184 protein-coding genes, 2 tRNA genes, 2 pseudogenes and 6 riboswitches (2 of these 194 running past the window's edge) are annotated in these 230,686 nt (G+C 52.9%); of the genes and pseudogenes, 107 read left to right on the top strand and 81 right to left on the bottom strand.

What is annotated here, in order from left to right; translation table 11 throughout:
• The 3 genes in view from QMG16_RS13140 to acsA are tightly spaced (each overlapping or abutting the next) and all read right to left on the bottom strand, a layout consistent with a single transcriptional unit that may run on beyond the window.
• Nucleotides 1-725: the 5' portion of an alpha-ketoacid dehydrogenase subunit beta gene (locus QMG16_RS13140; RefSeq protein WP_281794848.1), read on the bottom strand. The gene continues 280 nt to the left of window position 1, outside the view; only the first 725 of its 1,005 coding nucleotides appear in the window; it begins with the start codon at nucleotides 723-725; its stop codon lies off the left edge, out of view.
• Complete coding sequence (gene pdhA / locus QMG16_RS13135; RefSeq protein WP_281794847.1) at nucleotides 722-1,729, bottom strand: pyruvate dehydrogenase (acetyl-transferring) E1 component subunit alpha; 1,008 nt, start codon at nucleotides 1,727-1,729, stop codon at nucleotides 722-724. Before pdhA ends, QMG16_RS13140 begins: the two co-directional genes overlap by 4 nt.
• Nucleotides 1,729-3,486: an acetate--CoA ligase gene (gene acsA / locus QMG16_RS13130; protein ID WP_281794845.1), complete on the bottom strand. Its 1,758-nt coding sequence runs from the start codon at nucleotides 3,484-3,486 to the stop codon at nucleotides 1,729-1,731. Before acsA ends, pdhA begins: the two co-directional genes overlap by 1 nt.
• 592 nt (nucleotides 3,487-4,078) lie before the next feature.
• On the opposite strand from acsA, the gene QMG16_RS13125 reads away from it, so the two are divergent.
• The 4 genes from QMG16_RS13125 (at nucleotide 4,079) to cfa (ending at nucleotide 8,663) form a co-directional block, all read left to right on the top strand.
• The gene (locus tag QMG16_RS13125; RefSeq protein ID WP_281794844.1) at nucleotides 4,079-4,993 is read left to right on the top strand and encodes a DUF1269 domain-containing protein; all 915 of its coding nucleotides are present in this window, start codon (nucleotides 4,079-4,081) and stop codon (nucleotides 4,991-4,993) included.
• Nucleotides 4,994-5,620: 627 nt separating this feature from the next.
• Nucleotides 5,621-6,067, top strand: a complete 447-nt coding sequence (locus tag QMG16_RS13120) for an Hsp20/alpha crystallin family protein (RefSeq protein ID WP_281794842.1) — start codon at nucleotides 5,621-5,623, stop codon at nucleotides 6,065-6,067.
• 397 nt (nucleotides 6,068-6,464) lie between these two features.
• The gene (locus tag QMG16_RS13115) at nucleotides 6,465-7,250 is read left to right on the top strand and encodes a TraR/DksA C4-type zinc finger protein (protein WP_281794841.1); all 786 of its coding nucleotides are present in this window, start codon (nucleotides 6,465-6,467) and stop codon (nucleotides 7,248-7,250) included.
• A gap of 261 nt (nucleotides 7,251-7,511) precedes the next feature.
• Complete coding sequence (gene cfa, locus QMG16_RS13110; RefSeq protein WP_281794840.1) at nucleotides 7,512-8,663, top strand: cyclopropane fatty acyl phospholipid synthase; 1,152 nt, start codon at nucleotides 7,512-7,514, stop codon at nucleotides 8,661-8,663.
• Between the two features lie 57 nt (nucleotides 8,664-8,720).
• On the opposite strand, the gene QMG16_RS13105 is transcribed toward cfa, so the two are convergent.
• The 8 genes from QMG16_RS13105 to QMG16_RS13080 all read right to left on the bottom strand — a co-directional run bounded on the left by QMG16_RS13105 (nucleotide 8,721) and on the right by QMG16_RS13080 (nucleotide 15,044).
• Nucleotides 8,721-9,134: a universal stress protein gene (locus QMG16_RS13105; protein ID WP_281794839.1), complete on the bottom strand. Its 414-nt coding sequence runs from the start codon at nucleotides 9,132-9,134 to the stop codon at nucleotides 8,721-8,723.
• Nucleotides 9,135-9,268: 134 nt separating this feature from the next.
• Nucleotides 9,269-10,690: an efflux transporter outer membrane subunit gene (locus QMG16_RS13100; protein WP_281794838.1), complete on the bottom strand. Its 1,422-nt coding sequence runs from the start codon at nucleotides 10,688-10,690 to the stop codon at nucleotides 9,269-9,271.
• 225 nt (nucleotides 10,691-10,915) lie between these two features.
• Nucleotides 10,916-12,001, bottom strand: a complete 1,086-nt coding sequence (locus QMG16_RS13095; RefSeq protein ID WP_281794836.1) for an HlyD family secretion protein — start codon at nucleotides 11,999-12,001, stop codon at nucleotides 10,916-10,918.
• Nucleotides 11,991-12,695 (bottom strand): ABC transporter ATP-binding protein, encoded by a 705-nt coding sequence (locus QMG16_RS13090; protein WP_281794834.1) that lies wholly within the window; start codon nucleotides 12,693-12,695, stop codon nucleotides 11,991-11,993. Before QMG16_RS13090 ends, QMG16_RS13095 begins: the two co-directional genes overlap by 11 nt.
• A gap of 1 nt (nucleotide 12,696) precedes the next feature.
• Nucleotides 12,697-13,833, bottom strand: coding sequence for an ABC transporter permease (locus QMG16_RS13085; RefSeq protein ID WP_281794832.1), 1,137 nt, complete (start codon nucleotides 13,831-13,833; stop codon nucleotides 12,697-12,699).
• Between the two features lie 365 nt (nucleotides 13,834-14,198).
• A complete protein-coding gene (locus tag QMG16_RS19755) occupies nucleotides 14,199-14,345 on the bottom strand; it encodes an IS1634 family transposase N-terminal domain-related protein (protein ID WP_507769936.1) in 147 nt (48 codons plus the stop codon).
• A gap of 133 nt (nucleotides 14,346-14,478) precedes the next feature.
• Nucleotides 14,479-14,667, bottom strand: coding sequence for an NAD(P)H-dependent oxidoreductase (locus QMG16_RS19640; RefSeq protein WP_373878680.1), 189 nt, complete (start codon nucleotides 14,665-14,667; stop codon nucleotides 14,479-14,481).
• A gap of 182 nt (nucleotides 14,668-14,849) precedes the next feature.
• Nucleotides 14,850-15,044, bottom strand: coding sequence for a hypothetical protein (locus tag QMG16_RS13080; RefSeq protein WP_281797086.1), 195 nt, complete (start codon nucleotides 15,042-15,044; stop codon nucleotides 14,850-14,852).
• Here QMG16_RS13080 and QMG16_RS13075 point away from each other — a divergent pair.
• The 5 genes from QMG16_RS13075 (at nucleotide 14,992) to QMG16_RS13055 (ending at nucleotide 22,201) form a co-directional block, all read left to right on the top strand.
• Nucleotides 14,992-15,243 (top strand): hypothetical protein, encoded by a 252-nt coding sequence (locus QMG16_RS13075; protein ID WP_281797135.1) that lies wholly within the window; start codon nucleotides 14,992-14,994, stop codon nucleotides 15,241-15,243. The genes QMG16_RS13080 and QMG16_RS13075 overlap by 53 nt on opposite strands.
• A 402-nt stretch (nucleotides 15,244-15,645) precedes the next feature.
• Nucleotides 15,646-16,227 (top strand): citrate/2-methylcitrate synthase, encoded by a 582-nt coding sequence (locus QMG16_RS13070; protein WP_281794831.1) that lies wholly within the window; start codon nucleotides 15,646-15,648, stop codon nucleotides 16,225-16,227.
• A 194-nt stretch (nucleotides 16,228-16,421) separates the two neighbouring features.
• A complete protein-coding gene (locus QMG16_RS13065; protein WP_281794830.1) occupies nucleotides 16,422-18,131 on the top strand; it encodes a sensor histidine kinase in 1,710 nt (569 codons plus the stop codon).
• 623 nt (nucleotides 18,132-18,754) lie between these two features.
• A complete protein-coding gene (locus QMG16_RS13060; RefSeq protein WP_281794828.1) occupies nucleotides 18,755-20,032 on the top strand; it encodes a hypothetical protein in 1,278 nt (425 codons plus the stop codon).
• A 233-nt stretch (nucleotides 20,033-20,265) separates the two neighbouring features.
• A riboswitch (cyclic di-GMP riboswitch) is annotated at nucleotides 20,266-20,350 on the top strand.
• A gap of 69 nt (nucleotides 20,351-20,419) precedes the next feature.
• The gene (locus tag QMG16_RS13055) at nucleotides 20,420-22,201 is read left to right on the top strand and encodes a S8 family serine peptidase (protein ID WP_281794827.1); all 1,782 of its coding nucleotides are present in this window, start codon (nucleotides 20,420-20,422) and stop codon (nucleotides 22,199-22,201) included.
• Between the two features lie 256 nt (nucleotides 22,202-22,457).
• Here QMG16_RS13055 and QMG16_RS13050 read toward each other — a convergent pair whose 3' ends face one another.
• On the bottom strand, nucleotides 22,458-23,099 hold the full coding sequence (locus QMG16_RS13050) for a response regulator transcription factor (protein WP_281794825.1): 642 nt from the start codon (nucleotides 23,097-23,099) through the stop codon (nucleotides 22,458-22,460).
• A gap of 1,242 nt (nucleotides 23,100-24,341) precedes the next feature.
• On the opposite strand from QMG16_RS13050, the gene QMG16_RS19635 reads away from it, so the two are divergent.
• Nucleotides 24,342-24,836: an HGGxSTG domain-containing protein gene (locus QMG16_RS19635; RefSeq protein WP_373878679.1), complete on the top strand. Its 495-nt coding sequence runs from the start codon at nucleotides 24,342-24,344 to the stop codon at nucleotides 24,834-24,836.
• Nucleotides 24,837-24,988: 152 nt separating this feature from the next.
• Here the strand turns inward: QMG16_RS19635 and QMG16_RS13045 are convergent, their stop codons facing one another.
• From QMG16_RS13045 to QMG16_RS13010, 8 genes are all read right to left on the bottom strand, one after another.
• Nucleotides 24,989-27,115: a UvrD-helicase domain-containing protein gene (locus QMG16_RS13045; protein ID WP_281794823.1), complete on the bottom strand. Its 2,127-nt coding sequence runs from the start codon at nucleotides 27,113-27,115 to the stop codon at nucleotides 24,989-24,991.
• A 63-nt stretch (nucleotides 27,116-27,178) separates the two neighbouring features.
• Nucleotides 27,179-27,580: a hypothetical protein gene (locus QMG16_RS13040; protein WP_281794821.1), complete on the bottom strand. Its 402-nt coding sequence runs from the start codon at nucleotides 27,578-27,580 to the stop codon at nucleotides 27,179-27,181.
• Nucleotides 27,581-27,631: 51 nt separating this feature from the next.
• On the bottom strand, nucleotides 27,632-33,958 hold the full coding sequence (locus tag QMG16_RS13035) for a DEAD/DEAH box helicase family protein (RefSeq protein ID WP_281794819.1): 6,327 nt from the start codon (nucleotides 33,956-33,958) through the stop codon (nucleotides 27,632-27,634).
• A gap of 3 nt (nucleotides 33,959-33,961) precedes the next feature.
• The gene (locus tag QMG16_RS13030; RefSeq protein WP_281794817.1) at nucleotides 33,962-34,177 is read right to left on the bottom strand and encodes a hypothetical protein; all 216 of its coding nucleotides are present in this window, start codon (nucleotides 34,175-34,177) and stop codon (nucleotides 33,962-33,964) included.
• A 39-nt stretch (nucleotides 34,178-34,216) separates the two neighbouring features.
• Entirely contained in the window at nucleotides 34,217-34,483 is a 267-nt protein-coding gene (locus tag QMG16_RS13025) for a DUF2442 domain-containing protein (protein WP_281794815.1), read from the bottom strand.
• Nucleotides 34,480-34,752: a DUF4160 domain-containing protein gene (locus QMG16_RS13020; RefSeq protein ID WP_281794813.1), complete on the bottom strand. Its 273-nt coding sequence runs from the start codon at nucleotides 34,750-34,752 to the stop codon at nucleotides 34,480-34,482. The genes QMG16_RS13025 and QMG16_RS13020 overlap by 4 nt, the downstream gene beginning before the upstream one ends.
• Before the next feature lie 39 nt (nucleotides 34,753-34,791).
• Entirely contained in the window at nucleotides 34,792-39,495 is a 4,704-nt protein-coding gene (locus tag QMG16_RS13015) for a DNA methyltransferase family protein (RefSeq protein ID WP_281794811.1), read from the bottom strand.
• The gene (locus QMG16_RS13010; protein ID WP_281794809.1) at nucleotides 39,496-41,109 is read right to left on the bottom strand and encodes a C-terminal helicase domain-containing protein; all 1,614 of its coding nucleotides are present in this window, start codon (nucleotides 41,107-41,109) and stop codon (nucleotides 39,496-39,498) included.
• 235 nt (nucleotides 41,110-41,344) lie between these two features.
• Here QMG16_RS13010 and QMG16_RS13005 point away from each other — a divergent pair, with 235 nt between their 5' ends.
• Complete coding sequence (locus QMG16_RS13005) at nucleotides 41,345-42,469, top strand: ISAs1 family transposase (protein ID WP_281794807.1); 1,125 nt, start codon at nucleotides 41,345-41,347, stop codon at nucleotides 42,467-42,469.
• 17 nt (nucleotides 42,470-42,486) lie between these two features.
• On the opposite strand, the pseudogene QMG16_RS13000 reads toward QMG16_RS13005, so the two are convergent.
• The 3 genes and pseudogenes from QMG16_RS13000 to QMG16_RS12990 all read right to left on the bottom strand — a co-directional run.
• A pseudogene (locus QMG16_RS13000) lies at nucleotides 42,487-43,605 on the bottom strand (DEAD/DEAH box helicase); the annotation flags it as partial.
• 2,111 nt (nucleotides 43,606-45,716) lie between these two features.
• Nucleotides 45,717-45,792, bottom strand: a tRNA-Arg gene (locus QMG16_RS12995).
• Between the two features lie 169 nt (nucleotides 45,793-45,961).
• Nucleotides 45,962-46,444, bottom strand: a complete 483-nt coding sequence (locus QMG16_RS12990; RefSeq protein ID WP_281794804.1) for an FKBP-type peptidyl-prolyl cis-trans isomerase — start codon at nucleotides 46,442-46,444, stop codon at nucleotides 45,962-45,964.
• 290 nt (nucleotides 46,445-46,734) lie between these two features.
• Between QMG16_RS12990 and pgeF the strand changes: the two genes are divergently transcribed.
• Genes pgeF through QMG16_RS12975 form a run of 3 tightly spaced genes read left to right on the top strand, consistent with a single transcriptional unit; the run spans nucleotide 46,735 to nucleotide 49,360 of the window.
• Nucleotides 46,735-47,511 (top strand): peptidoglycan editing factor PgeF, encoded by a 777-nt coding sequence (gene pgeF / locus QMG16_RS12985; RefSeq protein WP_281794802.1) that lies wholly within the window; start codon nucleotides 46,735-46,737, stop codon nucleotides 47,509-47,511.
• Nucleotides 47,512-47,552: 41 nt separating this feature from the next.
• The gene (locus tag QMG16_RS12980; protein WP_281794800.1) at nucleotides 47,553-48,422 is read left to right on the top strand and encodes a dihydroorotate dehydrogenase electron transfer subunit; all 870 of its coding nucleotides are present in this window, start codon (nucleotides 47,553-47,555) and stop codon (nucleotides 48,420-48,422) included.
• Nucleotides 48,368-49,360 carry a dihydroorotate dehydrogenase gene (locus QMG16_RS12975; protein WP_281794798.1) on the top strand — a complete coding sequence of 331 codons (993 nt, stop codon included), beginning with the start codon at nucleotides 48,368-48,370 and terminating at the stop codon, nucleotides 49,358-49,360. The genes QMG16_RS12980 and QMG16_RS12975 overlap by 55 nt, the downstream gene beginning before the upstream one ends.
• A gap of 27 nt (nucleotides 49,361-49,387) precedes the next feature.
• Here QMG16_RS12975 and QMG16_RS12970 read toward each other — a convergent pair whose 3' ends face one another.
• On the bottom strand, nucleotides 49,388-49,969 hold the full coding sequence (locus QMG16_RS12970) for a flavodoxin family protein (RefSeq protein WP_281794796.1): 582 nt from the start codon (nucleotides 49,967-49,969) through the stop codon (nucleotides 49,388-49,390).
• 312 nt (nucleotides 49,970-50,281) lie between these two features.
• Here QMG16_RS12970 and QMG16_RS12965 point away from each other — a divergent pair, with 312 nt between their 5' ends.
• The gene (locus QMG16_RS12965) at nucleotides 50,282-50,692 is read left to right on the top strand and encodes an HIT family protein (RefSeq protein ID WP_281794794.1); all 411 of its coding nucleotides are present in this window, start codon (nucleotides 50,282-50,284) and stop codon (nucleotides 50,690-50,692) included.
• 77 nt (nucleotides 50,693-50,769) lie between these two features.
• On the opposite strand, the gene QMG16_RS12960 is transcribed toward QMG16_RS12965, so the two are convergent.
• Nucleotides 50,770-51,135, bottom strand: a complete 366-nt coding sequence (locus tag QMG16_RS12960) for a DUF2845 domain-containing protein (RefSeq protein ID WP_281794792.1) — start codon at nucleotides 51,133-51,135, stop codon at nucleotides 50,770-50,772.
• Between the two features lie 400 nt (nucleotides 51,136-51,535).
• Between QMG16_RS12960 and QMG16_RS12955 the strand changes: the two genes are divergently transcribed.
• Nucleotides 51,536-52,036, top strand: a complete 501-nt coding sequence (locus QMG16_RS12955) for a CAP domain-containing protein (RefSeq protein WP_281794790.1) — start codon at nucleotides 51,536-51,538, stop codon at nucleotides 52,034-52,036.
• 96 nt (nucleotides 52,037-52,132) lie between these two features.
• Here the strand turns inward: QMG16_RS12955 and QMG16_RS12950 are convergent, their stop codons facing one another.
• From QMG16_RS12950 to QMG16_RS12935, 4 genes are all read right to left on the bottom strand, one after another.
• On the bottom strand, nucleotides 52,133-52,645 hold the full coding sequence (locus QMG16_RS12950; RefSeq protein ID WP_281794789.1) for a deoxycytidylate deaminase: 513 nt from the start codon (nucleotides 52,643-52,645) through the stop codon (nucleotides 52,133-52,135).
• 227 nt (nucleotides 52,646-52,872) lie between these two features.
• Complete coding sequence (locus QMG16_RS12945; RefSeq protein WP_281794787.1) at nucleotides 52,873-53,220, bottom strand: carbohydrate porin; 348 nt, start codon at nucleotides 53,218-53,220, stop codon at nucleotides 52,873-52,875.
• Nucleotides 53,195-54,271, bottom strand: a complete 1,077-nt coding sequence (locus tag QMG16_RS12940; RefSeq protein ID WP_281794786.1) for a carbohydrate porin — start codon at nucleotides 54,269-54,271, stop codon at nucleotides 53,195-53,197. The genes QMG16_RS12945 and QMG16_RS12940 overlap by 26 nt, the downstream gene beginning before the upstream one ends.
• 437 nt (nucleotides 54,272-54,708) lie before the next feature.
• Complete coding sequence (locus QMG16_RS12935; RefSeq protein WP_281794784.1) at nucleotides 54,709-56,109, bottom strand: deoxyribodipyrimidine photo-lyase; 1,401 nt, start codon at nucleotides 56,107-56,109, stop codon at nucleotides 54,709-54,711.
• Nucleotides 56,110-56,178: 69 nt separating this feature from the next.
• Between QMG16_RS12935 and QMG16_RS12930 the strand changes: the two genes are divergently transcribed.
• The gene (locus tag QMG16_RS12930; protein WP_281794783.1) at nucleotides 56,179-56,397 is read left to right on the top strand and encodes a hypothetical protein; all 219 of its coding nucleotides are present in this window, start codon (nucleotides 56,179-56,181) and stop codon (nucleotides 56,395-56,397) included.
• A gap of 102 nt (nucleotides 56,398-56,499) precedes the next feature.
• Here QMG16_RS12930 and QMG16_RS12925 read toward each other — a convergent pair whose 3' ends face one another.
• Nucleotides 56,500-56,700 carry a cold-shock protein gene (locus tag QMG16_RS12925; RefSeq protein WP_281797085.1) on the bottom strand — a complete coding sequence of 67 codons (201 nt, stop codon included), beginning with the start codon at nucleotides 56,698-56,700 and terminating at the stop codon, nucleotides 56,500-56,502.
• 719 nt (nucleotides 56,701-57,419) lie between these two features.
• Between QMG16_RS12925 and QMG16_RS12920 the strand changes: the two genes are divergently transcribed.
• The 4 genes from QMG16_RS12920 (at nucleotide 57,420) to QMG16_RS19630 (ending at nucleotide 64,149) form a co-directional block, all read left to right on the top strand.
• Nucleotides 57,420-58,820, top strand: coding sequence for a DEAD/DEAH box helicase (locus QMG16_RS12920; RefSeq protein WP_281794782.1), 1,401 nt, complete (start codon nucleotides 57,420-57,422; stop codon nucleotides 58,818-58,820).
• A 185-nt stretch (nucleotides 58,821-59,005) separates the two neighbouring features.
• Nucleotides 59,006-59,081: riboswitch (cyclic di-GMP riboswitch) on the top strand.
• 50 nt (nucleotides 59,082-59,131) lie between these two features.
• Nucleotides 59,132-59,207, top strand: a riboswitch (cyclic di-GMP riboswitch).
• 99 nt (nucleotides 59,208-59,306) lie between these two features.
• Nucleotides 59,307-60,020: a hypothetical protein gene (locus QMG16_RS12915; protein ID WP_281794780.1), complete on the top strand. Its 714-nt coding sequence runs from the start codon at nucleotides 59,307-59,309 to the stop codon at nucleotides 60,018-60,020.
• A 637-nt stretch (nucleotides 60,021-60,657) separates the two neighbouring features.
• Nucleotides 60,658-63,621 (top strand): ATP-binding protein, encoded by a 2,964-nt coding sequence (locus tag QMG16_RS12910; RefSeq protein WP_281794778.1) that lies wholly within the window; start codon nucleotides 60,658-60,660, stop codon nucleotides 63,619-63,621.
• Between the two features lie 279 nt (nucleotides 63,622-63,900).
• A complete protein-coding gene (locus tag QMG16_RS19630; RefSeq protein WP_373878678.1) occupies nucleotides 63,901-64,149 on the top strand; it encodes a 4Fe-4S binding protein in 249 nt (82 codons plus the stop codon).
• Between the two features lie 517 nt (nucleotides 64,150-64,666).
• Here QMG16_RS19630 and QMG16_RS12905 read toward each other — a convergent pair.
• Nucleotides 64,667-65,563, bottom strand: coding sequence for a DMT family transporter (locus QMG16_RS12905; protein ID WP_281794777.1), 897 nt, complete (start codon nucleotides 65,561-65,563; stop codon nucleotides 64,667-64,669).
• A 334-nt stretch (nucleotides 65,564-65,897) separates the two neighbouring features.
• On the opposite strand from QMG16_RS12905, the gene QMG16_RS12900 reads away from it, so the two are divergent.
• Both QMG16_RS12900 and QMG16_RS12895 read left to right on the top strand, forming a co-directional pair.
• On the top strand, nucleotides 65,898-66,344 hold the full coding sequence (locus QMG16_RS12900; protein WP_281794776.1) for a CGGC domain-containing protein: 447 nt from the start codon (nucleotides 65,898-65,900) through the stop codon (nucleotides 66,342-66,344).
• Between the two features lie 265 nt (nucleotides 66,345-66,609).
• The gene (locus tag QMG16_RS12895; RefSeq protein WP_281794775.1) at nucleotides 66,610-67,686 is read left to right on the top strand and encodes a flavin monoamine oxidase family protein; all 1,077 of its coding nucleotides are present in this window, start codon (nucleotides 66,610-66,612) and stop codon (nucleotides 67,684-67,686) included.
• A 281-nt stretch (nucleotides 67,687-67,967) separates the two neighbouring features.
• Here the strand turns inward: QMG16_RS12895 and QMG16_RS12890 are convergent.
• The 5 genes from QMG16_RS12890 to QMG16_RS12870 form a co-directional block, all read right to left on the bottom strand.
• Nucleotides 67,968-68,045 (bottom strand) — tRNA-Pro (locus QMG16_RS12890).
• Nucleotides 68,046-68,227: 182 nt separating this feature from the next.
• Nucleotides 68,228-69,364, bottom strand: a complete 1,137-nt coding sequence (locus QMG16_RS12885; RefSeq protein ID WP_281794774.1) for a diguanylate cyclase — start codon at nucleotides 69,362-69,364, stop codon at nucleotides 68,228-68,230.
• Nucleotides 69,365-69,393: 29 nt separating this feature from the next.
• Nucleotides 69,394-69,879, bottom strand: coding sequence for a TIGR00725 family protein (locus QMG16_RS12880; protein WP_281794773.1), 486 nt, complete (start codon nucleotides 69,877-69,879; stop codon nucleotides 69,394-69,396).
• Nucleotides 69,876-70,517 carry a protein-L-isoaspartate(D-aspartate) O-methyltransferase gene (locus tag QMG16_RS12875; protein ID WP_373878744.1) on the bottom strand — a complete coding sequence of 214 codons (642 nt, stop codon included), beginning with the start codon at nucleotides 70,515-70,517 and terminating at the stop codon, nucleotides 69,876-69,878. Before QMG16_RS12875 ends, QMG16_RS12880 begins: the two co-directional genes overlap by 4 nt.
• 296 nt (nucleotides 70,518-70,813) lie before the next feature.
• Complete coding sequence (locus tag QMG16_RS12870; RefSeq protein ID WP_281794770.1) at nucleotides 70,814-72,820, bottom strand: hypothetical protein; 2,007 nt, start codon at nucleotides 72,818-72,820, stop codon at nucleotides 70,814-70,816.
• Between the two features lie 139 nt (nucleotides 72,821-72,959).
• Here QMG16_RS12870 and QMG16_RS12865 point away from each other — a divergent pair, with 139 nt between their 5' ends.
• The 6 genes from QMG16_RS12865 to QMG16_RS12840 all read left to right on the top strand — a co-directional run bounded on the left by QMG16_RS12865 (nucleotide 72,960) and on the right by QMG16_RS12840 (nucleotide 78,685).
• On the top strand, nucleotides 72,960-73,253 hold the full coding sequence (locus QMG16_RS12865; protein WP_281794768.1) for a FeoA family protein: 294 nt from the start codon (nucleotides 72,960-72,962) through the stop codon (nucleotides 73,251-73,253).
• Nucleotides 73,254-73,359: 106 nt separating this feature from the next.
• Nucleotides 73,360-73,602 carry a FeoA family protein gene (locus tag QMG16_RS12860; RefSeq protein ID WP_281794767.1) on the top strand — a complete coding sequence of 81 codons (243 nt, stop codon included), beginning with the start codon at nucleotides 73,360-73,362 and terminating at the stop codon, nucleotides 73,600-73,602.
• A complete protein-coding gene (gene feoB / locus QMG16_RS12855) occupies nucleotides 73,599-75,836 on the top strand; it encodes a ferrous iron transport protein B (RefSeq protein ID WP_281794766.1) in 2,238 nt (745 codons plus the stop codon). The genes QMG16_RS12860 and feoB overlap by 4 nt, the downstream gene beginning before the upstream one ends.
• Nucleotides 75,837-75,845: 9 nt before the next feature.
• Nucleotides 75,846-76,037, top strand: coding sequence for a FeoB-associated Cys-rich membrane protein (locus QMG16_RS12850; RefSeq protein WP_281794764.1), 192 nt, complete (start codon nucleotides 75,846-75,848; stop codon nucleotides 76,035-76,037).
• An 85-nt stretch (nucleotides 76,038-76,122) separates the two neighbouring features.
• Complete coding sequence (gene aroB, locus QMG16_RS12845) at nucleotides 76,123-77,217, top strand: 3-dehydroquinate synthase (protein WP_281794763.1); 1,095 nt, start codon at nucleotides 76,123-76,125, stop codon at nucleotides 77,215-77,217.
• A gap of 370 nt (nucleotides 77,218-77,587) precedes the next feature.
• Nucleotides 77,588-78,685: a two-component system sensor histidine kinase NtrB gene (locus QMG16_RS12840; protein ID WP_281794762.1), complete on the top strand. Its 1,098-nt coding sequence runs from the start codon at nucleotides 77,588-77,590 to the stop codon at nucleotides 78,683-78,685.
• A gap of 209 nt (nucleotides 78,686-78,894) precedes the next feature.
• Here QMG16_RS12840 and QMG16_RS12835 read toward each other — a convergent pair whose 3' ends face one another.
• The 3 genes from QMG16_RS12835 to QMG16_RS12825 all read right to left on the bottom strand — a co-directional run bounded on the left by QMG16_RS12835 (nucleotide 78,895) and on the right by QMG16_RS12825 (nucleotide 81,845).
• Nucleotides 78,895-80,286 carry an ammonium transporter gene (locus QMG16_RS12835; RefSeq protein ID WP_281794760.1) on the bottom strand — a complete coding sequence of 464 codons (1,392 nt, stop codon included), beginning with the start codon at nucleotides 80,284-80,286 and terminating at the stop codon, nucleotides 78,895-78,897.
• Nucleotides 80,287-80,367: 81 nt separating this feature from the next.
• Complete coding sequence (locus QMG16_RS12830) at nucleotides 80,368-80,706, bottom strand: P-II family nitrogen regulator (RefSeq protein WP_281794758.1); 339 nt, start codon at nucleotides 80,704-80,706, stop codon at nucleotides 80,368-80,370.
• A gap of 338 nt (nucleotides 80,707-81,044) precedes the next feature.
• On the bottom strand, nucleotides 81,045-81,845 hold the full coding sequence (locus QMG16_RS12825; protein ID WP_281794757.1) for a tRNA (adenine-N1)-methyltransferase: 801 nt from the start codon (nucleotides 81,843-81,845) through the stop codon (nucleotides 81,045-81,047).
• 315 nt (nucleotides 81,846-82,160) lie between these two features.
• Here QMG16_RS12825 and QMG16_RS12820 point away from each other — a divergent pair, with 315 nt between their 5' ends.
• Nucleotides 82,161-82,655, top strand: a complete 495-nt coding sequence (locus tag QMG16_RS12820; RefSeq protein ID WP_281794755.1) for a MamS/MamX family magnetosome protein — start codon at nucleotides 82,161-82,163, stop codon at nucleotides 82,653-82,655.
• 396 nt (nucleotides 82,656-83,051) lie between these two features.
• Nucleotides 83,052-83,459 (top strand): hypothetical protein, encoded by a 408-nt coding sequence (locus QMG16_RS12815; RefSeq protein WP_281794753.1) that lies wholly within the window; start codon nucleotides 83,052-83,054, stop codon nucleotides 83,457-83,459.
• A 188-nt stretch (nucleotides 83,460-83,647) separates the two neighbouring features.
• Here the strand turns inward: QMG16_RS12815 and QMG16_RS12810 are convergent, their stop codons facing one another.
• The 3 genes from QMG16_RS12810 to QMG16_RS12800 all read right to left on the bottom strand — a co-directional run bounded on the left by QMG16_RS12810 (nucleotide 83,648) and on the right by QMG16_RS12800 (nucleotide 87,846).
• A complete protein-coding gene (locus QMG16_RS12810; protein WP_281794752.1) occupies nucleotides 83,648-85,762 on the bottom strand; it encodes a DUF6600 domain-containing protein in 2,115 nt (704 codons plus the stop codon).
• Nucleotides 85,763-86,077: 315 nt separating this feature from the next.
• Nucleotides 86,078-86,524, bottom strand: coding sequence for an ATP-binding protein (locus QMG16_RS12805; RefSeq protein ID WP_281794751.1), 447 nt, complete (start codon nucleotides 86,522-86,524; stop codon nucleotides 86,078-86,080).
• Complete coding sequence (locus QMG16_RS12800) at nucleotides 86,521-87,846, bottom strand: GAF domain-containing SpoIIE family protein phosphatase (protein WP_281794750.1); 1,326 nt, start codon at nucleotides 87,844-87,846, stop codon at nucleotides 86,521-86,523. Before QMG16_RS12800 ends, QMG16_RS12805 begins: the two co-directional genes overlap by 4 nt.
• A gap of 537 nt (nucleotides 87,847-88,383) precedes the next feature.
• Between QMG16_RS12800 and QMG16_RS12795 the strand changes: the two genes are divergently transcribed.
• The 7 genes from QMG16_RS12795 (at nucleotide 88,384) to QMG16_RS12765 (ending at nucleotide 94,220) form a co-directional block, all read left to right on the top strand.
• Nucleotides 88,384-89,091 (top strand): GGDEF domain-containing protein, encoded by a 708-nt coding sequence (locus tag QMG16_RS12795; RefSeq protein ID WP_281794749.1) that lies wholly within the window; start codon nucleotides 88,384-88,386, stop codon nucleotides 89,089-89,091.
• Nucleotides 89,092-89,290: 199 nt separating this feature from the next.
• Entirely contained in the window at nucleotides 89,291-90,031 is a 741-nt protein-coding gene (locus QMG16_RS12790) for a MinD/ParA family protein (RefSeq protein WP_281794748.1), read from the top strand.
• 49 nt (nucleotides 90,032-90,080) lie between these two features.
• The gene (locus QMG16_RS12785) at nucleotides 90,081-90,368 is read left to right on the top strand and encodes a ParB/RepB/Spo0J family partition protein (protein WP_281794746.1); all 288 of its coding nucleotides are present in this window, start codon (nucleotides 90,081-90,083) and stop codon (nucleotides 90,366-90,368) included.
• Nucleotides 90,369-90,451: 83 nt separating this feature from the next.
• Nucleotides 90,452-91,288: an electron transfer flavoprotein subunit beta/FixA family protein gene (locus tag QMG16_RS12780; protein WP_281794745.1), complete on the top strand. Its 837-nt coding sequence runs from the start codon at nucleotides 90,452-90,454 to the stop codon at nucleotides 91,286-91,288.
• 6 nt (nucleotides 91,289-91,294) lie between these two features.
• A complete protein-coding gene (locus tag QMG16_RS12775; protein ID WP_281794743.1) occupies nucleotides 91,295-92,557 on the top strand; it encodes an electron transfer flavoprotein subunit alpha in 1,263 nt (420 codons plus the stop codon).
• Nucleotides 92,558-92,637: 80 nt separating this feature from the next.
• The gene (locus tag QMG16_RS12770; protein WP_281794741.1) at nucleotides 92,638-93,942 is read left to right on the top strand and encodes an FAD-dependent oxidoreductase; all 1,305 of its coding nucleotides are present in this window, start codon (nucleotides 92,638-92,640) and stop codon (nucleotides 93,940-93,942) included.
• A complete protein-coding gene (locus QMG16_RS12765) occupies nucleotides 93,939-94,220 on the top strand; it encodes a ferredoxin family protein (protein ID WP_281794739.1) in 282 nt (93 codons plus the stop codon). Before QMG16_RS12770 ends, QMG16_RS12765 begins: the two co-directional genes overlap by 4 nt.
• Before the next feature lie 10 nt (nucleotides 94,221-94,230).
• Here QMG16_RS12765 and QMG16_RS12760 read toward each other — a convergent pair whose 3' ends face one another.
• The 3 genes from QMG16_RS12760 to QMG16_RS12750 all read right to left on the bottom strand — a co-directional run bounded on the left by QMG16_RS12760 (nucleotide 94,231) and on the right by QMG16_RS12750 (nucleotide 99,699).
• Complete coding sequence (locus QMG16_RS12760; RefSeq protein WP_281794737.1) at nucleotides 94,231-95,850, bottom strand: MFS transporter; 1,620 nt, start codon at nucleotides 95,848-95,850, stop codon at nucleotides 94,231-94,233.
• Nucleotides 95,851-96,015: 165 nt separating this feature from the next.
• A complete protein-coding gene (locus tag QMG16_RS12755) occupies nucleotides 96,016-98,268 on the bottom strand; it encodes a DNA polymerase domain-containing protein (RefSeq protein WP_281794736.1) in 2,253 nt (750 codons plus the stop codon).
• A 153-nt stretch (nucleotides 98,269-98,421) separates the two neighbouring features.
• Complete coding sequence (locus QMG16_RS12750) at nucleotides 98,422-99,699, bottom strand: radical SAM protein (RefSeq protein WP_281794734.1); 1,278 nt, start codon at nucleotides 99,697-99,699, stop codon at nucleotides 98,422-98,424.
• A 566-nt stretch (nucleotides 99,700-100,265) separates the two neighbouring features.
• Here QMG16_RS12750 and QMG16_RS12745 point away from each other — a divergent pair.
• The 4 genes from QMG16_RS12745 to QMG16_RS12730 all read left to right on the top strand — a co-directional run bounded on the left by QMG16_RS12745 (nucleotide 100,266) and on the right by QMG16_RS12730 (nucleotide 106,758).
• Nucleotides 100,266-101,582: a hemolysin family protein gene (locus QMG16_RS12745; protein ID WP_281794732.1), complete on the top strand. Its 1,317-nt coding sequence runs from the start codon at nucleotides 100,266-100,268 to the stop codon at nucleotides 101,580-101,582.
• Nucleotides 101,575-102,885: a hemolysin family protein gene (locus QMG16_RS12740; protein ID WP_281794730.1), complete on the top strand. Its 1,311-nt coding sequence runs from the start codon at nucleotides 101,575-101,577 to the stop codon at nucleotides 102,883-102,885. The genes QMG16_RS12745 and QMG16_RS12740 overlap by 8 nt, the downstream gene beginning before the upstream one ends.
• 159 nt (nucleotides 102,886-103,044) lie before the next feature.
• A complete protein-coding gene (locus QMG16_RS12735; RefSeq protein WP_281794728.1) occupies nucleotides 103,045-103,578 on the top strand; it encodes a phosphatidylglycerophosphatase A family protein in 534 nt (177 codons plus the stop codon).
• A gap of 219 nt (nucleotides 103,579-103,797) precedes the next feature.
• Nucleotides 103,798-106,758 (top strand): calcium-translocating P-type ATPase, PMCA-type, encoded by a 2,961-nt coding sequence (locus QMG16_RS12730; protein ID WP_281794726.1) that lies wholly within the window; start codon nucleotides 103,798-103,800, stop codon nucleotides 106,756-106,758.
• Between the two features lie 236 nt (nucleotides 106,759-106,994).
• Here QMG16_RS12730 and QMG16_RS12725 read toward each other — a convergent pair whose 3' ends face one another.
• From QMG16_RS12725 to QMG16_RS12685, 9 genes are all read right to left on the bottom strand, one after another.
• Nucleotides 106,995-107,585, bottom strand: coding sequence for a helix-hairpin-helix domain-containing protein (locus tag QMG16_RS12725; protein WP_281794724.1), 591 nt, complete (start codon nucleotides 107,583-107,585; stop codon nucleotides 106,995-106,997).
• Between the two features lie 69 nt (nucleotides 107,586-107,654).
• Nucleotides 107,655-108,119 carry a Spy/CpxP family protein refolding chaperone gene (locus QMG16_RS12720; RefSeq protein WP_281794723.1) on the bottom strand — a complete coding sequence of 155 codons (465 nt, stop codon included), beginning with the start codon at nucleotides 108,117-108,119 and terminating at the stop codon, nucleotides 107,655-107,657.
• Nucleotides 108,120-108,212: 93 nt separating this feature from the next.
• Nucleotides 108,213-108,665 carry a zf-HC2 domain-containing protein gene (locus tag QMG16_RS12715; RefSeq protein WP_281794722.1) on the bottom strand — a complete coding sequence of 151 codons (453 nt, stop codon included), beginning with the start codon at nucleotides 108,663-108,665 and terminating at the stop codon, nucleotides 108,213-108,215.
• A 204-nt stretch (nucleotides 108,666-108,869) separates the two neighbouring features.
• Nucleotides 108,870-109,433, bottom strand: coding sequence for an RNA polymerase sigma factor (locus QMG16_RS12710; protein WP_281794720.1), 564 nt, complete (start codon nucleotides 109,431-109,433; stop codon nucleotides 108,870-108,872).
• An 81-nt stretch (nucleotides 109,434-109,514) separates the two neighbouring features.
• Entirely contained in the window at nucleotides 109,515-110,354 is an 840-nt protein-coding gene (locus QMG16_RS12705) for a universal stress protein (protein WP_281794718.1), read from the bottom strand.
• A gap of 59 nt (nucleotides 110,355-110,413) precedes the next feature.
• A complete protein-coding gene (gene chrA, locus QMG16_RS12700) occupies nucleotides 110,414-111,736 on the bottom strand; it encodes a chromate efflux transporter (RefSeq protein WP_281794717.1) in 1,323 nt (440 codons plus the stop codon).
• Between the two features lie 355 nt (nucleotides 111,737-112,091).
• A complete protein-coding gene (locus tag QMG16_RS12695; RefSeq protein ID WP_281794715.1) occupies nucleotides 112,092-113,558 on the bottom strand; it encodes an efflux transporter outer membrane subunit in 1,467 nt (488 codons plus the stop codon).
• Nucleotides 113,549-114,745: an efflux RND transporter periplasmic adaptor subunit gene (locus QMG16_RS12690; protein WP_281794714.1), complete on the bottom strand. Its 1,197-nt coding sequence runs from the start codon at nucleotides 114,743-114,745 to the stop codon at nucleotides 113,549-113,551. The genes QMG16_RS12695 and QMG16_RS12690 overlap by 10 nt, the downstream gene beginning before the upstream one ends.
• Nucleotides 114,746-114,913: 168 nt before the next feature.
• Nucleotides 114,914-118,069 (bottom strand): efflux RND transporter permease subunit, encoded by a 3,156-nt coding sequence (locus QMG16_RS12685; protein ID WP_281794712.1) that lies wholly within the window; start codon nucleotides 118,067-118,069, stop codon nucleotides 114,914-114,916.
• 223 nt (nucleotides 118,070-118,292) lie between these two features.
• Between QMG16_RS12685 and QMG16_RS19740 the strand changes: the two are divergent.
• From QMG16_RS19740 to QMG16_RS12665, 5 genes and pseudogenes are all read left to right on the top strand, one after another.
• A pseudogene (locus QMG16_RS19740) lies at nucleotides 118,293-118,362 on the top strand (IS200/IS605 family transposase); the annotation flags it as partial.
• A gap of 506 nt (nucleotides 118,363-118,868) precedes the next feature.
• On the top strand, nucleotides 118,869-119,372 hold the full coding sequence (locus QMG16_RS12680; protein ID WP_281794710.1) for an NUDIX domain-containing protein: 504 nt from the start codon (nucleotides 118,869-118,871) through the stop codon (nucleotides 119,370-119,372).
• A 341-nt stretch (nucleotides 119,373-119,713) separates the two neighbouring features.
• Nucleotides 119,714-120,604 carry a patatin-like phospholipase family protein gene (locus QMG16_RS12675; RefSeq protein WP_281794708.1) on the top strand — a complete coding sequence of 297 codons (891 nt, stop codon included), beginning with the start codon at nucleotides 119,714-119,716 and terminating at the stop codon, nucleotides 120,602-120,604.
• Nucleotides 120,573-121,379: a protein-L-isoaspartate(D-aspartate) O-methyltransferase gene (locus tag QMG16_RS12670; protein ID WP_373878677.1), complete on the top strand. Its 807-nt coding sequence runs from the start codon at nucleotides 120,573-120,575 to the stop codon at nucleotides 121,377-121,379. Before QMG16_RS12675 ends, QMG16_RS12670 begins: the two co-directional genes overlap by 32 nt.
• A gap of 3 nt (nucleotides 121,380-121,382) precedes the next feature.
• Nucleotides 121,383-123,887 (top strand): spermine/spermidine synthase domain-containing protein, encoded by a 2,505-nt coding sequence (locus QMG16_RS12665; protein ID WP_281794704.1) that lies wholly within the window; start codon nucleotides 121,383-121,385, stop codon nucleotides 123,885-123,887.
• Nucleotides 123,888-123,923: 36 nt separating this feature from the next.
• On the opposite strand, the gene pckA is transcribed toward QMG16_RS12665, so the two are convergent.
• From pckA to QMG16_RS12650, 3 genes are all read right to left on the bottom strand, one after another.
• Nucleotides 123,924-125,528: a phosphoenolpyruvate carboxykinase (ATP) gene (gene pckA, locus QMG16_RS12660; protein ID WP_281794702.1), complete on the bottom strand. Its 1,605-nt coding sequence runs from the start codon at nucleotides 125,526-125,528 to the stop codon at nucleotides 123,924-123,926.
• Nucleotides 125,529-125,776: 248 nt separating this feature from the next.
• Nucleotides 125,777-127,363, bottom strand: a complete 1,587-nt coding sequence (cimA, locus tag QMG16_RS12655) for a citramalate synthase (RefSeq protein WP_281794700.1) — start codon at nucleotides 127,361-127,363, stop codon at nucleotides 125,777-125,779.
• A gap of 198 nt (nucleotides 127,364-127,561) precedes the next feature.
• Entirely contained in the window at nucleotides 127,562-128,815 is a 1,254-nt protein-coding gene (locus QMG16_RS12650) for an aspartate kinase (RefSeq protein ID WP_281794698.1), read from the bottom strand.
• A gap of 406 nt (nucleotides 128,816-129,221) precedes the next feature.
• Between QMG16_RS12650 and QMG16_RS12645 the strand changes: the two genes are divergently transcribed.
• Nucleotides 129,222-129,533, top strand: coding sequence for a DUF4389 domain-containing protein (locus tag QMG16_RS12645; RefSeq protein WP_281794696.1), 312 nt, complete (start codon nucleotides 129,222-129,224; stop codon nucleotides 129,531-129,533).
• 339 nt (nucleotides 129,534-129,872) lie between these two features.
• Here the strand turns inward: QMG16_RS12645 and tsaE are convergent, their stop codons facing one another.
• Genes tsaE through QMG16_RS12610 form a run of 7 tightly spaced genes read right to left on the bottom strand, consistent with a single transcriptional unit; the run spans nucleotide 129,873 to nucleotide 137,042 of the window.
• Nucleotides 129,873-130,385: a tRNA (adenosine(37)-N6)-threonylcarbamoyltransferase complex ATPase subunit type 1 TsaE gene (tsaE, locus tag QMG16_RS12640; RefSeq protein ID WP_281794694.1), complete on the bottom strand. Its 513-nt coding sequence runs from the start codon at nucleotides 130,383-130,385 to the stop codon at nucleotides 129,873-129,875.
• A 3-nt stretch (nucleotides 130,386-130,388) separates the two neighbouring features.
• Entirely contained in the window at nucleotides 130,389-131,969 is a 1,581-nt protein-coding gene (locus QMG16_RS12635) for an NAD(P)H-hydrate dehydratase (protein WP_281794692.1), read from the bottom strand.
• A 36-nt stretch (nucleotides 131,970-132,005) separates the two neighbouring features.
• Nucleotides 132,006-132,386, bottom strand: coding sequence for a holo-ACP synthase (gene acpS / locus QMG16_RS12630; protein ID WP_281794690.1), 381 nt, complete (start codon nucleotides 132,384-132,386; stop codon nucleotides 132,006-132,008).
• The gene (locus QMG16_RS12625) at nucleotides 132,387-133,103 is read right to left on the bottom strand and encodes a pyridoxine 5'-phosphate synthase (RefSeq protein WP_281794688.1); all 717 of its coding nucleotides are present in this window, start codon (nucleotides 133,101-133,103) and stop codon (nucleotides 132,387-132,389) included.
• Between the two features lie 28 nt (nucleotides 133,104-133,131).
• A complete protein-coding gene (gene ybeY, locus QMG16_RS12620; RefSeq protein WP_281794686.1) occupies nucleotides 133,132-133,623 on the bottom strand; it encodes an rRNA maturation RNase YbeY in 492 nt (163 codons plus the stop codon).
• Entirely contained in the window at nucleotides 133,520-136,018 is a 2,499-nt protein-coding gene (locus QMG16_RS12615; RefSeq protein ID WP_281794684.1) for an HD family phosphohydrolase, read from the bottom strand. Before QMG16_RS12615 ends, ybeY begins: the two co-directional genes overlap by 104 nt.
• Before the next feature lie 4 nt (nucleotides 136,019-136,022).
• Nucleotides 136,023-137,042, bottom strand: a complete 1,020-nt coding sequence (locus tag QMG16_RS12610) for a PhoH family protein (protein WP_281794682.1) — start codon at nucleotides 137,040-137,042, stop codon at nucleotides 136,023-136,025.
• Nucleotides 137,043-137,686: 644 nt separating this feature from the next.
• Here QMG16_RS12610 and QMG16_RS12605 point away from each other — a divergent pair.
• From QMG16_RS12605 to QMG16_RS12565, 9 genes are all read left to right on the top strand, one after another.
• Complete coding sequence (locus tag QMG16_RS12605) at nucleotides 137,687-138,286, top strand: CvpA family protein (RefSeq protein ID WP_281794681.1); 600 nt, start codon at nucleotides 137,687-137,689, stop codon at nucleotides 138,284-138,286.
• Entirely contained in the window at nucleotides 138,283-138,975 is a 693-nt protein-coding gene (locus QMG16_RS12600) for a MazG family protein (protein ID WP_281794679.1), read from the top strand. Before QMG16_RS12605 ends, QMG16_RS12600 begins: the two co-directional genes overlap by 4 nt.
• Before the next feature lie 115 nt (nucleotides 138,976-139,090).
• Entirely contained in the window at nucleotides 139,091-139,648 is a 558-nt protein-coding gene (locus tag QMG16_RS12595; RefSeq protein WP_281794677.1) for a hypothetical protein, read from the top strand.
• A 145-nt stretch (nucleotides 139,649-139,793) separates the two neighbouring features.
• Nucleotides 139,794-140,726 (top strand): ADP-ribosylglycohydrolase family protein, encoded by a 933-nt coding sequence (locus tag QMG16_RS12590; RefSeq protein WP_281794676.1) that lies wholly within the window; start codon nucleotides 139,794-139,796, stop codon nucleotides 140,724-140,726.
• Entirely contained in the window at nucleotides 140,723-141,529 is an 807-nt protein-coding gene (locus tag QMG16_RS12585) for an outer membrane lipoprotein-sorting protein (RefSeq protein WP_281794674.1), read from the top strand. The genes QMG16_RS12590 and QMG16_RS12585 overlap by 4 nt, the downstream gene beginning before the upstream one ends.
• 71 nt (nucleotides 141,530-141,600) lie before the next feature.
• Nucleotides 141,601-142,755 carry an ABC transporter permease gene (locus QMG16_RS12580; RefSeq protein WP_281794672.1) on the top strand — a complete coding sequence of 385 codons (1,155 nt, stop codon included), beginning with the start codon at nucleotides 141,601-141,603 and terminating at the stop codon, nucleotides 142,753-142,755.
• Nucleotides 142,756-142,822: 67 nt separating this feature from the next.
• The gene (locus tag QMG16_RS12575) at nucleotides 142,823-144,049 is read left to right on the top strand and encodes an ABC transporter permease (RefSeq protein WP_281794670.1); all 1,227 of its coding nucleotides are present in this window, start codon (nucleotides 142,823-142,825) and stop codon (nucleotides 144,047-144,049) included.
• A 10-nt stretch (nucleotides 144,050-144,059) separates the two neighbouring features.
• Nucleotides 144,060-144,767, top strand: a complete 708-nt coding sequence (locus QMG16_RS12570; protein WP_281794668.1) for an ABC transporter ATP-binding protein — start codon at nucleotides 144,060-144,062, stop codon at nucleotides 144,765-144,767.
• A gap of 70 nt (nucleotides 144,768-144,837) precedes the next feature.
• Nucleotides 144,838-146,190, top strand: a complete 1,353-nt coding sequence (locus QMG16_RS12565; RefSeq protein ID WP_281794666.1) for a hypothetical protein — start codon at nucleotides 144,838-144,840, stop codon at nucleotides 146,188-146,190.
• Here the strand turns inward: QMG16_RS12565 and QMG16_RS12560 are convergent.
• Nucleotides 146,181-146,882 (bottom strand): Rossmann-fold NAD(P)-binding domain-containing protein, encoded by a 702-nt coding sequence (locus QMG16_RS12560; protein WP_281794664.1) that lies wholly within the window; start codon nucleotides 146,880-146,882, stop codon nucleotides 146,181-146,183. The genes QMG16_RS12565 and QMG16_RS12560 overlap by 10 nt on opposite strands.
• Before the next feature lie 209 nt (nucleotides 146,883-147,091).
• On the opposite strand from QMG16_RS12560, the gene QMG16_RS12555 reads away from it, so the two are divergent.
• The gene (locus QMG16_RS12555; RefSeq protein ID WP_281794662.1) at nucleotides 147,092-147,484 is read left to right on the top strand and encodes a DnaJ family domain-containing protein; all 393 of its coding nucleotides are present in this window, start codon (nucleotides 147,092-147,094) and stop codon (nucleotides 147,482-147,484) included.
• Between the two features lie 35 nt (nucleotides 147,485-147,519).
• Here the strand turns inward: QMG16_RS12555 and QMG16_RS12550 are convergent, their stop codons facing one another.
• A complete protein-coding gene (locus QMG16_RS12550) occupies nucleotides 147,520-150,168 on the bottom strand; it encodes a UPF0182 family protein (RefSeq protein ID WP_281794660.1) in 2,649 nt (882 codons plus the stop codon).
• A 525-nt stretch (nucleotides 150,169-150,693) separates the two neighbouring features.
• A riboswitch (cobalamin riboswitch) is annotated at nucleotides 150,694-150,894 on the top strand.
• Between the two features lie 365 nt (nucleotides 150,895-151,259).
• On the opposite strand from QMG16_RS12550, the gene QMG16_RS12545 reads away from it, so the two are divergent.
• The 14 genes from QMG16_RS12545 to cobN all read left to right on the top strand — a co-directional run bounded on the left by QMG16_RS12545 (nucleotide 151,260) and on the right by cobN (nucleotide 168,987).
• Complete coding sequence (locus QMG16_RS12545; RefSeq protein WP_281794658.1) at nucleotides 151,260-151,931, top strand: precorrin-8X methylmutase; 672 nt, start codon at nucleotides 151,260-151,262, stop codon at nucleotides 151,929-151,931.
• Nucleotides 151,932-151,942: 11 nt separating this feature from the next.
• Nucleotides 151,943-152,662 (top strand): precorrin-2 C(20)-methyltransferase, encoded by a 720-nt coding sequence (cobI, locus tag QMG16_RS12540; RefSeq protein WP_281794656.1) that lies wholly within the window; start codon nucleotides 151,943-151,945, stop codon nucleotides 152,660-152,662.
• A 65-nt stretch (nucleotides 152,663-152,727) separates the two neighbouring features.
• Nucleotides 152,728-153,903 (top strand): FecCD family ABC transporter permease, encoded by a 1,176-nt coding sequence (locus QMG16_RS12535; protein WP_281794655.1) that lies wholly within the window; start codon nucleotides 152,728-152,730, stop codon nucleotides 153,901-153,903.
• On the top strand, nucleotides 153,861-154,670 hold the full coding sequence (locus tag QMG16_RS12530; RefSeq protein ID WP_281794653.1) for an ABC transporter ATP-binding protein: 810 nt from the start codon (nucleotides 153,861-153,863) through the stop codon (nucleotides 154,668-154,670). Before QMG16_RS12535 ends, QMG16_RS12530 begins: the two co-directional genes overlap by 43 nt.
• Nucleotides 154,671-154,750: 80 nt before the next feature.
• Entirely contained in the window at nucleotides 154,751-155,680 is a 930-nt protein-coding gene (locus QMG16_RS12525; protein ID WP_281794650.1) for an ABC transporter substrate-binding protein, read from the top strand.
• A gap of 11 nt (nucleotides 155,681-155,691) precedes the next feature.
• Nucleotides 155,692-156,927 carry a cobalt-precorrin-5B (C(1))-methyltransferase CbiD gene (locus tag QMG16_RS12520; RefSeq protein WP_281794648.1) on the top strand — a complete coding sequence of 412 codons (1,236 nt, stop codon included), beginning with the start codon at nucleotides 155,692-155,694 and terminating at the stop codon, nucleotides 156,925-156,927.
• Nucleotides 156,924-158,198, top strand: a complete 1,275-nt coding sequence (gene cbiE / locus QMG16_RS12515; protein WP_281794647.1) for a precorrin-6y C5,15-methyltransferase (decarboxylating) subunit CbiE — start codon at nucleotides 156,924-156,926, stop codon at nucleotides 158,196-158,198. Before QMG16_RS12520 ends, cbiE begins: the two co-directional genes overlap by 4 nt.
• A gap of 49 nt (nucleotides 158,199-158,247) precedes the next feature.
• Entirely contained in the window at nucleotides 158,248-159,027 is a 780-nt protein-coding gene (gene cobM / locus QMG16_RS12510; RefSeq protein ID WP_281794645.1) for a precorrin-4 C(11)-methyltransferase, read from the top strand.
• Complete coding sequence (locus QMG16_RS12505; RefSeq protein WP_281794643.1) at nucleotides 158,996-160,096, top strand: cobalt-precorrin 5A hydrolase; 1,101 nt, start codon at nucleotides 158,996-158,998, stop codon at nucleotides 160,094-160,096. Before cobM ends, QMG16_RS12505 begins: the two co-directional genes overlap by 32 nt.
• 26 nt (nucleotides 160,097-160,122) lie before the next feature.
• Nucleotides 160,123-160,902, top strand: coding sequence for a precorrin-3B C(17)-methyltransferase (locus QMG16_RS12500; RefSeq protein WP_281794641.1), 780 nt, complete (start codon nucleotides 160,123-160,125; stop codon nucleotides 160,900-160,902).
• 88 nt (nucleotides 160,903-160,990) lie between these two features.
• Nucleotides 160,991-161,175: riboswitch (cobalamin riboswitch) on the top strand.
• A 208-nt stretch (nucleotides 161,176-161,383) separates the two neighbouring features.
• A riboswitch (cobalamin riboswitch) is annotated at nucleotides 161,384-161,555 on the top strand.
• A 35-nt stretch (nucleotides 161,556-161,590) separates the two neighbouring features.
• Nucleotides 161,591-163,675, top strand: a complete 2,085-nt coding sequence (locus QMG16_RS12495; protein WP_281794640.1) for a TonB-dependent receptor plug domain-containing protein — start codon at nucleotides 161,591-161,593, stop codon at nucleotides 163,673-163,675.
• Between the two features lie 511 nt (nucleotides 163,676-164,186).
• Entirely contained in the window at nucleotides 164,187-164,858 is a 672-nt protein-coding gene (locus QMG16_RS12490; protein WP_281794639.1) for a substrate-binding domain-containing protein, read from the top strand.
• A gap of 51 nt (nucleotides 164,859-164,909) precedes the next feature.
• Nucleotides 164,910-165,122, top strand: a complete 213-nt coding sequence (locus QMG16_RS12485; RefSeq protein WP_281794637.1) for a hypothetical protein — start codon at nucleotides 164,910-164,912, stop codon at nucleotides 165,120-165,122.
• A 55-nt stretch (nucleotides 165,123-165,177) separates the two neighbouring features.
• On the top strand, nucleotides 165,178-168,987 hold the full coding sequence (gene cobN, locus QMG16_RS12480; RefSeq protein ID WP_281794635.1) for a cobaltochelatase subunit CobN: 3,810 nt from the start codon (nucleotides 165,178-165,180) through the stop codon (nucleotides 168,985-168,987).
• A 139-nt stretch (nucleotides 168,988-169,126) separates the two neighbouring features.
• Here the strand turns inward: cobN and QMG16_RS19735 are convergent, their stop codons facing one another.
• The 5 genes from QMG16_RS19735 to QMG16_RS12455 all read right to left on the bottom strand — a co-directional run bounded on the left by QMG16_RS19735 (nucleotide 169,127) and on the right by QMG16_RS12455 (nucleotide 175,451).
• Nucleotides 169,127-169,714 (bottom strand): hypothetical protein, encoded by a 588-nt coding sequence (locus tag QMG16_RS19735; protein WP_281794634.1) that lies wholly within the window; start codon nucleotides 169,712-169,714, stop codon nucleotides 169,127-169,129.
• A gap of 377 nt (nucleotides 169,715-170,091) precedes the next feature.
• On the bottom strand, nucleotides 170,092-172,170 hold the full coding sequence (locus tag QMG16_RS12470; protein ID WP_281794633.1) for a molybdopterin-containing oxidoreductase family protein: 2,079 nt from the start codon (nucleotides 172,168-172,170) through the stop codon (nucleotides 170,092-170,094).
• A gap of 392 nt (nucleotides 172,171-172,562) precedes the next feature.
• Nucleotides 172,563-173,036 (bottom strand): SCO family protein, encoded by a 474-nt coding sequence (locus QMG16_RS12465; protein WP_281794631.1) that lies wholly within the window; start codon nucleotides 173,034-173,036, stop codon nucleotides 172,563-172,565.
• 569 nt (nucleotides 173,037-173,605) lie between these two features.
• Nucleotides 173,606-174,595 (bottom strand): electron transfer flavoprotein subunit alpha/FixB family protein, encoded by a 990-nt coding sequence (locus tag QMG16_RS12460; protein ID WP_281794629.1) that lies wholly within the window; start codon nucleotides 174,593-174,595, stop codon nucleotides 173,606-173,608.
• A gap of 19 nt (nucleotides 174,596-174,614) precedes the next feature.
• Complete coding sequence (locus QMG16_RS12455; RefSeq protein WP_281794628.1) at nucleotides 174,615-175,451, bottom strand: electron transfer flavoprotein subunit beta/FixA family protein; 837 nt, start codon at nucleotides 175,449-175,451, stop codon at nucleotides 174,615-174,617.
• A gap of 567 nt (nucleotides 175,452-176,018) precedes the next feature.
• Between QMG16_RS12455 and QMG16_RS12450 the strand changes: the two genes are divergently transcribed.
• From QMG16_RS12450 to QMG16_RS12330, 25 genes are all read left to right on the top strand, one after another.
• Nucleotides 176,019-177,575, top strand: a complete 1,557-nt coding sequence (locus QMG16_RS12450) for a class I adenylate-forming enzyme family protein (protein ID WP_281794627.1) — start codon at nucleotides 176,019-176,021, stop codon at nucleotides 177,573-177,575.
• A 444-nt stretch (nucleotides 177,576-178,019) separates the two neighbouring features.
• Complete coding sequence (locus QMG16_RS12445) at nucleotides 178,020-179,426, top strand: MFS transporter (protein WP_281794625.1); 1,407 nt, start codon at nucleotides 178,020-178,022, stop codon at nucleotides 179,424-179,426.
• A gap of 414 nt (nucleotides 179,427-179,840) precedes the next feature.
• Entirely contained in the window at nucleotides 179,841-181,169 is a 1,329-nt protein-coding gene (locus QMG16_RS12440) for a CaiB/BaiF CoA transferase family protein (RefSeq protein ID WP_281794624.1), read from the top strand.
• A gap of 67 nt (nucleotides 181,170-181,236) precedes the next feature.
• A complete protein-coding gene (locus QMG16_RS12435; protein WP_281794622.1) occupies nucleotides 181,237-183,276 on the top strand; it encodes a 3-hydroxyacyl-CoA dehydrogenase/enoyl-CoA hydratase family protein in 2,040 nt (679 codons plus the stop codon).
• Between the two features lie 142 nt (nucleotides 183,277-183,418).
• On the top strand, nucleotides 183,419-184,606 hold the full coding sequence (locus QMG16_RS12430; RefSeq protein ID WP_281794620.1) for a thiolase family protein: 1,188 nt from the start codon (nucleotides 183,419-183,421) through the stop codon (nucleotides 184,604-184,606).
• 85 nt (nucleotides 184,607-184,691) lie between these two features.
• Complete coding sequence (locus QMG16_RS12425; protein WP_281794618.1) at nucleotides 184,692-185,957, top strand: L-lactate MFS transporter; 1,266 nt, start codon at nucleotides 184,692-184,694, stop codon at nucleotides 185,955-185,957.
• Nucleotides 185,958-186,010: 53 nt separating this feature from the next.
• A complete protein-coding gene (locus QMG16_RS12420; protein WP_281794617.1) occupies nucleotides 186,011-187,765 on the top strand; it encodes an acyl-CoA dehydrogenase FadE in 1,755 nt (584 codons plus the stop codon).
• A 321-nt stretch (nucleotides 187,766-188,086) separates the two neighbouring features.
• Complete coding sequence (locus QMG16_RS12415; RefSeq protein WP_281794615.1) at nucleotides 188,087-188,536, top strand: MaoC/PaaZ C-terminal domain-containing protein; 450 nt, start codon at nucleotides 188,087-188,089, stop codon at nucleotides 188,534-188,536.
• Between the two features lie 358 nt (nucleotides 188,537-188,894).
• Complete coding sequence (gene lipP1, locus QMG16_RS12410; RefSeq protein ID WP_281794613.1) at nucleotides 188,895-189,839, top strand: LipP1 family hormone-sensitive lipase; 945 nt, start codon at nucleotides 188,895-188,897, stop codon at nucleotides 189,837-189,839.
• Between the two features lie 40 nt (nucleotides 189,840-189,879).
• Complete coding sequence (locus tag QMG16_RS12405; RefSeq protein ID WP_281794611.1) at nucleotides 189,880-190,098, top strand: DUF2080 family transposase-associated protein; 219 nt, start codon at nucleotides 189,880-189,882, stop codon at nucleotides 190,096-190,098.
• A 26-nt stretch (nucleotides 190,099-190,124) separates the two neighbouring features.
• Nucleotides 190,125-190,574 (top strand): GNAT family N-acetyltransferase, encoded by a 450-nt coding sequence (locus tag QMG16_RS12400; RefSeq protein WP_281794609.1) that lies wholly within the window; start codon nucleotides 190,125-190,127, stop codon nucleotides 190,572-190,574.
• A 335-nt stretch (nucleotides 190,575-190,909) separates the two neighbouring features.
• Nucleotides 190,910-191,125, top strand: coding sequence for a DUF2080 family transposase-associated protein (locus QMG16_RS12395; protein ID WP_373878674.1), 216 nt, complete (start codon nucleotides 190,910-190,912; stop codon nucleotides 191,123-191,125).
• Between the two features lie 17 nt (nucleotides 191,126-191,142).
• A complete protein-coding gene (locus QMG16_RS12390; RefSeq protein ID WP_281794606.1) occupies nucleotides 191,143-191,595 on the top strand; it encodes a GNAT family N-acetyltransferase in 453 nt (150 codons plus the stop codon).
• Nucleotides 191,596-192,206: 611 nt separating this feature from the next.
• Nucleotides 192,207-192,605 carry a NifB/NifX family molybdenum-iron cluster-binding protein gene (locus tag QMG16_RS12385; RefSeq protein WP_281794605.1) on the top strand — a complete coding sequence of 133 codons (399 nt, stop codon included), beginning with the start codon at nucleotides 192,207-192,209 and terminating at the stop codon, nucleotides 192,603-192,605.
• A 186-nt stretch (nucleotides 192,606-192,791) separates the two neighbouring features.
• Nucleotides 192,792-193,169: an ANTAR domain-containing protein gene (locus tag QMG16_RS12380; RefSeq protein ID WP_281794604.1), complete on the top strand. Its 378-nt coding sequence runs from the start codon at nucleotides 192,792-192,794 to the stop codon at nucleotides 193,167-193,169.
• Between the two features lie 996 nt (nucleotides 193,170-194,165).
• Nucleotides 194,166-197,138: a cation-translocating P-type ATPase gene (locus tag QMG16_RS12375; RefSeq protein WP_281794602.1), complete on the top strand. Its 2,973-nt coding sequence runs from the start codon at nucleotides 194,166-194,168 to the stop codon at nucleotides 197,136-197,138.
• Nucleotides 197,135-197,785, top strand: a complete 651-nt coding sequence (locus QMG16_RS12370) for a potassium channel family protein (protein WP_281794600.1) — start codon at nucleotides 197,135-197,137, stop codon at nucleotides 197,783-197,785. Before QMG16_RS12375 ends, QMG16_RS12370 begins: the two co-directional genes overlap by 4 nt.
• Nucleotides 197,786-197,939: 154 nt before the next feature.
• Nucleotides 197,940-198,611, top strand: a complete 672-nt coding sequence (locus QMG16_RS12365; RefSeq protein WP_281794598.1) for a potassium channel family protein — start codon at nucleotides 197,940-197,942, stop codon at nucleotides 198,609-198,611.
• A gap of 340 nt (nucleotides 198,612-198,951) precedes the next feature.
• On the top strand, nucleotides 198,952-200,490 hold the full coding sequence (locus tag QMG16_RS12360) for a sulfatase family protein (protein ID WP_281794596.1): 1,539 nt from the start codon (nucleotides 198,952-198,954) through the stop codon (nucleotides 200,488-200,490).
• An 89-nt stretch (nucleotides 200,491-200,579) separates the two neighbouring features.
• Entirely contained in the window at nucleotides 200,580-200,888 is a 309-nt protein-coding gene (locus tag QMG16_RS12355) for a thioredoxin family protein (RefSeq protein ID WP_281794595.1), read from the top strand.
• A 32-nt stretch (nucleotides 200,889-200,920) separates the two neighbouring features.
• Nucleotides 200,921-201,844: an NAD(P)/FAD-dependent oxidoreductase gene (locus QMG16_RS12350; protein ID WP_281794593.1), complete on the top strand. Its 924-nt coding sequence runs from the start codon at nucleotides 200,921-200,923 to the stop codon at nucleotides 201,842-201,844.
• A 173-nt stretch (nucleotides 201,845-202,017) separates the two neighbouring features.
• Nucleotides 202,018-203,403, top strand: a complete 1,386-nt coding sequence (locus QMG16_RS12345) for an MFS transporter (RefSeq protein WP_281794592.1) — start codon at nucleotides 202,018-202,020, stop codon at nucleotides 203,401-203,403.
• Nucleotides 203,404-203,701: 298 nt separating this feature from the next.
• Nucleotides 203,702-203,944 carry a hypothetical protein gene (locus tag QMG16_RS12340; RefSeq protein WP_281794591.1) on the top strand — a complete coding sequence of 81 codons (243 nt, stop codon included), beginning with the start codon at nucleotides 203,702-203,704 and terminating at the stop codon, nucleotides 203,942-203,944.
• A gap of 16 nt (nucleotides 203,945-203,960) precedes the next feature.
• Nucleotides 203,961-205,787, top strand: a complete 1,827-nt coding sequence (locus QMG16_RS12335) for a sensor histidine kinase (protein ID WP_281794589.1) — start codon at nucleotides 203,961-203,963, stop codon at nucleotides 205,785-205,787.
• The gene (locus tag QMG16_RS12330) at nucleotides 205,784-206,425 is read left to right on the top strand and encodes a response regulator (protein ID WP_281794588.1); all 642 of its coding nucleotides are present in this window, start codon (nucleotides 205,784-205,786) and stop codon (nucleotides 206,423-206,425) included. Before QMG16_RS12335 ends, QMG16_RS12330 begins: the two co-directional genes overlap by 4 nt.
• Before the next feature lie 65 nt (nucleotides 206,426-206,490).
• Here the strand turns inward: QMG16_RS12330 and QMG16_RS12325 are convergent, their stop codons facing one another.
• The 7 genes from QMG16_RS12325 to QMG16_RS12295 form a co-directional block, all read right to left on the bottom strand.
• The gene (locus QMG16_RS12325) at nucleotides 206,491-206,922 is read right to left on the bottom strand and encodes a lipopolysaccharide assembly protein LapA domain-containing protein (protein ID WP_281794586.1); all 432 of its coding nucleotides are present in this window, start codon (nucleotides 206,920-206,922) and stop codon (nucleotides 206,491-206,493) included.
• Nucleotides 206,909-207,409 carry an HIT family protein gene (locus tag QMG16_RS12320; protein WP_281794585.1) on the bottom strand — a complete coding sequence of 167 codons (501 nt, stop codon included), beginning with the start codon at nucleotides 207,407-207,409 and terminating at the stop codon, nucleotides 206,909-206,911. The genes QMG16_RS12325 and QMG16_RS12320 overlap by 14 nt, the downstream gene beginning before the upstream one ends.
• A gap of 9 nt (nucleotides 207,410-207,418) precedes the next feature.
• Nucleotides 207,419-207,895, bottom strand: a complete 477-nt coding sequence (locus QMG16_RS12315) for a metallophosphoesterase family protein (RefSeq protein ID WP_281794583.1) — start codon at nucleotides 207,893-207,895, stop codon at nucleotides 207,419-207,421.
• A 159-nt stretch (nucleotides 207,896-208,054) separates the two neighbouring features.
• On the bottom strand, nucleotides 208,055-208,789 hold the full coding sequence (locus QMG16_RS12310) for a UPF0280 family protein (RefSeq protein WP_281794581.1): 735 nt from the start codon (nucleotides 208,787-208,789) through the stop codon (nucleotides 208,055-208,057).
• Between the two features lie 61 nt (nucleotides 208,790-208,850).
• On the bottom strand, nucleotides 208,851-210,407 hold the full coding sequence (guaA, locus tag QMG16_RS12305; RefSeq protein ID WP_281794580.1) for a glutamine-hydrolyzing GMP synthase: 1,557 nt from the start codon (nucleotides 210,405-210,407) through the stop codon (nucleotides 208,851-208,853).
• Between the two features lie 58 nt (nucleotides 210,408-210,465).
• Nucleotides 210,466-211,944 (bottom strand): IMP dehydrogenase, encoded by a 1,479-nt coding sequence (gene guaB, locus QMG16_RS12300; protein ID WP_281794579.1) that lies wholly within the window; start codon nucleotides 211,942-211,944, stop codon nucleotides 210,466-210,468.
• 52 nt (nucleotides 211,945-211,996) lie between these two features.
• Nucleotides 211,997-213,016 carry a Ppx/GppA phosphatase family protein gene (locus QMG16_RS12295; protein ID WP_281794577.1) on the bottom strand — a complete coding sequence of 340 codons (1,020 nt, stop codon included), beginning with the start codon at nucleotides 213,014-213,016 and terminating at the stop codon, nucleotides 211,997-211,999.
• A 235-nt stretch (nucleotides 213,017-213,251) separates the two neighbouring features.
• On the opposite strand from QMG16_RS12295, the gene QMG16_RS12290 reads away from it, so the two are divergent.
• A complete protein-coding gene (locus QMG16_RS12290; protein ID WP_373878743.1) occupies nucleotides 213,252-213,869 on the top strand; it encodes an L-threonylcarbamoyladenylate synthase in 618 nt (205 codons plus the stop codon).
• Nucleotides 213,870-213,993: 124 nt separating this feature from the next.
• Here the strand turns inward: QMG16_RS12290 and sppA are convergent, their stop codons facing one another.
• The 3 genes from sppA to cmk all read right to left on the bottom strand — a co-directional run bounded on the left by sppA (nucleotide 213,994) and on the right by cmk (nucleotide 217,531).
• Entirely contained in the window at nucleotides 213,994-214,866 is an 873-nt protein-coding gene (gene sppA, locus QMG16_RS12285; protein WP_281794573.1) for a signal peptide peptidase SppA, read from the bottom strand.
• Nucleotides 214,867-214,959: 93 nt separating this feature from the next.
• Nucleotides 214,960-216,747 (bottom strand): 30S ribosomal protein S1, encoded by a 1,788-nt coding sequence (locus QMG16_RS12280; protein WP_281794571.1) that lies wholly within the window; start codon nucleotides 216,745-216,747, stop codon nucleotides 214,960-214,962.
• A 109-nt stretch (nucleotides 216,748-216,856) separates the two neighbouring features.
• Nucleotides 216,857-217,531 carry a (d)CMP kinase gene (gene cmk, locus QMG16_RS12275; protein ID WP_281794570.1) on the bottom strand — a complete coding sequence of 225 codons (675 nt, stop codon included), beginning with the start codon at nucleotides 217,529-217,531 and terminating at the stop codon, nucleotides 216,857-216,859.
• Nucleotides 217,532-218,265: 734 nt separating this feature from the next.
• Here cmk and QMG16_RS12270 point away from each other — a divergent pair.
• The 9 genes from QMG16_RS12270 to QMG16_RS12230 form a co-directional block, all read left to right on the top strand.
• Entirely contained in the window at nucleotides 218,266-219,270 is a 1,005-nt protein-coding gene (locus QMG16_RS12270) for a sigma-70 family RNA polymerase sigma factor (RefSeq protein ID WP_281794568.1), read from the top strand.
• Between the two features lie 558 nt (nucleotides 219,271-219,828).
• The gene (locus QMG16_RS12265) at nucleotides 219,829-221,496 is read left to right on the top strand and encodes a PilT/PilU family type 4a pilus ATPase (RefSeq protein ID WP_281794567.1); all 1,668 of its coding nucleotides are present in this window, start codon (nucleotides 219,829-219,831) and stop codon (nucleotides 221,494-221,496) included.
• A 180-nt stretch (nucleotides 221,497-221,676) separates the two neighbouring features.
• Nucleotides 221,677-222,603, top strand: coding sequence for an oxygen-binding di-iron domain-containing protein (locus tag QMG16_RS12260; RefSeq protein ID WP_281794565.1), 927 nt, complete (start codon nucleotides 221,677-221,679; stop codon nucleotides 222,601-222,603).
• A 96-nt stretch (nucleotides 222,604-222,699) separates the two neighbouring features.
• Entirely contained in the window at nucleotides 222,700-223,590 is an 891-nt protein-coding gene (locus QMG16_RS12255; RefSeq protein WP_281794564.1) for a sensor histidine kinase, read from the top strand.
• Nucleotides 223,591-223,594: 4 nt separating this feature from the next.
• The gene (locus QMG16_RS12250; RefSeq protein ID WP_281794563.1) at nucleotides 223,595-224,002 is read left to right on the top strand and encodes a response regulator transcription factor; all 408 of its coding nucleotides are present in this window, start codon (nucleotides 223,595-223,597) and stop codon (nucleotides 224,000-224,002) included.
• Between the two features lie 234 nt (nucleotides 224,003-224,236).
• Nucleotides 224,237-225,955, top strand: a complete 1,719-nt coding sequence (locus QMG16_RS12245; RefSeq protein ID WP_281794562.1) for a GspE/PulE family protein — start codon at nucleotides 224,237-224,239, stop codon at nucleotides 225,953-225,955.
• A gap of 392 nt (nucleotides 225,956-226,347) precedes the next feature.
• Nucleotides 226,348-227,703, top strand: coding sequence for a magnesium transporter (gene mgtE, locus QMG16_RS12240; RefSeq protein WP_281794560.1), 1,356 nt, complete (start codon nucleotides 226,348-226,350; stop codon nucleotides 227,701-227,703).
• A gap of 257 nt (nucleotides 227,704-227,960) precedes the next feature.
• Nucleotides 227,961-228,722, top strand: coding sequence for an HAD-IIA family hydrolase (locus QMG16_RS12235; RefSeq protein WP_373878742.1), 762 nt, complete (start codon nucleotides 227,961-227,963; stop codon nucleotides 228,720-228,722).
• A gap of 172 nt (nucleotides 228,723-228,894) precedes the next feature.
• Nucleotides 228,895-230,686 carry the 5' portion of a plasma-membrane proton-efflux P-type ATPase gene (locus QMG16_RS12230; RefSeq protein ID WP_281794557.1) on the top strand. The gene runs 821 nt beyond the window's last position, so 1,792 of the gene's 2,613 nt are visible here — the first part of the coding sequence; the start codon lies at nucleotides 228,895-228,897; its stop codon lies off the right edge, out of view.

Here is a 230,686-nt window from a genome sequence, read left to right as displayed (position 1 = left end):
AGGTCGATCACCTCCGCTTCAATCCCTTCCTTCGAGAGGATTTCCGCAGCATCCAGGGACTTGATGAGACTTGCCGAGTAGCTGATGATGGTGATGTCTTTGCCCTCTCTTCGGATACGGGCCTTGTCGATATCGACTGGACCGGCATCGGCGGGAAGCATGCCTTCCATGTTGTAAAGTCCGCTGTTCTCGAAGATGAGCACCGGGTCCGGATCTTCCAGGGCGGTCCAGAGCATGCCCCGTGCGTCCTCGACCGTTGCGGGACTCAGCACTTTTATTCCGGGGATGTGGGCATACCAGCCTTCAAGGCTGCGGGAGTGCTGAGCCGCCACCTGCCGGCCGCCTCCCGTCGCCATCCGGATGACGATGGGCACATTGAAGAGCCCTCCGGACATGTGGAGATAAACGGCGGCGTTGTTGACAATCTGATCGGCAGCCAGAAGGCTGAAGTTGACCGTCATGATCTCCACGATGGGCCGCATCCCGCCGAGGGCGGCGCCGATGCCCGCTCCCGTGAACCCGGATTCCGAAAGAGGGGTATCGATGATCCTCTCCGGACCGAACTCCTCGAGCAACCCCTTGCTCACGGCGAAGCACCCCCCGTATCGGCCGACATCCTCCCCCATGAGGAAAACCCTCTCGTCTTTTCGCATGGCCTCCCGGATGGCTTCGCGCACAGCCTCCCGGTAAGTGAGCTTCTGCATGCTCTCAACGCCGTTGCTCATGGTATCCTCCGTTCCGAATAGACGAAGCGGGTCAGGTCTTCGAGGGGCTCCCAGGTGCAAGCCTCGGCGAAGGCGACTGCTTCGTTGATTTCCCGAGCGATGTCGCGCTCGATTTCCTCCAGGTCCGCATCGCTCATGAGCCCTTCACTTTTGAGCCTCTGAATGAACGTCTCGATGGGGCAGCGCTTTTTCCACTCTTCAACCTCCGCTTTGGACCGATAGAGCTCCGGGTCGAACATGGAATGAGCCCGAAAACGATAGGTGAGACATTCCAGGAAATGAGGTCCCTCGCCGGAGCGAACGGCCTCCACCGCTTTTTTTGCAGCCGCCTCGACCGCCAGAACATCCATCCCGTCTACAGCGGCGGAAGCCACGTCATAGCTTGCAGCCTTGCGGGCGAGATCCCTGACGGCCTGTGTGTATTTCAGCGCTGTCCCCATGGCGTAAAGGTTGTTTTCGCAGATAAAAAGGACCGGCAGTTTCCACAGGGAGGCCAGGTTCATGCTTTCATGGAATTCCCCTTCGGCGACGGCTCCGTCTCCGAAAAAGCAGCACGTGACGTGCGGCCTTTTCTGCATCTTGTCCGCCAGTGCCAGCCCGACGGCGATGGGAAGACCGCCGCCAACGATGGCATTGCCTCCGTAAAGCCGAGTCTTGGCGTCGAAAAGATGCATGGAACCGCCTCGACCGCGGCTGCAGCCTTCCTGTTTTCCGTACATCTCCGCCAGAATACAGCCCGCCGAAAGGCCTCTTATCAGCGCATGGCCGTGCTCCCGGTAGGTGGCCACAACGGCATCGTCCAGAGTCAGTGCTTCCAGGACCCCGACGGCCACTGCCTCCTCACCGTCATAAAGGTGTAAAAAACCCCGTATCTTCATGGCGCTGTAGAGTTCGGCGCACTTCTCCTCCAGGCGCCGGATGCGAATCATAGAGCGCAGCAGGTGCAATGCATGGTCACGGTCCACAACTGCGGCCTTTGTTTTTTTGGTGGTTTTCGTTTTCATTAGTTGTTCTCCAGGGTAGACAGATCGCCTTCGGGCAGACCCAGTTCGCGGGCCTTGAGCAGCCGCCGCATGATCTTGCCGGCCTTGTTTTTGGGAAGGTTGGGCTGAAAATCGATCTCCTTGGGCGCCACCGCCGAACCCAGCTTCTTGCGGGCAAAACCGATGAGCTCCAGGCGAAGCTCCTCACTTGGATTTATTCCTGGCTTGAGGGCGACGAACGCTTTTACTATTTCTCCAATGAGAGGGTCCGGTTTTCCTATGACTCCCGCTTCAGCTACAGCGGGGTGCTCCATGAGGGTGCTCTCCACTTCGAAGGGACCCACCATGTGGCCGGATGTCTTGATGATGTCGTCGGCGCGACCGACGAACCAAAAGTAGCCGTCTGCGTCGCGCTTCGCCAGGTCTCCCGTCAGATACCATCCGCCGACGAAGCACTTCCTGTAGCGCTCCTCGTCGTGCAGATACCCCCGGAACATGGAAGGCCAGCCCGGCCGGAGTGCAAGGTCTCCCTGTATTTCAGGCTCTTCGATCACTTCCACGGTATCCTTGTCGATGCGCCGGACGATGGCGGCCTCGACGCCGGGAATGGGGCGTCCCATGGAACCGGGCCGGATTTCCATGGCGGGGAAGTTGGCGATCATGATGCCGCCCGTTTCGGTCTGCCACCAGTTGTCATGGATGGGGAGCCCCATGGCCTTCTGGCCCCAGACGACCGCCTCGGGGTTGAGCGGTTCGCCGACGCTGTGAATGACGCGCAGGTGACGGAGATCGTAATGCCGGCTCGGTTCAAGGCTCAGCCGCATGAATCTGCGGATGGCCGTGGGCGCCGTGTACCAGATGCTTACCTTCTCGGACTCCAGGATGTGACACCATCGCATTGCGTCGAAATCCGCTTCATCAATGATGTTGGTGATCCCGTGGAGCAGGGGCGCAACAATCCCATAGGAAGTGCCTGTGATCCATCCCGGGTCGGCCGTGCACCAGAAGATGTCTCCCGGGTGAAAATCCATGACATATTTGCCGGTCACGTAATGGGTGAGGACGGCATTGTGTACATGGATCGCACCCTTGGGCATCCCCGTAGTGCCGCTCGTAAAATGCAGAAACGCACTGTCCTCGGGATCGGTCGGTGGGATGGAAAATACCTCGGATGACTCCGCCAAGAGCCGGGGAAGCGACAGTAGGCCTTTCCCCAAATGGTCTTCCGCATCCACCAGGAGCACGTGCTGCAGCTTGGGCAGAGTGTCCATCAGGTGGCTCACCTTCTGGCTGTATCGACGCTGTGAAGTCACCAGGACTTTTGCGTCTCCTTTGCTCAGCCGCTGATAGATGGGCTCCGGACCGAAGGCGGAGAAGAGGGGGCAGAAGACGCTCGTGTTTTTGAGAGTCCCCAGAGCGGCGATGTACAGCTCTGGAATGCGGTCTGCCAAAACGGAGACCGTGTCTCCCTTTCCTATTCCCAGCCCTCTGAGAACATTGGCAAAGCGGTTGCTCTGCCCTTTCAGTTCACCATAGGTGAAGTCACGGGTCGCGCCTTCGCTCCCGAGCCATCGCAGAGCCACGTGGTCGCGGAGCGGCCCATCGGCATGGCGGTCGACCGCTTCGTGAGCGATATTGAGCCCTTTGCCTCCGGGAAGGCCTTCCAATTCACGGCGGATATCCTCCCATGAGAAATGAGCCATGGTGCTGGAATAATCCAGGAGGTTCGGAAGTACGGTCCATGATTCAGGCTGCTTTTGAATGGGCGTCCAAAGCAAGTTTGCACCTCGCACAAGGCTGTTGGAAAGAAATGTTGGGTGGTTCTCGTTCGTCGTTCCTGCGGGATCGTGGAATAATCGGCTTGTCCACGGAAGCATCTCGTCATACAGATAATCGAGTGCCTCTCATATTGTTTTTATACCTGCTTTTGCTTCTTTTACTGTAACTTATGGATAGAACAAGCTGAATAAAAACTAAAATCTCGGAGAAAACTTGTCAAGAATCTATGGGCGATTACCCCAGGGCATCGTGTTCACTGAGGAAAACTGAAAAATTTTTGGAGTCGTTATGATGAAAACTCGGTTGAAATACAACCCGTGAATGGGCTATTGTTATAAAAAATTTTCAAATCCTCGATACGATAGCATTCTTCTTCAGGTTTTTTGAAAAAGAAATCCTCAACAGTGAAGTGGCTGCTTTGATGCCGGTGTCCGCGTACCGCTCCGACAAACAAATATTTCCTTGAAGTCGAGACATGGAGATGGAAGATAGGTGGGAGTGCCTCAACTCTCTCAGGGATGGTGATGCTGGAGCGATTCCGGCTCTCACTCACCATGAAACCGAGTCCAGCCAATGGAAAGGATTATTGAAATGGGACATTTTGCGGACTATGCTTCAAAGAGGTTGGGGGTCAGGCTTCCTGAAGAGTATGCCGGCTTCATGGAAAACTATGGAAAAAGGCTGTCGGAAGATCCCATCCACAAAAAGAGCTGGCTTGGCGGATTGGGTTCCCCTGATTTCGTGATTGGGACCACTCTCGCTTTTCGCTCATCGATACCCAAATTCTCAATGGAGAACGTGGTGATCGGCTATGTCGGCGTCAAGACCATCATCGTCAATAAGGCCTATGAAGAAATCGACGAATACCTCATGCTGAACACGCGAGACGGAAGCATCCTCGCGGTGGATTCTTTCGGTGCGACAAACAGGCTTGCAGCAAGCTTTGAGGAGTGGGTCGGACCGGAACTTTTCAGGGCGAGGCTCAGGGAGAAATATACGAGCAACCTTACCGTCATCGTTTTCGATGACGAACTGAAAGCCGAGGAAGCGCGTCTCAAGCTCCTGAAGCTCCAGCGCAGCGGATTCATCGATCTGGAGGATGCTGTAGTTGTTGTCAAGGAAGCTGACGGTAGGGTCAGGTACCATCAGATGCACAGGCCGGCAAGGAAGGGAGGATTTGCGGGGAGTATCACGGGGCTCATCGTTGGCAGCATCCTTCTCAGCCCTTTGATCGGGGCTGTTTTGGGTGCAGTCACAGGGGCGGTGTCCGCTTCTCTAACGGATGTGGGAGTCGACGACCAGTTCATGAAAGATCTTTCTGAAGAATTCAAGCCCGGAAGCTCTGCCCTGTTCACTCTGGTGAGAAGGGCCGACCCGGAGCGGGTGGCAGAGGAGTGCTTCGGCTTCGGAGGCAAGGTGCTGATGAACTCGGTGAGCAGGGAAAGGGAGGCTCTCATACAGGCATATCTCGATGGAACGGCGGAAGGCATCGAGAAGAAACAGTGAAGGCTCAAGGTCTGGATTCCAGCCTTCGAGGGAATGACGTTGCGGGCTGCCTTTCGTCATCCCCACATGTTTTGGGCGGGAATCCAGAAAACCATAGGTTATGGATTGACATCTTCACGTATGGCGAATGATAGCTTATTGACTCACAAAGCTTAAATATTTAGTATAATCACAAGAAAATAAATACAATCGTCATTTGTTCCTTATAGATCGTACTGACTTAAAGCATCCTTTTGGCCTCGGGAGAGTTATGGCTTTATGGGGCATAATAGTATTTTGATCGTCGTCAAGAGGACCGATGCAATTTGCTGCATCAAATCAATCCACCAGCTCTTTTCCCCGGGAAGGTTCCCATCCATCTGGTCCGCCCGTAAAAAAAATCTTCCCAGCCCCATTGGGGATAGGGTTGAGGTGAGGGCGCGTAGAGCAGGTTCTAAAAGCCTATCCCAAAATTTTCTCCGTTCGCCCTGAGATATCGAAGTGCGGACGAATCCCGTTCACACTTTCGCTCAGCACGAACGGAGCCTGCGTCGGTGGATAGGCTCTGAGGAGCATTCCTGCATCCACCAGAAAAGGAAGAATCTATGGAGGCCTTTTCCACGGAAAAGAGCAAAAAGAGGAGATCACATGATGGACCTTATACCTTGGAGCCCTCAAAAAGAATTGACTTCGTTGCGCAAGGAAATGGACAATCTTTTGAACAGGTTCTTCGGTGAGAGCCGGTTCCCCTCTCTTTTTTCTCAGGAATGGAGTCCCGCGGTCGATATATCCGAAACGGACGAATGCATTTACGTGAAAGCCGAGCTGCCTGGTCTTGAGGCCAAGGATATCGACGTCAGCCTCGTGGGGGATCGTCTCACCATAAAAGGGGAGAAGACAAAGGAGGCGGAGAAAAAGGGCGAGCATTTCCATTCCATCGAGAGGTATTCCGGATCCTTTCAACGTTCTTTCCGACTGCCGTCCACCGTTCAAATGGAAAAAATCGAGGCAACTTTCGAGAAGGGAATACTGACCGTAGTGTTGCCCAAAACGGAAGAGGCCAAGTCGAAGGAGATCAAAATCACGGTCAAATGAGGATCCTGACTTGTTGTAAAAGCCTATCCGAAAACCTTCCTCGGCAGCGGACACCCCCCTTCAATTCCCCCCTCGAGGGGGGACCAAGGGGGGCAAAGTCCACAGGGGGGCCGGATAGGTTGTAAGTGCTGACCCCATCAACCGTGCTGGATAAGAAGGGATGAGGAATCCGATCTCATCCCTTTCGTGAGATTTGCCCGGGCAGGGCGCTTTGAAGATCCGGTACCTGAGGGAAGGAGGGAGCGTTGCGCTGCGGCGGGAACTAGCTATGGGGGGTGAAGAGAGTTACCGGAGGAAACAGCGCGCAGGATTGTGGATAATAAAGATCCTTGAAAATATGGGAAAAGCTGTCCTGTGAGCGAGCAGCTGAACTTATTCTCATGGGGGGAGAGCCATCATGACGGAACAAGATTTGACACACCTCCGGACCCTACTTCTCCAGCGTCGAAGAGAGGTTTTCACGCGACTTCATCAGTTTGAAGCGGACTGGCAGGCCTTGGGCGAGCGCGACATCGAACTCGAGGAAGAAGCTCAAAAAACTGACATCACCACCCTGTATGATCGCCTGGACGAACGGACAAAGGAGGAAATCGAAGCCATCGATCTGGCGCTTTGCAAGATGGCTGCGGGTTCCTACGGCATATGCGAGGAATGTGAAGCGCTCATCTCTTATGGACGCCTGAAGGCGATTCCCGAGACGCGTTTGTGCGTTGCATGCGCCCGACGGTTCGAGAAAAAGCAAAAGAGACTGCGTCGCCCTCACGAACTCATACCCTGCGCAGCCTTACCCGAGGAATACCGGAACATGAGCGATGAAGAACTGGAATTGCTCATCATAGAACATCTCCGCAACGATGGAAGAGTCGAACTGGACGAGTTGGAAATTTCATGTCGGCGGGGAATGGTCTATCTGGAAGGGCTTCTCCCCGACGAAGTCGAACACCAGATCCTGTTGCAGATTCTGACCGACGTTATGGGCCTCACGTCGGTTGTCGATCTCATCGGGACAGACGAAATAGCCTGGGAGCGAGAGGACCGAACACCCGGTAAGGTGGTGCCGCCCCCCCTTGAGGCGGAGCCTCCGGCATCCGTAGGCCGTGACTACAGTGAGGATGTGTTCGAATCCCTGGAGGAGGGAATTCCTTATACCCCACCCGAAGGGCCGGTTCCGGAGAAAGAATGACAGATCCAACGGAAATCCGGCCGGGAAGAAGATCGAGCGGCAGACACGGCCAGGGCCATTTCATGGGCGTGAATGTTTGAGTGCCCCGTCTGATGCACCAGATGATTTCGAGGCTGGTGGAGCGGAATGAAGTTCAGCATGCCATGGAAGATTATTCGCGAAGGTTTTTACCTTTAAATGACATATCATCGCTGCTCCTGCCGCCTCATGATTTCAAGGTTTATCGGAATCGTCGGTTTTTTCTGTGGAGGAGTAGAGACCATGTTTCGGGAGAATTTCCGCAAAAAGATTCAAGAACTGTTAACCTCAGTCGATATTGAAATCGGGGGGAACCGGCCTTGGGACATACAGATCCACAATGATGAATTCTATCCGAGGTTGTTTCAGGGAGGGTCGCTGGCTCTGGGAGAATCCTATATGGACGGCTGGTGGGATTGCTCCAGGCTCGATGAATTCTTTTTCAGGATTCTGCGGTCTGAATTGGACAAGAAAGTCAAGCTCAAAACCTATTATGCAGACATGCTGAAAGCCCGCTTGTTGAACCTCCAGAAGCCGTCACGCAACTGCAGGGACGTTCAACACCATTACGACATTGGCAACAACCTTTACCGGTGCATGCTCGACGATCTCATGATCTACAGCTGCGGCTATTGGGAGACGGCATCCACTCTTGAGGAAGCGCAGATATCCAAGTTGGATCTTGTGTGCCGGAAGCTGGATCTGCAACCGGGAATGGAGGTGCTGGATATCGGTTGTGGCTGGGGTGGCACCGCAAAATTTGCCGCTGAAAAATACCATGTCAAAGTTGTGGGCATCACTGTTTCGAAGCAGCAGGCGGAATATGCAAAAGAATTGTGTCGTAGCCTTCCCGTCGATATCCGTTTGCAGGATTATCGAAGCATTGACGGTACCTTCGACCGCATTGTATCCATCGGCATGTTTGAACATGTCGGATACAAGAACTATCCTACTTTGATGCATGTCGCCAGAAAATGTTTGAAAGAAGATGGGCTCTTTTTACTCCATACGATCGGCGGAAACGAATCTGTCACGAATACCGACCCCTGGATAGACCGTTATATTTTCCCCCATTCCATGCTGCCCTCTGCAAAGCAGATATGCTCGGCCGTAGAAGGGATATTTGTACTGGAAGATTGGCACAGCTTTGGCGCCGATTATGACAAGACGCTCATGCACTGGTTCCGGAACTTCCATGAGAGCTGGGAGATCCTCAAAAAAGATTATGACGAACGATTCTACCGCATGTGGAAATACTATCTGCTCTCCTGCGCCGCGTCCTTCAGGGCGAGAATGAACCAGTTGTGGCAAGTGGTCCTCTCCCCCAAGGGAGTTCTTGGAGGTTATAAACCGGAGCGTTATATTCCCTTCCCCGAAAGAACTTCAGGGACATGAGGCCGGGTATTCCGAGATAGCCGACGCGGACTACCCGACCAATTTTATTTTATGATTCTATCTGACCACGGTAACGGTGCAGGGAGCATGCGATACTACTTTTGAGGCGGTGCTTCCGATGAGAGCCCTGACGAGACCGGTTGTTCCAGTGCTCCCAAGAATAATCTCATCAAAACCGCCTTCCTCCGCCAGTCTCAAGATGCTGTTGGCGGCCACAACGCCTTCCGACAGCACTGTTTCGGCAGAAATGCCCTTTGCATCAAAAAGAGCTTTGGCATCATCTAAAACCTTCATCGACATTGCTTTAAACCTTTCCCTGATATCCAATGGCAATTCAGCGAAATCTGCTGCAAGATAAGAAGCCACCGTTATCAGGGTAACCTGCGCACCCTCTTGCTCGGCCATTTTCAATGCCCTGTGCACAGCTTTCATGGATTGCTTGGAACCATCTGTTGCCACCAGAATCTTCATGGGAAATCCTCCTGTTACTGCTAAATTGTTTACTCAATTTCGAGATTAGACCCCTAGAAGCATCTAAATCCCGATGCCAATCCCATTTCCTGCAGGCAGCACCTGCCTGAAATTTCAACAGGAATGGGTTCACATCATTCCCCTGCAGGTTTGGCTTCAGCGTTCCACCAACCTCCGCCCAAGGCGACAAAGAGCGCGGCGGTATCCTGCAGACGGAGCGCTTTTGCCTGGATGTAGCCGAGCTTTGCCTGCTGGTATTGGTTGTCTGCCGTAAGCATTTGGAGATAGTTGACCAAACCGGCCTCGTAGTTCGCCTTCACCAGGTTCAAATTTTCCTCGGCAATAACAAGCGCTTCGGACTGTGCACGGAGCGTTTCGGCATCGTGTTCTACTCCGCGAAGGGTATCGGCCACCTGCTGAAGGGCGTTGATGACAACCTGCCGGTAATCTGAGAGCGATGCCTGATAGGCCTCAATGGCGGCACGCCTCTGAAACCACAAAGTTCCCCCTTGAAAGAGCGGAGATGCCATGTTGGTACCCACTGTCCATATGGTCCCGGCGCTGTCAAAAAGCCTGGTGATGTCGGAACTGTTCTGCCCCAGCTCTCCACTCAAAGTGAAACTCGGAAACATGGCGGCGGTTGCGACTCCGACGTTGGCGCTGGCGGTGTGGACTTGAGCTTCTGATGCCAGAATATCGGGGCGGCGGCGCACAAGCTCGGATGGGAGAGTTATGGGAAGGTTGGCAGGAAGAGCGAAGTCCTCCAAAGTGAGAGGCGGAGGAAGCCACTCTCCAGAGGCGCGCCCCAGCAGCGCCGCCAGGAGATGCAGACTCTGATCGAGGTTTTTTTTGAGCGTAGGAAGAGTGGCCTCAGTGGCTAGAAGCTGTGACTTGAGGCTGAGGACATTGACGTACGGCACGGTTCCCGCTTGTGCCTGAGTTTCAGTAAGTTCGACCAGTTCCTTTTCAAAGGAGATGATTTGCTCCGAGGCCTCTATTTCGGCGCGATAGGCGGCTTGTGCGATGGCCGCATTGACGATATTGCCCGTAAGAGTGAGATAGGCGGCCTGGGTGGTATAATTCTGTTGATCCACCTGGGCCGAAAGGCTCTCGATGGTGCGGCGCTGTCCGCCGAACACATCCAGGACATAGGATATGGTAGCCGAGGCGGTAAAGAGGTTAAAGATATTGCTGGGTGAAGAACTGCCGAACTTCTGGGGTGAGAATTTCTGCCTGGTGGCGTCGAAGCTTCCACCAATCTGTGGAAAAAATACGCCGTAACCGGCTCGAAGATTTTCTTGGCTTTGGCGAAGGCGTGCCTGTGCCGACTGAAGTCCGGGGTTTTCCTCTATGGCTTCCCTGATCATTGCATTCAGCGGAGGAGATTTGAACATCCGCCAGTAGTCTTCGGTAATATTTGCGCCATATTCAAAAACTTGTGCCTGGCCATCAGCCGATACCGTTTCGGTAGGTTGTTTCCCCTGGGTATACCGGGACACTGCAGGAGGTTTGGGGCGCACGAAATCGGGGCCCACCGCACATCCGTAGGCAAGCATCGAAATCCATGCACAAAAAATCCACAAGTGAAACCAAAGAACCCTTCGTCCGCCTTTCATCGCACTTCCAGGCGGCAGTGGCATACGTCGCGACTTCCTTTGCGAATGGAGGGACTGCCGGTCCGTTTGACAGGTACCGTTGCCGTCGGGCAGAAAACCACTGAATGCTTGATGTGTGAGGTCCATCCCGCTTCCTATAGTTTCAGGCCTTTACTTTTCTGAGATTCATTTCGATTCCACATAGACATCCACCAGTTGGCCGGGATAGACAGCCATGTCCTTCAGAGGTTTGAACCGAAACAAAATCGGCAGCACTCTGACGTCGACTCTCTCGGTCCTCTGATTCGAAAGCTCGATCTTGGGGATGACGTATGGCTGCACTCGTTCGTATTCCAGGGGTACACTGATGTTCGTTCCCCTGAAAAACATTCGGGCATTCATCTGGTCCGGCGGAGGAAGCCTTGCGATGAGAATCTCATCGATGTAGCACCTCACCCCGCAATAGGGCGCGGAAGTCGCCATGACGATGATAGGGTTGAAACCTTGCGTATAGGTTCCATAAGCACCCTGAGGAGATATGAAACTGCCGACAGCGGTGTTGACCGCGAGAATCACTCCATCGACAGGAGCACGCAGAGTGTATTTTTCCAAGAGCGCTTTTGAACTCGCCAGGGCTTTTGACAAGGCTTCATATTGATACTGCTGGTTTCGTATATCATAAATCCAGGCTCCCGCCTTGGTCAGTTCATACTGTTTCTGTGCTACCAGGAGGTTCGCCTGGGCCGCTTTGGCTGCATTCTCTGCATTATCCAGTTGATCCGGGCTCACCGACTTGGGGTTCAATTCATAAGATTTCTTCTGCTTTTCATATTGGGCCAGAGAAGTCTTGTAGCTTGCCGCCGCAAAATCTACCTGTGCTTTCGATACTTCGAGAGTTTCTTTTCTCGGTTGAGCCTTGAGCTGCTGCAGCAGAGCCTGCGCGGCATCAGCCTGGGCCTTCTGCTGCTCGACGAGCGCTCGCTGGATGGAATCGTCCATGACGAGCAACGGATCGCCCCGGCGCACCTTTGCGCCTTCGACTACAGGGATCTGCGCGACTGTTCCCGATACTTCGGGGAATATATTGATGTTTTCTCCATTCGACTGGTAGCTTTCAACGATGCCATTTGTATAAATGCCTTTTACATAGGGGTTGGGTGCGGGATTGAAGACTGGAGGCAACGCTTTCTTCTGAGTGCTGTAGATATAGGCGCTGACAAAGCCTGCCACAATGCCTAGGATCGCCAAAGCAAACAGCAGCTTATTCCTCATCAAATCCTCCGCTCAAAACCTCTACGATTTTTCCATCTTCCATCTTGATCATACGGTCGGCATATTCGAATATCCTGCTGTCGTGGGTGACAATCAGAATGCACCGATGTTCGTTCAAAACGTTTTCTTTCACGAAGCCCAGGATCTTTTTACCTGTGTTGCCGTCCAGCGAAGCGGTGGGTTCGTCCAGAATCAAAATATCCGGACGACTGACGATAGCCCTGGCTATGGCCACACGCTGCTGCTCGCCTCCGCTCAACTTGAGGGGAGGAAGCGAAGCCCTCTCCTTGAGCTCCACCACCTCCAGGAACTCCATGGCGGTATCCATTGCCTTTTTCCAGTCCTGCTTCTTGAGAATCAAGGGAATCGCCACGTTTTCCAGGGTGGTCAGTTTCGGGAAGAGGTGGTAATCCTGGAATACGAAACCGATGGTGTTCAGTCTGAAATCGGCGATTGCGTTGTTACCGAGTTTCCAGATTTCTTGACCATGTATCACGACGGTACCGGAGTTGGGCCTTAAAATTCCCGAGATCATGCTCAACAGAGTCGTCTTGCCGCTGCCTGAAGGGCCGACGATGTAAAGCATTTCCCCAAAATTTGCTTCAAAACTGATGCCTTTGACGGCATAGGTTTTGGCTGCTCCTTCGCCAAACCATTTCACCAGTTCAATCGCTTTCACAGCCCTTTCGGACATATCAACCTCTAAAAATATCAAAGGGTTCCACACTAATAACTTTTCGAACGGCGATATAGCTTGAAACAGCGATGATGATGAGCACCATGGCGAAAGCCAGACCCAAGTTGGAGTAATTGATATCTGCAGTATAATCAGGCACTTTGTGTTTTGCAACACCTATCAACAGAGAGCACAAGCCGACACCCAGGCCATATCCCGTAAATCCCGTGAACATCGCCTGAAAAAGGATCATATAGATAAGTTCGTAGCTCTTGGCGCCGATGGCCTTGAGAGCTCCAAATTTTTCCATATTTTCCAAAACGAATGTATAGAAAGTCTGTCCCGAAATGGATAAGCCCACTAGGAAGCTTATCACGGTCATCATGAGGATGTTGGTGCCAAGTCCAGTTTGGTATTTGTAATAATCGGCAACTCTCTTCTTCAGTTCGATATCGGTCAATCCGAGATATCCGATTGCCGCAACTTCATCCTTTATGTAGGAAATGTCATTGTCGGTCTTGGGCTCTACCAGAATATACGCAATAGTGAAGCGGGTGGAGGGTATGTATTGAATGGCCCGCTTGTAGGTAGTGTAAAGCGTCGGAATTCCGAACAGACCGCTCGCGGCCACCCGGGCGATGCCGACAATGAGCCCCCGGTTGTCATTTATCTCGAAGGTCGTTCCGATGGTGGGGTTCCCCAATTTGGCGAACTCCTGGTCACGGACGGCGATGAACGCGTTTTCTCCATAAATGTCTTCGATTTTCCCTTCGATCAGTTCGGGCCTGCCAACGAGACTCGTGTCGTCCAGCCCGAGGACGGTCGCCGGTTGGTAGATGCCGCTACCGAGTCTGACGAGGGCCGTACCGGAATAGAGGGGCACCGCATATTTTACGCCGTTGATACTCCGAACCGCATCCAGCACATAGTCAGGCATGGGGATGCTGTTGAGAGGGTTCTTGACCGAAGGGTCCATTACCCAGATTCTGGCGCCGATATTGGTCACTGTAGATGATGACTTGGCCAGGATGCCGGCAAATATGGACGTCATCTGGACCATGAGAAACACCGCAAAGCTTATTCCCACGATGAGCGCCGCAAATTTGGCTCGGTCATTTACCAGTAACTTGAATGCAATTTTCAATATTCCAATCATTTATCGGAACTCCATCATCGAAAATCGCTGACTCCAAGGGGCTGTAAAGAAACAAACTCCATATTTCTTCAAAGAAGACTGGATTCCTGCGAAAGTCGGAATCCAGGAAAAAGCGGGGAATAGTCCTTTTTGCAAACCCTAACCCATGTTTACTACCTATAAAATAAAATATTGGCATATTAAGATGTTATGTGTTTCGAGCGAAATTTTTCGTCACTTCATCTTTCACAGGGTGGCTTCAGTCTTCCTAGGTTCTGTTGACATTTCAGATTGGAACGTTCTCGTAGAGACCGAATCCATAAGGCATTGCACCGGAAAGGACCGCTTCGAGGCAGATCAAGCATCTATCTGAGAATATGGAACTTTCAGCAAATATCAACAGAACCTAGATTGAGCACAACCCTTTGGCGCAGTCCTCTGGCAGTGCGCACCGACTCCATCAGGCGATGGTAGACATAGAAATTTTGGGATACAGGATCCTTATCCTTCTTTTTGATTTCTCGTATGAACATGCCCCGGCAGACAGCACGAGATCAATATGGCGTCAATATGATCCATGCGTTTTGGGGCACTACGAGCAGAAATTTAAAAAATGCGATCCAATAAATTCAGCTAGTTAAAAAAACTGTGCGATTTGATGCGATTTTAACCCAAAAATTGATAGATTTCGCCCTCCGTCAGGGGGCAACAAAATGGTAAACATGGGTTAAGTTTGTTTAGAACAAAAGTTTGGACCTGTGCGCCAAGCCTTTCAGCGGTGTTGCAGAAATGGTTGGCAAGGGCTGAACTGTTTCCATTCTCCCGTGGGTTTCCAAGTAAGCAGACGACCTTCATTTGATCCGCCCATGTTTTGAAAACCCTGTTTTATGGTTCTTCAAACTTCAAACCATAACTGTGAATGATGCTTCGGTCAATAATATCCACAGCACAACCAGCAATTCTCATTTTGGATGCATCTCATGATATTGGCATTTCCGACATTCCCCCCGATCCCCCCTTCAAAAGAGGATTTTATCCTAAAAATTCCCCCCTCGAGGGGGGGCAGGGGGGTGTCGCAAAGTCCACAGGTGGTTTCTGGATAGGTTCTTAATTTCAGATGAAGCATGTTTTCTATGTGAGCCTTGCTCCTTCATGTGACCTTCCAGGTGGCTGACGGCAATGAGCGGCTTTTTCAAAGCATGCGCCATGGCCTTGCCTACACTCAAGCCCACCAACAGTGCTCCCACCAGTCCCGCTCTTTGGGTCACGGCCAACGCATCCACCTCTCAAAGCACGACACCTCCACGGCTCAGCGTCTTACCAACCACGGGCAGGATCACCTCTACATGTTTCCTGGCTCAGCATCTCTTCCATATCAGGCCCCTGCCCGCCCGATATCCGCTCATTGACCGTGGCCGATGGTATCCCTAATGGGTCGGAGAAGCGAGAGAAACGCGTCCGATCTGTCTCCAGATGAACCTCATGCGATGATCATCGAGATCGCAGCTTGTAATCAAAATCAGATGAGAGCGCGATTTCGGCTGCTCATATGCTTGTCAATAACCTGGAAGATAGTTATGTGAATGACATAATGGTTCGCGGTATTTAGAGCCTATCCAAAAACCTACCTCGGCAGCGGACACCCCCTTTAATTCCCCCCTCAAGGGGGGACCAAGGGGGGTGTCGCAAAGTCCACAGGTGGTTTCTGGATAGGTTCTTAAGGCCCTTCTTAGGCGCTATGAACTCACAGCCTCCCTGGTAAGTGGGGGCTGCAGAACCATTGGAGTCGGGCTGGCAGCCATCAAGATCGACGCCGGGTTGCGGGAGGAGCCCATGGAAGCCGAGTTGCTCTTGAAAAACGTGGGACTGAGGGGAGTAGCGGTTGCCGACAGCAAGATCGATTACATCGACGGTGAGCAGGGCATCCTGATCTACCGAGGTTATGCCATAGAAGACCTTGCTGCACAGTCCAGTTTCGAGGAAACCTTATATCTACTGCTCAATGGAGACCTGCCTGGCGCAGACAATCTTCTTTCGTTTTCCCAGCGGTTGAAAGAATCCAGAGACGTGCCATCTCTCGCATGGCGGCCGTCGTTGCCGTGCGATGCCGCATATCCTGCGACTTGGAACTGCTTCCGCCCGATAGAGGCCTATCGCATGCCGGTAATTTCCTCTGGCAGCTCAGCGCCAACCAGCCGACACCAGAGATGGCTCGGGCTCTTGAATTCTCCATTGATCAAATCAAACGTAGATTTTTACAGCGGTCTGCTCTATTCCCTCATGGGGATTCCAGCAGACGCCATGATGGCGATGTTTGCCATTTCCATTGCCATGGGATGGGTACCTACATCATCGATGAAAAAATTTGCCGAAGCCGAGCCGAAGCCCATTCTTTACCGGCCTGAGGCAGAATAATGGGGTGCTACCGTGGTCCCATCGGTTGTCAATACCGGCCTCTGGAGAAGAGATGATCCGGGCTGACCACTATATCACTCAGCACCTTACTTTTATTGTAATTGCTCTCAACTCATCGACTGTGGCAGCCCCCGTGTTCGGATCACCTTTAATGCCGAACCGAGAGGCACCCGGCATGGGAAAGGTAGATTTCTATGGCGCATACCATAGGTTGGCGGTACTTTCCGCATATGCGCGCAGAACTGTTGATTGCTGCTTCGCGGTGCATTCTTGCCTCTTTTTCACTCTTGGCTATCTGGCTCGATCCTTCAGAGCCAGCCCGCTACGCCGCGTTGGCTTATTCCATGATGGTAGGCTACGTTGTCTATTCACTGGCCGTGATAGTAACAGTCTGGCATATCCCTTCTCCAATCAAACACTTCGGACTGATCACACATGGATTGGACCTGATGATCTTCACGGTCTTCATGTTTTTCACTGAAGGCGCTACGAGTCCTTTCTTCGTGTACTTCGTTTTTTCGGTCGTGTGCGCGGCAATACGCTGGCAATGGCGCGGATCAGCATACACCACGATGATCGCCCTGGCAGCGTTTCTCGGATTGGGTTTTTATTCCGAACACATTATTCATGATCCCTCTTTCGAACTCAACAAGTTCATTATCCGCAGCGTCTATCTTATTGTGATCGCAATGCTCCTCAGTTACGCGGGAGATTATCTGCAAAAAATGTTAGACGATATCAGTTTATTAGCAGAATGGTCCCATGATCTCCCACACGATGCCCCTCTCCTCGTGAGCTTGCTGCTTGACCGCGCGTCTGCTGTCCTGCGAGCTCCACGCGCCCTTATGGTATGGGAAGAATCCGAAGAGCCCTGGCTCAATGTTGCCTACTGGTCTCGAAATGAATTTAAGCTGACTCGTGAACGTCCGGATATTTTTGGCGAAATTGTCTCCAAAAATTTGGCTGACAAAGATTTTCTCTGTCTCGATGGAAACTTGTCGAAATCAGTTGTGCTCTATGAGTCAGGAGATTGTTTCGGCTGTGATGAAGAGGGGGAGGTTCTCGATGCCGCGTTGCAGGCGCAATATGTCATTGGGGCGGCTCTCTCCTTCAAGCTGCAAGAGAAGCACTTTCAAGGTAGGTTGTTTGTCCTGGATAAACGGAAAATGACTTGCGATGATTTGGTACTGGGCAAGATAGTGGCCTATCGCATCACAATGATCCTCAACCAGCATTATCTTTTTGAACAGCTCCACCGGATGGCTATTGCGGAAGAGCGCATCCGCCTCGCTCGGGATCTGCATGACGGTCTGCTTCAGTCCCTTGCCAGCATTGGAATCAAAGCCCATACAGCGGACCGTCTCATGGATCGAGACCCTGTAATGGCTCACGAGGAATTGATCCAGATTCAGAAGTTACTCTCCTACGAGCAACGTGATTTGCGTTGCTTGATCCAGGAGCTGAAACCCGAGCAGGCGATACTGCGAAACCCGGATGCTTCCTTGTATGTTCGATTGAGCGAGCTCATAGACCTGATCAAGAATCACTGGAGAATTCAGGTTCAATTCAAGATGCGGTCTGCCGAAGACCGGTTTATCTCCACCACGATCAAACAGGATATCTACTTCATCCTTCGAGAGGCATTGGTCAATGCCGCAAAGCATGCCGATGCCTCAACCGTATCTGTGGAAATGGGGGTAGAGAACCATCACGTGACCATGGTTGTCGCGGACAATGGACATGGTTTTCCGTATTTCGGCCATTATGATCATGAGACGTTGTGCTCCCTGCACCTTGGTCCGGTGACAATTCGTGAGAGAGTCGCGGGGCTGGGCGGAACGTTGACACTTGATTCCAGGGAATCAGGAGCGTGCCTGACGATCGTACTTCCTCTGAAAGAGTAAGGGCAAAAAAACTGTCATTCGACTGCTACTGACTGAAGGGCACCCACTCATTCTCAGCGGTCTTGAGAGCTTCTTCCGCAGGGAAGAAGGTTTCGAAATCGCGGCATCTTGTACAACCGGGAAGAAGCTTTGAAGCCCGTTCAAGAGCATATTTAAAGCTTCGCACTCGAAAACAGCCTGCCGCACCAGCAAAACCCCACCACGCCCGGCTCTTAGGAGGTTTGCTCCTAAACCCGTTTTTGCTGCATAGCGCTATTAGTTCCATGAATTACGACTAAAGTCGTAGAATTCTACTCCCTTGAGTGATAGAAAAAGTGCCTCTTCGTTGTATTCACTCCTTGAATCCACCACCTTAGAATTAGTCTAACCAGGGAAATGTAGTGATTTCAAACAAAAGACCTTTTTGCGTGCGTGGAGCTCCCATTAACCTCGGAGTTCCGATGCCGCTTTGTAAGGGTTCTTCGTATAGAAGGCCGGTAGGTGTTCACGGCAGAGTTCAAAGGGCGCAGAGAACAAAGAGACCTCGTAATAGGCAGCCATTTTTGAATTTCTGCGCAATCTGTAAAGAGGCAAGAGAGCATGAACGTTTACTTTAGGCCGATCTGTCAGGAAGGAGGACAGCAATGAACACACAAAGTTTATTCAAAATCCGCTCTTGGAAGCCCCTTTTTGTCTCCGTAATGTTGGCCGTTGGATGGCTCCTCATGGCGGGCGGGGTTCTTCATGCTGCGCCGCCCCTGCCGGGAGCGATTTTTACGACCGACAGCACGTGCAGTGGGGTTGATCTCAACATTTATGCTGACAAAGAGGATGTTTACCTGAATGGCGGACCTTCGTATCCCGGGGCTGCCGGGCTTCCCGACGACTTTTATTACGTCAAGGTGACAGCTCCTGACGGCACCCTCCTTGGGACTAGCGTAGGCAGTGGTAACGACACTCCGGTACATGTGACCGACGGTGAATTCGATGCGTGTTACCAGTTGTGGGCAATTCTCATCAAAGCATCGAACGGTACCGGCGGCTATGACGATACACCGAACCCGGGGGGCGAGTACAAGGTCTGGGTCAGCACTGTGGCCACTTTTGACAACGATTCGACAAAGACGGACAATTTCAAGGTCAAGAGCGGTGGTGGAGGCGTGCAGGAAGAGGCCACTTTGAATGTCCTGAAATTCTATGACGCGAACGCTGATGGATCCAAAGACGACGATGAGGTCTATTTGGACGGCTGGAAAGTCCGCATCACAGATGGAATCGACATCGATCGCTATACCCCGGTGCATGTTGTGGTTGAGCCGGATGATTACACCGTGAGCGAGTATATGCCTGTTGAGTCGGGATGGATGTCTACGACGGCGACATCGTTTGCGGTCTCTTTGAGCGATGGGGACGACAAGACGGTCGAATTCGGCAACCTTTGCCTTGGCGCCGGGGGAGGACGCACACTGGGATTCTGGTCCAACAGGAATGGTCAGGCTCTCTTCGGAGCTGACGATCTGGCCCTTATGGTCGGCTTAAACCTTCGCAATGCGGACGGCACCGATTTCGACCCGGCAAGTTATGCGGCCTTCCGTTCGTGGCTCCTGAGTGCGACCGCAACAAACATGGCGTATATGCTTTCGGCTCAACTGGCCGCCATGGAACTCAACGTTCTTAATGGATTTGTCAGCGCCAGTGCTTTGATTTACGCTCCCGGCACGAACAGCGCCAACGCCCTTGGCTTCGCAAAGGTCGGGAAAGTAATGAATGAAGCAAATGAGGAACTGGGACTCCACGGTCTTACACTCTCCGGTTCTCCGTACCGGGATTATCAGGAGGCTTTGAAAAGGGCCCTCGACAAAGCGAACAACAATTTGAACTTCGTGCAGTCGGAACCTTGTCCGTTCACTTTTTCTGAATAACAAGAAGGGCAATAGACGGCAACATTTCGCAGGATAGTTTCACATTAACACCGCAACGCAAGGGGCTTCCAGGTGCTTGGAAGCCCCTTTCTTTTGTATTGGACCTCAGAGTCGGCCTTCCGATAAAAGAAAAAGAACCCGATTGCCCCCTCTCAAAAAAATGCACTTTGTTTGGACTCTCCTCTCATCTTTTATTCTTCCTTTCCGTCCTTTTTTCCGATAACCAGGGAAAGTTTCCGAAAGGGCAAACCCCGGGCAACCGGGGGACGCAAAACCACAGGGCCCGGGCATGAACTCCGGGACGGCCGGGTTGCCGAAGAAACAGGTATCGCCTCATGCTCGGATTGCCTGTTTCTGAAATCACAAACACGCAACGGAGGTGCAGTCATGAGCAAGGAGCGGTGTGCGAGCGGAATAACTCTTCAAACGATCTTACTGGTTGGCTTACTTTGCCTGTTCTGGAAAGGCGCGGCGTTTGCCGGCGTTGGTCATCTCACTGGAGCAAGCGAAAGTTTCGTAGCGGATGAACTGCTCATTCAACCGCGCGCAGGGGTTGCCAAGGGAAGACTGGACCAACTCTTCGCCGATTGCGATGCGTCCCCCCTGGAGGAGATCAAGCAACTGGGGGTTTTGAGAATAAAGGTCCCTTCGCAGGCCGTCGAAAAGGTCAGGACGGCCCTCGCCAACAATCCCCTCATCCAGTTCGCCGAATACAACTTTCTGGCTCAGCTATCCCTAGTGCCGAACGACCAATACTACGCTTCACAGTGGCACCTGGCGAAGATTTCCGCCCCCAAGGCGTGGGACCTCACCTTTGGTTCGGAAGCTGTACCCATTGCGGTGGTCGACTCGGGCGTGGACCCGACTCACCCTGACCTTTCCGGTAAGCTCCTTCCCGGCTACAATTTCTTGGGGAAGAATACGGATACCCACGACGTCCAGGGACACGGGACGGCCGTTGCAGGTTCGGCTGCGGCCATGTCAAACAACCTGGCAGGTGTGGCCGGAGTCGCCTGGCAAAATCCGATCATGCCGCTCTTGGTGGCCGATTCTACCGGCTCGGCGACTTACAGCAACATCGCTCAGGCTGTCACCTATGCCGCAGACAAGGGCATAAAGGTGATCAATATAAGCATAGGTGGGACCAGCAGTTCCTCCACCCTGCAAAGCGCGGTGAACTATGCATGGAACAAGGGAGCTGTGGTTGTGGCGGCCGCGTGCAACTACTCGAGCAGTACCCCCTGTTATCCGGCGGCGTGTTCGAACGTCGTCGCAGTCTCGGCAACGGATTCCTCCGATGCCTTTGCAAGTTTTTCCAACTATGGCAACTGGGTGGACGTGTCGGCGCCGGGATGGGGGATATACACCACCTTAAACGGGGGAGGCTATGGTGGAAAAAGCGGCACTTCTTTTTCCTCGCCCATTACAGCGGGGGTAATCGCTCTTATTTTCTCCCAGAACCCCTCATTGACGAACGCGGATGTGGTAAAAATACTTGAAGAGAACACCGACGACCTCGGTGCGGCCGGTTTCGACGCGTACTTCGGCTATGGTAGAGTCAATGCGTACCGGAGCGTTCTTGCGGCGGGAGGTTCGATTCCACAGCAGGATCTGGCATCTCCGACAGTCTCCGTCGCCTCACCATCGAACGGGTCCACGGTGAAAGGTGCCGTTCCAGTCAACGTGAACGCATCGGACAATGTCGGGGTATCGAAAGTGGACCTTTACATCGATGGGATCCTGTTTGCGACCGATACGAGCAACCCGTACAGCTTCAGCTGGGACTCGACCACGCATCCGGGCGGCATAGCCGTCATCAAAGCCCTGGCCTATGATCCTTCAGGAAATGTGGGATCATCGAACGAGGTATCGGTTTATGTAGACAATGCGCTGGATACGACGCCGCCGTCCGTAGTCATTTCTTCACCCTCCAACGGCGCAACCCTTGCCATGAAGGTGACCATTACGGCCACCGCCTCGGACGATGCCTCGGTTGAGCAGCTCAGCGTATATATAGATGGAAGTCTCATGAAGTCTGTATCGAACCAAAATTCTGTGACATGGAATTGGAACACCAACAAAACGGCGGCCGGGGCGCATGAGATCAGGACTGTGGCCAAAGATCCGTCAGGGAATACCGGCGAGGCAAGAATAACCGTTTACAAATAGAGAGGCCCTGTGTTCGGGAAATTTTAGTCCGACACTGTCATATTTCCCTTTCCCTTTGTACCGCCCCACATGGATGGGTGTCCGAATGGCTTTTCGTCATACCGGCGGAAGCCCGAATCCAGGCGGTTCGCCTGGATTCGGGCTGGAAACATACGGAATGAGGATATACTCACTGGTGAAAGCGCGCTTTCAATTTTGCACTGATCCACCGTATCAAACGCAATTACCTCTGTATTCTTAACTTAAAATATTAAAATTATTTCAAACACTTATCCTTGGCATAGAGGGCTAACTGAGTGCGGCTCTCGATATTCAGCTTTTTAAAAATATTGTATAAATGTCTCTTGACAGTACTTTCGGAAATAAACAGTCTCTCCGCAATCTCGGTATTCCGGGCTCCCTGTGCGATCATTTTAACCACTTCAATCTCCCGGTCGGTGAGGAGATCTTGCACCTCCTTCGCGCGTTCTTTACAGTGCAGCAATTTGTCCATTGCCTTACTGAATGAATGCCTCTCGATCCACACCTCCCCTGCGTATACTTTGCGCAGACACTGGACCAGGAGTTTAGGAGCCATTTCTTTCAATACAATGGCCTTGAGCCCCAAGCGGAAACTTTCGAGAACTTCCTCTTCACTGATCTCCGCCGTCAAGAACACCACCTTCACCGGGATGCAAAGATCATGGATCTCCTTGAGAACAGTCATCCCGTCCTTTCCGGGCATGCGGATATCGAGGACAAGAATATCGGGAATATGTTTCTGAACGGCTTCACAAGCTTCTTCGCCGTTCGTGCACGAGGCCAAAACTTCAAAGTCCCCTTCCATTCTGAGAATGTCCTCGAGGCCCCTGAGAATGTAGGGGTGATCATCAGCCAAAACTACGCGAATAGAAACCACCTTTTAATGTCCACCCTTGATTTGTATCTTTCCAGCGGAAGTATGATCTTGAAGTTCTCATGCCCGTTGGTGTGCAGTTCGTTTTGACATGTCCGCTTCGAGCAGAGTAACTTCTCACCCATGATAGCTTCGGCGACGGCTCCGCAAGAGGTATCGCAAATTTCACGAGTAAGCTCATATTCCCTCAGATGCCGCGTCCGTTCCCCGATGTGAAATAAGTGAAGTGATAAGAACGAGTTGTGCGAGTGAAGCGACGAAAAATCCATTTTCGAGGATTCTTTGTGTAACAGGCATGGTGGGTTGAGTCAAGGGTATTTCTATCCCGATTCTTTGCAAGCGGGAGCGAAAACCGTCTTTTCCATGGCAACCGCTCACGAGAGCGCCGACTTCACAGAGTTTGCGGATGAGTCCGGCGGGCGCCACACCTCAATAGGGCGTCGAGGACCTCTTCATGCTCCTGGGGCATATCTTTGCCACAGCGCAGCATGAACTCTGGATTGAGGGCGGAAAAGATCTCACTTATCCTTGTCACTGTTGAGTCTTTTCATGATTCCAGATGCTGCCTTTCCCTGCACTTCCATTGTGTGTTCCCCCCATTGGACTACTGTAGCCATGCAGATCCGTTCAGTCCTTCAACCCAACAGGCGAGTCAGCACCAACAGGGTGGACAAGAGATGAAGGATCCACCAGCAGCAAGGGCAAGAGTAGTACCAGAGAAAACAAGCGAGCAGTCATGGATTTAACTATCTTTTATTGCAGGGCATCTGCTTGGATGGCTAAAGTAGAAGCGGAAGAGATGCGGAATTTCTCGCGATATTGTGGGAATTTTTCCCGATATCTCGGCAGTTCAAGACTTAAAGCCTATCCGAAAACCCCCTGTGGACTTTGCGACACCCCCCTTGGTCCCCCTCGAGGGGATTGGCGTCAGGTTAAGAAATTAGAGAGTTTTTCATGGTAGTTTTTCCTTTCATGACGTGATTCATAGGCACAATGCCTGAGTAGCTGTTCAAGGAAAAGATTTGGCATCTGAGATGAGTGGAATAAAAGGATAAAAGCCCAGATATGTTCTTGGATAAACTGAGCAAATTTCAAAAGACTGAGATGTTTGCCCTCAGTGGCATAAGCATATGCGCCGAATTCTGCAAAGAAAGACTGAAAGAGAGTGATGAAGATAATCCTTGAGTAGACAAGAAGCTCGATATAGCTCTTGCTCCCCTTCTGGGGGAAAGAGTTGAAGTAGAAGTGACTCTTCCATGCTTTAAAGAGAATCTCTATTCTCCAACGGATGCCATAGATTCTGCATGCAGTCAGGCTATCCCAGATATCCTCCCCAACATTGCTGAGGAATATATCCCATCCAAGGAGTTCGAGTTGCTCTTTCGTAGGATTGGACCTTCTGTCCTTCTTGAGGAGCTTTCTTCGCCCTATCTGGGCAATGTTTGCAGGCACAGGGGAGGCTACGAGTCTAACCGGCAGTCTCTCCGTAGGTTACATTGGAGCTTCCAGAAGGCCAAAAAGTGTGGTGCGAAACCCCGGAGCGGCTGGAGTTGTCGGAATCCGGCGATGAAGAACGGGCGTTGCCGCCTCCACGGAGGGAAAAGCACAGGGGCGCCGAAGGGTAACAAAAATGCTTTCAAGCATGGTCGGTATTCCCGCGAGGCTATAGAGGCAAGGAAATTGGTTCGCGAACTTATCAAGCTGAGCCGGCAAATGATTTTTGGCATAACGTCGATGTGATGCCTCGATACGCAAATGAAAAAGGATTAGGTGGAAGTCGTAGGTCAAAGCGTTCAGTGTTTGCCCATGTCTCTACTCATGAAGACTTGTAAGATTCGGCATTTCTGCTTGATCCTCGTTAGCATCGGCATTATAGAAGGGGCTGAAACAAATCATATTAACCGACTCTTCTTCCCAAAGCTGGTTACCAAGACATTCTTCTTCGCTCTTGTTGCAGCAACATAAAGCAGAGCCCTTTCCCTCAGTTCGTTCTCCTCGACGGCCAAGGGATTGTCCTGACCCTCCAGGACCATTTGCAGAGGCACGATCCCTTCGTTGACTCCCGCGATAATGAGGTGATCGAATTCGAGCCCCTTGACTCGGTGCATGGTAGCAAGCCGAAGTCCCGGTGTACTGCGGTTCTCGGCCGCACTTCTCTTGATGAGGTAGGTAGTAAACCCTGCAGATTGTAAAGCTGCCTCATATTGCACCAGGAGACCGTGTGTTCGGCAGACCAGGCAAACTGAATTGATCGGAACGCCCTCCGATTCCAGCTGCTTCAAATGCTTCACAATGAAATCGGTCTCCTCCGCCATGGATGGCAGGTTCACCACCTGAGGAGGATTCCCGTGAAGGAGTGCTTTGTATCCCTTTTGGTCGTCCACGCCGGCATCCAGATCATCGATTTTCCGACCCTCAAGAAGCTTGACGGCCCACTTTCTTGTCTCATCCGTGGTGCGGTAGTTGATCCTCAATTTGTGGCTGCGGCCCTTGATGTTGATCCCACACTGACCCAATACCACCTTGTGCCTGTAAATCCTTTGATGGCCATCACCCACGATGAAGATATCGTTCATGCTCCCATCGGCAGGAATCATCTGTCGGATCAGCTTGAAGGCTTCGGCACCCATATCCTGGCCTTCATCGACAATGACGGCTTTGTAAGGGAGGACTGAGCCCTTGCTCTGCAGGATCACCCGAGCATCCCGAATAGCGTCGATGGCTTCTTTATATCCTTTTTCATTGAGCTGCGCCCGGTACTCTTCGAAGACGGGCCATATGGCTTTTCGCTCGACACGATTGAGCTTCCTCCCCCGGCCGAGCCTGGATGCTTTCATGTAATCGTCGCCAGACGAGATCCCCTGAGTCTGGATGATCTGCTCCCACTCGTCCCGGTAGAAAGCCTCCGGCAAATCAAGGCCTTTAGGCGCAACGTTCAGAGCATTCGTCCAGCAATCCCTGGTGTCGTCCTCGTAGACGATGGTATGCTCATATCCGTTTTTCTTGAGAAACTGAGAGACCCATGCATCGAGGTTCACCACTTCGATTCGCTTGAGAACATCAACGGGGCAGATCTTCCTCAGATTTTCACGGATATCGGCGGCGAGATTTCTGGTGAAAGTCGTGAAAAGAATCCGATCACCTTCGGCCTTGAAGACATTCTGAGCCAGGTGCCTGGCCCTGTGCATGGCGCAAACGGTCTTGCCGGTCCCGGCGCCACCCAGCACACGAACCGGGCCATTGGCGTGCTTTTCGACAATCTTTCTTTGAGACGGATGGAGGAAAACTCGCCATTGTTCCAGAGGAGCATTTAGGATTTCGGCCAATTCCAGTGCATCTTCAACGACATGAAAACGCCTCATCGTGTCAGGATTCTCAAGGGCTTTGATGAAGTCACCTGTATCGACTTCTTTTTCTACTTCCTGCTTTTCCACTTCCCTCAGAACATCCTCAATGGAATAACCGGCGGCATAGAGAAAAAGCGCTTCGTAGGCTTCTTGAGGTAACACTGCCTCATGCCGGTCCAGGTCATCCTCGTTCTTGATGCCGCGAACGAGTGGCAGAAATGCCTCGGGAACGCCAAGCTGGAGAAGGTGCTTATCCTTGAGATCATGAAAAAGGCCTTTCTGCTGATCTTCAGTATCTGCGGTAGAGGGGGGGGCTGCCTGCTGAACATCTACAACCTGAAGGCCCCCGGTTTCGGGATGAATACTGAAGACTTTGTTTTCGGCCCATTGGTAGGCTTTGTCGTGATGATCCACCCACAGGAGCAGGAATACGTTACCGACTTCAGGCTTCAGTACAATTCCACGGTAGGTATTGTCTATTCGGACACTCCGGAGATTTGGGTCTTTGCACTGCTGGATCTTTTCATAATTGATAACAGCTGCAGCTGGGTTCATCCGGAACTTCTCCAAGAATTCCCGCACCTTCGACTGCTGCTTATGGGGGATCATGGAGAAGGCCTTCAAAAAGTCCGATGAAATGGCGACTTTTATCTCGTTTGCCAACGGCTGCATATCCTCTCCTCTGCGTACACTGGGCAAAATATCCGCATTTGCTCAGCGACATTTTACGTCTCTCTACTTTTTCTTTTTCTCGGATGCCATCTTCTGGATGTGGCCCTTTATCATCTCACCCGTTATGCGTTCATATGACGGAGTGGGTTCCCAAAGCGAGAGTTGCTCGATCACATAACGAATGCCTTCCTCCGTGAGATGGTACTCATTATGATTGGGCCAGCCCATCCCTGAGCAAACAGGCAGGCATCCGGCGGGGATGAACTCCTTTCTGACAAAGCCGAGTTCGTGAAGCTTGTTGAGGAAATTCCGGATTGCAGAAGCAGATAGCTCAACATCGGCTACCATGTCCTCTGACGGTCTGCCGGTTGAGATATCATGTTTTCCGGCCAATATACTTGCTATGATCTGAAATCTCTTCTTGATCGTTTCAGTTTTGACAGATTCCAAAATCTTCTGTGCCATCAAGGATTCTCCTATAAATCAATAAGCAATGAATCTCAGAATTGGTTTCATCTACTGGAGTAGTTGGAGGTACTTCTCCGGTTCCAAAACTACCTCTGCCAAGTGTGCAACTTTCCAACCCCTCTCGGTGAAAAGAAGAGCCCGTTCCATTTCCTCGTCGACGAGGAAAGCAACCTTTAGCGTCGGCCAGCCCAACTCTGCCGATGCAATCACTGCCCCTCTGTCGTCAGACAGTTCGAATCCCGCTTCCGGAAGGGCAATCCCATTCGCAGCGACCACAGAAAGGAACGGATGAATTCGTTGGTCGGTTACGGATTTGAGGTCTCGCAAACCATCCTGTTCGAAACCCGCCACTGCTTCTGGACGAAGTTCTTCCTGAGAAGCAAAAAAGGAGGAATACTCACCATCCAGGATACCTTTCGAGGTAACGAATAGAGCCTGTGGAGCAAACTGGTAAACGTTGTAGAGTCGGATAAAACCGTTCCATGCCACCTTAAAGTTGGGGTTCAGTGCGATATCGTCATCATCATAAAATCGGCATGTCACTTCGAGCTTCTGAAACCTGCGGCCCTGCATGTCTTCCTTGCCGATGCAGACAAGCATTTTGAGCATCGGCTTATTGTCCTCGTAAGTCTTCTCATTGATGCCAAAACAATACGTGCCGTTCGGATCGTGTTCGAGAGTCGGCTGAATTTCATGCCACGGTGCGTCCCTCTTGAGGGCCTCTCGTGCTGACTCAATGGCATTGAAGGTTCCCAGCTTCTTTGAATCAATATGGATCATGGCATGGATTAAAGAATAGAGTCTCCACATTTCAAAATCCGGGATGGCCAGGAACTGGATCAGCATCTCGAAACCTGTGGCCAGGTGCATATCCGAAAGCTTCTTCACGCCGAATGTTGCATCGAAGGCATCAAGGAGCTTTCCGAAACGGGAGCCGTGGGGCTGTGTGAAGTTGATGAAGTAGGCTTGCTGCGGCTTGAACTGGTTTTCGATATCGTTCCACGACAGGGAGAAGACGAGATACTTCCCGCTCCGGACGAGGGCCATTCTCTGAGCTAGATCCTTACCGATCCTGTTCTTGAGGGCAGCTCCATCGGCATGAAATGAGAATCCATCGGTGAAAACCGCAATAGAAGGCCTGCTATCTTTCTGCCTCTCAGGGTGAAAGACGAAATCGATCTTGCTTGGAATCAGGACCCCGCTTTCAGGTCCGACACTGACCTGCGGCTCGATGTAGTATCCATTGCCGTTGATCTTGAGATACCATCCCGGCTTTCCATTCACGATATCCTGTTTAAAAGAAACAGGCTCATCGTGGAATTTGACCCTCCTTACGGCCTCGACAAAACGGGCCTCAAGCTCGCTGTCAAACAACGCATTGACCGATATCTTGCTCAGAGATTCCGTTTCAACAAGAGCATCCTTTCCCTTGAGGATCTCCGTTAAAACCTGAATGGCCGTATTCCGCGAGATATCCGCCATGTCGAAACTCATCCGGTAGGCAAAAAGACACCGGTAGCATCCATCCTTCTCCGGATTCTGCTGACATGAACAGGATCTCAAGACCTCCAATGCGGCTTCGAAGACATTCATGAGCGGTTTTTCGGTCCTGATCAACTGCTTGAGGTACCCTGTTCCTCCGGGAACCACGTCATAGAGGACGAGGTATTTCCTCTTGTGGGACGTTCCGGCCACGGGATCGTCATAAACCGTGGTTTGAAGATGATCGATGTTTCCTCGAAAGACCTTCTTCAATCCAAGAAACAGGGCGGCGATGAAGGAATGAAGCTTCTGGTCTGAACCGGCAAAACTCGTCATGGGGAGCAGGATGCGGATGGCTTCCGAAGTGAATTCCCGGTACATGTAGAGACAGTCAAAAACATTTTTCTCGGAGCTTCGAAGCTTGTACTTGCAGGTCACCGCATGCTCTATCTTCTTCCCGTTTCTCTGAACCTTGCCGCATTCGCGACAGATCGCAAACCCCTTCTTCGGAACCTGGTGGCCGGCGACATCGATGTTCTCCCCAACGGTCTCCTTGTTCCCGAAGTTCACCTCTCGGAAGGTCGCTCGGTTCAGATACTCAAACCCGAAGGGGAAATCTTCCCGGTCGATCTTGAAGGCTTTCTCGATGAACTTCTCATCGGCATCAAAGAGCATGTGCTTGTTGTAGAACTCAGGCTCTCGATCATCACTGTCATCCTGGTTGCGGCTCTCTTTGTCGGAAGTTGTGGCAATCACCTGGCGCATGCGGATCATGCGGCGTTTCTGTCCGTCATCAGCCCAAAGAGGGCTTCCGCATTTGGGGCAGGCTGCCTTTTCCTCCCCTGAAACCACCAGTTCATGATATGTGCAATTGTTGCAAAACCGCCAGTCTTCCACCTCAGATGTGGCCATATTGATCTGATCAACGGTGACCTTCCGACCCTCCGCATAGAACCTGTTGGCGGGGGCCAGTTCGTGGATGGCGCTCACAGCCGGTCGTTCGTACTCAAAGACCTTGGTTTGATACTTGCCCGGCCCGTCCGTGTTCTTCTTTCTTCGGTAAATGACAGACCGAAGGATCACCCCCGCCTGAGGGAAGGCATAGTTTGGAAGCAATCCTTCGTCGGTGAAGAAATTGAACGTGTCCTTCTCGACAATGGAACGGATGATGCCATTGATGGCGGTCTTCTCAAGCCTTAAATCGTCGAGGTCCGACTCGTAGTTCTTGTCCTTTACCGGATCGTTTTCCTTTTGTTTGATTCGATAGTTGAGCTTCTTCACCCGGTCTTGAAGGGTGCGTTTTTCCTTATCGATCTCGTTTAGACCGTTCAAGATCCGGTATCTTAGATTCTGCTCTCCCTCGGCACCCTCGACAAAGGCCCTGAGATTTTCCACGGACTCTCCTGTCAGGGAACCCTGAAAGATCTGTACGAACCGCTCGAAAAGGACCGTTCTATTGTTTTCAATGAAGTCGAGGAGGTTGAAGGGGAAGAGATTCTTGTTGTCCTTCTTGCTGAGGTTGGTCAGCACCTGGCCCAACTTGTATGGAAGAGCGACACCGGATGCTCCGGTTTCAATCCACCTGTCGAAACAAAAGGCCGTGAATTGCCTTTCAAGGACTGCGGGCGCATTGAGGAAACAGCCTGGAGGCTCCACTCGACCAGCTATCATCTCCTCCGGCTGATCGTAGAAGTACAGATCATGAGGCCTGGCATTGGCGACGGTCATGGCAAAGGAGTTGCCATCCCGTCTCCCTGCTCGCCCGATTCTTTGCAGGTAGTTCGATTGGGAGGGTGGAACCGAACAAAGGATCACCGATGAGAGATCGCCGATATCGATACCCATCTCAAGGGTCGGTGTGCAGGAAAGAAGATTCGGGTCCCACGGGTTTTCGCCGCTGATGAAACGTCTTTCCAGCAATTCCCTCGTTCCCCTCTCCAATAAGCCCGTATGCTCCTCCGCAAAGATCCTCTGAACATCGCCCGTGGAGTAAAGCTTACCGTAATAGTCTTCGGTGTAGGGTTCCTCCTCATAGTGGCCCCGGCATTCGAATTTCAGGCAGGAGCACCCCCTCCACCATTCCGAGGCGTCCGCAGTTGCTGAGACACTATGGCCGCAGGTATCACACCGGTACTGTTTCACTTCCCTTCCGACGAAAACGGCAGAACGGCTGATTCCCCAAACGGCATGCCCCTGGATCTTTACCTCTTCAAGTATTTCAAGCTTGGAGAGTGCTCGGAGGGCCAGTTCATAGATTCTTTCCGAGTACATCCCCACGAGGGGATAGAGATGGCAGAAGTTTTTCGCGACCCAGTCTTCATACCAGGTCTTTCCCCTCCCTCTGCTGATGAGGGTATCGAATCGGGTGCCGCCCTTGGTCGTCAGGAAGGCTGGGGTGCGGGAGTGTTTCCCAAAATTCGGCATGTAAGGGATGATGTTGATGGAATAATACCCGCCCCAATTGTCCACGTAGGATTTCAGAGCAGGATGAAACACCCCGCCCTTTGCTCTGAGCTGGGTTATGAATCCAAGCAGGAATCGAAGAAGCGTCCTTTCGTCCAGTTCCCGGAGACAACCGAGTTCATTTTGGAGTGGTTCGAGCAGTGAATCGGATACTTCCTTGAGTTTCTCGACCTTGATACTGCCTATGGAGGAGCCTGTCTTTTCCAGGGTTCTTCCGATACGGCAGTTGAATCCGTACTCACTGGTGATCTCCCAATCGATCCGTCGGAGAACCTCATCGAGCAGGGTGCTTCCATCCGGTATCTTGCCGTTCTTGACCAACAGCTCGTAATCTTCGAACCAGGCCATGTCCGGCGCCAGGAATGTACTGATGAAATTGTTCTTACCTCGTTCCTTCAGCCAGTATTCAGCAAACCCGGCTGGGATCTGATCCAGAGACAGCTCGCCGGGCTCCTGATCGATGAACTTCTGCAGAGCGCTCCGGAAATTGAATCGATAGGTTCTCGCGGCAAAAAAGGCAGCCCGGTGAGAGGCATCCTGAACGGAGTCGGAAAAGGTGAGGAGCTTCTTGTCATCGTTGAACGTTGAGGAGTAGATCTGGCTTATGGCAACACTGGTGAGGCTTGCCGCCCTGGAGCCGATGATGGTAAGGCTGTCAAAACTGTCGCAGAACGGGCAGTTGTGGGTTCCTCGAACCGTTTCGTTCTTCTTGATTCTGGTGTTGACGATGAGGACCGGGACGATCCGATCCTTCTTGCCGCAAACCGGGCACGCCGCGATGTGGTCTCCCTGAGTCAAATGAAGGCAGTGGCCACAGATCCACTTCCCGAATTCCTGCTGGCCGAGCTGCACCACTCGCCTGTCCTTGGGGAAAAGATAGGTGAGGGTCGGGCTGTAATGAAAAAACGAAAGGTAAAAATGCTGAAGGTCGGGGTTCATGGAAGTGTCCTGTTCTCTCTTTGTCCCCGCCCACCCCATGGCACCGCACTCCCGGCAGTGAACAACCGGAAGGTGAGTTCGTGACTGTTCATCATTGAGATCGTCCGAGAATCTCAGCCTCGGCTCAGGGCCAACCTCGGCAACGATTCGCCTCAATTCCCTGGCCCACAGCTGAAGCCTGACATTGAGGAACGGCAGAAGCCTCTCGGCTGGTTTGACCCTGGCACAGGAGATGAGGGCCAGGAGGCTTCCGAGTACATCCTGTTTGTATTCCTGAGTGCCGCCTTGAAACTCGGGAATCACCCTGTCCAGCTCCTGGATGATTTCCGGGAGTGGCACGATGCCGTTCCTTTTCTCAAGAATCATCAGGAGATTTCGAAAGAAGGCATGCTGCTTCAGCTTCTCCGATAGATCGATTTTCCATTGCTCTTCCGTTGGATTCTCGATCCGCTCTCCGAGCCACAGTTCATGCTGCGTCTGAATGTAGGATGCAAAATCGGAAAACGAGTCCGGCCTCAACCTTTCGGCTTCTTCCTGAGGGACAACCGCAATCCGGGTAATGAAGGAGTCCTGGAAGAATTCCCCTGGGGTAAGGAGTGATTCCGCGATCACCGAATCGGCATCGAATTCCTCTCCGAAAACTTCACCGCTGTAGTCTTGAAGGTCCCTGGCGCTCTCCTTGCCGCCCAGAGTGGCGGAGGTTCCCACACAGCAGAGATACTTTTCCGGAGTCTTCAACCGCTCCTTCAATCGCCGAATCAGGCAGGCAAGATCGGTCCCTTGAGCCCCATCGAAGGTATGCAGTTCATCGACGACCAGGTACTTCAGGGTTTCCGGCCCATTGGCTTGCCACAAGCTGAAATCCCTTGGACGGATCAGCAGATAATCGAGCATCTTGTAGTTGGTCAGGAGAATGTCGGGGGGATTCAGTCGCAGGGTATCCTTGTTGGTGATCACCCGGTCTGCCGTCATTGCCGTGGCGGCGTTTTCTTCCATCTGGCCGATGAAAAGTCCCGCACGGATCTTGTCTCGAAGATTTTCATTTCCATGAATCAGCTTTGCCAGACGCTTTGCCTGGTCCGTCGCAAGGGCATTCATGGGATAGATGATGATGGCCTTGATGCCGGGTTCTCCCCGATGACGGTAGCAGTAGTCGAGGACTGGATAGAGGAAGCACTCCGTCTTGCCGGACCCGGTTCCTGTGGCTACCAGGGTAGATTTCGTTTCTTCTCCACTGAGGCGCCGGAAAGCCGTCTCCTGATGGAGATAGGGCGTAAAACCAAGAGGAATATCCTGAAAGAATTCGGTCTCGGCGCTCCCTAGCCGGAAGGGGAGCTTCATGGACAGGTATGGGCCTTTGAACAGATCATCCCGGCTATCGATGAGTCGGTCGACAATCCCCTCGAAAAACGGGTTTGAGATAGGGAAAGTGGTCTTGAGGAAGTCCTCGATGCCTCGTTGAACCTGGCTGGACAAGACGGATGGAATCATCGTTTACTCACACCGCATTTCATGCAGATTCTCTCTCTTCTCGAAATTCTCAATGGCTTTCAAGAGCCGCTCCTCATTCGCTTCCGACCGAAGCAGGTAGGCCGTTTCATCAACCTCGCTCACCATGATTTCGATGTCTTTGTCCCCGAAAAGGGCTTTCAAGGATTGGATGAACTTCTCATCCAGTTGATTCGCATGAAGTCGGTAGGTGGTGTGCATGCTTCTTGACTCCTCGCCTGCTCTCCCCGTTCGAGCTCATCACCCGTTTTGAGCCGTTGCCTGCGGCTCAGCTTTGCCGACTAGCCGCCATCGAGCCTCGATGGTATCGGCTGATAGATCGGCGCCGCAATCCCATTCAACGAAATATCCCCCGTTGGAAATCTTCAGAAATTCTGTATGATTCTTAAGGGGTTCAAACGCTTCGTATTCCAAATACGGACTGACATCAAAATCGCCCATGCGACCATCGTCCGCAACGATGGACAATACCCAACCAGGTTGTGGTGTGATCTTTGCTATTCTCATTGGTCAAGTCCTCTGATGGGAAATGGTTTCTTGCCGTTCACAGCCAGCGTCCAGTCAGCCATCAAATCTTCTTGATGAATTTCGATCCACGCAACGACCAGCTTGTGCTTGTTGTGTGGCAATTCACCAGCCAGGAGCGTTCCGTCGGGAATCGAGTACACCGCAACTTGCCCTTGGTAATCGGCATGTATGTGTGGGACGTGATGTTTTTCGATATCGCGGTAAAACATCCGGATGAGAATCCCATAAAACATGGAGATTGCAGGCATCCCGTCTTCTCCTTTTTCGCTTTGGTTTGGCTTGGTTGACTATAACATATCGACCTTGCCGATTCGAGCGAACCGTCGTTCGAACTCCGCCCACGCGGTCTCGTAATCCCGCTCCCGGTTGCAGCGGTCGAAGGGAGCCTCGTAGACGATGGTTCGCTCCCGTGGCCCGCCGGGGAGCGTGTCGTCCATGACGGTCCGGGAGACGCTCCCGCTCTTCATGGCTTTGATGGGCTCCCATTCGGGGCGGGAAAAGCCGACGCCGGGCAGTCCCTTGCTTGCCGTGAACACGATGCGGCCGTTTCGGTCGTACCAGGTGTCGGCCTCGTACTGGCGAAGAACCGGGAACTGCACCCGGTAAATGGTCTTCAGTTCTTCCAGGGTGAGGCCCAGCGCCATGGCCGTAAGCACATCGATTTCAACGAGGGCTTGACGGCGCTCGTAGTCGGTTCGCAGGGCGCAATGGCGGGACCACTCGGGCGTGAGCTTGGCGAATTTGGCGTTGTCGAGGCGGGGGTCCAATTTTGCCCACTGGTCTAAGCGAAAGTCCTGATTGAAGATAACTTTCCAGAGGTCTACAAAGGGCTTGGCCAAGCAAGTAAGCATCAGAGTACGGGCTACCAGCTGCCAGTGCGATTGTGTGGATGGCAAGGGAAGTTGTTTTGCTAAATCATTCCGAAGATCGCTTTTACCCGTTGTTTTTACAAAAAAATCAAACGGTAATGACATCCACAGACCTAAGATATAAGGAATAAGAGTAATGTCTTGGAGAGTCATACTGAACACACTATCTATGTGACCAGCCTTTGGTGGGATGATGGAACCCTGTAGGGTTCGCTCTCCCGATTGGCTCAACGCCCGACTGGCATTAACCCGATAGAATTCAGTAATCGGTTTCTTTTCCCCCCAAGGCACCTTCGGTGTTCGCCTCTGATACTCATTGGCACCGCACGCAGGAACATAGTTCGTCCGTGGCAGGTAATCGTCCGGAAGTTCAGTCAGGTCAAGCACGTCATAATCGGAATTGAGCCTGCACTGGCTGCGGGGCGTCTTGTAAAATGGGTTTCCCACGAAAAAATGAGGGCCTGAGAGCACCCACTCGTCGGTGGCTTTCGGGAAGCGTGTCTCCCGCCGGATAGTGCCATCTTTCTGCGAGTTTGTTTCGTGCCACATCTCGGTTGAGAAATACTCGCCCTGCAAGTCTCCAAGCCGCCGTGGCTGATCGGCGAACTTCTGGAGGACGCTCACCAGTTCCCTGGAGTGAAGGGCGGGCAGGCGCGCCTGCATGGCCGATGTGCCCTCCGTATCGTACAGACCGGCAAAGAGAGCCAGTTCTTTGTCCGTTACCTGAAGAATACGGGCGGCATGGCCGGTGACGTTCCACTGATTGGCATCGTCCTTAATACCGGGCACCGGACCATTCCCATAATGTTCAAAACAACCATCCACTGTGGCCGGGATGAAGAGGTTGGCAATGTGGGAAAAGCCGACCCGATTGGAACGGCACTCGCCGTAGACGTTGATGCTGAATTTCGCATGATGATCGACGTCCGAGAAAAGTTTCAACTCGTTCTGAAACTGAAAATGATGCCTGAGTCTACCGTAGACGGCATTTCTGAATGCCCCTCCCTTGGGGTCGTCGTAGATCCCTTCGGGATGAAGAAAGGCAGAAACGCCCGTACTTCTTCCAATCATCCAGGCTTGGGGGAGGAAGCATTTGTACAGGTTGGTTTGCATGCCCTTGAGGGATGGGTAGTTCTGCAGGGCGTTGAGGAAGTTCTGTACTCCTTCCGCCTCTTCGAATGTGGACAGGTAGCCGCTTCGAAGGTTGTGTCGCCCCAAGATCTCCTTCCTGAGCCCTGCAAGCTGCGGGGCCGTGTACGATCTGAGGACAAACAACGGCTCAGCGTCGCCCATGACGCCCCCTTCGTTCCATTCCACCTTGATCCAGGGCGGGTTTCCCACGACCAAATCGAAACCCTCACGCTCGGCGAACAAGTCCGCAAATTCCAGCTCCCAATGATGAAACCGGTATTGTTCGGCCAAACCTGCCACAAGCTTCAGCCGCTCAAACTCTCTACAGAGGTTGTCCAGATCGACAAACCCGTACTGGTCCATAGTCTTGAGCTGCTTCGGTCGCTGCTCACCCGCCGGGAACATCCGGACCTGGTTTCCATCCATGGGAACGGGATCGTAGACGCTCCCTTCCAGGATGGCGGACAGCTCCATCAGGTACTCATCCCGGCTCGGCAGGAGGTCCGCTTTTTCGATGGGCCAAAACCAGAGGGCACACCAATAGTCCATGATCATTTTCAGTCGCCGGTAGGCACTGGAATGGCGCATCCCCCGGGAGAGTATCTTTTCACCGAAGAGCTTGTCCTTCGCCTGGATGCTCAGGGGGGTCTTTTGACCGGCCGCCCCATCTTGGCCGAATACAGTGAGGTTTTCCCTCGTTTCACTCCGGACGGCCCGGCGGTCCTGTACACACCTCAGCCAAAGCCTGTCCACGGCCTGGGACAACCGTGAAAGGGTTTGAATCTCACTTTCTGAAAAGGGTCGAATGAAGCTGCTTCGCCAGGCCTTGATCTTCTTCAGTTCCTCCTCGGCCATGGATTTGACCACCTTGTCGGTGTAATGGGCCATCCCGTTATCCGGCAGCAGGAAATGATAGACCGTCTTGGGTGGTCGGGTCTCATTCAGAGGAACCCTCTCAGGGACAACATCCAGCCACGTCTGCTTTCCTTTTCGGTTCTTCTCCAGCAAGTCGGCCGAGAAGACCTGCCTTCTGGCACCGATCAATGAATTGCCGGTTGCCAGCTGCATTCCGAACCAGGGCACGCTGGAGCCATCATAGATCGTATTGAGCCAGAGGGACACTTCAGCCAGTTCCACGGCCGTCGGATTCAGGTCCACCCCGTAGACGTTATTGGCCGCAATATAGGCTTTGACCTTCTGCTTCTCTCTTACATAGGCATCATGAGCGATGATCTGCCCCGTTTCCTGCTGTTTGAGCTTGAGATACACTTCGGACAACTGGTTGATCACTTCGTTCAAGAACGCCCCGCTTCCCAGGGCCGGCTCGCAGACGGTCAATTGCAGGATGTCGTCGGCTTTCTTGTCCTTGAGCAGTTCCTTGAGGGCATACTTCACGAGGCATTGCGTGAGGATTTCGGGGGTGTAATAAGACGCGGACTTCTCGCGGTTTCGTCCGGCCAATCGATAGATGAAGGTCCCCTTCGGGTACATTTTCAAGGTGCCGTCGTCATTGAAGACCTTTTCGTTGTCCTCGTACTTGGAGAGGTCCTCTGCCTTCACGAAGTAGGCGGGATCCAAATCGTTGTATGGGGCATCGGCCTTCTTGACTTCATAGAGATCGGTCTCGGCAAAGAAGCCGCTGTAGGAGAGTAAACCCTCATAGACGGCCCCCAGCTGGTTGATTCCGAGCTGGGCATAGCTGATTCTGCCCCTCCTTTCCCTGTTTCCCTTTGGCCTGGAGAGGGACAACAGTTCCAGGACCCGCTGCAACACAAAGCTTCGGAATTTGACCCGGCTCAGGAGAGGGGTGTTCGCCGGATCGAACAGATGGCTTTTCAGCGGCTGCATACGAAAGACGGGTTTGCCTGAAGTTGTCGCCAGCTGCTGCGGACTGAACCCGTTGAAGACCAAATTGAAAAGGATTTGAAGCGATTCATGGATGAAGAAGGCGTTTCGGGACTCATCGGTGGTGAGTGGAACCAATTCCAGGTCGCGCAAGGATTCCAGGCTGTACCCGGTACGGTACTCCTCACTTTTCATCTGTGCATAGCCAAGATCCGGCCGGGCTTCTACATAGAAGAGAAAAAGAAGACGGTAGAGGTATCGGAGACACTCCCTGGTCAGCTTGTCCGAGTATTCCTTTCCGTAGATCCCTTCCTTGACGTTCCGTAGGTAATGAACGGCCTCGTTTCCAATAAGCTCCACGGCCTCACGAACGGCATACTTCAGATCTTCGGAAACGGCAAACGCATGCTTGTGGGAGCTCTCATCCAGAGTATCGAGCAGACAGATCCCGTCCTGCGGACAGGTGCTGTCCCTGGAAAGCAGTGCCGCGACAGCTCGTAGGGTGGATGCTTCTCTTCGCCCGAGGATTTCCGGCAGATCGAATCGCAGAAATCTTTTCTCGTTCCACTTGGATCGATCCAGGAGGACCACATTGAAATGGCTCAAGAGCATGATCCATCTGGGGGGCTCTGATTGGGTGAAAATCTTCTTGGTCACCAGGTCGGCCAGGCAGTCCTGTAGCAGCATCTTGTCGGATTCAACACCATTGTACTGACATTGGGCAAGACAGAGGTCGAGGGGGTCAACGGTTTCCTCTGACTGGCGGACGGTCTCGATGGCCCACAGCTCCGGAGCTCCGCTCTTCTTTTTGATCTCGCAGATCAGGGGCAAAAGCTCGCCGGTATCCAGTTCCTTCACCACGGGGGCATAGGGGTAGCCAAGAGATTCCAGGAGCATCGGGAAGAACTCGTGCTGGACCTCCAGGATCTCCTCAGGGTTTCTCAACTTCTCGAGCTGACTTCTAAACGTGAAATACCGTCGGGCCAGTTTTTCGAGTTTGGCGTAGGGGGGCTGTATGTTCTCTTCTTCTTCGAGCTTGCTCCAGGTGGAGAAGAGATTTTTCAGATCATTTTCGAGGATCACGCTCAGGTAGTGCTGGGTGTAGAATTCGTTTTCATTACTGATTCCGGTAAGATCGAGAGCCATCTACCAGCCTCCCTTCAAGACGGAAACCACGCGGATGTACGGGAGCTTCTCCGTGGTCATCGTCTCTTGAATCCAGTCCAGGTACTCATCGAAGATCCGATCGATCTCCCGTTGCTCCTTTTCCTTTCGATCCAAAACGATCTGTGCTGCAGACCCGTTTTGTGAAAACCGGAATTCAAGCTGGGTGTACTTTCTGGCTTTGAGCCGCTCAAGTTCCTTGTACTGCGCATCGAGCTTCTCGTTGATGACCTCCTCGAATGCGTCACGTCGGACCTTCATCCACTCGTAGGCCTTCTCGACCGCCAGAGGAATCAGCTTCTTTAGCGATGAGGTGTCCACTTCCACCCCTTTATTCGGGTATTGCTTCCGGTGGATTTCGGTCCTTTTGAGCACATCTTCCATATCGATGATGGAAACGAACGCGTCATTGATGAACTGAATGCCGAACCATCGATGGACAAGGGGATGACCTTTCCGGTTCGGAACGAGTCCTGACATGATGAAGATCGATTCGCCCGGCTGGAGGCCTCCGTTCAGGTTGAGGACAGGAGCCTGATTGCGGCCGAAGGCTGCCACAACTTTATCGTTTACCCAGTTCATTACGGGATGCTGTTCCCAGAGGAGGTGAATTTTGGGCCAAACCTTCTCCTCTTTCCGACTCCGCTTGATTTCCTTCATGATCTCCTTGCGGTCGGCAGAAAGAACGAATCGCCCATCCTCCGGCCAAGCCTCTCGCGGCAGGAATTTGAACCGGTTTTCCAGTTCAGCGGGGGCCGTGATATTGGCGGTCTTCTGCTCGTCGTCGAATTCGGCCTGAACAGGCTGGACCCGCCGGATATAGTCCACGGCTTCCCTGAGGTAGGCAAAATCATCCGGGAAGAGAGAGGGCATGCGCCGCTTCGATTCATCCGTTGCCTGTCCGGTCGGTACCTCTTCTTCTCCCCAAAGGATTGCCAGGGGATCAACGGCGGCCGCCTGCAGCCTGGACTCAAAATCCTGGGTAGTGAGGTTATCCTCGATGGCTTTGGCCGTGATGTTTTCTTCAAGCTCGATGTCGTAAACTCCCATGAGAGCCGACGGGTCACCGATGTTTTTCACCGCCTGGTCATCTTTATCGATGAGGAGATCCAAGATCCGGGTATCTCCCTGAATATCTTCATTTCGGCTCTCGGTCATGAGGTAGACGATGGTCGGTTCCCGCTCCTGCCCATACCGGTCGATGCGGCCGTTGCGCTGCTGGAAGACCATGAGGGACCAGGGGATGTCGAAATGGATCATCTTGTGAGAGAGGAAATGGAGGTTGATGCCCTCCGATGCAACATCGGAAGCCAGGAGCAACCGGATCGGGGCTTCTTCTTTCCCGAAGGAATCCACGATGTCCTGTTGCTCGATATCGGAGAGCCCGCCATGGAGGATGGTGATCTGATTCTCCTTCAATTTGAGATCCCGTTTCAGGTTCTCTTCGAGGAACTTCAGCGTCTCGATCCGCTCGGTGAAGACAACCAGCCTGTCCAGCGGGTCTTTCCCGTCCCAGCCGAGTCCACTTTTCTTGTCCTGAATAACCTTCAAGAGCTTCTGGTACTTGCTGAAATCACCCGGGCCGATCTTGCCCAAGACCTCGGCCAATTCCTCAAGAGAGGCTATGTCGCCGTCAAATGCCGGATCGTTTTCATTCTTCAGTCGATGGATACGGTTCTTGATGGTCTGGAGGCATGCTGCCGGACTCGAAAACAGGGCCAGGGCAATCGCATGACTTTCGTTGTGAAATCAAATTAATAGCTGCATTCTCCGCTTCGTTGTTGTATAGAGATAGTCCTTGACATTAATCAGAAAAGATTTGAGAGGAACGATGAGAGCAGGGACTATCATGGAACATTTCTCCGAGCTGGAAGACCCAAGGAAACACACTAAAAAGATTCGCCACAAGCTGATCGACATCCTCGTTATCGCCATCTGCGGTACTATCTGCGGGGCCGACGACTGGATGGGGATCTCTGATTTTGGAAAAGCCAAGTTCAAATGGCTGCGCACTTTCCTTGATCTCCCCAATGGGATTCCCTCTCATGATACTTTTGGCCGGGTGTTTTCCCTGATCCGCCCCGAGAAATTCCAAGAATGTTTCGTAAGCTGGATCCAATCGGTTGTCCAGATCTGTGAGGGAGAGATTGTACCCATTGACGGAAAGACGCTGCGCCGCTCCCACGACTCCAAGTCCAACACTGCGGCCATCCACATGGTCAGTGCCTGGGCCAATAGGAACCGACTGGTGTTGGGGCAGGTAAAAACGGAGAAGAAATCCAATGAGATCACTGCCATCCCGGAGCTTCTCAAGGTCCTCGATGTCCATGGGTGCATCGTGACCATCGATGCCATGGGTTGCCAGAAGAAGATCGCCGGACAGATCGTCGAGCAGGGAGGCGATTACGTGCTGGGGCTGAAAGGAAACCAGGGCACTCTGCTCGATGCGGTGGAAAAGACCTTCTCCGAGGCCAAGCAAGAGGACCTGGATGGCCCGGACTTTGATTTCCTCCAGACGGAGGAGAGCGGTCACGGTCGCCATGAGGTTCGCTCCTATTTCACAACTTCCCTTCTGAATCAGCTCCCCAATCCTGAGGAATGGAAAGGGCTTCAAACCATTGGAGCCGTCCTCTCCGAGGTGACCCGAAATGAGAAAACCACAATCGAGTGCAGATACTACATCGCGAGCATCGAAAACAACGCCAAGCTCTTTGCCAATGCCGTGCGCTCTCACTGGGGAATCGAGAACTCCTGCCACTGGGTTCTCGACGTAGCGTTTCGAGAAGACGAGTCGAGGGTCAGGAAAGATCATGCTCCAGAAAACCTTGCCCTCTTGCGCCATATTGCTTTGAATCTCCTCCGTGAAGAAAAGACAGCTAAAGTCGGGGTGAAAAACAAACGCCTCAAAGCGGGCTGGGATAACCGCTATCTGGCTAAGGTCTTGCTCGGAAAATAAAAGTCATGCGATTGCCCTGAAAACAGGGCCTTTTCCAGAGTCGTCTTGAAGAGTTTTCCAGCCGTCCGACGCTGGTCGATTTTAGTGAAGCTCAACTCGGCAAAGGTGTTAAAAACCTCCTCCTCAAGGGCCGTTGCCTGGCACTTTGCCTTGCTGATCTTCCGCTCTTTGAAGGACTGCTTCACCTGGTCCTTGATGTCTTTCTTGAATCGGCGGACAAACAGCCCCTTGATGTCCTCCGGGCCGTACTGTTCAGGATCAGCGATGGCGGTCGGGTTGAGCATGTTCATGAGGCTGGCGAATGCCTTGGGTCTGCCGTCATGGGGAGTGGCAGAAAGCATGATGAGGGTATCGGAACGGGAAGAGAGAAGCTTTGCCAGCCTGGATCGGAGGGAATTCGAGCCCCGTTCGGCCACGTTGTGCGCTTCATCGATCACAATGATGTCCCAAGTGCAGTTTTCCAGGTAGGTCCGGTACTCGATATCCTGCTTCAGAGTATCGATGGAGATGATGGATTTGTCGAAGTAGAAAAATGGATTGTGGTTGGTCGGAATGCGGGAGCGAATCCGTTGAATCCCAATCGAATCCAACCGGGTGAGGGGAATGGTAAAACGGCTCCAAAGCTCTTTCTGAAATTGAGTGAGCATGCTCTTGACGGTCAGAACGAGAATTCGTTTGCCTCGGCCTCGCTTGATCAGCTCAGTCAGGAGAATACCAACTTCGATGGTTTTCCCGAGCCCGACAGCATCCGCAATCAAGATTCGTTGGCGGGGCTGCTTCAATGCCTGAATGGCCGGGTCAAGCTGATAAGGGACGACATCCATGGCTGTCTGATGGCCGATGTAGAGATTTTCATCCGTTGGCGGGGTTTGCCGGAGCAGGCTCTCCATGTAAAGGAGGGAGTCCCTGTAATAGTTGGAGCCATCCGAAACCAGTTCGGTGTCGGTCGGGTCCATAACCTGAATGTTCTTATCGATTTCATCTAGGAAGATAGCTTCCTTGTCTCTTACCAGCTCGGAAAGACCGACTACCGAGAGGGCCTGTCCTCCCGTAGAAGTCCGATCCACCTTCCGGACCAACCACTCAGCATCGCGAATCACGACCCTGGCACCAGGAGCAAAAACTGTCTTCTGCATCAAACCACTCACATCGAAGGTTAGGAGAAGGGCTTCTCTGCCGCATACATCCAAGGCAATCCAAGCCCACAGCGATTCACGCGATTTTCATCAAAAATCAGGCGAGGGTGCCTATACTCTCAAAAATCGGAACAGCAACACCCTATCGTTTTAAGAAATGACCAGAGGTGAAAGAATATAAAAAAGTCCCCATCTGTTTCGACCGAATTCGCTGTTATTTATCGCTCTTAATGTAAATTTTCTCTGGGCCAATCCATACGCTACCTTTGCCACCACATGCCGAACAGATCACTGATTTCGAACTTAAAGCATTACCAGTGCAGCTTGGACAGTTGCATTTACCAGTACCGTAGCAATGAGCACATGTCCTCACTTCACCGATTTTCTCCATCTCGCCCTCCACTCATGTTAGATCACATGAGTTTCTCAACCCACATTTTGTGATCACTGATGCAACCAAATGTTCTCGCTTGGCTTCTCTAATTGCCATTTCTTTTTCGCCCATTTCTCCGCTTTCTTTCGGAAATTCTCACTGGACTGCGTAATCCCGGTTTCATCAATGAGACTGTCAATATTATCGATGAGCGCCTCGACCGGATTCTTCTTTGTCAGGAACAACGCGATACGATTTTGGACAGGAATACTAAGAACCTATCCAGAAACGACCTGTGGACTTTGCGACACCCCCCTTGGTCCCCCCTTGAGGGGGGACCAAGGGGGGTGTCCGCTGCCGAGGTAGGTTTTTGGATAGGCTCTAAAAAGTGTCTTGATCTACAGTGGTTGATGCGAATGCGGATGTCACAGCTTCACGTTCCTTCAGGCTCAGGCTCGCGAACCAACTAGTGAAATCGTCTCTTTCCTGTCGATCCAACTCAGTCAAAATGTCGAACAATAGTTGCATTGTCTTACCTCCATTTTTTTGAGCAATCGATCTGGCAAGTAGCCCCATAGACCCGCATGTCTCGGCACATTGGGTGATTCTCAGTAATAACGTTCAATGATGCATAGCCGATGGAGAAGTCTCTATCGGGATGTCGCTCTCTTTTGAAACGCCGATCCATAATTAATGCGATTTTTCATTTTTTTTCCAGCTATATATCTTTAGAGTTTTGGCTCTCACAGCTTGCCATTGTCTCAAAAGATATGCCCCTTTGGAATGGTGAGCGAGGAGCATCCGTGCCTCCCAGAAGGCGACGGATCATATCGCGGAGCTAAATTTTATGCTCCTGCAGTGCAACATTGTCAATCAGGAGATCCCAGAGTTTTCTTCTTGGAAATGCGCTGACCTCAGCGCTATATTTTGGGGGCGCCATATTCTCTGCCAGATCATAGTGAGGTCAACTGACAAATTGAAGCCATTCTCAGGGCAATTACCACACTGTCTAGAGGCTTGTTCTCATTCCTCACGAAAACGGCTTTAAGTTTGGGGTATCTTAGCCGCTTTCTCGGGTCAATCCATGTCTGAGTATGGCTTTAAAACACCGTAAAAGGAAGCTTGCTTTACACTGCAAACCGACGGACTCGGTCATTGTGTGCCATAACATCATCGACGTGAGCTATGCCGTTCCGACTGCTCATGATCCCCTGTTCATCGCAAACGTCCGCCCCCTCCTCCAAGATCTCCCTTTGCCATCCTGATTGAGTCGAATATTTTTGGTTTCGTACTGAAATGGGATCATACTTTTGTTGCTGTCATTACTCGTGGGCCCTTTTTCTCTTATGAAACGTTTTGTGGCGAGTAGCTGTACATGGTTGGATTTTTCAAATCAGTTGGAAATAGGGTTGGAGCTTATTGCAAGACACAACGAAAAAGGGCTTAGGATTGTCTCTTAAATCACTGATTTTCTTGATTCAACTGGACGGACTCGAACCATCAACCTAGTGGTTAACAGCCACCGGGCTGAGTTAAACAGCAAGCATGGCCTCACACTTTTTGCGGTTTTTGCACTGAGGGTGTGGTGGTTCATTTAAAAAAATCGTGCTCTTTAAAAACTGAATTTCGATTGGCTCGCTTTTCCTCTTGAAGGGTATTTTGGGCGGGCGTGTTGGGGATAGTGTTGGGGATAAATAAAAAAGGACTCAACCAATTTGGCTAAGCCCTTGATTTTCCTTGGCGGGCGACCCGAGGATCGAACTCGGGACCTTTGGTTCCGGAGACCAACGCTCTATCCACTGAGCTAGTCGCCCATTGCTGTGGTTGATCTTTCCCTTTATATTTGAAAGATCTCGAATTTCAATTTGGTAACATATGAACATTGCGTTGTCAATGAATTCATCGGCCGGTGCGGAATAAGATGCATCCATTGCAATGGATATGATGGAGCTTATCGGCGCGAAGCGATGGCTGCGTCGTGAATCATTCGGCCATGATTTCCGGGCCGCGGGCGCAGGAGGGTCGCAATTCTTCCGGACTGGCTCCACGTATATCCTTGATTAAGATGTCAAATTCGGCCGATGTGCCTGCCCTCGGGTCGTTGAAATCGGCCACGATGACATCGTCCCGGAGCTCTTTCACCAGAAATTGCACCAGGGTCATCTTTTTCATCTCGCGATACATTTTCCCTTCGGCGAGGCGTGTCTGCTTGTAATCCTTTCGTGGGAGTTCGCGCACCAGCGACGGATCGTGATGGCCGTACAATTCTTCAGGGGGGACATATACATGGATACGGTCCCCACATTTTTTATTCTGCAAGGCGCTTTCGACCGAGGGGTACTGCGCGTCTATGCCAAAAACAAACCGTGACGTCTGTGGGGGCAGTTCGGCAACCTCCCCATGGGGGCTTGTCGTACGTATGCTGAATTCTATGGTCACCATCATATGCTCTTTCACCTGGGACATGAGCAGCTTCTCCTTGTTTATCCGATCATTCCTGAACAACCGTTTTTTGTACCAAGCTAAGTGTTGCCATGGTGTTGTCAATAAAGCCGGCGATCCTCCGGCTCGATCCTGTCAAGGCATCCCCTCTGCAATAAAACTTGCTCTAATTCGAAATTGGCGTTAAGCAATGAACTGCTGGCCCGCCGGTCTCCCAGTTTGCTCATCGTGGGTTGGGCGATCGCTTGCGGCCATCGACAATCACCGAAACGTCAAACACTTTACCCTTGAAGATCGATTGAGTCATGTGTTTTATGGAAGCAGATAAAGGCGTCGTCCGGCATACCTTCGAAAACCTTTCCCGGATCTCGGGCCTGGTGCATGGGGTTTTCACCCGCCATGGAGGTGTGAGCGCTCCTCCCTTTGCATCTCTCAATGCAGCCTGGAATATCGGGGATTCTCAAGATGCCGTGCGGGAAAATCTTTTGCGCATCAAAACCGAACTGGGTTTGAAGGAACTCGTTGCCGGCCCCCAGGTGCACGGAGACACCATCCATGTGATCGATGAAGATGCCTTGTCGAGCGCCGAAGAGCGGCCACCCGTGCGGGTGACTCCTCCCGGAGACGCCCTCATGACGCAGCTTCGTGGAGTGGGATTGATGATCAAGGTAGCGGACTGTCAGGCTATTTTTCTGGTGGATCCCGTCAGGCGGGTGATTGCCAACATCCACAGCGGATGGCGGGGGAGTGTATGCAATTTGGCGGCAAAAACCGTCCGATGCATGCATGACCATTACGGTTGCCGCCCCGAAGATATGCTGGCAACCATCGGCCCTTCATTGGGGCCCTGTTGTGCCGAATTCAAGAACTACCGGAAGGAACTGCCCACTGCGTTCTGGCGCTATCAGGTGAAGGCCGATTATTTTGATTTCTGGGCCATCAGCCGCGATCAATTGATCCAGGCCGGATTGCGCGATGAAAACATCGAGGCGGCCGGGCGGTGCACCGTGTGTGAAACGAATCATTTTTTTTCCTATCGCGGGGAGCGCACAACGGGGCGCCTGGCGGCTGTAGTGGGGTGGAAATCGTAAATCGCGCTTGTGTCACATGTCATTTTTAAGGAATACATTCCATGTCTAAGTTTTTGGAAGAAGCCCTTATCCTGGAGCAGCGGGAGGTCGCGCAGCAGACCTACCGTCTGAGGCTTCGGGCCGGACGGATGGCTGAAGCGGCTTGTGCCGGGCAGTTTTTCATGCTTCAGGTGCGTGAGGGTATGGACCCCCTTTTGCGGCGCCCCTTTTCCTTTCATCGCATCCATCCCGGTGAGGGGAACATCGAGGTGCTCTACAGGGTTGTGGGGCGGGGCACGTGGTGGTTATCTCGGTGCGCTCCGCAAACACGTTTGAATCTCCTCGGCCCACTTGGAAACGGCTTTCAACTGCCTCGAAATGCCGGCAGCCCCGTCGCCATCGTCGCCGGCGGCATAGGAATCGCTCCCCTCTGTGAACTCATTCACCGGCTCCTGGCCTCACGCGGCACGCTCGAAGCTCGAGACATCCATCTCTTCTACGGAGCGCGCTCCGCCGGGGAGCTCCTCCCGGAAAGCGACCTGGAAGACCTCGGAATTTCGGTTTACCGCGGTACGGACGACGGCAGCCTGGGGTATGACGGTTTCGTCACGGATCTTTTCCGAAAAACGGCAGAAGAAAAGCATATAAAACCTTCCGTCCTCTATGCGTGCGGGCCTCTCGCCATGCAGTATCACGTGGCGAGGTGGGCTCTTGAACACCGGGTTCCTTCCCAGCTTTCGTTGGAATCTCTGATGGCCTGTGGAATCGGGGCCTGCCTCGGGTGCGCACTGCCCGCTTCGGCACCGGCAGGTTCCACGGCGGACCACTACGTACATGTCTGTAAAGACGGACCCATATTTGGAGCGGAATCCATTCAATGGCACAAAATCCAGACGCACGGGGCGCCGCCCCCGATCTTTCTGTACAGCTAGGGCCTTTGCGGCTCAGGAATCCCGTGATGGTGGCTTCGGGCACCTTCGGCTACGGGGAAGAGTACGCCGATTTTCTGGACCTGACCCAACTGGGGGCTGTGGTGGTGAAGGGCATCTCCCTGGCTCCGCGCCCGGGGAATCCTCCTCCCCGCCTAGTGGAAACCGCGGCGGGGATGATCAACGCCATCGGGCTTGAAAACGTGGGGGTGGATGTTTTCCTGGAGTCCAAGCTGCCGTATCTGAGGGACCGCCACGTGCCGGTGATCGTGAATATCTTCGGGAATACCCTGGAGGAATACGCGGAATTGGCGGCGCGCCTGGACGGCGTGCCGGGGATCGTCGCGCTTGAAATCAATATCAGCTGTCCCAATGTAAAAAGCGGCGGGATGATTTTCGGGACCGACCCCGCCATGGCGGCCCGCGTGGTCGATGCGGTCCGGCGATCCACGACGCTTCCCCTCATCACCAAGCTGACTCCCAATGTCACCCATATTGGAGAAATCGCCCGGGCGGCGGTAGGGGCAGGGAGCGATATGCTCTCTTGCATCAATACCGTGGCGGCCATGGCGGTGGATATTTTCACCCGCCGACCCAAACTGGCCAACATTTTCGGCGGACTTTCCGGGCCGGCCGTCAAGCCCATTGCCCTGCGCTGCACATACGAAGTACTGCAGGCCGTGGATTGCCCGGTGATCGGCATTGGAGGCATCGCCACTGCGACGGACGCGCTGGAATTCCTTCTATTGGGAGCCAGGGCCGTCCAGGTGGGCACGGCCAATTTCATTCAGCCGGCGGTAACCGCAGAGATCCTTCGGGGGATGGAGCTCTTTCTGCGTGTACAGAAATTGCAAAGCGTGGAGGAATACATCGGGACTCTGGATCGCCAGTGTTTGTTCCCCTTCGCTGAAATCGCCTGCGGGATGACGGATCTTCCGTGATTTCCGAGAGGCTGACTTCCTTCGAGGTCAGTCTTGTGCCAGGAATGCTTCCCCCGCCCGGCGGCATTCATCGAGAGCGGTGGGATGTTTGAGGACGGCTCCCCTTTGATCGAGTTCCCGGAAGCAGAGTTCCCCGGCGTAGTCCATGTTCAGAGCATCGAAAAAGTACTTAGCTGTGAGAATCGCGCACTCGAAAAGGCGCTTCCCTCTTGTTGCCCCTGCACTCAGGAGGAACCCCTTTCGACTCTTTCGCGGAGCCAGCTCCCGGCCTTCTTTTTTAGCCAGGTCCTGGAGCATGAAGGATGCCTGGGAGCGGTCTATCAGAAGCTTCAGCTGTCCTGTGACCCCGTAAAAGTAAATGGGGGAGGCCACCACGATGCGGGGAGCGTTTTCCAGGATCGGATAGAGCCCGGTCATATCGTCTTTTTGTATGCAGGTTCCCTTTTTATCGCAGTGCCCGCACCCCAGGCACCCCTTGATGTTCAGGTCACGCACGTAGATTCTCTGGATATCGCCCCCGGCGGCTGCGGCTCCCTCAAGAAATGCGTCCAGCATGAGATCGGTATTTCCCCCCTTGCGGGGCGATCCGTAAATGCCCACTACCTGCATAAGCGAACCCTCCTTTCCTTAAAAAAATCCCATGAACAGCGAAACTTTACAGCTTCCCTCTTCTTTGGTACTCTACCAACGATCTTCTGCCTCCTCAACATGAATTGTTCCCGGTGGATGCGGGTGAATCCATATTTCTCTCTTTTGGGCAAAATATCCATTCACCGACCTCCATGAACGGAGTGGTCACAACGAAAGATAAAGAAACGGCAAAGAGATGCAAGGCAACAGGGAAGGCAGGAAAGGCTCTTGAAAAATACCGTTACCATGAGCCATAAACCATGACAGCCGGCCTTTTGTCGGGAGGGCAACATGACGGATTGTATTTTCTGCAAAATCGTTCGAGGTGAAATCCCGTGTGCTAAACTTTATGAAGACGACCGGGTGATCAGCTTCCTGGACATCAACCCCATCAACCCGGGCCACGCACTGGTTCTTCCCAAGAACCACTACGCCACTCTCTTTGAAGCCCCGCCCGAAGAATTGCACGCCTGCATTGCAGTGGCCAGGCAGGTGGCCAGGGCGATTCATCGCGGGATGGGAGCGGATGGGCTCAATCTGATTCAGAACAACTATCGGGCAGCGGGGCAACTCATCGATCATGTTCATTTTCACCTGATTCCCAGAAGCGTGGGAGACGGTTTTTTCACTTCATGGCCCGCAAAGGCATATCCCAAGGGGGAATTGGAGAAGGTCCTGGAAAGGGTCAAGAAAGAACTCTGATTGGCGGTGAAATACCACGGTACTTAGGTTGCAAAACGGAAGGGAAAACGGGTGGACCGAAACAGCCGATGCAAATCTCAAAATCCATAATCCCCCGTGTAAATATCTACGAGCTGGCTGTTTTCAAAACGCAGTATGCGTACAAATCTTGTCGGTCCGGAACTATAGACCCATTCTTCAATGAGGACATAAACGACGGCGCCAAAAGGGATGCGGGTTTGAAGAGAACTGTCCCAGTTTCCATAAGGGACGCCGAAAACCCGCTCCAGACGCTTTTCTTCCCATACTTCCGTGAAGTCTGGAGGTCCACACTTTTGCAAGACTTCCCATTTCCGGTCACCGATATGAACAAGGTGTGTTCCACACCGGAAAGCGAAAGAGTGGCTTGGCGTCATGACGGCGAGCAATAATAAAAGCATGAAAAGGAGGGATATTTTTTTCATCGGATATGCCTTTCCCCAGAAAATACGGATATACGGATTCGCCGGGGCTCAAGGGATGTCTATATGAAAAAAAGCTCGTGGTTCATAGCTCATGGTTCATCAATAACATCGCTTTGCAAGAGCGTTTCCCATTTTTCACATTGCTTTGCATCTGAAATATACCATAAATACTCCAACCCCAATGTTCAATGGACCTGCTCCGGTCGATGGGATGCGTTTTTGCTCAAAATGAGAGGGAATGGGAATCTTGGAGAACAACCGCATGGTCTTTTGGGATGAAGTTTCAGCACCCATTTGCTGCAATTGACTTGCGCCGGGCTGGAGTGATATAAGCGCTGCTCCGGTTTGCTATCTTTTTCTATGGGGTCTTCGGTGCAATTTCTTGGAATAGACTGATGAAATGAAAAAATCGTTTATCGTTTTTACCGTGATGCTCCTGGGAACATGGATTCTCCTGTCCTGCAGCGCCTATTCAAAGACTCTTCCGGCCTATCCTCGCGGTCATTCTTTTGGGGAAACCCAGCAGATGACGGGAGATCTCGGCCAAGATACGGCGCGAAGGCTCTTTGAATTGGTCCATCGGGAAAACAGGGGGCTGAGGTGGAATGAATGTCTGTCGCAAAAAGCGTATGAGCGTGCCAAGTATCTGGTCAAGAACAAACGCTTTTCTCACAAGGACCCCCGCACCGGAAAGAATCCCGCATGGGACATGTTGAAATCCTGCTGCAACTTTAGATATGCCGGTGAAAATCTCGTGAGGGGCGACCTGCCTGCCGAATCCCTTCATGAGGCATTGATGGAAAGCCCTTCGCATCGCAAGAACATTATGGATCCCAATTTTGACCTGCTGGGTATCGGGTGCTATGGGGACATCTGTGTTCAGCTTTTTGCAGGCTTTTGATTGATTTTGAAAACCATTTCTTGATTCCTCACATGTCACGCCAATCCGCGATGCCCTGGGTTTCTTTGAAACCCGGCCGCTGCCGCAGTTCGTCCTTCATTCATAGGTCCGAATGCGCAGTCCACTGTGTTCGATCAAAAAAAGACTGGTTCTGTCGTAGGGGTTGTATTCGACAACGACCACTTCTTGAATTCCGGCGTTGATGATTTCACAGAGACAGGACTTGCAGGGAAGAATATCGCACGAGAGATACATGGTACTTCCGAAGGTCGCTATCCCCTGCCTGGCTGCGTTGTTGATACAGTTGACCTCCGCATGGCTTGCAATGCAAAAATGCAGCCCCTCGCCGCTTCCAAACCCCATGGCCCGCCGCGGGCATATGGTGGTATCGTATTCTCTCGGGCCGTTGACTTTTTCTAGGCTCTCCAGCAGATAGGCATCGCAGGTATACCTTTCGTTGCAATGAGGAACTCCACGCGGAGGGCCGTTGTAACCGGTGGATATGATGGATTTGTCCTTGACCAGGATGGCTCCTATTTGCCTCGAAAGGCATTTGGATTCCGATGCCACTGCCTGGGCGATACGCAGGTAGTATTGATCTTTGCTCAATTCTGTTTTCTCCTCGCAAGTAGCGTTTAACATAAAGCATAAATCTTTTGCTCACGTTCAATCAACTGGCTTTGCATGAAAAACGGGGAAATATTTTCTTTGCGAATGTTTTCCGGATATATCCAATATAAGTCTTGCAAACAATGGGACGCATGTGAGCCCCGGTAGCCGGAAGCTCACATGTTTGATGAGAGACAAGGATTGATTATTGGAATTCACCAGTTCCCCTAGAAGCTGAACTGCCCTTTCACCATGCCGGCAACCACGTCGTCGTTGCTGTCATTGCCCAGTGGATTGATGACATACTGAATGTCCGGGGTTATGGCGAAATATTCCGATAGAGCGATGCGATAATAAGCTTCCAAATGATATTCCGTTCCGTCGTGTTTCAGATCGTCATTGGCTTTGAGGCCCGCGACTCCGAGACCGATTTCGTCATCGCCCCGGCAGGGTATGATTCCCTTGAGGTTGCTTCCCACGGACCAGAACCAGGGGACTTCGTAGACTTCGTCGTTTTGGTATCCCAGGCGCGCGAACAGTCCCACCTTTTCATGGACGCGCTGATCCAGGCTCAATCCCACTCCCCAACCTCTCTCGGTACTTTCGCCTGCAACATTCGGGTGCTGATAGGTGGCTCCCCAGCCATATGTAGTTGCCCTCTAATCCGCAGAATTCAGGCGAGTAGGTCATCTGTCCTGCAAGGAACGGGGTATCGAAGATGTCTTCATATCTGCTTTTTTGCTGATCCTCCTCGAGCCGGGGCCGTGAAGAGGACTGCACGAGAAAAGTGAATGTCAGTTCCTTTAGAGGTGAGACGCCCAAAGCCAGCAGGGGAGCATATTCGTCTTCGCTGTCGAATACCGGATTGTTGACGAAAGGCTTTCCCACAAACTGTGTGTATTCGTCATTGGCAAAGGCGTTGTCGTCGATGAAAACGACCTGCTCGGTTTTGCCGATGGAAATGAAGAAACGATTCTCAAAAAATTGCTGCGTGTAGAACGCTTCCAGGAGACTCACCCCCTCATCACCGACATTGTCATCTGCAATAGTGTTGAGATTGGCGAAGAGTGCACCGTTATCGGAAAGGTCCTTGTCGGCACCGTCTCCCTCGCCGGCATGGGCCCTCATAAAAAATTCCCCATTCTTGAAAGGCTCGAACGTGAGTTCGAGATCTGCAGCAAAACCGGCTCCGTTGGCGTCTTTGAAGTCCATGCCTTCAATGTCTACACCATTGCGTCCCTGATAGTATCCCACCGCTCCACCATGTATGCGCAATGTGCCCAGCTTTTCCTTGATGGTTTCCTGAATGCTTTTCAGTTCCTCACCGCGCAGAGGGGTGCCCTCCGATTCGTTCGCGGCGGTGGGCTGGGGAGTTCCTTCCGTTTCTTGTTCACCTTTCCGTATTGCTTCCAGTTCTTCACCACGAACGGGCGGTGGAGTATGGGATTCTTTCTGAGCAGAAACAGAATCGCTCCTGGCTTCCTGTTCACTCAGCTTGGCCTCCAGTTCCTGAACTTTCCGCTTCAAGGCTTCCAATTCCCTGAGGATTTCCGAATCATCCGCCCAAACAGTACCCGCTCCCGTACTCAGCAAGATCACAATGAAAACCCATAGCAGCTTACGCACCTTTTGATCCTCCCTTTTTTTGAATTTTGCAGCCTTATTTCCCCTCCCCCCAAAACAAAAAGGCCACGAAGGCTTTTAACCCCCTTGTCGGCGGTTGAAAGCCTTCGTGGCCTCATGCAGTGCATTCTGTATGGAAAACCTACATATATTGCCTTCTGGCAAATAAATTGGCTGGATATCTATCAGTATATTGAATATGGGTCAACATAAAACATATGGCCATGAAAATTAAGGTCATGGCATCATGAAGATCTAAATTCAAGGGGCGGAGCGGACCCAGGAAAAGTATGAGAGGTGGTTAGATTTAATTGAGTACGGCTCTTTTGAAGCGGCTGCAGGAAGGAGTTGCATCCTCAATTTTGCGGGTTTTTTGGGAGCGGCTTCCAGCCGCGAGAGGGGTGAAACCGACCCAATAGATTTGAATACCGGTTGCCGCATTAATCTGCGCTATTTTGTGAAGGCTTCTCCACTTGCTTCCGAACCTTTTGCACGTAAGCCCGAATGTCGCATTTTCTTTCCAGGCCGGATGCGGACATGTAGCGTATTTTTCCGTATATGGGGCGTTCTTTCCAGGGGCGGTCATGAAGGCCAAGGATCCAGGCCACACCGGCGTATGAATTCGGGTCCCGACCGTCCAGAAAGTACTTGTTGTTGAGGGTCAGTGTGGTCAAAAAAGCTTCCTCGGGAGTGCGGCTCCATTCCAGGATCTTTTTTCCCCAGTACATGCGCATGCTGTTGTGCATATAGCCGGTGATCTTCATCTCTTCCATTGCCGCGTTCCAGTATTCGTCGTGGGTTGCGGCTCTCTCCAACTGGCTTTGCGTGTAGAGGTGCTCGCGTTTATCGCCCGCATGATCCAGCAGGGTCTGCCTTGCCCACTCGGGGAGGCCGGAAAAGGCGTCGTAATCGGGGTTGTAGTGAACGAAGTTGATGGCCAGTTCCCGCCGAACGAGAAGCTCTTCCAGGAAGGCTTCCCTGCTTTCATCGGATGTGTTGGGTGCGTTCCTGGCTCGAAGCGCCAGGTAAAGAGGGGAAATTTGACCGAAATGAAGATATGGGCTCATGTGCGACACGTCGTCGGTCTGGGGCTGATTGTGATGGGCTGCGTACCTTGAGAATCTGTGCTCCAGGAATTCCTGGAAAAAACGCCTGGCGGCTCTGGCGCCTCCAGGAAAGTGCGGGCTGACAGGGGATACCGTTCGATCTATTTTGAGTTGTGCCAGTATCTTCGGCAGATCGTTGAGGTCGACTCCATCCAGAGGCATCCCGAGGGATCCTTTTTGCAGGGGTGTCGGAGCCGGTTCCTTGAGATAAGAGTCCATATGCCGTTGAATTTTCGGACGAATGGTGCGTGCCGCATATTCGGCCTTGTTCGATACTATTTCCACTGGAACGATGATGTCCGATTCCACCTGCATGACAAGACAGGGCGCCTGCTCGGCTACTTTTTCCCGCCAGGCTTTCTGATGCCTCAGGTAGCCGCGGTCGCACACGATGAGGGAAGCCTTCCGCCCGAGGTCCATGGCGATATCGAAGGGGTTGCCGAAACGCACCAACAATAGTATGCCTCTTTCGGCCAGGGTCTCCCGTGTTTCCTTGAGGCCTTCCAGCATGAAGGTATAATGTCTCAAGTTCGCTTCGGGATATGAGTCCATGAGTCCAAACGCGGCCAGGCATGGCTGACCCAGATCGTTGGCGCGTTGTATTGCATATTCAAGGGCATGATTATATTCAGCTCTTTGCGACTGCTGCATCCAGTAGAGGACATAATCGCCCCTTTGAACATTGCGCTCATTGAGTTGTTGAATGCGTTCGGGCTCAATGCCTGGGCTTGCCATTTCTTTTCTCCTCAAACTTCGAGTATAGATGTGCCCATGAACAGTGCCAAAGCTTGAAAGGAGCCGGCGATGCAAACGAAAGAAGACGAGAAGGTATGCGGCATGTGCGGAGAACGCGAGTTTTTCACCACCTGCTCGGGATGTGGAATCCCCTTGTGCCGGAAATGTGCCCATCTTGAATTACATGGGCATGGTTGTGGCACAGTTATGATCCTTTATTATTGCCGGACGTGTGTTCAGGATCCATATATGAATCCCAATGCCATGCTTCGTGAACCGGAAAAGTGATGGGCTGTCCCTTACGGAATCCTGCTCCGCAAAAACAAAGAGCCGGAGGTTCACTCCGGCTCTTCTATTCTTTGCAAGCTAATAGAATCTTTTAAAGTTCTACTAGAGTTTTCTCACTCTTACGGCTTGAGGGCCCTTGGCTCCTCTTTCTTCATCAAAGCTTACACGGTCGCCTTCCTGCAAGCTCTTAAAACCTTCACCTTCGATGGCGCTGAAATGAACAAATAATTCTTTTCCACTGTCATCCGCGATGAATCCATAGCCTTTTTGATCATTGAACCATTTCACTCGGCCTTCCGCCATTTTCAATTCCTTTCAAATCTTTTGATACATGTTGTTTTTACCGGTGCGTTACTTTGAAGCTAGTCTGGAAGCGCTCTGTTCATTGCGAAAGACCGATTTCCCAAATAACCCAAAATATCGTACTTCTTGAATCTGGAAAGTATTATAAGCCCTAAACACAAAAAGGCAAGTCGAGAAGAGCAAAAGCTTTCACCGGCGCGTTTAAAAATGGCCCGGAGTAGCCTTGCGAGCAATGAAGTAATGCTAAAAAGCTTCTTGCTCGAATACTTGATTTTTGTTTTCTTTTTCAGAAAGCTTTAAAAAACAGATTGTCATTTGAAGATGTGGCTGTATAATAAAAACTTAATTGTTTGAGACCTCGACGAAAACGGTTTTGCGGACTGTTTTCGCTTTTTTGCATTAGCAAATTTAAGTTCCATCGATCACTGACCCCTTGCCTTTTGATTTCTTTTCCTCTACGGCAGCACATTTGGTTGGCGACGATGTTTCATGCCAGTCCTTTCAATTGTGTTGTAGCCGCAAGCGCTTTTCGTGGCGCGGGTTTTCCTCTACAGCCTGGTAGTCTCAACCCCAGAATGATTTTCTGTTTCTCACCCTCCGTTTCTGCGTTTATGGCGCAAAGATTCAGGCAAGCCATTTTGCGTCAAGCGATGGGATTTCCCTTGAACCGCTGGAGCGGCCTGGTTTTGATTCAGAAAGGATTAAGGATTTTACACTTTATGTCTTTTGAAGCACTGCAGTTAGCACCACCCATTCTCAAAGCTCTCGCCCAATGTGGCCATCAAAAACCGACTCAAGTCCAGGCTGAAGCCATCCCCAAGGCCCTTGCGGGACATGATATCATCGCCTCGGCGCAGACCGGCACCGGGAAGACCGCCGCTTTCGTGCTGCCCGCCCTCCAGAGGTTGTCCGTGGATAACCCAGGGCACAAATCCGGTCTCCGCGTTCTCGTGCTTACTCCCACCCGGGAGCTGGCGGACCAGGTGACTCAGGCGACGCGCACCTACGGAAAATACCTGCGAGTGAAAAGTGTCGCCATTTTCGGCGGCATGCCTTTTGGCGAACAAATCAAGGGGCTTTCCCGAAGGCCGGACATGATCGTTGCAACTCCGGGTCGGCTCCTGGACCATATGGAACGTGGCCGCATCGACTTGTCCCAACTCGAAATGCTTGTCATGGATGAAGCCGACCGTATGCTCGATATGGGGTTTATTGATGACGTCAAAAGAATTTCGTCCACCGTGCCCAAGAGTTGCCAGATCCTTCTCTTTGCAGCCACAGTGGGAAGCGAAATGACCAGACTCGCCCAGGGGCTCATGAAAAATCCGGAAAGGATTCAGATTGCCCCCGGTGAGATCACGCATGACAGGATAGAGCAGCGATTGCATCTGGCGGACAATCTAAACCATAAGAACCGTATGCTCCAGCATCTCTGCGCGGACAGCACTATGACCAGGGCGATCATATTTTCCGCCACCAGGCGGGATGCCGACAGTCTGGCCCACGCCCTCAACGCACAGGGGTACTCTGCGGCGGCCCTTCACGGGGATATGACCCAGAATGCCAGGAATCGCACCATGCTGAACATGCGCCGCGGAAAAATCAGGCTGCTGGTGGCCACCGATGTCGCTGCCCGTGGGTTGGACGTTACGGGGATCACGCATGTGATCAACTTCGATCTGCCCCGCTTTGCCGAGGATTACGTCCATCGTATCGGTCGGACGGGCCGTGCAGGGAAGTCCGGTATTGCCATTTCTTTTGCTTCCCGCGCGGACCTGCCTTACCTCAACCGCATCGAGCGCTATATGGGACAGAACCTGCCGATGAGCGTGATTCCCGGTCTGGAGCCGGCGTATCCCATGCAAAGACAAGGGAGTGACCGGAAGAATATCCGTGATGGCGTGCACGCCAGGGGGAGGGAAAGCCGCGGCAGAAATGCCAGATCCCAGAACCGTCCCTTCAGTTATAAAGAGACGGACAAAACCGGCGGATATTCGGGACTCGAAAAGCGCGGTGCAATCAAACGAGATAGGGATGTGACGGTGGAATACCGAAGCGGCAGATCCGCTCTTGCAGGCCGGACTGAAGACCCAAAGCCGAAGAAACGAATTTTTATGTAGGAAATCGAATGGGTGGAAGATGCCGGTCTATCGAAGTACTGCATGATAGAAAATGTCACAGGGTAGAGGGTATCGAAGCTCATAAAGAATGTTGAAAAAATTTATTATGGCAATCAGGATCTTTTTTCTTGTAATCGTATGACCTTTATGTATATACGTGGTAGTAACAATGCCTATCTAAAACGAAAGAGAAAAGCCAAACCCATTGTAAAGTGGGGACGGAAAGCCACGGGTCTTTGAGGAGACAGCCGGGTTGCCTTGGAAGAGGTCGCCCGGCTTTTTGTTTTTGTACTTGCCAAACAATACCTTGATACAGCTAAAGCCAAACCCATTGTAAGGTGGGGACGGAAAGCCACGGGTCTTTGAGGAGACAGCCGGGTTGCCTTGGAAGAGGTCGCCCGGCTTTTTTGTCTTTGTGTGTGAAGTGGTCCAGGCTTGTCTAATTCTAGAAGGGGATGAATCCCGGATTTGGAAAGGAGGACTGGTATGAAGAACACATTGAGACTCCATGTATTACTGGTTTTTTTGTTGATTCTTTCTGCTTGTGCTACCGTGAAGAATCAAATGAATGATTCAGACTTTATGGCTCAGAATCAGCCCGTTAGAGAATTAAAAATCCTCGTCGCTTCGGATGGCAGCCATACCAGAGATCAAATAGACCAATTTCTTCAGGAATGTTCCGAGATATTCCGTGAGCAGGTTGGGATAACGTTCATTCCCTTAAAATATATTTGGATCCAATGGGAAAATCGAGATGTTATCCCAATGCTCGAAGAACTCGCAAGATCAACCGAAGGGTATGAATTTGATTTGGCCATTGGGTTTACCAGATGGACGACAGGAGAACTTTTGACAAGGAATCTCGTGGGGGCCTGGGAAGGATGCATCGACGACACATACAGGCGATATATTGTAGTCAAACATCTGGACAAGCGCACGCTGCTGCATGAAGTAGGGCATGCTTTTATTTTTTCTCACGCACATAGCAATTCAGGTTTAATGATGCCGGTTTCTTTCCAAATCGTGCCTTTTATTCCCATAAAATTCGAGAGCATATACCTCTCTTCAGAGGATCGAATTGAAGTACTGAAGAACAAAGGACGGCAGTTCGCCCAAATCCCTATGATCGCATCAAGAGAGCACGTACTGGCGAAGACAACTCGATCTCGCCCTAGCCCACTTTGGCCCGAAATTAGATAAACGGATTGAATGCCGGTGAATTCATCGCAGAGGTTTCCACTTGGGTAAGCTCTCCAATTTAGCTGTAATTTTGATGGATTTGTAAAAAGTCGTTGCCCCGGTGAGACCTGGGTCCAGGAGTTTTGTAAGCCACTAAAAACACTGGATACCGGTTTTCACCGGTTGCAAACTGAACGGATAGTTTTTGTCCAGCACGAATCCGAACAAAATCGCCAGCTCCCATATCTTCGGCAAGGTCAATTGAATATCATGAAAAATGTTGCGTTGCTTTTCGCGACACTGGCGCAAGAGTTGCTTGAGGAAAGCCGATCGATTGACAATGCCGGTGCCTTATGATTTAAGTGCAATACAGTTCAGGTAAGGAATCCAATTATAATTTTCGATGCGGCGATGCCAGCGCTGAAGCCATTTCAGCAACTATCAAAAACGCTAAGTGACCGCATTTTCCGCTTAACTGAACTGTATTGGATTTAAGTGTGCGTTCAACGGGATTGGCTGCCAAATTTGTACGTGTTCTAAAGAGCGATCTTTGTTGTGAATTTTTCTCTCCCATTTTCCAACGGCACCATCCAGCAAGTTATCGCTGCACGTTCCGACTTCCCAAATTTCAAATCAATGTGAAAAGGTAAAGAATCCCATGGCAATTGGCAATAGCAGTTTTGTCAGGTTTCATGCGCGCTACACCTCCTTTATCGCTCTGCTCTTCTCATTGCTTATGGCGGTTTTCATTTTTCTTGCCATCAATCAGTACAAGCTGAATACGGTACATGAAAAGGAACTTCTTCAAAATCACTTCAATGAGAAGGTCTCTCATCTCGATAGCTTGTTGACAGAAGTCACTCTGCTCGTGGATGCCCTGAGGGTATCTGCAGAGGCGGATTTGAAAGAATCTCGACAACTTGAAATACCTATCCCGCCCCAGGCCTTTGCCTCTCTTGTTGAAGACCCTTCAGAGAAGAGTTTCAACCTGGATGTATTACCGCCGGCCTTGAGGAGAGAAGAGGTCGGCAATCTTACGGGTGAGGGATCGCTTGATAAGCGGTCCCGTGATTTCTACCGTGAAGTATACATGGCGCTGCGTCTCACTCCCCACTTCCATGCCATTGGGAGCTCACTGAAGAATGCCGCCTGGATTTACTATATTTCAGGCAATAGATTCGTCAATATTTACCCATGGATACCTTCTCAGGAATTTAATTTTTCTCCAGACCTCTACCGTCATGAGTTTTACCTGTTCGGGCGGCCTAAAAACAATCCGGAGCGTGATCTCTTTTGGACGGAAATCTATGTTGATGAATACGGAAAAGGCTTGATGACCACCTGTGCGGCCCCGGTTTACGATGGAGACCGGTTCACGGGAACGGTGGCAATCGATTTGACCGTGGATTTCCTTAATTCCATCGTCAAGGGATTTCACCAGGGCAGGGGAGAGATGTTCGTCATAAACGACCGAGACCAGCTTGTTGCTCATCCGACTTTGATTTCCTCTCACGACAAACGGACAAAAGGTCTGGGAGAGGCTTTTCAACTCCTGGGTATGAAAGCGGGTGGCATCCTGGACGGTATTCCAGATCAGGTGATCACTGCGACTGAAAAAGGGATCATCCTAAAGAGCCATCTGAAAAAGGCTCCCTGGCAGCTTGTCTACCTCGAACCCCATAGATCCAAGTGGACGGCCATCAATGAAAATACGAGCATCGGGTTGCTCCTGATCCTGGTAATGATGCCGGCCTTGGTTATCGTTGTATTGATAAGTTCCCACCGTTTTTTCATTGTGCCCGCGGAGCAATTCGCCGGCTACATTATGGCGCGAAGCCTTGATGAACCTTTCGCCCTAAAACCTGCATTGCCGAAACACTGGAGACCCTGGTTCGATGCCGTGAAAAACGCGTTCCAGGAAAACGAGGCTCTGACAAGCGAAATTCAAAAGAAGAAGGATGAATTGGAAGCCCGGGTGGAAGAACGCACGCGAGATCTAGCCGTTTCCAACCTGCAGCTTCGTAAAGAAATTGAGGAACGCAAACAGGTCGAATCAGCCTTGCGGGAAAGCGAAGAAAAGTATCGCCGGATCTTTGAAAATATTGTCGATGTCTATTTCGAAGCAGACTTTGATGGAGTCATTCGGGAAGCCAGTCCCTCAATTGAGAAGGTCCTGCAATTCAAGCGCGAGGAGTTGATCGGGCGTTCCATTTACAGGGTTTATAATGATCCCGGCCAGAGGGAGCAGTTGATGAGAGCGTTGCTGCAAAAAGGCCGATTGGCCGATTTTGAGGTGATGATGCGGAGCAGGAGCGGCGCCCGTATTCCATGCTCGCTGAACGCCATGGTTTTATATGACGAACAGGGCAACCCTGTCAAAACCATAGGATCCATACACGATATCAGCCAAAGAAAACAAGCGGAGTCCGAAAAAAAGGATCTTGAAGCCAGGCTGCACAGAGCGGAAAAAATGGAAGCCCTTGGGACTCTGGCCGGTGGAGTGGCTCACGATCTCAATAATATCCTCAGCGGTATTGTAAGCTATCCCGAACTCTTGCTGCTCGATCTGCCGGAAAGCAGTCCACTGCGTAAGCCGATCCAGGTCATCAAGCAATCGGGTGAAAAAGCCGCAGCCATTGTCAATGACCTTTTGACGCTGGCCCGGCGTGGCATCGTGACAAGGGACATTCTCGAATTGAACTCCATCATCAATGACTACTTACTCAGCCCGGAATACATTCAACTCAAATCGTCCCATCCCGACATCCATTTCACTATAGATCTCGAACCGAATCTATTGCCGCTTTCTGGGTCTGCGGTTCATCTCTCCAAAACCATCATGAATTTGGTCAACAATGCCGTCGAGGCGATCCACGGAAAGGGTGCTGTCGCTGTCTCAACGAGAAATCAATATGTCGACAGCGCCATCGGGGGCTATGAAAAGGTGGATGAAGGTGATTATGTGGTTTTATCGGTGAGTGACAATGGAGAGGGAATCCCGCCGGGGGATGTGGAAAAGATATTCGAACCATTCTATTCCAAGAAGAAGATGGGACGAAGCGGCACCGGCCTGGGGATGGCGGTGGTTTGGGGCACGGTGAAAGATCACAGGGGATACGTGAATGTGGAAAGCGTTCCCGAAAAAGGCACTACAATTACCTTGTTCTTTCCCGCCTCCCGTGGAAACATTTTGCAGCTTCCTGTAGAGCCGTCTCTCGACATTTACCGGGGCTGTGAAAACATCCTGGTGGTGGATGACGCCCGGGAGCAGCGCGATTTAGCCCGGTTGATGCTGACTCGATTGGGCTATACCGTTGTGGCGGTTCCGAGCGGGGAAGAGGCGGTCGCTTATCTGGAAACCCACCAGGCAGACCTTGTGGTGTTGGACATGATCATGGACTCGGGCATGGACGGATTGGATACTTACAAAAAGATTCTAGCTTTTCATCCAGGCCAGAAAGCGATCATTGCCAGTGGCTTTTCAGAAACCGACAGGGTTCGCGAAGCTCAGAGACTTGGAGCAGGAGCGTATGTGCGCAAGCCATACCTGCTGAAGGCGATTGGTCAGGCTGTGCGGCAGGAACTCGACAAATATGTTCACAATGGCAGGTGTAGCCGGTGAAACACCCACCTGTACTAGAATAGTTCTCCTGGCGAGGAGTTCCATCGTCCTGAAGCCGCGCCAATAGACACCGTCGTGTCGGCGCAGGCGATATGGGTTATATTTAGGGTAACCGTTCACTTGTATTTGTATATCCGCAGATGTTGCAAAAAAGGGGAAAAGAGCATGTTTTAAAATTTCCCTTGTTTTTTGCGCTCCCTGCATCCTTTGCGGTAAACGGTTACCGCTTAAACCTCCCTCGGCTGGCGTATGGAATTTCAGTCAGTGAATTGCCAATAGATGGATGAAAGAATGAGTCTGCAACCCAAAAAGTCATTTGCGATGGTGGATTATGAAAGGTGCAACCCCGGGAAATGTAATCCTGGAAAGGGGGTTTGTGTGGCCGTATCGGCTTGCACTCATAAAGTTATCAAACAGATAGATGGTGTTTTTGAACCACCGATAATTTTTCAAGACATGTGCATGGGATGCTGGGAGTGCATTAAGGCCTGCCCATTGGATGCTATCCAAATGAAGCATGTTACCTAGTACTGCCCGGCGGAAGTCCCTCTGCAATTTTTGAATGCTCAAATCCTTTGCCGGGGCCGAAAGAACCGCTGGGTTCTTTCGGCCCCGGCTGTACCAGGTTTTGTTGACATGTGCCGGAGAGATGCATCTCTTGATCGCTTAGTGGTGTGGATGACAGTATGGCGGATAAGGGCTGGGCGTCTCGCCTTCACACCCGAAACGGTTTGGACCGGTCTCCATATTTGCCTTATAAATGGCGCCGCCGGTGCATCCAAAAGACAGCAAAATGAGAAGCAAAAGCGCGAAAGATAAAACTTGTCTTATGTTCATGGTCGTGACCTCCTTATCATGGATTACATATCTTTACCGTTTTTTCATCTTTTCTTGAGACCACTCCATCATCGAGGGGATAACTGAAGGGCTTGGCCGAAAATTAAGAACTAAAACGTCATGATGCCATATTTCCTTTGGCTAAAGTTCAGCCAATGTCTTTCGGTTTTGACTTTCCAGGACATGCCATTCAATTGGTTCAGGAGGATTACTCTCCGAAGGGACGATTCACCAGGTAGATCCCTATAGCCACCAGGGTAAGTGACAACAGGAGCATTGCCGTGATGGGTTCATCCAACAGTACGCCTCCGGCGATCACTCCGAACAGGGGTGTGAGAAACGTGAACGATGCCAGGCGGGAGGCCGGATATTTCTTGACAAGCCAGAACCAGGCCAAGTAAGTGATGAACGCGATCCAGACGGATTGGTAAATTAGACTACCTGCAATCACTGGAGTTATCTGGACGACGCCGGATTCGTGCATGCACAGGGATCCCAGCGGCAGAATCATGGCGGATACGCTAAGCTGATAGAGCAGGGTTTTGCTGGGCGAGATTCGGGAGAGTGGACCGGCTTTGATCAGAACTGTCGTTGCCCCCCAGAACACTGCCGCACCCACAAGCATGCCATCGCCGATCAGCATGCGGACGGAAGGAGACTGCAACGATTCGCCAACAGCAGCAAACACACCGCAAAAGGCGCAGCAGAGACCTGCTACCTGAGTTTTTCTCAGAGATTCGCCAGGTATGAAGAGCTGGGCTCCCAGAGCGACAATAAAAGGTGAGGTGTAAAGAAAGATTACTGCGCGGGATGCAACGGTGAACTGGAGCCCCCAGTAAATCAGGATGAATTCTGCCGAAAAGAGTAGACCCGCTCCAATGCCCCACCAGAACGTGCCGTCTTTGTTCAGAAACGCCTTCCTGCGAATAACCATCCAGATCCACACCAGCATGGCGGCACCGGCTGAACGAATTCCAGCCTGAAGAACCGGGGATATGCCAACATTGGCGATCTTGATGGCTACCTGCTGTAACCCCCAACTCGCGCAGAGCACCACTAAAACTAAAATGGCCTTGGAATCCAGCACCTCAACTCTTCCGTTCAAAGCATTTTCCTTTAGCTGGCTAAAACGGCTTCCCGTCGCAGGCCATAGCATGTTGCGGGGGATACCCGCCATATTTCGTGTATCGTTAGTAAAAACCTTGGTCCCGGTATACCGGGGTAGTGTCCTATCTTCTATTATGCTAAGTACTGGTCTTCGTAATTACGCAACCGTTTATCCATTGTTTTCGTAGGAGCGGCATCTTGCCGCGACAAGGTTATGCGGTTGCCGGTTCCTGTCACGGCTGGAAGCCGTTCCTGCAAAGAAATGGCCGCATATTTACGATCTTCGGTACTAAGTTTGTTGCTCACTTTATACAACTAAAGGAGAAAAAACCGTGAAAGAAAAAGCAAAGATTGGCATAATTATCTGTGATCGGTATCGCAGGTGTGCTGGTGGGAAGTGCTTAAGATCATTGCGTAACAGAGAAGGTGCCTTTAGCCGGTACAAGAATATGGAAGTTGAAGTCGTTGGGTATACCACTTGCGATGGGTGCCCCGGCGGCAATGTTGAATATGCTGTAGAGGAAATGAAAGGCAATGGAGCAGAGAAAGTGCATCTTGCTACCGGCCTTGTGGTAGGTTATCCTCCATGCCCTTATATCACCTATTTTCATGATTTTATAAAAACGCGATATGGTCTTGAAGTCGTCTATGGTACACACCCTATACCCCAGAAATACCTTGATATGCACACTCGGTTGGGAACATGGGACGCTCCTGAGTGGAAAGAGATTATCCAACCAACATTGACCGATGAAAAGACTCGATTGGCCTATAACTAGGAAACAATGAAAGTGAGTGTATTTTTATATTATCCTCTGGTATCGGATGGCAGCAATTCTCATTTTGGGCGTCTTTCATGATACTGGCATTTGCGACATCCCCCTCAATCCCCTTTCAAAGGGGGACTTTGTTCTAAAAATTCCCCCCAGGGGGGAGGGGGGTGCAGGTTTTTCAAAATGAGAATTGCTGATCGACGGAGAGGCGACTTGACCCGGTAGCGCCCGATCCTCATCCGTTGCCGAACTGATCGGAAACATTGGTGACATGTCTATACAAACATGTGATACCCTTATTGTCGGGGGTGGCCTGAGCGGCATTTATGCCGCCTGTTTGCTCACTCAAAAAAAGGTTTCTTTTATTGTTTTGGAAGCGCGCGAACGTATCGGCGGCAGGATTTTATGCCCCGAGCATCATGGGTTTTACGCGGACCTGGGACCTTCCTGGTATTGGCCCTCGATTCATCCGAAACTGGCACAGCTGATTCAAACACTAGGTCTTGAGGGGTTTCGCGAGTTTGAAGAGGGTCTGGGCCGCTTTCAGCGCTTCGACGGTGCGGTGCAAACCGTCAGAGGGTATGCAACAGATCCGCCATCCTTTAGGCTTTGTGGCGGTATGGCGGCGCTGATCAAAACGCTCTGTAGACGTATCGATGGAAACGCCATTCTCTTGAACCACCCGGTGTGTCACATTGAAAAAATATCTTCCGGCGCTCTGGTCAGCGTTGGGCAACTGGAAAAAGATCCATGGGTGCAGTTTAGAGCCCGTCACGTCATCTTGGCCCTGCCGCCGCGCCTGGCCGCCGCCACCATTCTCTTCACCCCCGAACTGTCGTATGGTCTGACCCAGGCCATGCTGAAAATCGGCACTTGGATGGCAGGCCAGGCCAAATTCAGCGCCTTTTACGAGGAACCTTTCTGGCGGCAGATGGGCTTGTCGGGACAGGCATTCAGTGAACGGGGGCCGCTGAGTGAAATCCATGACGGCTCCAACAATGGTGCCGGTCCCTACGGCCTGACCGGCTTTGTGGGCATCCCGGCGGTTCAGCGTAACCAGGAGCCGCGGTTGACCGAAGCGATTCTGGCGCAGCTGGCCCTCATCTTCGGCCGACCGGCAGCCCAGCCGACCGCCTTCTTTTACCAGGACTGGGCGCGCGAACCATTTACCGCCACCGAGTTTGACCAGCCGCCCATGTACGAGCATCCATTGTATCACCCTCCGGCCGGCAAAGCCGCTATTTGGGACGGCACTATCCTTTTTGCCGGCACGGAAACCGCCATGCAACACGGCGGTTATTTGGAAGGTGCCCTGGTCGCTGCCGAACGCGCGGCAATGGCGATATAATTTCGATTGACGGTTGATTCTGTCAACCGGGGAATTCCCGGATTCCCACACTCAAAGTTTGACATCATGATCACGCTTACTACATGCCCACACAAGCAGGTGCACCAAATCCCCTGGGTTCCCGCCTAAAGCATGCGGGAATGACGGATTGGAAGTTGTTCGCTTTCTTGTGTGGAGCTGTACTTACCGCGAATGATGAGAATGAAGCATCGAACGTGCTCCCGTTCAGGAGGGGGTTGCTGGTTGGATAATTCTTTGATTTTGTAAGTTCTTGTTTTTATTGGTCGGGGCGAGAGGATTTGAACCTCCGACCCCCTGCTCCCAAGGCAGGTGCGCTGACCAGTCTGCGCTACGCCCCGCAACCAAAACTTTTTTCGACTATCACAGACCGTTACTAAAAGCAACCAGTAAGTTCACTCTTCAGCAGTTTTCATTTTGAAAAACCTATACCCCACTACCCCCGCGAGGGGGGAATTTTTAGGATAAAGTCCCCCTTTGCACGTTGATAAGGTTTCGCAACTTTTGCCCCTTGGAACGTGATTCATCCATTGGATTCGAATGGAGAGAGTTTGATGCGGTAGAGTTCCGTGTACGCCGCATCCAGCAAATCTTGTGGTCGCTCCGTTTCTGCGCTGAGGGCACCGACCCCCATGAGGGTTTTAAGAAGGATGACCGCATTCTCGTGCCTGAATGGAGATTTTCTTATTATTTTAAAAAGATATGGAATGACTTCTCTCGCTTCTTCCTCCTGGACTCCGGGGAGTACCACAACGAATTCATCGTTTCCATAACGCCCCAGAAAGCTTTCGTCTGCCGGAAGAGTTTCCTGCAACAACCCGGCAGCGTGTTTGATCAAGGCATTTCCCATGTTGAAATGTTCATGGATTTCATGCCCGAAATCGAGATGAATGATCAGGACGGAGAGGGGAGCGTTGCGGCGGCGGGCTTTTCGGAATTCCCTTTCCAGAACGATTTGGATCTGAAAGTAATTGAGCAGGCCGGTGAGGGGGTCTTGAACGCTGAACTCCTTGACCCTTTCGTAGGCAAGGCAGTTGTCCATGCAAAGAGCGATTTTCATCCCCAACTGCTCCAGCAGATCGGTTCCATCTTTGGGACGATACCGTTCTGCGTCCGTACTGCCCAGGAAAAGCCCCCCAAAAACTATCTGGTGGACTCTCAAGGGAATGAAGACCCCCGAGCGGGTCGAAGAAACCACTTCAGGGAGAAAGCGGAGGAGCCCTTCTATGTTGTCTGGGGAGAGGAGAAAGGGTTTTGAGGTGCCGCTGCAGAGGGACGATCCCATTTCCATGGGAAACGGGAGGATCCATGCGCCTTCGCCGATGGGTTCACTTTCATTGGAGATGTCCGGAAAAAACCTTTCCAGAAGATCGGGATGGCAGAGCAGTAAAATGGCCTGATCCGGCTGAAAACGGCTTTTGATTTCTTTCAGGAGCTCTTCGGCAAGTTGATTCAGTTCGCGGGTTCTGAAAAGAATCCGTTCGATTTCCGCAAAGTGACGCCAGATCTTTTCATTTTCCGCCGCTGTTTCAGCGACATATTGCAGTTGCAGACGAAGCGCTTCGTTTTCCTCTCGAATCTGTACGAGTGAATCTGAGGGATTGGATTTCTTTTTTATTTTGGTTTTTTGGATGCGTGTAACGGATGCAAAAGGTTTCATCAAAAGGAACCTCTGAAGTAAAGCAAAGCTCAGATGGAGATTGTTTCAGAATATGGTGGTCTGAGATGAGCGATGGCTTTCTGCACGGCTTCACCCGGATTTTGGGCTGCAACCACTCCTGGAATGGAAAACCGAGGGAGAAGGGCGACCACGGGTTTGCCGATTTTGAGGGCCATAGAGATTTCCGAAAGGGTCCCATAGCCGCCGGCAACGGAGATGACCACATGAGCCGTCTGCACGATGATCGCATTTCTTGCCTGACCCATATGAGTTGCAATGGGAAAGTCAATATAATCGTTTGCTTGATCAATGGATGGCCCGGGGAGAATCCCGATGGTCCATCCGCCCGCCTCCTTGGCGCCTCTTGCGGCTGCAGTCATGACACCGCCCAGTCCTCCGCAGATGAGCACCGCGCCATGCCTGGCAATTTCCCGGCCGACCTCAGCGGCCACTGTATCCACGGCTGGCGAGGAAGTGCCGGCGCCCACAACACCTATGAAGGGCTTTCGACTCATTCCGGCCATGCCCATTTTCCGATCAGGTCGACGAACCGGACACCCCCCAGATTGGTTTTGCGGATACCCTCCCTTGTCCGCTCCACCAGGACGAGTTCCTGAGAGAGGTGATCGCCTACCGGAACAACCAACCGCCCGTTCATTGCCAGTTGATCAATGAGCGGCTGTGGAATTTTTGGCGTTCCCGCCGTGACGAGGATCCCGTCAAACGGGGCTTCGTCAGGCCAACCCAGAGTTCCGTCCGAGACTCGCGTGACGATATTTTTGTATCCCAATTTTTTCAAAATTTGATTGGCGCGATACGCCAGGCTGGGATTGCGTTCGATGGTGAAGACCCGATCCGCCAGTTCCGCAAGAATGGCTGCCTGGTAGCCGGAACCTGTCCCGATTTCCAGTACCTTTTCATTCCCTTTGAGTTCCAGCGTCTCTGTCATGAGCGCGACGATATAGGGTTGAGAAATGGTTTGCTTTTCTCCGATGGGGAGGGGGTAGTCATTATAGGCCTGATCCTGCAGCGCTTCATCGACGAATTGGTGTCGAGGAACCTTTCCCATGGCTTCCAGGACTCTGGGGTCCCGTATCCCCCGGCTCGCGAGCTGGAGCTCAACCATACGATCACGTGCTTTTTGAAAATTCAACATGCAAAGACTCGACCTTCACCGAATTTTGAAGTCGCCTCCCTCGAGAACCAGGTTCATGGATGGCGGGAGGTTATTTGAAATGCTTATTCGCCACAAACTGAGGCGGAGAATTATCCATTGTTATCAACTATAGAACTAAGGTCAAAAAGAGAACATTGTCAACCGCTTTTTCATTATATCGTCATATCGTCCTTTCCGGCAACTGAGTATGGGGGCGCCCATATTTTTCTACCTCTTACCCCGTCGTATCAGGAAGCCCAGTGACATTTCGAAGCGAAGGAGAAGGTTTTCATTCAAAGAAGGTTTGCCCAGGTGGAATAATCCGTTGAAAAGGCATCTTCCTCTGCTGCCGGAGCTTTTTCTCCCAGGACGCTCTGCCGTAATCTTCGGCGAAAGTATGCGCCAAAGGGGTACTTGGCGCCTTTCGATGCCATCCAGGCAGGAAAGGGTTCCATTTCGCACTGGACGGACAGAAGGGGCAACACCTGGGTTCCCGTGTAGATGAAGCAAAGCTCGTCTTTCCAGGCAGAGTCGTAGGCTTCGATAAAATGGGGATCTTTGTCTCGCAGGAGCTCACTCAAGGATCTGAAATGATGGGTGTCGCTGTGCGGTCTCAGAGCGAAAAGCCTTACGCATGAATGTTCTTGATTGATGATTTCCAAAGCCTTTTTCCGTTCGGATCCATGGGTGTCGAAAATTCCAATTCCCCGGTACGGATGTCCCTTTTCTATCATTTTTTTGAGGGTGAGCTGAAAACTGGGGGTCTGGATGTGCGCTGTATCTTCCCAAAACAAAATGAGGGGCTGAACACCGGCCGATTCGAGCCATTCCACAAGGGCCGGCAGGTATTCGTCATCTTGTTCCCGCTTGGAGGAAATAAAGAACTTGTCGATCCAGGGAAGAACGAAAGATCCCAGCCGGCCGGCATCCATGAGCTTTTGTCCTTCCTTCATCAGGGCCGTGAGGCTCAAGAGCCCATTTTTCCAGAGTTTTTCCCGATGATCACGCCAGGAAACGACCTCTTCCACGCAAACCTGCTGGTGGGGGCTGACCCATCCATGCCAGCCGAGCCGTGCTCCGTCGGTCAGTTCGGAGAGGTCTTTCTCTCCCAGGTACGTTTTCGCCGCCTGATAATCCCTTTTCCAGCCTTTTTCAGAAGAAGGATCCAGTGTTGCGCGAATCCGGCTTTCCCAGAGGGCGTGCATGATTTTGGGCTTCACCATCCTCTTTTCCCACAGTGCCCACAGGTCCTGGATGCGATCTCTGCCGCCAAAGCGGTGCTTCTCCATTATTTCCATTTCGCTGCGGACGTTTTCCTTGAAGGATTCGAATACGGAATCTGTAGAAAAATAGTGGGGAAGGCTTTCAAAAGCCCACCCTCCAGCCGCCCCCAGGGTGGCGTTATGCCAGCTGAGCACCACACGGCCCGTGCTTTGGCTGACGGATTGGGCAAGAGACCTCACGCGGCGCAGTTCTTCAGCCTGACAGGCCAGGAGGGTTTCAAAATACCGGAGCGTCTCGGGACTGGAGCCGTCCCAATGAATTTGAGACATGGGGCTGAGGGGCGGCGCCTGGGTTCGAACAGATGCAGCAAAAAGCAGGGAACGGCCTTTTGGGAGCCAGGCTTCTTTGGAAAGTGAAAAAAGACGACGTCCCGTCCGTGCGGACCGGCTCATGTTCTTGAGGTCTCTGAGCGTGACCTGGCTCCAGGGAGGGAATTCGGGCAGGGTGAGTAGTTTTTTCCGAAGCTGCCTCCACTGGGCTCTGGAGGGCTGATGGCGATTGCGGTGGTGGGGAGAGCCTGCCCGGACGACCTTCATCTCGCCCCTCTTTTCAAAGAGGCGGGGGAGCTTTTCGGATAAGCTTTTCATCAAAGACTTGGGAGGAATGTACTGGAGAAAAGGGCGAAGAGGGAAAGTTTTTTCAAACAGCAGTTCCCGGGAGTGGGGAGAAAGATTTCTCAGGAGGCGAACAAAAAACTCTTTTTGCCTGGGTTCGCAAGGAATTCTTCCCAAAAAGGCGAGGCGATCCAAAAGAAGCTCCACCAAAGGGTCCGGAAGTGAGTCGATTCTCATGTTACTATCCATGAGATAATATGTCAGCCAACGGTGGTAATCCAGTTCCCGGCAGACCGGCGGGTGGAGCAGAAGGGAGAGTGCTGCTTCACGCATGTCGCCCGGCGGCATTCTGCAAAGCTTCAGGAGTGCTTCTATCTCTTGAGGCGAAGGCTGATCTCCCATTCTGTATTTTTCACTCAGAGCTGTCAGCATGTCTGATGGAGAATTGTTCGTAGCCGTCATTTTTTTCCCTTTCCGATTTTAAAATGCGATCAGACTTTGACCGAAGTCAAGGACTTCTATTCCTGAGAAAGCTATTGACTACATATAAAGTTTGGATTACCTAATTGTTGTATCTCATGCATGTGCTCAGGAGGAATTTATGCTGAACGGTTGGATGTGGAAAAAATGTTGTCCATGCAGCGGTAAGAAGGGCGCGGAAGAGGGGCGGTTGCCGCTTTGCAAAGCCGTGACCGGGAAGCGTTTCAAGGTGGCCTGTATTCAAGGCGGACGGCATCTTTGTGCGAGAATGGCGGCTTTGGGGATTTATCCGGGGGTGGAGATGGAGTTGCTCTGCTCGGGATGCGGTTGTCCCTGTCTGGTGCGGGTACACGGCAGCACACTCAGCTTGGGAGCAGGAGTTTCCGAGAAAATTATGGTCACTTCAGCAATTTGATCTTACCTGCCCCTGTCCGGGATGGTATAAAAAGCGGTTCACTGTAACCGCTTTTTAAAAGAACTAAAAGTTAGGAAAACCTAATTTTTTGCAAAAAAGGAACTGTATGGGTATTGTGCTTTTGCGTCATATGCTGCCTGGGCAGAGAGGCGTGGTGGTTCAAGTGAAGGCTTCGGGTGAGCTGGGGCGCCGTATACGTGATATGGGAATCGTACCGGGAACTCCTATTCACGTTCAGGGACGGGCTCCCTTGAAAGATCCTGTGGCCATTCGAGTTCGCAATTTTACGTTGACGTTGCGCAATAATGAAGCGGATTATATCCATGTAGAGGTGGATGAAGCATCATGAGCAATGGGGACCCACAGTATTTGATAGCCCTGGCGGGTAATCCCAACTGCGGCAAGACAACGTTGTTCAACGCCGTGACGGGAGCTCGCCAGCACGTAGGCAATTATCCGGGGATTACGGTAGAAAAGAAGGAAGGCTTCTATCAGCTCAACGGGAGTTCGCTCCGCCTGGTCGACCTTCCCGGTACCTACTCTCTCACCGCCTATTCCCTCGAAGAGCTGGTGGCAAGGGATTTTCTCGTTCATGAGCGCCCCCAGGTCGTCATGAACATCGTGGATGCTTCCAACCTCGAAAGGAATCTCTATCTCACGGTTCAACTCATGGAATTGGGCATTCCCGTAGTGCTGGCGCTCAACATGATCGATGCCGCGGAAGGGCGGGGCATTGAAATCGATGTGGAGGAACTGTCACGTCGCCTGCAGATTCCTGTCATCCCCACAGTGGCCCGAACCGGCAGAGGCAAGGAGGCCCTCCTGGAGACCACGGCGAAGCTGGCTGCAGAAAATCATCCCTGGAACCCTCTCCATATCTCCTATGGTCCTGACATCGATCCGGCTCTGGATGAAATGGAGAAGGAAATCATCGCAGCAGGGCTTCTCACCGAGATGCTTCCTCCCCGATGGACGGCGCTCAAGTACCTGGAGGCGGACGAGCAGGTTCTGAAAAAAGGGCGGGAAAACAATCCCGAACTTTCAAAGAAATTGGAATCCATAGCGCACCATGTGACGGACCATCTGCAGAAAACGCTGGAAAGCTATCCCGAAGCAATCATTGCCGATCATCGCTACGGTTTCATTTCCGCTCTGCTCAAAGGTGGGGTGGTGAAGCAAAGTCAAAAAGCCGACCGGCTGTATCTTTCAGATCAGATAGACAAGATTCTGACCAACCGGCTCCTGGGTCCCATCTGCATGGGGCTGATTCTCTATGCGGTATACCAGTTCACGTTCAATTACAGTCAGTTTCCCGTGAGTCTTGTCGAATCGGGTTTTTCCATGCTGGGGGACTACATGAATTCCGTTCTCCCCGAAGGCCTCGTGAAATCTCTGATCGTTTCCGGTATCATCGACGGAGTGGGGGGAGTCATCGGTTTTGTGCCTCTCATTCTTTTCATGTTTTTTGCCATCGCTTTTCTGGAAGATACGGGGTATCTGGCGCGTGTTGCCTACATGCTCGATCGGGTTTTTCGGAGCTTTGGACTCCACGGCAGTTCCGTGATGGCTTTCATCATTTCCGGAGGAATAGCGGGCGGATGTGCGGTGCCGGGTGTCATGGCCACACGAACCCTTCGGAGTTCCCGGGAGCGGCTGGCGACCCTTCTCACTGCTCCTTTCATGAACTGTGGAGCCAAGATCCCGGTCTTTGCCATGCTCATCGCGGCTTTTTTCCCCACCAACCGGGCGACCATGATGTTTCTCCTGACAATGCTTTCCTGGACGGCGGCGCTTTTCCTGGCAAAATTCATCCGGTCCACTATCCTGCGGGGGCCGAGCACACCCTTTCTTCTGGAATTGCCCCCCTATCGTCTTCCAACGCTGAAGGGGTTGTTGATACATACGTGGGAACGCACCTGGCAATACATTGAAAAGGCGGGGACGATCATTCTGGCCATTTCCATCCTTTTCTGGGCGCTCATGACTTTCCCTGCCCTTTCGGATTCCATGAAGAGTCAATTCGAGGAGGAGCGTCAGAAGGTTCTGGCTTCGGTGCCGGAGGATCTGAGGGATGCGCTGCTGAAAGGACCGTCTGAAGGGGAGGAGCTGTCTGCTGAATCAGCGGCAGCCCGCGAACGTATCCATGCCATCGACCGTGAAGAAGCTCAGGCTGCTTTGAAGTATTCTTTCGCCGGCCGTGTGGGAATGGCCATGGAAAGTGTCAGCCGTTGGTGCGGATTTGATTGGCGCACCAATGTGGCCCTCCTTTCGGGCTTTGCAGCCAAGGAAATCATCATTTCGACACTTGGCACCGCCTATTCGCTGGGGGAAGTGCAAACAGGGGAAAATGTTTCTCTGAGCGAGCATTTGGCCAGGGATCCCCTTTGGAATCCTCTCAAAGCCTTTGCGGTGATCGTATTCATCATGCTCTATGCTCCCTGCTTTGCCACGGTCACCTGTATCATCAAGGAATCGGGGGCCTGGAAATGGGGTTTGTTTTCCATGGTTTTCAATACAACCATAGCTTTTTTGATCGCCGTGCTGATCTACCAGGGCGGTCGGTGGCTTGGCCTGGGAAGTTAGGAGAAATTTATGTGGCAAACTGTTGTGATCCTGGTTTTGCTGGCGGCAGTTTTGGTTTACGTGATCCGTCATTATGTTCGGGTGTTTCGATCTGAAGTCCCCTCCTGTTCAGGTTGTTCGGGCTGCTGTGGGGTGCAGTCTTCGGCAAGGGATGTTGCGGAAAGGTGCGACTGTGGGGAGCGAAAGACGGGCCTGCGCTGAAGTGCCTTTGGGGGAGCGTCTTTTTGCTGTGGGACGATACCCCCAGCAGAGAGCGGCCTCACCAATCATATACAGGGGTACGGAAATGAAATTGACTATGAATTTGCCTGGAATACCTCCTCGAACTTCTGATGTGATCATTGGGGAGGGGCTTCTACAGGATCTGCCGGCAGCGCTCCGGTCCTATCTGGAAGGGCGGGTTGCTTATTGGATCTGGGATGAAAATGTGTGGAACCTCTGGAAGGAACGCATCGAAAAATGGAGTTGGGGAGAGTGGCTGAAGGGGCATTTGATTCTCTTTCCTGCCTCGGAGCCCAATAAGCGTCTCGCTGCAGTGGAGGAACTCGGCCGGCAACTGGCTGTGGCCGGGGCTGACCGGGAGAGCGCCCTGGTGGCGGTGGGCGGCGGGGTGACCGGCGATGTGGTGGGGTTTCTGGCATCCATTTACATGCGGGGCATCCCTCATTTTCAGGTTCCCACCACACTCCTTGCTCAGGTGGACAGCAGCGTCGGGGGGAAGACGGGAGTCGACCTTCCCGAGGGAAAGAATCTTTTGGGAACGTTTCACCAGCCAGGTGCAATTTGGATGGATGCACAGTTTCTGGAAACCCTTCCTGACGAGCAGTTGAGGCAGGGCATGGCGGAAGTGATCAAAACGGCCATGATCGGCGATGAAGTCCTGTGGAAGTATCTGGAAAGCCACAGTGAAGCCATCAAGAAACGCGAAAGGGATGCCCTGGTTCGGGTCGTTACGGCGTGTTGCATCATTAAAGCAAAAGTGGTGGAATCCGATGAGAGGGAATCCGGTTACCGGAGAATTTTGAACCTGGGGCACACGGTGGGACATGCTTTGGAAAGGCTCAGCGAGTATCGGATTCGTCATGGGGATGCGGTGGCCATGGGGATGGTAGTCGCTGCAAAGTTGGCCCTGAAGAGGGGGCTGATCATCCGGGGGGATTTGGACCGCCTGGAAAAACTCTGTGAAGCCTGGGAATTGCCCGTAAGGATTCCCCCCGAATTTTCTCCCAAGGAAATCATTTTCGCCTTGAAGACGGACAAAAAAAGAGTGGGGAAGACCCTGCATTTCATCTTACCCGTGAGAATCGGTGAGGTCATGGATTGCGACGACCTGGACATGGGGGAATTGGAAGATGCCCTGGCGAGCTTGAGGGGGAAATAGCATGACATTGTCGGATTTCTCTGAACCACGGATGCGCAGAGATCACAGAGGGATTCCATAAGAATTCCAAGATTCTCTCCGTGTCCTCTGTGTCTCCGTGCTGAATAACGGGATATTGGAATTCGCCAACTCCCTCAGTTATCCCGAGAGACATCCAAAATAAGAATTGCCGGGTTGGCCTTGCATCAAACGGGCATGACGATTAGTATATGGACTCGGTTTTCCGGAACCCGTTGAATGATCGTTGAACGCGTGTACTTTCGTCCATGGGGAGTGAGAGCCCTTCGTTTTGCCGCCTTGGTAAATCCTGCGGGAAACGGATGGCCTTCGGCTCCTGAACCCGCATGCACGGCCAATGTGAGGAGAGCCCGTGGTTTTGCCTCTGGACTTTCGCAAAAAGCTTCTATCCGAAACCCTCGTCTGGGACATCCTTGAATCGGTGACCGATGCCGTCATCACCATTGATGAAGACCACAAGGTCCTGCTCTGCAACAAAGCTGCCGAGAAGATGTTCGGCTACAAATGCAGCGAAATCGTCGGGCAGGATGTTTCTCCATTGATCCCCAATCCCCATCAGGCCATCCATAGGGAGTACGTGGAACGTTATATCGAGACGGGCACTCCCAGGGTAATCGGTAAGTTCAGAGAGTGTTTCGGGCTGCACAAGGAGGGACGGTCCTTTCCCGTGGAGATTTCCTATTCCGTTTCCAGAACGGAAGGGCGGCTCTATTTCACTGCGGTCATCCGGGACATTTCCAGACGCAAGGAAATGGAACGGGAACTTCGTTTCATGGAAAAGCTTGCGGCCATTGGAAAGACTGTGGCTCAAGTTGTCCATGAGATTCGAAAGCCGCTGATGCTCATGGGAGGATTTGCTCGGCAGGTGCAAAACTGTGAGGGGCTGAGAGAAGACGAGAAGAACAAACAGAAACTGGGGATTGTCATCGAGGAAGTGCGCAGGCTGGAAGCGCTGCTCAACGGTGTTCGCCTTCTCACCCGGCCACCGGCGGCCAGCCAGAAGCATTCCCTTTCCGTGAACCAGGTGCTGAAAGAGACTTTTGAGCTTCTGGAACCCATGCTCCAGGACCGTCAGGTGGAACTGAACACCGAATTATCACCTTATCCCCTCATGATTCAAGGGGATGCGGATCAGCTCAAGCAGGTCATTTTGAATATTCTTCAAAATGCGGTCGACGCCATGCAAGGCGTGGGGACAATCAGCGTCAGCACCAGAATGGCTTTTACGATGGTTCAAATCATCATCAAAGACAATGGGCCCGGGATCCGTGAAGAACTCCAGGAAAAAATTTTCGATCCATTTTTTACCACAAAGACCGATGGAACAGGCCTGGGGTTGGCCATCTCTCGCAATATCATTCAGGATCACGGGGGGACCATCACCCTTGTTTCCGCTCCTTCGAAGGGAGCGACCTTCATCATTGAATTGCCCCTCGACATTGCTCCGTAAAATCATTCAAGAGTAACGTTGGAAAACTCGCGTGAAGGAAAACCTTGTCGAGGAGAAGTCATGCCCTCTTTCCTTGTTTTCAAGGTTTTCAAGCTTCGGAAATCGGTTCCTGAAAGGCAAAAAATCCCCCGGTGAAGGGGGGATTTGTTTTCGGGCCGGCTTTGAATCGTGCCTGTTGCGACCGCCTTTCAAAAGGGACCAAAGACATTCTAGCCGGTAACATTTGCTTCCTTGGCGGCCGGGCTCATCATGGGTTTTGAAGTCTTATTACCGAAGATATCTGTCGTCCCGTGTCCCGAGACCATGGTGAAATCCGGATATGCGCTTTCTCCATGTTCTCCCACATCCAGCCCTTCTATCTCTTCTTCAGGAGTCACTCTGAGACCGACGGTGGCTTTCAGCACGCGGAACAGGATGTACACCGTAGAAAAGGTCCAGATGAAGGTTGCCGCGCACCCGAGAGCCTGAACTCCCAGCTGGTGAATGCTGAAACCCTTGATTTCAAAAATGGCGGCGGCCAGAGTTCCCCAGACTCCGTTGACGGCGTGAACCGATACGGCTCCCACGGGATCATCGATACCGATGCGGTCTATGAGGAGGACTGACCAGACCACGAGGATTCCACCGATAGCTCCGATGATTACAGCACTGCCGGGAGCTACGTTGTTGCAGGGGGCTGTGATCGCTACAAGGCCCGCCAGGGCGCCGTTCAACGCCATGGAAAGATCCGGTTTCTTTGCAATCGTCCAGATGGTGATCAGGGCAGAGACGCAACCAGCAGCAGCGGCCAGGTTGGTGTTGACGAAAATCATGGCGATATCTTTGTTGCCGGCCGTTGTGGAACCCGGATTGAACCCGAACCATCCAAGCCATAGGATGAAAACGCCGATGGCCGCCAGGGGAAGATTGTGGCCGGGGATCGCTCTGGGGCGTCCCTTTGAATCGTATTTGCCGATCCGTGGACCCAAGGCAATGGCGCCCGCCAGGGCCGACCAGCCACCTACGGAATGGACCACGGTGGAACCCGCGAAGTCAATGAAACCCAGTTTTTCCAGCCAGCCGCCTCCGTGATAGAGGCCGCCCCAGGCCCAGCTCCCTACTATGGGGTAGATGAACGCGCTGATGAAGGCGCTGTAGATGAGGTAGCTGGTGAATTTAGTTCGTTCAGCCATGGCGCCCGATACGATGGTTGCTGCCGTGGCGGCGAACACGACCTGGAACATCCAGAATGCGAGCACCCATGGGTCTTCGCCAGGGGTAAAGTCCGAAAGGAAGAAGCCCGAAGTCCCTATCCATCCACCTGCAGATGCGCCGAACATCAAACCGAAGCCGATGGCCCAAAAAGCGATACTGCCCACGGCGAAATCCATCAGGTTTTTCATCATGATGTTTACGGCGTTCTTGGCCCGGGTAAATCCTGCTTCCACACAGGCGAACCCTGCCTGCATGAAGAATACGAGTGCTGCGGCCACGAGGGTCCATACATAGTTCAGGTGCGTCTGAACATCTGCGGCCGTTGGGGGGGCGTCCTCCGCCCAACCCAGCAAGGGGCAGGCCAGGCTCAGGATGGCGATGACCAATGGGATTGAAATCCTTCTCATTTTATTTCTCCTCTCTCGTTTTTATATTTCCAAAAGCGGTGCTTTTCGACTGCACTCCGTATTTTTTTCTTCCTGAGTCCATCAGAGGGCTTCGCGTCCCGTTTCACCGGTTCGGATGCGCAGGACTTCTTCAATGTTGGAAACGAAAATCTTTCCATCTCCAATCTTTCCTGTTTGCGCTTTGTCTCTGATGGTTTCCATGACCGCCTGGGCCTGATTTTCGGAGATCACGACGGTGAGCTGGAGCTTGGGTACAAAGTCCACCTGGTATTCCGCACCCCGGTACATTTCCACGTGTCCCTTCTGCCTTCCAAATCCCTTGACTTCCGTCACGGTCATTCCCTGAATGCCCATGTCCACCAAAGCTTCCTGAACTTCCGTAAGCCGGAACGGCTTGATGATTGCTTCAATCTTTACCATCTCATCTCCTCCTGATCCTCGTGAACTTTGTTTTTGTGTGCTCTATAATTTAGCAACAAGCTTGCCATTGTTTATAATGTATTGAAATAACATGATTATTTTTATAGATCTATGTAATTATATAGATATTTTTGGACAAATTTGTGCTTATATTGGATATATTTGCAATAGTGTAAATTTTTGATACAAAAATGTATTGTATATCTTCAGCGAAATGCTCTTGGATGGGAGATGGATGAAACGTTTTTGTCGTATGAAATGATCATCGAAAGTTCTTCAATGACATGAATTCTGGCGGGAGAGAGAGTGAAGGGAGGCAATATCTCCCTTCACTCTTATTATTCTCCTGAAGATCCTTCTATAAAAAGGCGGGGCGTTCTTTTTGCTAGGGTTATGAAACCCGTATGGGCCACCATGCGGTCTATGGGGCGGGCGCGGCGTTCGTCGACCATCCAATCGCGTTTCAGCAATTCAAAGGTCGTAATGTTTGCAAAACCATGGGTTTTGAGTTCTTTGAACATCATCTGCACCTGGCCGACGTTGGGACTCAGGCTGAGCAGAAGCCCCCCATGCCGGATCAACCGGGAAACCGAAGCAATGGCATGCCATGGCTCCGGAAGGTCGAGGAAGATGCGGTCGGCTTTGAGGTTCATATGAAAATCCTGTATGTCCGCCGAGATGATGTCATGATTTGGAGGATTTGCGCCGAAGTATTTGCTGATGTTTTCGCGAGCCTTGCGGGCAAATTCAGGTCTTTTTTCGACGGAAATGAGCCTTCCCGTACCGCACAGGGCGCGAAGCAACGCCAGGCTGAGAGCCCCGGAGCCGATGCCCGATTCGAGGATGGTACAGCCGGGCTGAATATCCCCGTAGAAAATGATGGCGCCCAAGTCTTTCGGGTAGATGATCTGCGTGTGGCGGTTCATGCTGAAGATGTAGTCTTCCAGGGTGGGCCTGAATAGAAACATTCTCGCACCCTTGTTGGTGTCGAGATAGTCCCCTTCCTCCTTTCCCACCACATCTTCCATCTGGATGGTGCCCAGATGAGAGGAATACGGTCCTTCCTCAATCCTAACCAGCCATTTTCTCCCTTTTTGTGACGTCAGGGCGACCCATTCGCCCCAGCGGAATGTATTCATGATGTCAGGAATCTCCTTGCGATGGTAAAAATAAACAATAGTGTTCCATTCAATGCGTCTCACGGCGGCCCCTTGAAAACAGGAATCAGTGGAGGGTGCCAATGTGTATTCAAGAAAAATTCCCGGAAGGACGAATCTTGCGGTTGCCTGATCAGGAATTCTAAGTGTGCCGCACCATAAAGAAAAGCGTGGTTCCAAGTCAACCGGATTTTTCCTGAATCTGTTTGCCAAGAGTTGGGAGAGGATCTATTTTTATAATTGTGTTGTTCAAAACCAGTGAGCGAGATGGGACGATATAATGAAAGGAGAATGGCAATGCGTGGTTTTGACAGATGTGTGATATTGACGTTGGTGCTGTTCTTGGTTTTGGGGCCGATCCAGGCCGCCAGTAGTTTCGGGGCCGATAAAGGCGATTTGACCGGCTGGGAGAAAGGGTCGGAATACAATCGATTTTACAACTCCAGTGAAATGGACCAGTTCAAAGGCCAGGTGGAGGAAATCGTGGAAGTCATTCCGTTGCCCGGTATGGCGCCGGGGGTCGGACTGAAAGTGAAGGATCAGGATGGCGACATGGTGGAGGTGCAGTTGGGGCCAAAGTCCTTTGTCAATGTGGATTCCATTGGTCTCAAGAAAGGTGACAAGGTCAAAGTGAAAGGGGTCTGGGCAGATATTGGGGAAAAAGAAGTGTTCATGGCCTCAAAGGTTAAAAAAAGTGAGACAGTTGAGCTCAAAGTCCGTAAGACCAAGGACGGTACCCCTTTTTGGACCATGACTCCCGAAGAATTGGCCAAAGAAAAGGCGGGTGAGTGAGAGTGGGAAGTATTCTTGAAAAGCGATGTTGTCATGAGCCATGAGCTAAGGCCCCTGAGCCTTTTTTCATGTAAAGTTGTGCGTTTTGATGCGGCAAAGTTCGGCAATTAAGCAAGGATGTGAGGCTGCAGGGCATATGATGTGCAGAAATTGGTAACCGGCTGAGCAAAAATTGTAATCGATAGATTCATGCCCACTTTTTTTGCGCCGAACATTGTGGATAATAAATTCATATTCCAAACCCTTATGCTTTTGGCACTCCGATTGCTAAATAAAGCCTTACCTGGTAATCCAGAGGTTTGTGGGTGACTCGATTCTTAAAAAAGATTAAAATTTATTTTGTAATAAAAAAACTTTGTACTGAAGATTGCAGTAGGACTTAGGAGGGGGGAAGTCATGAAGTCGAAACGTTTAGCAACGGGTTTCCTTCTGCTTGCGGTCATAGCGTTCATGTCCGGTTGTGCGTCCACTTATTCGCCTTATGCTTACGACCGCGTTGCCACGACATCTTTTGGGCTGGGTGCCCTGGGAACGGCCATGGGGTATGCTATAACGGGTAATCCCATGGGAGCCGCACTGGGAGGATTATCCGGCCTGGCCGGTGGAGCTATTTTGGGCTCAGCTATAGAAGCCAACGAGGCTTGTGCGGAAGGGGCGCCGCCGCCTCCTCCTCGTGCTTATCGTTGCCCCGGAAGCTATTATGAGGAGTATTATGCTCCTAGGTGTCACAAGGAAAGAACCACTGTGAAGCGGAATGGTGTGGTGGTCCGCGAATATGAAACTGAAATCTGCGATGAGTATTGAATAACAGGCCTCAGTGTTTTTTATGCTCGCAATGGTTGATCATGGCGCTTTCGCAGGAACGGCGTCCCTACCGCAGCCTTTTTTCAATCGCGGCAGGGACGCCTCCTGTACGATGATCAAAAATCTTCATTTATCCGTGCGGAGTATATATTCTCGATCTTGGTCAACCCATGCATGCTTCTTAGCCATCAATAAGGTCCTTGCTGCTGTCGCCCTTCCTGTTCCTGTAGTTTTCGAAGCTTGCTTTTTTCCTCCCTCCGCTGCCTCATTTCCTCTCGTTTCTGGATTTGCTCGGGAGTCAAGGATTTTCTGCGTTCCCTTCTTTCCTGGATGGAAGATCTGTCCTGATTTTGGCGAATTTGCCCCTGCTGGCTTCTCTCCTGTCTGACTCTTTTTTCCTCCCTCCGCTGCCTCATTTCCTCTCGTTTCTGGATTTGCTCGGGAGTCAAGGATTTTTTGCGTTCCCTTCTTTCCTGGATGGAAGACCTGTTCTGATTTTGGCGAATTTGCCCCTGCTGGCTTCTCTCCTGTCTGACTCTTTTTTCCTCCCTCCGCTGTCTCATTTCCTCTTGTTTCTGGATTTGCTCGGGAGTCAAGGATTTTCTGCGTTCCCTTCTTTCCTGGATGGAAGGTTGCCCCCCTTTTTTGCGAACCGGCTCGCTTTTGAGACGATCGGCCTCTCCTGTTCTTCTATTCTGTTGCTGTATCTTCCTGAGGTCCCTCTCTTTAAATTTTACTTGAGATTCAGGCTGGTTTACCTGCCGTACGGGAACTATTCTTCTTTTGACTTTGGGGGAAGCGACGCGCGCCCCTTCAACCACGGTTCCCCGGCGCTTGTTTTGGATTTCCCGGCGTACTTCGGCACCCCGTATCCGTCCTCTCTTTTCTGCAACAAGTTGATTCCTCTGAATTCTTTCAAATGTCGAAAGGTGAGGTTTGCGATTTACAACGACATTATTGAATCTGTACCTTTCTTTCGCTCTGTCATAATCTCTGAAGACCGTTCTGTTGACGACAGGGGCGCCACGATAATTTCTTATTATGGTTGTTTTGTTGATATTTCTGATGCGCACCCTTCGGTAATCGTTCACACGGTAGAAGTTGTGTCGATCAACGATGATCGCACGGTTGTAGTAGCGATATTTATTGGGGTAAATATGGATTCTGTTTATATTGTATTCGTTGATTACGACGGTGCGCCTTCCCCAAGGCCGATGGCCATAGTAGATTTCGTTATAGGCCAGAGGCACCCATCCAATGCGGGTTCCCGAATATATCCACCCCACTCTGCCGGGATACCAGCCGAAGCCGATATGCAGAAGTGGAGCGGCTACGTGGACTCTTGCCCTCACAACGGGGGGAGCCCAATACCAGCGGGGTCCGACATGCACCCAGTTGCCATAATGGTGGGTGACGTATCCAAAGGGCTCATAGGGAATCCACGTGTTATCTCCATACCATACAGTCCATCTGCCCACAGTGAACGGTTCCCAATCCGCCCTCACATAAGGTCGCCACATGGGCCGGTAGGCGCCATCGTAATAAACCCGTTCCCACTTTCCATGCCTTTCCAACTCATAGGCGTCATCGCGAAGTTGTGGAGGAAGGTATTTGACGGAATCCCCCTTCACTTCCAGCCTTTTGGCCCACAGCGCATCCCGACTTCTGTTCCAGGCATCCCATTCGCCCGCTGCGGGTCTCTCTCCGGCAGTTATCTGTTCATTGTCGGCAAGGAGGGAGGAAGATCCTTCGATCACTTCATATCGCGCATCGTCTTTGTTGTGAATGAAATACACCGTTCCGGTCAAAGAGACGACTTCCACCGAGTTATCGCCAACGTACAGGTCGAAACAGGTATTGCCGGGTGCTGATACATACCCGAAGGGGGTCGTGACCTTCAATTCTACGTCCGAACCCTTATTGTAGAAACGTGCAATTCCTGATGCGACGTCCATTTCGGTCAGGTCATTTTCTATGGCGATGCTCTGGATTTGTGTGTCTCCGTCAATCCTTATCCAGGTATTGTTCGGCAGGATGAATTCCGCCTTGCCTGCCTCATCGGAATAGAGAGTGTCGTTGATCCCAAAGGGAGCGTCTTTCACTGTTGCCACCCAGTCTTTCTCTTCAGGGACATAGCGCAGCAGTTGTCCTTCAACATGAGAAATGCGCCCTACAAGGAGGGGGGCCTCAGAATCCTGATTATCTTCAGCCCGGACTCGAGGCGGCATGAGAAAAATGTTCACTGTCGCCATGGCAAAAAAGAGCAGAAATGCCAACAAAAATATCCTGTTCAGTCTACTCATTTCCGTTCCTCCTTGACTTTGAATATCGGCTTGAGGGCGATTCCCATCGTTTGGAATCGTCAATCAGATATTCTGCATGGATAAGGTTAAGACTCTTGATCGTCATGTAAGAGCAATTATCAAACATTGCGAATATTTTTCAAAAAATTATAACATACTGGATCCTCCCGATCAGCCCAATATTCAAAAGAAGGGTTTAACAATCACATGGATGAAACTTGGATCGGGCAAGGTCTCTTCTCCTTGCCCGCCGCAAGGATGGCAGGGTTCCTTCCGCTGAGCAACCCTCCGCTTTCTGTTCACAACCTTCGGGATTCAGCTGTTCTGTTGATTACCTTGCGGCGTTCTGAGTTTGATCATCTTCAGCAGGGTGCCGCCGTCGGGCGGAATTTCGTATTCAACCCTGTCCATGGCAGTCTGTATGAAGTAAATACCCAGCCCTCCGGGGCGAACATCGCTCAGTTCCCTCGGCTTAAGCCGTTGGGGGTCCGCTTGGATTCCGAAGTCGCGTACGAAAATTTCCAACTTTTGGGGATCTGCATTGAATGTGAGCCGGATCCTTTCATTGGGGCGATTGTTATAGGCATGCCGAATCGCATTGGTGCAGGCTTCATCCACAGCCAGAACCAGTTGATCGATCTCCGGACGTGGAAAGTCCAGACGGCAGGCAAGGCGCTCCACCATGCCGCGGACCAGAAAGAGAACCGCAGGATCTGTAGGAATATCAAGAATAATGGGGCCACTGATTTGCTGTAAGGTCATCGGGATTCCTCGACCCCCAAAAGAACTAGAGTCAAATCATCCGCAGGGGGAGTTTCCTGAACGAATTCCTTCAATTGCCCCATCACTCTGAGGTAAACCTCATCGGCCCGGGAGCTTCCGGAACGGATAGCCTTCTCCATGCGTTCAGTCCCGAGACGTTCTCCTTGAGCATTTTTGGCTTCCATGAGTCCATCTGTGGATAGGAAAAGGCAGTCGCCGGGTTCGAGGTGGATTTTGTCGGATGGATAGCGCTGCCCCGCGATAATTCCTGCTGGAAGGCCACCCATGGAATCCAGGAATACGTAGCGGTTTTTTTCGTGGTTCCAGAGAAGAGGAGGGATATGACCCGCATTTACGCATGTGAGAGTGCATTCCTGGGGGTCCAGCACCATATATAGCAGGGTCACGAACATTCCTCGGCGGCTCCGTCCGCAGAGAAGATCGTTGATGCGTTCCATCAGGCGGCTCGGGTCTTTTTCCCGGATGGCATGAAGGCGAAAGTCCGATGTGAGTTTCGCCATACAGAGAGCGGATGCTATTCCCTTTCCCGATACATCACCAATGAGGATTCCCCACCTTTCACCATCGAGAGCAATGAAATCGTAAAAGTCCCCTCCTACTTCCCGGGCAGCCCGGTAATGGGAAAGAAAATGAAAACCGGGGAGTTGGGGTGTATTCTGAGGAAGGAAGCTCCGCTGGATGCTGGTGGCCAATGCTAGGTCGCTTTCGATCTGCTGTTTGTGGAGAAGAGCACGGTGCATGCGGGCATTTTCTATGGCGATGGCAGCGTGAGCGCAAAGCAGTGTCAAAATCTCTTCATCTTCAGAGTCGAAGGGGGTTCCATCGATCCTGTTGATCACCTGTGAAACCCCAATGATCCGGTCCATGATCTTGATGGGAACACAGAGGATAGAACGGGTGCGGTAGCCCGTTTTCAGATCAAATTCACGATGAAATCGTGGGTCCTCATATGCATCTTCAATGAGTAGCGCTTTTCCCGAATCGAAGACACTCCCGGCAATTCCTTCCCCTTTTTTCAAACGAAAGCCGCCCTTCAATTGGTTGGCCACGGGACCCTGCGCCACCTCAAAGACCAATTCCTGAGTCGCTTCGTCCACCAGCATGAGACTGCAAGCCTCTGCTCTTAAAATCTTCCTTGAAGTGCTCATGATGGATTGCAGCACCTGCCCCAAGTCCAGCGTAGAAGAAATGAGGCCGGCAAGCTGGAAACAATTCTTGAGATTCTGGATGCGTTCATGGCATCGATGAAGATCTGCAATGAGAGTGGCGCTCGTCGTTTTGCTTTCGGATTTTATACCCATAGTCTGTTTTTCTTTATGTTCGATTGATGTCATCATGTAGAGCATTCAGCGCAAAAGATGCCCTTGTCGAACAACTGTATATTATTGCAAGACAATCGATAATGAAGTACTTATCAAAAAACAGTAACGTTTTCTGATTTCTGCCAAGTAAAATAAGCTAACTCGAAATATTATGGAAGTGTGTTTTTGGCTCTTTCGAAGTCAGCATGGCGGTGATTCGTTTTTGTGGATTTATGGAATAACTCGACATTGTCGGATTTCATCTGAACCATGGAGACATGGAGAACAAAGAGTTTTCATTTGAAGGTCTTTCTCCGTGCCCTCCGTATCTCCTTGGTTGATGTGACAATGTGGCAATAACTTCCGGCAGCTTTCGAAAAATAGATCATCTCATAACGTGATTCCCGAGTCCTTGAGCGTTGGAGCACCATAATTGTGCGATTGCCCGACCCCTTAAAACTGAATGTCGGTTTTTTAGGAAGGGTAAGAGCTTACGATAAACATAGAGATTCCATTTGATGTTGGAGGTACCCCGGCTTGGAACAACACTGTAAAGATGTTATATCTTGTCCGGTTGGAAAGACGGATTGCCCTCTTATTGCCGAAATCGAGCGTCTCAAAGAGCAATACGAGCACTTGAAGAAAGAATATGATCGGGTTGCCGCGCTCAGTCAGTGTGATCCTTTGACGGGAATCTTCAATTTTCAGTATCTTCAGGTATCTCTTGAGCGAGAGATGGAACGGACGCGGCGGACAGGGTTTCCTCTCGCCGTCATCATGATCGATCTCGATTATTTCAAAAAAATAAATGATACTTACGGACACCAGGCCGGCAATGCTGCTCTGCGGTGGGTCAGCAGACTCTGGCGTGATAGCATACGGGTGAACGATATTCTTTGCCGCTACGGAGGCGAGGAGTTCACTCTCATCTTACCGGCGACTTCTTTGCGAAAAGCTGTGTTGACTGCGCATCGTCTCCGTACGATTCTTGCCGATGCCGGATTCGAATTCGATGGGCGGGAGATCCGCCTGACGGCCAGCTTTGGAGTGGAAGTCTATAAGGCCACCGATAAGTTCGATGCGGATGAATTTATCAAGAGAGCGGACAAATACCTTCTCGAGGCAAAGACCAAAGGCCGCAATTGTGTCTGTTCCCAGCAAGACGAAGGGACTGACGCTGGGTCCGAAGTCCTTCCGGAGGAACGTGCAGCTCTTTTTATTACTCGCTGGCAGATATCCGGGTAGTTTGATGCCGATTTTCTTATAACTCCCATGACCGGAATGGTCACAACGAAAAATGAAAAAGGCAAAGAGATGCAAGCCAATATGGAAAGCGGGAAACGCTCTTGAAAAGCGATGCTATCATGAGCCATGAGCTATGAACCATGAGCCTTTTTTCATATAAACAGGTTGGAATGATATGTTGGATGCAACATCTGGTCCCATGATATTCTCCGTAAGCAGTGGTAAGGGGGGGGTCGGAAAAACGAGCCTGACGGTTAATCTGGCTTTTGCCCTGTCGCAGAAAGGCCTGCGAGTCCTGGTTGTAGACGGTGATATGGGGCTTGCCAACGTGGATGTTTTGCTGCGACTGACGGTGCGTAAGACCATACGCGATGTGCTGGAGCGTGGAGAGGATCCCCTGAATGCGGTTGTTTATGTGGAGCCGAATTTTGGTGTTCTGCCGGCAAGTTCGGGGGTGCCGGAGATGGTGGACCTGGGGCCGGAAGAGCACGTTCTTTTGGGCAACATCCTGAAGTCCATTGTGCGCCACTTCGATTACGTTCTATTGGACACGGCAGCGGGAATCGGAGACTCCGTCATCTGGTTCAATACCTTTGCCACTCATAACCTGGTGATTGTCACTTCGGATCCCACATCCATGACCGATGCCTATGCGTTGATCAAAATCCTTTCCAAAGATTACGGACGAAAGCGGTTTTATCTGATCCTCAATTCTGTCGTCAGTGAACGGGAAGGACTCAAAACCTTTGACAGTATGGCCAGGGTGGCGGATCGGTTCCTGAAAATTCAGCCGCAATACCTGGGGTTTGTTCCCAAGGATAAAGCCGTTTTGAAGGCGGTACAGGAGCAGGTCCCATTCATTAAAGACGCTCCGTGGAGCAAAGCGGCCATAGCCGTGGGGGGGCTTGCGGACCGCATCCTGAAACTCAAGGGGGAGTGAACATGTCCCGCGTCCTGCGGGCAACACCGGGTAAACAAGGAGAAAAGCCATGCAAAGGGATGTGCGAGAGATCGATGTGGACAAGATCAGTCCTAACCGCCGGCTTGTCTGTTCGGATGAATCCATTGAAAACATTTCGGAAAGTATTCGTTTGCAGGGGCAGCTTGAACCGGTCGAAATCCTGTTGGTCGGGGCATCCTTCCGGATTCTGGACGGTGAAAAACGCTGGCGCGCCTGCAAGAAGCTGGGTATGAGACGAATCCAGGCTGTCATTGTCGAACCTGGAACAGGCGACCTCGATTTTATATCCCGCGCGGATGAGATCCCGACTTCTTGATGACCCTGCAGAAGTCAAGATTTCAACCCTTCACGTTATAACATTAAGTTGAGGTCCCCCCTTTCCCGAAGAAGGACGGATGAATGCATTCAGTATGCTGTATCAAACAGGTTCCGGACACTGCCGAGGTAAAAATCGACCCGGAGACCAACACGCTGATTCGAGCCGGTGTCGAATCCATCTCCAACCCTTATGATATTGTGGCTCTCGAAGGAGCCGTACGACTGCGCGAGCAATACGGTGGAAAAGTCACCGCCATCTGCATGGGACCACCCCAGGGAGAAAGCTCGCTTCGGGAAGCGCTCTCCCTGGGGGCCGATGAAGCCATATTGCTTTCGGATCGGGCTTTTGCCGGAGCAGACACTCTTGCCACCAGCTACACCCTCAGTAAGGCCATCGAGAAGCTGGGACGCGAACTTCCTGTAGATTTGGTGCTTTGCGGCAAGCAGGCCATCGACGGGGACACGGCTCAGACGGGTCCGGGTATCGCTACCCGATTGGGGCTTGCTCAATTCACCTATGTGATCGAAATCGATTGGATCGACATGGAAAAGAGGCGGATTCAGGTGAAGCGGAGAGTTTCCGGTGGTACAGAGATCCTTCTCGGGCCGCTGCCGGCTTTGCTGACGGTTGAATTGGAGTTGGCCGTGCCGAGGCGTGCATCGCTTCCTGCCCTCATAGCCTCCCTGCGTGCCCCTGTAGCCACATGGAACGCCGAAGACATTGAAGCGTCTCCACAAATGCTGGGTATAAAAGGCTCGCCCACCTGGGTTCGAGCCATTTCATCGCCTCCGGCGCGAGAAGGGGGCCCAAAGTTCGACGCCGGTGAAGGGGTGGAAAAGGCGGTGTCTCAATGTCTGGATGTGCTCATGGATGAAAAGGGATTCTTGTCGAAACTCTTGAAAAAATGGGAGGCATGAGACCGGATGGCCAAGAACACAAAAGGAATCGAAGTCGCAGAAATCCTGCCGGACAAGTGCATCGCCTGCCAGATCTGCATCGGCGAGTGTCCCGTGGGCGCCATAGAATTGAGTGCGGAAGGGGTGGCGCACATCGATCCCGAAACCTGTATCGGGTGCGGCAAATGCTTTGAAAGCTGCCCGGTGGATGCCGTCCGCTTCGAGAAAACGCAGAAAAAGCGCCTCACGCGGGAAGAGAGGGGAATGCCCAGTGAGGGGGTGCCCGGTTACGAGGGTGTAGCGGTTTTCATTGAAGTGGCCGATGGGGCTGGGGCTCAGGTTTCGTGGGAGCTGGTGGGCAAGGCGAGGGAACTGGCGGAAACCCTCAAGACCAAAGTCATGGGTTTCCTTTTGGGGTATGGTGTGGAAGCCATTGCGCGGGATGCCGTTGCCTACGGGTGCGATGTGGTTCATGTCGTTGAAGACCCTCTTCTGGAACATTATCTCTCGGGAGTCTATGGAAAAGCCCTTTCCGATCTGTGTGAGGCCGTTCGTCCGGAGATCTTCTTGATTGGCGCAACGCATCTTGGAAGAGACCTGGCGGGGATCGTCGCGACGCGCCTTCAGACGGGTCTCACTGCGGATTGCACCGGTCTTGCCATCGAAGAGAAGAGCCGGCTGCTGCTCATGACCCGGCCGACTTTCGGCGGAAACATCATGGCCACCATATTTTGCGAGCGCCGCCGGCCTCAGATGAGCACGGTCCGCCCCATGGTCATGAAGATGTCGGAAAAAGATTCCGCCAGAAAGGGAGAGATCCACCGCCATGACTGGGTGCCCCCTGAGGGTGAACTGCCCGTGATCGTGGATTTCATTCGTGATGTTCAGGAGATCGGAAGCGTGGACATTGTCCGTTCTTCGGCTCTGGTGGTGGCGGGAAGAGGCGCCTGCGATCCGGCGACGTTTCCTCTCCTGGAAGAATTGGCTGAGCTGGTGGGAGGAACCATTGCCTGTTCCCGGCCTGTGGTGGAAGCGGGGCTTATGCCCTATGAACGGCAGGTGGGACAGACAGGCAAGACCGTGGCGCCCAAGCTCTATATCGCCATTGGTGTTTCCGGAGCCATTCAGCATCTCGTGGCCATACAGGGAGCTGAAAAAATCGTGGCCATCAATTCCGACCCAAAGGCTCCCATCTTCCGGGTGGCGGACGTGGGAATTGTCGGGAACTACCTGCAGATTGTGCCCGAATTGATCAGGCAGCTGAAGGTACGGATGGGTCAGGCGAAGTGAGATGGATGCTCGCAGGAATTTTTATCCATTTGAACTTGAATGGACATTCTGCCGGTCTTTTCTGATGAAGGAATCAAAATATGGGAGAAACATTCGACGTGGCCGTCGTCGGGGCAGGGCCCGCCGGTATTTCGGCGGCGTGTACTCTGGCTGAAAAAGGGGTGAAAACCATCGTCTTCGAGCGGGGAGAATATCCCGGCGCCAAAAATATGTTCGGCGGGGTTCTCTATGGTCATGACCTGGCTCGAATTCTTCCCGATTACCAGGAAAGAAAATGCCCCGTGGAACGCAATGTGGTCGAATCCCGCCTCTGGTACCTCTCTAAAGATGGAGGTTACAGCCTCTCGTATCGGGACAGGGCCTTTACTGATGAATTGAAGCAAAACGTCTTCACTGTGGGAAGGGCTAAATTCGACCGCTGGTTTGCCGATCAGGCAAAATCCAAAGGTGCTCTGGTGGTTTGTGCCACTGTGGTCACGGACTTGATCCGCGATGGCGGAGGGCGTGTCATAGGGGTCCGTACGGACCGACCCGACGGCGATCTCCACGCCAATGTGGTCCTTTTGGCCGATGGAATCAATTCGCCCCTGGCCCGTAAAACCGGCTTTCGCGCCGAGCCCAGGCCGGAGAACGTGGCCCTGGCCGTGAAAGAGCTCATTGAATTGCCCGAGGAGGTAATCGATGCCAGGTTCAACGTGGAACCCGGCAACGGCGTCACTACTGAGATTCTGGGGGAGCCCACCTGGGGAATGAACGGAGTTGCCTTCCTCTATACGAACAAAAGTTCCATTTCTCTTGGAATCGGCGCCAACCTGGCTGATTTTGCCAGGCACAAAGCGCGTCCGTACGAAATGCTGGAAGCTTTGAAGTCTCATCCCATGGTGGCGCCTCTCATCAAAGAGGGGAAGCCCAAAGAATACCTCGCTCACTGGCTTGCCGAGGGGGGCTATGAAACCGTTCCAAAACTTTGTGGGGACGGGTTCCTCATCGCCGGCGATTCGGCCATGTTTTTCAATGCATTGCATCGGGAAGGTTCCAATCTTGCCATGACTTCCGGCCGTTTTGCGGCGCATGCCATTCTGGATGCCCTGAACAAGGGGGATTTCAGCGCGCGTGCCCTCGAAAGCTATGTGGAACGGTTGCAGGAATCCTATGTCCTCCAGGACTTGAAAAAATACCGGCGTTTCCCTTCGTTCCTGGAAAAGCATGAAGAGCTGTTTTCGACCCTTCCCGGCCTGGCAAGCCTGACGGCCAGGGAAATGCTCACGGTCGATGGTGTGCCCAAAAAGAAAAAGCAACACATGGTCTGGAAGGCCGTTCGAAGCGAGATCCCTCTCAGGAAGTTGCTGCGGCTGGCATGGGATGGATGGAGGAGCGTCCGATGAGTGTCAAAGTAGAAGACAAGCTTTTTCTCGATCGTTTCAAGGTCGACGAGGAATCACACCTTCGTCTCGTGGACGGCAGCGTCTGCATGGAAAAGTGTGCCGACCAGCCCTGCCTTTATATTTGCCCGGCCAACGTCTACAAACTGGAAAAGGACCGCATCAGCATCGGCTACGAAGGATGCCTGGAATGCGGTTCCTGCCGCATCGGATGCCCTCATTTCAATATCGAATGGCGTTTTCCCAAGGGAGGATACGGTATCCGGCACAAGTTCGGGTGATGGTACTCGATCATTTCGGAAGAGCCCTTGCCAACAAATGAGTCACGACAGGAGGTTCGGTGCCTTTGTGAAAAGCTCTCACCCGCTTTTCGACTTCCCGGTCTGCCACGGTTACCCGTTCGTGTTGGCGCAGATGCTCCATCCAGGATTCTACGAGAAAGGATTCGATGTAACGTTCCGGCTTTGCAGCGTCCACAAAGAGATCCCATCGTATGGCGCCGTCCCGCAGACGTACATTGCGGAGCCGTTTGAGGGCCATCCCGAATTCATGGGAATCGGCCGGATCAATGTGGTATTCGATCATGACGAGGACCGGTCCGTTTTCCAGTTGTGGATTCACCGCGAGGGTCGGAGCCGGCCAGTGCATGGATGGAGTGAGGTCCAGGTGTTCCGCAGAGGCGAGACGAAAGCGCGCCGTAACCCCCAGCCCGGCAACCATGGTTAATGATGCCAGGACGAACGTCCTGGAGATCCCCAGGTAAGACGTGATCGTACCCCAGAGAAAGCTCCCTGCCGCCATGCCTCCAAAGAAAATGAACATGTAAACGGCCAGTGCGCGGCCTCTTACCCAGGAAGGCGCCATGGATTGCACGCTGCTGTTGAAGATGGAGAGCAGCGTCAGCCATGCTGCCCCTGCTGTGAGGATCGCTCCGCACAGGATGATGAAATTTTGCAGGTAGGCCAGAGCCAGGAAGACAACGGCAAACAGGATCGTGGATAGAGTCACCTGCAGATCAATGGAAATTCTCCTGCGTATCTCCGGTAGAATCAATGCTCCAGCCACTGCGCCCATGCCGAAAGAACCCAGGAGTATCCCGAAACCAAGAGAGCCCAGTCCAAGGTTATGCCGGGCCAGAATGGGGAGGAGCGCCATGAGGGCGCTGGCGCAAGTGATGAAGGCGGCGGCTCGAACGAATATGGCGCGTAGAGCCGGCGCGTGCCGTACGAAACGGACCCCGGTACGCATGGCGCCGATCATGCGCTCGGCAGGGAGTGTGCTCCGGCTCTTTGGCCGCTTCCAATAATAGAGAACCACCACTACGCCGAGATAGGAGAGGGCGTTTATGAGAAACGCGTTGCCCGCGCCCATGGCTCCTACCACCAGTCCTCCCAGGGCGGGGCCAATGGATCGGGCCACATTGAAACCCGCACTGTTCAGCGCTACAGCTGATGGGATTTCCGTTCGTGTGACCAGTTCCGGGATGATTGCCTGCCAAGCTGGCGCGTTCATTGCCGCCCCCAGCCCCAGGAGAAGCGTAAGGGTGAGAAGAATCCAGGGCGTGGTCTCACCAGCCAGAGTGAGACCGCCCAGCAAAGCGGCTGCGGCAAGCATCCATGCCTGGGTAAAGAGAATGAGTCTGCGCCGGTCCAGCACATCGGCGAGAGCTCCCGCCGGCAGCGCTAGGAGGAACATAGGAAGGCTCGTTGCCGTCTGCACGAGGGCGACCATGACGGAGGAGGAAGTGATGGATGTCATGAGCCAGGCCGTGGCGGTATTCTGCATCCACGTGCCGATATTGGAGACGATGCTGGCGATCCACAGTGCCCGAAAGACGGGCTGATAGAGAGGGCTCCACGCAGTTCCTTTCCTGCCGGGATCTTTTGTGGACGGCTTGTTCATATCTTTCATATAAGTTCTTTTCCAATTTCTAAGGGAGTCGGCGGATTCCAAAGCGACTGACCCTCTAATGCATCAGCGCGTTCCGGGCTGGAGATGGCTTCCCCCCGGACGCATTTTTTTATGCTCACCGTTCCAAAATTATAACGGAAGGTCGCTGAAATATCACATCTCATGTCATTTGGAAGGTTTTTTCACAAGAATGCGCCGCGAAGGCAGGAATTCCTGAAATTTTTTCAAAAGATCCAAAAGCTTCGCCTGGTAGTATTCTACGTTCTCGTCCGGTTTATCCGGATCGTAAGCGGATGCAAATTTGCAATTGTCAAAAACCCTCACTTTTTTATCTTCTCCCGTAACGTAATAGGAAATCTGGTCCCCGGCCCTGTAATCCCGGCCTGAAGCCAGAGCCAGTTCATAAGTTGCCGCCCGGTTTCTTTTTTTTGCTTTGATTTTCTGCTGATAGGTTTCGAGAGATTCGGTGAGGGTTTCCGTTTTGGCCAGGGAGAAAATATCCAATTCATGTCTTGCCAATTTTTGCAGGGTCTCCTGATAAAGATCGTAAATTTCGTCGCCTTCTCCCTTCAGAAGAAGCCGGATCATCTCGGCAAGGAAATCCCGCAGATATTTTTCCATGCCTCTGGACCTCAGGCCGCTCCCTTTGATGGTTACACTGCCGGTATCATTCAAGAGTGCGTAATTTTTGCGTTTGTACGAGAACATGGCTGCATACCTTCCGTCCATCTCCACCTCGATTCCTTCCGGCAGGGTCCTGGAGAGGCGGTCCACGAGAATCCGCTGCGCCTCTTCGGTTTCCACTCCTTTCGGAGGCACGAAGTAGATCCCGTCCGTGTCGATTTCGATGAGAGTCGCTCCTTCATTTCGCAGCCATTCGATCATGCGCCGGATGGTTTCCCTCCCCAACCGGGTGACTTCCGCCGCCAGTTGCGGGTCTGAAAAATGGTGAATTTCTGTTCCGAGATAGCCATAAAAGGAATTGATCAAAATCTTGAAAGTCTGCTGAAGCGCCTGGTAGTAGTCATGTTCGTGGGATTCCTGCGCTTCCTGCGCCCGTTTCTTGGCTTCCAGCCGAAAAGTACGCAGATCTCGGAGCAACGGCAGAAAAATTCCGAGGGTGTCTCCAACCGGCTTGAGATCGTAGGAGAGCAGGATGGACGGATACAGGGAAGCCACGTCGCAATGGACCACATTTTGGATAATGCCCTGAAAAAACACGTCTGTGTAGCCCCCTTCAAAGCTCATTCCCCGCCCCCTGGGCTTGGGTACGGAAGTTCGCTTCCTGAGGTATTCCCGCATGAAGAGTGCGTTGATCTTGGTAGCATTTCCCCGGATGAAAATATTCTGGTAAGAAAAGGGAAAAATGCGCGCCTGAAGAAAGAATGGATAGCCGAGAAGTTCGGAGAGGGCGAGGGTTTCTCTGGCATCGTCCAGGTTGTAACGCTTGAGGGCCTCCGGGTCGTGCTCGTAGGCCCACTGAATTTTGGAGTGTTCGATGTAAGTGCGTTCCTCGTCGGCCAGGCCGAAGTGAAGGGCCGCGGACTTGAGCCCGTAGCTTTCCAGTTCACGCGCTGTCACGTCGTAATACTGAAGGAGAAAAAGCGTGTCCACCACGTGCCGACCGAAAAGGTCCATGCGGGTGTAGTCGATGATCCGCTCCGCCACGGTGAATCGCGACCGGCGGATGCGGGGAAGGCTTCCATCGCGTCCCCAGCAAAGCCGGACTCCGTGTCTGCGAGCCCGGGCGACGAGGTATTCCAGATCGAAGTTGAAGAAATTGTGCCCTTCAAGGACATCGGGGTCCCAGCGGGAAATACGGTCGGTGAGAGCCTCGATCATCTCTTTTTCGCCCATGCTGCTTCCGAAAAGGACTTCTTCATTTCCCCTGTTGTCCATGAGGGCGATGGAGATGATCCGGTCCTCTTCTCGTTCCGGATTGGGGAATTCATAGCCGGGAGCACAGGCGGTTTCAATATCGACGGCCAAGCGGTGAAGGTCTTTGTATGCCATCCCTTTGAAAAGGGTCTTGCCCGTGAGAAGGAGGTATTGGTGCACAGGGTCCGTAAGAAAGAGGTAAGGGGCATCGGGCGAGGAGGGGGAGGCGCCGGTTGTTTTGCTCAGATGGTTCCTGGCCCTATCGGCATTTTCCCAACGGTCGAAGAAGGCAATGGCACGAAAAGTGTTGGAAGACGAAAGAGGTTCCACGCGATGAGGGGCTTGAAATCCATCCAGAAGGTCTTCTTTTTCCAAAAGAATGAACGGTGTGAAAGGTTCGTCCCGGACCTCGATGCTGCCGTCCTCTTCACGAAGAAAAAGACGCATGGTGTCTCCTTTCAGGAGTTCTACGGCGACGATCCCCCCGGTGGCATCGGCTCCAAAAAGTACTTCATTTTCCTCAAGGGCAATGGGTTTCATATTTGCTCCTTACCATGAAAATACGCCGTCTACATGTCGGTATTCCTCGGCAACAGCCTCCCCTTCACTTCCCCCGTCGCAGGGAGGGTAAGGGGGCAAAGTCCACAGGAGCTTTCCGGATAGGTTTTTAGAGACGACGCAGTGGGCTGGATACTATAATTTTTGAATAAGATACAAAAAAGACGGGACAGGGATTCGAATCTTTAACTTGAAGAATTCCCTTTTAATGTTCCTTTTCCATCCTGTGTTTTTGGCATTTATCAAGGGGGAAAAATAAATCGAACCCTTATGGAAAGGTTGATCGAAATTCTTTTCGATCAACTTGAAAAAGGATTTGATATGCCCCTCAGGAAGGTGATCTCCGAGGACAAAGTTTGAGGTGATCTCAATCTTTTCATATCTTCTGTTGATCTCTACGCTCTTTGTAAAGGCCCTTTCAACCGCTTCTTTTGTGATGCCTTTCCCCAATTTGTCAAGGGTTTCCTGATCCGCGGATTCAAACCCTATATTGATATACGTCTTGAAGGGGAGCTTTTCTATGCGTTCAAATATATAATAGTCCGATTTTATTATTGAATCTACGCTTCCGAAGATAAAAAGGCTGGGGCCATCAATATTGGAGTTGTTTAGATCAAAGGATTCAAAGGCATATCTTGCAGCGAATTCCACCAGGTCATAGGAAGAATTGAGGGCGTCATGCTGCCCCAGGAACACAGAGTTGTAGTTTGAGATATCATTACCGAAAAATTTTTTTAAATCTCTGACCTGTGTTTTTATATCTTTCCTTGAACGCTCTTTAAAATGAAGACGTGATTTGACCCTGCAAAAGCCGCATTTGTAGAGACACCCGTCTGCTATAATTATGGGAATTACATCATAGTCCACATGCCTGACATCAGGCGGAAGGACTGTTATATTGTCACCGATTATTTCATATATCCTGCCTGATCTCTTACGGAGTTCAGTGGGCGAGTTTACCATTACGAGATCAATAAAATCCCTCATTTCTTTTGGAAGGGAACTGGAATTCAATTCCATCAACGTTTCATGCAGTCGGTCCCAGGCTTTGATCGCCGATATTACAGCGTTGTCATGGAAAGGGTCGCATGAATTGATATTGTTGCTCGGGTATGACAGGCAGGGGACATAGTATTCGCCGAAACAGTCATAAGGGCCATCGTAACCGCCTGTCGAATAATATACCCAGTCATTAGTTATGGTTCTCTTGAGCCATTCGGAAGGGTGCGGCCAGTCTTTGCCTCTACCACTGATGAATTTCAATTCTCCATTCAGATTGAACTGAAAGACATGTGCGTGGGTTTTTATCTCCGCAAAGCGGCCGTATCGCAATGGATAACTGACCTTTGCATAGGCGCGGGCCCCTTCTTTATCAAGGGTTATATGAAGATTGTCTATATCGAATGCTTTCACAAACAATAGAATCACCCTGATGAAAAATTTATAAAAAATTATCCCAAATATTATGTGCATTGTCCATCTCAAACCGGGGCGATTTTGCAGATTCCGCAAAGAGAGGAAGATAGGCAGTTTCTGAATTTTCCTTAGGGAGCCGGTGTATTCCGATATCCCGTTATTCACCACGGAGACACGGGGGACATGGAGAATATTTTGGAATTATTACGGAATTTCTATGTGTACTCTGTGCCTGCTGCGGTGAACTGTTGCGATGGGTGCATTCATTGACAGAACTGAAATCTGTGCCTATAGCTACTGGATAGCCGACCGTATCAAAATGAGAATCGCCGGGGTGAGACTTGCTGTGAATTTTCTGTCATGCTATCAATGAACCAACGGCACGACAGAGTGAGAGAAGTTGCCGGGTGATTTGCTGTTTCTTCGTGGTTTCCAGACTCCCAACATTGGAAAGAAGCTGATTTGATGGATTCTGATTCTTCTATGACGCCCGAAATCAGTTCGTTCCGCTGCAGATTTTTACCTCTTCCCATCCGATCTCACGACCGGGAGGCGATGCACTGATGTTCGCAGCCTGCATCATTATATTCTTTTTGATTGTCATCAATGCCCTTTATGTGGCGGCGGAATTTGCTGCGGTGGGAGTCAGGAAGAGTCGCATACGCCAAATGGCCGAGGAAGGCAGTTCCCTGGCGAAGCTTTTCTTGCCGTGGCTGGTGGATCCTCACAAGCTGGATCAGTACATCGCCGCATGCCAGATCGGCATTACCCTTTCGAGCCTCATCCTCGGAGCCTACGGGCAGGAAACCCTGGCTGCTCCACTGGCGGGAATCATCGTCCAATGGGGGGGAGTTCAGGAAGTTGCGGCCTACTCGGCGGCGTCCCTGAGCGTCCTGATTTTTCTCACAACCCTGCAGGTCATCCTTGGAGAACTGGTTCCCAAGTCCATCGCCCTTCAGTATTCTACTCAAGCGGCCCTCCTCTCCCTCTTTCCCATGCGATGGTCTCTGACCGTCTTCTCCTGGCTCATTGCCATTCTCAATGGCAGTGCCTTGATAATATTAAAAATCTTTGGAGTCAAATACGGGGTGCATCGTCATGTTCATTCCCCTGAAGAAATTGAAATGCTGATCACCGAAAGCCGGGATGGAGGAGTGCTCGAAGCCGATGAGCATCAGCGCCTTCAGAGAGCCCTTCAGCTTGGCAAGCGGCCGGCTCATCAACTGATGGTGCCCCGAAGATATATGTCGGGCATTGATGTTGAACTTCCCATGGATCAGGTGATGAAGCAAATCGCGGAAAGTCCCTACAGCCATCTTCCCGTCTATCGGGGGTCCATGGACAACGTGATCGGGATCGTGCACGTGAAGGAAGTGGCGATCCATTATATCGAGAAGGGAACGATCGGCTCCATAACAGAAATCATGAGGCCCCTCATGAGCGTTCCCGAAAACGTGACGGCGGATGCTTTGCTCAATTTGCTGCGGCAGCGGCGTAGCCATCAGGCGATGGTAGTGGATGAGTTCGGGGGGACCGAGGGACTGGTGACTTTGGAAGATGTTCTGACGGAGATGCTGGGGGAGGTCGCTGACGAGTTCAAATTGGATCAGCCTCAGCCCGAACGCCTGCCGGACGGGCGGGTGCGCCTGCCGGGACTCATGCGTCTGGATATGGCGGAACCGTGGCTTGGGGTTTTATGGCAAGGCGATGCCGATACAATCAGCGGACACGTGATGGAAGTGCTGGGGACAGTGCCCGTTGCCCGGCAGCGAGTGACCATTGACGGTGTGGAGGTCGAAATAGAGCAGGTGGCTCATCACGCCATCGTATCCATTCTCGCCAGGCCCGTTCGCCCGGTAGAGGAGGACGTGCATGGGTAGTCTTCTTCCGGTCCTTGTTATCATCGGTTTCATTGTGTTGAATGCCTTTTTTGTGGCTGCGGAATTTGCCCTCGTGGGAGCGCCCAGGGCTGCCATCGAACGGCGGGCGATTCAGGGCAATCGCATGGCGAAGAGGATCAGCAGCATCCTGCACAATCCCCTCCTCCAGGATCGTTACATTGCGACGGCTCAGCTCGGCATTACCTTTGCCAGTCTCGGGCTGGGAATGTACGGTGAACACATTTTCGCCGTATGGATTGAAGGGAGTATGGAAAAGGTCTCCCTGCCCCATTGGCTGGCTGTACATGCCGTCTCCAGCGTTTTAGCGGTGGGAATCCTCACCTACTTTCATATCGTACTGGGTGAAATGGTGCCCAAATCGCTGGCTCTGCAGTATTCGGAGCGGTCCGCTCTATGGATCATGCCCTTTATGTTGTGGGCCAAAAGGGCGTTCTATCCTCTTGTGATCAGTATCAACGGCATTGGGAATCTGATCCTGAAGCTCATGCGGGTCAACCGAACGCTGACCACCGGCTACTATCTTTCAACGGAAGAGCTCCAGTATGTTGTCCAGGAAAGCCAGGCGGGAGGACTTTTGAGGGCTGAAGAGGGCAGGGTCCTGAGGGACCTTCTGGAGTTCGGGGAACTCACCGCTGCGGAAGTCATGGTCCCACGTGTGCGAATGGTAGGAATTCGGCTGGATTCTCCTCCGGAGGAATTGAAAGAGATCGTGCGGACATCCCGGCACAGCCGCTATCCGGTTTACGAAGGGGATCTGGACAATATCCTGGGAATGGTCCACATCAAGGATCTCTTGCGCCTCATGCTCGATGGGAGGCACTTGTCCGAGAAGGATTTACGGCGCGTTCCCTATGTGCCCGAAACATCCAATCTGGATGTGGTGCTTGCAGCCATGCGCCGCAGACGCACCCATCTTGCCATCGTCATGGACGAATACGGCGGAACGGCTGGCCTTATCACCATTGAAGACCTGTTCGAAGAGGTGGTGGGAGATATCAATGAGGGGGTTACGGAACAACCTGAAATGTACTGGGATTCTTCGGGAAATCTCCATGTGATGGGTACGGTTCGCATCGATGAAGTAGGGGAGGCGCTGGGAATTCCTCTGGAACACGAGGAAGTCTATACTGTGAGCGGCCTGGTTCTCATGCTGCTCGACCGCCAACCGCGCGTGGGAAATCAAGTGGTTTACGGCAACGTGAAATTTGAGGTCATTTCGGTGAGAGGTCACGGTGTGGAGGAGTGTATTGTCACGCCGTTGTCTCCTTCGAATTCGGAATAAGAGCCTATCCAAAAACCTACCTCGGCAGCGGACACCCCCCTTTAGTTCCCCCCTCAAGGGGGGACCAAGGGGGGTGTCGCAAAGTCCACAGGTGGTTTCTGGATAGGTTTTAAGTATAAGGCGGCAGCAAATGGAGACTCCCTGAAATGGATAGGTGGCATGAAACTTGACACATCCGAACCCCCTGCAATGCATAAAATCAGACCGTTTGAGTGCATGCGCCTTCTAATGGCGACGGCGCTGGGACTAGGGCTCCTGCCTGGCGCTCCGGGCACCTGGGGGACGCTCCTTGGAGTCCTCATTCATTTCTTCGTGATCGTCTCCCTGCCGGTGGAATACATCTCCGGAGCTCTCGCTCTGGCTCTTTTGATGGTGTGTGCGGGAAACATCGCTTTGGCCCCCTGGGCGATGGAATACTGGAAAGCCAAGGACCCCAGCCGTTTTGTTTTGGATGAAGTGGCGGGCTACCTGGTCGTGCCGCTTCTCTTTCGGCATGGAGAGGCCTGGCAGGTGATGCTCTGGGGGTTCCTGCTTTTCCGATTGTTCGATATCATTAAAATACCTCCGGCCAGGCAGATCGACCGCATGATGTCGGGAGGGTGGGGCATCCTGCTGGATGACCTGGTGAGCGGCCTCTATGCGGCGCTGGTCATGTACGCATTCCGGTGGATGGGGGCTCTTGCGGGAGTATAGGGATGGCCGCCCCCCGGTTTTCCGCAAGGAATTAAATTGACATTGTCGGATTTCATCTGAACCCCGGAGACACGGAGAACTCGGAGATTTCATTTAAAGGTCTTTCTCTGTGCCCTGTGTGTCTCTGCGGTTAATGTGACAATGTCACATTAAAGCATCGTTTTCTTCTTGGGATGGAATATCTTCATTAGCTTTTGAAGTGAAAGGAGATCCTTGTAAATGGTTCCCTTTGACGCCAGGCAGCGGGAACTTCCCTTCGAGGGGCTCAGTCCCGTCCAGGTGGAATCCAGCCGGCAGGAACATGGCTGGAATATACTCACCCCTCCGCCTCGCACCCCGTGGTGGAAACTTTACCTGGAAAAATTCGACGATCCCGTAATCCGTATCCTCATCATCGCGGCGGTTATCGCGCTGGTGGTGGGGGCGACGGAAGGTCATTATGCAGAAGGCCTCGGGATCGTCATTGCCATTTTGCTGGCCACCACTCTTTCCTTCATCAACGAATACAAAGCCGGTCGGGAATTCGATATCTTGAACCGGGTCAGCGACGAAGTTCCCGCCAACGTCATTCGGGCGGGGGATTTTGCGACGGTTCCCAGGAAAGACCTGGTCGTGGGGGATGTAGTCCTTTTGGAAATGGGAGAGGAAGTCCCCGCCGATGGTCGGTTGCTCGAGGTCGTTTCGCTCCGCTTGGATGAATCTCCACTTACGGGGGAATCCCTGCCCGTCAAGAAACGGCTTGTACCCGCCGAGCCGGAGCAGCGGGAGAGCGCTTATCCGGAGGACAGAGTCTTCCGCGGAACTTTGGTCAAGGACGGACATGGAATCATGGAAGTGACCGCAGTGGGCGATGCCACGGAAATTGGCCGTCTGGCGCGACCCGCTTACCAGGATATAGCGGAAAAAACCCCCCTTGTGGCTCAGTTGGAAGAACTGAGCAAGGTCATCGGGGTCGTTGGATTTCTGGTTGCCGGAACGATTTTTGCCGCTCTTGTGACCCGGGGAGTTTTAGTCAGGGAACTGACTTTGACGCAGCCTCAATGGGGTTTTATGGGGATACTGGGTTTCAGCGTGCTTCTGGCTTCCATGAGGGTCTGGTTGCCCATCGTCTACGATGCCCTGGAACTGGCGCATGTTCGCGTCTCTCCCCCCTTCTGGCTTGCAAAAGAGCATTCTCTCTCCTGGGTTGTGACATTGGTGCTGGGTCTGGCGACCTTTTCGGCAGGGGTAGGGATCCTCTGTTATTTTGGGATCCTGCCCGTGTCTCCAGGCAAGTGGGTCCCTCATGCCATGGCGGAGGAATTCCTGAGATATTTCATGATATCGGTCACTATCATTGTGGTGGCTGTGCCGGAAGGGCTGGCAATGAGTGTGACTTTGAGTCTTGCCTACAGCATGAGGAAGATGACGGCATCGAACAATCTGGTGCGGCGCATGCATGCCTGTGAAACGATTGGAGCAGCTACGGTCATCTGCACGGATAAAACGGGAACATTGACCTTGAATGAAATGCGTGTTTACAGTGCCGATTTTCCCTGCCTGAAGGATAAGCTCCTCTTCGAAGACCCACACAAGCTTACGTATGGAGAGGAGAAAATCCTGGAAGGGATTTCCGTCAACAGCACGGCGCATGTGAGTGAAAAAACCGACGATGCGACTCCTCACCTCATCGGCAATCCCACGGAATGTGCCCTGCTCTTGTGGCTCAAGGATCTGCATATCGATTACATGCAGTATCGGGCCGCGTTTTCTGTCTCTTCGCAATGGACTTTTTCGACCGAGAGAAAATACATGGGCACGATGGGGACGTCCAGTGTGAACGGCGAAGAGGTCCTTCACCTCAAAGGGGCTCCCGAAGTGGTTCTGGATCGTTGTTCCCGCCTCCTCACGGGAGAAGGGGTCCGGCCCATCGATGGCTACAAGGAGGATATCGCCCAGGCTTTGAAGGGTTACCAGGCGTGTGGCATGCGTACCTTGGGGCTGGCGTATCGGGAAAATCCTTCAGGGGAGGAGGATGCGGAGATCGAAGAGATCGCCCGGGACATGATCTGGCTGGGGTTTGTGGCTATCGCCGACCCCATAAGGCCGGAAGTGCCGGATGCCCTCCGCGCCTGTCTGGACGCCGGCATTGGAGTCAAGATCGTGACCGGCGACAATCCCGAAACGGCCCGGGAAATCGCCCGCCAAGTGGGGCTGTGGGAAGAGGGTGACACGGAAGACCGGATCATGACGGGGAAGGACTTCGCTCAGTTGAGTGACGAAAGGGCAGGGGATGTTGCCGTGTCTTTGAAGATTCTCTCCAGGGCGCGTCCCATGGATAAGCTGCGCCTCGTGTCACTCCTGCAGGAAAAGGGTGAGGTGGTAGCCGTCACGGGGGACGGCACCAACGACGCGCCCGCTTTGAGCCGGGCCCATGTGGGGTTGGCCATGGGAAAAACCGGGACTTCCGTCGCCAAGGAAGCAAGTGATATCATTCTGCTGGACGACTCCTTCCGCAGCATCACCAACGCTGTCATGTGGGGGCGTTCCCTCTATGAAAACATACAAAGATTCATCCTCTTTCAGCTTACGATCAATGTGGTCGCATTGTGCATCGCCCTCCTCGGCCCCTTTATCGGTGTCAAGCTTCCTCTCACCGTAACGCAGATGCTTTGGGTGAATCTCATCATGGATACCTTTGCCGCTCTGGCTTTGGCCACGGAACCTCCTCACTGGAATGTCATGCGGCGGCAGCCTCGTAATCCCAAAGACTTTATCGTTTCGAAAACCATGGCAAAGACCATCTTTACCGTTGCGCCTCTCTTTCTTGTTTTTCTCGTTTGGTTTCTCCTGGAAATTCAGAGGCGCGGAAATGTCAATCACTATGATCTTTCAATGTTTTTTACGGTTTTTGTCATGCTGCAGTTTTGGAATCTTTTCAATGCCAGGTGTTTGGGCCAGAACAGCTCGGCTTTTGCAGACATCCTTAAGAACAAAGCGTTTCTCTGCATAGCTGCTGCTATTTTTCTGGGGCAGGTGCTGATCACGCAATTTGGCGGCCCGTTTTTCCGCACGGTTCCCCTGACTCTCGTGGACTGGGTGAGAATCGTTGTCGCAACGTCGGTGGTGCTTTGGATCGGGGAGTTGTGGCGGCTGGCTTGCCGGATGAAAGCCCGGCTGGAAGATGCCGCAACAGGATGATTGCTCGGAGATAACTCAATATTGTCAGATTTTGTCTGAACCACGGAGACACGAAGAACACAGAGATTTCATTTGAAAGTCTTTCTCTCTGCCCTCTGTCTTCCGTGGTTACCGTGAAAGTATCGCAATAATGGCATTTTTATAAGAGCCGCGTCCTTACCGCGATCGAAAATAACCGCGATAAGTGCGCCCGCTCTCTCGTGGGGAAAGAGGGTTTTCACCCGGCTCCCCGCAGGTCATGGCTTTATGGGCTCTCTGCAGTTTGCTTCCAGGTAATCTTGCCACTTCTCTACCGTTTTAGGACCTACCCCTGCGATTTCCTCGAGTTCCTGCACGCTGTTCCATCTCTTCCCTTGTCGGCGCTTGACGATTTCTACGGCGAATTGGGGTTTCATTTTCGGAATCAGGGAGAGTTCCTCTTCTGTCGCCTGGTTCAAATCCAGCTTTTTCCCCAGAGTCAGCCGGGCCCCTCCGTCCATGGGGCCCACTGAGAAATGGGGAGGAGTTTCGCCTTCTCCGGTTACGCTTATCCTCTCGCCGCTTTGCACTTCGTGTTTGTAAAAGGAAAGGGGAATGTCGCCGGGCGTGTGTTTTGACAACCCCCCGGCAGCTTCTATGGCTTCCCCAACCGTGACGGTAGATGATGCATTTTGGCTTTCAACAAGATGTATTCCCGGTTTATTTACAGCTCCAAGGACTTCGACGATCACGGGGGCCGGGGAAGGGGGGTCCGAAGTGGAAATCGCGCTGAAATAACGGACGAGGAGCACCACGAAGAAGATGGCGGCAAGCAAGGTTATGGCGCGGTATAGTCTTGGATCTATCAATTTCTTGCCTTTGTCTACGAGATGATACAGTTTCCTGTGCGCCAAGGCTCCGGGAGCGATTCTCCTGGATTAGACCTTTCCTCGTACATCATGGACCCCAAGCCCACCCGAGGAGAACTGCTCGACGATGATCTCGTAGAATTTCCTCTGCTGAGTGGGAGAGAGAATCTCTTTTTCCTCCAGGATGTGCTCGATCACCTCGTTTTCCAAGTCCGACTGGTACAAAAGGATCTGCCGGGCGACGGAATGAATCTTACTCCTGTCGGGCGGATCGGCAAAGAGCAGATTTGCGAGTTCTGCCCGCTTTCGGCGCATGTTTTCCCTGATTTGGCCGACTTTGGGCAGGAAGGTGCGGCGGATTTCCTGCACCGCCTTTTTCTGCTCCGGTGTGAGGTCTGGTATCAGATCGAGGTAACCTCTGATGCAGGCTTTGCAATTCCTGGCCCGCTTCAGGTGAAAGTAAACCGCAGTCAGTGATACCGTTAGAAAGACAAATGCCGAGACGAAACCCAGAAGAAAGCTCCACAGATCCATTTTTGAAACCTCACTATGACGAAGCTTTGAATAGGCCTGGTGGATGTGCTGTTAAAGAAGCAGTTCGGTTTTGTGATGTACCGACTTGCCCATTCACAGTTTTTCATAACATTCAAGTTTGAGCCGATCTCTTCTCAGCGCATTAAGATCCATCAGATTGAAATAGATGTAGCTCATGGAAAGGGGCGGAAAGTCGCTGAATTCATCGAGGGCGCCAATGGACGGGGACCGCGCCGAACTCACCAGATCTACGAAATCCTCGGCAATTCGAGACAGCCGCTCAAACAGGGATGATCTAACTTGCTGCTTAATTTTACTAGCGGTGCCAGTCCCGCTTACCTTCCTGACCATTTGGACGGCGAAATCCGGATCCAGCTCGATCTTCGGCAGACTAAGCACCATGTCATTCAGTTCTTGGAAGTCGTCAAGCACCTCGCGACATTCCACACACCGGCGGAGATGAGATTCCAACTGCCGGGATGACGCGGCATCGAGCTCGTGATCCATGTAAGCTGAAATTTTTGCTCTTGCCTGGCGACATTTCATTGTCTGCTCCTTCTATCCTGCCAATGCATCGTTTGCCCTATATTCCGGGAGGTGCCTCATCAGCCCGCCGCTCTAAGTGTCCGGGATCGCCAATACGCAGTCATCCCGACCGGGAGGGGAAAATCCATGCGGCTGCCATTGCATCAAAGATTTCTCGCTACGCTCGAAATGACGATCGGGCTGCGTAATTGCCACGATCAGCGCCTAAGGGGGAATTTCGGCCGAGGATCTCACAAGTTGCTTCAAACGGCGGCGCGCTCTGAAGATCAGGGATTCGACGCTTGCAACGGAGACGTTCAGGATCGTGCTGATTTCCAGGTAAGACAGTCCCTCGTCAACCCTAAGGAGTAAAGCGGCCCTCTGGTTTTCTGGAAGCCGGCCCATAGCGGCCATCAGGCACTCTTCCAACTCCCTGCTCCTTGCCCCCGTACGGCTTGCGGGCGGACTTCCGCGAAAATCGGGGTCTTCAGTTGATATTCGGGCATGGAAACCATCCATACGCTTGCGGTGCTTGAGCTCGTTTGCAGCGAGGTTGTAAGCGATCCTGAATACCCAGTTGGAAACCTTCGCTTTGGGCTTGAACCTCGGCGCCGCTTGGAATACCCGTAGAAATACCTCCTGGGTAAGGTCCTGAGCCGAATAGAAGTCTCCTACATACCTGTAAATGAAAGTGATAACAGGGTTCTGATAGCGCCTTACGAGTTTCTCAAAGGCTGTCTCATCTCCGTCCGCGATAGCTCTGATGAGATCGAATTCGGGGTCTTCCATAGAGCACTCAAAAGTCTCAATGCCGATAGTTGCCCAGCCCTGGCACTCTCAAGCAAACAAATCGCAAAAGAGCTGCAGGTTTCATCTTGCCGTGGCCACCAGGATCGGGATGTTTCCATGGCTTAGGACGTACTCCGTCACACTGCCCATGAAAAGATTCATGAGGCCCGTCCTTCCATGGCTTCCCATGACTATGAGACCGGCACCCTTTTGCTCTGCAGCTTCCACGATAGCTTCGCCGGCATTGCCACGCAGAACCATTCCCTCTTTCTCAACCTTTTCTTTGTCTGCAAGAACAAGGGCCTGCTTGACACTCTCTTTGGTGGCTGGCGCTTCGTCGTCGGAAGAGGCGACAGACACAACGACAAGCAGGCTACTGCAAACTTTTGCGATGGCAATAGCCTCCTTAACCGCCGCATCGCCATGCTTCGAACCATCCGTAGCTGCGAGGATGGTCCCGAAGTCAACTTTTGCGTGGGCAGGAATCACGAGGACTTGGCACGGAGCATGCCCAATGACACTTGCCGTAACGCTTCCCATCACGAACCGTTTGATCCCTCTCCTGCCATGGGTACCCATGACGATCATGTCCGCCTTATTCTTCTTCGCCTCATTGACTATTTCCCAATACGGATCGTCTCCTCTCTTTACGATGACCCCGCAGTCGATGCCCGCCTCTTCCGCCATGGCCTTGACGGCATTGACCCTTTGCTCCATATCCTTCTCTGCTTGTGCGATGACGAAGGGTACCGCGTTTTCATCTTCGGGATTGGTCAAAACCACCGCCACGGCAAGCATCTCGACCGAGCAGTTCTTTGCAAGCTCCAGGGCAGCGGCAACCGCCCCCTGGCTTGCTTCTGTCCCATCCGTTGCCACGAGCAACTTTTTCATCTTCTCAATCGGGCAGGTCCGTCCGTTCATCGATACCTCCTGTTCAGGTCACGCATGGAGACTGATATTTCCCACCTCATAAAAGTGCCTCAGTGGAAAACCGCAAGGGACACCAACGCGCCGCCAAGCACAATCCACACCGTGTCCACCTTCACGAACCGCTGCACGATGAAAGCCCCCGCAGCCATGACTATCGTGGGAATATCAACCAGCGTATCCGCTGAAATCTTGATCAGCACCACAACGAGAGTCCCGATAAAAGCAGCCACGATGCCGCCGATCACCTGCCTCACATGGACCACCTGACCGGCTCTGGCATATGGTGCGGTCACCAGCGTTGTCATGGCCCAGGCGGGAAAATACATGTTCACCATGCCCAAGGCTGCTCCGGCAATGCCGGCCACCTTGTAGCCGATGAAGGCACTGATGATCGTTACAGGGCCCGGTGTGATCAGGCTCAGAGCCAGTGCAACCGCAAACTGCTGGTTGGTGAGCCAACCGAACTCGCTGACTACGGTGTTCTGAATGAAGGGGAGCATGGCGTAACCGCTGCCGAAAGTAACGGCACCAATCCGCAAAAAGCTGCTGCCCATCTGCATCAGTTCCGGCTTCAAGTGGATCAGTGCCAGGTCAACGGCCAATATCAAGGCCAGCCAGAAGACCAGTAGGATAACCTTACTCCAATGCAGGGGCAACTCGACCCGACTGCAGGCCGAAACATAGTCTGCAGCGCCATCATCGGCCACCTGCCGGGGCTTCATGTCGCCGGTTGGAACGTTGGATCTCGCCAAGTGCCTTCTCAGGTCGTTCCAGCTTCCGATCCAGTGGGAGAGTACAGGAAATCGGTGAGTAAGCAGAACCATGATGATGCTTGCAACGCCGGTGATGAGCAGGATCTTGATGACCCCCATTTTGAACCAGAAAACCATGGCGAAGCCGGCCGCAGCCATCAGCCAGTTGAAAACGGTCTTCACCCCGGATCTCCAGAGATTGAGAATGGTATTGAATACCAAGCCCACTACCAGAGCGCCGAGGCCGTGGAAAAGCCCTGAAACCACAGGCATCTCGCCGTACCGGAAATAAAGATGGGAGAGCAGCAGCATGAGCAGAAAACATGGGATTAGAAAGCAAACCGTGGCGACCGCCGCTCCGGGGAGACCCCGCAGGCGGAAGCCCAGGTAGGACGATAGATTTACCGTGGGCGCTCCCGGCAGGAGCTGAGAAAGCCCCAGACCCTGCATGTATTCATCGTCGGTAAACCACCTCCTCTTTTTTGTCATCCAGTTTTTGGCTTCTCCGAGTGCGGCCAGGCTGAAGGAAGCCAGTCCGATTCCCAGGAAGGTGCGGGCAATATTCCAGAGCTTGACCCGCCCCACATCAGACGGTGCAACCTGCTTTCGTGTTTCATTCATTGAAATTGATACCTCCATTCCATTCATGATCGCCCCTTTCTTGCTCACCTCGTGAATTGTCTTCCCTGAAGGATTTAAAACCGGATAAAACCCGGTAGATAGTTGCAGTCAATTTCCCCTCCTCCAGTGCAATCCGTTCCGTCGGTTACATATTGTTAAACAACTGAAAGACAAAAAACTTGCGGCCGGAAGTCAAAAAAGTTGAGATTTGTTGAGGGAGGAGTGTTCAGAAAATTAGGCGTATTTGCTGCGAAGCGGGTTCTGCCGGCCGTTTGAGCAATCGGTGGATAGGTGAATGGGGGAGCCGGTGGATCGGTCTGGCGGATGAATCGTAAGGGCAAGTCGGTTATGCGATTCACCGATTCACCGTTTCTTCCTTCCAGCCGCCTCCCAGGGATTTGATCAGTGCCACGGTTGCAACCAGTTGTTGACCACATAGCCGAACGCTTGCACGTTCGGTCGAAAGCACCACATTCTGCGCCGTCGCGACCTCGAGATATGTCACAAGGCCTGAGGTGTAACGGTTGTTGGCGATTTCCAGCTGCTTGCGAGCGGCCTTCAGCGCATCCATAACCCGGTCGTATTGGCCGGCAAGCAAATGCTCGGCCGCCAGATTGTTTTCAACATCCGCGAATGCAGCAAGCACGGTTCCGCGGTATTTGGCGACGGATTCCTCATATGCCGCTTTCGCCCGGCGAAGGTTGGCGGTGAGCTGGCCTCCCTGGAACAAAGGCAAGGTGAGAGATGGTCCGACGGCCCAGAGGCGGCTTGGCCAGTCGAACAATGTACCGACTTCTCCACCCTGAAAACCGGCCAGCCCATTGAACTTGACGGTGGGAAAAAATGCAGCCGCAGCCACGCCGATGTTGGCGTTGGCCGCCGCCATTCGCCGTTCGGCGGCGGCGATATCGGGCCTGCGCTCGAGCAGCTCGGAGGGCAAGCCGGGAGGAACGACGAGGGGCTCCATTTGGAGCGGTCGCTCGGCCACGTGAAAAAGGGAGGCGATCTTTCCAGTCAGCACCGCAAGTGCGTTTTGAAATTTCGCGCGCTGTAGCGCGGTGTCGGGCAGTTGAGCTTCTGCGGTCTTAAGGACGGTTTCCGCCTGCGCCACGTCGAGATCCGAGACCATGCCGCCGGCTCTGCGGTTTCGGACTAGCGCGAGGGACTTGCGGTAGACTTCGATGCTTGAGAGAAGCAGTGCCTTGTCGGCATCCAGGGCGCGAATCGTGAAGTAATCGGCTGCCACTTCAGCCTGTATGGCCAGTCTTACCGCTACGACATCGTCCGCAATTGCTTCCTGTTGAGCGGTCGAGGATTCGACCGTGCGCCGTACTCGCCCCCAGAGATCCAGCTCATAGCTCAGATCGAAAGGCACGGTGTAGTTGTCATAGGTTTGGCCGGGCTTACCTCCCGCAGGACGGTTTTCAGAGTCGTGCTGCCATATGGGCAGTGCAGCAACCCCCACTCGGGGGAAAAGCTCGGAGCGCGCGACATTGGCGACGGCCCGGGCTTGCTCGAACCTGGCGGCAGCCACCTTGAGGTCCTGGTTGGCCGCTGCGGCATCGGCTTCCAGCTGGTTGAGCTCCGGATCGTTAAATATTTCCCACCAGTTGCCTTTGGGCAAATGCGCTTGGGGAGCGGCGATTTTCCATTCACCTTCGGCGCCGGAAAAAGCTTCAGGAACGATCGTGGCTTCAGGACGCTGGTAGTCGGGACCGACGGCACAACCGGAAATTGCCATCACAATCAGCAGCAGAGGGAAAGCGAGAAGCCGGCAAGTCCTTGCCGGGGAACAAAAAAAAGGATGCAGGCTTATTTCCATTGGCCTTTTCCCTCATTAGGCGTTTCGCTAACGACCACCGTGCTGCCGCTGACAAGAGATTCGGGAGGGTTGACGATGACATGGTCTTTTGCACTCACGCCCGCGATAATCTCGATCACCTGCCCGAAGTCGCGGCCAAGCTTCACGGTGCGCAGCTCGACCCTGCCGTCATCCTGTACAACTCCGATCTGAGGTCCTTCCGTCCGGAACATGATCGTGTTCGCAGGGAGCGTCAGTGCGGCCTCCGTCTTCGCCTCGGTGAAGCGTATCTGCCCATAGCTTCCGGCAAGGATTTCACCCTTCGGGTTATCTACTTCGAGTTCCACCGGCAGGGTTCTCGAATCCGCCGCTATCGCACCCGCTGTGCGGATCACTCTGGCCGGAAATTCCCTGTCCGGAAGCTCTGGAAGGAGCATCTGTGCGGTCTGGCCTGGAGCAATGCTGTGGGCCATCGCTTGCGGAACCTGCACGAAGACCCGAAGCTTTTGTGTTTGAGCCAGGTGGAAAAGCTCTTTGCCCCCACCCGCTACGATAAGGTCTCCCGAATCGATGTTGCGAACCGTAATGGTGCCGGCAAAAGGGGCCGTAAGGCGGGTGAAGGACTGGAGCTTTTCCTGTCGCCTCACTTCCGCCCGGGCCGAATCGGCAAGAGCGGTCTTGAGCTTGAAATCGGCCTGTTTCTCCGCGTTTTCCTGCTCGCTCACGCTGGCTGTTTTCAGGAGATTGGCCCACCGGGCTGCAGTAATCCTGGCAAGCTCCAGGGCTGCTTCAGCCTGCGCAAGCTGGGCCTTTGCGCGCTCAAGCTCCTGATCGAGTTCGGGCGTATCGATTTCGGCCAGAAGCTGCCCAGCCTTGACATGGGCGCCGATGTCCACAAGCCTCCGCTTCAAATAGCCATTGGCCCGTGCATAAATAGGTGCTTCAATCCAGGGTTTGATCTCAGCGGGAAGGGACAGGCTCGTCGGTGGCCGGCCCGGCTTCGGCGAAACGACAGTTACGGTTGGAACGGAAAGCTCCACTGTCTCGGCGCCCAGCTCCGTTTGCCGGCTGGCTCGTGGTATGAGACCTGCGATTAAACCGATTACGATTAAAATGGTAAGAACGGTGAATAGGTGAGTCGGTGAATGGGTGAATCGGTAAGCAAGGGAATCGGTTGATCGGGGAAGAGATGAAGGGGTTCGGCTCATTGAAGTTTCCTTGATTGGATGAGTTTAGTCCGCATTGCTCTCATTTTGTTGCATTGGCCGTTCACAAGAAAGAAGAGCTCCTCAACTGCAAGCAGCTTCGCCTCCTGCCAAACCCTCAGCTCTCTAAAAATATGATACCCCATCCGCCACCTCTCACCACTCACCGCTTCACCGATTTTTATGCAGCAGACTGAAGACTACGGGCACGAAGAAGAGAGTTGCCACGGTAGCAAGAATGAGCCCTCCGATCACCGCGCGGCCGAGCGGGGCGTTTTGCTCGCCGCCTTCACCCAGGGCAAGGGACATGGGGAGCATGCCCAGGATCATGGCGAGTGCCGTCATGAGCACCGGACGCAATCGGCCGACTCCTGCCTCCCAGGCGGAGGTCAAAGGGTCATGGCCCTGCTGGAGGTTGTTCCGTGCAAAGGTTACCACCAGGACGGAGTTTGCGGTTGCAACCCCCAGACTCATGATGGCGCCCATCAACGCGGGGACGCTCAATGTGGTGAGGGTGAGATAGAGCCCCCACACGACGCCGGCCAGGGCGCCGGGTAGGGCCGTGATGATGATGAACGGATCGAGCCAGCTCTGGAAGTTGACGACCAGCAGTAGGTAGATAAGCGCTATCGCCAACCCCAGTCCGGTGCCGAGACCGGTAAAGCTCTTGTTCATCGTATCCGCCTGGCCGCGCAGCATGATGGAACTCCCCTTGGGAAGCTCTTTTTTAGCCGCCTCTATGATAGGGGCGATATCCCGCAGCACGCCGCCCAGGTCGCGGCCGCTCACACCGCCGAAGACATCGATGACCGGCATCACGTTGTAGTGGGAATAGATGGGTGATCCGCTCCTTCGCTGGACTGAGGCGAGGTTGGCCAGGATCTGGGCATCGCTTTTGCCCGGCTGGTTGGCGCTCACCGGGATGGCATGGAGCGCGGAAAGGGAATTCATCGGATATTCCGGCACCCTGATGCTCACCGGGTATTGAATCCCGTTTTGCGGATTCAGCCAGTAATTGGGCTGTACCTGGCTGCTGCCCGAAAGGCTCAGGAGCACCGAGTTGGCCACGTCACGTTCGGAAAGGCCGATCTGGGATGCTTTGATGCGGTCGACGGCAAAGTGGAGCTCGGGCTGGTCGAAAGGCTGTTGGATTCGCACGTCCACAGCTCCGGGGATTTTGCGAATCTTCTCGGCGATCCCCCCCGCAATGGTCCGATTCTTTTCTCGCTCCCGTCCCATGATCTGGATGTCGAAGGGTGCGGGCAATCCGAAGTTGATGGTCTGATTGACAATATCGGCTGGCAGGAAATAGAAGGTCGCTTCGGGAAAGTCTCTATTGAGCCGGGTGCGCAGCCGGCGCACGTAACCCTCGGTCGGCTGGTGATCGTGGAGGAGGGAAACGAGAATATCCGCATCACCGGTTCCCGTGAGTCCGTTGTCGATATAGGTGAGCGGCACTCCGCCGAAGGGGATGCCGATGTTGTCGAGAATGCCGCCAAGCTCCTTGGCCGGGATCGCCTCCCGGATCACGGCTTCGACCCGATCCACGAGCCGCGTGGTTTCCTCGATGCGCAGTCCGCCGTGGGCGCGAACGTGCAGCCGGAAGTGGCCCGCATCGACCGACGGGAAGAAGTCCTGGCCGAGCTGAGGGATGAGCAGCCAGGACCCGACACAGAACGCCGGGAAGAAGATCACGAAAATAATACGGTGCGCCAACACCATGCCCAGGAGCGTACGGTAGCCTTCCCTGAACCTGTCGAAACCTTGTTCAAAGCGGATCTGCAGGGCCACGAACGGGCGCAGCCACAGGGAAACCGCACCGGGATCGGCCGCGTGGCCTCGATATTCCACGTTGCGGTAGAACCACATGACAAGCGTTGGGATGAGCGTTCGCGAGAGCGCATAGCTTGCGAGCATGGCGAATACGACCGCTTCGGCCAAGGGGACGAAGAGGTAGCGGGCGACTCCGGTGAGAAAAAACATTGGCACGAAGACGATACAGATGCATAGCGTCGAGACGAACGCCGGCAGGGCGATTTCCTGCGCTCCGTCGAGGATGGCCTGAATATTGGGCTTTCCCAGAGCCATCTGACGGTGAACGTTCTCGATCTCAACCGTGGCGTCGTCCACGAGAATCCCGACAGCCAACGCCAAACCGCCCAGCGTCATGAGGTTGATGGTTTCTCCCAGTGCGCTGAGCAGGGCCAGGGAACTCAGAACCGAGAGAGGGATGGAAAGGGCGATGATGAAGGTGCTCCGCCAGGACCCCAGAAAGAGCAGAATCATCACCGCCGTCAGGGCTGCCGCGATCAACCCCTCCTTCACCACGCTGTTGACAGCGGCACGGACAAAAAGCGACTGGTCGGCGAATTCCTTGACCTCCAGTTCGGAGGGAAGGCCGCTCAGGATCAGCGGCATGGCATTTTTTACCCTTTCCACAACGCGCAAGGTCGAGGCCGCGCCGGTCTTCAAGATGGTGAGCAGCACGCCGCGCATGCCGTCCAACCGGACGACGTTTTGCTGGGGTTGGTAGCCGTCATGGACCTGCGCCACATCTCCGACGCGGATCACTGCGCCGTTCACGGTCTTTACGGGTAGATCGTTCAGAGCCGCAAGCACTGCCGGATTGCTGTCCAGTGAAACGTTGTATTCCGTCTCGCCGATTTTCGCCGTACCGCTCGGTAGAACGAAATTCTGGGCATTGAAGGCATTGACGACATCCTGCGGCGCCAGGTTCTTTGCCTGGAGGGCGGGCAGGTCGAGATCCACGGCCACAACTCGTGCTTTTCCACCGTACGGATAAGGCACGGAAGCCCCTCTCACGGTCGAAAGACCGATCTTGATGCGGTTCATGGCCATGTCCTGCAGCTCTTGCTCGGAGAATTTATGGCTGGCCAGGCTGTACTGAAGGATGGGCACCGAGGAAGCATTGTAGCGGATGACAAAGGGTGGGGTGACTCCAGGCGGCAGGAAGCGCAGCGCCGTCTGTCCGCTGGCTGCGATCTGCCCCACTGCATCGGAAACGGAAGCGCCGGGCTGGAGGAACACCTTGATCACACCGGCTCCGTTGTAGGCTGTGGACTCCGTATGCTCGATGTCGTTGACCAGGGTACTGATCATTCGCTCATGGTTGTAGATGATGCGCTCCTCCACCTCGCGGGCGCTCAGACCGTTGTACACCCAGACTACGCTCACAACCGGGATGTTGATGTCCGGGAAAATATCCGTCGGTGTGCGAATCAGCACGAACGGGGTCAGCAACAAGAGCACCAACGCCGCTACTACGAAGGTATAGGGACGACGCAATGCGAGACGAACAATCCACATGGCTCACTTCTTTCTTGGGAGGCTGTCCCAAAGTGATCCGTTTGTCCTTTGGAACGGAACGAAGGGATGAATCTTTCATAGAACCCCTTGCCCTCAGGGTGAGGTCGGAGGTCAGCGGCTTTGCCCTCCGAACGGCTCATCTGCTACATGCCAAGGCCGGGTTGTCCCCACAACTGAAGCCAAGGAGTGGCAGAGGAGCCGATTTCGGAAGTTATCACAAACAATTTGGCACTGCCAATACCAACCACATCGTGTGGGTACCAAAGTACCGATTCAGACCACTGAGGGGGAAATCGCTGAATCTGTAGCCTGTCTCCAGGCTTTGATTAGGTGAGCGGTTTGTTGGGAACAATGGTCAAATCCGAAAATCAGCGGGGAAAAATCCAGGCTTGGAGTCCATTGGAACGACATGAATCATTTTAGTGATCCAATATTGGTAGCACCGCCGTGGAAGGCGGCGCTACCTTCTGTTTGAGTGCACTTTTTGAGTCGTTAAAAGAACTGTACCTCTTCGATTTGCGAGTTTCCTCTAAAAAGAAAGGAAATCTAAGCACAGAGGCATCCCACGGACATTTTGACTCCATAATGGCGGTTGTGTAGTATTAATCTATCGTGTCCCATTGCCAAACGGGGTATGGCCTCCCCGGAAACATTCTTATCCCCCGCTTTGGGGAACGGATTGCGAAAGTGGTTGCGGCAGTCACCTGAAGTACCTGGGTGAGTCCACATCGATTGATCTTGGGGAATGATGGATGAAGGCGCGTTGCCTTTTCTGCAAACCATGTGTAAGAGTTTAAAAATGTATCGAAAAAATTCTCATTGTTCTTACTGTGGCCAGGTTTTTCCCCGCAATGCCGCTTGGCCCAGGACGTGCACCCTGTGCGGGAACATCACTTTCCTGAATCCCCTGCCGGTCGCGGTTGTATTGGTTCCGGTGGACGATGGAATTCTGGTGATCAGGCGTGGTATTGCACCGCATGTGGGGAAACCGGCTTTGCCCGGCGGATACATCAACCTGGGGGAATCCTGGCAGGAAGCCGGGGCGCGGGAAGTTCTGGAAGAGGCGTGTGTTTCCATTTCTCCGGAAGAGATTCGGGAGTTTGCAGTGCGGAGTGGTGAGGACGAAACCTTGTTGGTTTTTGGTATTGCGGGGCGCCGGGCATCGGAGAGCCTTCCGCCTTTCCAGCCAACCGATGAGAGCCTGGAGAGGCTCATTCTCAAGCGACCGGAAAATCTGGCTTTCGGGTTGCACACTGAAATCGTCAGACTGTTCTTCGCAGGGCACCTCCCTTTGCGGATATGAAAAAGCTGTGGAGAGGGCCGCATCCGGCGCAGCACAATCCCCTGAGGTAAACACAACGCGTTGCCGCCAAGGCAGATTGACGACAATGGACCGGCTTTTCCGAATCCGCCTGATTCTTTTTTATTCCTGGGATTCGGCAAATGTTGACTTACCGGTAAAAACGGTGTGGAATATCATACGAATGACCTACAAAAAATGGTGCTTGGACAACTGTTCGTCCAATCACTTGTTTTGTTTGGTTTTTCCCAATGCCTGCGGCAGGCTGTAATTTCATGACTTCCTCGGCCCGCTACGAGTCCTCATGAAACGATTGAAACATTCAATCGATTGAAGAGGTTGCCATGGATTCCACTCAGAATGTTTATTCATTGGAAACATTGCCCCGGCCTCTGGCATTTGTATTCTCCGGGGGAGTCTCTCTTGGGGCCATGCAGGTCGGGATGCTGCGAGCCGTATGCCAGTCCGGCATAACGCCCGATCTGGTGATCGGCAGTTCCGCGGGGGCGATCAATGCCGCCTTTATCGGTCAGGGATTCGGCGAAGAACGCATTGAAGCTCTTGCTGAAATATGGCTTGGACTGACACTCACGGATGTGTTTGGTTCTATTGGGGTAAGAGAAATCATCAATCTGCTCTCGGGTCGCAAGGCCCTGGCGTCCCCCGATGCGCTGCGGGGATTGATTGCCAGATACATCCCGGATGCTTTCGAAGACCAGTTGATCCCCACTTTTGTCACCGCCACGGATTATTTATCCGGTGATACCTTTATCCTGAGAACGGGAAGCCTCCACGAGAGCCTTCTCGCTAGCAGTGCAATCCCTTTTGTTTTCCCTCCTGTCATCATGAAAGGCCGTACACTCATAGACGGTTCCGTAACTTCGCGTGTTCCGCTGCTGTCGGCTCAAAAGCTAGGGGCCCGCACATTGGTGGTGTTCGATGTGGGTTATCCCTGTATGCTGGAGGAACCTCCTGAAACGACCCTTGAAAAGGCTTTGCATTTTTTCTCCATCATGCTCAATCGCCAGCCCCTGGGTGAACTTTCCTCGCTGAAAAAGGATAGAATCGTCCTCTATCTGCCCTCTCCCTGTCCACTATCCGTCGCCAATTACGATTTTTCAGAGTCTGATTCTCTGATCAAGACGGGATATGTTTTGACCCGTGATTTTCTCGAGGGCCTTTTTCTTTTTGGGCCGGGAATCCATGGGCACCCGCACTATCACGAGGACTTGTGATTTCGATTCCTCTATTATTACGGGAGGGAGAACCATGATACGAAGCATTTTAGCGTTTTTCCTGCTTTTTCCCCTGGTGTTGTGTTGCACGGGGAGTTCCGCCTCGGAGAATAGTCCTTATCAGGTGCAACGCGAGAGCATGGTTAAGGAAATCGAGGCCGATGTGCAATCTACCCGTGAGCAGCTCGGCAAGAGATCTCTGGGGCCGCAGGTACTGGAAGCCATGAGACGGGTGCCGCGCCATGAATTCGTTTCGAATGGCCAGAGACGCTACGCTTACGAAAACCGGCCGTTGCCCATCGGCCATGGGCAGACCATTTCTCAGCCCTACATAGTGGCCGTCATGACCGACCTGTTGGACGTAGGAAAAGAAGACACGGTGTTCGAACTGGGGACGGGATCGGGTTATCAGGCGGCGATTCTGGCGGAATGCGCCAGGGAAGTGTATTCCGTTGAAATCATAGAAGAGCTGGGGGAGACGGCGCGGGAACGCCTGAAGCGCCTGGGATACGGCAACGTGCAGGTGCGTGTCGGCGACGGCTATTATGGATGGAAAGAGCATGCCCCTTTCGACGCAATTATGGTAACGGCTGCCGGCAGCCATATCCCTCCTCCTCTCGTGGAACAACTGAAACCCGGCGGCAGGATGGTAATCCCCATCGGCGGTTCTTTCATGACCCAGCAACTGATGCTGGTGGAAAAAACGATGGATGGGAAAATCAAAACGAGGCAGGTGCTGCCCGTTGCCTTCGTGCCTCTGACGGGCGGGCATTAAGAGATGTTTCCCGGTCCGGCCATATTCAGCATTTCTTTTGCCGTGCTGGGCTATGAAGTGCTGCTGATGCGGCTGCTGAGCATCACGCAATGGCATCACTTCGCCTACATGATCATCAGCATCGCGTTGCTGGGGTTCGGAGCCAGCGGCACTTTCGTGGCCCTGACTCAGGACTGCCTTCTGAAGCGATTTCATGGAGCCTTTATCGCCAACGCTCTGCTTTTTGCCCTGGCGGTGGTTTTCGGATTTGTGCTCGCGGAACGTGTTCCGTTGAATCCTCTTGAAATCCTTTGGGATGCCAGGCAGTGGATTCATCTTCTGGAACTCTATCTCATCCTCTTTCTGCCGTTCTTCTTTGCCGCCAATTGTATCAGCCTCACTTTTTCCAGCTTCAAAGACCAGATCCATCGCATTTATCTTTTCGATCTTCTGGGGGCGGGGACGGGCGCCATGGGGGTTGTGGTTCTGCTCTTTCTTTTCCGCCCTACCACCTGTCTCAGGATTCTCTCTGTTCCGGGTTTTTTCGCTGCGGGCTGCGCGAGTTTTTCCCGAAAAACACTCAAATTTTATTGTCTCGGGATTGCTTTGCTTTTGTGCGGTTTGTCCCTTCCTTTTTTCTGGCCGGAAGGATGGCTTGCGCTACGAGTTTCGGAATACAAGGGGCTCAGTGACGCATTGCGCATTCCGGGCGCCAGGGTCGTCGCAGAGCGGTTCAGTCCTTTGGGCTGGCTGAGTGTTGTGGAAAGCCCCTCTATCCCGTTTCGACACGCACCGGGAATGAGTCTCAATTGCGATACGGAACCCCCCGTCCAGCTGGGGATTTTTACAGATGGCGACGGTATGAGTCCCATCACCCGGTTTGACGGAAACTTCGGTCCTTTTTCATACCTGGACTGTATGACTTCGGCTCTTCCCTATCACCTGCTGAAAAGTCCGCAGGTTCTGGTGCTGGGGGCCGGAGGCGGGGCGGATGTGCTCATGGCGCTCTCTCATGGGGCGAAGACGGTCGATGCCGTGGAACTCGATGCAAATGTCGTTTCTCTGGTGAGAGAAGATTTCGCTGATTTTGCGGGAAACCTCTACGGGCGTGAGGATGTTCATGTTCATGTGGCGGAAGCGCGAGGTTTTGTCGCGTCCGCTTCCCGGCAATACGACTTGATACAGGTCTCACTGCTCGATTCCTTCAATGCTTCCGCCACCGGAGGATATGCTCTGAGCGAGAGCTACCTCTACACCGTCGAAGCCTTGGAGGAATACCTTCAGCACGTAGAGCCGGGGGGCTTTCTGGCTATAACCCGGTGGGTGAAAGCGCCGCCGCGGGATAGCCTGAAACTCTTCGCCACGGCCATTGCCGCCCTGGAAAGGTCATCGGAAAAGAATCCGGAAAATCGATTGGCCCTGATTCGAAGCTGGAAAACCACTACACTTCTGGTGAAAAATGGGTGGCTTACGACAGAGGACACGGCTGCTATGCGGGCATTCTGCGAAGCGCGTTCCTTTGACTTGGATTATTGCCCCGGCCTGAAAGCTTCGGAAGCCAACCGCTTCAACGTCATGGAAGGGGGCTATCTTCACGAAGGCGCATTAGCGCTCTTGGGAAAGAACCGGGATGATTTTATTGAACGGTACAAATTTTATATCGAACCGGCTACGGACGACAGGCCGTATTTCTTTCATTTCTTCAAGTGGGAGATCCTTCCGGAGGTTCTGTCTCTCAAAAGCAGTGGCGGAATAGCCCTCATCGAATGGACTTATCCGATTCTGGTTCTGACTTTTCTGCAGGCGCTCGGAGTGAGCATCCTCCTGATACTGCTTCCCCTGGGACTCCAGAGGCGTTTCAAGGCATCCAGGAAAGGGTGTGGACGGACGGTGCTCTATTTCTCGCTGCTGGGTTTTTCCTTTCTGTTCATTGAAATCGCCTTCATCCAGAAGTTCATTCTCTTTCTACACCATCCACTCTATGCCGCTTCCGTGGTGCTTTGCGGCTTTTTGATCTTTGCCGGCCTGGGAAGCCATTTTTCCGGGAAACTGGGAGCCCTCCTGGAGAAATCGAAGCATGCACAAAAGGAGGGACTCCCTATCTCCATGGCCGTCGCCGGCATTGTGATCATCGCTCTTATTTATGTGGCCGCTTTGCCGCTCATCTTCAGCCGGTGTTCAGGGTTTCCAGAGGGCCTCAGAATGACCCTTTCACTGGGACTCATCGCTCCTCTGGCTTTTTTCATGGGGATGCCCTTTCCACTGGGCCTCACGAGAATCGCACGGGCGGCTCCGGCTCTCATTCCGTGGGCCTGGGGAATCAACGGCTGCGTGTCGGTCCTGAGCGCCGTCCTGGCAACCCTTCTAGCCATTCACTGGGGATTCAACACAGTGGTTGTCCTGGCTTTGCTTCTCTATATTCTTGCGGCTTGTGTCTATTGGAAACCCCTCACACGGCAGGCCATCAGAAACGGCGACCGGAATGCCGCAGAAAGTTTCCTGCCGCAAAGCGGCAGAGAAGGACCGTGATCTTCTTTTCGGCTCCTCGATGACTTTCATTTTCTTTCAGGAACCCCTAGGGTTGGCCGCTTTGACATCTTCCGCGACACTTCCCTCGAATGCCTTGAAGTTGTTTCTGAACATTCCGGCAAGTTTTTTCGCTTGTTCGTCATAAGCTGCAGTATCCGCCCATGTGCTGCGGGGATCCAGGATTTCCGAAGGGACATCCGGACATGAAGTCGGTACGGAGATTCGGAAGTTGGGATCTTCTCTCATGGGAACAGTCAAAAGTTTGCCGTTGAGGGCCGCATGGACCATGGCCCGGGTGTGAGCGATGCTTATTCTTTTGCCGATTCCGTAGGGTCCGCCGCTCCACCCGGTATTGATCATCCATACATTGACTTCGTGCTCCCCTATCTTTTCCCCGAGCAGTCGGGCATAGACGGTGGGAGAGAGGGCCATGAACGGGGCCCCGAAGCAGGCGCTGAAGGTGGCCTTGGGCTCGGTGACGCCTTTTTCCGTTCCCGCGACTTTTGCCGTGTAACCGGACAGGAAATAATAGAGCGCTTGAGAGGAGGTGAGCTTGGCAATGGGGGGGAGCACGCCGAAAGCGTCGGCCGTGAGCATGATGATATTGTTGGGGTGTCCGCCGACGCCTCGACGCGTGGCGGATTTGATGTGGCTGATGGGATAGGCGGCCCGGGTGTTTTCCGTCATCAGTTCATCGTCCAGGTCGATGCGGCCGGTCATGCTGTTGTAGCCGACGTTTTCGAGGATGGTGCCGAAACGGCGTGTTGTCTCATAAATTTCGGGTTCAGCCTCGGGGGAAAGGTGGATCACCTTCGCATAGCATCCCCCTTCCAGGTTGAAGACGCCTTTGTCGCTCCAGCCATGTTCGTCATCGCCGATGAGCCTGCGGTTTGGGTCTGTCGAAAGCGTTGTTTTCCCGGTACCTGAAAGGCCGAAGAAAATGGCCACATTTTCATCGGCGTCCATGTTGGCGGAGCAATGCATGGTCAGAACATTCCGTTGCGGCAGCAGGTAGTTGAGCACGGTGAAAATGGCTTTCTTGAGTTCTCCGGCGTAATGGGTACCCCCGATGAGCACGATGCGCTCTCGAAAGTGAATCACCACGAAGACTTCCGAGCGCGTTCCGTCCACCTCGGGAATTGCGTGGAAGTTGGGAGCGTGGAAGACCGTGAACTCGGGAACGTGCGTTTTCAATTGTTCAGGCGTTGCCTGAATGAATAAATTGCGCGCAAAAAGGCTGTGCCAGGCTGTCTCCGTAATGACGCGGATGGGCAAACGATAAGTGGGGTCCGCTCCGGCAAAGCAGTCCTGAACGAAAAGGTCCTTACACTGCCAGTAGGCCAGAAGCCGTTGTCGGAGCGTGTCAAAGCGGCTTTGCTCCATCATCTGGTTTACTTCTCCCCACCAGATTTTGTCTTCGCTGGTGGGTTCGCGAACAATGAATTTGTCTTTGGGAGCGCGCCCCGTGTATTGCCCCGTGCGAACCACCAGGGGACCCAGGTGCGAAAGACGTCCTTCGCGCCGGCGGATTGCCTGCTCGTAGAGAAAAGGGGTGGGAAGGTTCCAGTAAATGGTGCCGACGTTTTGAATTCCATGATTTTCCAAACCATGGGGACTGTGAGAAGCAGTGTTAGTGTTCATGATGAACCTCCCTTTTCTGTGTAAATAAAATTGAAGCCGGTCTTCACAATCCCGGGCCGCTCAGCGTTTGGGGTTCAAGGGAATGATATTCAGCCCCTCGAATCCCCGATCCTGGTATAGTAAATGCTCAGGTGCAGGCTAAAATCAAGTTTTTTCCCAGTGGCGGGAGAGTTTAGGGTGTGACTCGGGTGAGAATTTTCGAGTCCGGGGGGCGGGACGCCTCCCGGAAGTTACAGACCGGAAAAATATCAGGACTTCCGATGGTGTTTTTCGCTTTTGTACATTTTGTAATTGATGCTGTCTACCAGGGCCTGCCAGCTGGCTTCAATGATATCGTGCGACACTCCCACGGTGCCCCAGTGATCTGATGTGTCATGGGATTCAATGAGAACTCGGACGCGGGCGGCCGTTCCTTCCTTCCCGGGCAGGACCCGGACCTTGTAATCGCTCAGTTCCATATCTTTGAGCTCCGGATAGAATTTCTCCAACGCCTTTCGCAGAGCATTGTCCAGCGCATTGACGGGGCCAAGGCCCAGAGCCGCGGTATGTTCCATGTGGCCGCCCACTTTAACCAGTATGGTGGCTTCAGCCACTGGTTCATTATGTTCGTCCATCTTTTGATCGATGACCCGGAAGCCGACCAGTTCAAAATAGCGTTTGCTCTTGCCCATTGCCCGGTTCACCAGAAGCTCGAAACTGGCTTCGGCAGCTTCAAACTGAAATCCCTGGTTCTCGAGGTCCTTCAGCTCTTCCAGAACCTGCATGGCCACAGGATCGGATTTGTCCAGGTGAAGACCGTAGTCCTCCGCTTTACGTTTGATGGTGGCCCGGCCCGAAAGGTCTGAAACCAGTATGCGGCGCCTGTTCCCCACCAACTCGGGAGAGATATGCTCATACGTTAGCGGATTCTTCTCCACCGCGCTGATGTGCACTCCTCCTTTGTGGGCGAAAGCACTGCGTCCCACGTAAGGCTGGTAGCGGCTGGGGGGGATATTGGCCAGTTCCAGGACGAAGCGGCTGATGGATCTCAGTTTCTTCAGATTCTCGGAACTCAGGCAGGGAATGTTCATCTTCAGGCAAAGGTTTGGAATAATGGAACAGAGATTGGCATTCCCACATCGTTCCCCCACGCCGTTGATGGTTCCCTGAACCTGAACCGCTCCCATCTCCACGGCCGTAATGGAATTGGCAACGGCAAGATCGCCGTCGTTGTGGACGTGGATTCCAAGGGGAGCGGAGGGAAAACGCTCTCTCACGCTCTGCATGATTTCACGAATGGTGGTCGGCAGGTTTCCACCGTTGGTGTCGCAGAGAATCAGGCACTCCGCTCCCGCTTCCAGCGCTTTTGCCAGGGTGGAGAGTGCATATTCGGGTTCCTCCTTGAACCCATCGAAGAAGTGCTCCGCATCGTAAAAGAGGGTTTTCACATGAGGGCGCAGGTAGGCCAGGCTGTCATGAATGAGCTGCAGGTTGTGGTTGAGAGTGGTGTGAAGCGCTTCCCTGACGTGAATCGTCCAGCTCTTTCCAAACAGGGTGACCACGGGAGTTTTGGCCGCGAGCAAGGCTCTCAGATTTTCATCGGCTTCCGCTGTCTTCTTGGGGTGGTGGGTGGCCCCAAAGGCTGCGATTTGAGTCTGCTTGAGTTCATACTTCCTTATTTCTTCAAAGAATCCGACATCCTTGGGATTGGAGCCGGGCCAACCTCCCTCCACATAATGGATTCCAAGGTCGTCGAGCTTCAGTGCAATCCGAATTTTATCTTCCAGCGAAAGCGAAAAGTCTTCGGCTTGCGTACCATCTCGAAGAGTAGTGTCGTAAATTCTAACTTCTTGCATAAGGGATGCCCTTGAGTGCACTTTTAGGGTAGGGTTCAGTCATTCCCGATTCTTTCAACCCCCCTCCCTCATTGAGAGAGGGTTGCCGAAAGCCTGCACGGTTTGCCTCAACGGGGAAGATGCGAAAGTGTGCTGTAGAAAAGGAGAGGAGAAGCAGCGGTATCGAACGATCTTTCTGCAAATCCGTACATTTTTATCTTATTTCTCTTCCTGTATCTCGATCCGTTCATGAGGTGCCTTGTCCAGTTGAAAAGCGTCGTGCAGGACCCGAACAGCCAATTCGGTATATTTTTCATCGATAATGCAGGAAATCTTGATCTCGGACGTGCTGATCATCTTGAGATTGATATTTTCCCTGGCCAGCGTTTCAAACATTTTACTGGCCACTCCAGGGTGGCTCCTCATGCCCAAGCCGATCACGGAAATCTTGGCAATATGGGGATTGCCGTGTACCTGCCCGGCGTCCATTTCCTGGGCAACCTTTTCGGCAATCTTGAACGTTTTCTCGTAGTCGGTTCTGGGGACAGTGAACGAAATGTTCGTACGCCCCATGATGGAGCCACTTCCTTGAACTATGAGGTCCAGATTCACATTGGCGTTCGAAATCGCCCTGAAGACCTTGGCCGCCATACCGGGAGCGTCGGGAACATTGGTGATCGTGATGCGTGCCTCATTCTTGTTGTAGGTGATTCCCGAAACCACCACCTTTTCCATTTCTGCATCCTCCTTGGTGACGAGCGTACCTGGCGCGTCAGTAAAAGAAGACAGGACCATGATTGGAACATGGTACTTCATTCCGAATTCTACTGAACGCAGATGGAGCACCTTGGCTCCCATACTGGCCATTTCCAGCATTTCCATATAACTGATCTTATCGAGCTTTCTCGCCTTGGAATAGACGTTGGGGTCCGTCGTGAAAACGCCCTCCACGTCGGTGTAGATTTCACACATGTCGGCGCTCAGGGCCGCTGCCAGAGCGACCGCCGTCGTGTCCGAGCCTCCGCGGCCGAGGGTCGTGATGTTGCCTTCATCGTCGTAGCCCTGGAAACCGGCCACCACTACGATCTTCCCCTCATGGATCTTTTCCATGATGGGCAGGGTTTCAATCCAGTTGATGCGGGCTCGGCTGTAGCTGCGATTGGTAATGATCCCAGCCTGGTATCCCGTCATGGAAATGGCGTCGAACCCCATATCCTTGAGAGCCATACTGAGAAGCGCGATGGTCATTTGCTCACCGGTCGCCAACAGAACGTCCATTTCCCGCGGGTCCGGGTTGGAGCTGATTTCGCGTCCCAGAGCCAGCAACCGGTCAGTGTCTCCCGATCTCGCGGATAGAACCACTACAAGGTTGTCGCCTGCTTTTCTGCGGTTTGCCACACGCTCGGCCACTGCCTTGATGCGTTCGGCATTCGCAACGGATGTTCCTCCATACTTCTGAACAACAAGCGCCATAAGTCTTTGAGACCTCCCCTGCTTTAAGATCACATCGTCCCGGAGATATTCTTCTGATGGGGGGCGATGGTTAAAGCGGAAGTAATGTGAACAGGTATACATTGCCTACTGCTATTCGATAACACGAAAAAGTATGTTTACTAACACAATTGTTTTCTAATTTGTACAGGATTTTTTTTCCACTACCTGAAGTGGAAAACAGGTGCGGGTTTGCATGTATAGGGGGAGAGACGTATCGCACGTAGGATCTCGGCAAGTTCAGAAAAAAGCTTGTGGAGAATCGGGGGGGCGGCACAATGGAGGAATGTTCTTGAAGTAAACCGGTCGACAGTCTATGTTTTATGTTCGTTGTCCGCTGGACTTCCGTTAGTCGCATCATCCATACAATGACCCAGGAGGAATTGCAATGAACGACACGACCACATTAGAGAGCAAAGCTTCAAGGAAACAGATCATTATTCGTCTGCTTTATACCCTGCTTTACCTTATCATCTTCGAATTGCTGAAATTGGTGGTTCAGGTTACGGTCCTTTTTCAGTTCGTCTACCTGCTGGTGACAAGAGAGTACAGTCAGCCCCTCAAGAACTTTTCCAACAAAGTGTCCACTTATGTATATAAAATCATTCGATACATGACGCTCAATGACAATGAGCGCCCTTTCCCTTTAAACGATTTTCCACAGGAGATGGAAAAACCCGGTGAGGATGTTAGATTTTAGTACGTCGAGATAAAAACAATCAATTTATGCCCGGTATGTTTTGGATTTCCCCTTGAAGAAGAGGGAAAGGGTGTAATTCTCAAAACCTCCCCCTTCATCCCCCTTCGAAGGGGGGGAACCTTTTGATATTCATTTTCTTGACCTGACGCCTATTCTTTCGAGGGGGGCATGGAATCGTTCAGTGGGGTGAGAACTTCCGCCATTGCGTATTTTATATGAAAAAAGGCTCAAGGTTCATAGCTCATGGCTCATGACAACATCGCTTTTCAAGGGCGTTTCGCGCTTTCCCTATCATCTTGTATCTCTTTGCCCTTTTTTAAATTTTGTTGACGGAGGTGCTCAAGATTCTTCTGAGTAGGAATGTGTGCCGGCACAGGAGGCCAATTCCCGCTTCCACTTTTCCATCCGTGTTTCCGGGGATTTGCCACGTGCCTGGAGAATGATCGTTCGGCTCTCGTCTCCCGTAACTTCGATGCGGATGTCCCATCTTTCTTCGGGGAGTTCCTCTCCAAGCCTTTCCGGCCATTCTATGACGGCAACCCCCTTTCCAAACAGCGCTTCTTTCCAGGGAAGTGTTTCCAGTTCATCCGGGTCCGCCAGCCGGTAAAGGTCGAGGTGGTAGAGATGAAGGCGTCCTTCATATTCGTTGATGAAAGTAAAAGTTGGGCTGGTAACGGGGACCTGGGGGGGAACTCCAAGACCCCGGGCAATGCCCCGGGTGAGAAAGGTCTTGCCTGCCCCCAAATCTCCCCAGAGTGTCAAGATGTCTCCGGCTTCAACCAGTGTGCCGATTTTGAAGCCGAGTTCAAAGCTGTATGCTTCACTGGGGGAATGGAGGATCATATCCGGCATGACTCACCCTGCATCGCTTTCCAGGGAACCGATCACTCGAGGAATTTCCTCGAGAATATCCGAAGCGAGAAGCCCCCGAGTCGCCACGCCGTGCATGTATCTGTCCGCGGCCGCACCGTGTATGTACACTCCCAGGCAAGCTGCCTGAAAAGGTTCGTATCCCTGGGCCACGAATCCAGCGATCATTCCCGTGAGGGTGTCCCCCATGCCCCCGCTCGCCATGGCGGGATTGCCGGAACCGTTTATGGCCATGCGCCCGTCCGGGGCCGCCACAAGGGTACGGTATCCCTTCAAGACAAGAATGACACCATATCTTCTACTGAATTCCGCGGCGACGCCGAGGCGGTCTCTTTGAACAGCCTGTGGGCTGTCTTGAATCAACCGGGCCATCTCTCCCGGATGCGGGGTCAAAATGAGAGGAACGTTTGCCTGCTTCAGGAGTTCAGGGTCTTGAGCGAAAATGGTGAGAGCGTCCGCATCCAGAATCATGGGGCAGGGGGACTGTTGAACAAGCGCTTTGACCAGCTCCTGAGTTTCAGGATGCAGTGAAATGCCGGGCCCGACGGCAAGGGCTTGCTTCCCGTCCAGGAAATTCAGTATTTCAGGGAGTGCGGCCTGAGCGGGCGACTGTATGTCCGTCTCTGCGATGGGGTAGGTCATGGCCTCTGTGAGTTTGACCTCGAGGATGGGATTGAGGCTGAAAGGAACAAAGAGTGTGACCAGTCCGGAACCGACACGCGATGCGCCCTGACAAATGAGGGTCGCCGCCCCCGTTTTTCCCCGCGATCCTGCAAGGACCGCCACGTGGCCCGCATTGCCCTTGTGCACATCAGGGCGGCGCGGTTTCAACCAGCCGGAGAGAAAATGGGCGTCCATCCACCACCGGTTGATTTGAGCGGCCTCCGCCACAATGGAGGGGATTCCGATATCCACCACACGCAATTTTCCCGTGTAATCCGGTCCCGGATCCATCACGTGCCCGATTTTCGGGAAGGCAAAAGTTGCCGTTGCCGTCGCTCGGACAGCGGTTCCGAGAGGGGTGCCGGTGCTGGCGTCAAGGCCAGAAGGGATATCCACCGCCAGGACGGGGACGGAGAGACTGTTCATGCCATCAATGATTTTGCGATAAATCCCTCTTACTTCGCTGTTGAGTCCGGTCCCCAGGATCGCATCGATGATGGCGTCGCTTTCCTGAATCCAGTGCCATTGAGCGTCAAAGTCCTTCCCTTCATCCCATACGAACACCGGTACTTTTATCTTTTCAAGAATCTGAAAGTTGGCGAGAGCGTCCCCTTTCAGTTGGCCGGGGGAGCGCAGGCAGACCACTCGAACAGGAACTCCCCGGGAATGAAAGATGCGGGCCAGCACGAATCCGTCACCGGCGTTGTTTCCGCTTCCCGCAACAACGGTGATTCTGCGTTTGGGTAAATCCGGGATGACCTCCAGGAAAAAAGAGGCCGCGCCCCGGGCCGCACTTTCCATGAGCACCACGCCGGGAATACCGATTTCCTCAATGGTGCGCCGGTCCATCTTCCCCATTTCTGAAGCAGTGACGATCATGGATGCGAGCTTCAAATCTTTCACTCTTTTCCCCCTTTCCAACAAATTTCCCTCTTCTCCTCAGCTTTCGAGAATCACTACGGCTGCGCCGTAATCTCCATCGTCGGTCAAGCTCAAGTGCCAGGCATGGATTCCCTTTTCCCGACAGAAACGCAGGGCGCGATCGGAAAGAACTATCTCGGGCTTTCCCAGAGCATTGCTTTTCACTCCGATATCGAGCCAGAGCACAGGAGAACGCATTCCAATCCCCAGAGCCTTCACGAATGCTTCCTTAGCGGCAAAACGCATGGCAAAACACCTGGCCGGAATTTTCCTCCCGAAACACACTTCAGATTCTTCCGCTGTGAAGATTCTTCTCAAAAATCGTGCATCCCACCGGTCGAGCATCTTTTGTATGCGGTCGGTCCGAACCAGGTCGATACCGATTCCGTAAATGGCCATCTACCCGTTTACCAGAGCAAGCATTTCGCGAACGGCGCGGTCTATACCCACCAGGACTGCCCGGGCGATCACTGCGTGGCCAATGCTGAATTCCTCGATTTCTGAAATATTACGGAGCCAAACGATGTTCTGGTAATCTACTCCGTGGCCGGCATGGACTCCCAGCCCCAGCTTATGAGCCAGTTTGGCTGCGGTAACGACCCGGTCGTATTCTTCCTGGCGCCTCTGGAATGTTTTGGCTTCGGCAAAGCTTCCCGTATGGATTTCTATATAGTCCGTTTCCAGGCGGTGAGCCGTTTTGATCTGCTTGGGATCGGGATCGATGAAAAGGCTCACGGCGATGCCCCCCTTATGGAAGGTTTCCAAAACATCCTTGAGAGCTTCTTCGTACAGAGTTACGTCGAGTCCTCCCTCTGTGGTCAATTCCTGCCGCTTTTCGGGAACGAGCGTTACCATATCCGGTTGAAGGCGCAAGGCGGTCTGGACCATTTCCGGAGTGGCCGCCATCTCCAGGTTCAGATTGGTTTTTACCGTTCGCCGCAGGATTTCCACATCCCGGTCCTGGATATGGCGTCTGTCTTCGCGAAGATGCACCACAATTCCCTGCGCTCCGGCCAATTCCGCCATTGCCGCAGCCGTGACGGGGTCCGGTTCACTGGCCAAGCGCGCCTGCCGTACGGTGGCCACATGATCTACGTTGATAGCAAGTCTGGCCAAAATTCCTCCTTGTTATATGAAAAAAGGCTCAGTCTGTCGGTTCATCGTCCGGATTGAGATACCAGTCAAAGTCCTTTTCAGAGTGTCCCAGCATTTTCAACAGTTCGATACTCCTGGATTCCATCTCCCGGGCTTCTTCATCCCCACGCTCATGGTCATAGCCCACAAGATGGAGAATTCCGTGCACAAGAAGCAGATCCATTATCGCAGAGAAAGGGAGTCCATGTTCTCGGCTCATGAGCTCGGCCGTGGGAGCGGAGATGACCACATCGCCCAGGAGATCCATACAGACATCGCCGAAATCCCCCTCCCACATGGGAAACGAGAGGACATCCGTCGTGGAATCGATCTTGCGGTATTCCCTGTTGATGTGGGTCATCTCTTCGTCATCCACGATCATAATGCTCAATTCGACGTCAGTGTATCCCAAGGCGTTTAAGATCTGTTCTGCTTTTTTCTCTAGGAGTTCCGGGTTTATCTCGATCCGGCTTTGATTCACGCTGATTTGAATCAGAGGCATCTGTTTTTCCTTTTGAATCATTGCATGGAGCAGAGGGGTATTCGATGCGCTTGTGATGGACAGTCGCAAGGATCTGATTGAAATGCTTGGCGATCTGGTGCAGATCTTTCAGTGTCAGTTCACATTCTTCCAGTTGGCCGTCGCTGAAAATATTGTTGATCAGCCGATTCACCAGTCCCTGAATTCTGGCGGGAGTGGGGTCCGTAAGAGAACGGCAGGCGGCTTCGACCACGTCTCCCAGCATCACGAGACCCGCTTCTTTGGTTTGAGGCTTGGGGCCGGGATAACGGTAGTCGTCCATGTTGATGGGGGGAAGCTCCGCCCCTTTGCTGTTCTGAGCCTTTTCCCTCGCATCCAGCGCCTTTTGATAGAAAAAGGAGATGAAGCTCTTACCGTGATGCTGGCTGATGATGTCGATGATCGCTTTTCCCAGCCTGTGCTGTTTAGCCAGTTCCACGCCTTCCTTCACATGGGAGATGAGAATGAGGCTGCTCATGGAGGGGGCAAGTTTTTCATGCCGGTTTTCACAGTCGAACTGATTTTCTATAAAGTACAGGGGCTTTTTGATTTTGCCGATGTCGTGGTAATAGGCTGCCACTTTGGCCAGGAGGGAATTGGCGCCGATGGACTTGGCGGCTGCTTCCACCATGTTGCCCACAATGATGCTGTGGTGGTAGGTGCCAGGGGCCTGCACCATGAGTTCCTGAAGAAGAGGTTGGTCCATGGTGGCCAGTTCCAGGAGTTTGATATCGGTGGTGTATCCGAAGAGCATTTCCACCAGGGGGGTCAACCCCGTTACGAGGATGCCTGAAAACAGTCCGCTGCAAAAGGCGAAAAAGGCATTTGACAAAATCTTGAAGAAAAGGAGCTGATCGTGAATGAATGCGGTCAGTACGATGAGAAACACGTTGGTGATCCCCACCAGGAGCCCCGCCTTGATGGGAATCATACGGTTGCGGCAGGGAGTCACTCCGTGTGCCGCCACGAAGGAGCCGATGAGAAAGAAAAAGAAAAGGCCAAAGTCTTTGCCGAAAAGCATGCCCGCAAACAAGGTCAGGAGCAGGGAAAAAATGAGGGAGACGGTCACTCCGAAAAAGATGCTGGTCATCATGGCGCCGGTGGTCAGAGGGATGGCGTACAGGAGTGTCTTGCCGCTCAGGTGGCTCGCTCCGTCGCCCACCATGTCGGCTATCCACATGGTGGAGCGCCCCAAAGTCAGGAGGAAAATCAGCAGGGTTCCCAAAAAGAGCAAATCGTGAAATTCCATCCGAAAGGATGGGATGTGCCGGTGGGTCACATTGGTGACCACCCAGATGCAAAGGCCGCTGAAAAGAAACATGGTAATGAAGATCATCAACAACTGATGCCGACCGGGCCTTGTCTGTGCCTGAGCTTCCAGTTTGAGCAGTTCCTGGGGGCCTATTTTTTGCCCCTCCCGAACCAGCATTTCGTTTTTCATGAGCTGAATATAAACCGGTTCCACAGCCGCATAGGCCTGTTCCCTGCGGTTTCCCGTTTCTTCCGGATTGAAAGTGAGGTTGGGTTTGAGGAGCTGAGTCGCAAGAAAAGCGATGGCCACCATTTCCTTTACATCTCTCCCCAGTTCCAGAGCCTCCATCCGTGTCATCTTGCGCACTTCTTCAAGGTCTGGAAAGGGATGGGAAGGTGATGTCAAATACTCTTCCATGGTTCCGGTTTTGCGGATCACAATACGTTCCCCCTGAGCCTGAAGCAGGGAGGCCTTATTGGCAACGATTCCTCCCTCAAATGTCGATTCCAGAAGGCGGCTCATTTTGTCTTGAAGGCTCCGGTCGAAACGGCTGTCGACTAAATTGGAAAAAATTTCGTCCGGGACCGGGAATCCCACAAGAACTTCAAAATCTTTCTTTCCGGGAAAGGCAAAGGATGAGTGCCTGAAATGTTTCAGTACCAGAGAGGAAGAATCCATGGATGACGAAAAATTATCGAGCGCCTGTTCAGGAACCATTGCCTGGTTTTCTGATGAGGAATTGTCGGCCTTGAGATACTCTCTCATGGTTTGGAATGCTGTTTCCAGCCGTTCCTGAGCATTTTTTGCCACACTTTCATCCAGATCGTACACCAGGGGAGCCTGGCGGACAGCTTCTTCACGCTTCTTGAGCGTTGTTTCCTTGTCTTCTACACGCAGGTTTTGTCCAGCCTTGATATTCTGGTCTGCGACATCTCCCAATCGGTAGGGCGGGGACTCCATGGTGAAGGATGGAGTGATAAGAAAAGAGATGAGCAGGCTGAGTAAACCCAGGAACAGAGCTTTCTGGCAAAGGATATCCTCCATGGAACAGATCAAGCCATTCTTGCCCCGGGTAATCTTCGACTTGTTTTTGTGCTTATCTTGTTCCCGTTTTTCCTTTTCCATAAATCTACTTTTCTGCTGAACCGCTGGGTGGTACCGTTTTGCCCTTTTCCAGGCGCTCGTAAGCCTGGATGATTTCCTGGACCAACCGGTGCCTGACCACGTCGCGATTGCTGAAGAAAACAAGGCGTATCCCATCGATTCCTTTTAATAATGTGATTGCTTCAACGAGCCCGGATGCTTTTGTCTCGGGCAGATCGATCTGAGTGATGTCGCCGGTGATGACCGCTTTGGAACCCAGCCCGAGTCGGGTCAGAAACATTTTCATTTGTTCTCGCGTGGTGTTCTGGGCTTCATCGAGGATCACGAATGCGTCATTGAGCGTGCGTCCTCGCATGAAGGCGAGGGGAGCCACCTCTATCGCGCCACGCTCGATCAAGTTGGAAGCTCTTTCAAAATCCATCATGTCGTGAAGAGCATCGTAGAGCGGGCGCAGGTAAGGATTTACCTTTTCAGCAAGATCTCCGGGCAGAAACCCCAATTTCTCACCGGCTTCCACTGCGGGACGCACCAGAACAATGCGCCTCACCTGGTCCTTGGTCATGGCTGCAACAGCCATGGCCATGGCCAAGTACGTTTTTCCGGTTCCAGCCGGGCCAATGCCGAAAGCGATATCGTAGTTGCGTATCGCCTCGATATACTCCTTCTGCTTGACACTCTTGGGGGTGATGATTCGCTTATTGGATGCAATGAAAATCTGGTCTAGAAGAATGTCCTTGAGATTCCGATGGATATTTTCACTCAAGATGCGGATGGAATAAAGAATGTCGCTGCCAAAGAGGGGATAGCCCTTTTGGATGAGTTCAGCCAGTTGCTGAAGAAGTTTTTCGCTGAGTTCCACCTGGGGAGTATCCCCGGTGATGCTGAATTGGTTTCCTCTAAGATGAATACGCACATCCAGCTGTTTTTCAATGATCTTCAGGTGGCTGTTCTGTTCCCCTGCAAGTTGCTGCACCAGATGGTTGTCGTCGAAAGCTACCTGTGCGGTGGTTGTCTGAGCTTTATGCTTGCTTTGTGATTGGGCCAAAGCCTTTTCGTCCTCTTCTGGAAGGGTTCACCGAAATATCTCAAGTATTTTATGTATACCCTATCCTGAAAATGATGTTATTTTAATAATATATCTTTGTGTTCGGCATGAACAAAGCAAAACCCCTTCGAAGATTTCCTCATTTGCAGGGAACGCTTCCCAAGGGGGGCCGTGTCCTTTGAACCATCGGTTCGCCGTAAGCTGTTTTTTTCAATAAACCTGATATTTTTAGCATGTGTTTTCAGGTCTGACAATATGCACTTTTGAAAGCGAAAAAGAGAGGTGCGGTAGAGCTTCCAGCAAAGGTCTACGCTTTTCGAACGCTTTCGCAGCAGGAGAATGGGAAGAGGATGCGGCTGGAACTAAAATTCACCCAGGTTTTAGCCTTGTCAAGAAGAAAGTTTTGGAATTGGGGGGGGAGGAGGTATTGGCTTAATATTATTAAATTAAATCAGTATCATATGAGGGGTATGGGAAATGGAATCTTATCATGAGCGACCAACACGAGAATTGGTGGTTGCGAACGGTCTCGACTTGGATAAAATCAGGTTGTTTGATAGGCTGCAACGACGGCTCCGGGAATCCACTGAAAGCGCGGACGGTGGATTGCTGCAGTATGTCAGTCGACAGGGGGAGGGAACCGGATGCAGTTGAATGGATTGGACTGGGTCCTGCTTGGAATAGGGCTTTTTTGTGTAGGGCGTGGCATACTGCGGGGAGCGATTTCTCAGGTTTTTGGAATTGCGGGGGTTCTTGCGGGTTTTGTTCTGGCTTCGCATTATTATGAATCGTTGAGCGTGCAACTGTCCGAAGCTTTTCCCAGGCTTATAGGTCCTCAGGCCGTCAGTTTTGTTCTCCTGTTTTTTCTCGCATGGTTTTGTTTGGGCATCGTCGGATTCGGCATTTCAAAACTTCTGCAAAAAAGCGGACTCGGCTTTTTTGACAGGTTTTGGGGCGCCGCCGTGGGGCTAGCCAAGGCCCTGGCTTTGGCGGTGATTCTGATTTCCGCTCTGACCTTTTTCCTTTCACCTCAGAATAGGATGCTCCATAATTCCGGTCTGACCCCCTATGTGCAGGAAGCTGCTCATGTGGTGATTCAGGCGACACCGGATAAGGTTCAGATGTTGTTTGAAAAAAAGCAAAAAGAACTCAAGCGTTATTGGCTGGATCGGGATCGAGGTCGCGATCGTGTGAAGGAAAAAACCAAGTTGCCTTTTGAGAAGGAAGCGAGAGTCTTGCGATGATGGAGAGTGAACAGGATAGGTGGTTAAAAGTACGAAGAATATGGGAGATCATCGATCGTCTGCGCGGTGAATCCGGGTGTCCCTGGGATCGGAAACAGACCCCCGAAAGCGTCCAAACCTACTTAATAGAGGAAGCCCACGAAGCTTCGGCGGCCATACGCTCCGGACATACTCGTGAAGCGGCCGATGAGCTGGGAGACCTTCTCTTCATGGTCTTTTTCCTCATTCACCTCTACGAAGAAAAGGATGACTTCCAGCTGCAGGAGGTCTGCGACCTGATTTGTGAAAAGATGATCCGCAGGCATCCCCATGTTTTTGGGGATGCGACGGTCCGTTCGGATAAGGAAGTGCGTCAAAACTGGGAAAAAATCAAAGCGGGCGAAAAGGCGGGCAAAGTAAAGCCGTCTGAAGGGATACCCGAATCCCTCCCCGCTCTTATGCGTGCCTACAGGATGATCTCCCGCCTGGCGGGAAAAGAGGATTCCAGGTGGAACGACGTTCAAGCTCGCACTCAAGAATTCGTGGGAAAGAGTCAGATTCTCGGAAACTACATGACCAGCGAGAGTCCCATGTCTGCGAAAGCCTTTGGAGAAATTCTTCTGGACCTGGTGAACTTGGCGCGGCTCAAAGGGTATCGTGCCGAAGATTGCCTGCACGAAGCGTTGAAGACTCTGGAAGGTTCCTCGTGAAAGAAGAATCCAGGGAACAAATTTTGGTGTGCAACGACGTGTTCGTTTGAGTGTTGTATTTTATAATTTATAGTTATTCTTCTATCTTGCTTGAATTGAGCGGGGAATGTATTTCATGAAGGAAATGTTGGATCAGGCTGTGGAAGAGAAAATCGGCCGGGCCAGATGGTTGTATGCGCAGCTGGGGCAGGAGCTTTCCTCCGATACTGAAATCAGAACGCTTTTGGACAATTACCTTGAAGCCATCGGCAAAACGGGTGCGGCCATGCGGCGAAACGGTGTTGTGCGAGCTTGCACCGTCTGCGCCGCCCAGCCCCATGGGAGTTGTTGTTTCTCGGGCATAGAGGAAGGATTCGACCATATGCTCCTGCTGATCAACATGCTGTTGGGAAGAGAATTGCCCGATGAAAAGGGGCTTCCCGGGAGCTGTTACTTTGTGGGGGAATATGGGTGCAAACTCATTGCGAAAAGCTATTTTTGCCTCCACTACCTCTGTCCGGAGCTTAAGGCAATGTTGGGACCTGCCGGTTGCAGGGATCTACTCCGTATCGTAGGCGAAGAACTGAGTGCCGGATGGGAGTTGGAGCAGACCCTCCGCTGCTGGATTCAACGCCGTGAAAATGCCTCTATATCAAGATATCAGGCTGAAGACCTCAAGATCTCTATCCCTTGAATCTTTATGGTAACTCAAGGCATTTTGCTCTTTCTGTCTTAACTTATGGATGTTGATGAAGGACTTCGATGGCTCGGGGGGGAGGGGCTTCCTCTCGTTCGAGCCAGGCGTAGGCCTGTTGGATTGACATTCAAAGGAGAGCAGGATGACGAAGGCGATGAAAAAGGAAAAAGCCGTAGCGATGGTCATGGCTTCCTTTGCCGGCGATTCCCTGGCCCTGGGAGCCCATTGGATTTACGAGACGGAGATCATCGAACAAAAGTTCGGGCGGGTGGAACACCTGCTCAAGCCCCTCAAGGAATCCTATCATCCCACCAAAGATAAGGGTGAATTCACTCACTACGGAGATCAAACCCTAGTCCTTCTGGAATCCCTTGCCGATCGTTCCGAGTTCGATCTCCACCATTTTTCCGAGAGCTGGCAAGCACTTTTCAAAAATTACCATGGTTATTTCGACGAGGCCACCAAGGCCACACTCGTGAATTTTGCCTCGGGAAAAGGGCCGGCGGAATCCGGTTCCTTTTCCCTGGACCTGGGCGGGGCCGCACGCATTGCTCCACTGGTCTACCGTTACCGGGAAGACCTGGAAAAACTCGTTTCCAGCGTCAAGACTCAGACGGCAATGACGCATAACACGCCATTGGTAATAGGCAGTGCAGAGTTTTTCGGCCGTGTTGCCTGGAAGGTGCTTCACGGGCGTTCGCCCGTGGCGGCCATGCGGGAAGTGAGGGAAGAGTCTTTCGAGGGAACCCCCTTTGCAAAGATGCTGGAAGTGGGCCTGGAAAGCAAAGGAACCGGCACGAGAGACGCCATCATGCATTTTGGCCAAAGCTGTGACAGCAATGGAGCTTTTCCCTCCGTGGTGCATCTCCTTTCGCGATACGAAGACGATCTTCGTGAGGCTCTGGTTGAAAATGTCATGGCGGGTGGGGATTCTGCAGCCAGGGGGGCTATTGTGGGAATGATTCTCGGCGCTCATTTGGGGAAGGAAGCCATTCCACGAGAATGGATCTCCGATTTGAAACAGGCGCAGCACATTGTGGATCTTTTGGAAAAGATCGGACGAGCTGAAAGATGACCTGGTTTTCCTCGAAATATGGCCGAAACAGTGGCAGTCCTTTTTCCCGCGGGATATTGGCGATAGTGAGTTCCCTGGCGGTCCTCTGCTTTTTCTGCTTTCCTGCAACACCCGCTTCAGCCGTTACGGCCAGGGAAATTCTGGATCGGATGGACGATCTCTACCGGGGGGAGTCGAGTCATGGTGAAATGACCATGGTGGTGGTCACCGCTCATTGGAAGAGGACACTCTCGCTGGAATTCTGGTCCAAGGGAAAAGAAAAGTCCCTCATCAAAATCCTGGCTCCCATAAAAGAAAAGGATACGGCCACCCTGCGTTCCGGAAACGAAATCTGGAATTATCTTCCCAAGGTAAAAAGGGTGATCAAACTTCCGTCGTCCATGATGTCCGCTTCCTGGATGGGGTCTCATTTCACCAACGACGACTTGGTGAAGGAGAGCCGCTTTGTGGAGGATTACGACTTTGAGGTTACCTTCGAAGGACGGCGGGCAGGGAAAGACATTGTGGAAGTCACCTGTATTCCCAAGCCGGATGCTCCTGTGGTCTGGGGAAAGGTGGTGGTCGTAGTGCGGCTTCAGGACTATCTGCCGCTAGAAAGCGCCTATTTCGATGAAGAACTTCATCTTGCGAGAACCATGACGTTTTCGGATGTCCGAACTTTTTCCGGCCGCACCCTGCCGGCCAGGATGGTGGTTGTGCCCGCGGATAAGCCCGGTGAGAGAACGGAAGTGACCTACCGGGAGATCGCTTTCGATCTCGATCTTAGTGATGAAATCTTTTCCATCCGGAATCTTCAGAAGTAGGGGGGGCTGTGAGCGTTCTGAAGAGGGCATGGCGAAATATCTGGAGGGAGCGAAGAAGGACGGCCATCACTATGGCGGCCGTTTCTATGAACACTTTCATCCTCATCGCCACTTACGCCCTGATGCAGGGGCTTTTGGACCAGGCGGTCCAAAACGCGACGCAACTGAGTACGGGTGAAGCCCAGCTTCACGCTCCCGGATACCTCGAAGACCGTTCGATTTACAAAACACTGGAAAATCCCGAAGCGATCCTTCAAAAGCTGAAAGATCGCTCCTTCGGCGCTGTTCCGCGAACTTACGGATACGGCTTGGTGAGTTGCAGAACCAAGTCGGCCGGCGCCATGTTCTGGGGAGTGGACCCGGATAAGGAAAGAGCCGTTCTGCGGTTGGCGGAGCACATGGGAGAAGGGGTTTATCTCAGTTCCAAAGCTCATAGAGGATTGGTGCTCGGAAGAAAACTTGCGCGATCGTTGAACGCTCACGTGGGATCGGAAATTGTAGTGCTGGTTCAGGCGGCGGACGGCTCCCTGGGAAATGATCTCTTCACGGTTTCGGGAATCCTGAAAGCTGCGGGGGAAGGGGTGGACCGGAGCGCTGCGATCATGCATATCGATGATTTTCGCGATCTTTTTGTCATGAGGAGCGGTGTTCATGAAATTGTAGTGAATACAGGAGGACGGGTCCCTCTGGCAGCTCTGAAAGAGAGCCTGATTCAGGCGGTTCCCGGGGCGGAAGTAAAAACCTGGAGAGAGCTCCTTCCGACGCTCTCCGACATGCTTCAGATTTCGGATGTGAGCATGTCCGTCTTTGGAGCCATTTTCTATCTTGCTGCGGGTCTGGGAGTCCTCAACACCATGCTCATGGCGACCTACGAGCGCATTCACGAGTTCGGGCTTCTGAAGGCATTGGGGACTTCTCCCTGGCGCATTGTGCGGGACGTCACCATGGAGGCCTGGCTGCTGGCGTTTCTTTCCACTGTCGTCGGGGTCGTGGCGGGAGTTGCCGTTTCCTGGGTTCTGCAGGATGTCGGACTGGACACTACCGGCTTTGCGGGGGAATATACTGTTTCGGGTATCGCTTTTGATCCCGTGTGGCGTGCTTCCCTCACTTTTCGGGCTGTCTTGGAGCCGGTCCTCGTCATATGGGTGGTTTGCATTCTGGCGGCCCTCTATCCGGCTTCCATCTCCGCGCGACTGGATCCGGTGAAAAGTCTTTACCATGTTTGAGAGTCCGCTGTTTGGGCTGATGGTCGCGGCGATAGACTTTCAGGGAAACAGTGAGTGAAGGGAAGCGATGACGAGTCGACTGGCCTGGCGATCTTTGTGGCGTAACAGGCGCAGAACATTGATCACGATCCTCTCTATCGGTTTGGGATTGAGCGTAGCCATCTTTTTCATCGCCCTCGGAGAAGGGGTTTACGATCAGATTGTCAATGATGCCGTGCGAATGCAGGCTGGCCACATCACTTTGGAGCATCCCGATTACACGATCGCGCCTGCTGTCGATCTTATGATCTCCGGCGTGGAAGGTTTGAGGCGAAACATTGAAGCCATGGACTCCGTGGAGCGAACCAAGCTGCTTGTGCTGGGGCAGGGGGTGGCAATGTCCGGCGCGGGAGGAGTAGGCGTTTCCATCATGGGAGTGGAACCGTCCATGGAGCTCAAGACCTCTCCTCTTGCCCGGCGCATGGTGGCGGGGGAATACCTGAAAGATGGAGATATGCACCTGGTCGTTGTGGGGGCGCTCCTGGCCAAAAGGTTGAAGTTGAAAGAAGGAAGTAAACTGGTTCTCACCACCAATAATGCTTCCGGGGAATTGGTGGAAGAGCTTTACCGGGTCAGAGGCATTTTCAGCACAGGATCGGACGAAATTGATGGATACTTGATCCAGATTCCCCTATCGGCAGCTCGCGGGCTTTTCGGATTGCCCCCGGACAGCGCCACTCAGTTGGGAGTGATTTTGAAACGGGCGGATGCCCAGCAGGAAGTGCTGGGCGCCATCGAGGCTTTGGTGAATACAAGAAAAATCGGTGTCTTCCCGTGGCAGACCGTTTTGCCGGAATTGGCGGCCTACATTCGAATAGACCGGGCATCCAACTGGGTTTTTCAGGGACTTCTGTTCGTCATTATTCTCTTTACCATCTTCAACACATTGCTCATGTCCGCCGTGGAAAGGGAGCACGAGTTTGCCGTGCTCCTTGCCCTGGGGACGCCTCTTGTTCAGCTCAAAAGACAGATGTTCATGGAATCGGTATATATCGGGTTGATGGGATGTGCTCTGGGGGCTTTCCTGGGAGGTGCCGCTTCGTTGGCTATGGAGCGTTGGGGGCTGGATTTCGGGTTTTTGCTTCCCGAAGGAGTGACCATTTCCGGTTTTACCATATCCACAAGGATTTATGCACAGCTCACGACTGCAATGCTCTTCGGGGTGGCCGGAATTGTACTAGGGGCGACACTCTTCCTGAGTTTTGCCCCCATGCGGCGTGTTGGACGTCTGAACATAGCGGAAATGCTGCGATAAGGAAGAACGCGTGTCCAACTCCAAGATCGTTGAGACCATTCAAGTCACCCGGGATTTTGGCGAAAGCGGCGTCGTCACCCGAGCGCTGCGTGGGGTGAATATGGTCCTGAAATCCGGTGAATTTGCCGCCATGGCCGGACCCTCCGGTTCCGGCAAGACCACCCTGTTGAACATCATCGGTGGACTCGATCGACCCACATCCGGTAGTGTTTTGGTGGAAGGTCACGACCTCACCCGCCTGTCGGGAAGCGAGTTGAGCCGGCTTCGAAGAGATCGCATCGGTTTCATTTTCCAGACCTACAATCTCATTCCCATTTTGACCGCCTATGAAAATGCGGAATATGTGCTCATGCTTCAGGGCCTTCCCAGACAGGAGCGGAGGGAGAGGGTCATGCATGTTTTGAAAGAGGTGGGCCTGGATGGCTTGGAAAACCGTTTCCCCCGCGAGCTTTCCGGAGGTCAGCAGCAGCGCGTCGCCATCGCCCGGGCCATCGTACCCGAACCCGCATTGGTCCTGGCGGACGAACCCACCGCCAATGTGGATTCGGAAACGGGAAGCGCACTCCTCGACCTCATGCTCCGCCTAAATGAAGAAAAAGGGGCGACCTTTCTTTTTTCCACACACGACCGGGCGGTTATGCGCCGCGCTCGAAGACTTATTCGGCTCAGGGACGGACTCATCATCGAGGACAGCGCATGCTGTCCTGCAGAGGCATGAATGAATGCCGAGCCGCGACCCGGAGGCTTGTTTCTTGTACCCGTTCAATCTTCCCCCTGAGCCGTAAACCATGAGCCCTGAGCTGCAAACCAAAGCGCCAGCCCGGTTGATGCTTCGAGTGCTCCGGTTCGGACTGCTCCTCTGTACCCTGTCGACGGCACATCCATGGGGGGCCGTTTCCTCCCAGGCATTCATGGGGGACACGGAGGGTGTCCTGGGGTTGGACGGCAGTATCCGGACTCTTTTCTTCCTTTTGGATCAGGATGGTACGTATCCTTTTTCGAGAAAAAACGAAGTCGACGCTCTCTCTCAAACCATTCTCCGTCTGACTGCTTTGGGCAGACCGACCGATTCTCTTGCCTACGAGGTCCATTGGGTGCAGGTCGTTACAGCTGGATCTCAACGTATCTCGGGAGGGCAGGACTTCAGTGTGTTTACGAGGAACGTTCCCCGCTACAGGGTCTTCGATGCCGGCTGGGATGTTTTGGAAAAAGAGAACGCCTTCTCGTCGGTCTTTTGGGACCGGTTCAATGTAAAGTGGGCCCCGGAGTGGGGCGATATCACTCTTGGGAGGCAGGCCATAACCTTTGGCAAAGCCTATTTCTGGAATCCGCTGGATGTGTTTTTCCCATTCGATGCCGGTCAGTTCGACCGGGAATACAAACCGGGTGTGGATGCTCTTCGAGTGGACATTCCGCTCGGCCTTTTTTCCGGAATCAACCTGGTGGGATCTGCTGGGCCACGGCTGGGAATTGGGGAGGGGGCAAGCGGTGACAATGCGCCGGAAGATGCGTCCTGGTACGGATCGGCTCTTCTGGGACGCGTGTTTTCGAATGTGAAGGAATGGGATGTGGCCTTTCAGGGAGGAAAGATTTTTGGGGGATGGCAGGTTGGGGCTGGGGCCGTCGGAGACATGGGGCCGGTTCAGATGCGTGGGGAAATGGCCGGGTTCTGGGCCGTGCAAAGTGAAGACCTGCCGTTTCCGCTGGAAGGAAAGCTGATGGAGGATCAGTTTACAGCTGTGCTGGGCGCGGGGCGACGGTTTGAAAACAGCTTCAGCCTGGATTTCGAGTACCTGTTCAATGGTGGAGGAGATCCGGACCATCTGAATGAGGCCCTTGTCAGGACTCAATTCGGTTCCAGCCTTCAGATGGGCCGCCACTTTCTGGGGTGGCTTGCCCGCTATGAATTCAAACCCATCGTAACCGGGCAATGCGCCGTAATCCACTCCCTTTCGGATGGCTCCGCACAGGTGCAACCCATTCTATTCATTTCCCTTTCCGACGAAATGGATCTGCTCGTCGGCTCCACTCTGACCTTCGGGGAAGCACCTGGGAACGCCGAATCGTCTTTTCCCAAAATTCAAAGCGAATTCGGGACATTTCCCAACAGCATCTTTTTCGAATGGAAGTTTTACTTTTGACCGGTCAGCGACCAATGGAGGGCGTCAATCACTCCGTGACACCGGCAACTGGTTGCGATGAGATGGTTTCCGGGCTGCCGGGCAACCTGCTGGGTGAATATCTCCCGGAGATACCCTGCGGGATAGCCTCCCACTCCGGGTGCGAGTTGCCAGCTGCGGATGACGGCCACATTGAAGTCCGGAAGCCGGATTCGGGCCAGGTGTTCGAAAAGATTGCCCGGCCTGGGTTGTTTGGTATATGTGCAGATGTCATCGGGTTCGTTGCAGGAATCGGGGCAGATGAAGGTGGCAAAACTGGCGTAGAGTGTTCCGTTGGGCATCCGATAAGGGTTGGGGACTTGGGGATCCACCGCTTCAGGAACGGGAAGGGAAGAGGCTTTGCCGATTTTGTTCAGTTCATGAAGCATCCACTGGAAAGCCACATGGACGGGAATGGCAGGGACAATCCAGATATCGTCGGCTACGGGTTTTTTGCAGATGAAAGAAAGTGAATCCTCCACGTGGATGGGTAAACCCAGGTCCCGGTGAATCTTTGCCAGCCGATCTTCCCTAAGCTCTATAACGAGAAAATCGCTTTGGGGCAGGCGCCTGCTCAAACGTTGTGCGGCGATAAATCCGAAGCGTCCCGCTCCGAGTATCCAGATTTTTTCAGGGGGAAATGGGCCGGGAAAAGAAGATTTCGAAGAAAGCATCTCCACTCCTTTCGTTTGCCCTTCTGAGAGCATATGTTAAAGTACTTACCTCTTCCCTCAACCGCAGCGGGAAAGCGGCGATCCGATACGCGCCGGATGCGCAAACTTTTTCCAGTAAAGAAGAACCGTTTCAGAAAAAAGGACCGTTGCATCGAGAAGGGCTGAAAAGGTCAAACAAGCTTTTCCTGGAATCGTGAAAGGGACCGATCATGAGCAATATTTTTGCCGTTTTTGAAAAAATTGCAGAGGAACGCATCCGCGAAGCGGCAGACCGCGGGGACTTCGACGACCTTCCCGGAAAAGGTAAACCCCTGCAGTTGGAGGACGATCGCCATTTACCCCCGGATATCCGGCTTTCGTACAAAATTCTAAAGAATGCCGACTGCCTGCCTCCTGAGCTGGAATTGCGTAAAGAAATAAAAAACATGGAGCAGTTGCTGGCCGGCATTCAGAATACTAGGGAAAAGTACAAGCAGATGCAACGGCTGAACTATTTGATCATGAAGCTCAATATAACCCGAAAGACATCTCTGGCTCTGGAAGAAAATCAGCTCTACTACGAAAAAGTCATGGAAAAAGTGGGCAAGAAACCCAACCCCTGAAACCTCGTCCTTTCTCTGTCTGCCCTTGTGGATTTCTATTGCTCCACATGAGGGGAGAGTCCCTCTTCCGGCGGTGGCGCTCCGGGCATCAGAGGGGCGAACCGGGTATCGACACGCTCGATCTCCGCCTTGATGCGCTCCTGCAGCTTTGCATAGGCATCTTCCAGGGAGCGTTCCATCACCACAATCTGTCCCTGGCTCATAATGAGCCGTTTCAGTTCAGGAATTTTTAACTCTGCAGAGGCCTTGAGATAAACCGGCTGTATATAGATGATCACTTTCCCTACGGGCAGGATGATCATTTTGCCGAGTGCCACTCGTGATCCGATTTGATCCCATAGGGTGAATTGTTGAGCGATCGTTGTGTCCTGATTGATGAGTGCGGAGATTTGAGGCGGACCGTAAATCAGTTCTCCTTTGGGGAAGTTGTAAACGATGATCTTCCCATAGTAGGGGGGGTCGCATCCCGCCAGGGCGAGAGCCCGTAAATTGTCGCGTCCTTTGGGGCTCATGGGAGCGAGCAGGAGGAAGTCGAACCGCTTGGGATCGATCAGGTCCAGGGTCAGGTAATAGGGCTTGATGCTCGATACTTCCTTGCCCTGATAGGTCTTTGCGGGTTCCCACATGTCTTCCTGCTGGTAGAAAACCTCCGGGTCTCTCTGCTGATACTTGGCGTAGATGCTCATCTGAATGTCAAAAAGATCCCGAGGGTAGCGCGTCTGCTGAAGAAGATCGGAAGGCATGCTCTCTTTGCTTTTGAAAACGCCCGGATAGATGTATCTGTAGGCCTGGATGATGGGGTCTTTCAGATCAAAAACATAATAATCGACGGTCCCATTGTAGGCATCCACCACGATTTTGACGGAATTTCGAATGTAGTTGAACTGGCCATCGATCGTGGAATAGGGGGCGGCATAAGGATACATGGAAGAAGTGACGTAAGCGTCCTGAATCCAGAAGAGGTTTTTCTTGGTGACGACCAGGTAGGGATCTTTGTCGAGCAGGAAGTAGGGGGTGAGTGTCTTGATGCGTTCTACGATATTCTGCCGGAAAAGAATTCTGCTGTTGCGGTTTGTCTTTGTTGTGAAGAAAATATCTCGATCCATGAAATAGTATGAAAAGAGGAGCTTTTTAAAGATCGAAGCGAGAGGGACGCCACCTGTCCCGGTATAATTTGTCAGGGCATTGGTGTTCCCTTTGGGGTAGTCGAATTCTCCGGCATCGTTAGGCGCGATGGAATAATTATAAGTTCCCAGGCCGTGATAGATGCCGGGCTGTTCTATGCTGAATCCATAATCCGATATGGGCGGAATTCCGTGCAGAAACCACGTCAGGGGTTCGTCCCCCCCTTGGCTGGCGGGAGTCATAACGGCGCCGTATCCATGAGTATAGGTCAGGTGCTGGTTAACCCAGTTGCGGGCCCCTTCGGGGAGTTGTTTTTGATCCAATTCCCGGGCTGCCAGAAAGACTTGCTGGTAGTTGTTATTGACCGTATATCGGCCCACGTCGACCGGAGCGAAGTCATAGTAGGTTCTCAGTTTTTGCAACTGGTTGTAGACATCTTCCAGCAACTCTCCGTCCCAGACGGGGATATTGCGGAGCTCCGCCTTGATGGTGGGGGAATCCAGGAGGTTGGTCGGGACCCGCTCGGGACTGAAGTCCCTGGTTTCTACATCCGTAAGATTGTATGCGGCTAGGGTGGATTCGATATTGCGGATAATGAAGGGTTTTTCTCTGGAAATCTCATTGGGTTTCACAATGTACTTTTCCACCAGGTTGGGCAGGAAAGGCGAATAGCGGGCTCCAAATGAAAGGAGAAAAAGAACTGCAAAAGCTATAAGTACTTTCAGCCCCTTATGTTTGTGGATGAAAAAGATGAGAGAAAAAGCTGTTCCCATGAGGAAAATGAAGGTCTGGCAAATGAGCGGAAAGGTGATCCACATTTCCACAAACCCGGGCCCAAAAAAAAGAGTCTGGTGATTGGAGCTGTAAAGGAGACCGTAAGCCTGCAGGGCGTAATGCCATATCTCGATAAAAAAAATGATCAGGATGAGAATACTGAGATGCCGCTTCGCTCCGGCGGGAATGTTCTGATCCTGCTGAGACAGCAGGCGTTTTTCGAGCCAGTAGAGGAGCAACATTGCTGCGAGGAGCAGGAAGAACGCCAGCAACAGACGCCGCTGAATGAGTGTATAGATGGGGTAGGAAAAGAGATAATAGCTGATGTCTTTAGAGAAGACAGGATCTTTGACCCCCATGCTGGGGCCAAAGATGTAGAGCAGAAACTTCTCCCACTGTTCGAAAAGCGGCCAGGCCACCAGGATGCCCAGGAGCACGGAAAGGGGGGAATAAACCCGCATGGAGCCGGTGCGGAACATCTGAAGGAGATCTTTGTTGACCCTGTCGGACTTGTTGTCCTCGGAGGAAGACTCGGTGGTGCCAAGGTAGCGCGAAGCGACCCAGAAGTTCAGGAAAAACACAAGGAAGAAAAATAGGGTTACTAAAATCAGAACGACATATCGATAGAATAGCCGCTGAAGAAAATAAAACCCGTACCCCAGTGAATCGAACCACCAGAAGTCTACCAGTAAGTTGACGCTGAAAAAACTGGCTGCAAGCAGGATGATGTTGAGACCAACGATGCCGGCTCCTAGTATCAGTAACCAGCGTTTCCATGCGTTCATCTTTTTCTCCTTTTTCAAATTAGCGCGTCCCGCTGTAACCTCGATGCAAAATGTGAGCAAACACTTGAAATCTAACCACACCCCTGCAAACTGGTCAAAGATTTTTATTTTCCATTTTAATGTTTGCTCCGGTGTCGTGTCACTGATCGAATGAAAAAGAAATGGTGAAACGGAGATTTTGTCTTCAAAAAATGAGAATCGTTGTGTCGGCATTGACGCCGGAGATGAAATAAGATAGAGATGGAACGTCATGTTATTCCGGGTGGAAAGGGCCTTTTGGGGGAGATGTAAAAGGCTCCTGGGAGGCTGTCTTGAAATTTCCCCTTGAGGGGGGGTACCAAGGGCATCTGCTTCTGGACCTGCCGGGGATGTATCTACAATGCAGACCTTTAGGATGCAGTGACGAGTGTTCTGCTCTTTGAGATGTTATGGTATCAGGTACTTGACTTGACATTGTCGGATTTCGTCTGAACCACGGAGACACGGAGAGCACGGAGAAAGACTTTCAAATGAAATCTTTGTGTTCTCGCTCTTTGTGGTTAATGTGACAATGTTGCATTGAGTGACGGTTTAAAAGGGAAGACGGTGAAAATCCGTCGCGGTCCCGCCGCTGTAAACGGGGACGAAAACCATGACGACCACTGGTCCGGGATACAACGGGCTGGGAAGGGATGGCGAGTAGGGTGATCCGTGAGCCAGAAAACCTGCCTGGACTAAATAGGGTCTCGACCGTTAAGGATAGGCCAGGATGTTTTGAAATTGCCTGTCTTGGCGGGTCCGCATGTTCATGCCGACGATGACTGTCTTCCATTCGCCGTGTGAGCAAGGGGGCGCCGAGAATCCCCGGGATGAGGGAGTTCCCTGAAGAAATATAGGATGAAGTCAAACTGGGTGCAGTCCTTGAAATCTCGGAAAATCGAGGTTCAGGGATTTTTTTTTCAATTTTAAGATCATCCTTTTGGCTGAACGGCCGTTTCCTTCATGGTAGTGGATGCGTGACTTTGCCATCATTGATGGCTGTTGGGTCTCACGATGCCCCGTATCATAGGGGGAATAGGAAAAGTCGGAAACGGGGATGAACGAGAGAAGAGATGATGAATCCTCTGCAGGACGCGAATGTTGGCCGAACCGGGCTGGTCGAAGCCGGACGCCGGATTGAAGAGGAAAGTTTTCGCATCATTGATGCCGAGATGGGTGAGCATTCCTTTACGTTGGAACAGTGGCAGGTCGTCCGACGTGTGATACATACCACAGGTGATTTTGACTATTCCAACTGGATACGATTTCACCCCCGGGCCGTTGCCGTGGGTGTTGACGCTCTGCGACGGGGAGCGAACATTTATACCGACACACGCATGATTCAGGCTGGTCTTTCCCCCTGGCGGCTGCAATGGTTTGGAAACAGTGTGGTGACCCCGGCGGTACAGGCAGAAAGCCAGCAATGGGCCGAAAAATGGGGAACCACACGGTCGGTGGCTGCTTTCAGGCATTATGCATCCGAGTTCAACGGAGCCATCATCGCCATCGGTAATGCGCCTACAGCGCTTTTGGAAGTCTCTCGTCTCATAAAAGAAGAAGGGATTCGTCCTGCACTGGTGATCGGTGTTCCCGTTGGTTTCGTTCAGGCAGCGGAATCCAAGGAAGCGCTTTGGGAGATGAAGGACCAGCCCTCCATTACTGTCCTTGGGCGCAAGGGGGGGAGCTCCGTTGCTGTCGCAGTTTTGCATGCGTTGTTGGAGTGGGCTAAGACAACAAACGAATAAGGAAAGACGTTATGCTCGGTACGTTGTATGGAATCGGTGTCGGACCGGGAGACCCTGAACTCTTGACACTCAAGGCGGTTAAGATCATCAAGCAGGTGGCGCATGTTTTTGCGGCCGCATCCAGTAAAAACGACTACAGTCTCGCTCTCGATATCGTCCGGGAGCATCTGCCTAAAGATACTCCTGTAGATCATCTCGATTTCCCGATGACATTCAATTCCGAACGTCTTGAAAGTGCATGGCAGGCCAACTGTGAGAAGGTAGTCGGGATCTTGCGGCAGGGTAAGGACGTTGCCTTTTTGACTCTGGGGGATCCCATGACCTTCAGTACCTTCATTTACCTCATGCGCAAGATTCGAAAACAGCTCCCTGATGTGACTGTTTCAACCGTGCCGGGCATCACCTCTTTTCAAGCGGCGGCAGCCTGTGCCAATGTGCCTCTGGCTGAAGGAGAAGAAGCTTTCACCATCATTTCCGGCGCCAAGGGAGGGGATCGGCTCAAAGAAGTGGTGAGTTTTTCGGACAATGTCGTTCTTATGAAGGCCTACAAACGGTTTCCCCACATCTTGGATCAGATCCGGCAAACGGGGTTGCAGGATTCCTGCTGTTTTGTGAGCCGTTGCGGACAGGAGGGACAGATTGTGGAGTCCGATTTCCAAAAGCTGCAAGCTTTTGAGCAACCTCATTATCTTTCCCTCATGATCATCAAGAAACGCGGGTTGGAATCCTAGAGACTGCCCGAAAGCTTTGTCCGTTGGGCGCCGGTGCGTCCGGGGATGCCTTCTCTCGAAAAAGCATGGGGCAGGGCGAGCATGGCCTGCTGGAAAAAATCGAAGTTTGGGAGTTCGGAGTCAGGCGGTATGGATGTGGAGTGAAATATGGGAGCGATCCATTGACTGAAAGAGGTCGTTCTGCCGGTAGACAAGGAAGAGTTTCTCTTTTTTCAGGCTCTTTTCTGCTGCCCCTCTCCTTGATCCCGATCATTTTTCTGGCCGCTTTTCTGACTTCGGGGATCGGGGCCTACAAGATTTCGTATGAAGCCATCCTGCGGATCTGGGCATCGGTCATCGATCCTTCGTGGGCGCAGGGAATCGATGATACTGTACGATATATTGTCCTCAATGTTCGCCTTGCAAGGGTCTGCCTGGCGCTGATCGTGGGAGGAGCGCTGGCTTTGGCCGGAGCCGTTTATCAGGGGGTCCTGCTCAATCCCCTGGCCGATCCTTTTACCCTAGGAGTCTCAACGGGCGCGGCTTTTGGAGCTTCTCTCGCCATTCTTCTGGGAGCCGGGGGAGTCCATTTCCTCAGCATAAACGCTCTGCCCGTTGCCGCTTTTGCGGGAGCGATCCTGGCGCTCTATATGGTTTATCTCCTGGGGCGCGTGGATGGGCGCATTCAAACCACGACTCTCGTGCTTGCCGGAATCATCGTTTCCACTTTTTTGTCCGCCTGGATCAGCCTGCTCAAAAGCCTCAACGAAGATTCCATTTCCACCATCGTTTTCTGGATCATGGGAAGTTTTTCCGGCAAAAGCTGGATTCACGTGCTCTTGGTGGCGCCCTACCTTTTGCTGGGAGCCGGAGTGATCCTCGCCTACGCGAGGGAACTGGATATCCTCAGCCTGGGAGACATTCAGGCCCAGCAGCTGGGCGTCAATGTGCAGCGCATGCGCTTCTGGCTGCTTCTTGCAGCTTCCTTCATCACGGCCGCCGCCGTGGCGGTGAGCGGGGTCATCGGTTTTGTCGGGCTGGTGGTGCCTCACCTGGTGCGCCTGGGATTGGGGCCCCAGCACCGCAGACTGCTTCCCGCCGTGATCCTCGCAGGGGCCCTGCTGGTTCTCATTTCGGATACGCTTGCTCGTAGTATCCTTCCCGGCGGAGAGGAACTTCCCGTGGGAGTGGTGACCGCTATTTTGGGAGGACCTTTTTTTTGTTTTCTGCTGCTTCATCGCAAGAAATACCTTCAGCTCTGATCTGTGTGAAGAATCTCCGGTGTGGTTATCCGGGGCACGATGTGCTGAAGGGGATCTCTTTTGAAATTCAACCGGGAGAATTCGTCGGCATCCTGGGGCCCAATGGATCGGGGAAGACCACCCTGCTTTTGGCGCTGAGCGGAGTGGTGGATCGCCGGGTAGGGGACATCTCCATCCGGAGTATGTCATTGGAAAGTTTGAAGCCCAAAGAGCGGGCCCGCTGCATGGCCGCCGTGGCCCAGGATTCTCAGGTCCGGTTCCCCTATAGCTGTGAGGAAGTGGTCCGGATGGGCCGTTATCCGCATCAGAAACGGTGGCAGATGGATACCTTTGAGGATGAGAAGGTTGTGCGGCGGTGCCTTGAAATCATGGATATTCAGGATCTTGCAGACCGTTTGATTTCCGCCATGAGCGGGGGAGAGAGGCAGCGTGTAGTGATGGCCAAGGCTCTCGCCCAGGAAGCGCCCATTCTGCTCCTGGATGAAGCGACCTCTGCCATGGACATTCATCGTAAGCTCCAGGTCTTTCGTGTTTTGGAACACCTGAACAGGGAAGAAATGCTGACCGTCCTGACCGTCCTGCATGATGTGAACCTGGCTGCCCTCTATTGCCGGCGAATGATTTTTTTGAAAGAAGGGGAAGTCGTGGCGGATGGTCCTACGGAAGAGGTTTTGACTTCCGAAGTTCTCGAAACTGTTTATCAAACTCGAGTGCTGGTTCAGGATATTCCCCATACGGGGAAGCGGCAGGTGGTCTTTTTGCCGTAATGGATTATGATCTCATGGCTCATGGGGGAGTTTCTTGAACCCGATTCGAAGTACACGTTGTTTTTGAGGAGTCGACCACCATGTTTCATTTCAAACATTTTATGATGAGCATCATCTTGGGCTTCGTTTTGACGCTGGTATTGCCTGCGTCCGGGTTGCCGTTCCAGGTGATGGACGATATGGGGCAGACCCTCGAGTTTGCACAGCCTGCAAAGCGCATCATTCCCCTTTACGGAGCGTACGCCGAGATGCTTTACGCCATTGGGGCGGGTTCCGAGATCGTTGCACGGACTCAGGCGGATGAATACCCCTCGCAGATCTTGAAACTGCCGTCTGTGGGAACACATATGCGCCCCAATGTGGAGATGATTCTGGGGCTGAAACCGGACCTGGTCATCCAGAGCGCCAGCCGCCGGGAGGAGACGGCGGAGATGGAACGGTTGCGGGAAGCGGGCATTCCGGTGGCTGTGTTTGCGCCTCAAACTTTCGAAGGAATCTTTTCCACCATGGAACGTTTGGGAAAGCTTACGGGTAGAGAAGCGGAGGCCCGAAATGTGGTGGCTCAGTTGAAGATGCGCCTGGAGCAGGTCAAAGGGCATCTTGCGGAAATGAAAGAGCGCGACCGGGTCTTCTTCGAGGTGCGCGGCGAACCTCTCACCGGCGTCGGGAAAGCATCCATCGTCCAGGATATCATTCTGGCTGCGGGAGCGGAAAATGCCCTGGAGAATGAAAAGGCCATCGTGCAGTATAGTTTCGAATCCCTCCTTCTCGCGGATCCGGACGTTTATATCGTTCAGCGGGGTCCCATGAACCGCAATCCCATGGATCCCCGCAAAAGAGCTCACTTCGATCGGCTTCGGTGCGTGAGGAATGGCAAGATCATCTTCGTTGACGAATTTCTCTTTTCCCGCCCCGGTCCCCGCTGTGTGGATGCGGTGGAACAGTTGGCCGCAGCCCTGTATCCCGAAAAGTTCAAAGGCTGGAGGAATGAAAAGGAAACCAGAGAGTAGAGCGGCATAGCATGTCCAAAACGAATGCAGAAAATAAGGGGAGTCTGAGAAAGGGATTCAGTACCGGCACGGCTGCCACTGCGGCGGCTCGAGCTGCACTGCGCTTCCTCTTGACGGGAAGGAGCAGTGAGGCGGTCGCTGTGAGGCTTCCTGGAGGCTATTACCTGCCTGTTCCAGTACGTGAAGTGTGCCGGGAGGAAAATGATGTGCTGGCCGTGGTGATCAAAGACGGCGGAGATGATCCGGATGTGACGCATAAGGCGGAAATAAGGGCCCGTGTCCGTAGAATTTCACTGGACGGAAAAGAGTGTGATAACGGCATCTCCTCGGGGATTCGCCTCATGGGCGGCGAAGGGGTAGGGGTCGTGACCAAACCGGGCCTTCCCGTGCAGATCGGAGAGCCGGCTATCAATCCGGTGCCGCGGGAAATGCTTTCCCTGAATCTTGCTGAAGAATATCTGCAGTGGAAGATGGAGGATACTGTTCCCGGAGGTATCGCCTGCATTGCAGATACCCCTTCCGGGCCGCACGTGCTTCTGACTTTTAGCCAGGACAGTGAGAAGTTGAAAGGCTTTTTCCTGGAGGTGGAGATCGAGGTGCCCAAAGGCGCCGAACTGGCGCGCCATACGTTGAATCCCCGCCTGGGCATTCTGGGAGGGATTTCCATACTGGGGACGACGGGCATTGTGAAGCCTTTTTCTCATACAGCCTATGAAGAAACCATTCAGACGGCCTTGTCCGTTGCTCAATCAAACGGGTGCCTGGAAATCGTCCTCAGTACGGGCGGTAAGAGCGAACGCTTCGCCCAGGGAATCCTTCCCGGACTTCCAGTGGAATCCTTTGTTCAAGTTGCCGATTTTTTCGCTTTTGCGGTTCAGGAAGTGCTGAAGATGGGTTTCCCTCGCCTGACGCACAGCGTTTTTTTCGGAAAAGTGGTGAAAATGGCTCAGGGGCATGCCTACACGCATGCCCATAAAGCGGCTCTGGATCTCGAACTGGTGGCGGAGTTGGCTGCAAAGGAGGGCCATGATGCCCCTTTTTGCCGGGAACTGGCTGTGGCCAATACTGCGCGGCATGCCCTGGAACTGCTGTTGGAACGCAATGCCATGGATGTCGTCCATGCCGTAGCCCGTAAGGCCCTGGACCAGTCGGCAAGGCTCGGAGATGACCGGTTGGATGTGAGGCTCCTGGTCTTCGATTATGGCGGCAGGCTGTTGGTGGACCTGGAAAGGAAGAGGGGAAAATGAAGCATTCCGATTCTCAAGATTGGAACCCTCCCCGTGTGGTCCTGGTGGGCATGGGAATGGGCAGAGAAGACGTCGGCGCAAGCGCCCTGCGCTGGATCGAGCGGGCGGAAGTGCTGGCAGGGGGCGGACGCCACCTGGACTGGTTTCCGGATCTTTCCTGCGAGAGAATCCCGCTGCAGGGTCCGTTGAACGACTGGCTGGATCAGGTCGGCCGGGTTTCAATAGAAAGGCGCACCGTGGTGCTTGCATCGGGAGATCCTTTTTTTTTCGGCGTTGGGCGCCGTCTTGCGGATCGTGTGGGGAAGGAGAATCTCCTCACCTTCCCCAATATCACCAGCGTTCAGGTGCTCTTTTCCCGCTTGAACGAACCCTGGGAAGATGTGAAGGTGATGAGCCTTCACGGGCGAGGTCCCGCTGCAGAAAATCCCGAATGGTTGGAGCAGCTCCGGCACCATTCGAAAGTGGTTTTTTTTACGGATCCTCAGCATACCCCCGATTGGATCGCCCGCCAGCTGCTGGATGCCGCAATGAAGGATCGCACCCTGGTGGTGGGGGAGGATTTGGGGCTTCCTTCGGAAAAAATCCAGCGTTTTTTCCCTGAGGAAGCGGCGGCAAGGAAATTTTCGCCCCTCAACCTGGTGGCCGTATTGGATGAGAGTCCTTCCAGGCAGGCTGTGGATTCGACCGTTCCGCAAGCCGTTCTGGGGCTTCCCGAGACCGCCTTCCGGCATCGGGCCGGCCTCATCACCAAAATGGAAGTCCGTGCTGTGGCGCTGGCTCATCTTCAGTTGCGGCCCGGACTCGTTTTGTGGGATCTGGGAGCGGGAAGCGGTTCCGTATCCATTGAAGCATCGAGGCTTGTTCCTCTGCGACGGGTAGTTGCCGTGGAAAAGGACGCAGAACGTTACCGGGATCTGCAGGATAACGTGAAACGCCTTCAAGGATCGCAAATAGAGACGGTTCATGGAAAGGCCGCCCAAGTGCTGGATGCGCTCCCCGATCCGGACCGTGTTTTCATCGGAGGAAGCGGAGGGGACCTGCGGGAGATTTTCGAGAACCTCCTGCGGCGCATGCGTCCTGGTGGAAGAGTGGTCGTCACCGCAGCGACCCTGGATACTCTGGAAGCCGTTCGGGCTTTCTGGAGCGATAAACCCTATGAAATGCAGATTACGCAACTGCAGGTCAGCCGGTCTGTGCCTATCGGAAAAACGGTGAGGTTCGAGGCGCTCAATCCGGTTTTTGTGGTGAGTGTCTGGCCGAAGCCCATTTAGGGACTGTCCGGAAACCTCCCTCTATAAACAGATAGATTCGAGGAACTCTATGAAATATCCTATTCATTTTGTCGGAGCGGGTCCCGGCGACCCTGAGCTCATCACGGTCAAGGGGAAGAGGCTTTTGCAGGAAGCGGACTGCATCGTCTATGCGGGTTCTCTTGTTCCCGAGGCCTTGCTGCAGGATCGGAAACCGGGCGCCGCCATTCACAACAGCGCTTCCATGACCCTCCCGCAAACGCATGCACTCCTGCGGGAAGGGTATGAACGGGGCGAACGGGTGGTCCGCCTGCACACGGGAGACCCCGCCCTCTACGGGGCCATTCAGGAACAGATGGAACTCCTGGACCGGGATGGGATTCCTTACAGCGTGGTGCCGGGCGTGTCGGCCGTCTTCGCGGCGGCAGCGGCTCTCACCCAGGAGCTGACTCTGCCGGAAGTTTCTCAAACCCTGATCTTGACCCGTATGGCGGGTCGAACCCCCGTTCCCGAAGGGGAAGACCTTCGGTCGCTCGCGCAACATCGGGCGACCCTGGTGATCTATCTCAGTGTGCAGCAGATCGAAAAAGTGGTCTCCGAGGTCAGTCCCTGTTACGGCCCTGAGACTCCGGTGGTGGTTGCCTATCGATTGGGGTGGCCCGATGAGCTCATTGTGAAGGGTACCTTGGACGACATCGTTCAAAAGGTCAAAGCAAGCGGTATCGGCCGCCAGGCGATCATCATGGTGGGAGAGGTCTTCAATGCCCGCTCCGGGAAAGAATTGAAAAAATCCAAATTATACGACGAGTCCTTCGAACATGGATTTCGAAAAGCCCGGGTTTCCTCCTGAATCTTCCTCCATAGCCATTGTGGCTTTGACCCGCCACGGAGCCGACCTTGCGCTGCAGTTGCAGGGGAAGCTTCCCGGCAGCGCCTGTTATGTGCCGGTGCGGCATCAGTTTGCCCTGGCCATGGGGGCCGTGGGGTTTCAGCGAATGGCGGACCTGCTCAGGGAAATCTGGCCCAGGGTTTCCGCGCTGGTCTGCATCATGGCCACCGGCATAGTGGTCCGTCAGATCTCCCCCTATCTGCGCCATAAGAAGGAAGATCCCGCTGTGGTCGTGCTGGACGAGAGGGGAGAGTATGTCATCAGCCTGGTTTCCGGCCATTTGGGAGGAGCGAACCGCCTCACGAAAGAAGTCGCCCGCATTACCGGAGGACATGCGGTCATCACCACCGCTTCGGATGTTCAAGATAAGCCTGCTCTGGATCTGATGGCGCGGGCGGCGGGTCTCGAGATCGAAAACATTGAAATGCTCAGTCGGCTGGCGAGGGCTTTCCTGGAAGACGAACCCGTTTGGATCTACGATCCTGAAGGCCGGTTGAAGAGGGATTTGGCCAGCCAGGGGAACATCGACTGGCTGCATGAGGTCCTCTCTTCCCCCCCATCCCTCATGTCGACCCTGATGGAGAGAGTGGGCGTCTGGGTTTCGGAGGCCCTGGTTCCCGCGTTTCTGAAATGCCTGGTGCTGCGCCCCCGGAATCTGGTCGTCGGGATCGGGTGCAACCGGGGTACGCCGGCCCAGGAAATCATGGAATGGTTGCAAAGGGTCTTCGCCCGTGAAAAGCTCTCCCCACTCTCCATTAGAAATCTTGTGAGCGTCGATCTCAAATCCGATGAGGCGGGGATCATCGAAACGGCGGCAATGCTTCAGAGGCCTGTTCATTTTTATTCCCGCAAAGAGATCGAAAACATAACCGTGCCCAATCCATCCACTCAGGTGGCCAAGCACATAGGAGTTCAAAGCGTATGCGAAGCGACAGCTCTTCTGAGCGCCGGGAGCCAAACCCTCATTGTTCCCAAGCAGAAAACGTTCAATGTAACTCTCGCCATAGCACGGGTCGGCTATCCATTGTAAGCCTCGGGCCCGGCTACCGTTCCTATATGGTGCCCGAAGCTCTGGATGCCCTCCTTTCGGCGGAAGTGGTACTCGGCTATAAAACTTATCTGGGCTTGATCGAAGAATTGCTGGAAGGCAAAGAAGTCCTTTCCAGCGGAATGCGAAAGGAAGTGGACCGCTGCGGGCTCGCCATTGATCGTGCCCTCGAGGGACACCGCGTGGTGTTGGTATCGAGTGGTGATGCCGGGATTTATGGGATGGCGGGTTTGGTCTTCGACATTTGCCGTGAACGGAGCCTGCGCGTTTCGAGTCCTCCCCACCGCACCCCTTCAACAGAGCCGGCGGACCTTCGGGATGAGAAGGGGGAGGTTCCTCCGGATCTTTTTGTGGAAGTGATTCCGGGGGTGGCCGCCTTCAATGCGGCGGCTTCCATCCTTGGAGCCCCTCTCATGCACGATTTTGCGGTGGTCAGCCTGAGCGACCATCTCACCCCTTGGGAACTGATCGAAAAACGCTTGCAGGCGGCCGCATCCGCGGATTTCGTCATGGCCATTTACAATCCCAGGAGCAAAACGCGCCCCGATCTGCTGGAAAAAGCCCAGAAAGTGATCCTCCGCGAAAAGGCCCCCGAAACCCCCGTGGCCATCATTCGAAAGGCCATGCGCGGCGGGCAGTGGAAGTGCATCACGACTCTTGCCGAGATTCCCTTCGAGGAAGTGGACATGCAATCCATTCTCATCGTGGGAAACAGCAAAACCTACGTCTGGAACGGCTGGATGGTGACTCCCAGGGGATACTTGGACAAATATAACCTTTCGGAATGACGCAAGATAAGAATGCGCTGATTTTAGAGAGGTGTTTATTTGAATATTGACAAAAGTTTTCGGCTGTTATAGAGGTACCGGCTACGTGAAAATAAGTGAATCATCAGGTACCGCAAGGTTTAATAGGGAATCCCGTGAAATCCGGGAACGGTCCCGCCGCTGTAAACGGGGACGAAATCCGATAGAGCCACTGTTTTGCGCAAGCGAAATGGGAAGGCACAGAGAGTAGATTGATCCGTAAGTCAGAATACCTGCCTGATGATGTAGGGTCGATCGGTACGTGGTAATACCGGATGGACCGCTAAAGGACCAAGAGAACCAGGGTGCAATCCTTAGGGCCAAAAGCTCTAAGGATTTTTTTTTGGCTGAATTCCATTTCGGAGATGAATCGGTGACTGGGTGAACAGGCACCGGGACGCGAAGGAGTGCTTTTGAAAGACCTTGAGGAATAGGCATCAACGATAGAACCGTATAGCCACACTACAGTAAAATGCATCGGCTTAAGGGAAGGAAGTGGGAATCTTCCGCCGCCCCGCGACTGTGATCGGGACGAAAGCCGCAAGGATGTCACTGTCACGCCCAAGGCGTGATGGGAAGGCGCGGCGAATAGGATGAACGTGAGCCAGGAGACCTGAGTGGATGCATAAACCTTTCAACATTCCCCGAGGGGGGAAAGGAGGTTGTCTCAATGCGTTTTTCACTACTGAGGACATCGAAGCTCATCCTTGCACTGGTCGTTCTTTTTGCTGTTTTGGCGCACAATCCCTTGCCCTCCCAATCTCAAGAAGAAACCAAACAGGAAGAAACCAAACAGGAAACGACCGAAGGGAAAGAAGCGCAAGAGGCCGACGACACTTCCCGAAAGGAGGAAGCCAGCGTCGTAGCTACAGGAACCGCCAACCTGGAGCCTGTGGTCGTTACGGCGACAAGAGTCGAAACGCCGCTCTCGCAAGTGACGAAAAGCGTGAGCGTTGTGACCAGCGAAGAAAGAGACGCGCAGGAGGATTATTTTATTCCTGGTCTCCTTGACTACGAGCCGGGCGTTTATCTCCGGCGCCTTGGCGGAACGGGACAGTGGGCCCATCTGAACATCCGGGGCGTGCCGAGCCAATACATCCAGTTTCAGTACAATGGATTCCCCCTCAAGGACGAGGCAGACCCCCAGGGTGCGTTTACCTACTTCCTTGAGGATTTGTATTCGCCAAGCAATATGCAGCGGATCGAAATCCTCAAGGGCACACAGAGCACCCTGTACGGATCGCAAGCCATGGGCGGCGTCATCGACATCATTTCCGACAAATGGAAGCGCGGCACCGGAGCGGAAGTCCGCAGCGAATTCGGGGAGTATGGCACATTTATTGAGAATGGGCGATTCTACCATGGACAGGGCTCGTTTTATATTGATTTTAACCCGATCTATGTCACATCGGACGGTGAGAAATTCGGTGGAAAATACGGCTTCTGGTACGACAACCTCGGCTTCTCCGGCGGGGCTGGATTCCGCATCACTCCGGACATCACCCTCGAATTCACCTCCCTCTACTTCGATTCCGACCTCGCCTTGACGGAAACCACTCCCAGTCTGGATGCCAACGGCAAGCTCGTGACACAAACCGCCGATCCCGATCAACACCGGGAAGGCCTCTCAGCTCTGTACGGCCTCACAATGAACCATGCCGTTTCTAGCTGTTGGAACTATTCCATAAAAGGCTCCTACGCGGAAACCGAGCGCCATTACTTTTGGACGCCGACTGTGAACGGAAACCATTCCAACTACGACGGCTCCACGGGATACATCGAAACACAGCAAAACATCCAGGTCACCGATTGGCTCACCCTTATCAGTGGTCTCGATTTCAAGCAGGCCGATTACGACGGTCGTGAACCCAACAATCCCAGCAACGATGACTACAGCCCCGTGTATTACAAAGAAGACTGGTACAACTGGGACCTGTTCACCCAGGCGAGCCTCAAGTTTTTGGATGAGTCTCTCTTCCTCAATTTCGGAGGCCGCTTCAATTACCCCGAGGAGTTTGATTCCAAGCTCGTTGGGGAAGCTTCCGCAGCCTACCTCTTTAAACAGTTCGGCACCAAGGTCCACGCTCATGTGGGCTCCGGATACCGCACGCCGTCCCTTTACGAAGTCTATGGGGGGTATGTCTGGAACGGTTACCTCTACACGATCGGGAACCCCGACTTGACGCCTGAGGAGAGCGTCGGCTATGAGGTCGGCATAGAGCAGACGCTGCTCGACAAGAAGGTTACGGCGGGACTGACCTGGTTTCATACGGATTTCGATAGCCTGATCCAATATGACGGCTTCACTATGAAGTATGTGAACGCCGACGAGGCACGGGTCCAGGGCATTGAAACATACGTCGACATCACACCGTGGCAGTGGCTGAAACTGAACTTCGCTTATACCTATGTCGATTCGAAGGTCGAGGATGACGGAGACTGGGTTCGAAGCACCTACATGCCCCGGAACAAGATCAGCGGCCTTCTCACCTTGAAGCTGCCCCGTGACCTCACCACATCCGTGCGGGTAGCATGGCAGGATGAGAAGATTGTTCCCCTGTATGACAACAACTGGAACAGGGTAAGCTGGGAAGAGCCTTCTGCAGTCACCGTCGATACGGCGCTCACCTATACCTTTCTCAAGAAGTATTCAGCATTCCTCAGCGTCCAGAACCTTTTCGATGAAGACTATACGGAGAGCGGTTACGCAATGCCGGGAAGGACGTTCAGCGGGGGCGTGAAGCTGGCTTTCTGAGAGGAGCTATGCCGGCAAAGGTCGAATTCCCGAATTCCCCCTGGACCTTGTGGGAGCGGCTTGCAGCCGCGATTCGGCCGGACATTGCGGCGTTTACATCCCCGACCTTGCTTGTTTCGACCGTTGGGCGGAGTACCAGTCGGGCCCTGCGGGCATGCAGAAATCCCGAACCATGAAGACCAAGGTTGCTTGCAGGGATTGTGAGACTGGTTTCGTGAAGTACGCCTATGACGGGACCATGAGTTGCGAGGCCTGTGGAAAGGCCCATAGGAAAACGGCTCAGGAGGTGAGGAAATGAAACGGATTGCTGTGTACGGCAAAGGAGGCGTCGGGAAGTCCACACTTGCGGCCAACCTTTCCTTGGAGCCGAAGGGGCGGCGCACCTGGTGGAAAAAATCGTGAACGCCGTTCCGGGCATGCTTTGATAAATCGGTGAATAGGTGGATCGTTTGACAGCCTTTAGCGGTTTTTCGAAGCGCCGACTCAGCGAAAAAGAAGGGAAGGATTCTGCTTGCAACAGATTGCAATAACCTTGAAAAAACGATGGAGGTTAATCCTGTTCGTGGCGGCGTGGCTGCTTTGCATGGGCATGCATCCCATCACTTGGGGCAGTCCCGGTTCCGTCACAACGGGGGAATCTGCCCCCGCCGCGGAATCGGTCGATCTCTTTCCCCACAAAGCCCGGCTTCGCTTCGCGCGATGCTTTACCATCGAATACCACGGGACCTACAAGCGGCTGGAGGTGCTTACACCCTGGCGCAACGCCAGGGAGACCTTCGTGTACATTCTGGTCTACAACGCCCGGTTCCTGGAGGATGCCGGAGCGCACTACCTCTGGCGCGACGACAAGACGCCGGGAAGCATTCCCCTCGCCATCGAAACCGTTGTGGAGCGGGCGAGGGCGGCGGAATTCTGGGTCGACACTGGGATGTGCCGCTCCCTTGCGGAGCTGCGGGAAATCGATGATCGCTACGAGCGTTTTTCGTCATTTTGCTCGGGAAAAGTCTTCAATAATGACGCCAGGGTCAATGCCGAAGGCGGCAACGATTTTTGGGAAACCGGCATCACACGCCCAGACCTCGTGCTTGCCGATCTCATCAGCATCTTCCACCCCGAGCTCGTTACAGAGTATCGGCGTATCTGGTACCGGCAACTGCCGGCTCTGGCGGAGGAAAAGCAGTGAAGCTCCATACGCCCGCTGCCATGCAAGGAGTCGCCGGCCCAATCCCGCGGGTTGGCGACATGGATCGTTCTCCTGGCGGCGCAGACAAACGGTACGCTCATCGACAGTCGGTTCATCGAGTTTTGCCGACGCTACTCCATTTCTTTTGGAGTCAGCCTGGACAGTCTCCCGGACGTGCACGAGCGCACTCGGGGAAGCGCCGGAGCGACCTACCGTGGGCTCCAGCTGTTCGCCTGGGCTGATTATGCCGGCGCGCATCACTAACAGCTCTGTCCGGGCTCAACATCATCGAATGCCTGGCAGGTGAGAAGGAGGGGCTATGAAGACAATTCAGATCAGCTATTTCAGCGCGACGGCGACGGAGCTCCCTTCCCTGAGCCGTGGTGTGTCGAGGTTCCGTGACGGTGGAGGTCAGGTGGAGGTATCGGCCCGGACTCAAACGCAGCTTTTCGATCAGGCGCGGGCAAGAGCCTTTGTGGCCGACGCTCTTCGCTCCGATGCCGTGATCGTAGCCCTCCACGGAGGCAAGGCGTCGTGCCCGGCCTTCGAGCCCCTTGTCTCCGCCCTCAAAGAGCACCGGGCGGCGGGGCAGCCCGTTCCCCACCTGTACATCCAGCCGACCGGAAGTGACGACGAGGCTATCCTGGCCGCGCGGGAGTATTCCGACGGGATGAACGACGGGACCTGGGAGGCCCTCTGCCGCTACCTGACCGCCGGCGGGCCGGTGAACGTCGAACGGGCGCTGGCGTACCTTTCCGCCATGCTGACGGGTGGACCCGTGACAGACGTTCCGCCTCCCCAGCCCGTGGTCCAGGAAGGAATCTACCACCCGGAGGCGGGGCATGTGGCCGACTTCGGCCTTTACGCCGGCGAGTACATCAATCGCCAAAAACCTACCGTTGGGATCTGGTTCAACCAAACCTACTGGCTGAACGGAAACCTGGCGCACATCGATGCCCTTATCCGGGAGATCGAGGCGCGCGGCGCCAACGTGCTGCCCGTCTTCAGCATGCGCTTCAAGGATGCGGCCATCGGCAACCGGGGCTCCGACGAGGTCGTGAAGGAGTATTTCATGGACGGCGAAAAGCCGCGCATTGATGTCCTGGTGAGCGCCATGGCCATGTCCATGACCATGACCCAGCCGGACTATGCGACTGTTTTTCCCGGCTTGAACGTCCCCGTTTTGCAGGCCATGTGTACCCTCAATCCCTATGCGGTATGGAAAGAGAGCATCCAGGGCTTGTCCATCATGGACGTCACTTTCCAGGCCGCCCAGCCGGAATTCGACGGCAACTTGATCACCTTTCCTGTGGCCTCCCGGGAGGAGGACACGGTGGATCCCGTCACGGGAGCACTCCTCTCCTGTTATCGCCCCATTCCCGAACGCACGGCCGCTTTTGTGAAGCTCGCTCTCAACTGGGCAAACCTTCGGCGCAAGCCCAACAGCGAGAAACGCATCGGCATCGTGTTTCACCACTATCCGCCGAGAAACGACCGGATCGGGTGTGCCGCCGGGCTCGATACGTTCACCGCCGTCAAACGGTTGCTGGACGTGATGGCCGAGAGCGGCTACCGCATCGAGCGTCGCTACGAGAGCGGGGATGAACTGGCCAACGAGTTGCTGCAGCGCATGACCTGTGACCGGAAGTGGCTCACTCCGGACCAGATGGCCGACCGGGCGGAAGCGACGGCCGATCGGAGCGTTTTCATGCCCTGGCACGAAGCCCTGCCCGAAATCGTCCGCCGGAAGATGACGGAGAACTGGGGCGAAATGCCGGGCGAGCTGTTTGTTCATGAGGACAGGCTCCTCTTTGCGGGACTGGCCAACGGGAACGTGTTTCTGACCATTCAACCCCCCCGAGGCAAGCTGGAGAACCCCGAAGCGATACTCCATGACCTGCACCTGTCTCCGCCCCATCATTACCTGGCTCATTACCGGTGGCTGAAAAACGTCTTCAAGGCCGACGCCGTCATGCACGTGGGCAAGCACGGCTCCCTCGAATGGCTGCCGGGAAAGGCTCTGGGACTCAGCGAGGAGTGCTATCCCGATCTTTCCATCATGGACCTTCCCAACATCTATCCCTACATCATCAACGATCCCGGGGAGGGAACCCAGGCCAAGCGCCGCTCCTATTGCTGCATCATCGATCACCTGACCCCGACTTACACCAATGCCGATCTGTACGAAGAGCTGACGGACGTGGAGCGGACCCTCGACGATTACACCCAGGCCGCTCGCCAGGATCCCGGGAAACTGCCCGTCTTGGCCGGCCTTTTGTGGGATGCCGTCGAGGCCGCCGACCTGCAGCACGATCTTGCGTTCACGCGCGAACAGGCCCTCGGAGACATGGATGCTTTCCTGGCCAGGCTCCACAGTTATCTGAGCGAGCTTTCGGACACCATGATCAGTGACGGCCTTCACGTTCTGGGAGAACCTCCTGAAGGCGAACGGCTGGTGGAATTTCTGGCGCAGTTGACCCGGCTTCCCAACGGGGATGTCCCGTCGCTTCGGGAAGAGATCGTTGCGGCCATGGGCTTCCGCTACGACGAATTGCTGGACCGGCGGGGCGAAGCCGTCCCCGGATCGGGAGGCATGACAGGAGGCAAGCTCATCGAGCGCGCCCATAACTGTGCCCGGGAGCTCATTCGCGCCCTGGACGCTCGCGGCTATGATCCCGAAGCCATTCCGGAGCTGGCAACAGCTTTCCAGGGAAAGGCCTTTCCCCGCATCGAACGGGTCCTGCGTTACATAACTGATATTCTGACTCCCAATATTATGCGCACGAAAGAAGAAATGAGCGCTGCCCTTTCGTCTTTCTCCGGGGGCTTCGTTCCTCCTGGACCATCCGGCGCTCCCACTCGCGGCCAGGCAGACATTCTTCCCACAGGCCGCAACTTCTTTTCGCTCGACCCGCGCACCATTCCCTCTCCCGCAGCATGGGAAGTGGGCAAGGCGCTTGGGGATACGCTCATAAAGCGTTGCCTCGAGGAGCAGGGGAAATACCCCGACAACATCGGTATCATTGTCTGGGGCTGCCCCACCATGCGCAGCCGGGGCGACGACGTCGCCGAGGTCCTCTATCTTCTGGGCGTCAGGCCTCTATGGCGAAGCAACGGTGTGGTGGAGGGGCTCGAGATCATTCCCGCCAAAGAGCTCGGCCGCCCGCGCATCGACGTGACCCCCCGCATCTCGGGCTTCTTTCGGGATGCCTTCCCGAATCTCGTGCAGCTCATCGACCATGCCGTGGGCATGGTCGCCGCCCTGGAAGAACCGCCCGAATCCAATTTCATCCGCCGGCATGTGCTGGCCGACCGGGACAACTACCGGGGCGAAGGCCTGAGTGAGCAGGATGCCTGGCGGCTTGCCACTCTGCGCGTCTTCGGTTGTCCGCCGGGGACCTATGGCGCCGGGGTGGAGGAGCTGGTGGAATCCAAGCAGTGGAAAACCCGGGAAGACCTGGGTGAAGCCTACATCCGCTATTCCTCTCATGCTTACGGCCGGGGACACTACGGCACACATACCCCGGCAGTCTTCAGGCGGCTTCTCTCCCGCATGGACGTTACCGTCAAGAACGAAGATTCGCGTGAATACGACATGCTCTCCTGCACTGATTTCTACAACTACTACGGGGGACTTATCGCCGCATCGGCCACCGTCCGCGGAGTGATGCCCTTCGCCCTGGTGGGGGATTCCTCGGATCCCCGACGAGTTCTTCTCCGCACCACCCAAGAGGAAACCAAGCACGTGCTGCGCTCGCGGCTCCTCAACCCCAAATGGCTGGAGGGCCTCAAGCGGCACGGCTACAAAGGCGCTGGCGACATCTCCAAGGTTATGGACATCATCATCGGCTGGGATGCCACTGCCGACGTGATGGAGGACTGGATGTACGAGCGGGTGGCCAACCGGTACGGACTGGACCCCGAGATGCAGAAGTGGCTGAAGGAAGTGAACCCCTATGCTCTGCAAAATATTTTGGACAAGCTGTTAGAGGTGATAGAACGCGGCATGTGGGACGCCGACGACGACATGCGGGAAAAGCTGCGCGACGCCTATCTCGATATCGAAGGGGATATTGAAGAGGCGGTGGAGGCGGCCGCGCCGGCAGGTGTGAAAGGAACATCCGCATGAGGAAAGCTGTCTGCGCAAATTCGGCTGAGCCCGTTTTGACCTGTTCACAATCGGAAACATTCGCTGACCTGTTCATAGAAGAGAAGCCCTTCGAGTGGGTGCGCGAGCACAGCGAAGGGCTCATGGAGAGCCATTTGGATCATATATTCCGCCTGTTGGCGGTGGGGGTTGCGTGTAACTGATACCTCCCGAGAGTGCAGATTCGCCACTTTGTACAGTCAGCCTTCTCCGTCTTCAAGATGTGAAAGGCGGCGGCGAATGGTTTGGGTGGCCGGATGGCGAAGGCCATGGAAAAGAGCAGTCGGGAGAATGCCCTGGCGCCGGCTCTTGAGTCGGCTCCGGTGGAGGGTACGGCCCACTCAACGCGCCCTTCGGATCGGGAGACGGCCCCCGGTTCGCCACCCGGGTCCTCTCCAGGTATCCTCTGCTTGCCAGGGAGATGGGAAAGGAGGAGACCGTGGTTCTGCAGCTCACCATAGATGAGAACGGGTGTTTCGTCCACGTGGAGGTGGTCACGCGAGCCGGGTCCAGGTTTGACGAGGAAGCCCTGCTGGCCGTGAAAAGCTCGACCTTCAAGCCGGCAAGATTGAATGGGAGACCAGTCTTTTGTAAGACCGGTCTCCCCATGCTGTTCCAATTGAAGTAGCTGGAGCGATGAGCGTACTGCGTTTACTCGGGGCATGCGTTGCGCGTCTTCATCGGCCAGCAGGGAGAGGAGATCGATCATTTCAACAAGCGGAGGAACTCATGTTGCTTGGCGTTTTCTATGACGGTGTAGAAATTCATCGTGAGGAGAAGATCATATTCGGGAAATTCCTGGCGCCTCATCGGGTGATTTCGACCTGTGGGCGGCGGGAGGGATCAGGGACGACCTGGCCTGCATCTACAATCCAAGGAGAAATGGCCGGAGCTGAACCTCGAGGAGACGGATCATGGCGACTAAGAGCCTACCCGAAAACCTACCTCGGCAGCGGACACCCCCCTTGGTCCCCCTCGAGGGGGGGGAACTGAAGGGGGGGTGCAAAGTCCACAGGGGGTTCCGGATAGGTTCTAAGACGGTGAGAGGCCGGTGTTTCCCATAGGTGAACTGTTCGCGGTATAACGCTATAGTTTGCGTATCCTACAGGGAAGATCCTTTAAGTTCGGGGTTCCAAATTCTTTGCCCAGCTTTCTGATGGAGGTAAGGATATTGAAATTCGACTTTTGCCATTCGAATTGCCTGGCAGCATCCGCTTCGGGGAACCACCATCCAATGGCTGCATTGATCACGCGCGGGTGAACGATGTCTGTGATTTTTGCCACCTGGACTATTGATCCGTACTTTGTTTCAATGGTTACGTTGTCACCATCGCCGATCCCATGGGCGGCTGCCGTTTCGGGATGGATTTCAACGGTCGGGTGCGGCCGTTTTTGCCGAAGTTTTTCTACCCATCGGTAGGAAGAATGGAGATAGTACCGGCTCTTTACGCTGATCAAAATCAGCGGGAATTCGGGATCCTCGTCTTCGGGAAGAGTGGTGAATTCGGGGAGCGGCTTGAGTTTGAACTTCTCAGCGGTGCTCAATCTCAGTTCCACCTTTCCGGTAGGCGTGCGAAAGCCTTTCTCCTCATGGAGCCTGAAGCGGTCAGGCCCCTTCAAATAGCCTTTCGCGGCGAATTCGCTGTAGGTCAAGCCCGAAGGCCTGAGCACATCTTCGAGAAACGTTTCAAAATCATCATGCCAGTATTCAGGGGGTGATATCCGCTTACCCAGTTCGTTCATGATCTTCATGTCGGGCCAACACTCCTCCGGTGGCTCGACAACCTTTGGCCGGGCAAATATCAGGCCGTGTCCGATGCCGTAATGGCCAATGTCGTTCATTTCGTACTGGTGTGCAACCGGAAGGACAATATCGGCCAGGGAGGCGGTAGGTGTCATGAATATTTCCGCTACGGCGATAAAATCGAGGCTCATAAACGCTGCATGGGTGACAGCGCTCTCCGCCCAGGCCACCAGAGGATTGGTACACATGCCGTAGTATCCTCTGACAGGGTAGGGGACCTCTTCAAGCACCGCCTTCCGGAAATAAGCCGGCGCCACCGTCATCAATCTTGGAATGGTGCCGTGATAGGCACTGATCATCTCTTTACGTTTATCCGGGATGAGATCGGCTCGCACAAATTCGGCCAGCCCCATGATTTTCGGGTCGTGGGCGTTGATGTTGCCGCCGGGCACCTCGAGATTTCCGCAGATTGCCATGAGGCAAACCAACGAGCGAATGCCATCGAAGGCATTGATGTTGTGCTCGATGGCGTTGCCCCACTGGAGGGCGGCCGGTTTTGCCGTGGCATACATTCGAGCGGCTTTGCGTATCAGTTCGGATGGTACCCAGGTTATTTCAGAAACAGCCTCCGGGGTGTACTGTTTCACGTGCCGGGCAAGGTCTTCAAAACCGTAGGTATGTTTTCCGACAAACTTCTTATCATACAGCGATTCCTCGATGATGACGTTTAAGAAGCCTAGGGCAAGCGCCTGTGTAGTTCCGGGCCTGAGCTGCAGCCACAGGTCGGCTCTTTCGGCAAGATCTGTCTTGCGGGGATCGACAACGATCAGCCTGGCGCCGTTTTTGAGCTGTTCCAGGGTGAGACTGCCTATCTGTCCTTCTTCGTTGGTGGAAAGAACGTTGCTGCCCCAGGCGAGGATGCACTTTGTCGGGTTGTGGAGGTCGGCAACGGGGTAGAATCCACAAGTGTGGATACCCGTGATCTCCCGGGGTGCATGGCACACATCCTGTGAGGCGATTACATTGGGTGAACCGAAGATATTGGCAAGCCGAATCAAAACGAAGTGTTCCAGCCCCTTGGGCATGCCGACGCCGAATCCGACCGCCCGCGCACCGTATTTTTCCTTGATCCTGAGAAGATTTTTCGCCGTTTCATCAAGTGCTTCTTCCCAGGAGATGCGCTGCCATTTCCCCTCGCCGCGCTTCCCTGCGCGCTTCAGGGGATACCGGAGACGATCCGGATGAGTGAGCCGATCCGCCGAGACCCTCCCTTTGTAGCAGGTATATCCCTTGTTCAAATAGCCCTGGGGATCTCCTTTGATCTGAAGGATCTTGCCATCCTTGACACCCACCATCAGAGCACAACCGCCATGATCCATCCGTGCGCAGTGCGTTTTAACCCAGCGAATTTCTTCCGCCATGGCAATCAAACCTCCTTCTCAAAGGGGATCCCGTCTGCAAAGGCCGGAACCGCCAATAGAACGCACAAAGAAAGTATTACCGAGATAGTACGAAATCGTCTCATGGCCTCCTCCCTGGTTAAATGAAATGGACTCGATCAAGTCAGGTACATTCATGGCCTATGATGCATTTTGGGGACCGTTGTAGGATTTCACAGCGATGGTTTTGTCCTTATTTTTAATATCGTCTCCCTTTGTTTGAGTGGAAAGAGAGGCGAAAGAGCAATGGATGAGGTGGGATTTACTATGGACTTCTTTTGTGGTGAGTTCAACCATGAAGTGCCGGGAAAGATGCATTTTGAAAAATGATTATGTGCAGATACGATGGCATCGTTTGTGGGCTGTCGTCTCGCCTAGGCCGGTTTTTCCAAACCGAGATACTTTTCGACTTCTTCCAGCAGCTGCTCCGGAGTTGGAAAGCCGTGGAATTGTCGCCATGCATCCCCATTCCGACCTACCACCGTGATGGGAATATGGTTGTGATTATCGAGATTGTCGGATAACAGTAGATGACTCCCCACCAGCACTTTGGTTAGATTTTCCCTATCTCCCGTGAGAAAAAACCAGCCCGGTCGGGCTTTTTGCTGGCGAGCATAAGCTTTCAGCCTTAGAGGAGTGTCCGTTTTGGGGTCAACCGTTACGGAGACCAGGACAACGTCTGTGTTCAACCGTTCACCCAAAAGCGCCTGGAGGCGTGAGAGCACAAAAATCAGTATCGGGTAGGACGATGGGCAGGTAGTATAAAATGGAATAATGACTGCAACCCGGTTTCCGATGATATCGTTTTTGAAATTGACAACGTTTCCATCCTGGTCATTGAGGTTCACGTCATAAATCTGAACTTTGACGGTGTTTTTACCCTCATCCTGAGATTGCGCGAGAATCGACGTCCCGGGAAACTGGGTATTTTCTTTTCCTGCTGAAACTGTATTCCCTTTTACAGGGCTCTTAAAAACAAACAATGCAAACAATGATAAGATGATTATAATATACAGGTTTTTTGTGAATCCCATTTTGTCCATTTCAGAAATTTTCCGACCATTGGCTCCCGGGTTTTGTTATCATCCCTTCAAACACACCCAGCCCACCGACCGATGGGCACATTCCCCAGGGTAAACCTGCTGAGCGTCCCCCTATGGGGAAGAAGCACCGCCCGGAACCAATATAAGCCTTTCCGGCCTCTTTTTTCAAATCTACAAATATTTTTTTCAATTCCCTCCAGTTACGGCACAAGTTTTCAGGATCGGTTCCCTCCTTCAGAAGCAGGAAGTATGGATGGTGCCGGTTCTATCCGGCCGAACGTACCGGTCAGTATCAAAGAAGGTTACCGATCCCTTCAGTTCGGCCGAATAGCTCCATTTTCAAGCCCATCTCATCGGAATGCCTGTGATCTCGCCTATGAGCAGGTGCTCTTGAGCTTACGGACCTCCTCCGTAAAAGCGGGGACAAACTTGAAAAGATCTTCCGTGATTCCATAATCGGCCTTGCTGAATATGGGCGCATCGGGATCCTTGTTTATGGCGACAATGTATTTGGATGTTCCCATACCGGCCAGATGCTGAATGGCTCCCGAAATGCCTACGGCGATGTAAACGTTGGGATTCACGACCTTCCCCGTCTGTCCCACCTGGTCCGCATGAGGGCGCCATCCCGCATCCACGGCGGCCCGGGATGCTCCCACGGCAGCACCGAGCAATTTCGCCAGATCTTCCAGCATGGCAAAGTTCTGCGCCTCTTTCATGCCGCGTCCACCCGACACGATGATCTCGGCTCCCGAGAGCCCCACCCTTCCCGAAGTATCCAGATCCATCGACTTGAAACGGGAGCGGGTTTCCGGAACAGGAATGTCCACCCGCTCCACTTCGGCCCGCTGATCTTCGCTCAGCGTGAGGCATTGCATCACGTTGGGGCGGCAGGAGATGAGCGGCATGGCCCCTTCGATCCATTCATTCCAGGCAAAACACTTGCCGGCAAAAATGGGTTTCTTCACCCGGATCTTTCCATCCTCGACGAGGATCTCGGTACAATCCTGTACCAGGCCGACATCGAGCCGCGCAGAAAGCCGCGCCGCCAGGTCCTTGCCGTCCACCGATGCCGACAGGAGGACCGCTGCCGGGTCGCATTGCCGGATGATGTCCGCAATGATGGGGACGTAGGATTCGGCCAGATAGTTTTCCAGAGCGGGATCATCAACGATATAAACTTTCTTCACTCCGTAGCGGCCCAGTTCGGCGGCCTTCTCCGCAATGCCGGAACCCAAAGCCACGGCACAGAGATCGCTCCCAAGGGCATCCGCAATCCTTTTTCCCTCGCTGGCCACCTCATATGAAACCCGTCGCAGGTCTCCTCCACGAAACTCAGCGATCACGCACACGCTTTTTCCCATTTTCAATCTCCTTGCATCCTTAGATGGCTTTGGCTTCTTCATGCAGCAACCGTGTAAGCTCCCGTGCTTTGCCTTCCGTATCCAGTCCCCCGTCGACGATACGTCCCGGCTGTCTTTCCTGGGGCATTTCAAGGGAAATGACGCGAGTCTTTCCCGCACCCGGTGCAAATTGCGCAGGGTCCAAACCGAAATCGGAAAGCTTCTTCACTGCCAGGGGTTTTTTCTTGGCCTTCATGATTCCAGGCAGCGAGGCAAATCGCGGGTTCCAGACCGCATGCGATCCTCCGAGCGTCACCAGCGCCGGCAGAGTGGATTCCAGGGTTACGCTGCCCCCTTCGATGGGACGCTTGATCGTGACCTGATTACCATCCGATTCGATCGAGACGGCAAAAGCGAGGTGCGGCCACCCGAGGTATTCGGCGATCATCGGTCCCCTTTGAGCCATATCATTGTCGACCGCACGAAAACCCATGATGACCAGATCGGGATTCAATGACCGGATGGCGGCGGCCATGGCTTTCGCCAACTGCAGGCGACCGCTGCTTTCGATGTCGTCCTCGCCGATCAGCACCGCATCGTCAGCTCCCATGGCGAGGGCCGTCCGGATGGATTCCACGACGCGCTGGGGCCCGTAGCTCAGGATGGTGACTTTCCCGCCGTGTTTAGCTTTCAATCGAAGGGCGGCCTCCACTGCAAATTCATCATAGGGATTGACGATCCATTTGATTCCTTCCGTTGCAATGGACTTGCCGTCGCCGGCAATGCGAATTGCGGATTCCGTGTCCGGAACTTGTTTCAATACCACCACCACATTCATTGTTTTGTCCTTTCCTGCCGTTGCTGAGCTTTTCGACATTCTGTCTCTTTTGCTAGTGACCCGCTCTTTGCGAAGAGCACTCTTTTTTGATGCCGGAGAGGGTGAAACCGTTTTTTTGCTGCCAACAGTAATTCTGCGGTCGCTTTTTATACCGTGGACGGTTGATGCCTTGACTCCTGCAGGGCCATCAAGAAGCCGGAATCTCATCCTCGCGAAGCACAAACTTCGCAACTGCGAGATGTATCATTTAGCATAAGCTATAATAAAGCTATAATGTAATTAGTCAAGGATCAAATTTCCCCTTCCCTAACCTTTTTCCCACTGTGAACGCACTCCTGCGGCGGTTAGAATGGAATGATTTTTTTCAATGTTCTCCCTTTGAAAAACTATTGACTTGGCCTTTCATTGGAGCTAAATAATAGCTACTATATAGCTCCAATGAAGCTTTAGTTTCAACCCTTCGGAGAGGAAACATAAAGACAAGACCACCAATACTGGACCGGCGCAACGTTTGCCTGCTCAATGTTCTGGTTTAGTCCCGCTCTTCTCGTCCTGCTCTTCAAAAAAGCGTTGCCTCCGAATAGACGATTTTGGGAGGGAAATAATATGCAAGGCATATGTACTCTCAGGACCCTGCTGGCGCGAAACCTGGAATACCATCCTGATAAGGCTGCGTTCATTGAAGGCGAGAGGCGGTGGACCTTCAGGGATTTTACGGACCGCACCCGCAGGATGGGGAACGCGCTGTTGGGATTGGGCGCCGAAAAGGGGGAGCGGGTAGCCATTTTGAGCCGGAACAGTATGGAGAATGCCGAGTCGTACTTCAGTATACCCAATGCCGGCCTGGTCCTGGTGATGCTCAACTTCAGGCTCGCTCCCCCTGAACTGGAGGGGGTTCTAAACGATGCCCAGGCTTCGGTGCTCATGGTGCACGAGGAATTCCTGGACAGGATAGAGGAAATAGGCTCCCGTCTCACCTTCGTAAAGCACTATATACTGATTGGGAAAAAGGCCGGTCTCCCTGAAGGGTGGCATCATTATGAGACACTGATCGAAGAATCCTCTCCCCACGAACCGGCCGTTGAGATCGCCGAGGACGATCTGGCCGCTCTGATGTACACGAGCGGCACTACCGGCGTTCCCAAAGGCTGTATGGTCCTTCACCGCAATTTCTATCATGCAGGAAAAAGCCTGGCCTTCGAGATGAAGATGGAGCGCGAGGACGCGGCAATCATCCCCACCCCCTTGTTTCACGCCGCAGGCCTGGTGATCCTTATGAACGGGGTCTACAGCGGAATCAGCACGGTCATCATGCCTCGCTGGGATGTGGAGGAATTCATGCGGCTTGTAGAACACTACAAGGTAACCACGGGAGTGCTCGCAACCCCGATGCTGCTCTTTTTCGTGGAACATCCGCACATAGACCGGTATGACCTGAGCAGCCTGAAAAAAATCCTCTTTGCCGGCGCTCCCGTAACCCCTGTTGTTTTCAAGAAAGCCATAGAAAGGTTCGGCAACATATTCATCCACGGTTTCGGCACGACGGAGACGGTGGGCTCCATATGTATTCTGGGGACGGATGAGATTGCCTCAGCCATGGCGGAGGGCAGGATGGGAATCCTCGGTTCCTGCGGCAAATCCTATACCGATATGCAGGTCGAGGTAGTGGATGAAAATGACAATCCTGTGCCCCCCGGCGTCATAGGTGAGATTCGAGTACGGGGATCGGGGATGACACAGGGCTACTGGAAGAACAAAGAGGATACCAAAAAGGCTTTCAAAAACGGGTGGTTCTATACGGAGGACCTGTGCAGGAGGGACGAGCAGGGATTCGTGTATATCGTGGGCAGAAAAAAGGACATGATCATCACGGGTGCAGAGAATGTCTTCCCGGCCGAGGTGGAGAGCGTCCTGTACAAACATCCGGCCGTCAGTCAGGCGGCAGTCGTCGGCATGCCGAATGAAAAATGGGGGGAGGTTGTCACCGCCTTTGTAGTGAAGAAGGAAAATTCGGTGGTCACCATGGACGATATCACGTGTTTTTGCAAAAAGGAGATTGCGGGATACAAAGTGCCTAAAAGGGTTTACTTTGTGGATAGCCTGCCCATGAGTCCAACCGGCAAGTTGTTGAAATACAAACTTAAAGAGCAATTGCCTCTCTAAGCCGTTATCTCTCTGCCCGTTTCATTTTATCATACCTGAAGCGCATCTCTCCTTTCTTGATTTCCATTGGCATGGAGCCATCTAAGCATACTCCACCTCCGCTTGCGGTCCGCGCTTGCTGCAGACATCTTCAGCCGCAGATCGAATTCAGTCAGAAAAGAAGAAAACGAGATGAAGAGAATGATTTTTCACTTGACACACTTATAGCTATAATTTAGCTGTTTAGCTATATAGTAACTTTATAGTAGCCGTATTATAGCTTTAATTGGGTGAGGTATGAGCATTGGGGGAAATCAGTGACGTCAGATCCTTGGAAGAGTGTCTAGAACGGGAATTGACCAGGGATTCCTAGAGCCTGGAGAATAGGGGATTATCGATGAGTCCTGCGAGTTGATCGCAAGACGCAGAGTGTATTGGGATTCATGAAACCATGATATCGGATTTATGGGAGGGGTGGAGATGGCGAGTAAGGAAATAAGTATACGCAGGGTATTGGATGAGAGTCGATTCAGTGCGTACCAGTATCTCGTTTGCAGCCTCTGTTTTCTTGTCACGTTCCTGGACGGACTGGATTTGACGGTTGTCGGGGTGGCGTTGCCCAAGATCGCGGATTTCTTGCATTCTGAACCGAGCGCCCTCGGATTGGCATTGAGTGCCGGCCAGTTCGGGCCGCTGATTGGTGCGGTCGTCTTAGGCATGCTTGCAGACCGTTGGGGCCGCAAGTGGATGTTGTTTGTCTCTTCCGTGATTTTCGGTGTGTTCACTCTGCTTACGGCATTTATCACCAGCGTGGAGCAACTGGCGTTATATCGCTTTCTCGCCGGGATCGGGTTGGGTGGAGCCGTCCCGAACGCTCTTACCCTGGGTGCTGAATATGCTCCGAGTCGCGCGCGTGCAGGCATTGTTGCCACAATGTACGCGGGTATGCCGGCGGGGGCCATGGTGGGCGGTCTCATCTCCGCCTACCTGATTCCCCATTACGGGTGGCAGTCCCTTTTTTTCCTGGGGGGCTGTGCTCCTATGTTGACGAGTCTTATGGTTGCACTGCTTCTTCCCGAGTCGCTGCAGTTTCTGGTTGGACGAAACAAGGGGAGAGACTGCGTAAGGGTTCACAAGATCATTTCCAGAATCGCACCAGCCCTGGCCAACGATAGTGGAGTGCAGTTTGTCTCCACCGTGGAGAAGGTTCCCGGTGTGCCCGTCAAACGTCTTTTTACGGAAGGGCGTGCACTCACAACAGTGCTGTTGTGGACAATCTGTACTGGAGCTCTCTATCTGCTCTGGATACTCAATACCTGGTCACCCACTTTACTGCGCAAGAGCGGCGCTACCGTCCAGCAATACAGCCTGGCCTATGCTTACCTCTGTTTCGGCGCTGCCGTTTCCTCTATCTTCGTAGGTCGTTTGATGGACAGGTTTAACCCGTTCATTGTATTGCGAGTTGGGTTTATTCTCGCTTTTTTAAGCCTGACGGCATTCGGGATCGGTGCGAGCAGCGGTTCGTTCATGGTGATCGCTATTTTGTCCGTCATCTGCGGGATTTGTATAAACGGCAGCCAGACAGGTACCCTGGCGATTGCCACGGTTTCTTATCCTTCAGACATCAGAGGCACCGGCATCGGCTGGGCGTACGCCGTTGCCAAAATCGGTGCCATGCTTGCCCCTCTGGTAGGGGGATTTCTCCTCAGCCGAAACTGGAGTGTCAGTCAACTCTGCAGTGCAAACGCTTTGGTCGGGCTCTTTACAGCAGGAGTTCTTGTCCTCCTGCAAAGACACGTGGCCGTCGGTGTTGTAAAGACCAAAACTGCTGTTGTGACACCCGTCGAGTTGGGAACCGATCCCAATATTTAAGAATTTGTAACTACGGTACAGACCGCTTCCCTTCCCGCCATTCTTTGGGCACCTTTTTCCTTTTTGGATGGTGCGACATTGTCACATGAACCACGGAAGACACGGAGATTTCATTTGAGAGTCCTTCTCCGTGTCTCTGTGGCTCAGACGAAGCCCGGCAATATCTGGCTCCTGTTTGGAATCATTTCCGGCCTTTCCCTGCAAGCACTCCTCAGGCTCAAATCGAGTCCAGGTCGCAAAAGAAGAAAACAAGATCGGAAAAATCGATTTTTTTGCTTGACATCTCTATAGCTACAATTTAACTATATAGCTACATAGTAACTATATCATGGCCAGTTTGTAGCTGTGTGGGTTTAGTGTATGAGCATTGGGCGAAACCAGGGAAGCGAGATTTTGAAAAAAGAGAGGATGCACATGGAAAGATGGAAAGAAATCGAACGAGTTCCTGCCCCGGCTTTGATTCCTGCCTACGGCGGATTGTCGGGAATGCGAGTGCTGCTGACCGGAAGCGTGGTGTCGGCACCGTTTTCTGCAACCATCCTGGCCGAGCATGGAGCGGAGGTCATTCATGTGGAGCGTCCGGGGTGGGGAGATCCCTTCCGGGGCCAGGCCCCGGTGATCACAAACGGCAATGGTTCAGGGAAGCCGTTCGAGCTGGCAGGTCCCGAGGTCCCGGCTCACGAAAAGGTCAGCACGGGGTGGATCCAGGATGCCAGGAACAAGTTGAGTTTCACGCTGGAGGTGAACCTGAAAAAACCCGAAGCCAAGGAGATCTTTCTCTCCCTCATCAAGAACTGTGACGTATGGCTGGAAAACATGGTGTGGACGGAGAAGCTGGGGATTACCGATGAAATGTTGTTCGAGGTCAATCCGAAGCTGGTCATCGCCCATATCAGCGGTTTCGGAAGGCCGCAGTTCGGCGGCGTGCCTGAAGAGTGCGACCGGCCTTCCTACGACGCCATCGGCCAGGCCGAGGGCGGCTGGATGCACCTCAACGGCTATCCCGACATGCCTCCTTCCCTTGGGGGGGCTTTCATCAACGATTATGTGACCGCCATGTTTTGCGTGAGTGGAATTCTGGTGGCCTACATCAATGCTCAAGTGACGGGACAGGGGCAAGTCGTCGATGTGGCCCAGACCGAATGCATGAGTAGATGCCTCAACGATACCTTCGTCAACTATTTCACTCTGGGCATGGTGAAAAACAGGGGAGGCAACAAGATCCCTATCTTTCAGCCGGCAAACCTCTTCAAAACCAAGGACGGTTACCTCTTTATCGGCGCCTATGGTCCCGCCGTGTACGGGCGCACCCTCAAGGCCATGGATATCGATGTTGAAAAGTACCCCCATGAAAAAGCCGGTGGTTCCAAGGAGGCTGTAGACTCGGAACTCGGCAGGGAGCTTCATGCCCTCATCGAAGAGTGGATGGCCGCCCGCACTTCCGAGGAGGCCGCGGCACAATTCCGAAAGTTCAAAGTACCGTGCGGTATCCCCCGGACCGCTGCTGAGCTGGTGAACAGCGAACACTATCAGAAGAGAGGAAACTGGATCCAGTACGAAGACCAAACCCTCGGCAAAACCATCACGACCTATGGGTTTGTTCCGAAAATGAGCAGAACCAAGCAGCGGGTATGGCGGGGCGCGCCAAGGATCGGACAGGATACCGAGGCGATTCTCAAGACGCTCGTGGGCTACAGTGACAGTGAAATCCAAGGTTTGAAAGGCAAAGGCATCATCGACTAGGCGATCGCTTTGGGTCAGGCAAACGACTTTCACAGCTTTCATACAAAACATGGAAAACGAGGGAAAAATGAAAGAAATTACGACAGTAGGAGTTGTGGGCGCAGGGAATATGGGTTCGGGAATCGCTCAGAAGCTGGCCATGGAGGGGCTGAACGTCATCCTGGTGGATACCAAGGAAGAGTTCGTGAATCGCGGTCTTGGCACAATTCGTCGAATCCTGGGAGAGGGTGTCGACAGAAAAATACTCTCCCGGGAACAGGTGGATGCAACCATCGGGCGTCTTCATGGGAGCACGGATTTGAAGGCCCTTGCCAATGCGGATATGGTCATCGAAGCGGTATTCGAAAATGAAAAGGTCAAGAAGGATCTCTTCAAGAACCTCGACCAGGTTTGTGCTCAGGATACCATCCTGGCGAGCAATACCTCCAGTTTTTACGTTGCCGAGCTGGCAAAAGCGACCTCGCGGCCCGACCGCTTCGTGGGATTTCACTACTTTTACCATCCCGCCAAGAACCGGCTGTTGGAGGTCATTCCCCACGCCGGGACCAGTGAACAAACGGTCAAGCGTGCTCTGGAAGTAGGACGTCTTCATGCCAAGACCACCATTCTCGTGAAAGACGCCTCGGGATTTTGCGTCAACCGGTTTTTCTCTCCCCTCCTCACGGAAGCCGTCCAGATCCTGGACGATGGAATCGCGGATATTCCCACGATCGAAGAAGCGGCCAAGCGTGCGTTCGAGATCGGCATGGGACCGTTTGAGCTCATGAACGTGACGGGAATTCCCATTTCGGTACACGCCTCGGCGACCTTCGGACGAGAGTTGGGATCGCTCTACGGCACGCCCAGGTCGCTTCCGGCGAAGATGGAGGAAGGTACGCCCTATGATCTCAGCGGTGAGCCGGACGAATCCAAGTTCGAGATGGTCCAGGATCGTCTGTACGGAGCCTGCTTGGGAGCTGCGGCAGCCCTGGTGAGTGAAGGGATCGCATCCATCGAAGATACCGATTTAGGCGCCAAGGTCGGGCTCCGCTGGAAGCAGGGGCCGTTCGAGATCATGAACCGCATCGGCATTGAGAAGACCTATCGTTTGGTGGAGGCCATGACCAAGCGGTACAAGGACTTCAAGATGCCGGAGATCCTGATCAAGCAGCGCGAGCTGGGAAAGCCTTTCGAATTTCATTATGTCAATCAGGCCGTGAAAGACGGCATCGCCTATATCACGATCAAGAGACCCGAAGCCATGAACGCCCTCAATGAGGTGACGGTCAAGCAGCTCGCCGAGCAGTTTGCCGCCGCCGAAGCCAATCCCGATGTGAAGGCCATTGTGTTCCAGGGGGCGGGAAAAGCTTTCGTGGCCGGCGCGGACATCCGTTATTTCATCGACAATATCAAGAACAACCGCATTGACGCCACCGAAGCTTTCACGAGATTCGGCCATGAACTTTTTCTCAAGATCGAGAATTCCAAGAAGCTCACCGTCGCCGTCCTGGATGGACTGTCTCTTGGCGGAGGAAGTGAGCTGGCCCTGGCCTGTCAGGCCATCGTGGCAACACCGGCGGGGTCCATGGGCTTTCCTGAAACGGCCATCGGGATCTTTCCGGGTCTTGGCGGGATGATTCGCAGCGCGCGCCACATGGGAACGGACCTTGCCAAATACTACGTTTTCACCGGCAAGGGCATTTCCGCTCAGGATGCCTTCGATCTTGGCATCGTCACCAAACTGGTCCGTCCCCAGGAACTCGACAATGCCATCCGGGAAGTCTGTTCCGGAAGCAAGCCCGACAAGTACCGTGCTCGAGAGATCCCTGCAAAATTCCAGGAGATGGCGAAGGTTTGTTCCCCGGACAATGTTCAGGCTCTTCTGGCCGGGAAAAAGCCTGAAGGGGTCTCCGATTCCCTGGCGGAGGCGACGCTCAAGGCCATTTCTCGAAAAGCCCCGCTGGCGCTGAAGAAAGCCAATGAGCTCATGGACGCGCAGCAGAAGGTATCGATCCCAGAGGCCATCGAGCTGGAATTGGCCGAGCTCCGTTACATGTTCTCCACGGAAGATGCTCTGGCCGGTCTTAGCTCGGTCGGTGGAAAGCCGCCTCAATACAAAGGGAAATAAGGCATTTGCCTTTGTCAGAGACATCCCCCTGAATCCCCCTTCAAAGGGGGACTTCGGGAAGTTCGAGGCAGGATAATGACTTCTGCCGAGATGTACTGGTGGGTTAAACTTAGATTTCCATAGGGATGGAGGTCCTCAAATCATGTTTGAAAAAGCGTATATCCCTTACAAGGGTTACTATTGCACTCCCTTTTCCAAGTGGCAGGGAAGTCTTGCCAACGAGAATTCCATCGTGCTCGGCGCCGAAACGGCCAAACGATGGCTTGCGTCCAAAGGATGGGACGCTTCGGTTTTCGATTACACCTATCACGGAATCACCGTGGCTCAAAACAGGTGCTTTTACGGGAGCACCTGGGCCAATGCCATCATCGGCGCGGAAACGCCCGGAGTCACCATCATGCAGGCCTGTTCGACTGCGACGACTTGCATCAACAATGCCGCCCTTGCCGTCGAGCAGGGGTTGCAGAAGACGCCTTTTTGCCTGCTGGCGGACCGATGTTCCAACGCCCCGCACCTCATATGGCCCAATCCCAACGGGCCGGGCGGAGAGGTCATCTCCGAAAACTGGAACATGGACAATATCAACTCAGATCCTTCAACCGGCTTCGGAATGCTGGTCACCGCCGAAAACGTGGCGCGCAAAGCGGGCGCCACCCGTGAGCAGGCGGACGAACTGACGGTCCGGCGCTATGAACAGTACCTCGACGCCTTGAAAGACGATCGCGCCTTCCAGAAGCGATACATGTTCCCCGTGGAAGTGAAAGTCACCCGCAAGAAGACGGTGACGGTCGAGGCCGATGAGGGGATTACCCCCGCTAACCTGGAAGTCATTTCCAAACTGAAGACCGTCATGCCGGGCGGCATCCATACGTTCGCCTCGCAAACGCATCCGGCCGATGGAAACGCTGGGATTCTCGTGACGACGAAAGACCGCGCGAGGAGCCTGAGCAGTGATCCGAGCAAGACCATTCAAATTCTCTCCTACGGATTTGCCCGCGTGGAGAAGGCTCATATGCCGGCGGCTCCGGTCCCTGCGGCCAGAATGGCTCTCGATGGGGCCGGCATCGGTATAAAAGATGTGTCGGTCATAAAGACTCACAATCCGTTCGCCGCCAACGACCTTTTTTTGGCAAAGGAATTCGGCATCGATGTCAACGGGTTCAACAACTACGGGTCTTCCATGATCTGGGGCCACCCGCAGGCGCCTACCGTCGCTCGCCTGGTCATCGAAGGGATCGAAGAAGCGGTGCTCCGTGGGGGCGGCTATGTGCTCATTACCGGTTGTGCGGCCGGCGACACAGGGGCTGCGCTGGTGTTGAAAGTCGGCTAGTACATCTCGGAAGTGAGGAGGGAGTCGGCGGGGTGTCGTTTCTCTCGCCGCTCGTTCCTCACTGATTGATGAAAGGTTCCAAGACATGAGAATAGAAGAGAAGCGATGGTTTTACCTGGTGCTGGGCACGGTGATCAATGTCATCATCGGCCAGACTTATGCCTGGAGCGTATTTGTACTGCCGCTTTCTGAGCATTTCAAGTGGAGCCTGGCTGATGTGTCTGTCGCATTCGCCATTTTTCATTCCATATCCTGCATTCCCATCATCATTGCCGGTAAATTGCAGGAATACGTTCAGCCGAAATATATCCTTCTTACCGGTGGTCTCACCTACGGACTGGGCATGTTGGGTGTAGGGTATGTGGAGACCCTGAACCAGCTCTATTTTGCATATGGAGTTATGGGCGGGCTCTCCATGGGGACCATCTATTCCGGAGTTGTTCCCAACCTGGTACGCTTCTTCCCGGACCGTCGGGGCCTGGTATCCGGAATATTGGCCGCTGGTGTGGGATCCGCCCCTATCCTTTGGGGTCCCATCGCCGCTTACATGATCAAGGAATACAGCGTACTTCCCACATTCAAGATGCTGGGTGGGTTCTATCTCGTCAGTCTCTGTGCCCTCGCGTTGCTGATGCAGGTCGCTCCCGCGGGATTCACTCCTGCCGGGTGGAAGCCGTCGGAGCTCTCGCAGCGGGCCCTGAACGTTCCCGACAAGGACTGGCGTGGGATGCTGGGTGATTCTCTTTATTACTGCCTGGCCGCGATCATCGTTCTGGGCGCCATTTCAGGGATGATGATCATTGCCCACGCTTCACCCATTCTTCAGTCCGTCGGCGGTTATTCCGCCATTGCAGCAGGGTCGTGGGTGGGGATACTGGCGCTTTGCAACTCCGGAGGGCGAGTGGGCTGGGGCATCATCTCCGACCGCTTTGGCCGTATGCCGACCATGGTCGTCATCTACATCATCCTTGGAACGGCCATGTTTTGGCTTGCATCCACTCCTTTTGGGGTAATCATTCCCGTACTGATCGTGGGCATGGCTTTCGGTGGTTTCATGGGACAGCTTGCATCGCTCACTGCGGATGCGTTCGGCTCCAAGTATCTGCCCGTGAACTTTGGAGTCATGTTTGTTCCCTTCGGTCTCGCCTCCTTTACCGGTCCGAGGCTGGCCGCGAGTATCAAGGTCAACACGGGGAGCTATTCGCAGGCGTTCCTCATCGCAAGCATTCTCAGTGTTGTAGGCATAGGCCTCACCGTCGTGGCGCGCAGGCTTCTCAAGAAAAGAATGCATGCCGCGATCAACGGGAATGAGCTTGCAACGGGAGTGCTGAGTCAGAAAGCCTCCTCATAATATTTCATCTCCTCTGCGCCTCGTGAGGGTGCATATAACGAAAGGCGAATCCCATGTCGAATTTACCCAAAGGTGGAAGTTTCCTTCTGGAGGCTGCGACTCCTCAGAGCATCTTCACTCCGGAAGATTTTGCCGAAGAACATCGAATGATTGAAAGCACCATGGTGCGTTTTCTGGCGGAAAAGGTTTTTCCCCGGTTGGAAGAAGTGGATGCCAAGAAAGACGGCCTGATGCGGGAACTCCTTGTGGAGGCGGGGGAACTCGGGATTCTGGGAGCCGACATCCCCGAACAGTACGGCGGCGCGGAACTCGATGAGATCTGCTCCACCATTATTGCCGAGAAGGTGGGAGCTGCGGGTTCGTTCGCCATTGCCCACGGGGGCCATACCGGTATCGGCAACCTGCCCATCGTTTTCTTTGGAAACGAACTGCAGAAAGAGGCCTATCTCCCTTCCATCGTCACCGCCGAGAAGATAGCAGCCTACGCTTTGACGGAACCGGGCTCCGGTTCCGATGCCCTGTCGGCAAAGACCAAGGCGGTGCTGAGTGCCGACGGGAAGCACTATGTCCTCAATGGGGCCAAGACTTTCATATCCAATGCCGGCATGGCCGACATCTTCATCGTCTACGCGAAGATCGACGGGGACAAGTTCAGTGCCTTCATTGTCGACGGCGACTCCGAAGGCCTCTCCACCGGAGCGGAGGAGAGGAAGATGGGACTCAAGGGCTCTTCAACCCGCAGCGTCTACTTTGACGATGTAAAGGTCCCGGTGGAGAACCTACTCTTTGAAGCGGGCAAGGGCCATGTAGTGGCCTTCAACATTCTCAATATCGGGCGGCATAAGGTGGCCGCCAATGCCGTGGGCGCCTCCAAGCTCGCCCTGGACCAGTCGGCCAATTACGCCAACGAGCGCAAGCAGTTCAAGGTCCCCATCGCCCAGTTTGGGCTCATCAAGGAGAAGCTTGCCGAGATGGCGGCCCGCATCTATGCAGCCGAGAGCATGATCTACCGGACTGGCGGGCTTCTCAACGACATGCTGCACAGCCTGGATCGGAGCGGCCCTGACGGGGGCCGGGTCACCGCGAAGGGGATCGAGGAGTATGCCCTGGAGTGCTCGCTGGAAAAAGTCTTTGCCAGCGAAGTCGAGGCCTTTGCAGTCGACGAAGGGGTGCAGATTCACGGTGGCTATGGATTCATCGCTGAATATCCTGTCGAAAGGCTCTACAGGGATGCTCGCATCAGAAGGATTTTCGAGGGAACCAACGAAATCAACAGGAACCTCATCCCCACCACCCTCATGCGCAGGGCGGCCAAAGGAGATCTGCCCCTGCTGGAAGCTGTTGCAGAACTGAGGGCGCGCATGGGTTCCGGAATTCCGGTCCGGGAAAATGCCGATGATCTGATACAGGCGGCCAAGGATGTTTTCTTGTTTGCGCTGGGAGCGGCACGGGAGAAGCACGGCGAAGATCTGCTGAAACAGCAGGAAATCCTCAGCCGTCTGGCCGACCTGGCCATTTGGGCGTACGGTATGGAGAGTTCCTGGCTGCGGGCACAGAAGGCTGCGGCAAACAACGGCCACAACGGAGCTAAACATAAAAGCAACATGGCCAGGTTGTTCATTTACGATTCGCTCGAACAGATTGCGCGCGCCGCCAGGGAAATCCTCATGTCGCTGGCCGTCGGCAGTGAATGGGTGGAACTTCAAGCTCAGTTGACCAGTCTCCTGCAGTACACACCCATCAACCTGATCTCTCTCAGGCGGGAGATCGCAGCGGAAGTATCAGCGGCAGGAAAATATATTGTGTAGTCCTGCGGAAAGAACATCGACCAGCCTGAAATAGAGCGATATCGATGTCTTGCTGCAGCACAAAAGGTCTGCTCTGAGGGCACGGCCAACAAGTTGGCCGTGCCCTCCCTGGAATAGATCGCGTCATTGCGATCTTGAGTGCCCAAAAAATTCCCTTCCCTGAAAAAGGGGGAATCTGCTCTTCCTCCCGGCTTGGTTCTCAATCCATTTACACTCTGATATCATACCTGCTCCAACACTTATCCACCGGATCCTCCTGTCGGTATTCGGCTGAGGAAAAACTCAACAATTCAGAAGTAAAAAGGGGAAGAGTCATTTGCAATGAACGGCATCTATTTTGAAGACATTGAAGTAGGAAGGAAGGTCGCTGAACCGGGGACCTATGAGGTTACGCGAGATGAAATCATTGAATTTGCCCGCCGGTGGGACCCCCGTCCTTTCCACATAGACGAAGATGCTGCGGCTGCATCGATCTTTGGAGGACTAGCAGCCTGCTCGGCTCACATATTTTCCATCCTCTCCTGGTTCGCGTCTCGGGGCCAGGGGCGTACTGCAACACTGGCGGCTCTGGGGTTCGACCAGATGTGTATGCACCGTGCGGTTCGGCCCGGGGACACGTTATCGTGCGACATACAGTGCCTGGAAAAACGTGAATCCCGTTCCAAGGCGGATCGGGGAATCGTCAGATACCGGCGTTCGCTGACCAATCAGCACAACGAAGTGGTCTTTTCCGTCATCGTCACGATCCTGGTGGCCAGAAGGCCTTTTTAGAGCCTATCCGAAAACCTACCTCGGCAGCGGACACCCCCCTTGGTCCCCCCTCAAGGGGGAAATTGAAGGGGGGTGTCGCAAAGTCCACAGGGGAGGTTCCGGATAGGTTCTTAGTCCTTAGGATCTTGATTGCGTAACCCCAAGGGCATTTTTTTCTTAAGTATCCGGGCAGAAATTTCTTAACATTTTCAAACCGTCATACCGGCGAAAGCCGGTATCCGGAGAATGTGCCGTGTGGCTGGATTCCGGCTGAAAGCACTCCGGAATGACGTAACCTGCAACCAAGAATGTTAAATCGCTTCCGGTCAGGTAATTATATCCGGAATCCTGAAAACAAGAGCGCATAGAGGACGATGCCATGCCTCTCGATCCACAGGCCAGAGCACTCATGGATGCCACCGAAGGATTACCTCCGGTTGAGACCCTCTCCGTCCAGGAGGTCCGTGCAAGATTTCTTCAAGCTTTTGGAAGAAGGGGCGAGCCGGAGAGTGTTCTGAGGGTGGAGAATCGTTCCATCCCGGGTCCCGATACGGAAATACCCCTTCGAATCTATACTCCCAGGAATGAGCCGCCGCTCCCCATCCTGGTTTTCTTTCATGGCGGGGGCGGCGTGGTGGGCAATCTGGAAACGCATGATGCCGTCTGTCGCACTCTCGCAAAGGGGGCCCAGTGCATGGTCGTCTCGGTGGATTATCGACTGGCTCCAGAGCATAAGTACCCGGCAGGATTGAATGATTGTTTCTCGGCAACCCGATGGGTTTACGAAAACGCCCTTTCTTTTGACGGCGATCCCCAGCGCATTGCCGTGGGAGGGGATAGCGCCGGAGGAAGTCTTGCGGCTGCAGTGGCTCTCCTGGCTCGTGATCGAGGTGGGCCGGAACTGGTTTACCAGCTCATGTTTTATCCCATGACCGATTATTACCTGCCGGGCACGCCTTCCTACGAAGAGAACGGGTCGGGTTATTTTCTGACAACGACCGCGGTCAAGTGGTTCCTGGACCACTATTTGCCCAAAGAGTTCGATCGAGATGATCCGTATCTCTTTCCTCTCCGGTGCAGGGACTTGAGTGGGCTTCCCCCTGCATTGGTCATGACGGCTGAGTATGATCCCCTGCGGGATGAAGGTGAAAGGTATGCCATGCGTTTACGGGAAGCCGGCGTATGGGTCCATTTGCAGCGGATTGACGGCATGATGCACGGATTCACGGTTCTGGCCGGGCGCTTGGATAAAGGAAAACATGCTTTAAAGGATGCAGCCGCTCATTTGAGGGCCGCATTCCTGGCATGCCCGACTATCTTATAAGATTCCTGTGCCTGCCAATCACAATATAGAGGTTCAAGAAATGATGGCAGTGAAGAATATCCATGTCGAAGAAAATCAAGATAACGATGTCGTAAGGGCACAAGCTGCTGCAGGGGGAACTGTCCACTCCAGGGTCAAGTTTGAGGTCTTCGGTGAGGAGATGCTGGAAAAGAGCGTCAAGTATAGCGGTAACAGCGGAAGAGTTTACCTGCCGCCTGAATGGGTAGGCCATCGAGTGAAAATCATAAGAATAGATTGAAATCATCCGGGGGAACAATGGATTTCATGGAAAGAAAGATCTGCATCAGAAGGCTGAAGGAAGAGGATTCCGATGCAATCAGCGAAATTTACAGCCTCATCACCAAGAAAGCCGTAAATGCCGATTTCAAAAAGCTGGTTCAAGAGCATGCGCAAGAGAATGAGCATGAGGCGCCTTTTGTGGCTGAGCTCGATGGCAGAGTCATAGGATTTATGATCAGCTACATCGTTACCCTGGGGTTTGGAGCGGAGAAAAGTGCTTATATCGCCACGATGGGAATCCATCCCCGGTTCATGGGGGAGGGGGTCGGCGCCGGCATAGCCCGGGAGGTTTTGAGTTTCTATAAAGCCCTGGGAATTACCCGCGTTTGTACTTCGGTCCGATGGGATTCCACCGATATCCTTTCATTTTTCAAAACCATGGGCTTTGAGAGGAGCAGTTTCATCAACCTCAAGAAAGACCTGGATGTCTTGTAGTCTGATACGTCTGAAAGGGGGACTTCAAAACATACCCGACCGGATGATGAATTACGGCGGGCTGCAATGGTAGCTGCAAAAGGGATTCATTGTAGCTGCAAAAATCTTGACCCATCTATCCGCGGCTGCTATGGTTAGCAACCGATATGCCGACAATTGAATGTCGCCTTTTCCTCTTTGAATTTACTGCGACATTGTCGCATTAACCACAGAGATACAGAGAGCGCAGAGAAAGACTCTCGAATGAAATCTCCGTGTCCCCGTGGTTCAGATGAAATCCGACAATGTCGAGTTACTTGCCGACAGGTATCGGTCCCAATGCAAAGGTTGAAGATATGGTCATGGAAAAGAAAGATGTGGAAGAAGAAAAGGGAGCCCATACCGAAATTGAATCACCCGGTGAAGCCGAAACTGCCCGCACAAAGGTGAAATTTGAAGTATATGGTGAGGAAATGCTGGAAAAGGAGGTCAAGCTTAGCGGCAACAGCGGCAGGGTTTACTTGCCTCCTGACTGGGTTGGACATCGGGTCAAGATCATTCGTATAGACTGAAACCATCCGAGGGAAAAATGAATTCACTGGTAAAAGAAGTAACCATCAGAAAGTTACGAGCAGAGGATGCGGATGCGATCAGCGAAATTTACAGCCTCATCACCCAGACAGCCGCAAATGAGGATTTTAAGAGAGTGGTTCGAGAACATGCCCGGAAAGAGGCGCATGAGGCCCATTTTGTCACGGAGTTCGAAGGAAGAGTTGTAGGATTTATCATCAGCTACATTCTCCCCTTGGGATTTGGAGCGGAAAAAAGCGCTTACATTGCGACGATGGGGGTGCATCCCAAGCACATGGGGAAGGGCATTGGAAGGGGGATGACCGGGGAGATCTTCAAGTTTTATAAATCCCAGGGCATTACTCGCGTTTATACCTCAGTCCGATGGGATTCCACCGATATCCTTTCATTTTTCAAAACCATGGGTTTTGAAAGAAGTAATTTCATCAATCTCAAGAAAGACTTGGAATAGATTTGGGATTCCTTTCACGGCGAAATTTGGGGGAGTGAGTCAAGAGACAATTGCATTGGGACCCATTGCATATGGGAACAATTTGAACTTATCCATTTCCCTGAATGGGTGCATTTTGTTTCTTTAACCAAACTGTTTCCAAGATGAAATCTTCATGCAAATCCAGTGCTTTCCTGCATTTTTCATGAGTTGTACGCTTTCCTTTATCTCGGCATACCATTTGCATTTACCTGCCCGGATTGTCCTCTCCTGGATTGCAAAAAGCGATTCTACCTCGGAAGCATCAAAGTTTTGGAAACAGAGCCCTTTGCAGGAAGTGATCCTCAGGGTAAAATCTTTCGAGCGAAACAAAGTGCCCTGCCGAAGTATGAAAGGCGCAATCGATGCGGCCTCCGTGTGTCCATATGGAGGTGCGGAGCGAACGGCGGGGAGGGAATCGATTTTTCTTGTTGCGGGCATGAGATGGAGGGCTGTAAGGTATGCGCTGCCCGTTGCCCTGCCTCAGGCCGTCCGGTTTCCGGAGAAGCAGATGATCAGGGGAAGATGTGGAAGCTCTTTCTCCCCAGAGGTTTAATGAAGAAGCATTTAAGTGATATTTAAAGGAGATTGCCATGAAGAGTACAATCGTTGCCATTCCATCATCCCATCCAGGAGGACTTGCAGCCGCTCTTGGTGCACATTTCGGCCACTGCGATCTTTACACGCTGATTGAAGTCGTTGATGGTCAGGTGAAGGATATTCGTGTCATTCCCAATGTCCCGCACGCACAGGGTGGATGCATGGCTCCGGTCAATCACCTGGCTCAGAACGGCGTCCAGGTTCTCATTGCGGGGGGCATGGGCATGAGGCCGCTCATGGGGTTCACACAGGTGGGAATTTCCGTTCTCCATGGAGGGAGCGCACAGACCGTGCGGGAAGCGGTGGATGCTTACCTGGCCGGGCAGTTGCAGCAGTTCACACCCGAATATACCTGCGGAGGTGGAGGTGCCCCTCAGTCGGGCAGGTTCTGATCATCAAGGGAGAAAAAGGGTAAGGGGGTGAGTTGCTCTTGAAATCCCCATTTACCACGGAGGTACAGAGATCACGGAGGAATTCCATAAGAATTCCAAAATTTTCTCCGTGCCCTCCGTGTCTCCGTGGTGAATAACGGGATATTAGAATCCGTCAACCCCCTTACCAATTGATGAGGAGAAGTTATGCTGCGTATTGTACTGGTCACCTCTTTGCCGGAAAGCGTTCATTCTTTTGCTGAAGCCCTGACTGCGGAACCTGAGGTGCGCCTCGATCGGGTGAGCTCCGGATCGGAAGCTCTGAGCCTCGCGCGCACCCTATCCCCTCATCTTGTGGTCATTGACACCGATCTGCCGGATATCAAGCCGTTGACTCTGGTTCAGGAGCTGCTGGCGGTGAATGCAATGGTCAATACCGCTCTCATAAGTCCTCTCAGCGAAGAGGAATTCCACGAAGCGAGTGAAGGATTAGGTGTTCTTGCACGTCTACCGGTGAATCCAGGCCGAAGCGATGCGGCGGAACTGTTGAATAAACTTAGAAGTGTGCTCGGACTCATGCCGTGAAGTCCACTCTGCCGATAAAATTTTTTTATCGTGAGAATACACCATCTGTAGGATAGTATTGCTGCGTTTCACGCATACCATGCGTTCATCTGCCGGAAAAAACCGGCTCTATTCGATATTGAAGTTGAAAAAGGGGGTATGGTTTCTTTTGTTTTTCCACCCCGATGAATGGATTGCAGGCGGGGAAAGCGCATAAAAGACGAAGGCCAAGGGTGTCTGACCCTTGGCCTTCGTCTTTTAGAAAGAAAACCTCTCAATTTCACAACCGGAACGGGCAACGGCTTTCGATCAGCAACAGGAATATCACGATACCACTTCAGGATGAATCTCAGCAACAACCGCTTCCACTGCAACCAAGAGCGACGAACTTTGCGTTTCAACAAGAGAATCAGCAAGAGCAGAAAAAAACAACAAACAACAAGAACGATCACGAGAGCAAGATCATGAGCTTTAAATCTGCGCGTAAGAGCCTAGTCGTATGAACCTTGAATTTCCCAGAGAGCAGAGCGACATATCCAACATCAACAAGAGACTCAACAGAACGGAGAACCTGTACAGCACAAGATCAACTTTGAACGAGGAGGTCTTCTTTCAACTTTGCTTTCAGAATCTCCTAATTGCAATGAACATACCAATCGCCAGGAGTCTAAAAAAAGGCCTTTGAATAAGGGATTGAGCACCATGAGATACTTTTCAGCAGAAAAGCTGTTTTAGACAATATCCTTCAGGTTTGGTAGGGTTTTAGAAGAAAAAAGATCGTTGTCTATAAAATTATTCCATTTATATCAATATCTTGACTGTTATTGACTAATATTGTTTAGTCGAAATGCTTGGTGAAGATTATTGTTCGATCCGGCAGATCGCCTCAAAATAGGGAGGTGAGGAGACACAGCAGAAGATTCTTGACAGACCAACGGCTTCTGATACAGAAAGTTCATATTACTCGATATAGATCCAGGAAGGAAAGAGAACCGTATCCTGGGGAGTGAGTCGCTCTTGAAATCCCCATTCACCACGAATGGCAGGGAGATCAGAGAGGAATTCCATAAGAATTCCAAATTCTTTTCCGTACCCTCCGTGGTGAATAACGAAACATTGGAATCCGCCAACTCCATCCAGTACGAAGGCCGGAAGCTCATGAACGGCTCAATAAATCAATATCATCAAGAAGATAAGGCAGTATCCATTGAAAGGATACCTGCCTCGGAGGTCTATGCCGTTCTCGGGACGGGGCCTGAGGGACTGAGCCGGCAAGAGGCCGAAGAGCGTCTGCATCTTTTCGGGTCCAATGCCATAAGAGAAGTCGGGGGGACATCCCTTCTGTTCAAATTTCTGGCCAATTTCATACATCTTATGGCCATACTGCTGTGGATTGCGGGCCTGGTCGCTCTTGTCGCTCAAATGCCGCAGTTGGCCGTCTCCATCTGGACGGTCAACCTCATCAATGGGGCGTTCAGTTTCTGGCAGGAGTACAAGGCGGAAAAGGCCACTGAAGCCATGCGCCGGCTGCTCCCCGTTTATGCGCGGGTCCTGCGAGACGGTGAGATGCAACGCATTCAGGCTCAGGAGCTCGTACCGGGAGATGTCCTGTTGCTTGCGGAAGGCGACCGCATTTCAGCCGATGCCCGGCTGGTGGAGGATGCCGAACTGCGCGTGGATCAATCCACCCTGACGGGAGAATCCCTGCAGGTGCGCAAGACCAGCGACGCAACCAAAACCAAGAGCCCCACCCGCAGCGAAGTTCAAAATATTGTCTTCACAGGAACCAGCGTCGTTTCCGGCGCCGGCAAGGCGGTCGTCTTCGCGACCGGTATGGAAACCGAGTTCGGAAAAATTGCGCGGTTCACTCAGAGCCTCGGCGGCGAGGCCAGTCCTCTCCAAAAAGAGATGCAGCGGGTGACGAAACTCGTCACGGCAATCGCAGTCTCCATAGGATTTGCATTCTTTCTGTTGGCCGTGGTCCTGGCGGGTGTAGACCTGGCCGAGAGTTTTATCTTCGGAATGGGGATGATCGTTGCCTTCGTGCCCGAGGGGCTTCTCCCGACAGTAACGCTCTCTCTTGCCATGGGAGTCCAGCGCATGGCAAAGCGAAATGCGCTCATCAAACGCCTATCGTCCGTAGAGACTTTGGGCTCCACTTCCGTCATCTGCACGGATAAAACCGGAACCCTCACTCAGAATGAAATGACCGTGAGGAACATCTGGCTGGCCGGCAGGAGTTTGAGCGTTACGGGAACCGGCTACGCCCCCGAGGGGCAAATTCTGTTTGCCGGCCGCTCCCTTGCCGTATCCGAAGAAAGCGATTTGTGCAGGCTGCTCCTCGCTGCAGGACTCTGTAACAACGCTCGATTGCTTCCCCCCGACAGCGAGACCCCTCGATGGACGATACTGGGAGATCCCACCGAGGGCGCTCTCCTCGTCCTGGTGCAAAAAGCCGGTCTGGACCTGGATTCTTTGAGGCAAAAGATCCCTCGTCTGCGGGAACTGCCCTTCGAATCCCGACGCAGGAGGATGAGCACCATTCACCGCGCCGATCGTTCTTCCATGGCGGTCTATGTCAAGGGTGCCCCTAGGGAGGTGCTCGGACGGAGCACACGCGTCTTCATGAACGGGTCCGAGGAACCACTGCCTGGACCTCTACGGGAGCAAATCATGAGGGCGAACGATGCCTATGCCCGCGGTGGACTGAGGGTACTGGCCGTTGCGCAGCGTACCATCGTCGAGAGTTCCTCCGGGCCCGGTTTGCGCCTCTCCGAATATACTCCTGAAACCGTTGAACGGGAGCTTACCTTCCTTGGGTTGATTGCCATGATGGATCCGCCCAGACCGGAAGTATCCGAGGCGGTGGAAAAATGCCACCGGGCCGGCATACGCATCATAATGATTACGGGAGACTACGGACTCACTGGGGAGAGCATTGCGCGTCGAATCGGCATCATCCGGGAGGATGACTCCAAGGTCTTGAGCGGTGCCGATCTGGATGCTATGGACGATGAGACATTGAAGGAAGCCCTTCAGGGTGAGGTCCTTTTCGCGCGGGCCGCTCCCGAGCATAAACTGCGTATCGTTACTGCCCTGCAAAGTATGGGGCATGTGGTGGCCGTTACGGGAGACGGCGTAAATGATGCCCCTGCGCTTAAAAAGGCCGATATCGGAGTAGCCATGGGCATATCCGGAACCGATGTGGCCAGAGAAGCTTCCGACATGATCCTCATCGATGACAATTTTGCATCCATAGTCAATGCCATTGAAGAAGGACGGGCCGTCTATGCCAACATCAAGAAATTTACCGCTTATATCTTCACCAGCAACACCCCGGAAGCGGTGCCTTTCATTCTTTTCGCTCTGAGCCGTGCGCGGATTCCACTCGCTCTCAATGTGATGCACATCCTTGCCGTTGACCTCGGCACGGACCTGGCGCCCGCCCTTGCGCTCGGAGCGGAACCCCCGGAGCCCGGTCTTATGGAGAATCCGCCACGAAGTTTGAAGGAGCATGTCATTACGCGCTCCCTTCTGCTTCGCGCCTACCTCTGGCTGGGTCCTCTGCAGAGCCTGGCGGTAATGGCGGCTTTTTACTTTCAGTACTGGACCCACGGCTATTGGGGGCAGTGGCTGAATCTGCCGTCGAGCGGCACTCTCTACGAGTCCGCAACCGCCATGGCTCTGGCTTGTGTTGTGACCACGCAGATTGGCAATCTGTTCGCCCAGCGGACGGAGCGCAGTTCGGTGTTTCGAATCGGCCTGTTCGGCAACCGGTTGGTGTGGATCGGTATCGTCAGCGAACTCATGATCATTTTCATGGTCGTCTACGTTCCGCCCTTGCAGGATATCGTCGGGACAGCGGCTTTTTCTCCTGGAAACTGGTTGTTCTTGTTTATGTGGGCACCGTTGCTTTTCATTGCCGACGAGTGCAGAAAGGCGCTATTGCGCACCTGGGAACGAAAGAAGCTGTATGGAGGGAACGCATGAGATTTATCATCGTCGGCTGTGGGCGCATGGGAGCCGGACTCGCCAGGGTCCTCAGTTCACGTGGTCACACGATAACCGTGGTGGATGAGGATCGGGATGCGATGGAGCGTCTGAAACATTCTTTCCGGGGTAAGACGATTGTCGGGAGCGGATTTGGAAGGGGAGTGCTTCTCGAAGCGGGCATCGAACGTGCGGATGGTCTGGCTGCGGTTACGGACAACGATGAGACCAATATTGTCGTTGCACGCATTGCCAGGCTCGTTTTTCAAGTCCCGAGAGTCGTCGCCCGCCTCTACGAACCTCGTAAGGTGGAAGCCTACCAAAAGCTCGGCGTCCAGATCGTCGCCCCGGACTCATGGGGCATCAATCGCTTTGCCGATCTCCTTTCCTATTCCGAACTGGATACAATTCTGAGCTTGGGCGACGGCGAAGTGGAGATCGTGGAAATGGAAATCCCTGTGCTGCTCGTGGGGCGCAAGGTGAGTGCCGTTACGGTCCCGGGCGAAGTGCACGTCGTTGCGGTCAGCCGCAGGGGGAAAGCCTTTCTTCCGACTTCGGAAACCATTTTTCAGAAAAACGATTCGTTGCACATAGCGCTTTTGACGGCTTCCTCTGAACGTCTGAGAGCGATACTGGCGTTGACATGAGGGAGTTGGTGGATTCTAATATTTCGTTATTCACCAAGGAGACACGGAGGGCGCGGAGAAGATTTTGGAGTTTTTAAGGGATTCCTCCTTGATCTCTGTGCCTCCGTGGTAAATGGGGATTTCAAGAGCGACTCACTCCCTATGGAGGAAAACGATGAAAGTGATCATCGTAGGTGGGGGAAAGATGGGGACGCATCTCGCTTCACTGCTCCTGGCCGAAAAGCACCAGGTGAAAATCATTGAAGCCAATGTGAGGGAGGTCCGGCATCTCCATGAGGATCTTCCGACGGAAAGCGTGATGTCCGGAAGCGGAACAGATCCGGCCGTTCTGGAAGCGGCAGGCATAAGGGAGGCAAACGTCGTGGCAGCCGTGACGGGCAGGGATGAAGCGAACCTGGTCGTTACGAGCCTTGCGCGGTTCGAATTTGGTGTGCCTCGCACCATTGCCCGTGTGAAGGACCCAAAGAACGCCTGGATGTTCACCTCGGTCATGGGAGTCGATGTAGCACTGAGTCAGGCGGATCTCATGGCGCATCTGATCGCCGAGGAGATGTCGCTGGGAAATATGATTACGCTGCTCAAGCTTCACAAGGGGCAGTACTCCCTGGTTGAAGAAAAAGTGCATCCTGCAGCCGTTGCCGCCGGCAGGAGGGTGGAAGATCTGCCTTTTCCGGCCGAGTGTATTCTGGCGGCGGTGATCCGCGACGGGCGGCTCATCATCCCCCATGGCGATACCGTGCTTCAGGCCTCCGATGAAGTTTTAGCCGTGGTCCATCAATCACGCATGGAAGAACTGGCGTCTATCCTCGGGGAACAACGTTCCTGACCAAATTTCCCCACTGGCCCGTCCACAACCGGGCTTTCCGAATATTTATAAGAAATTTGAAGACCTTTGCTGTACTGCAAACGGCTGAGCTCCGGACCTTTAAAATTTGAAGGGTAAACACTCCCGCAGAAGGTCCGGTTCTCAGCCGCGCAAGGCATGCCCTCCCTGACGTAAACCTCTCCTGGCTGACCCTCGAAAAAAAAACTCCAAAACCTGGTAATTTCCCGAGCTGTACCGGTCCCGAATCTCTGGTTTAATGCACAGCATCATCACCCAATGCTTCGATTGCTCTGACAAGAACGGCGGTGTTCATCCGTGACTTTGAAAAGGAGAATATAAAATGACCAACAACAACAGTAAGGAAAGCTCTATCAAGAATGTTGTCTTCATTATGCTCGACACCCTTCAGTACAACTATCTGGGGTGTTATGGGAACAAAACGGTGAAGACTCCTAATTTCGACCGGTTTGCCCGCAATGGGATACTGTTCGAAAACGCTTACAGTGAGGGTCTGCCCACCGTTCCCGTTCGCCGCGCAATCATGACCGGCCGATTCACCCTGCCGGTCGCAGGCTGGCAACCGCTCTCCCATGAGGATACTACCATCACCGACATTCTCTGGGGCCGCAAGGTGCAGACCGCCCTGATTTACGACACCCCCCCCATGCGCCTTCCCAAGTATGGCTATTCCCGGGGATTCGACTACGTGAAGTTCTGCCCCGGACACGAACTCGATCACACCACTTACAAGGACGACCCCCTCGATCCCGGTATGCAGGCCATCGACTACACCTCCCCTACCATGGTCTACAACGAAAAGGGTGAGTTCATCGATGACGCCAGTAAGGCTCTTTTGGAGGAAATCGACTGCTTCCTGCGCTTCCGGCAGAACTGGCGCTCCGAAGACGACAACTACATCAGTGTGGTGGCCAGAGAAGCAGATCATTGGCTGCGCGAGAGGCGGATCAAGAACCGCCCCTTCATGCTCTGGGTTGATTCCTTCGATCCGCACGAACCCTGGGATCCACCGTCCGTGTGGACCGGTGAACCCTGCCCCTACAATCCCGATTACGAGGGAAACCCCATCCTTCTGGCTCCCTGGACCCCGGTGGAAGGGCGAATCACCGATGCCGAGGCGGAGCATATCCGCGCCCTCTACGCCGAAAACATCACCCTGGTGGACAAGCAGATCGGCAAGCTGCTCGACTCCATCAGAGATCAGGGTCTCTGGGACGAGACCATGATCATCATCACCTCCGATCACGGCCAGCCCATGGGCAAGGGGGAGCACGGCCACGGCATCATGCGCAAATGCCGCCCCTGGCCTTATGAGGAATTGGTGCATGTGCCCCTCATGATGCACATCCCCGGTCTGGATGGAGGCAAGCGCATCAAGGGCTTCGTGCAGAACGTCGATATCGCCCCCACCATTCTGGATGCGCTGGGATTGCTCGAGGCGGAAAGCATTGACAGCGGGCACGGATTTCCGGTCTACGACGCTTTGGACATGCAGGGCCAGAGCCTTTTGCCTCTCGTCAGCGGCGAGGTGGACAGGATCCGTGACTATGCCATTGCAGGGTACTTTGGCATGTCGTGGTCTCTCATCACTGAGGATTACAGCTACATCCACTGGATCCTCAAGGATGCCAGCCAGCGAGATTACACCAGCACCAGCAACCCCGGCAAGGAAACCATGAAGGACGAGGCCATGTGGTCATGTACGGCCGGAGCAAAACAGGAAGTACCCGATAGCGATGAAATGTACGATCGCCGCAACGATCCCTTTCAACTCAAGAACCTCATTAAGGAACAGCCTGAAAAGGCAGAGGAGCTGCTCCGGCAGCTGAAAGAAACTATCGGTGAATTGAAGAGTTCGTAGAGATCGACTGTGCGGGGCCAGTAGCCAGACCATGCGCCGGCTCTGTGCATCAGCAAATAACGTAACCCATTATTGAACAAGGAGAAGTCATGTATCAAGCGCTGACAGACAACGATTTTTCTTCGACGGTCCAGATTACTGACAACGGGGTTGTCATTTTTGTCAAGAAGCTCTGCCCCCATTGTAAGAACATGCTGAAAATGTTTGAAAAATTTCAAAAAATCGTCCCCGGTGTCTCCATTTACACGGCGGATATCGAGGAATGCCCGGAATCCATGACTGCGCTGACGGTGGAAAGGGCTCCCACGGTTTGTGTTGTAAAAAGCGGGAAGATAACAGCCCAAAAAACCGGGTTGATGAATCCCAGGGAAATGGCGGCGTTCTACGAGGCCGCCTGATAGATACTTCGCAGCGAATAAAGGGTGATTCCATGAAAGAAACCCGTTCATTTGATGTTTTGATTATTGGGGGCGGCATCGCCGGAATGACGGCGGCCATCTATCTCGCCAGAGCCAATGTCAGGGCCGTGATTTTGGAAAAGGCCATCTGCGGTGGGCTCTGCAATTATACCTACGTTGTGGAAAATTTCCCCTCCTATCCCTCCATTCACGGCATGGATCTCATGCAGAAGGTTCGTGAACACGTGGACTACCTGGGAGTTGCCGTCGAGGAGGTGTGCGAGATCGAGCGGCTGGATATCACCGGCCGGGAAAAGATCATTGAAACGGATGAAGCGATTTACAAGGGTACGGCCGTGATCGTGGCCACGGGGCGAAAACCCATTTTGCTCGATGTTCCCGGGGGCGAAGCGATCCATTACTGCTCCGTATGTGATGGATTCACCTATGCGGGCAAGCGGGTGCTTGTCGTTGGGGGAGGGAACAGCGGTTTTGACGAAAGCCTCTACCTCATGCGTATAGGCATCAAGCACCTCACTCTGGTGGAAGTGATGGATCGCTTTTTCGCGGCCCAGTCCGCACAGGATGAATTGTTGAAGTGTGGCGATGTGGATGCCCGCAAAAGCACCAAGGTGCTGGAAGTCCTTCATGAGAACGGCAAGGTCCAGGGAGTGGTGCTGGAGAACGTGGCTACGGGTGAAAGGGAGACCCTTGAGGTTGACGGCGTTTTTGTGTTCATGGGCCAGAATCCAACGACCGAGTTCTTGAAGGACATCGTGGATCTGGATGACTACGGGTATGTCCTGGCCAAAGAGGACATGAGCACCAGCATTCCGGGAGTATTTTCGGCGGGAGACCTCAACCGCAAGCAATTTCGACAGCTCACGACCGCCATGAGCGATGGAACCATTGCCGCTTTGGCCTGTGAGCGCTATGTCCGCTCCAATCCAGGCTGAAAAGACTCCAACAGCCTATCCGGAAACCACCTGTGGACTTTGGACTCCCCCCTTGATCCTCCCCCTCGAGGGGGGATTGGGGGGCGCTGCCAAGAATAGGTTTTGGGATAGGCTTTTAACGGTCAAAAGGAAAAGTTTCCGGAGTGAGCCACGGGGGAAAGAAGGAAAATAATATGTCTGAAAATGTGGCAACCATTGCAGCGGGCGACAGGATTGCCGTGGGTGAAATAAGGGCAACGGCAAGGATCGTCAACAACTATTTTGACGGCATTCCTGTGACCGGAGTGCACAAGCTCCTTTTTTTTATCATCATGGGAGCCTATTTTTTTGAACAGTTGGACAACTGGAATTTTGGATTCATTGCTCCCGCGATTGCTCAGTCGTGGAATCTGCAAATGACCGATATCGCCATGATCGTGTTTTGGTATTTTGTTGCCATGACCACCGGCGGTTTTCTGGGGGGAGTCATTTCTGACTTTATCGGCAGGCGAAAGACCTTTCTGGGCGCCATACTTGTCTTTTCCATAGCCTCTGTAGTGACCGGCTTCACTGACAACTTCATCGTCTTCACCATTTTCAGAGCACTCACCGGCTTTGGCGTTTTTTGCCTGATGGTGACCTCACAGGCCTATATTGCGGAAATGGCTCCAGCGGAAAGCAGGGGGATGTGGCAAGGGCGAGTTGCGGCAGTAGGCTTTTGCGCTGTTCCCTTGGTCGCCTTCTTGTGCAGAGTGATCATTCTCATGTCGCCCGAAGCGTGGCGCATCATTCTTTATGTCGGCGGTATAGGAATTGTCGGTTTTTTTGTAGGGCTGAAGTATCTCAAGGAATCACCCCGCTGGCTCGTTTCGCACGGTCGCATTGCTGAGGCCGAAGAAATCATGGAGTTCTTGACCCATAAGAAAATTGACCTGACGGAGGCAGCCAAAAAAGTCGAGACGAAAATAAAAGTTTCTGAAGTGCTCATCGGCATGCTGTCAAAGCGCTATATTGCCAGAACGCTGCTGCTCATTCTTCTGTTCATAACGATCACCCCGGCTGGATTCCTTTTTACGACATGGACCACGCAGCTTATTAAAATGAAAGGATTTTCAGTTTCAGACAGTCTCACCGCCACGACGATCATCAGCATAGGGGTGCCAGCCGGCTGTTACCTTGCTTCCCTCGTATCCGACCTGGGAGGCAGGAAGGTCCCGCTCATGATGCTCGGAGTGCTGTGCGGTTTTGGTGGGTTCGCTTTTGCTTTTATGGACGGGCTGACCGGTCTTACCACTACGGGCTTTGCACTGAGCGTCTTTAACCTTGCCATTAACTTCATACTTTTCTCCTATACGGCTGAATCCTACCCAACTCGAATGCGCAATACAGCGACCGGCTTCCATAACGGCCTGGCGCGACTTTCCGTTTCAGCCTCACAGCCCCTGATTCCCATTATTCATCAAACGTATGGATTTGCGGGCGTGTTCAATTCCGTAGGTATTTTGTACCTGATTCCCGTCATCCCGTTGCTCATCTGGGGCATGCGGACCGGGGGAAAGAGTCTTGAAGATATAGAGTAGTATTGCGACAGAAATCATTCTGTCTGTTTTTATCGGCAGATTGCCAGATTTTCGCAGATTGAGAATCGGATTGGTGGGATTTATTTAGGGAGTTGGCGGATTCCAATATCCCGTTATTCACCACGGAGACACGGAGGGCACGGAGAAGATTTTAGAATTCTTATGGAATTCCTCTGCGATCTCTATGCCTCCGTGGTAAATGGGGATTTTAAGAGCGACTCACTCCCTTAATCGTGCATTCTGCGTAATCTGCGGATCGATTTAGCCCGATTTTCACCACACCAGGATGGGATTCCAGATGGATACCGCTTTTCTGGAGTCTCTTCCTGCAGTCATTTTTATGATATATTTTTTAGTAATTGAGACAAGAATTGCGGAACTGTTGCATTTCAACGAAAGGCGTCTGCCCAGGCTTCTCTTTATTATTATTTTTTCCTTATTCCTGCCTATCGGGCGCAGTGGCACACTCCCCATGGCAGGATGGGTCGCGGGACTGGCCGTGGCACTTTTGCTTCCGACTTCCGGCATGACAATCTCTTGAAAGGTTAATAGGAATCATGTCTCTTTTTTATCGCTTTTGGCTCACAGGGATATTCTTGCTGCTTTCCTTTTCGCCCCTGTCCGCCTTCGAACCATCCTTTGATTCCAGGCAGATCAAGAAGGTTGTGGTATTGTATTCCGGACCACTCGATTTCCCTGCGACGGAAATGACCGAAAGGGGGATTCGTGAAGGTTTCTTTAACAATACAGCCTTTCATATCCAACTGTTCTCCGAGTATCTGAATCTGTCGCGATTCCGCGATATCAAACAGAGGACGGCCCTGGCGGAACTCCTGCGGCACAGGTATGGAGAGGGCGGAATGGATCTCATTATCAGCGTGGATGTGCCAGCCGCGCATTTCTTGCTGGAAAATGCGGAAAACATCTTTCCGAAGATCCCCATCATCATGTGTGACATTCCAAAGCATCTTGCGGAGCGCCTGGAGGCTTCACCGCTCAGGGCCAGGACGAGCGGCATTTTGGAGCCGATGAACGCAAGAACTCTCGTGGAATCAGCGCTCTCATTCAAGCCTGCTACAAAATATGCCGTCCTGATTTCCGGCGCTTTTGAAAACGACCGGGTCAGAGCAGAGGGTTTTCGCAAGGCCATTGAGGCGTTCGGCGACAGGCTCGAGCTCATCGACTTGACCGGGCTTCCCATAGAGAATCTACTCGATCGAATCAAGAAATTGCCCCGCGACTCCATCATTTTTTACTCGACCCTCTTTGTCGACGGCATCGGCCGGAGTTTCATACCGCGGGACGTGCTCAAAATGATCTCTGATGCATCGGATGCCCCGGTTTTTGGCCTCTATGAGATGTATTTGGGACACGGAATTGTCGGTGGATGCCTGATCAGTATGACGGCACAGGGGAAAAAGGCGGCTGAGATGGCCGCCATGGTTCTCCAGGGGAAATCTCCCGCTGCCGTTCCCTTCGATGACGGTGAAGGGGCTTTTATCGTCGCTTATGACTGGCGGCAGTTGAAACGCTGGAAAATCAGTGAAAACGACCTGCCGGTCGGCAGCAAAGTGATGTACCGGGAGGCTACTCTATGGGATCTCTATAAATCCTATATCATTGGGGTCGTCTCCACGTTTGTCCTTGAATCCATACTGATCATCGCGTTGGTGATCAATCTGCAGAAGCGTAAGAAGGCGGAAGTCGAGCTTCGTAATAGTCGTCAGGACCTCAAGATGCTTGCCGGCCGGTTGATTTCGTCCCAGGAGGAGGAGTTGAGTCGCCTCTCCCGAGAGTTCCATGATGATCTCGCGCAAAGGCTCGCCGCCGTTGCCATCGAAGCCGGCACTCTGGAGTTGCAGTCACGTCACATCGAGACGTCTGTTCTTCAGAAGATTGGGCACATCAAAGGGCAGTTGATCGGTCTGTCGGAGGATGTCCACGCGATTTCCCGTCAGATCCACCCCGCAATCCTCAAGGACCTTGGGCTGGTGCGGGCCATCAAATCCCAGTGCATGAGCTTTTCCGACAGGGAAAACATTTCCGTTGATTTCCACTCTCAGGATATTCCCGAGGCGATACCGGAGGATATCTCGCTCTGCATTTACCGCATCATACAGGAGAGCTTGAGAAACATTGCCAAACATTCCCGCGCCGGACGCGTCGAGGTCTCTTTAAAGGGCGTGCCGGGCAACATTTTGCTCAAGGTCGAAGACGACGGCATGGGCTTTGTTCCCCAGTGCGCTCAGCATACTCCAGGCATCGGGCTGGCAAGCATGAGAGAGAGGGTACAGTATGTAAACGGCGAATTCGACATTCGTTCCGAACCGGGAAAAGGGACCGAGATCGAAGTATCCGTGCCCCTGGAAAAGAGGAAGAAATGAAACGGGCAAAAATCCTTTTGGCGGACGACCACCGCATTGTTGCAGAAGGACTGAGAGGCTTACTGGAACCCGAATTCGAGCTTGTGGGGATCGTGGAGGACGGGCGGGCGATGCTCGAGGCTGTCGACAAGCATAAGCCCGATGTGGTGGTGGCCGACGTATCCATGCCGTTGCTCAACGGGATCGACGCTGTGCGCCTGCTCAAGAAAAAAAACAAGAATATCGCCGTTGTTTTCCTGACCATGCACCTGGATGTGGCCTATGCCGCCAGCGCTCTGGAAGTGGGAGCCTCAGGCTACGTTCTGAAACATTCAGCTCCATCCGAACTCGTTACGGCCATCAAGAGCGCACTCAAGGGAAGAACCTATATCACTCCCTTGCTCGCCGGCGAACTCATACAGTATCACAAAAAAAAGCCGCAGAGCGAAGAGGGCGAAATCGCCAGGCTCACTTCCCGCCAGCGCGAAGTGTTGCAATTGCTGGCCGAGGGGCATTCTGTCAAGGAAATAGCCGCTATCTTGCAAATCTCCACAAGGACCGTGGAATTTCATAAATACAGCATGATGGAGGCTCTTGGTTTGAAGAGCTCTGCGGAGCTGGTGCGGTTTGCAGTCAAACACGGCATTATCACCGAGTGAGCGATTCAAGGCCCCGCTGCCCAACGAAGCTCGTCTCAACGTTTTCGATGACAAGAAAAGAGGCCCTATTCCTGGCCGGCCTTGCGTGGTTCCACCGGTTGTTCTTCGGTCGCAGGATCGGCGGAGGGTGCGGTTGCCGGTTCGGCGTGTGAGGCCGGTGCAGGTTCCTCACGGGATTCCGCTGCGGGGGGAGCCTGTTTTTGAGCCTTTGCGGCTTCCTGAGCGGCCAGCAGTTGATCTTTTTCCTGCCGTTCCTGTATCAGCTGACGCCGTACCTTGAAGTAGGGTTTCAGCATGAGCAGGAGCCCTGCGAAGAGGCCCAGCATCGCCGCGACGAGGAGAATCACATAGATGGGATATTCCCAGCTCTGAGGTTCACGCAGGTAAATGTTCAGGGTAAAGGAAACGGTCTGTTTGAAGGCGGAAAGATTCTGCCAGCCGAAAAGACCCACAAAACCTAAAACCAATAACGTCAGGACCAATTTAAACAGTTTCATGCCCGCCCTCCTTCAGGAAATGGGGCAGCAGCTTCTCGTAGGTCGCCTTGAGATGCTCGGGGATGCTGCGAATGTCTGCGAGAACGGGCAGGAAATTCGTGTCTCCGTTCCAGCGGGGAACCACATGAAAGTGGAGGTGATCTTTTACCCCGGCTCCCGCCACGGTTCCCAGGTTCAATCCCACGTTGAAGCCTTCCGGATGCATGACTTTTTTCAAAATAACGATGCATGTCTGGATCCATTGCATCAGGTGCAGCATTTCATCCGCTTCGAGCTCTTCGACGGCGGCGACATGCCTCCAGGGCGCGACCAGCAAATGTCCATTGTTGTATGGATATTTGTTCATCATGACCATGATCCGCTCTCCCCTGTGCAGAATGAGCCGTTCTTCGTCGGAATGTCCGTCACCCTCGGGGCAGAATATACAGTAAGGTTCTCTTTTTCCTAAAATATAATCTATACGCCACGGAGCCCATAGATTCTGCATGAATTTCTCCTATAATCGAATGATTTCACCCTGAATGCGTTCATTGATGTGAAGGATTCCCAAAGTTCTCTCAGAACTCCCTCGACCTAAAAATACAGAACCGGGATTGAACCAGAAGATACCGTTCTCTTCCGCATTTAAAGGAACATGCGTGTGTCCGAAGAGAACCGCATCTACTCCAATGAATTCGTTGCGCAATCTTTTGGGGAGGTCTGAGGCTGCCCCCCAACCATGGGCGATGCCGATGCGATGGCTGCCAACTCGAATCACTTTCTTTGTGGGAAGACGGTCTTGAATCACATGATCGTCCGTATTTCCAGCAACGGCCTCCAGTGGATATTGTTCCATAAAATCCAGGATGGAGCTTCTTGCCCAGTCGCCCAAATGGATCACCATATCGGCGTCGTCACAATAGCGGCTGCATATCCTGCGAAATTCGTCCGTCACCTGCCGCAGATGAGTGTCTGACATTACAACAATTTTCATAGCACATGACGCAGTGGAAAGGGTTGCCTTCAAATTCCATTTACTATCCAATGGTTATCGAATGAAGCCGTTACTATATCAACCGGGTTTGAAAACTCAAGGTATATTTTACAAGGGGAGCCCTTATGCTCGTAGAAGAAATTCCTTTAAGGATGGACTTCAGAGGGGGATGAGTTCCAGATCTCCCCATATGCCTATTTTATCTTTCACCACAATGAGGACCCCTTCGACGGATGGAATGCCTGCCGCCTTTTCAAGGGTGCGGGCGATGTCTTCCGGCCGCCGAACAAGGTTTCCCAGTGCTGTGGCCGCTGCGTCGGCCAGAACGGCATCTTGGGAGACGACGGTCACGGCGTTTGCCCTTCCGAAACTCAGGGAATGCCCGATAGTGCCCGATGACGTGCAAATTCCCAGGGGAAATCGCTCGGGGGGGAAGCGCAGAGCCATCCGTCCGCTGAAAGGGGAATCCGGCCCCGCGTAAATGCCGATCCGCATCTCTTCCTGGATATCCAGGTAGCAGTCTCCTCCGTTTTCGATGATGATGGCTGGAGTCAGAGGTTTGAGATCCCGGGCGACAAACTGTGCCATGGCACCCGCCACGCCGGCCATGGGGCCTACTCCCGCCTTCCGGGAGGCTTCGATCATGTGGCGGACGAGGGGAGGGGCAAGAGGATCTTCGGGAAGGGGCGCCAGGGAAGTGAGGAATTCCGGGTGTTGTGAAATATAACGTTCCAGTTGGTGTCGGTAGTTGAGTACGGCGGTCAAAGCTTCTTTACCGACATCCCGCCTGGCACGTATCCAGAGGTCCGTTTCCCTGTAGCGGGTTTGAAAAGCGAACCAGCCTTCCTTGCTTTGGTGTTGATAGCGGTAAAATCGTTGGTTTTTGTCTTTCATCGAGTCTGCCGGGAATTCCTCAGGAAAGGGCAGGGACCCTTTTGGAGGCCCCTGTTTTGGACTATTCCCATTCAATCGTGCTGGGGGGTTTGGATGAAATATCGTAAACCACCCGGTTGATGCCCTTCACTTCATTGATGATGCGATTGGAAATCTTGCCGAGTACGTCGTAAGGAACCCGTGCCCAGTCGGCTGTCATGGCATCTACACTTTCCACGATGCGTACGGCGATGACCTGATCGTAGGTGCGCTCATCTCCCATGACTCCCACGGAACGGACGGGAAGCAGCACCGCAAAAGCCTGCCAGACGCGATCATACCAGCCCGAGGCTTCCATTTCCTCGAGAACGATGGCGTCCGCTTCCCGAAGAATTGCCAGGTTTTCAGGCGTGACCTCTCCGATGATGCGTATGGCGAGACCCGGCCCGGGGTAGGGATGGCGCATGATGACCCGTTCCGGCAGTCCCAACTCTCTTCCTACGAGCCGTGCTTCATCCTTGAAAAGCTCGCGCAGGGGTTCAATAAGCTTCAGTTTCATGCGTTCGGGGAGTCCCCCCACGTTATGGTGTGTCTTGATAGTGGCGGAAGGCCCCTTGAAGGAGACGCTTTCGATGACATCCGGGTAGAGGGTGCCCTGGGCCAGATACTTTGCGTTGGCCAGTCGACCGGCTTCCTTTTCAAACAATTCGATGAAAAGATTTCCTATGATCCTGCGTTTCTGTTCGGGATCGACGATCCCTGCGAGGCGATCGAGGAAAAGCTTGGACGCATCCACATAAATGAGGTTCAATTGGAAGTGGTCACGAAAAATGCGTTGCACGCTTTCGGCCTCGCCTTTGCGCAGGAGGCCATTATTGACAAAAATGCAATGCAGGCGGCTACCGATGGCGTGGTGAAGCAAAACCGCAACCACGGAAGAGTCGACGCCACCGCTCAGAGCGCAGATTACCTGATCTTCCCCCACTCCCTCCCGGACCGCTTGAATGGCGGATTCTACGAAGGACTTCATCGTCCAGGAAGACTGGCAGCGGCAGATGCGAAAGAGGAAATTTTCCAGGATGGTCTTGCCGCAGGGGGTGTGCACCACTTCCGGATGGAACTGTACGCCGTAAAAGCGGCGGGCAGGGAGCCCCATGGCGGCAATGGGAGAGTTTTCACTGTGGGCGAGCACCTTGAAATCCTGTGGCAGATTCAGGATGCGGTCGCCATGGCTCATCCACACGCGAACCCCTTCTTTTTCGACGTCAAGGAAGAGATCGCCGGCGTCGTCAATGTCGATAGTGGCGGGACCGTATTCCCGGCGGTCGGCCTTTTCCACGGCTCCTTTCAGTTGGTGAGCCATGAGTTGCATGCCGTAGCAGATTCCCAGAATGGGAATGTCGAGCGAGAAGATCTCGGGATCGGAGAGAGGGGCGCCGTCGTCATGCACGCTGGAAGGGCCTCCCGAAAGGATGATTCCCTTGGGCTGGAAGTCCTTTACCGCTTCGAGAGTAATATTGTAGGGATGGATTTCACAATAGACATGGCTTTCCCGAATGCGCCTGGCGATGAGCTGGGTGTACTGGGAACCAAAGTCCAGAATCAAAATGCGTTCTTCATGCAGGTGATCGAATTTCATCAATCTTTTCCTAAAACATCCCTCGCCTCTTTGGCGAGCGGGTTGCAGTTTTTGCCCCTTATTTCAAATCCACCTGATAATTGGGAGCCTCCTTGGTGATGATGACGTCGTGCACGTGGCTTTCGCGAAGACCTGCGCTGGTGACGCGCACCATTCGGGCCTTCGTTCGGAGCTCTTCCAGATTGGCGGAGCCGGTGTAACCCATGCCGGCGCGCAGGCCTCCAATCAGCTGGTGTACGATGGAAGAGATGGGGCCGCGATAGGGAACCTTGCCTTCGATGCCTTCGGGCACCAGCTTTTTGGGTTCAAAGACCTGGTCCTGAAAGTAACGGTCTTTGCTGCCCTCCTTCATCGCTCCCAGGGAACCCATGCCCCGGTAAACCTTGTAAGTCCGCCCCTGATACAAAATGGTTTCTCCAGGGCTTTCCTCGGTTCCCGCGAAGAGGCTTCCGATCATCACGCTATCGGCTCCGGCGGCTATGGCTTTCACGATGTCGCCACTGTACTTGATGCCTCCGTCCGCCATGACGGGAACGCCGTGGGCCCGGCCGACCCGGGAACATTCCATGATGGCCGTGATCTGCGGCACGCCGACTCCCGCCACGATCCGTGTTGTACAGATGGAACCCGGTCCCACGCCGACCTTTATGGCGTCGACGCCGGCTTCTACAAGGCTTTCCGCTCCCGCCGCGGTTGCGACGTTGCCCGCGATGACCTGAAGTTGCGGATAATCGGCCTTGATCTGCTTTACGGTGGTCAAAATATTTTTGGAATGGCCATGAGCGCTGTCGACCGCGATGACGTCCACCCCCGCCTGGTAGAGAGCCGCAACACGGGCGGCCGTGTCTTTCCCGACTCCCACTGCCGCTCCTACCCGCAGGCGGCCCAGTTCGTCCTTGCATGCATTGGGATATTTGATGATTTTGGTGATGTCTTTGATGGTGATGAGGCCCTTCAGTTTGCCTTGCTCATCCACCACCAGCAGTTTTTCGATGCGGTTTTTGTGCAGGAGTTTCTTGGATTCTTCCAGGCTGATTCCTATGGGTGCCGTGACCAGGCCTTCCTTGGTCATGACTTCTGAAACGTGCAGATCCATGTTGGTTTCAAATCGCAAGTCCCGGTTGGTGATGATGCCTACCAGCTGTCCGCTCTTGACTACGGGCACACCCGAAATGCGGTATCTGGCCATCAATTCCAAAACATCCGATATCTTCTGATCCGGTTCCACCGTAACAGGGTCGACCACCATTCCCCGTTCCGACTTCTTGACCTTATTGACTTCCAGCGCCTGACGCTCCACGGACATGTTTCGATGAATGATCCCGATTCCACCCTCCCTGGCAATGCTGATGGCCGTGTCGGACTCGGTCACGGTATCCATGGCCGCACTCACGAGGGGAATCCGCAGATTGATTTCCCGCGTGAGCCGTGTCTCCAGGTTCGTCTCGTGGGGCAGGACCTCCGAATAGGCGGGCAGCAAGGAAACATCATCGAAGGTGAGAGCCTCCGGAAGGAACATTATTTGATTGCTTTCCATTCAATTTCTCCGTCATGTCTGATTTTTTTCCGTTTCTGTTTTGGTGAGGCCTTTAACCCTTTTGCATCCGCCATGTCAAGGGACTTACCAGAGCTTGAGGCCGGCCGTATTTCTTTTCTATGAGATCCAGGAGAAGCCCTTCCAGAAGCCCCGCATCGCTGACGATGAGATGGGTCTGTTTCAGGCCTCTCAAAATTTCACGTACGATAAGAGCCCCTGCCGGAATGATGTCTTCCCTGCCCGCTTCCAAGCCCGGAATTTCCCGCCGGAGGGCAAGAGTGGAACGCACCAGGTGCTCAATGGTTGCTGTGAGCCAGTTTTCAGTGAGAGGGAGACCATTGATGCGGCTGGGGCAGTAATCTGTCATCTTGAGGTTCATGGCTGCCAGTGTGGTTGCCGTTCCCGCTGTTCCTACGACCTGAAGGGGAAAGGGGGTGGGGGGTGCCGGCAGGATGGAGCCGATGGCTTGAAAAACGGGTGCCAGTGCATCCTGGATGGCTTCCACGGCCCGGCTGACAGCCTCCAGGGGAGGCGGATCTTCAGAGAGAAATCGCTCCGTTATGGTGGCTGCACCAATGAAAACGCTTGTGTGCCAGAGGGGCTTTTCGCGTCGTGTGTCGAGAAGCAGGAATTCCGTGCTGCTCCCGCCGAGGTCAAATGAGAGAATATATCCTTCGGTTCTGGGAATGACGCTCAAGACGCCCTTGGCAGAGAGCAGGGCCTCCGATGTTTCGGAAAGAATTTCCGCCGCAATACCCGTCTTTTGGCGGACTTCCGCCAGGAATTCCTCTCCGTTCCCGGCCTTGCGCACAACACCGGTAGCCCCGCAGGCGACATCGCTCACTCCATGGCACTTCAGTATTCCAGCGTATTCTTCCAGGACTCGCAAGCTTTCTCGAATGCCTGGGGTTTTGAGCGTCTGCCCCTCCTGGAAATTCCTGGCAAGCCGGGTAATACGGCGTTCAAGGCGCAGGGGATAGATTTCCAGCTTTTCATTGGATCGGGCAACGAGTAAGCGGATGGTATGTGAACCGATGTCGATGGATGCGAAGTGGTCGTTCTGTGAGGCCATGGTTGGGCGGCCGCTCCTTTTCTTATCTTGACATTGAATGAGTAGTCCAGTTATTTTCTTTAGGAAATATCGTCCGGCATAGCTGGTTTGAGGCATGCCCCTAATCTTTTAATATGTCCTCGAATTTCTTTTCTTATTGAGACTTCCATATCATCTTGATGGCTCACCAGGGGTTTGAAAAGCCTCCGCCCTTAGAAGGAGAACTCCTGAAACCTTGAAGGAGAAGACTTTGGCAGTGATTCTGGAAATCAACTCACAACATCCTGAACCGAGAAAGATCAAGAAGATCGTGGATATTCTGGCGAACGGGGGAATCATAGCATACCCTACAGACACCTTTTACGGGATAGGTTGTGATCTGTTGAATAAGAATTCCATTGAAAAAATCTACAAACTGAAGCGTCGCTCGCCCAATCAGCCCTTCAGCTTTATTTGCAGTGACCTTAAAAATATCAGCGAATACGCCCAGGTCTCCAATTACGCCTACAAGACCATGAAGAGGCTCCTGCCGGGTCCGTACACATTCATCCTCGGAGGTTCACGGCTGGTTCCCAAGATCATGTTGACCAAGCGCCAGACTGTCGGAATACGTGTCCCGGATCATCAGATTTGCCTTTCCATCGTTCAGGAACTGGGGCATCCCATCATCAGCACGAGTGCTACCGACCCTGAAACAGGGGAGATCTTGTTCGGTCCGACTGACATCAAGGACAAGATCGGGCACGCTATCGATCTGATCGTTGACGCTGGAGCCTCCGTGCCCGGAAAACCTTCGAGTGTCATCTCTCTCATCGACGATATCCCTGAAATCATCCGTGAAGGGGCAGGGGATGTCAGCCTCTTTAAAGAATGAGTAAACCTCAAAGCATCGGAATATCGGGAACGGCACAACACACCTGCCGAGGGGAGGCCGTCTAAAAAATCCGATGCGGCCGCCGGGCTTCCGCACAGGTTGCCGGGACCGCCAGGAGTTCCCGTCACGGAAAAAACGGCGATTGGTACCGCAAAAAGTTTGCCGAGCCATTGAGAAAATAAGAAAGGCTTTCGCCGGCTTCACTGCCGAGCAGGTAGTCCAGCAGGGACCGTTTCTTTTTTTTGTGGTAAATGACTTCAGGTTTCCCTTCAATCTTTCCGAGGGATGCCGCTGCATCCACCGCATCCTGAAAGTTTCCCAGTGCATCCACCAAGCCCAGTTTTTGAGCTGTTTCTCCCAGGATGATGCGGCCGTCGGCGATCTGTCGCACTTTTTCCTCGGGTAAATTGCGTCCCAGGGCCACATCTTTTACGAACTGACCGTATGCTTCATCGATGGTTTCCTGGAGCAGGGCTCTTTCCTCCGGCGTCATTTCCCGGCCGGGATTTCCCACATCCTTGAAAGGGCCGCTCTTGATGACGTTGGTGTAGTAGCCGACCTTGTCGAATAGCTCTTTGAGATTGGGAAAGGAGAGGATCACTCCGATGCTTCCCGTTATGGTGCCGGGATTGGCAATAATGCGGTTGGCGGCGGAAGCGATATAGTATCCCCCTGATGCGGCGATGCCTCCCAATGAAGCTACGACCGGTTTTTCCTTGCTGGTTCGCCTCAATTCACGGACTATCTCCTGGGAAGGCCCGATGCCTCCCCCCGGAGATTCGATGCGCACCAGGATGGCTTTCACATTGTCATCTTCGCGGTACTTCTTGAGGGCTTTCTGCGTTTCCTGAGCATCGTCTATCAGGCCGCGAATCTCGATGACGGCAATCTGGTTGGGTTTGGCAAAGAAATTGAGATCCGATGCCCCCATCCAAAACAATATCATGGCGGCCGGTACCGCGATGAGACCCAGGAACCAAAAACTTCGGAGTCGCATGAGTTTCCGCTCTTCGAAAATTAAACACCCGGTTTCAAGCATGAAGCATGAACCGGGTGCAATCGTTTAAAGGTAGAACGGCCTGTCGGTCGATTATTCTTTATCGGAAGCAGGGTTGTTGGCCTTCGCTTCCATTTCTTCCTTGAGCAGTTCACCCAGGTTGGAAGTAGCGGCCTTGGAGCTGTTCAGATAATCATCGTAGTTGGTGCGCTCTTCCTGTTCTTCGACCTTCTTGATGGAGAGGCCGATTTTCCGATCCTTGGGAGAAATATTGATCACCTTGGCGGTGATCTTGTCGCCGGGTTTGTACTGGCCTATCGGAGACTTTATTTTCTCCTTGCTGATTTCAGAAACGTGAACCAGCCCTTCGATCCCTTCCTCGAGCTCGACAAAAAGGCCGAAATCGGTGACGTTGGTGACGGGGCCGGTAATCACGCTGCCCAAGGGGTAGCGATCGGGAATGCTTTCCCAGGGATCCGGTTCGAGCTGTTTGATTCCGAGGGAGAAGCGTTCGTTTTCCTTATCGATATTGAGAACGATAGCCTGGACTTCCTGGTTCTTTTTGAAAACTTCCGAAGGATGTTTTACACGCTTGGTCCAGGAAATGTCTGAAATGTGAACCAGACCGTCGATGCCCTCATCAATGCCGATGAAGACTCCAAAATCAGTAATATTCTTGATCTTGCCGGCGATGGTGGTTCCGACGGGGTATTTCTGAGCAATCACATCCCAGGGATTGGGTTCCAGTTGCTTCATGCCGAGGGAAATGCGCTTGTTTTCGGGATTGATGCTCAAAACGACCGCTTCAACCTCGTCACCCACATTGAGAACCTTGGAAGGGTGACGCACTTTCTTGGTCCAGGACATTTCGGAAACGTGAATGAGTCCTTCAACGCCTTCTTCGATTTCAACGAATGCGCCGTAATCGGTGAGGCTCACCACTTTGCCCTTCACTTGAGTGCCAATGGGATATTTCGCTTCGGCCTGAGTCCAGGGATCGGCGATCAACTGCTTGAGCCCCAGGGAGACGCGTTCGTGCTCGCGGTCGAAACTCAGGACCATGACGTTGATCTTGTCCCCGATCTGGAACATTTCCGAAGGATGTCCCACACGGCCCCAGCTCATGTCCGTAATGTGAAGCAGTCCGTCAATGCCGCCCAGGTCCACGAATACACCGTAGTCCGTAATATTTTTGACGATTCCTTCCACAACCTTGTTGTCTTCGAGATTGGCGAGGGTCTGGGATTTCATCTCCTCGCGTTCTTTTTCAAGCAGTGCACGGCGGGAAAGAACGACGTTTCTTCGCTTTTTGTTGTACTTGAGCACCTTGAACGGGAAGGTCTGTCCGATCAGGTATTCAAGGTTTCTAACGGGACGGAGATCTACCTGGGAACCCGGCAGGAAGGCCTGTACGCCGATATCGACGGCCAATCCGCCTTTGACCTTTGAAACCACCTTCCCTTCGATGATTCCATCCTCGTTGTAAATTCGGCTGATATCGTCCCACACCTTGATTTTGGCAGCTTTTTCTTTCGAAAGGTGGATGGAGCCGTCTTCATCGTCATGGAATTCGAGCAGCACATCGACCTCATCTCCAATGGCCGCCTGCACAACCCCTGTTTCATCTTTGAATTCATGGATGGGAATCTGCCCCTCGGACTTGTATCCGATGTCCACCATAACAAAATCGTCGCTGACCTGGACGATGTGGCCGCGGATGACTTCGCCTTCCTGGATATTTCTGAAGCTCTGCTCGTAAAGATCCTGCATGGTGTCCATATCTTCCATCATGTCAGCATCAAAATCAGAGTCTTCTTCCATGTAACTTTCCATATCCATGTCGTCAGCCATCACTTGTTTCTTTTCTTCTTTGTCAACCATTGAGTTCGTTACCCCCTTGTCCAAATTTGCGGCGCAAGCCGCTTTTGAATTAAAAAATATATCAAATAATGAAAAAAACAGCAATATTTAAATCTGAAATCAGCGGTGTTTACTTCTTGCCGGGCCCGGTTTTCTCTAAAACAAATTCCAGCAGCCTGGTCATGACTCCCGAAATATCCATTCCCGAAGTATCGAGAAGAAGAGCCCCCTGAGCTGGTTTCAACGGGGCCAGGGCTCTCTTTTGATCGGCTTCGTCCCTTTCCCGGATTTGCGCTTCCAGAGCGGAATATTCAACAGAAATGCCCTTTTCAAGGTATTGAGCCATCCGTCTCTTTGTGCGGGTGGCCAGGTCTGCTGTGAGAAAAACCTTCACGGGTGCATAAGGAAAGACAACGGTGCCCATGTCACGCCCTTCGGCGACAATCCGTCCATCCAGAGCCAACGTGCGCTGCCAGTGCGTCAGAAACGTTCTCACAGATGCCGACTGTGAAATTCGGGATGCCTTCTGCGCGATTTCGGGTTGACGCAGTTCCTCATCCAATGGTTTTCCTCTGTAGGAAATGGTGAGGACACCCTCTTTGATTGCAAAACGGAGAGAAAGATCGGGAAGGTATTTGGCCCATTGCGACTCTTCTTTGCAAGTCAAACCTTCCTCGAGAAGAGCCCAGGCGAGGGCGCGATACATGGCGCCCGTATCCAGGTAAACGTATCCCAATTCTTTGGCGAGAAGACGACAAACCGTGCTTTTCCCTGCCCCCGCAGGGCCGTCGATGGCTATTATCATAGTGATCTATTCAAAAACCGTGTTCTATTTTTAAAAGGGAATGAATCGACCGATGCATGAGGAGCTTCTCTTCCGAAAAGATCTCCGCATTGGTCTCGCCATTCCGATTCTTGTCCCAGGAATTCTTCACCCCATGAGCGCTACTCGGACTTGATATCCGGTTATTGAACCGTATCGCACTGAGGCACCCTAAGATGGGCGAACTCTTTCCCAATAAGCGGTGTTTTCGTCCATGCCTGTTCCTCAGTCTTTTCGGGATCTTGCCGGATGGGTACGGAACGGAAGTCATAACCGGACTTGAAACGCGGAATTCCACGGGTTCGTATTTTGAGTGTAAGGACTGAAATTCCAAAGTGGCAAGCGCCCCTTTCTTGAAGATCTGCTCGGACTTTAATAAAGAAAGAATACACAGAAAGCAATGACTTTTTGGCGCTCTGTGCTTCGGTTCCGATTTTCTTTTCATCTTGTTTTAAGGGGTAAGCTATATTAATATTTATACCTTAAATTCCCTATAATTTTTAAACTTTTCATTCATGCATGGGGAGATCATTCCTACCACAGTGACCGTTCACCGCAGAGGACGCAGGGAGCGCAGAGAATAAGAAAAGTTCAAAAATGGGCTGTTTTCCCCTTTCTTTCTGCAGTATCTGGGTAATCTGCAGATATACAAAGGATAGTGAAGGTTACTGCCACAAACATCACGAATTACTTGCAAGACGAGGAACTGTTTTTTTATGACGAAAAATAAAAGGGAAAAAGCCATAGAAGTTCAAGAATCGAAAGACTTTGAAGAAGAGAATTCTTCTTTGGATGAAATCGAGGAAGAAAGGAACGTCGCAGCTCCTGTTGTCGCTGCGCCGGAAAGGTCGCGCTCCGTCACTTTCGATCCATTTCGCCTCTACCTGGAAGAAATCAAGAGATATCCCCTATTGAGCCGGGAAGAGGAGAGGGAGCTGGCCATTCGCTATCGCGAAAAGGACGATGTCGAAGCCGGGTACAGGCTCATCACGGCCAACCTGAGGCTTGTCGTTAAAATCGCTATGGATTTTCAGCGGTATTGGATGCAGAATCTGAACGACCTCATCCAGGAAGGCAATGTCGGTTTGATGCAAGCGGTGAAAAAGTTTGATCCCTATCGTGGCTACAAGTTTTCCTATTATGCTTCTTTCTGGATTAAAGCTTATATTATCAAATTCATCATGGACAACTGGAAGCTGGTCAAGATTGGAACGACCCAGGCGCAGCGAAAGCTCTTTTTCAACTTGCGCAAAGAAAAGGAGCGGCTGGAAGCTCAGGGGATCGAGGCTTCCACCAAACTCCTCAGCAGCCGCCTGGATGTGAAGGAATCTGAAATCGTGGAGATGGACCAGCGTTTGAACAGCTGGGAAATTTCACTGGACAGCCCCCTCAAAGAAGATTCCGAAGATACGCACAAATCTTTTCTTCCCTCGGACGATTTGCCCGTGGACGACCTGATTGCAGACCGGGAAGCCAAGGCGATCCTGCATGATAAGCTCATGCTTTTCAGAGAACAGCTCAAAGGAAAGGAAGCGGTTATTTTTGACAAACGCCTCCTCACAGAAGAGCCGTTGACCTTGCAGGAAATCGGGGACCGTTTTGGGATCAGCCGTGAGCGGGTGCGGCAGATCGAAAGCCGGCTCAAGAAAAAACTGAAAGCCTATCTCGAGGAAGAAATTGAAGATCTGGATCTGCTACAGGAGAGCATGATCGAGATATGATAGATTTTCGGATCGTCATTCTTCCCATCCGAAGGGTTGTTTCCCTCTGTGCAGGAGGGTTCTGGCGCTAGGGGCGGGATGCTCCCCGTCCGTTCCACTCCCGGCGGGAAAAGGAGATGAAAAAAGCCGGCCATTCACAATGGGAGCCGCATTTTTGTCGAGGTGCGCCTGTGGCTTCTTTGATACGCCTCAAACCCTCCTTTGCCTGTTCCTCCTCATTTTTACCTCTTCACCCCCCTTCTATACTCCGCGAAGGTGAGACCCCGACTTCTTGATGGCCCTCCAGAAGTCAGGGTTTCAACCGTTCACAGCATATTTATCTTCAGCGGCACACAGATTAAAGATATTTCCATAAAAGCCGATCTTTATTGTGGAACCGTTTTGCTCTGGACCGGGAATAGGGGAGTGAGTCGCTGTGCGTAATTGCGTGTCCGGTGCAATGCCGCTCAGAATGTGTGGGGGGTGTCCTTTCCAAATGTTCTTTTCGTTCTTTGGAACGGTGCATTGCAGGCGAAAAAAAAGAATGTTCTCCGCCCGCAGTGAGTCAGGAGAATTCAAGTGTCTGAAGTTTATGATCTTCCTAAGATCCTTGAGGAAATCATCGAAGATGAGAAGATAGGTACCTCGAGAAATCGGAAGATCTCTCAAGAAGAGATCAAAATGCTGTTGCTTGAAAAGCAACGGCTTGCCGCTCGGACGGATGATTTTACGCAGATTCCCGTTGGAAAGGCCTTGGTTCAGGAGGGATTGATTTCTCCCGACCAGTTGGAGATGGCTCTCGAACGTCAATCGAAAAATGGCGGGAAAATCGGTTCCGTTTTGATTGACATGGGTTTCATCTCTGATGAAGATTTTTTGAAAGTACTGAGCAAGAAGAATGAGGTTGCGGGTGTCAGCCTTTTTCATGTGGATATCAGTGAAGAGGTGCTGAACCTGCTTCCTTTCAGAATTATCCAAAAATATCGGGCAATACCCTTCAAGTTGGAGGGCAGGACGCTTCACCTGGCGATGGAGAATCCCCAGAATGTGGAAGCCATTCATGAAGTGGAGTTCTTGACGGGCAGGGTCGTACATCCGTTGACCGTGACGTCCTTTCAGATGGATCTCGTTATCCGCCATATCGAAGAAAAGGGAGGAAAATCCTTTTCGGGTCTGGAGATTCAGCAGAACCTCAAAGGGCCCATGACCATTCCGACCCTGCTGGAGCATCTCGTTCAGTCCCAGGGGTCCGATCTGCTCATTACCGCAGGTGTATCCCCGACATTGAAAATCCATGGGGGGCTTGACCGGGCGGAAATGCCGCCTGTTACTCCCGCTCAATGCGTGGCATATGCTAAAGCGCTGATGAGTGAAGCTCAATGGGAATATTTTCGGACGCATAAAGAGCTCGTTTTTGCCAGCGAATATAAGAAAATAGGACGTTTTCGGGTGAGCGCCTACAGTCAGAGGGGAATGGTTTCCCTTGCGATCCGTCGGATTCCGGAGATGATTCCCTCCCTGGAGGCTCTCGGGCTTCCTCAGTGGCTGGAAAATTTCATGTCAAAGCCTCAGGGCCTCATATTGATTGCTGCGCCGGCGGGGCAGGGGAAGACGACAACTGTTTCCGCCCTGATCCATTTGGCAAACAAAACAAGGGCCTGTAATGTCATCACCCTGGAAGATCCCATTGAGTACCTGCACCGCCCTGAAAAAGGCAATATCAACCAGAGGGAAGTGGGAGCCGATGCCTCTTCTTTAGCGACAGGGTTGCGAGACATATCCCGTTACGCACCGGATATCGTCATGGTCGGCGAGATCCGGGACGAGGATGTTTTTGGAATGGCCCTCGATGCGGCTTGCTCAGGGCAGCTGGTTTTGAGCACTATTCTTGCGACCAATACCACTTCCGCCATTGAAAATATGGTCAATCGGTTTCCGCTTCATCGGCAGGCGCAAATGAGACAGCAACTGGCGGAGTCTCTTTTGTTGGTTTTCTCTCAAAGGCTTTTGAATTCCAAAGATGGAGACTCGATGGTTCTTGCTTACGAGAAACTGATCGGCAGCAGTCGCGTGAGGAATTATATCCGGGAAAACAAATTGGGACAGCTCAGGACTCAAGTTCCCAAAGAGACAGAAGATTTTTGTCCCTTTGATCTCTGTCTCAAACAACTCGTCGAGTCGGGGAGGTTATGCCGGCAGAGGGCTATCGCCGTTGCGGACAACCCGGAGTGTTTAGCGGATGCGTAAAACTCATCGCAAAACACTCTTGAAAATCGATGTTGTTATGAACCATGAGCCTTTTTTCCATAAGATTTGCCGTGGGGCTGGATTCCGGATAAAAGCAGGCCGGAATGACATAATCAATAAGGCTCGAGAATGTTAGACAACTTCCGATCAGATACTTCCTCGAGGAGAGGAGTGGCTCTTATGGAAGGTTTGCGGAGTGGAAAGTTGGACTATGATCGTCCCATTAAGGTAGCTGAGAATATCTATTGGATGGGTGCCCGTGAACCTGCCGATAAATGGATGATCAATCCGTACCTCATTGTCGATCAGGGAGAAGCCATCCTGGTCGATGCCGGAAGCGGGATGGATTTTACCTCGCTTGTGATGAAGATCGTCCAGATAGGGATCGCTCCGTCTGCTATCAAGGCGCTGATCTATCAGAACTATGATCCGCGACTTTGGGGAAGCCTTCAGTACCTGGAAGCCATCATCAACAGGAAAGACCTTAAAATCATTTCAGATCGGTCCAGCCTGGTGTTCGGGCAACATCATGCGGTTGAGGCCGCCCTGTTGTCTTTGGAGGATGTGGAATTTCAAGTAAAGTTTTCGTCCGGGCGATCCCTAGAGCTCATCAAGACCCCCTTTGCCGGTTCGTCGGGCAGTTTTGTGACTTTTGATCGAAAAAGCGGCATTCTTTTTTCGGGACATCTTTTCAGCAGTTACTCCTGCGAAGGGGAGCCCTTCCTGGAGTTGATGGCCGAGTGCTCCGATTGCAAAAGCATTGCCATATGTCCTTATTCTCATGGTTGCTGTCCCGTGCATGATATCGTGAAATTTCATCGGGACAATATCTCATCGGAAAGGGCTTTAAAGTATGCGTTGGAATGCATTGCTTCCGTTCCATTTAGAACCATAGCCCCGCAACAGGGAAGTGTGATCCGCGGTGCTGAGGATATCGCGCATTTGAGTGCGTTGCTTGCATCTTTGAAGGGCGTGGGAATCGATGGCATCGTGGGGAGATCACTCCTTTTACGGACAGGTGGGTATCACGTTGGTGAGAGGTGGATTGAACGAAGGGCCCGTGCAGGCCATGGAAATTTAGAGCGGTCTCGAATCGTGCACCGCTGAAGTGTTTATCCATTTTTAGGAAGGGAGCATGATGAAAGAAGGATTGGCGATGAAGCTCCTGGCTCACCATCAAAACTCGAATCGACTGGGTAAATCATGAGGTCCGTCAAGAGCGCCGATATCAATCGACTGATCGAAGAATATGTGGGGGGGGAATATCCTAGAGAATCTCATCCCGCCAAGCTCTTTTCCGCTCTTTTGGAATGCTGGGCACTGGGGGAGGATCGTGAGTGCAGGAACCGGGTTTTGAACGATGTCCTTCTGAAAAATGGCATGGTCATCAACCAGCTCGTGGAACTGAATCACCTGAAAAACAAGTTTCTGGGGACTGTCGCGCACGATCTCAGGAATCCCCTCATTTCCATTCGTGGGCTCAGCGAAATCATTCTGACCGAGGCGGTGGGGCCCCTGACAGAGGAGCAGAGAGAATACATCAACATCATCAACACAGCCAGCAGTGGGATGCTCAAACTGGTGAACGACCTTTTGGACATTTCCGTCATTGAGAGCGGTCGGTTCGAACTGCAGTTGAAAAGCGGCTCCCTTGGAAAGTTGATCAGTGAGCGTATTCGTGTTCACAGGGTCATTGCGGAAGAAAAGAACATCACTCTTCACCAAGACCTGATGGAACTGCCCGACATCTCTTTTGACCCGGATAGGATCGCCCGGGTGCTGGATAACCTGCTCAGCAATGCCATCAAGTTTTCCCCTTCCGGAACGGATATCCATGTTTCTCTGAAGAGGGAAAAAGGTATGGCCAGAGTGAGTGTGACCGATGAAGGTCCGGGCATTCCCATGGAAGACCGATGTACGATTTTTGAAGAATTTGAAAAATCGAAGACTCTGCCCACCGGCGGAGAAAAGAGTACCGGTTTGGGTTTGGCCATTGCCAGGAAAATCATTGAAGCACACGGGGGCAATGTGCACGTGGAGAGCCAGGTGGAATTGGGAAGCACCTTTCATTTTACCTTGCCCATGGGAAATTGAATCAATGGAAACAAAGAAGCCAAGAGTGATGATTGCCGACGACGAGCGCCATTGCAGGGTGCTCATGAAAGCCGTCATGAATTCGATGAGGTGCGAAGTGGTTGGAGAAGCGGGAAACGGCCCGGAGACCCTGGAGCTTTACAGGAAGCTGAAGCCCCATCTTCTGCTGCTGGATATCAATATGCCGATGACAGCGGGGGACGAGGTCTTGAAGCAGATCGTTCAAGAATTTCCCAATGCCTTTGTCATCATGCTCTCTTCGGTGGTGGATATGGAGAGCGTGGAAAAGTGCCTTTCGCTTGGAGCTGCCAACTATATCCGGAAAGATACTCCCTTGGAGGAGATCAAGCAAATCATCAAGGATACCTGGCAGGTATTTGCCAGAAGCAGGGCACGGGTGGCGAACAATTAAGCACCTGAGCACATATTTTTTAACATTTTCATACCGTCATACCGGCGTAAGCCGGTATCCAGAGAATTTGCCGTGGGGCTGGATTCCGGCTAAAAGCATGCCGGAATGACATAATCAATAAGGGTCGAGAATGTTAAATAACTTCTGATCAGGTGCTTAGATGTATGCGGACGGGGCTGAAGTTTTCGTGAGAAGAGAAAGTAGGAAGAAAATGAATGAACGAGAAAGAGGGATATGGTCAAGAACTCCACATTTTTGAACCTTCTCGTCTCCAAGGGAATCCTCACAGAGGAAGCCTCTTTCAGACTCGATGAAAAATTCAAGGGGAATGCTTTTGCCGTCCTGACCCACCTGGTGCGAAGCAATAACCATCCGAAAAGGGTTCTGGGAAAACTGTGGGCCGATTCTCTGGGGCTTTCCTACGTGGACATGCGCAAAACGCTCTTTCAGCGGCACATTGTTCAACAGCTTCCCGAGGTGTTCGCCCGAAAACATCAGATGATCCTGATCTATAAATTTGGGGATGCGGTCACCGCAGCCCTGGCCAATCCCTTGGATTCTCTGAGCGTCAAGGCGGCGGAAGAGATCATCGGGCAGCGGATCAGCCCTACTTTCGCCTTTCCTGATGAAATCGAAGCGGCCATTGAAATCGAGTACCAGTCGGAAGAGCATCTCAAGGATCTTTCCAGCAAGATCGTTACGGACAGCATCCAGATCGAGGATATCAGCGAACTCACCAAAGAGGAGCTGCAAAAGGTCGCCGGTTCTCAATCGGTTGTGGAGTTCGTGAGGGGGTTGTTGCTGCTGGCGGTCAGGGAAAATGCGAGCGATATTCACTTTGAACCGGGCGAAGACAAGGTGCGCATCCGCTTTCGTATCGATGGGCTGCTTCAGGAACGGAGCATGCTGGAAAAGTCTCTCCTTTCGCCCGTCGTTTCCCGTTTGAAGATTCTGGCCAATCTCGATATCACCGAGAGGCGCAGGCCCCAGGACGGACGCATCAACCTGGAACTTCCGAATCGAAAGATCGACTTCAGATTTTCCAGTGTTCCTACCATCTTCGGAGAAAAAATCGTTCTTCGAATCCTCGGTCAAACTCAGTCGCAGGATATCCCGGACCTGTCGGACCTCGCTTTTTCGAAGCAAAATTTGTCCACACTCAGGAAGGTCATGGACATTCCCCATGGGATTTTTTTCGTGACGGGTCCTACGGGTTCGGGCAAGAGCACGACTCTTTTTTCCATTCTGAAGCATTTGAACAAGCCGGAGATCAACATCACGACCATTGAAGATCCGGTCGAGTACAAGTTGCACGGAATATCGCAGATACAGGTCAATACAGCGGTGGAGCTGGATTTTGCCACCGCCTTGAGGTCTTTTCTTCGGCAGGACCCTGATGTCATGCTGATCGGAGAGATCCGTGACATGGAAACCGCTCAAATCGCATGCCAGGCGGCATTGACGGGACACTTCGTGCTGGCGACGCTGCATACGAACAGTGCCGTGCAGGCCGTGACGAGACTCATCGATATCGGGCTCAAGCCCTTTCTCGTTTCCCAGTCCCTCATCGGCGTCATGTCTCAACGCCTGGTGCGTAAAGTCTGCAGCCGCTGCAAGGAAAAATATCCAGCCTCGCCCGCCGAAGTCAAAGAGCTTTTCGGGTCGGAAGAAAGGGAAGTCTTCCTGTACCGGGGAAAAGGATGCTTTCAATGCAACAATACGGGTTATTCGGGGCGAGTCGCCATTCATGAAGTGATCCTCATCAACGACGAGATGAGAAGCCTCATAACGAGAGGGGAATCTGCTTCGGATATTCAGCTTTGTGCCAGGAGGATCGGATTTCACAGCATGCGTTATGACGGAGTGAAAAAAGCGCTGAGAGGACTCACCACCTTTGAAGAAATCAACAGGGTCACCACGGCGGATGAAGACGCTGCAACGGATTCCTTCTGAAACCCTCTGAAATGGGCCGCATCAGAACATCTTGATCTCCCGCCTCGAAAAGCCTTTTGGACTTTTCCTCCCGCTTCCAGCCTTCCTGCTTTTTATTTCCTTGTTTTTTGCGGTCTTCCCTCCAACGAAAGGGGGGAGCCTATTTGCGCTGTCGCGGTGCGAAAGTTGAAAACGCCATTGTCATCTGGTAAGAGTACAGTAATTTTTATAGTGATTGAGCCCTTCTAAAATTGGCCGGATGGGACAGAGAAGTATGTTCGCAATGGTTGATGAGTGCACTTTTGCAGGAGCGGCGTCTCCGCCGCGATTGAAGATGGGTGCAGGAGACGTTGTCCCTGTACGATGGTCAAAAGTCTTGATTTTATCCGTGCAGAGCATATCTTCGGGAGCAGATGATGGCGGAAAATATGGAACACCTGGAAGAGTTGCACACGTGGATTCGCAATGGAGACGTTCAAGCTCTTCTGGAAATGTCCCGAGCACTCCATCCGGCCGACGCCGCGGAACGTCTGGCGGTGCTGCGACCTGAAGAATTGGGGCGCTACATTGAATTGCTGGGGACCGCCCAGGCTCTGGATATTTTTGAATTCGTTCCCTTCGAGATTCAAAAGGAGACTCTCAAGTATCTTCCCAGAACCATCCTGGTGGAACTCATGAGTCTCATGAGCCCGGATGATCGTGCGGATCTCGTGGAAGAACTGGACGAAAAATCCCAGGAACGCCTTTTGTCCTTGCTCATGCAGGCGGAAAGGCAGGATATTCTCAAGCTCATCACCTATCCCGAAGGCAGCGCAGGCGCCTATATGACCACCGACTACGCCTTCCTGCGCGCCGATGGAACCATTCGAAGCGCTTTGGACCAGTTGCGCTTCCAGGCTCTCAAGAAAGAAACCATCTATTATGTCTATGTCGTGAACCAGGCCCGCAAGCTCATCGGTTTTGTCTCTTTGCGCGAGCTCATCATGGCGCACCCCGACATGGATATTGCGGCGGTCATGAATAAAAATGTCATCTCGGTTCGGGTCGATGAAGATATTGAGAATGTGGCCAAGGAGATGACCCATTACGACTTTCTGGCCATACCCGTGGTGGATGCGGATGATCGGCTGGTAGGCATCATCACCTACGATGACGTGTTCGACGTCATGACCGAAGAAGCCACCGAAGATATGTATCTTCTGGCCAACCTGGACACGGACGAAAAAATTTCTTCCCCTTTGCCGCGTTCCGTGAAGTTGCGTGTGCCCTGGCTGTTGATCAATCTTTGCACCGCTCTTCTGGCCGCTTTTACGGTCAACTTTTTTTCCGGAACCATCGCAAGGTATGTGGCCCTTGCTTCTCTCATGCCGATCGTAGCGGGCATCGGCGGCAATGCGGGAACACAGTCTCTCACCGTGGTGGTGAGAGCCCTTGCATTGGGAGAGATCAAGGTAAAAGGAAATTGGAAGGTCCTCTTCAAGCAGATAGGCGTTGGATTTTTCAGTGGTTTGATCTGCGGAATGGTAATGGCGGGCATCGCCTATGCGTGGTTTGGAAACGTCTGGCTCTCCCTCATTTTGTGGATGGCCATGACGACGAACCTCATTCTCGCCGGTTTGTTCGGCGCCATGGTTCCCATTACGCTCCGCAAATTGAAGCTGGACCCCGCACTCGGTTCCAGCATTTTCGTTACCATGGCTACGGACGTGGGAGGGTTCTCGACCTTTCTCGGCTTGTCCAGTCTGTTGCTGCATTATCTTGTCGAATGAGGGCCTGCAAAGAAACAAGTTCCATGCTTCCGAAGAAGACCGGGTTCCTGCGAAAACCCAAATCCAGGAAAACCGGAAAGGAGTTCTTGAGGGGGGTGACGGATTCCAATATCCCCTTATTCACCACGGAGACACGGAGGGGCACGGAGAAGATTTTGGAATTCCTCTGTGATCTCTGTGCCTCCGTGGTAAAGGGGGATTTCAAGAGCGACTCACTCCCTTACAGACCCTGAGTTCGGAATGACCAGAGAGATGGTATCGTGTCAAAAGCTTACCTGATCGATATGGATGGTGTCTTGGTCAATGGCGCGAAGCTGTTGGATGGAGCCGTCGAATTCATTGAGCGATTGCGAAAAGCAGGGGCTCTATTTCTTTTGTTGACAAACAACTCCCGGTTCACACCCCACGATCTCCAACGAAGACTCTGTGCGAGCGGTCTGGATATCCCCGTTGAATCCATTTTCACTTCCGCCCTGGCAACGGCGCAGTTTCTGAGGCGGCAGCGGCCGGGAGGGTCGGCTTATATCATCGGGGAGGATGGACTGATCGTGGCCCTCGAGCAGATCGGCTACAAAATCACGGATCAGGTCCCGGACTATGTGGTCATTGGGGAGACGACTTCCTACAGTTTCGAGCGCATCACAAAGGCGGTACGCCTGATCAAGGCCGGAGCCCGTTTCATTGCCACCAATCCCGATGTGACAGGGCCTGCGGAGGATGGGGTTGTCCCGACCTGCGGTGCTGTCGCGGCCATGATCACGGCGGCCACGGGAATCAAGCCGTATTTCATCGGGAAGCCCAATCCCCTGATGATGCGTTCCGCCCTGCGGCAACTCGGAGCCCATTCGGAAAATACCCTCATGATCGGAGACCGAATGGATACGGACATTATCGGAGGCATTGAAAGCGGCATGGAAACGATTTTGGTTTTGACCGGCGTTACGCGCCGTGAGAAAGTGGACCGGTATCCCTACAAACCGGATCATATACGTGCTTCCGTTGCCGATATCCATCCTTGACCCTTTCGAACCACTCTACTTGCGGGATGTTCAATGATGACCGGTGACGGATAGAACTGCCGCTTCCTCTGGAAAATATACTTTTTCCCCTAAGAAGATCGGTTCTCCTGAGTCTTCATCTTTTTTTATGAAGAAAGAACTTTAAACAGAGAATAGAGGAAAGGAGCGAATCATGGCCAGACCCACCGATGATTATCTCAAGCTTTCTGTCGAGGAGACACTCAAGGAACTGGAAAGTGACGGCAAGGAAGGACTTTCCCAGGAAGAAAGCAAACGGCGCCTTTCTCAATACGGTTTCAATGAAATCCCTGAAAAAGAAGAATCCACATTGCATCGGATTTTCAGGCGGTTCTGGGGACCCATCCCCTGGATGATCGAGACGGCAGGACTGCTTTCAGCGCTGGTTCAGAAGTGGGCGGACATGGTCATCATTTTGGTCTTGCTCTTCACCAATGCCTTCATAGACCTCTGGCAGGAGTCCAAAGCGTTGAATGCCCTGAAGGTCCTCAAGAAAAAACTGGCCAAGAATGCCATGGTCTTGCGGGATGGAGCGTTCAGGATCCTCGACGCAAGAGAGCTCGTGCCGGGAGATATCATCAAGATACGAATAGGTGAGATCGTGCCCGCCGATGTGAAGCTCATAGATGGGGATTACATTCAATCCGATCAGTCGGTCCTCACCGGAGAGTCTCTCCCCGTCACCAAGAAAGTGGGAGAGATCGCCTACTCCAATTCTGTAGTGAAACAGGGGGAAATGGTGGCGGTCGTTGTCAATACGGCGTCCAATACGTTTTTTGGAAAAACCGTATCACTTGTTGCTAAAGCTGAAAAAGAGGAGACGAGTCACTTCCAGAAGGCCGTGATGGCTATAGGTAACTACCTTATTGTTTTAACTGTTTTTCTGGCAATGGTGATCATCGTCACCGCTCTGTTCAGACATGAAAATATGATGGAGATCATGAGATTCACACTGATCTTGACTGTGGCGGCAATTCCCGTGGCTTTGCCTGCAGTCTTATCGGTGACCATGGCTGTAGGGGCCATGAATCTGGCGAAAAAGCAGGCGATCGTAAGCCGCCTGGTTTCCATAGAGGAACTTGCAGGGGTCGATGTGCTCTGTTCCGACAAAACGGGAACTCTGACTCAGAACAAAATGACCATCTCGGATCCGCTTCCCTTCAATGATTACACAGTGCAAGAACTGATGGTCTTTGCGGCTCTTGCTTCCAGGGAAGAAAATGCCGACCCCATAGAAATACCCATCTTTGAATTTATAAAGGAAAAGGGATGGCTGGATGAGTTGAAGGCTTATCGGCACATGAAGTTCATGCCTTTTGATCCGGTTGGCAAAAGAACGGAGGGAACCGTCACGAGAGGGGAGGAGAAATTCCGGGTCACGAAGGGGGCGACTCAGGTCATTCTGGAACTATGCGGGGAAGAGGCTGGGCAGGAGGATATATTAAAAAAAGTCGAAGAGTTGGCTGAAGGAGGGTTCAGAACGCTTGGAGTCGCAGTAAGGCGTTCTGAAGATACGAAGTACGAGTTTATAGGGCTGTTGCCCCTTTTTGATCCCCCGAGGGAAGACTCTGCGGATACCATCGAGCAGGCAAAGAAACTGGGGCTCAATGTGAAGATGGTTACGGGCGACAATCTTGCCATCGCAAAGCAGATCGCGAATGTTCTGAAAATCGGGGAAAATCTGCTGGATGCCAGGGACTTGAAGGGAGCCAGCAATAAGGAACTGGTGTTGCTGGGGGAAATCATAACCAGAGCACTCTATACCCGGCTTGCTCCCAACGAGACTGAAAGAGACGTGGAGAAACTGGCCAAAAGCGTCGTTAAGGAAATCGAGAAACAGCTCGACAACATAGAATTGCCCAAGGGGTACGTGAAGCGACACGAATCGGAGATCATCGATCTCATTGAAAATGCCGACGGTTTTGCACAGGTATTTCCAGAAGATA

It is taken from the genome of Desulforhabdus amnigena, from assembly GCF_027925305.1.
Taxonomy (GTDB): Bacteria; Desulfobacterota; Syntrophobacteria; order Syntrophobacterales; family Syntrophobacteraceae; genus Desulforhabdus; species Desulforhabdus amnigena.
The sequence above is the reverse complement of the archived record's forward strand: the minus strand, read 5'-3'. Positions and strand labels throughout refer to the sequence as shown.

Coding starts and splice junctions, on each gene's coding strand:
- pdhA (WP_281794847.1), bottom strand. CDS start 1,729: ATGAAAACGAAAACCACCAAAAAAACAAAGGCCGCAGTTGTGGACCGT.
- QMG16_RS13125 (WP_281794844.1), top strand. CDS start 4,079: ATGGGACATTTTGCGGACTATGCTTCAAAGAGGTTGGGGGTCAGGCTT.
- QMG16_RS13120 (WP_281794842.1), top strand. CDS start 5,621: ATGATGGACCTTATACCTTGGAGCCCTCAAAAAGAATTGACTTCGTTG.
- QMG16_RS13115 (WP_281794841.1), top strand. CDS start 6,465: ATGACGGAACAAGATTTGACACACCTCCGGACCCTACTTCTCCAGCGT.
- cfa (WP_281794840.1), top strand. CDS start 7,512: ATGTTTCGGGAGAATTTCCGCAAAAAGATTCAAGAACTGTTAACCTCA.
- QMG16_RS13105 (WP_281794839.1), bottom strand. CDS start 9,134: ATGAAGATTCTGGTGGCAACAGATGGTTCCAAGCAATCCATGAAAGCT.
- QMG16_RS13100 (WP_281794838.1), bottom strand. CDS start 10,690: ATGCTTGCCTACGGATGTGCGGTGGGCCCCGATTTCGTGCGCCCCAAA.
- QMG16_RS13095 (WP_281794836.1), bottom strand. CDS start 12,001: ATGAGGAATAAGCTGCTGTTTGCTTTGGCGATCCTAGGCATTGTGGCA.
- QMG16_RS13090 (WP_281794834.1), bottom strand. CDS start 12,695: ATGTCCGAAAGGGCTGTGAAAGCGATTGAACTGGTGAAATGGTTTGGC.
- QMG16_RS13085 (WP_281794832.1), bottom strand. CDS start 13,833: ATGATTGGAATATTGAAAATTGCATTCAAGTTACTGGTAAATGACCGA.
- QMG16_RS19755 (WP_507769936.1), bottom strand. CDS start 14,345: ATGTTCATACGAGAAATCAAAAAGAAGGATAAGGATCCTGTATCCCAA.
- QMG16_RS19640 (WP_373878680.1), bottom strand. CDS start 14,667: ATGAAGGTCGTCTGCTTACTTGGAAACCCACGGGAGAATGGAAACAGT.
- QMG16_RS13075 (WP_281797135.1), top strand. CDS start 14,992: ATGAGCGGCTTTTTCAAAGCATGCGCCATGGCCTTGCCTACACTCAAG.
- QMG16_RS13070 (WP_281794831.1), top strand. CDS start 15,646: ATGGAAGCCGAGTTGCTCTTGAAAAACGTGGGACTGAGGGGAGTAGCG.
- QMG16_RS13065 (WP_281794830.1), top strand. CDS start 16,422: ATGGCGCATACCATAGGTTGGCGGTACTTTCCGCATATGCGCGCAGAA.
- QMG16_RS13060 (WP_281794828.1), top strand. CDS start 18,755: ATGAACACACAAAGTTTATTCAAAATCCGCTCTTGGAAGCCCCTTTTT.
- QMG16_RS13055 (WP_281794827.1), top strand. CDS start 20,420: ATGAGCAAGGAGCGGTGTGCGAGCGGAATAACTCTTCAAACGATCTTA.
- QMG16_RS13045 (WP_281794823.1), bottom strand. CDS start 27,115: ATGCAGCCGTTGGCAAACGAGATAAAAGTCGCCATTTCATCGGACTTT.
- QMG16_RS13040 (WP_281794821.1), bottom strand. CDS start 27,580: ATGGCACAGAAGATTTTGGAATCTGTCAAAACTGAAACGATCAAGAAG.
- QMG16_RS13035 (WP_281794819.1), bottom strand. CDS start 33,958: ATGATTCCATCCGTCTTGTCCAGCCAGGTTCAACGAGGCATCGAGGAC.
- QMG16_RS13030 (WP_281794817.1), bottom strand. CDS start 34,177: ATGCACACCACCTACCGACTTCATGCGAATCAACTGGATGAGAAGTTC.
- QMG16_RS13025 (WP_281794815.1), bottom strand. CDS start 34,483: ATGAGAATAGCAAAGATCACACCACAACCTGGTTGGGTATTGTCCATC.
- QMG16_RS13020 (WP_281794813.1), bottom strand. CDS start 34,752: ATGCCTGCAATCTCCATGTTTTATGGGATTCTCATCCGGATGTTTTAC.
- QMG16_RS13015 (WP_281794811.1), bottom strand. CDS start 39,495: ATGGCTCTCGATCTTACCGGAATCAGTAATGAAAACGAATTCTACACC.
- QMG16_RS13005 (WP_281794807.1), top strand. CDS start 41,345: ATGAGAGCAGGGACTATCATGGAACATTTCTCCGAGCTGGAAGACCCA.
- QMG16_RS12990 (WP_281794804.1), bottom strand. CDS start 46,444: ATGTCCCAGGTGAAAGAGCATATGATGGTGACCATAGAATTCAGCATA.
- pgeF (WP_281794802.1), top strand. CDS start 46,735: ATGGAAGCAGATAAAGGCGTCGTCCGGCATACCTTCGAAAACCTTTCC.
- QMG16_RS12980 (WP_281794800.1), top strand. CDS start 47,553: ATGTCTAAGTTTTTGGAAGAAGCCCTTATCCTGGAGCAGCGGGAGGTC.
- QMG16_RS12975 (WP_281794798.1), top strand. CDS start 48,368: ATGGCACAAAATCCAGACGCACGGGGCGCCGCCCCCGATCTTTCTGTA.
- QMG16_RS12970 (WP_281794796.1), bottom strand. CDS start 49,969: ATGCAGGTAGTGGGCATTTACGGATCGCCCCGCAAGGGGGGAAATACC.
- QMG16_RS12965 (WP_281794794.1), top strand. CDS start 50,282: ATGACGGATTGTATTTTCTGCAAAATCGTTCGAGGTGAAATCCCGTGT.
- QMG16_RS12960 (WP_281794792.1), bottom strand. CDS start 51,135: ATGAAAAAAATATCCCTCCTTTTCATGCTTTTATTATTGCTCGCCGTC.
- QMG16_RS12955 (WP_281794790.1), top strand. CDS start 51,536: ATGAAAAAATCGTTTATCGTTTTTACCGTGATGCTCCTGGGAACATGG.
- QMG16_RS12935 (WP_281794784.1), bottom strand. CDS start 56,109: ATGGCAAGCCCAGGCATTGAGCCCGAACGCATTCAACAACTCAATGAG.
- QMG16_RS12930 (WP_281794783.1), top strand. CDS start 56,179: ATGCAAACGAAAGAAGACGAGAAGGTATGCGGCATGTGCGGAGAACGC.
- QMG16_RS12925 (WP_281797085.1), bottom strand. CDS start 56,700: ATGGCGGAAGGCCGAGTGAAATGGTTCAATGATCAAAAAGGCTATGGA.
- QMG16_RS12920 (WP_281794782.1), top strand. CDS start 57,420: ATGTCTTTTGAAGCACTGCAGTTAGCACCACCCATTCTCAAAGCTCTC.
- QMG16_RS12915 (WP_281794780.1), top strand. CDS start 59,307: ATGAAGAACACATTGAGACTCCATGTATTACTGGTTTTTTTGTTGATT.
- QMG16_RS12910 (WP_281794778.1), top strand. CDS start 60,658: ATGGCAATTGGCAATAGCAGTTTTGTCAGGTTTCATGCGCGCTACACC.
- QMG16_RS19630 (WP_373878678.1), top strand. CDS start 63,901: ATGGATGAAAGAATGAGTCTGCAACCCAAAAAGTCATTTGCGATGGTG.
- QMG16_RS12895 (WP_281794775.1), top strand. CDS start 66,610: ATGTCTATACAAACATGTGATACCCTTATTGTCGGGGGTGGCCTGAGC.
- QMG16_RS12885 (WP_281794774.1), bottom strand. CDS start 69,364: ATGAAACCTTTTGCATCCGTTACACGCATCCAAAAAACCAAAATAAAA.
- QMG16_RS12880 (WP_281794773.1), bottom strand. CDS start 69,879: ATGAGTCGAAAGCCCTTCATAGGTGTTGTGGGCGCCGGCACTTCCTCG.
- QMG16_RS12870 (WP_281794770.1), bottom strand. CDS start 72,820: ATGACGGCTACGAACAATTCTCCATCAGACATGCTGACAGCTCTGAGT.
- QMG16_RS12865 (WP_281794768.1), top strand. CDS start 72,960: ATGCTGAACGGTTGGATGTGGAAAAAATGTTGTCCATGCAGCGGTAAG.
- QMG16_RS12860 (WP_281794767.1), top strand. CDS start 73,360: ATGGGTATTGTGCTTTTGCGTCATATGCTGCCTGGGCAGAGAGGCGTG.
- feoB (WP_281794766.1), top strand. CDS start 73,599: ATGAGCAATGGGGACCCACAGTATTTGATAGCCCTGGCGGGTAATCCC.
- QMG16_RS12850 (WP_281794764.1), top strand. CDS start 75,846: ATGTGGCAAACTGTTGTGATCCTGGTTTTGCTGGCGGCAGTTTTGGTT.
- aroB (WP_281794763.1), top strand. CDS start 76,123: ATGAAATTGACTATGAATTTGCCTGGAATACCTCCTCGAACTTCTGAT.
- QMG16_RS12835 (WP_281794760.1), bottom strand. CDS start 80,286: ATGAGAAGGATTTCAATCCCATTGGTCATCGCCATCCTGAGCCTGGCC.
- QMG16_RS12830 (WP_281794758.1), bottom strand. CDS start 80,706: ATGGTAAAGATTGAAGCAATCATCAAGCCGTTCCGGCTTACGGAAGTT.
- QMG16_RS12825 (WP_281794757.1), bottom strand. CDS start 81,845: ATGAATACATTCCGCTGGGGCGAATGGGTCGCCCTGACGTCACAAAAA.
- QMG16_RS12820 (WP_281794755.1), top strand. CDS start 82,161: ATGCGTGGTTTTGACAGATGTGTGATATTGACGTTGGTGCTGTTCTTG.
- QMG16_RS12815 (WP_281794753.1), top strand. CDS start 83,052: ATGAAGTCGAAACGTTTAGCAACGGGTTTCCTTCTGCTTGCGGTCATA.
- QMG16_RS12810 (WP_281794752.1), bottom strand. CDS start 85,762: ATGAGTAGACTGAACAGGATATTTTTGTTGGCATTTCTGCTCTTTTTT.
- QMG16_RS12805 (WP_281794751.1), bottom strand. CDS start 86,524: ATGACCTTACAGCAAATCAGTGGCCCCATTATTCTTGATATTCCTACA.
- QMG16_RS12800 (WP_281794750.1), bottom strand. CDS start 87,846: ATGGGTATAAAATCCGAAAGCAAAACGACGAGCGCCACTCTCATTGCA.
- QMG16_RS12790 (WP_281794748.1), top strand. CDS start 89,291: ATGATATTCTCCGTAAGCAGTGGTAAGGGGGGGGTCGGAAAAACGAGC.
- QMG16_RS12785 (WP_281794746.1), top strand. CDS start 90,081: ATGCAAAGGGATGTGCGAGAGATCGATGTGGACAAGATCAGTCCTAAC.
- QMG16_RS12780 (WP_281794745.1), top strand. CDS start 90,452: ATGCATTCAGTATGCTGTATCAAACAGGTTCCGGACACTGCCGAGGTA.
- QMG16_RS12775 (WP_281794743.1), top strand. CDS start 91,295: ATGGCCAAGAACACAAAAGGAATCGAAGTCGCAGAAATCCTGCCGGAC.
- QMG16_RS12770 (WP_281794741.1), top strand. CDS start 92,638: ATGGGAGAAACATTCGACGTGGCCGTCGTCGGGGCAGGGCCCGCCGGT.
- QMG16_RS12765 (WP_281794739.1), top strand. CDS start 93,939: ATGAGTGTCAAAGTAGAAGACAAGCTTTTTCTCGATCGTTTCAAGGTC.
- QMG16_RS12760 (WP_281794737.1), bottom strand. CDS start 95,850: ATGAAAGATATGAACAAGCCGTCCACAAAAGATCCCGGCAGGAAAGGA.
- QMG16_RS12755 (WP_281794736.1), bottom strand. CDS start 98,268: ATGAAACCCATTGCCCTTGAGGAAAATGAAGTACTTTTTGGAGCCGAT.
- QMG16_RS12745 (WP_281794732.1), top strand. CDS start 100,266: ATGTTCGCAGCCTGCATCATTATATTCTTTTTGATTGTCATCAATGCC.
- QMG16_RS12740 (WP_281794730.1), top strand. CDS start 101,575: ATGGGTAGTCTTCTTCCGGTCCTTGTTATCATCGGTTTCATTGTGTTG.
- QMG16_RS12735 (WP_281794728.1), top strand. CDS start 103,045: ATGAAACTTGACACATCCGAACCCCCTGCAATGCATAAAATCAGACCG.
- QMG16_RS12730 (WP_281794726.1), top strand. CDS start 103,798: ATGGTTCCCTTTGACGCCAGGCAGCGGGAACTTCCCTTCGAGGGGCTC.
- QMG16_RS12720 (WP_281794723.1), bottom strand. CDS start 108,119: ATGGATCTGTGGAGCTTTCTTCTGGGTTTCGTCTCGGCATTTGTCTTT.
- QMG16_RS12715 (WP_281794722.1), bottom strand. CDS start 108,665: ATGAAATGTCGCCAGGCAAGAGCAAAAATTTCAGCTTACATGGATCAC.
- QMG16_RS12710 (WP_281794720.1), bottom strand. CDS start 109,433: ATGGAAGACCCCGAATTCGATCTCATCAGAGCTATCGCGGACGGAGAT.
- QMG16_RS12705 (WP_281794718.1), bottom strand. CDS start 110,354: ATGAACGGACGGACCTGCCCGATTGAGAAGATGAAAAAGTTGCTCGTG.
- chrA (WP_281794717.1), bottom strand. CDS start 111,736: ATGAATGAAACACGAAAGCAGGTTGCACCGTCTGATGTGGGGCGGGTC.
- QMG16_RS12695 (WP_281794715.1), bottom strand. CDS start 113,558: ATGGAAATAAGCCTGCATCCTTTTTTTTGTTCCCCGGCAAGGACTTGC.
- QMG16_RS12690 (WP_281794714.1), bottom strand. CDS start 114,745: ATGAGCCGAACCCCTTCATCTCTTCCCCGATCAACCGATTCCCTTGCT.
- QMG16_RS12685 (WP_281794712.1), bottom strand. CDS start 118,069: ATGTGGATTGTTCGTCTCGCATTGCGTCGTCCCTATACCTTCGTAGTA.
- QMG16_RS12680 (WP_281794710.1), top strand. CDS start 118,869: ATGTATCGAAAAAATTCTCATTGTTCTTACTGTGGCCAGGTTTTTCCC.
- QMG16_RS12675 (WP_281794708.1), top strand. CDS start 119,714: ATGGATTCCACTCAGAATGTTTATTCATTGGAAACATTGCCCCGGCCT.
- QMG16_RS12670 (WP_373878677.1), top strand. CDS start 120,573: ATGGGCACCCGCACTATCACGAGGACTTGTGATTTCGATTCCTCTATT.
- QMG16_RS12665 (WP_281794704.1), top strand. CDS start 121,383: ATGTTTCCCGGTCCGGCCATATTCAGCATTTCTTTTGCCGTGCTGGGC.
- pckA (WP_281794702.1), bottom strand. CDS start 125,528: ATGAACACTAACACTGCTTCTCACAGTCCCCATGGTTTGGAAAATCAT.
- cimA (WP_281794700.1), bottom strand. CDS start 127,363: ATGCAAGAAGTTAGAATTTACGACACTACTCTTCGAGATGGTACGCAA.
- QMG16_RS12650 (WP_281794698.1), bottom strand. CDS start 128,815: ATGGCGCTTGTTGTTCAGAAGTATGGAGGAACATCCGTTGCGAATGCC.
- QMG16_RS12645 (WP_281794696.1), top strand. CDS start 129,222: ATGAACGACACGACCACATTAGAGAGCAAAGCTTCAAGGAAACAGATC.
- tsaE (WP_281794694.1), bottom strand. CDS start 130,385: ATGCCGGATATGATCCTCCATTCCCCCAGTGAAGCATACAGCTTTGAA.
- acpS (WP_281794690.1), bottom strand. CDS start 132,386: ATGGCCATTTACGGAATCGGTATCGACCTGGTTCGGACCGACCGCATA.
- ybeY (WP_281794686.1), bottom strand. CDS start 133,623: ATGCCTCTGATTCAAATCAGCGTGAATCAAAGCCGGATCGAGATAAAC.
- QMG16_RS12615 (WP_281794684.1), bottom strand. CDS start 136,018: ATGGAAAAGGAAAAACGGGAACAAGATAAGCACAAAAACAAGTCGAAG.
- QMG16_RS12605 (WP_281794681.1), top strand. CDS start 137,687: ATGCAGTTGAATGGATTGGACTGGGTCCTGCTTGGAATAGGGCTTTTT.
- QMG16_RS12600 (WP_281794679.1), top strand. CDS start 138,283: ATGATGGAGAGTGAACAGGATAGGTGGTTAAAAGTACGAAGAATATGG.
- QMG16_RS12595 (WP_281794677.1), top strand. CDS start 139,091: ATGAAGGAAATGTTGGATCAGGCTGTGGAAGAGAAAATCGGCCGGGCC.
- QMG16_RS12590 (WP_281794676.1), top strand. CDS start 139,794: ATGACGAAGGCGATGAAAAAGGAAAAAGCCGTAGCGATGGTCATGGCT.
- QMG16_RS12585 (WP_281794674.1), top strand. CDS start 140,723: ATGACCTGGTTTTCCTCGAAATATGGCCGAAACAGTGGCAGTCCTTTT.
- QMG16_RS12580 (WP_281794672.1), top strand. CDS start 141,601: ATGGCGGCCGTTTCTATGAACACTTTCATCCTCATCGCCACTTACGCC.
- QMG16_RS12575 (WP_281794670.1), top strand. CDS start 142,823: ATGACGAGTCGACTGGCCTGGCGATCTTTGTGGCGTAACAGGCGCAGA.
- QMG16_RS12565 (WP_281794666.1), top strand. CDS start 144,838: ATGAGCCCTGAGCTGCAAACCAAAGCGCCAGCCCGGTTGATGCTTCGA.
- QMG16_RS12560 (WP_281794664.1), bottom strand. CDS start 146,882: ATGCTTTCTTCGAAATCTTCTTTTCCCGGCCCATTTCCCCCTGAAAAA.
- QMG16_RS12555 (WP_281794662.1), top strand. CDS start 147,092: ATGAGCAATATTTTTGCCGTTTTTGAAAAAATTGCAGAGGAACGCATC.
- QMG16_RS12550 (WP_281794660.1), bottom strand. CDS start 150,168: ATGAACGCATGGAAACGCTGGTTACTGATACTAGGAGCCGGCATCGTT.
- QMG16_RS12545 (WP_281794658.1), top strand. CDS start 151,260: ATGATGAATCCTCTGCAGGACGCGAATGTTGGCCGAACCGGGCTGGTC.
- cobI (WP_281794656.1), top strand. CDS start 151,943: ATGCTCGGTACGTTGTATGGAATCGGTGTCGGACCGGGAGACCCTGAA.
- QMG16_RS12535 (WP_281794655.1), top strand. CDS start 152,728: ATGGGGCAGGGCGAGCATGGCCTGCTGGAAAAAATCGAAGTTTGGGAG.
- QMG16_RS12525 (WP_281794650.1), top strand. CDS start 154,751: ATGTTTCATTTCAAACATTTTATGATGAGCATCATCTTGGGCTTCGTT.
- QMG16_RS12520 (WP_281794648.1), top strand. CDS start 155,692: ATGTCCAAAACGAATGCAGAAAATAAGGGGAGTCTGAGAAAGGGATTC.
- cbiE (WP_281794647.1), top strand. CDS start 156,924: ATGAAGCATTCCGATTCTCAAGATTGGAACCCTCCCCGTGTGGTCCTG.
- cobM (WP_281794645.1), top strand. CDS start 158,248: ATGAAATATCCTATTCATTTTGTCGGAGCGGGTCCCGGCGACCCTGAG.
- QMG16_RS12505 (WP_281794643.1), top strand. CDS start 158,996: ATGGATTTCGAAAAGCCCGGGTTTCCTCCTGAATCTTCCTCCATAGCC.
- QMG16_RS12500 (WP_281794641.1), top strand. CDS start 160,123: ATGGTGCCCGAAGCTCTGGATGCCCTCCTTTCGGCGGAAGTGGTACTC.
- QMG16_RS12495 (WP_281794640.1), top strand. CDS start 161,591: ATGCGTTTTTCACTACTGAGGACATCGAAGCTCATCCTTGCACTGGTC.
- cobN (WP_281794635.1), top strand. CDS start 165,178: ATGAAGACAATTCAGATCAGCTATTTCAGCGCGACGGCGACGGAGCTC.
- QMG16_RS19735 (WP_281794634.1), bottom strand. CDS start 169,714: ATGATCGATCTCCTCTCCCTGCTGGCCGATGAAGACGCGCAACGCATG.
- QMG16_RS12470 (WP_281794633.1), bottom strand. CDS start 172,170: ATGGCGGAAGAAATTCGCTGGGTTAAAACGCACTGCGCACGGATGGAT.
- QMG16_RS12460 (WP_281794629.1), bottom strand. CDS start 174,595: ATGGGAAAAAGCGTGTGCGTGATCGCTGAGTTTCGTGGAGGAGACCTG.
- QMG16_RS12455 (WP_281794628.1), bottom strand. CDS start 175,451: ATGTCGAAAAGCTCAGCAACGGCAGGAAAGGACAAAACAATGAATGTG.
- QMG16_RS12450 (WP_281794627.1), top strand. CDS start 176,019: ATGCAAGGCATATGTACTCTCAGGACCCTGCTGGCGCGAAACCTGGAA.
- QMG16_RS12445 (WP_281794625.1), top strand. CDS start 178,020: ATGGGAGGGGTGGAGATGGCGAGTAAGGAAATAAGTATACGCAGGGTA.
- QMG16_RS12440 (WP_281794624.1), top strand. CDS start 179,841: ATGGAAAGATGGAAAGAAATCGAACGAGTTCCTGCCCCGGCTTTGATT.
- QMG16_RS12435 (WP_281794622.1), top strand. CDS start 181,237: ATGAAAGAAATTACGACAGTAGGAGTTGTGGGCGCAGGGAATATGGGT.
- QMG16_RS12430 (WP_281794620.1), top strand. CDS start 183,419: ATGTTTGAAAAAGCGTATATCCCTTACAAGGGTTACTATTGCACTCCC.
- QMG16_RS12425 (WP_281794618.1), top strand. CDS start 184,692: ATGAGAATAGAAGAGAAGCGATGGTTTTACCTGGTGCTGGGCACGGTG.
- QMG16_RS12420 (WP_281794617.1), top strand. CDS start 186,011: ATGTCGAATTTACCCAAAGGTGGAAGTTTCCTTCTGGAGGCTGCGACT.
- QMG16_RS12415 (WP_281794615.1), top strand. CDS start 188,087: ATGAACGGCATCTATTTTGAAGACATTGAAGTAGGAAGGAAGGTCGCT.
- lipP1 (WP_281794613.1), top strand. CDS start 188,895: ATGCCTCTCGATCCACAGGCCAGAGCACTCATGGATGCCACCGAAGGA.
- QMG16_RS12405 (WP_281794611.1), top strand. CDS start 189,880: ATGATGGCAGTGAAGAATATCCATGTCGAAGAAAATCAAGATAACGAT.
- QMG16_RS12400 (WP_281794609.1), top strand. CDS start 190,125: ATGGAAAGAAAGATCTGCATCAGAAGGCTGAAGGAAGAGGATTCCGAT.
- QMG16_RS12395 (WP_373878674.1), top strand. CDS start 190,910: ATGGTCATGGAAAAGAAAGATGTGGAAGAAGAAAAGGGAGCCCATACC.
- QMG16_RS12390 (WP_281794606.1), top strand. CDS start 191,143: ATGAATTCACTGGTAAAAGAAGTAACCATCAGAAAGTTACGAGCAGAG.
- QMG16_RS12385 (WP_281794605.1), top strand. CDS start 192,207: ATGAAGAGTACAATCGTTGCCATTCCATCATCCCATCCAGGAGGACTT.
- QMG16_RS12380 (WP_281794604.1), top strand. CDS start 192,792: ATGCTGCGTATTGTACTGGTCACCTCTTTGCCGGAAAGCGTTCATTCT.
- QMG16_RS12370 (WP_281794600.1), top strand. CDS start 197,135: ATGAGATTTATCATCGTCGGCTGTGGGCGCATGGGAGCCGGACTCGCC.
- QMG16_RS12365 (WP_281794598.1), top strand. CDS start 197,940: ATGAAAGTGATCATCGTAGGTGGGGGAAAGATGGGGACGCATCTCGCT.
- QMG16_RS12360 (WP_281794596.1), top strand. CDS start 198,952: ATGACCAACAACAACAGTAAGGAAAGCTCTATCAAGAATGTTGTCTTC.
- QMG16_RS12355 (WP_281794595.1), top strand. CDS start 200,580: ATGTATCAAGCGCTGACAGACAACGATTTTTCTTCGACGGTCCAGATT.
- QMG16_RS12350 (WP_281794593.1), top strand. CDS start 200,921: ATGAAAGAAACCCGTTCATTTGATGTTTTGATTATTGGGGGCGGCATC.
- QMG16_RS12345 (WP_281794592.1), top strand. CDS start 202,018: ATGTCTGAAAATGTGGCAACCATTGCAGCGGGCGACAGGATTGCCGTG.
- QMG16_RS12340 (WP_281794591.1), top strand. CDS start 203,702: ATGGATACCGCTTTTCTGGAGTCTCTTCCTGCAGTCATTTTTATGATA.
- QMG16_RS12335 (WP_281794589.1), top strand. CDS start 203,961: ATGTCTCTTTTTTATCGCTTTTGGCTCACAGGGATATTCTTGCTGCTT.
- QMG16_RS12330 (WP_281794588.1), top strand. CDS start 205,784: ATGAAACGGGCAAAAATCCTTTTGGCGGACGACCACCGCATTGTTGCA.
- QMG16_RS12325 (WP_281794586.1), bottom strand. CDS start 206,922: ATGAAACTGTTTAAATTGGTCCTGACGTTATTGGTTTTAGGTTTTGTG.
- QMG16_RS12320 (WP_281794585.1), bottom strand. CDS start 207,409: ATGCAGAATCTATGGGCTCCGTGGCGTATAGATTATATTTTAGGAAAA.
- QMG16_RS12315 (WP_281794583.1), bottom strand. CDS start 207,895: ATGAAAATTGTTGTAATGTCAGACACTCATCTGCGGCAGGTGACGGAC.
- QMG16_RS12310 (WP_281794581.1), bottom strand. CDS start 208,789: ATGAAAGACAAAAACCAACGATTTTACCGCTATCAACACCAAAGCAAG.
- guaA (WP_281794580.1), bottom strand. CDS start 210,407: ATGAAATTCGATCACCTGCATGAAGAACGCATTTTGATTCTGGACTTT.
- guaB (WP_281794579.1), bottom strand. CDS start 211,944: ATGGAAAGCAATCAAATAATGTTCCTTCCGGAGGCTCTCACCTTCGAT.
- QMG16_RS12295 (WP_281794577.1), bottom strand. CDS start 213,016: ATGGCCTCACAGAACGACCACTTCGCATCCATCGACATCGGTTCACAT.
- sppA (WP_281794573.1), bottom strand. CDS start 214,866: ATGCGACTCCGAAGTTTTTGGTTCCTGGGTCTCATCGCGGTACCGGCC.
- QMG16_RS12280 (WP_281794571.1), bottom strand. CDS start 216,747: ATGGTTGACAAAGAAGAAAAGAAACAAGTGATGGCTGACGACATGGAT.
- cmk (WP_281794570.1), bottom strand. CDS start 217,531: ATGATAATAGCCATCGACGGCCCTGCGGGGGCAGGGAAAAGCACGGTT.
- QMG16_RS12270 (WP_281794568.1), top strand. CDS start 218,266: ATGACGAAAAATAAAAGGGAAAAAGCCATAGAAGTTCAAGAATCGAAA.
- QMG16_RS12260 (WP_281794565.1), top strand. CDS start 221,677: ATGGAAGGTTTGCGGAGTGGAAAGTTGGACTATGATCGTCCCATTAAG.
- QMG16_RS12255 (WP_281794564.1), top strand. CDS start 222,700: ATGAGGTCCGTCAAGAGCGCCGATATCAATCGACTGATCGAAGAATAT.
- QMG16_RS12250 (WP_281794563.1), top strand. CDS start 223,595: ATGGAAACAAAGAAGCCAAGAGTGATGATTGCCGACGACGAGCGCCAT.
- QMG16_RS12245 (WP_281794562.1), top strand. CDS start 224,237: ATGGTCAAGAACTCCACATTTTTGAACCTTCTCGTCTCCAAGGGAATC.
- mgtE (WP_281794560.1), top strand. CDS start 226,348: ATGATGGCGGAAAATATGGAACACCTGGAAGAGTTGCACACGTGGATT.